The sequence below is a fragment of the Ensifer sp. NPDC090286 genome, from assembly GCF_044769565.1.
Classification (GTDB): domain Bacteria; phylum Pseudomonadota; class Alphaproteobacteria; order Rhizobiales; family Rhizobiaceae; genus Ensifer.
The window spans coordinates 163221-390947 of record NZ_JBIVYF010000003.1 but is presented as its reverse complement, the minus strand read 5'-3'; the positions used below and the strand labels follow the sequence as shown (position 1 = coordinate 390947).

Genomic DNA, 227727 nt, shown 5'->3' with positions numbered 1-227727 from the left:
GCATGGTGGTTCTTTCCGCGCCGCAGATGGCAGGTGGAGATGCGGAGGTTTGCGACGCTCTGAAGCTGTGTCGGCTTGAGAAGCAGGTGGCTCTGGAGCGACGCTTCGAGCGCGCCGTCGACGAGGGCGACATGCCCGTTGGCGTCGATTGTGCGGCAATTGCCGCCTACGTCGCCTCGCTGCAGCACGGCATGTCGATCCAGGCACGCGATGGCGCCACGCGGGAAGCCCTGCTTTCGATCGCCGACTGCGCTGCAGCCGGCTGGGACGCGATGATTTCCGCAAACACCCGGCCGCACTGACCGACGACGTTGGACGGACACACCCGTTCCGTCATTCGGCCTCAGCGCTTTCGTTCCAGTCAACGACGACGCGAAGGCCGGAGATCAAAACCTCCGGCCCACCATTTTCCGCTAACTCGTTCGCTTACGGTGCCGGCTGCGTCATCTCGGGTGTCGTGCCAGGGGTCGAGTTCGGGGTGGCGCCCTGTGTTTCAGGGGCCTGCGTTCCCTGTTGCGGCGTCGCTTCCGGTGCCGGCTGGGTCATCGTTCCGCCGGCGGGAGCCGTGCCCGTATCGGTCGGCGGTGTCGCCTGGCCCGTCGTTCCGGTTGCCGGCTGGTCGGTGGTCGCCGGCGGCGCTGTCGTGTTGGCGGTGTCGCGGCTGAGTTCGGCCGGCAGCCAGGCGATCAGCGCCAGCACCAGGCCGGCGAGCAGGATGATGACGATCGGCCAGCTGCTGCGGCCGGAGCGGGGCGGGGGCGGCACGTCGCTCATCTGCGTTGGTGTCTGCGGCAGCGGCTGCCCGGTCACCGGATCGATCACGGGCTTGTCCTTGAATTCCTCGTGCTGGTTCATTGTGTGCATCCTTTTCTTGGCGTCCTCCTGGCCTTGATGCGACTGCTCCTGAACCTTCCCGGCAGTCGTGGCACCGGATTTCGCGCCGTCGCGATTGCGCGACAAGGGCGCCCGGAGGGCGCGTGGCATAGGCATAAACGTATGAGGATTTGCAATGTTCCGGACGCTGCAACCGGAGGGAAGCCTGAGCGCCGCTGCCGGCTTTACAGCCCCGTCTTCCGCTGCAAGAAATAGGCGTTCACGGGAGGATGGAAGGCATGATGGATCCGGCATTTCGCACTGGTACCTTTGTCGGCCGGGTCTGGCGGCCGGACGTGGCCGGGCCGTCGCTTGTCGTTCTGCGCGACGGCGCACTCTGCGACATCACCAGCAAGGCGGCGCCGACCATGCGCGACCTGCTCGAGCTCTTGGATCCGGTTCACCATGCCCGCACCGCACCGGGTGAGCGTCTGGGCGCGCTCGAGGAATTCCTCGCGCGAAAACCGGACCCGGCGCATGCCCACCTGATCGCGCCCTCGGACCTCCAGGCGGTAAAGGCCTGCGGTGTCACTTTCGCGCGCTCGATGATCGAGCGCGTCATCGAGGAACGGGCGGCGGGTGATGCGTCGCGCGCCGAAGCCATCCGCGCCCGCGTCACCGCCGTCATCGGCGACAGTCTGCGAAACCTGAAGCCTGGTTCGTCCGAGGCGGCCCGCGTCAAGGCAGCCCTCATCGAAGAGGGCGTCTGGTCGCAATATCTGGAGGTCGGCATCGGCCCCGACGCGGAGGTCTTCACCAAGGCGCAGGTCCTCTCGGGGGTCGGCCCGGGCGCGGATGTCGGCCTGCACCCGGCCTCGCGCTGGAACAACCCTGAGCCGGAAATCGTGCTTGCGGTTTCCTCGAGCGGCCAGGTGAGGGGTGCCACCCTCGGCAATGACGTCAACCTGCGCGACATCGAGGGGCGCTCGGCGCTGCTTCTCGGCAAGGCCAAGGACAACAACGCCTCCTGCGCCATCGGCCCCTTCATCCGGCTCTTCGACGAAAGCTACACCATCGACGATGTCCGCCGGGCGGAACTCAGCCTCCTAGTCGAAGGCGAGGACGGCTACCGCCTGACCGGCCGCAGTTCCATGGCCGAGATCAGCCGCGATCCGCTCGACCTCGTCGCCCAGACGATCGGTCCGCATCACCAGTATCCCGATGGCCTGATGCTGTTCATGGGCACGCTCTTCGCCCCCGTGGAAGACCGCGAAGAGCCCGGCCAGGGCTTCACCCACAAGCGCGGCGACGTGGTGACGATCGCCAACGCCGAACTCGGATCGCTGACCAACACGGTCAAGCTATCGACGGAGTGCGCGCCCTGGAGCTTTGGCGCCGCGTCGCTGATGCGCAATCTTGCTGGGCGGGGACTGCTGTAAGCAGAAAGCCCACGATCGAGCGCGCCCGCTCGGCCGGATAGCTATGTCATGTTGCGCATGATCCAGAGCGACCGGCCCGCATGCGCGATGTCAGCGACGGACTGAAGGCGCGCGTCTTCCTTCAGTCGTTCCGCTTCAGCGCTGTCGATACGAAGAATCCGCCGATCGGTCTCGTTTGCGTTCGGCGTTATCCACCAGCGCTGTCCTTCCCGGCACAGCCCGGCTTCCGGGTGTTCCTGGAAGTACTCGATCGCATATGCCGCATCCGCTTTTGTCTCGAGCATCGGCCTGTCTCCGCCTGATCGATTGTGGGCGGCGAAGAGTATGCGCCTCCGGAAGAGGTCTGAATATCCACAAACTCGGAAACTGCAGTGTTTAGGGGCGTGTTACAGCTGATTTCGCCGCGGGAAGCGCGCCGTTGCCGTTGGGTAACGGCAGCCACGCCCAGACGAGTCGCTCGCCGAGTTCGGCCGTCTGGTTCGTCGGGCGAAACATTGCATTAGCGAGCATCCGTCACACGTGAGCGTTTCGCATGTCATTGATATTTTATTGAATTGTCGGTGAAAGTTGGCTGGGGAACCTGGATTCGAACCAGGACTAACGGAGTCAGAGTCCGTGGGTCTACCGTTAACCTATTCCCCAAAGCCGCCGTCGGAGCGAAGCCCGTCGGTGTGGTTGGCGGGCTTATAAACAAATCGGCGGCTGATGCAAATACCTTTTGCAAAAAAAATCGCGCATGAAGTGAAGATCGCAGCCATCAGGGGTGACTGCAACAGGGGACCACATGCTTAACCCGCTGTGTTTGCTGGGTTCGGGCGCCCGACGCCTTTGTTGTGCACAAGCCGGTTCTCAAAAAAAGTTTGGCGAATGGGGGTTGCGCTGGTACAGTCGCGCCAACGAAAAATCGAGAGAGCGCCTTGAGCGGCCGTAAGGCCTTGCGCGGCGCCATGGTTGAAACAAGTGAAAGACCCCGATCACGGCGATAAGCCGTCCGAATCCGGGGCGTCGGCAGCAGGCCGCGGTGATGGATCGAAGCTCGGTCCGCGCAACGGCAAGGGCAAGCGCAAACGACGTAAGTCGTCTGCTTCGCCGTCTGCAATTGCCAGCCAGTCCGGCCCAGCCGGTTTGGCAGGGCGTCCCGCAGGAGAGAACGAAACGGAGCCGGCGCGCAAGCGCAAGCGGCGGCGTCGTTCGAAATCAGCAAAACAGCAGGCTCAGGCCGGATCCGCCTCGCAAAACAGCGGCGTCCAGGTCGTCGATGCGTCGCTTGGCGAACGCAAGGGCCACAAGCGCAGCAAGAAGGCCAAGCACCGCCGCGGGCTGCAGGGGCGCCCGCTGACGAGCGGCGAGCGCCAGCCGGCGCCACAGCGTGGCGCCGATGGCGGCGGCAATGCGCGGCAGGCTTCTGCTTCCGGCGGCGGTCATGCGGGCGCGCAGTCGCGGCCGGGCACTCGCGGTGAACAACCGCGTGCACCCTATGTTGCCGCCGGCGAACCTCCTGCGCCGCTCTATGCCGCGCTTGATCTCGGCACCAACAATTGCCGCCTGCTGATCGCGCAGCCGACCCGTCCCGGCCAGTTCCGTGTGGTCGATGCCTTCTCGCGCATCGTGCGTCTCGGCGAAGGGCTCGGTGCCAGCGGCCGGCTGTCGGACGAGGCGATGGAGCGCGCCGTCGAGGCGCTGAAGATCTGCGCGTCGAAGCTCGGCGCCCGTACCATCCGCCGCAGCCGCCTGATTGCGACGGAGGCTGCCCGCGCCGCCGAAAACGGTGAAAGCTTCCTTCAGCGGGTTGCGAGCGAAACCGGTCTCGATCTCGAAATCATCAACCGCGAAACCGAGGCACGGCTTGCCGTTTCCGGCTGCTCGTCGCTGGTCGACCGCGAGACGCGCTCGGTCGTGCTCTTCGATATCGGCGGCGGCTCGTCCGAGATCGCCGTCATCCGCATCGGTGATTCGCGCTCGAACCGGCTCGCCAACCACATCACCCACTGGACCTCGCTGCCGGTCGGCGTCGTCACGCTTTCGGAGCGCCATGGCGGCCAGCACGTGACGCCGGCAAGCTTCGAGGCGATGGTGCAGGAAGTCGAAGGCATGCTTTCCCGCTTCGACAGCCCGCCCGTCGAAGCTCTGGCGAACGGCACGTCCGGCAGCGGTTTCCACCTGATCGGCACGTCCGGCACGGTGACGACGCTTGCCGGCGTGCATCTCGATCTGCCGCGCTATGATCGCCGTCGCGTCGATGGACTGTGGCTGACGGACGATGAGGTCTCGGCCATGCAGGCAAGGCTTCTGTCCTGGGATTTTGACGCACGCGCCGCCAATCCCTGCATCGGCCCGGATCGCGCCGATCTGGTGCTTGCCGGCTGCGCCATCCTCGAAGCGATCCGCCGGCGCTGGCCGTCGACCCGCATGCGCGTCGCCGATCGCGGCCTGCGCGAAGGCCTGCTCACCGATATGATGGCGGACGACGGCGCCTGGCGCCGCTCTCGGCCGCGCCGCCACCAGCGCGGCTCCAATGCCTCCGGCAGCCACGAAGGAAACAAACCATGACGAAACCTCCTGTCGGCGGCAACCGCAGCGGCCGCAAGCTTGGCCAGAAGGTTAAGAAGGGCAAGCTCAAGGCATCCTCCCGCCGCTGGATCGAGCGCCACATCAACGACCCCTATGTGCAGCGGGCGCAGCTCGAGGGCTACCGCGCCCGTGCGGCCTTCAAGCTGCTGGAGATCGACGAGAAGCACAAGATCCTGAACGGCGCGCGCCGCATCATCGACTTGGGCGCTGCGCCCGGCAGTTGGTCGCAGATCGCCGCCAAGGTCACCAATTCGACCGATGCCGATCCGCGCGTCGCCGCGATCGACTTCCTGGAGGTGGACCCGATCCCGGGCGTGCGCATCCTGCAGATGGATTTCCTCGACCCCGAGGCGCCGGCGAAACTGAAGGAAGCGATCGGCGGAACGCCGGATCTCGTTATCTCCGACATGGCGGCGCCGACGACCGGCCACCGCCAGACCGACCACTTGCGCACCATGCATCTGTGCGAGGTCGCGGCCTATTTCGCCGTCGACGTGCTGGGCAAGGGCGGACATTTCCTGGCAAAGACCTTCCAGGGCGGCACCGAGCGCGAGCTGCTCAACATGCTCAAGCAGAATTTCCGTCAGGTCATCCATGTGAAGCCGGCCTCCTCGCGCGCCGAATCGGTCGAGATGTTCCTGCTAGCCAAGGACTTCAAGGGACGTCAGCAGACCGCCAGCGAAACGGAAACCGAAGACGAAGCGGCCGAATAGCATGCTGCTCTACGTCACGGTCGGCAGCAACGATCTGACACGCGCCGGTGCGTTCTACGATGCGGTGTTGCCGGCGCTTGGGTTTCACAGGCAACGCCAGGACGAGACCGAGATCGGCTATGGTGCTGAGGGTGACCGCATCCGCTTCTGGGTGGTGACGCCCTTCGACCGCGCGCCCGCCACCTATGGCAATGGCGTGAGCATCGCGCTTGAAGCCGGGACGCGCGCCGCCGTCGATGCTTTTCATGCGGCAGCCCTTGCCAATGGCGGTACGGACGAGGGCGCACCGGGCCTGCGCCCGTTTCACGCAAATTTTTACGGCGCCTGGGTGCGCGATCACGACGGCAACAAGATTGCCGCGGTCTGCGAGCGGCCGGAGTAACCGCCTCGCGGCGCGCCGACTTTCCAGAAATCTCCTGATCATGAAGGCAGGGCCGCGCGATGGCCCGGGCTGGCTTGTGCCGATCGGCCGCACCCCTGATCGCCCTGTAAAACCCGGTTCCCCCTAAAGACTGTGCATCGTGGTTAATCGGCCATTAACTAGTTGAGTGCAACTCTGGTGTTACTCTCTGGTCCATTAGGACCTCCTAAGGTTTTAGTTCCGCCGAGCGCTGGCTGCCGATCGACGATTGGCGACGGGTCGAGCACGTGCTCGGTTGGCCTGCATGTGGAAGTACCTGTATGTCGATGATTTCGCTTGCCGTTCGGCTCAGAAGCCGCGCGCATTTTTCTGTAAAGAGGAATGGTGCCGGCAAGCCGGGGGTCATCATCGGCACCAGCGCCGGCCGTAGGAACCAGGCGCGGCAGCGCGTGGGGATCCTGATCGCCGGCTTTGCCGTCGTCTTCCTCGTGGTCGGCGGACGGCTGGTTCAATATGGCCTGTCGGCGCCGGCCGACACCGCATCGATCGGTGGCAGCGGTCATGTCATTGCCTCTCGCCCGGATATCGTCGACCGCAACGGACATCTGCTGGCGACCGATCTCAATACGATGTCGCTCTATGCGAAGCCGCGCAAGATCGTCGATGCCGACGAGGTCGTCGAGAAGCTCGCGACGGTCATCCCCAATCTCGATTGGCGCGATACGCACCGCAAGCTCCAGTCCGGTTCGGCCTTCCAGTGGCTGCGGCGACAGCTCACCCCGAAGCAGCAGTCAGATATTCTGGCGCTCGGCATTCCCGGCATCGGTTTCCGGCCGGAAAAGCGCCGTTTCTATCCCGGCGGCGTAACGGCGTCGCACATCCTCGGCCACGTCAACGTCGACAACCAGGGCCTGGCAGGGATCGAACGTTACCTAGACCAGCAGGGTTTTGCCGATCTGCGGGCGGCGGGCCTCACCAGCAACGCCGCGCTTGAGCCGGTTCGGCTGTCGATCGATCTGCGCGTGCAGAACATCGTGCGCGAGGTGGTGGCCAACGCGATGACGGCCTATGAGGCCGAAGCCGCGGGTGCGGTGGTGCTCGATGCCGACACCGGCGAAGTGCTCGCCATGGCATCGGTGCCCGACTACGACCCGAACGAGCCTTCCCGAATGTTGCCCGGCGGCGGTGTCGACAAGGAATACGAGAAGGGCTGGTTCAACCGCATGAGCAATGCCACGTTCGAGATGGGCTCGACGTTCAAGAGCTTCACGCTGGCGATGGGCCTGGATGCGGGCAAGGTCAATCTGAATTCGGTCGTCGACGCGTCGCGGCCGATCCGCATGGGCGGCTTCACCATCAAGGATTTCAAGGGCAAGAACCGTCCGCTGTCGATCCCGGAAGTGTTCCAGTATTCGTCTAACATCGGCACGGCCGCTGTCGCCGATATGGTCGGGATCGAAGCACACCAGCAGTTCCTGACGAAGCTCGGATTGCTGTCGAAGATGGAAACCGAAATGCCGGGCGTGGCAACGCCCACCCAGCCGCGTACCTGGAAGAAGATCAACTCGGTAACGATATCCTTCGGCCATGGCGTGGCGACGACGCCGCTGCAGACGGCGGTTGCGGCCGCCGCCCTGATGAACGGCGGGCACCTGATCCCGCCGACATTCCTGCCGCGCTCGCCAGAAGACACGCAGCTCGTCGCCCAGAGGGTGATCAAGGAATCGACCAGCGCCGACATGCGCTTCCTCTACAACTGGAATGGCGTCAAGGGTTCCGGCAGGCGGGCACAGGTGGAAGGCTTCCATGTCGGCGGCAAGACCGGCACGGCCGACAAGGTCATCAATGGCAAGTATGCCAAGGACCTGAACTTCAACGGGTTCCTGGCGGCGTTCCCGATGGACAAGCCCAAATACATCGTTCTTTCGATCATCGATGCGCCACGAACCGGCGAAAATGGCGGGCGAACGGCGGCGGCCAATGCCGCCCCAATGGTCAAGGCCATCATCGGCCGCGCGGCACCGCTTCTGGGCGTGAAGCCCCGCTTTGGCGACGTGGGAGCCGAGCAGGTGCTGGCCGACTATTAGGCGACGCGAGAACCGCCTTCTTGAGGCAGCTGGGCTCCCCCCGTGTCGTGATCAGATACGCAAGGGACCCTGTAACCCTTTGATTTTCTGCATGCCGTCGTCCTTAACGAGGACGGTTTAAGGCGACATGCAGCAGCCGTTCGCAAAACCGCCGCCTTGTTCGCCGCCGGCGCATGTGTCGGGCGGCTTATTTCCCCGCAGCCGTTTCGATCTCGCGCGCCGGCAGCCGGTGGCCCGATACGGACGAACCCGCGTTCTTCGCCATGGTGAGGAACGGGATCGCCGCGATCAGGTTGGCGGCGGCGATGATCATAAAGGCGGTATGGAAATCGTCGAGCTGCAGCGGGCCGCCGCTGAGCTTCGTCTCGATTTCGAGGATCGCACCGGCGACGGCGACGCCGAGTGCCAGGCTGATCTGCTGCAGCACTGCGCTCATCGAGGTCGCCTTGCTGGCGTCCGCATCGTCGATATCGGCAAAGGACAACGCGTTGACGCTGGTGAAGAAGAACGAACGCGCAAAGCCGGCGATCAGGAGGATCGTGATCAGCACCAGATAGGGCGTCTCCGGCGTGAAGAAGCCGTTGGCGAAGGTGGTGATCGCCGCAATGATCGCGGCGATGATCAGCGTCGTGCGGAAGCCGGCAAAGGCGAGAACGCGCCGCGCATAGAACTTGGTGGTAATGGCGCCGACCGCGCCGATGAAGGTGATCATGCCCGATTGAAACGGGTTGAGGCCGAAGCCGACCTGCAGCATCAGCGGCATCAGGAAGGGAACGGCGCCGACCGAGATGCGGAAGATCGTGCCGCCGATCGAAGCGGCCCGAAAGGCGCTGTCCTTGAAGAGCTTGAGGTCGAGGACTGGGGCCGGATGGCGCCGCGCATGGCGGATGTAGAGCAGCGCCGAAAAGAGGCCGATCAACACCGAGGCGATGCCGATGACCGGGGGCAGGGCCGGCAGGCTGATCACCGACAGGCCGAAGACGATGCCGGAGGCAGCGACGCCGCCGAGCAGGAAGCCGAGCACGTCGACCGGCGGCGGATCGAGCGGCTCCATCTTCGGCAGGTAGATGCCCGACAGGATGTAGCCGGCGATGCCGACCGGCACGTTGATCAGGAAGATCCAGTGCCAGGAAAAATAGGTGGTGATGAAGCCGCCGAGCGGCGGCCCGGCAAGCGGACCGACGAGTGCCGGGATCGTCAGCAGTGCCATCGCCGACACCAGTTCGCTGCGCGGCGTGCCGCGCACCAGCACGAGCCGGGCGACCGGCGTCATCATCGCGCCGCCCATGCCCTGCAGGAAGCGGGAGAAGACGAAGGCGAGAAGGCTGTTCGAAATGGCGCAGAAGATCGATCCGGCAATGAAGACCAGGATCGCCGCGCGAAAGATCTTCTTGGCGCCGAAGCGGTCGGCCATCCAGCCGCTCAAGGGGATGAAGATCGCCAGTGCCACCATATAGGCGGTCAGCGCCAGCTTCAGCGTAATCGGCCCGACGCCGATGTCGCGGGCGATTGCCGGCAACGACGTGGAAATCACGGTCGAGTCCATCTGCTCCATGAAAAGAGCGACGGCGAGGATCATCGGGACGATACGGTTCATGAAACGATGCTTCGGACGGTCAGCGATAAGCAGAAGCTAATAATACCGGTCATGGCTTTTGTCGGGGCAAAACCGGTGATTGCGGATCAAAAGCCTGTGATCCCGACTGGCCTTTGCTGTCAAGACGCTAGTTCTGGCCGGGTAGCCGCCGATGGCAACGGATCCAACAGAAAGCGAAAACGAACCATGAGTGAAATGTCGATGAAGCGCAGGACCTTGATGGGAGCGGGAACGCTCGGCGTGCTCGCAGCGCCCTCGCTGATGACGGGCATTGCAGTCGCTCAGGAAAAATCGGAAAACACCGGAATGAAAGCCAGCCCTCCGACAAGAATGCTCAAGCTTGGCGCGTTCAAGATCGTTGTCGCCAACGACGGCACGCGCGTCAGCGACAAGCCGCACGAGACCTACGGCACCAACCAGCCGCAAGAGGCCGTGGCCGAACTGCTGCAGCAGAACTTCCTGCCGACGGATGCGCTGCTCAACAGCTATTCGCCGGTCCTGGTCGATACTGGATCGGATCTCGTGCTCTTCGATACCGGCATGGGCGAGGGCGGTCGGGACGCCGGGGCGGGCCGTCTGCTCGACGGGATCCGCGCTGCCGGCTATGCGCCCGAACAGGTCTCGGTCGTCGTGGTCACCCATATGCATGGCGACCACATCGGCGGCCTGATGGAGGCCGGGAAGCCGGCCTTCGCCAATGCCCGCTATGTGATGGGCGAGGTCGAATACGCCTTCTGGAAGGATCCGGCACGTGCCGGCACGCCGGCCGAAAACGGCCATAAGGCGGTGCTGGAAAAAGTCGTGCCGCTTGCGGAGAAGACCACCTTCATCGGCGACGGCGCCGCGGTCGTGCCCGGCATTTCGGCGATTGCCGCCTTCGGCCATTCCCCGGGGCACATGGTGTTCCGGCTGGATTCCGACGGCAAGGGCCTGATGCTGACTGCCGATACCGCCAACCATTATGTGTTGTCGCTGCAGCGGCCGGACTGGGAGGTGCGTTTCGACATGGACAAGGCGAAGGCGGCAGAGACGCGTCGCCGGGTGTTCGACATGATCGCCAGCGAACGGCTGCCGTTCATCGGCTACCACATGCCGTTCCCGGCGGTCGGTTTCGTCGAGAAGCAGGGCGAGGGCTACCGTTTCGTGCCCGCAAGCTATCAGCTCGACATCTGATCGGCTTTCGCGCCTCTTTGCGCGGAAATGCTGCTCTGCAACAAATATCGGCCGAAGGCGGGACATTTCCCGGCTTTGGCTATTTTCATCCTGACATATCCGTGTTACGAGCCCTCGCCAACTTCCAAGACACGCTTTGAAGTCGCCCGGTGGACAAATCGCAGCCCGTCCCCGGGGATTTTCGCTATTTGAAGGGAATTGGCCATGGCGCGCATCATCGAAACGGCAACCGGTCTGGAGGCTTTGACCTTCGACGACGTCCTGCTCCTGCCGGGACATTCCGAAGTTATGCCCGGTCAGACCAACATCGCGACTACCATTGCCCAGGACATTGACCTCAACCTGCCGATCCTGTCGTCGGCCATGGACACGGTGACCGAAGGTCGCCTCGCCATCGCCATGGCACAGGCCGGCGGCATCGGCGTCATCCACCGCAACCTGACACCGGCCGAGCAGGCCGAAGAGGTTCGCCAGGTCAAGAAGTTCGAAAGCGGCATGGTCGTCAATCCGGTGACCATCGGCCCCGACGCCAAGCTTGCCGATGCGCTCGGCCTTATGAAGCAGCATGGCATTTCCGGCATTCCGGTCGTTGAAAATGGCGGCGCCGGTGGCCAGAAGCAGGGTCGCCTCGTCGGTATCCTCACCAACCGCGACGTCCGCTTCGCTTCGGATCCAAACCAGAAGATCCACGAACTCATGACCCATGAGAACCTGGTCACGGTCAAGGAAAGCGTCGACCAGCAGGAAGCCAAGCGCCTGCTGCACGCCCATCGCATCGAAAAGCTGCTTGTCGTCGATGGCGACGGCCGTTGCGTCGGTCTCATCACCGTCAAGGACATCGAGAAGGCGCAGCTGAACCCGAACGCCTCCAAGGATGCGCAGGGCCGCCTTCGCGCCGCCGCTGCCATCTCCGTCGGCGATGACGGCTTCGAGCGCGCCGAGCGACTGATCGATGCCGGCGTCGACCTCATCGTCGTCGACACCGCCCATGGTCACTCGCAGCGCGTTCTCGACGCGGTCGCCCGCGTCAAGAAGCTCTCGAACTCGGTTCGTATCATGGCTGGCAACGTCGCGACGGCCTCCGGCACCAAGGCGCTGATCGATGCCGGTGCGGATGCGGTCAAGGTCGGTATCGGCCCGGGCTCGATCTGCACCACGCGCATCGTCGCTGGTGTCGGCGTGCCGCAGCTCGCTGCGATCATGGGCGCCGTCGAAGCCGCTCAGGCGGCAGGCATTCCCGTTATCGCCGATGGCGGCATCAAGTTCTCCGGCGACCTCGCCAAGGCGATCGCTGCCGGTGCTTCGGCCGTCATGATCGGCTCGCTGCTTGCCGGCACCGATGAAAGCCCGGGCGAAGTGTTCCTCTACCAGGGCCGTTCCTTCAAGGCCTACCGCGGCATGGGCTCCGTCGGCGCCATGGCGCGCGGCTCGGCAGACCGCTACTTCCAGGCGGAAGTACGCGACACGCTGAAGCTGGTTCCGGAAGGCATCGAGGGCCAGGTTCCCTACAAGGGTCCGGTCGCAGGCGTCCTGCATCAACTCGCGGGCGGCCTCAAGGCCTCCATGGGCTATGTCGGTGGCCCGACGATCAAGGAATATCAGGAGCGCGCCCAGTTCGTGCGTATCTCCGGTGCTGGTCTGCGCGAAAGCCACGCCCATGACGTGACGATCACCCGCGAAAGCCCGAACTATCCGGGCGCGCACTGATTGCGATTGCATTCGAAGGGCGCCGCGGCATCGCGCGGCGCCCTTCGCTTTTTCAGAGTAAGCGTGTTTGAGGGAGTAACGTAATGACGGGTTTCGAGATTTTCTGGCCGATCGTGGCGCATGTCTTCCTCGTCTTCTGCCTCTACGCTCTTCTCTCCGTCCGCCGCATGGGCCTGGTGCGCGCCGGCAAGGCGAATGCCGGTCAGTTTCGCGAGAACCGCGACGAGCCGGGCGAAAGCCTGGTGGTCAAGAACAGCATCGCCAACCAGTTCGAACTGCCGGTTCTCTTCTACGTCTGCTGCGTGCTGCTCTACATCACCGAGGCTGACAACATCGTCTCGCTCGCGCTTGCCTGGCTCTTCGTCGCCCTGCGTTATGTGCACGCCTTCGTGCATGTCACCAGCAACCGCCTGCGCTATCGCCGCCCGCTGTTCATGGGCGGCTGCGCAACGCTGTTTGCGATGTGGGTGTGGCTCGCCGTCTGGATGGCGATGAGCTGATCCGGATAGGCCAACCGGCATTCTGACGCAGATCTGAGACAGTCTGCGCCTTCATCTTCCCGTCTTGATGCGTATCAATTACCCGGCACCGCTTTTGCGCGTAGTCTCTCCGCCGTTGGGCAACAACGCATCGGAGGACGAGATGACCGCAACGATGAAAGCCGCCGTGGTGCGCGAATTCGGCAAGCCGCTGGTAATCGAGGCTATGCCGATCCCTGAGCCCGGCCCCGGCCAGGTGCTGATCAAATACGAAGCGACGGGCGTCTGCCATACGGACCTGCACGCTGCCAACGGTGATTGGCCGGTGAAGCCGAAGCCGCCGTTCATTCCGGGCCACGAAGGTGTGGGCTACGTTGCCCGGCTTGGTCAGGGCGTCGCGCGCCTGAAGGAAGGCGACCGTGTCGGCGTGCCGTGGCTGCACACCGCCTGCGGCGGCTGCACGCCCTGCCGCACCGGCTGGGAAACACTGTGCGGCAGCCAGCAGAATACCGGCTATTCCGTCAACGGCACCTTTGCCCAATACGGCCTTGCCGATCCGGATTACGTCGGGCGCCTGCCGGCAAAGCTCGAGTTCGGAGCCGCAGCACCGATCCTCTGCGCCGGCGTTACGGTCTACAAGGGCCTGAAGGAAACAGAGGTGCGCCCCGGCGAATGGGCGCTGATCTCCGGCATCGGCGGCCTCGGCCACATGGCGGTGCAATATGCCAGGGCGATGGGCATGCACGTCGCCGCCGTCGACATCTTCCCGGACAAGCTGGAGCTCGCCAGAAAACTCGGTGCCGATCTTGTCGTCGACGCGCGCGAGAAGGACGCGGTCGAGCAGGTGCAAAAGGCAACCGGCGGCGTGCACGGTGCGCTGGTGACGGCTGTCGCACCCAAGGCGATGGAGCAGGCCTTCAACATGCTGCGCTCCAAGGGAACCATGGCGCTGGTCGGCCTGCCGCCCGGCCAGATGTGCGTGCCGATCTTCGATACGGTGCTGAAGCGCATCACCATCCGCGGCTCGATCGTCGGTACGCGGCAGGATCTCGAGGAATCGCTGGAGTTCGCAGGCGAAGGCAAGGTTGCCTCGCACTTCACCTGGGACAAGATCGAGAACATCAACGCCATCTTCAAGCGTATGGAAGAGGGCAAGATCGACGGCCGCATCGTGCTCGATCTTAACGGCTGAGATCCGTTCACGACCGGTAACGCAAGTTTGTATGTTCCAGACCGCCCGCCGACCTATTCTGTCGCGGGCGGTTCTGTCTGCCGCCGCGGGAGATATGAACCGGAGGAGGCTGGCATGCAGGAACCGAAGATCACGCAGGCGATGATCGACGCCTATGACGAGTACACGCATCTGACCCTCGATCGCCGTCGTTTTATGGAAAAACTGACTGGCCTTGCCGGCTCCGCGGCCGCGGCTGCGGCGATCGCGCCGCTGCTGGCGGCCAATGGCGCAAAGGCGGAGATCGTGGCTGCAAACGATACCCGGGTGACCGGCGAGGACATCACTTATCCTGGCGCTGGCGGCGACATGAAGGGTTACCTCGTTCGCCCGGCAGAGGTGAGCGGCAAGCTGCCGGCGGTCATCGTCATCCATGAGAACCGCGGGCTGAACCCGCATATCCGCGACGTCGCGCGGCGGATGGCGCTCGAAGGCTTCCTGGCGCTGGCGCCCGACTTCCTGTCGCCGGCGGGCGGCACGCCGACGGACGAGGATAAGGCGCGCGAGATGATCGGCGCACTCGATGCGGCGGCAACGACCGCGAATGCGGCAGCGACCGTGGCGTTTCTGGAAGGACATGCGCAATCGACCGGCAAGGTCGGCGCCATCGGCTTCTGCTGGGGCGGCGGGCTCGTCAATCGTCTCGCCGTCGGCTCCCCGGATCTGAAGGCAGGCGTTGCCTATTACGGCGCGCAGCCCAAGGCCGAGGACGTGCCGAAGATCAAGGCGGCGCTGTTGCTGCACTATGCAGGCCTCGACGAGCGCATCAACGCCGGCATCGAGGCCTACCAGAAAGCGCTCAAGGACAACGGCAAGGACGCGACGATCTATGTCTATGACGGCGTCAACCACGCCTTCAACAACGACACTTCTGCCGCGAGGTATGACAAGGCCGCAGCCGATCTCGCCTGGAGCCGGACGGTCGAATTCCTGAAGACCAAGCTCGCCTGAGCATCGCTAGGTCAGGCGGCTGCCGCCTGGAGAATGTGGTCGGCGCAGCCGCTGATCGCCGCTGCGAGCGCTTCCATGTCGCGCTCGCGCGGGCTGCTGCGCCGCCAGATAAGCCCGATCTCACGCGCCGGTTCAGGGGCGGCGAAGGGAACGATGCGGATGGAATTGCGGGCTGCCTCGGTCGCGATCGCGATCTCCGGGATGAGCGTCATGCCCATGCCGTTGGCGACCATCTGCAGGAGCGTCGTCATCGAGGTCGCGCCGAAGGAGACGAGGCGTCGCTTGCCCGCGGTGCTGCAGACGGCGAGCGCCTGGTCGCGCAGACAATGGCCCTCTTCGAGCAGCAGCAGCTGTTCGACATCCACCTGGTCTTCGGTCAGCGGCGACATGAGGATATTTCGCTCGTCGTCCGCCATCGCCATGAAGAAGCGGTCGGAAAAGAGCGGCTTCGTCGAAAGCCCGTCGGTCTCGATCGGCAAGGCGGCGACGACGGCATCGAGCAGGCCTTCTCCGAGATCGGCCACCAGTCTCGATGTCACCGATTCCTTCAGTTCGATCTCGATGGCCGGGTAGACCTGGCGCAGGTGCGGCACCAGCCGCGGCACGAGATAGGGGGCAAGCGTCGGGATGACGCCGATGCGGATCCGCCCTTCGAGCGTGCCGGAACTGGTGCGCGCGCTCAGTTCCAGCTGATCCACTTCGGCGAGGATGGCGCGGGTGCGGGCCAGCACCTCTTCGCCCTTGCGGGTGAGGAAGACGCCGCTGCGGCTGCGTTCCACCAGCTTCACGCCCAGGTGGTTTTCCATTTCCATGATCTGGGCGGAGAGCGCCGGCTGGCTGACATGGACGAGTTCGGCGGCCTTGCCGAAGTGGCGAGCGGAGGCAAGCGCCTCGAAGTAGCGCATCTGTCTGAGTGTAAGCATGATAGGAAAATCTTATCGATTTTTAATTTTTATGCAATTGGAGATTATCAAAGCGCTGTGGGAAAACCCCCTTGCCAGAGCGTTCGGGCTTTGATCGTCGCCGCAACCTGCGGCTGGCAGTCGCCGTGACTGCCGTCGGTCCTGTGTGACCACCCGGACGCGAAACCCTTTGACAGGAGGACGCGATGTCTGATCGACCCATATTGACGACGAGTGCCGGAGCCCCGGTGCCGGACAACCAGAATTCGTTGACGGCCGGCCCGCGCGGCGGCGTCATGATGCAGGACTATCAGCTTATCGAAAAGCTGTCGCATCAAAACCGCGAGCGCATTCCCGAGCGCGCCGTGCATGCCAAGGGCTGGGGCGCCTACGGTACGCTGAAGATCACCGGCGACATCTCGAAATACACCAAGGCCAAGGTTCTGCAGCCGGGTGCCGAGACGCCGATGCTGGCGCGGTTCTCGACCGTTGCCGGTGAACTCGGCGCCGCCGATGCCGAACGCGACGTGCGCGGCTTTGCGCTGAAATTCTATACGCCCGAGGGCAATTGGGACCTCGTCGGCAACAACACGCCGATCTTCTTCGTCCGCGATGCCTACAAGTTCCCGGACTTCATCCACACCCAGAAGCGTCATCCGAAGACCAACCTGCGCTCGGCGACCGCCATGTGGGATTTCTGGTCGTTGTCGCCGGAAAGCCTGCACCAGGTCACGATCCTGATGTCCGACCGCGGATGTCCGGTCTCGCCGCTGCACATGAACGGCTACGGCTCGCACACCTTCTCGCTCTGGAACGATGCCGGCGAGCGCTATTGGGTCAAGTTCCACTTCAAGACCCAGCACGGCCACAAGCACTACACCAATGCCGAGGCGGCTGATGTGATCGGCCGGACGCGCGAAAGCTACCAGGAAGCGCTCTATGGCGCGATCGAGGAGGGCAATTATCCGCGCTGGACGCTTCAGGTGCAGGTCATGCCCGAGCTCGAGGCGGAAAAGACCCCCTACAATCCCTTCGACGTCACCAAGGTTTGGCCGCATGCGGACTATCCGCCGATCGAGGTCGGCGTGCTGGAGCTCAACCGCAATCCGGAGAACTATTTTGCCGAGGTCGAGAACGCCGCCTTCTCGCCGTCCAATATCGTGCCCGGCATCGGCTTCTCGCCGGACAAGATGCTGCAGGCGCGGCTGTTCTCCTATGCCGACGCCCACCGCTACCGGCTCGGCACGCACTACGAGCACATTCCGGTCAACCGGCCGAAATGCCCGGTGCATCACTATCACCGCGATGGCCAGATGAACACGTTCGGCGGCATCCAGACCGGCAATTCCAACGCCTACTACGAGCCGAACTCGTTCAACGGTCCAGTCGAGCAGCCCTCCGCGATGGAGCCGCCGCTGCGCATCAGCGGCGACATGGCTCGCTTTGACCACCGAGAAGGCAACGACGACTACAGCCAGCCGCGCGCGCTGTTCAACCTGTTCGATGCCGGCCAGAAAGCGCGCCTGTTCTCCAACATCGCCGCGGCGATGCGCGGCGTGCCGGGCCTGATCGTCGAGCGCCAGCTTGCGCATTTCAAGCGCGCCCATCCGGACTATGAAGCCGGCGTGCGCGCGGCGCTTCACGCGGCTTATGGCTACGAAGCGGAGGCTGTCGGCGCCGCAGCCGAATAGACCGGTGGCGAGATCGGCCGCGTGCCGATCTCCGGATAAGAAAAAAGCCACGCACCGGCTTGGTGCGTGGCCTTTCCTGTCTCTGCGTTCCGCTCTTACCAGCCCGGCAGCATATGGCTCTGCCGGAGACGCGGATAACGCGGGAAGCCCTTGATATCGGCCTCGAGGTCGTCGTTGGCGCTGATCGGCGTGATGTTGTCGAGGCAGGCAGTGATGTGGTTGCTGATCGCGTTCGAAAGGGAGGGCGACAGGCCCGGCCGCTTCATGATGCCGATCTGGACCGGCGCGAGCGCCGGGAAGCCGTCGGCAAGCGTCAGCACCTTCATGCCCGGGCGCAGCGCCGATTCCGGCAGGACGGAGACCGCCATACCCGCAAGCACCGCGGCGGCGACGACCGTCGACGACCAGCTGGTGAACAGGATCTGGTATTCCCGGCCCGTTGCGTCGAGCGCGGCACAGGCCGCCTGGCGCCACAGACAGTCGCGCCGGCCGACAGCAAGCGGGATCGGCGCGTTTTCGGGCAGCGGATGGTTGATCGAGCTTACCCAGCAGAGCGGTTCGGTTCGCACCACGTCCGACGCGCGGGCGCGCGGATTGTGGGTGACGAGCGCGATGTCGAGGTCGCCCTTCGCCATCTTTTCGGCGAGGTCCACGGAGGGCTCGCAGACGATGTAGAGCTCGACATTCGGATGCGTCTTGGCAAACCGCATGATGATCTCGGGCATGTAGCGGTCGGCATAGTCGTCGGGCGTGCCGATCCGGAGCGTGCCTTCGAGGCGGTTGTCGTCGAAGGAGGCGATCGCCTCGTTGTTGAGGCGGATCATCCGGCGTGCGAAATTGAGCAGCCGGTCGCCTTCGACCGTCAGCCTGTTGCCGCGGCCGTCCTTCATGAACAGTGCCTTGCCGATGCGCTCTTCCAGGCGGCGCATCTGCATGGAAACGGCGGATTGAGTCTTGAAGACCCGGTCGGCCGCCTTGGTGAAGCTGCCCGTATCGGCGATCGCGACAAAGGTCTGGAGCTGATCGATATCAAGGGGTGCGGACATGGCCGTGATGCATCCATAAGATTGTTTGATGAATATCATTAAAAACATTCGTTGGACTGATCAATAAGGATTTGCGATCTATCGGAAGCAAATTCATCGATCCCCGGCCGGCAATTTCGCTGGCGAATCCCAAACTCTTCGGCCCGCCCCTGCGTTCGACCTCCCCGCAGGGGATGGGCCTCTTCGTGCCTGAAAGGAGAAATTGTCATGCGCACGACACAGCACGCCCTCGATCTCGACCTCGTTGCCGGAAAGCAGTCCTATGCCTCCCGCGCCGTCGGCGTGACAGGCATGCTCACGTCCGTATGGCAGCAACTCCGAAACCGCTATGCGATCGGCCGTCTGAAGGACCTGGATGACCGTCAGCTCCTCGACATGGGGCTGAAACGCGAAGATGTGCGCGAGGCGATCACCTCGCCCTTCTTCGACAATCCGGCCAGCTACCTGACCCGCGCGTCGCGAAACCGGGCGAGCCTCTTCTACAAAGGGGCCCGCCACGACTGAACGTCCCCCAATGGCGCATCCCGCCGCTTGAGATGTGCCAGTCGAGCATGATCCGCGAAAGCCTGCCGCCGCCGCGGGTCATGCTGCGAATTTCAGAGTTTCGGCGCTGCTGACCTCAAGGGTCGCGTGCCCAAACGTTCCCCGCAGGGTAGAGCCAATAGACCCTGCCGCTTGGCCCGGTGCATGACCAAGACATGTACCGGGCCTTTTTCTTTCCGAAGCTATTCGAGACAACGCGCTGAAGCCCGCACATGCAGGTGATCGCTGCGTCCGATGGAGGCGCGGGATGTCTTTCGTCGGGGAGGGTGGCCTCAGCCCTTTGTGCCGGGGCCGGTCTTGTAGAGGTCGAACAGCGCCTCGACGTTCTTCTGGTATTCCTTCTGCATCTCCAGCCCGGTGTCGAACATGCTGTTCATCACCTGGGAGAATTGGGCCAGCGCCGGATTGTCGGGTGCCGGCTTCTGCCCGCCGGCAGCACCGGCCTGCATCATGTCCTGAAATGCCTTGACGAAGGGGTTGTCTGCAAAGACGTCAGCTGTCTTCGGCTTCTCTTCCTTCTTCGGAGCCATGCCGAAGAAGCCCTGCATCGCCTGGGTGAAGGGATTGTCGAACGGGTTCGGCTGCGGTTCCGGCTTCTTGGCGAAACCGGCCGCTTCCATCCATTGCCGCATCGCGGTCGCCATCGGATTGTTGGCAAAGGCATCGCCTGCGGCAGCAAACTGGCCGGTCGTCTGCTTGAACAGCCCGCCCATCAGCGTATCGGCCATGACAGGCAGCATCTGCTTGTAGATTTCCTGGCTGACACCGGTAACCTGGGCCGCCTGCGCGGCGATCGCGCGCGACATTTCCTTCGAGCCGAACAGTTGCCCGAGAACGCCGTTGCCGTCGGCCATGCCCTGCGGCGTAAAGGCCTGGCTCATGTCTTCGAAGTATTTGGCGTAGTTGCCGCTGCCAAGCGCGGTCAGCAGGGCGCCGAAGTCATAGGGGTTGGCGGTGTTGCGCTTGAAGGCGGCGGAGAAGGCCGGCAGCAGTGCCGCCGTCGCCTTCGTCATCTGCTCCTGGGCGATGCCGAACTGTTGCGCCATCAGCTCGATGGCCTTGCCGTTCTGCGCCTGCGCGAACATGTCGAAAAGCGGTGCCATCCCAGTTCCCCTTTATGGACGCGCGGCGCTCTAAGCGACGCATATCCTTGCACTATAACGGGAAATCGGGGCCTGGGAACCGCTTTTTGAAGGGGCGCGACAGGCGTCGCGCGCCCGTGTGGGCCTTAGTACTGGTATTCGGCGAAAACCGGATCGACGGAGCCGTTCCAGCGACCATTGTAGAGCGCCAAAAGGTCTTCCGCGAGCGTCGCCTTCTTGGCCAGCACCTCGTCGAGCGGCGCGAGGAACTGGCTTTCGTCGATACCGTCGCCGTTCAGCCGGTTGCGGCGCTTCAGGCCGCCACGCGAAATGGCGATGACCTCGCGCGCGACGTCGTAGAGCGTGCCGGTACGGAACTTGGCGGCAAGCGCCTGCGCCGGCACGGCGTTGCGCATGGCGCTCACCTCTTCGAACGTCCAGTCACGCGTCAGCGCCTCGGCGGCGTCGAGTGCTTCGCCGTCGTAGAGCAGGCCGACCCAGAAGGCCGGCAGCGCGCAGATCCGCCGCCACGGGCCGCCATCGGCGCCGCGCATTTCGAGGAAGCGCTTCAGGCGCACGTCGGGGAACAGCGTCGACAGATGGTTGGTCCAGTCGCCCATGTTCGGCTGCCAGTCGGCGACCTCGCCCTTGAGCGCGCCGCCCATGAACTGGCGGAAGGTGATGTGGGTGCAATCGTGGTAGTGGCCGTCGCGCACGACGAAGTACATGGGCACGTGGAGCGCCCACTCCACGTAGTCGGCAAAGCCGAAATCCGGGCGGAAGGCGGACGGAAGCAGGCCGGCGCGCTGGTTGTCGGTGTCGCGCCAGATGTCGCCGCGCCAGGAGAGCAGACCGTTCGGCTTGCCATCGGTAAAGGGCGAGCTGGCAAACAGCGCCGTCGAGAGCGGCTGCAGCTTCAACGACACCTGCATCTTGCGGCGCATGTCCTCTTCCGAGGAGAAGTCGAGGTTCACCTGGATGGTGCAGGTGCGGTACATCATGTCGAGGCCCTTTGTGCCAACCTTGGGCATGTAGCGGCTCATGATGCCGTAGCGCGATTTCGGCATGCGCGGCGTTTCTTCGAAGGTCCACTTGGGGCTGCCGCCGATGCCAAGGAAACGGATGCCGAGCGGCTCGGCGACTTCGCGCAGGACCGCCAGATGCTGGTTCGATTCCTTGCAGGTTTGGTGCAGGTTTTCGAGCGGCGCGCCGGAAAGCTCGAACTGTCCACCCGGTTCCAGCGAGATCGCGCCGTTGCCCGATTGCTCGGCAAGGCCGATGATGTTGCCTTCGTCGATGATCGGTTCCCAGCCGCTTTTCGCCGCCATGCCGTTCAGAAGCGCCTGGATGCTGGCCTCGCCGAAATAGGGGACAGGGCTGTTGTCCGCCTTAAAGAAGGCGAACTTTTCGTGCTCGGTGCCGATCCGGAACCGCTCCTCCGGTTTCGAACCTTCGGCCAGGTAGGCGGTCAGGTCAGCGACAGAGGTTACCGGCGTCTGGTCGGTGGTATCTCGGGCCATGAGCGTCTTCTTTTGTTTGGGCGGCTCCCGCAGGTTAGCGGGAGATGATGGAGGCTGCTTGAACCGTTATCAGGTGCGGTGCAAGTCAATTTCTTTCAAGATCTCATCAAAAAAACTAGGACATTTGCTTGCTCTGGAGCAAGCACCGCGGAAATGGGGTTTGTTGACCCAACTCTGCCTTGTCGCAGTGATCGCCTTCTTCTAGGGGAGCGAGCGGCGTCCGATTTGCTTGGCAGCGACCGGCTATCGCCAGTCGCCGACAGTGGTCTGGATGACCGCCATGGCGGCGACCGCTGCCGTGTCGGCCCTGAGTATGCGGGGGCCGAGCGGAATTGCGGTGACGAAATCGAGGCTGTGCAACAGCGTACGCTCGGCTTCCGAGAAACCGCCTTCCGGGCCGATCAGCAGTGCGAGCTTCTCTTCCTTGATGCCGGAAAGGATCGGCAGCGGGTTCTGGCTGTCGCTGCCTTCGTCGCAGAAGATGATGCGCCGGTCGCTCGGCCAGGCGGCGAGCAGGTCTTCGAGCCGGCGCGGCTCTGCGACATCGGGAATGCCGAGCACGCCGCATTGCTCGGCGGCTTCGATGACATTGGCGCGAACGCGCTCGATGTTGCCGAGCTTGCCCTGCACGTGCTGCGTCATGACCGGCTGCAAGGTGCCGGCGCCCATTTCGACAGCCTTCTGCACGAGATAGTCGAGCCGCCCGACCTTGAGCGGGGCAAAGAGGTAGACGAGGTCGCACGGCTTAGGCTGCGGACGCGTCTGCTCGACGGGGGTGAGCACCAGCCGCTTCTTGGCTGCGAAGGAAAGCTCGGCCCGCCACTCGCCGTCGCGCCCGTTGAAGACCAGGATCGAGGCGCCCTCTTCGTAGCGCAGCACGTTCACCAGGTAGTTGAACTGCTCCTTGGTCGCCTCGTGCGCCGAGCCGGCGCTCAAGGAGTGTTCGACGAACAGTCGCTGCATGCGAAAATTGGCGCGCATCGAGAGGACCTTCAGGTGAAAATGCCGGAGAGGATGAAGTAAAGCACGGCCGACAGGGCCGCCGATGCCGGGACGGTGATGACCCAGGCGCCGATAATGGTGAGGAAATGCGAGCGGCGCACGAGCCGCCGGCGTCGGACTTCGGCGAAGTTCGTTTCGGCCGATTCCATGAAGTCGGCCTGTCCCGTTTTCTGCCGGACATACTCCAGGCGCCGCTTGGAATTGCGGATGTACCATTCGCGGAAGAAGCCGACGCCGAAAACGGCGCCGACGGCCGTGTGAGTCGAGCTGATCGGCAGGCCGAGCGCGGACGCCAGAAGCACGGTGACGGCGGTGGCAAGCGCGACGCAGAAGGCGCGCATCGGGTTGAGCTTGGTAATCTCCTGGCCGACGACGCGGATGAGCTTCGGGCCGTAGAGCAAAAGACCGATCGAAATGCCGAGCGCGCCGATCGCCAGTTCCCATAAGGGAGCAGGCGCTTTGTCCGTCGTGATCACGCCATCGAGCGCCGACACGATCGCCGACAGCGGCCCGATCGCGTTGGAAACGTCGTTGGCGCCATGCGCGAAGGAGAGCAGCGCGGCGGCCACGATCAATGGCAGGCGGAAGAGCCGGCGCAGCGACTGGTTGCGGTTGTCGAGCCCTTCCGATTGCCTGACGATCCAAGGCTTTGCCTGCAGATAGACCGCGAAACCCGCAACGAAGCCGGCGGCAAGGCCCACGGGCATGCTGATCGCGGCCACCTGAACCAGGGCGATCACCGCCAGATAGGCCGTGAAGCAGCCGGCGGTCACGCCGAGGATGACCGGCATCCATCGCCTGGCCGCGGCGATCTTGTCCTCGCGGTAGATGATGAATTCCTTGAGGAAGGCGAGGAAAGCGGCGGCGATCGCGCCGCCCAGAAGCGGCGAGACCGACCAGCTGAGCGTGATGCCGGCGAGCGACCACCATTGCACGCTGGAAAAGCCGGCGGCCGCGATGCCGGCACCGACGATGCCGCCGATGACCGAATGCGTGGTCGAAACCGGCGCTCCGGAATAGGTGGCGATGTTGATCCACACCGCCGAGGAGGCGAGGGCCGCCATCATGATCCAGACGATCGTCTGTGCGCCGAGCACGTCTTCGCCGTAGACGATGCCGGCCTCGATCGTCAGCGAGACCTGCCGCCCGGCAAGCAGAGCCCCGGCGATTTCGAAGATCGCGGCGATGGTGAGTGCCGTTGCCATCGACATCGCCTTGGCGCCGACGGCCGCGCCGACGTTGTTGGTCACGTCGTTGGCGCCGATGTTCATGGCCATGTAGCCGGCGATGGCGGCAGCCGCGATGATGATCGGCGCGGTTGCTGAACTCGTCACGAAGCTCGCGGCAAAGGCCATGCTCAACAGCAGGAACAGCCCGGCGAGCGCGGGCGCTGCCAGGCTGCGCTTGACATGCTGCGAGGCTTCTTCGGCAAGGCTGAACTTGTCGAGGTCTTTATCGATCGTCTGTTTTGCGAGGCGCGTGCGCGGCTTGGCCACTGCCGGAAACTCCATTGTCACAACGGCCACTAAGGCCACTGCGACACGCATTCAAGTGGATTTGATGGACATCCGTGTGGCGCAGGCCGGGAACCCGCGTCGGGAGGCTTTGAATGTCCTCGGGGAACGGACGGAGAGATTAACCGTTCACGGCCTTCGGCATCGTCGTTGACGCGCTCTCCATGCGCCCGCCGAAGGCGAGGATGAGATCTTTCAACGACGGTTCGGCAACCCGTGAGGCCGCTTCCCTGTAGTCGACCCATTCGAGCTGCCGGCGCCCTTCCTCGGGGAAGTGCTTGCAGAGATCGTCGACTTCCAGCGCGTGGACCTGCACCTTGACCGAAATCTTCAGCCCGTGGTCCATGCGCTTCTGATAGAGGTAATAGCCGGCGGTCGCCTTCTGCACGTGTCCCTTGACGCCGGCCTCCTCGTAGGCTTCGCGTTCGGCCACTTCATGGGCGCGCTTGCCCTGCATCGGCCATCCCTTGGGGATGACCCAACGGCCGGTATCGCGGCTGGTGATCAGGAGAATTTCGAGGGCCTTGGTCTTCTTGCGGATCCGATAGCAGAGCGCGGCGTACTGCATGCGCGCCGGTCGACGCAGCATCAATTGGACATCGGATGCGAGCCTGTTCAAGAAGTTCAAGGTCGTCTGTGCTCCACTCGGCGAATCAGTGGCTATAATTGCTTTGCCGGCCAGTATGGCAGCGTCCTGCAGCGTGTAAATGTCGCGGCCATTCGGCAGCCGGATATGCGGCTTGCTTTCCGCAGAACTGTGGTCCGGATACGACAGGATATGGTGTTTTCGCGGCATATTTGCAAACCGACCGACAGCCATACGTTGTCTTCGGATCACGATTGGTTGCGTGATGGAACGGTCCGAGATCGCAAGGACGATCGATTGCGACCGGGGGAGGCGGCTGCGGGGTAGAGCCTAGGGCCGGGCCGTCAGTTCGCGCGGTCGCGCTGCTGCATGCGCAGCCGGGCGATACGGTTCCATTCTCCGGTGCGTTCCGCCTCGCGGGTGGCGGCGGCGACGAAGTCGATATGGCTTTGCGAGGCGGCTTTCGCCTTCGCCGGATCCCTTGCCATGATCGCCTCGTAGATCGCTTCGTGCTGCACGAGAAGCCGGTCGCGCGCGCCCGGCGCATCGAACACCGAATTGCGATGGAAGAAGATGCCTTGCTGCAGCAGTCGGTAGCAGGCGCGCAGCGTGTGCAGGAGAATGATGTTGTGGGCGCTTTCGCCGATCGCCTGATGCAGTTCGATGTCGGCTTCGAGTTCGGCATCGAAATCGCCGGCGGCGTGCGCCTTTCGCATGCGCTCGATGATCCGTGTCAGGATGTCCCGGTCGTAATCGGTCGCGCGCGTCGCCGCCAGTTCCGCGGTCAGGCCTTCGAGCTCGCGCCGGTATTCGAGGTAGTCCTGGGTCGCCTTGTGATGGCGCGCGATGAGATCGATCAGTGGCCTGGAAAAGATCTGCCCGACGACGTCGGCGACGAAGGTGCCGCCGCCGTGACGGCTTTCAACGAGGCCGCGCCCCTCCAGTTCCTTCAGCGCCTCGCGCAGGATCGGCCGTGAGACGTCGAAGCGCTTGGAGAGTTCCCGCTCGCCGGGCAAGCGGTCGCCGTCGCGCAACACGCCCTCGAGGATCAGAAGTTCGATTTGCTGCACGACCTCGTCCGCCGTGCGGCTGTGGCTGATACGGGCGAAAAGGTCGATCTGGTCTTCGGTCACGTCTGGTCTCCAGACCAGGAGGATTTCGGTCGGGTTTCGTCCGAAATCGCGAATGGTCGGTTTGCAATGCGGCAAGGGCGGTGGAAGAACGTCGATGCTCGGCGCTCCTCCTGTTAGCGCCGCAATCTAGGCAGGTCGCGCAAAGTGGTCAATTTGATTGTCCACTTGGCTGCGTCCGGTGGGATGCGACTGACAAAAGTCAAACTGCGGCAATGCGTCCTTTGTTCTTTTGCTCTTTCCGTTGATAAGGAAGTTGTGATGAACGCGTGAGGGGGACAAGGCGCTTCATGGCAAAGGGTAGTTTTGCATTTCCGGTGGCGCCGATGCGCGCCGTCGCCTTGGGCGAGGTTCATTCGCGCCCCTACGCGCTGGTGACCACGCCACGGGTGATCTTTCAGCTCGCCTTCCTGACGGATGGCGGCTCGATCGTCGACCATGCGGTGTTGTCGGAGCTTACGCGTGCCCGCGGCATCGCGCCGCCCGGGCGCGACGCCAACCATCACGCCATGCCCTGGGGGCAGGGCACGTTGCGTTGGGAGCGTCACACCGAGTTTTCGACCTATTTCTGGGATGCGCCGGCGCCGGAGCAGTTCGGCGGCGAGGTGCCGATCCATCCCTTCGGCGACGGGTTTTCGCCGCCAGGCTCGCTGATCTCCGGCATCCGCCTGGAGATCCGGCCGGATACGCCCGAGACCCGCGAGGCCATCGGCCTCTTCGACCCAACCAGCCTCTGTTACAGCGAGACCAAGAACGGCCAGGCGGTGATCGTTACCGACTTCCGCCAGAACGGTGACGGCCTGACGCAGATCCTGGTGATCGATTGCGGCATGACGGAAGCCGGCACCGGAGCACTCGTCCAGCGTCTGCTCGATATCGAGACCTACCGGACCCTGGCGATGATGGGCCTGCCGCTTGCGCAGTCGCTGTCGCCGGAAATCCGCCGGACGGAGGACGGGCTGACGGCAGTGACCCAGCGCATGAAGGAAAACGTGCGCGAGGAGGCCGACGACATGCTGGCCGAGATCACCCGGCTTGCAGCCGATCTCGAGGCCGGGGCCGCACTCAGCCTTTACCGCTTCGGCGCCAGCCGCGCCTATTACGGCATCGTCCAGGAACGCATCCGCACGCTCGCGGAAACGCCGGTGCCGGGCTACGAGACCATTGGCACCTTCCTCGAACGACGCCTGGCGCCGGCCATGCGCACCTGTCAGTCGGTTGAGGAGCGCCAGGCCAACCTGTCGCGCAAGCTCGCCCGCGCAACAGCGCTGCTTCGAAGCTGGGTCGATGTCGAGCTTGAGCGCCAGAACAGTGCGCTTTTGAACTCGATGGACCGGCGCGCCAAGTTGCAGCTGCGCCTGCAGCAGACGGTCGAAGGCCTTTCGGTTGCCGCCATTTCCTATTACGTCGTCGGGCTGTTCGGCTATCTCGCCAAGGCGGTCAGCCACGAGCTGCCGATCGATCCCGGTCTGCTGACAGGGCTTGCCGTGCCCTTCGCCGTCGCCGGCGTCTGGTTGATCGTGCGCCGCATCCGGCGGCACCACGAGGACAGCGAGCACAAGTAAGCAATTCCAGCAAAAGTGCGCAGCGGTTTTGCGTCCGGAATTGCGAGAGGCGGGCAATTCCAGCAAAAGTGCGCAGCGGTTTTGCGTCCGGAATTGCGGAAAACAAAAAGCCAGCCTGCTAGGGCTACTGCTCCCAGTAGGGGATCGGTCCATAGAGTTCGGCGAGATAGTCGATGAAGAGGCGCACCTTGGCGGGCAGGAACTGGCGGCTCGGGTAGACCGCCGAGAGCGTCAGCTGCTTCGAGCCTTCCCATTGCGGCAATACCTGTACCAGCTGGCCGCTGCGCAATTCCGGGCCGATATCCCAGGTCGAGCGCAGCGCGATGCCGGCGCCGGCGATGACGGCGGCGCGCACAATCTCCGAGGAGTTGGTGACGAGCGGCCCTTCCGGGTGCCAGACCAGCGCGCCCTCGGGCCCTTCGAGTTTCCAGTTGTCGTTGTTGTGCGCTGGCAGACAGAGGTGGCTGGCGAGGTCGCCGATTTCTTTCGGTGCGCCGTTGCGGGCGATGTAGTCCGGCGAGGCGCAGAGCAGGCGGCGCACGGGGGCAAGCTTGCGGGCGACCAGCGACGAATCCACCAGCTCGCCGATCCGAACCGCCATGTCGAAGCCTTCCGCGACGATGTCCGTGAATTCGTCCGTCAGCACGATATGCAGCTTCAGGTCCGGATGGTCCTTCATGAACGTCGTCAGATGCGGCGCGATGTGCATGCGGCCGAAGGAAGTGGGTGCCGATATCCGCAGCACCCCGAGCGCATGCGACGAGCGGCCCGAGGCGTAGGCTTCCGCCTCCTCGATGCCGGTCAGGATGCCGAGCACCCGGTCGTAAAACCCCTGGCCGGCTTCGGTCAGCGAAATCTGGCGTGTCGTGCGCTGCAACAGGCGCGTTCCGAGCCGGTCTTCGAGCCTCTTGATGCGCTTGGAGATCACAGCTGGGGAAAACCCCAGCGCTCGCCCCGCTGCCGACATACTGCCGGTGGAAACGACCCGTGCAAAAATCTCAAGATCGCCTAAATTCGTCATCAATCGTTGCCATTGTTTCCAAAACGGAAAAGCTCAATAGCATTTGCGAGGCCTCTGTCCTAGTGGTAAAGAAAATGAACCAATCGATACGCGGCGGGAGGAGCTGATGGCGGAGACAATCGGTTTTCTGCAGCCGAAACCGGAGGTTATCGCCCGGCGCCGCGAGATTGTCGCAGACCTCTCGGACCTCTTGCCGGAGGGCTTTCTGATCTGTGACGAGCGCGGACTGAAGCCGTTCGAGACCGATGCCTTCATCGCCTATCGCCGCATTCCGCTGGCGGTCGCCTTGCCGGAAACCACCGAACAGGTGGCGGCTCTTTTGAAATACTGCAGCCGTTACGGCGTTCCGGTCGTGCCGCGCGGCGCCGGCACCTCGCTTTCTGGCGGTGCCATCCCGCAGGAGGATGCGGTCGTCATCGGCCTCTCGAAGATGTCGCGCATCCTCGACGTCGATCTCTTCAACCGCACGGCGACCGTTCAGGCGGGCGTCACCAACCTCAACATTTCCGAGGCGGTTTCCGCTGACGGCTTTTTCTATGCGCCGGATCCGAGCTCGCAGCTCGCCTGCACGATCGGCGGCAATATCGGCATGAATTCCGGCGGTGCCCATTGCCTGAAATACGGCGTCACCACCAACAATCTGCTCGGCGTGAAGATGGTGCTGTTCGATGGCACCGTCGTCGAACTTGGCGGCAAGGCGCTGGATGCGGCGGGCTATGATCTGCTCGGCGTAGTCTGCGGTTCGGAAGGCCAGCTCGGCATCGTCACCGAGGCGACGGTGCGGCTGATCGCCAAGCCGGAGGGAGCCCGCCCGGTGCTCTTCGGCTTCTCGTCTTCGGAAGCGGCCGGCGCCTGCGTCGCCGACGTCATCGGTTCCGGCATCATCCCGGTCGCCATCGAGTTCATGGACAAGCCGGCGATCGAGATCTGCGAAGCCTTCGCCCATGCCGGCTACCCGCTCGATGTCGAGGCGCTTCTTATCGTCGAGGTCGAGGGCTCCGAGCCGGAGATGGATGCTATGCTCGCAAGCATCGTCGCCGTTGCCCGCCGCCACGGGGTTGCGACCATCAAGGAATGCCAGTCGGCCATGGAAGCGGCCGCGATCTGGAAGGGCCGGAAATCCGCCTTCGGCGCCACCGGCCGCATCGCTGACTATATCTGCATGGATGGCACCGTGCCGCTCAGCCAGTTGTCGCATGTGCTCGCCCGCACCGGCGAGATTGTTGCAAGCTACGGTCTGCGCGTCGCCAATGTCTTCCACGCCGGCGACGGCAACATGCATCCGCTGATCCTCTACAACATCAACGATCCGGAGGATGCCGCGCGCGCCGAAGCGGCCGGTAACGATATCCTGAAGCTATGCGTCGATGCGGGCGGCTGCCTGACGGGCGAACACGGCGTCGGCATCGAAAAACGGGATCTCATGCTGCACCAGTACAACCAGATTGACCTTGACCAGCAGATGGCGGCGCGCGCCGCCTTCGATCCGCAATGGATCCTGAACCCGTCCAAGGTCTTCCCGCTTAAAGGGCGTCCCGCCGCATGATCGTGCATTTCGAACCGGCCAGTGAAGAGGGGATTGCGACCGTCGTTCGCGCCATCGCGGCGGACAAGGCGTCGCTCGCGGTGATCGGCGGCAACACGCGCTCCGGCCTCGGCAATCCGGTGCGCGCCGACCGGGTGCTGTCGACCCGCCGTTTGTCCGGCATCGTCAGCTACAACCCGGCCGAAATGACGATCACCGCGCTTGCCGGAACGCCGTTGCGCGAGATCGACGAGGCGCTCGCCGAAAACCGGCAGATGCTCGCCTTCGAACCGATGGATCACCGGCCGATCTTTGCCTCCTCGGGGGAGCCGACGATCGGTGGGGTCTTTGCCGCCAACGTGTCCGGCCCCAGGCGCTATGTCGCCGGTGCGGCCCGCGACAGCCTGCTCGGCATTCGCTTCGTCAACGGCGAGGGTGAGGCGATCAAGGCCGGCGGACGGGTGATGAAGAACGTCACCGGCCTCGATCTGGTCAAGCTTCTGGCCGGCTCGCACGGCACGCTCGGCATCCTCACCGAAGTCACCTTCCGCGTCCTGCCGCTGCCGCCTGCGTCGGAGACCATCGTCGTCTCCGGGCTCAACGATGCGGAGGCTGCGGCGGTCATGGCCGAGGCGATGGCGCAGACGACGGAGGTTTCCGGCGCGGCGCATCTGCCTGAGAGCGTGCGCGGACGGTTCCTGGAGGGCAGCCTTCCGGATGGTGCGGCCACCGTGCTCAGGCTCGAAGGGCTGGAGGCATCTGTCGCGATCAGGGCCGAGAAGCTCATGAAGGCGATCGGTCGCTTCGGCGCAGTGACGCGGCTCGATGCATCGCAGACAGCAAAGCTCTGGGTCGAGATCCGCGACGTCAAACCCTATGCCGATGGTACCAGGAGGTCGCTCTGGCGCGTGTCCGTCGCCCCGTCGCTCGGCCATCAGCTGGTGGCAGCCCTGCGGCTGCAGACGGGCGTCGACGCCTTCTACGACTGGCAGGGCGGTCTCGTGTGGTTGCGCATGGAGGCCGATCCGGAAGCGGAACTGGTGCGCCGCTACATCAAGGTTCTCGGTGGCGGCCACGCGACCCTCGTCAGGGCCGATGATAGTTACCGCCAGGCCATTCCATCGTTTGAACCGCAGCCCTTGCCCGTGGGACAGTTGAGCGAGCGCGTGCGCGCGAAGTTCGACCCGCACCGCATCTTCAATCCCGGCCGTATGGCAGCAATTTCCTAAGCGTCCGCGAGAGGGAGCAGGAGGGACAAACATGAGCGATAATGGTCCGCAGACACCGTTCTCCCGGGAGACCGATCGCTGGCTGGAGCCGGGCAAGATCAATGTTCAGGTGATCTATGTCCTCTATCTCGTCGGGTTTGCGGTGGGCATCACGCCGATCATCGGCGTCGTCATGGCCTATCTCAACCGCGGCAAGGGCGCGCCCTGGGTCCAGACACACTATGTCTGGGCCATCCGGACCTTCTGGATATCGCTGCTGTTCCTGTTGATCTCGTTGTTGCTGACGGTGGTGCTTGTCGGCATCCTCGGCTTCATCGCCACCGCCGTCTGGATCGTCGTGCGCTGCGTCGTCGGCCTGCAAAGGGCCGCGCGTGAGGAACCGATCACCAATCCCGAGGGCTGGATGGTCTAGGCCGGCATGCAACCGGAGGCCGGCAAGGTCGACGGAAGCCGAAAACAGAAAGTTGCAATCGACCGCGGCGCCAAGCGCCCGGTTCCGCAGGACGAAGAGTGGAGTTCGCACTTGCAGACCAATTTTACCGCCGCGCAGCTCGCCGATCCGCACGTGGCCGAATCCGAGGCCATTCTGCGCAAGTGCGTGCATTGCGGCTTCTGCACCGCGACCTGTCCGACCTATGTGACGCTCGGCGACGAGCTCGATAGCCCGCGTGGGCGCATCTATCTGATCAAGGACATGCTGGAAAACGGCCGGGCGGCCGACAAGGAAACGGTCACCCATATCGACCGCTGTCTGTCTTGCCTTGCCTGCACCACCACCTGTCCCTCCGGCGTCGACTACATGCACCTCGTCGATCATGCGCGCGTGCATATCGAAAACACCTATCGCCGTCCGTTCAAGGATCGGCTGGCGCGTTCCGTGCTCGCGGCCGTGCTGCCCTATCCCCAGCGCTTCCGGCTGTCGCTGAAGGCGGCCGGCCTCGCCCGGCCGCTCGCCGGCCTGATGAAGCGTGTAGCCTTCCTGAAGACCTTCGGGGTGATGCTCGACCTGGCGCCGGCGGCCGTGCCGGAGCCCTCGGCATCGGCGACGCCCGGCGTTCATGCACCCAACGACAAGCGTGTCGGCCGCGTGGCGCTTCTGTCCGGCTGCGCCCAGCCGGTGCTGAAACCGGAGATCAACGAGGCGACGATCAGGCTGCTGACGCGGTTCGGCATCGAGGTGGTCGTTTCGGCCGGCGAAGGTTGCTGCGGCGCGCTGGTGCATCACATGGGGCGGGAAAACCAGGCGCTCGATGCCGCGCGCCGCAATGTCGATGCCTGGCTTAAGGTCGCCGACGAGGGCGGGCTCGATGCCATCGTCATCACAGCTTCGGGCTGTGGAACGACGATCAAGGACTACGGCCACATGCTGCGGCTCGATCTTGCCTATGCTGAGAAGGCCGCTCGGGTCTCGGCACTGGCGAAAGACATTACCGAATACCTGGCGACCCTCGACCTACCGGAACAGGAGGCGCGCGGCATGACGCTCACCTATCATTCCGCCTGCTCGATGCAGCACGGGCAGAAGATCACGCTTGCGCCGAAGCAGCTTCTGAAGCGCGCCGGTTTCGCCGTGCGCGATCCGGCCGAGGGCCATCTCTGTTGCGGTTCGGCCGGGACCTACAACATCCTGCAGCCGGAAATCTCGGCAAAGCTGAAGGCGCGCAAGGTCAAGAATATCGAGGCGACGAAGCCGGACGCAATTGCGACCGGCAACATCGGTTGCATCACCCAGATCGCCAGCGGCACCAAAATTCCCATCCTGCATACGGTCGAATTGCTCGACTGGGCCTATGGCGGGGCGAAGCCTCAAGGGCTCTGAGACAAAGAAAAAGCCGGCACCTTTCGGGAGCCGGCCTTTTTTTGGTGGATGTCTCGGCGTTCTCAGCCGCCAAAGATCTGGCGGAAGATATCGACGCCGCGATCGTCGAAATAGGTGTCGCCGGCCTTGCTGCCGGGGCCGATGACGATGACCTTGGTGCCGACGTCGGCGCGGTCGTAGAGATGCTCCACGTCCTCGTTCATCATGCGGATGCAGCCGGACGACATGTTCTGGCCGATGGTCCAGGGCTGGTTGGTGCCGTGGATACGGAAGATCGTGTCGCGGCCGCCCTTGTAGAGATACATGGCGCGGGCGCCGAGCGGGTTGTCGATGCCGCCTTCCTGGGTGATCGGCAGAATGCGGCCCTTGGCGGCTTCGCGGCGGCGCATTTCCGCCGGCGGCGTCCAGGTCGGCCATTCGGCCTTGCGGCCAACCTTCACCACACCCGACCAGCCGAAGCCGTCACGGCCGACGCCGATGCCATAGCGCGTCGCGCGGTTCGGGCCGTCGATGTAATAGAGGAACTTGTTGTTGGTATCGACGATGATGGTGCCGGGGGCTTCGTCGGTGCGGAAGCGAACCTTGGTGCGCCAGTATTGTTTTGCCGGCTTCTTCGGAGTGGCCACGAGTACAACGTCTGACGACTTGACCTTGGGGCCCGCTACGGGCGCCGGCGTGAAAGCCGAGGCGCTGGCGGCCACAAGAATAGTGCTGGTCGCAATCGCGATTGCGACCACTTTGCTGGCATGACGCTTCATTTACGATTCCCTCTAAACCCTCGTTGCAGGCAGGCTATGCAAAATGCATCGAAGTTCAAGCGTGTGATACATCCGGTAGATCAAACGTGATCACAAAACTTGCCTGTCCTCATGCCGCTGTTGCCTGAATATCACGCATCGGCAACAGCAACACGGGTGAGGAGAGGGGAATATTCTATGCTGTGCTGCAATTAAATGACGATAACCTTCGTGCCGACTTTCACGCGCTCGTAAAGGTCGACGACGTCTTCGTTACGCATGCGGATGCAGCCGGAGGAAACGGCATAGCCGATCGTCCAGGGCGCGTTGGTGCCGTGGATGCGGTAGAGCGTCGAGCCGAGATACATGGCGCGGGCGCCGAGCGGATTCTCCGGACCGCCGTCCATGCGCGCCGGCAGGTAGTGGCCCTTGGCGGCTTCGCGGGAAATCATCTCCTGCGGCGGCGTCCAGCTCGGCCATTCCGCCTTGCGGGTGACCTTGTGGGCGCCCGCCCATTCGAAGCCAGGCTTGCCGACACCGACGCCGTAGCGCCGTGCCTCGCCGTTGCCGGTCACCAGATAGAGGAAGCGGTTGTTGGTATCGATGACGATCGTGCCCGGCTTTTCCTTGCTCTCATAGGCGACCGTCTGTGGCAGGTACTGCGGGTCGAACTTCGATTTCACCGGCCGCTGGGCGCGAGTGGCGTTGGCCGGCTGAAGCAGCGGATTGACGACGCGGCGCTTGACCTGCGGCTGCGCCGCCTGTCCCTGCTGATAGTATTGTTTTCGGGTGGCCTGCGGAATCTGCTGCCGGTAGATCACCTGCCGCGCCCGGGGCTGCTGCCCGCCGAGCTGCATCACCCAGGGGGCGGTAAGATCAGGGCTGACGACGACAGGCGGCCTGTTCTGATACCGGTCCTGTGCTGCGGCCGGGCCGGCCACCAGGGTCAGAAGAGAGGCGGCTATAAGAAGAGACTTTTTCAACATCGGACGGACTCGCTACCTTTCGCCGAAAATCACAAAGGGGGCGCAGTCTGACCGAGAGCGGAATGCTCGAACGGACGGGTCGCGCCTTGGCAATGGGGGCGATCGTGTCATTTGGAGGGCGACCGAATGGTAAACGGTGCCTCGTTAAAAGGCGAAGGCGCCGATAAAGCTTTGGGTAGGGTTATCCGCGGCTTTAGGAATCTGGTTTGCAAATGGTAAAGGCATAAAAATGAGCAGGATGGAGCAAAGAGGGCGATGACGGCCAAGGGCGTTGTGATCGGTGAGGACGGATTTCTGCGTTGCGCCTGGCAGGGCAATCTCGACGATTATCGTCGCTACCATGACGAGGAATGGGGGCGCCCGGTCACCGACGACCGCCGCCTGTTCGAGAAAATCTGCCTGGAAGGTTTCCAGTCCGGCCTGTCATGGCTGACGATCCTGCGCAAGCGCGAGGCGTTTCGCGCCGCCTTTGCCGGTTTCGATTTCGACGCGGTCGCAACCTTCGGCGACGCCGAAATCGAGCGTTGCCTTGCCGATACCGGCATCGTGCGTCATCGCGGCAAGATCGTCTCGACCATCAACAATGCGCGCCGCGCCCAGGAGCTGAGGCAGGAGTTCGGTTCGCTGGCGGCTTATTTCTGGTCGTTCGAGCCGCAGGCGGCCGAGCGTCCGCAGGTGGTGACCTATGAGGCGATCGTCGCCAATCCGACGACTCCGACCTCGACCCGCATCTCCAAGGATTTGAAGAAGCGCGGCTGGACCTTCGTCGGCCCGACGACGATCTACGCCTTCATGCAGGCCATGGGCCTCGTCAACGACCACATCGAAGGCTGCCATTGCCGCACAGTCGTCGAGGAGCTGCGCGGCAAGCTTGCAAGGCCCCGGGCCCGCGTCGCCTGACGCGTGCGCCCGTCGTCCGTCTGGCGACGGTTTTTTGCCGATGACAGTGGGATTGCGGGATCAGCCGTCGTTTTTGGCGAGCCACGCCTTCATCGTCTTGATCTCGCCTTCCTGCGCCTTGATGACCTCTTCGGCGAGCTTGCGCAGCGTTTCGTCCTTGCCGTATGCGAGTTCGACCTTCGCCATGTCGATCGCACCTTGGTGATGGGCGATCATGCCGCGCACGAAGTCGACATCCGCCTTGCCGGTATAGGTGATGTCCATGTCCTTGTGCATGCGGGCATTGGCTTCGGCGAAGGCCTTGCTCGAAGGCGAACTGTCGCCCTTCGGCGCCGCGGCTTCGGTCGCGCCATGATGCATGTTGCCGTGTCCGGACTCCTCGGCCAGCGCGGGAAAGCCGAGGCAGGCGGAAAGCGCGAAGGCGGCTATCAGCGGTTTCAGCGACATGGTGTTTCCTTCCTTATCTGATGTCCCGCGCCAAGAGACCGGCCGTGGCCGGCATCCTGGCACTCCATCAATCTAGGGAAGGGGTGTCTGCAGTTTCAACCCGTCCGTTCAGGCGTCAAGCGCCGGGCGCTCGCGTGGAAACGCGAAAATGCCCTGCAGTGTGTTTTCACCGGTGGACGCGTCGAGCGACGATCGGCCGACGCAGAAGAGCTGTGCCGCCTTCAGATTTGGCAAGCGCACGAGTGCCGTGAAGCAGAATGAAGACGGCGACGCGGTTGCCTGCTCGAGGATGTTGAGCACGGTCGCGCGATCCCGGCCGCCACAGGCGCGCACCAGGTCGACGATGCCGCAGGAGCGGGTGGAAGCGCCGAGCAGCGAGGCGGTTCGCTGGCCGAGGTGAAAGACGCCGCTGGCCAGATCGCAGCGCCATGTCTCGACGAAATAGTCGCTTTCATCGAGGTGGTCCATCCAGGCCATATGCGCCCCGAGATGCCCGGGTTGGATGGCTCCCGAGCCAGGTGTCATGAACCTCAACATGATGCCCTTCCTCCCGCCGCGCGGACGTGATGTCTCGTGCCGGAGACCGCCATTGCCGCAAGGCGCTTCGATGCGTTGTTTGCCATTGAAGTGTTTCCCCGATGCAGTCATTGCAGCGAGAAGTCGTTTGTGGGTACTCGGCCCTTGGCCGAGAAGATAGCCGATCACCGGTGCAGCCGGAACGTCGTCGATCGGTCGCGCGATAAACTTTTAGTGATTGCATGCTGTCTAATGCGCCTTGTGGTTGAGGTCAAGTCCTCCCCGGCGCGTCGCGATGGTGCGTGTCGATCCCGATGATGCGAAGCCGACCCGTGCCTGCCTGGCTTGGGCGCAAAGCGCCGGCGTATCGTCCGGGCGAACGCTTTGCGCGGTGCAAAGCCTTGCCGCACCTCGACTGATCCGATAGGGAAAGCAGCCAACACGTGACAGTCCGGAATGCTCCCATGACCGAGAAACAGAAGAAACCGCAGAAGCTCAAGGCGCGTCTTCCGCGCGGCTTCGTCGATCGCTCCGCTGCCGATATCCGCGCGACCGACGAAATGATCGGCAAGATCAGGGCGGTCTACGAGCATTATGGTTTCGATCCGGTCGAAACGCCGCTGTTCGAATATACCGATGCGCTCGGCAAGTTCCTGCCCGACAGCGACCGGCCGAACGAAGGCGTGTTCTCGCTGACCGACGACGACGACCAGTGGCTGTCGCTGCGCTACGACCTGACGGCGCCGCTTGCGCGTCACGTCGCCGAGAATTTCAACGAAATCCAGCTGCCGTTCCGCACCTACCGTGCCGGTTACGTCTTCCGCAACGAGAAGCCCGGTCCCGGCCGCTTCCGCCAGTTCATGCAGTTCGATGCCGACACCGTCGGTGCCGCCGGCGTCCAGGCGGATGCCGAAATGTGCATGATGATGGCCGACACCATGGAAGCCCTCGGCATTGCGCGTGGCGACTACGTGATCCGCGTCAACAACCGCAAGGTACTCGACGGCGTCATGGAAGCGATCGGCCTTGGCGGCGACGACAAGGTGAATGCGCGCCTTACAGTTCTTCGCGCCATCGACAAGCTCGACAAGTTCGGCCCCGAAGGTGTCAGGCTCCTGCTCGGCGAAGGCCGCAAGGATGAGAGCGGCGACTTCACCAAGGGTGCTGGCCTCAATGGCGAGCAGATCGACAAGGTGCTGTTCTTCGTCGGTATCCAGAATTATGCCGAAAGCGCAGACGAACTGGCAGCGCTCGTTTCAGGCACCGCCAAGGGAGGCGAGGGCGTCCAGGAACTCAACACGATCCGCAGCCTGGTCGTCAGTGCCGGCTATGAGGCCGACCGTATCAAGATCGACCCCTCGGTCGTGCGCGGTCTCGAATATTACACCGGCCCGGTCTTCGAGGCCGAGCTGCAGTTTGCCGTCACCAACGAGAAGGGCGAGAAGGTCGTCTTCGGCTCGGTCGGCGGTGGCGGTCGTTACGACGGCCTCGTGTCGCGCTTCATGGGCCAGCCCGTACCGGCAACCGGCTTCTCGATCGGTGTTTCCCGCCTGATGACGGCGCTGAAGAACCTCGGCAAGCTCGGTGCATCTGACGTGCTCGCGCCTGTGGTCGTCTGTGTCATGGACCGCGACATCGAGGCGATGGGCCACTATCAGCGCTTCGTGCAGCAGTTACGCCATGCCGGCATCCGCGCCGAAATGTACCAGGGCAACAAGAAGAACTTTGGCGACCAGCTGAAATATGCCGACCGCCGTGGCTCGCCGCTTGCCATCATCCAGGGCGGCGACGAGCGCGCCGCCGGTGTCGTGCAGATCAAGGATCTGATCGAGGGCAAGCGCCTGTCCGGTGAGATCGAGGACAATGCGGCCTGGCGCGAGGCGCGCGTGGCCCAGGTTTCCGTGCCGACGGCCGAACTGGTCGAGAAGGTGCGCGAGATGCTGGCGGCGCAGGCCGAGGATCGGGCAAGGGGCTGACGGTCATGGCCCTCATCAATCTGCCTGCTTTTGCCGATGCGCTGCTTGCCGACTTCGAAAGCCTCGGCACGCTGCGCGTCGACACCCCGGTGATCCAGCCGGCCGAGCCTTTCCTCGCCATGGCCGGCGAGGATCTGCGCCGCCGTATCTTCATGACCGAGAGCGAGACCGGCGAGAGCCTGTGCCTGCGGCCGGAATTCACCATCCCCGTCTGTCTCCGCCATATCGAGGCGGTCACCGGAACGCCGAAGCGCTATGCCTATCTCGGCGAGGTCTTCCGCCAGCGCCGCGAAGGCGGCAACGAATTCTACCAGGCCGGCATCGAGGATCTGGGCGATACCGACACGGCGGCAGCCGATGCGCGCGCCGTCTCTGACGCCATGCGCATCGTCGCCAACCGGGTGCCGGGACGGTCCCTCAGCGTGACGCTTGGCGACCAGGCGGTGTTTGAAGCCGTCGTCGGCGCCTGTGGCCTGCCGGCCGGCTGGCAGAAGCGGCTGATCCACGCCTTCGGCGACCAGAAGCACCTGCAGAAGCTTCTGACCGAGCTTGCCCATCCGCGGACCGTCGGCGTCTTCGGTCCCGAAGTGGTGCGGCTGTCGATGGACGGTCTGCTCGAGGACGAGGAGCGTCTCGTCGCGCATGTTGCCGCAACGATGGAAGCGACCGGCTATTCGACCAATGCCAGCCGCTCGCCGGAGGACATCGCGCGCCGGCTGAAGGAAAAGATGGAGCTGGCGAACACGCGGCTCGACCGCAAGACGTTGGACCATGTCGCTGCGTTCCTGGCGCTCGACGTGCCGCTTGCCGATGCGCCGGCCGCACTCTTCGCTTTCGCGCAGAAATCCAGCCTCAAGATCGACGATGCGCTCACCCGCTTCGATGCCCGTGTGTCAGCACTTTCCAGGACCGGTGCCGACATCGGCGCCATTCGCTATCGCGCGGCCTTCGGTCGCCCGCTCGACTACTACACTGGCCTTGTTTTCGAGGTCGAGCTTGCCGGCACGCATGCCGTTCTTGCCGGCGGTGGCCGCTTCGACCGGCTGCTGACCCTGCTCGGCGCCCGCGAGCACATCCCGGCCGTTGGCTTCTCGCTCTGGCTCGACCGCATCGAAAAGGCGATTGCCTCTGAAGGAGGCGCTCAATGACCATCACCATCGCGCTGCCGTCCAAGGGACGGATGAAGGATGACGCCTCGGCGATCTTCGAACGCGCCGGCCTGAAGATCGTTGCCGTCGGTAACGACCGCTCCTATCGCGGCCGCGTCGAAGGCGCCGACGACGTTGAGATTGCGTTCCTTTCGGCGTCGGAAATCTCGCGCGAACTCGGCAACGGCTCGATCGATTTCGGCGTGACCGGCGAAGACCTCGTGCGCGAGGGGCTTGCCAACGCCGACGCGCGCGTCGAATTCTGCGCCCGTCTGGGCTTTGGTCATGCCGACGTTGTCGTCGCAGTCCCTGAGGTCTGGTACGACGTCGACACCATGGCCGACCTCGGTGACGTGGCCGCCGATTTCCGCGCCCGCCACGGCCGGCGTCTGGCGATCGCCACGAAATATTGGCGACTGACGCAGAACCATTTCTCGGGCAGCCACGGCATCCAGCTCTACCGCATCGTCGAGAGCCTTGGCGCCACCGAAGGTGCGCCGGCCTCCGGTTCGGCCGACATCATCGTCGACATCACCTCGACCGGTTCGACGCTGAAGGCAAACCACCTGAAGATCCTGACGGACGGCGTGATCCTGCGCTCAGAGGCTTGCCTCGTTCGGGCGCGCAAGGCCGCCCACGACGGCGATCCGGTCGTGGCACGGATTATCGCGGCCGTTCGTAGCGTGCTTTGACGCTGCAAACGGGGTAGGGCGGGATCTCAAGAGCCCGCCGGTTACAAAAATAAAGTAGGGCCCTCAAAAGGCGCGCCCTCCACTCCTATGTAAGTCCTGCGCGCGGCGTTCCTGCCGTTTCCCGCTGTTCCGTTCCAGGAGACCTTCATGGCCGATCTGTCCGCCTTTCCGATCACCAAGCGTTGGCCGGCGAAAAACCCTGACATCATCCAGCTCTATTCGCTGCCGACGCCGAACGGCGTGAAGGTTTCGATCGCGCTCGAAGAGTTGGGCCTGCCCTACGAGCCGCACCGCATCGCCTTCGATACCAACGACCAGAAGTCGCCCGAGTTCGTCTCGCTCAACCCCAACGGCCGCATCCCGGCGATCATCGATCCCAACGGCCCGGATGGAAAGCCGATTGGGCTGTTCGAGTCCGGCGCGATCCTCATCTATCTCGCGGAAAAGACCGGCAAGCTGCTGCCTGCTGACGCGGCCGGCCGTTACGAAACGATCGCCTGGGTGATGTTCCAGATGGGCGGCGTCGGCCCGATGCTCGGTCAGTTCGGTCACTTCTTCAAGTTCGCCGCCGACAAGGTCGCCAACAATTCCTACCCCGTCGAGCGCTACCGTGACGAAGCCAAGCGGCTGCTCGGCGTGCTCGAAGCCCGACTTGAAGGGCGGCAATGGCTGATGGGCGACGACTACACGATCGCCGACATTGCCACCTACCCCTGGGTCGAGGGCGCGCGCAGATTCTATGGCGGCGCCGAGGTTCTGGATTACAAGAGCTTCCCGAAGGTGATGGCCTGGGTGGAGCGCGGCCTGTCGCGCCCGGCGGCTCAAAAGGGCATGGATGTGCCGCGCAAGGAATAGCAAACGGCGTGGCCTGTGCCAGAGTTGACGAAGCTCGGGCGGAAGGCTAGGCCTTGTTGTACAGATGAATAAAGGCAGGTGGGAAGCGTGTCCGGAAGGCTTGTTGTTGTCGGTGGCGGTCAGGCCGCCTTTGCTCTGGTTGCCAAGCTGCGTGCACTGAAGGACGAGCGGCCGATTACCATCGTCGCCTCCGAAGCAAGCCTGCCTTACCAGCGCCCGCCGCTCTCCAAAAAGTATCTCCTGCGCGAGATGAGCCTCGACCGGCTGCTCTACCGGCCGGAAGCCTGGTACGGCGAGCACGCTGTCGACGTGCGCCTGGAGACGACCGTGACAGGCCTGGACCGGGCCGGCAAGCGCGTGACGCTCAGCGACGGCACGTCGCTCGACTATGAGGTGCTGGCCTTTGCCACCGGCGCCACGCCGCGCCGGCTGCCCGCCTCTGTCGGCGGCGATCTCGAGGGTGTCTTCGTCGTTCGTGACTTCAGGGATGCCGATCGCCTTGCCGAGGAGATGAAGCCCGGCCGTCGCGCGCTCGTCATCGGCGGCGGGTACATCGGCCTCGAGGCGGCGGCCGTCGCGCGCACCTGCGGGCTGGACGTCACGGTCATCGAAATGGCCGACCGCATTCTGCAGCGTGTAGCCTCCTCGGCGACGTCGGGCCTCGTGCGCGACATTCATCGTGGTCGCGGTGTCGATATCCGCGAGGGCACCGGCCTCAACCGCCTCGTAGGCGACAATGGCCGTGTCACCGCAGCGGAACTCTCCGACGGCTCCGCGTTGCCGGTCGACGTCGTCATCGTCGGCATCGGCGTGACCGCCAATGATCGCCTGGCGCATGATGCCGGGCTCGAAACCGCAAACGGCATCGTCGTCGATGCGCACGGCCGCACCTTAGATCCGGCGATCTTCGCGATGGGCGATTGCGCCGTTCTGCCCTTCGAGGATCTGCGCATCCGGCTGGAGTCGGTACAGAATGCCGTGGATCAGGCCGAAGCGGTCGCCGCGATCCTTGCCGGCAGCGACGCTCCTTACGAGCCCAAGCCCTGGTTCTGGTCCGACCAGTATGACGTCAAGCTGCAGATCGCCGGCTTCGGGCTCGGCCATGACGAAACGATCGTCAGGCCCGGCCAGCGCGAGGGCAGCGTGTCGGTCTGGTATTTCCGGCAGGGGCGCCTTGTGGCCGTCGATGCGATCAACGACGCCAAGGCCTATGTGACCGGCAAGAAGATGCTGGAGACCGGCGTCAACCCCGACCGGGCCGTCATCGCCGATCTGCAATCCGACCTCAAGGCGCTGCTGTCGCAAGTTTAGGCGGCGAAACCACGCCAGGCAGCGCCTTTTGCAAACTGCAACTTCAAGGCGGCTTGGTTTCAATTTTCATTAACGACGCCACTATTGTTTTGCCGCGCAACCGGGCGGCAAAGCGACGATTTATCATTTCCTTAAATCACCTACCGGCAACACAGGCCGATTAACTGGAGGCGAGAGGTCTCGTTTCCCTGTGGTTGTTGATTTAGGCGATTGGCGATGTTCAAGGTTCTTACATGCCTGGTGGTAGAGCATAATCCCAAACTGGTCGTTCTGGCCGCGCTGGTCTGCTTCCTTTCAAGCTATGGGGCGGTAACCTTGCTTCAGCGAGCCCGCGGCTCCTCAGGCAAGGCAAAGGCGATATGGGCGACGGCTGCCGGCATCGCCAGCGGCTTCGGCATCTGGGCAACCCACTTCATCGCCATGCTCGCCTATGACCCGGGCGTTGTGCTCGGCTACCAGATGGACCTCACAGGTCTGTCACTGGCTGTTGCCATCATCCTGACGACAACCGCGCTGTTGATCGCGACCCATGTTCAGGGGCGGATCGGTTGGGTTGTCGGCGGCTTCGTTCTTGGTGGCGGCGTCGCCTGCATGCACTTTCTCGGCATGGCAGCGCTCGACGTTCCCGGCAGCATCCGCTGGGATGCGACGCTGGTCGTTACCTCGATCGTTGCCGGTTCCCTCTTCGATATCGCAGCCCTGTGCACGGTGGCCCTGGTCGGCAAACAGTTGAAGGCCAAGGTCCTCGCCACGCTGCTGATGACGCTCGGCATCGTCGCGCTGCACTTCACCGCGATGGGCGCGGTCACGATCGAAGCCGACCTGCTGACGCCGACCCATTCCGGCATGATCCAGCCGCACTTGCTTGCCTTCGTCATCGCCGGCACCGCATTCTTCCTGCTGTCGATGGTGCTGATCGCCGCCGGCTTCGCCCATCACGCCGAGCTTTCCGCGGCCGCTGCCGAACGGGAATTTGCCCGCTTCGTGCGCAGCGTGAAGGACTATGCGATCTACATGCTCGACACCGACGGCCGCGTCGCCAGCTGGAACGCCGGCGCCGAGGCCAACAAGGGCTATAAGGGCGAGGAAATCGTCGGCAAGAATTTCGCCTGCTTCTACTCGCAGGAGGATCAGCGCGATGGCGTGCCCCAACGCGCGCTCGAAGTCGCACTGGCCGATGGCCGCTTCGAGAACGAAGGCTGGCGCTATCGCAAGGATGGATCCCGCTTCTGGGCCCATGTGGTGCTCGACCCGTTCATGGACGATGAGGGCAAGCACGCCGGCTTCATCAAGATCGTCAAGGACATCACCAAGGCGAAGATGGACGCCGAGCGCATCGCCGAGGTCAGCAACAATCTCGATGTTGCGCTGGAAAACATGTCGCAGGGCATCTGCCTGTTCGACAGCAACGACAAGCTGCTTCTGTCGAACCGTCGTTGCCGCGAGATTTTCGGCTTCTCCGAGACCCTTGCCGGCCAGGGACTGACCTTCCGCGAGATCCTCGACATCGTCTTTGCCCGTATCTACTCCGATCCGGAGATCGCGCAGGCGAAGTCCGCCGAGCTCTATCAGAAGCACCGGGTCGAAATGGTCGGCAAGGGCGGTGGTGATATCGTCGAGAAGCTCGCCAATGGCCGCTCGATCCTTACCAAGCATCGCACGCTGCCCGATGGCGGCTGGGTGAGTACCTATGAGGATATCACCGAGCGGCTGGACACCGAGGAGCAGATCACCTTCCTTGCCCGCCACGACAGCCTCACGGGCCTGCCGAACCGGCTGCAGTTCAGCAGCTACCTCGAAGAGGAACTGGACGCAGCCGCCTGGTTCAACCGCAAGGTCGCCGTTATCGGCGTCGACCTCAACAAGTTCAAGGAAGTCAACGACCTGCACGGTCACGCCGCCGGCGACTTCGTGTTGGTGACGATCGCCCAGCGCGTCAAGGGCCTGCTGCAGGAGGGCGAGTTCGTGGCGCGCCTGGGTGGCGACGAGTTCGCGGCGGTCAAGCGCTTCGAGGAACTCTCCGAGCTCAACGACTTCCTGCGCCGCATCGAAAAGAGCCTGCATGAGGAAATGCGCTTTGGCGATTTCGAGCTCAAGTCGGGCGGCAGCATGGGGGTCGCGATCTATCCGCAGGACGCGGAGACGGCCGACACGCTGATCAACAATGCCGACCTCGCCATGTACCGTGCGAAGGCTGCCCTCAACCAGACCGTCTGCTTCTACGAGGTGTCGATGGATGAGGCCGCCCGCCAACGGCGCGCGCTTGCCAATGATCTCTGGGACGCGGTCGAGAAGAAGCAGCTTGCCTTGCACTACCAGGTGCAGAAATCTGTGATGAGCGGCGCCATCATCGGCTACGAGGTGCTTCTGCGCTGGAGCCATCCGGAACGCGGCATGGTGCCTCCGAGCGAGTTCATCCCGCTTGCCGAGGAGTGCGGCGCGATCCTGCCGATCGGCGAATGGGTGCTGCGCGAAGCCTGCCGCGAGGCGGCGGGCTGGGAAAGCAGCCACAAGATTGCCGTCAATCTTTCGCCGGTCCAGCTTGCCAACGGCGACATCGTCAGCCTGGTTCAGGACGTGCTGGCTGAGACGGGTCTCGACCCGAACCGGCTTGAGCTCGAAATCACGGAATCGACGATCATCGACGACAAGGAGCGGGCGCTGCTGACGCTGCGCCAGATCAAGGAACTCGGCGTCACCATCGCGATCGACGACTTCGGCACCGGCTACTCGTCGCTCGAGACGCTGCGTTCCTTCCCCTTCGACAAGATCAAGCTCGACCGAAGCTTCATGTGGGAAGTGGAAGCCAGCCCCCAGGCCAAGGCGATCGTGCGCGCCATCCTTGCGCTCGGCCAGAGCCTGTCCGTGCCGGTTCTTGCCGAAGGCGTCGAGACGCAGAAGCAGCTCGATATCCTGCAGGCCGAGGGCTGCGATGAGGCGCAGGGCTATCTGCTCGGTCGCCCGGCGCCGATCACGGTGCTCTTCACGGGCAAGGACGACGCGGCGGCCGCCTGAGCCACACGTCCGCGTCTCTGCCGCACGCCTTCACCGCAATCGCCCATCGGGCGGTTGCGACGGCCATGTATCTGATCAGGGATTATCTACACCTGTGCGCGGGCGAGGGCGGGCCTACTGGCGCAGCAGCGCGCGGCCCGCGACTTCCACGAGAAAGCGTGGGAAGAAAAAGATGCCGGTGATCATGCCGGAATAGCGCTGTTCGAGGCCGGAAGATTCACCGATGCAGAACAGCGGCTGCTTCTGGCCGGATTCCTCCAGCGCAATCGTCGTCGAAAAGCAGAAGGACGAGCAGCTCGTCGCCGCCTGCTCGAACAGTTCGAGCACGTGGTTGCGATCGGCCGGATCGTAGCAGCGAACGAAGTTCAGAAGGCCGCACTCTCCGTCGCGCAGGCCATGGATGGCGGCCGCCTTTTCGCCGAGACGGAACAGGCCCGTCGACAGGTCGCCGGACCATCCCTCAGAGACGCAAAACTGCTCCATGAATTCATGATGCGGAAGGCCGGGATGCGGCTGTCCCGGAACGCCGAGGGGAGCGGAATTTGCTCTGGTGATCTTAAACACGGTCTACCCCAGCAGAGTTCCCGGAGCCGCCTTCGACGTCCCAGGGAAATGCGTCCCAATGTGCAAACTGCGCCCGACATGACCAATACGAGAGCGCACGCCACATGATGTGGGTGTTTTCTCAAGTAGAAAGGTCGATAGATTGTAGTGGGTCTCGCCGGCGAACTTATTTCGAAGGAGAGTGTCGGCTTAATTTGCGATTAAATACTTTTATTCTTTAGGTATAGTCTCGAAGAATTTCCGGATGGGCCGCGAATACGAAAAAGCCCCGGCGATTGCCCGCCTGCCTCAAGTGTGCCGCCCAGTCTCCCCTCAATCTTCGCTCACTTGGGGCGCTGTTATAGTTCGTTTTTTTTCGACTTCAACGGTTTTTTGAAGCCTGACTACAACCGATGGGTTTTTTCCTGCCGACTGTTCGGCAGATGCTTCACCGGCGATGAATGGCGTTGATAAAAAACAAGAAAGGCGACCCGAAGGCCGCCTTTCCGATCCGGATTGGATCGCAGATGCAAGAAGGCTTATCGCCTTATCACATCATGTCCATTCCACCCATGCCGCCCATGCCGCCAGGCATACCAGCCGGGGCGTCCTTCTTCGGCAGTTCGGCAATCATGGCTTCCGTCGTGACGAGGAGGCCAGCAACCGAAGCTGCGTCCTGAAGGGCGGTGCGAACGACCTTGACCGGGTCGACGATACCCATGGCGATCATGTCGCCATATTCGCCGGTCTGAGCGTTGTAGCCGTAGTTGTCTTCGTTCTTGTCGAGGATCTTACCGACAACGATCGAAGCTTCATCGCCAGCGTTCTCGGCGATCTGGCGGGCCGGAGCCTGCAGAGCGCGACGAACGATGTTGATGCCGGCTTCCTGGTCTTCGTTGACGCCCTTGACCGAGATCTTGGAGGCCGAACGGAGCAGGGCAGTGCCGCCGCCCGGTACGATGCCTTCCTGAACAGCAGCGCGCGTCGCGTTGAGAGCGTCGTCGATGCGGTCCTTCTTTTCCTTCACTTCGACTTCCGTCGAGCCGCCAACGCGGATCACGGCAACGCCGCCAGCGAGCTTGGCAAGACGTTCCTGCAGCTTTTCGCGGTCGTAGTCGGAGGTGGTGTCTTCGATCTGGGCCTTGATCTGGGCGACGCGGCCTTCGATGTCGGCCTTCTGGCCGGCGCCGTCGACGATCGTCGTGTTTTCCTTGGAGATCGAAACCTTCTTCGCACGGCCGAGCATGTCGAGCGTGACGTTTTCGAGCTTGATGCCGAGGTCTTCGGAGATCACGGTGCCGCCCGTCAGGATGGCGATGTCTTCGAGCATGGCCTTGCGGCGGTCGCCGAAGCCCGGAGCCTTGACGGCAGCGATCTTGAGGCCGCCACGCAGCTTGTTGACGACGAGCGTTGCAAGAGCTTCGCCTTCTACGTCTTCAGCGATGATCAGGAGCGGCTTGCCGGTCTGAACGACAGCTTCGAGAACCGGGAGCATGGCCTGGAGGTTCGATAGCTTCTTCTCGTGGAGGAGAACGAAGACGTCGTCGAGGTCAGCGACCATCTTTTCCGGGTTGGTGACGAAGTAGGGCGACAGGTAGCCGCGGTCGAACTGCATGCCTTCGACGACTTCGAGTTCGGTTTCGGCGGTCTTGGCTTCTTCAACCGTGATGACGCCTTCGTTGCCGACCTTCTGCATTGCTTCAGCAATGTCGAGGCCGATCTGACGCTCGCCGTTGGCCGAGATCGTGCCGACCTGTGCAACTTCTTCCGAAGTGTTGATCTTCTTGGCCTTGGCCTGGAGATCCTTGACGACTTCGGTGACAGCGAGGTCGATACCGCGCTTCAGGTCCATCGGGTTCATGCCGGCAGCAACGGCCTTTGCGCCTTCGCGAACGATCGCCTGGGCAAGAACGGTTGCAGTCGTGGTGCCGTCGCCAGCGATGTCGTTGGTCTTCGAAGCAACTTCGCGGACCATCTGGGCGCCCATGTTTTCGAACTTGTCTTCGAGTTCGATTTCCTTGGCGACCGATACGCCGTCCTTGGTGATGCGCGGAGCGCCGAAGGACTTGTCGATGATGACGTTACGACCCTTCGGGCCGAGCGTGACCTTTACGGCGTCAGCGAGGATGTCGACGCCACGCAGCATCTTTTCGCGCGCGGTGCGGCCGAACTTGATTTCTTTTGCAGCCATTAGAGAACTCCCGGGCTCATTGCCCATTGGTTGTCATGAAAAGGGTGGACGACGGCTGGATCAGCCGATGATGCCCATGATGTCGGCTTCCTTCATGATCAGAAGGTCTTCGCCGTTGATCTTGACTTCGGTGCCCGACCACTTGCCGAACAGAACGCGGTCGCCAGCCTTGACGTCGAGAGCGACAACCTTGCCGCTTTCGTCACGGGCGCCCGAACCGACGGCGACGATTTCGCCTTCCTGCGGCTTTTCCTTGGCGGTGTCCGGAATGATGATCCCGCCCTTGGTCTTCTCTTCAGACTCGACGCGGCGAACGACGACGCGGTCGTGCAGCGGGCGGAAGTTGGTGCTTGCCATTAGTCTAATCCCTCGATCAAATGACACTACGGATCGCAGATGGACCCGATGGATGGGTGTTAGCACTCTCGTTTATCGAGTGCTAGCGATGCCGAGATAAGCTTGGGTATGGGGTGAGTCAAGGATCGGCGCCTAGATTTTTTGCTGGCGGCGGCTGCTTTGGGCGGGCGCAGCAGGCGAGGGCGTAGGCAGCCTAGCCTCATTCTTGGCGAAATCTAGGCGATCGCGTCGATGCGTGGCATCGGCCGGATTTTGACGGTTGATAACCACGACAAAGTGCTTCTGCGTGGCGGGCGCGTCTGCAATGCATTTTTTCCTGGCTCTCGACACCGCCGGAATCCTTGGGAAGGGGCGCCTTTTTCGGGAGACGAGACTTGTAATCTCCTGCCTTCCTTGCCATGCAAGCCGGAAACCGTGTTTGCAGGAAGCCAGAATGGCCGCAAGGATCAACAGTTTTCGCGAAATCGCCAAGCGCTACGATGTCGTTCTGTGCGACGTCTGGGGCGTTCTTCACAACGGCGTGCAGGCTTTCGCCTCCGCCTGTGAAGCATTGGCCGAGGCGCGTGCCGCCGGGCTGACCGTCGTACTCATCACCAATTCGCCGCGCCCGAGCCCGATGGTGAAGGTGCAGATCCGCAGCCTCGGCGTGCCCGACGAAGCCTATGACCGGATCGTCACCTCGGGCGACGTGACCCGGGCTCTGATCGCCGCCGCCGACAAGAAGATCTTCTTCATTGGCGCCGAGCGCGACCTGCCGCTGCTTGAGGGCCTGGGGACGCAGATCGTGTCCTCGGAAGATGCCGAGACGGTCGTGTGCGCCGGCTTCTATGACGACGAGACCGAAACGCCCGAGCATTACCGCGCGACCCTGACGGGCCTTGCCAAGCGCAAGATCCCGTTCATCTGCGCCAATCCGGACCTGGTCGTCGAGCGCGGCCACCGGCTGATCCCGTGCGCCGGCGCGATTGCCAAGCTCTACGAGGAACTCGGCGGCGAGGCGCGCATTGCCGGCAAGCCCTACATCGCGATCTACCGCGCCGCCCTCGGCGAGGCGAAGGCCGCGCGCGGACCGATCGACCTCACCCGCGTCATCGCTGTCGGTGACGGCATGCCGACGGACGTCAAGGGCGCGCAGGATGCGGGCCTGGATCTGCTCTATATCAGCGCCGGTATCCACGCCCAGGAATACATGAACGAAAGCCGGACCGACGAGGCGAAGCTTGCCGCCTTCCTCAAGAAGGAGGGCGCCTCGCCGAAATATTGGATGCCACGGCTCGCCTGACGGGAAGACGGAGATGACGGTTTTTCATCGCAACGAGACCCGTGATCCGCTTCCGGAGCACTTGCGCGGCGGTGTCGTCGCCATCGGCAATTTCGACGGCGTGCACCGTGGCCACCAGTCGGTTCTCAATCGGGCGCTGGAAGAGGCGAAGTCGCGCGGCGTGCCGGCACTCGTGCTCACCTTCGAGCCGCATCCGCGAACCGTCTTTCGCCCGGACACGCCTGTCTTCCGGCTGACGCCGGCGCCGTTGAAGGCCCGCATCCTCGAAGGCATGGGCTTCGGCGCCGTCATCGAATATCCCTTCGATCGTACCTTCTCGCAGCTTTCGGCGTCGGACTTCATCCATCGCATCCTGCTCGAATGGCTGCATGCCTCGCATGTGGTGACCGGGTTCGACTTTCATTTCGGCAAGGGTCGCGAGGGTGGCCCTGCGTTTCTGATGGCGGCGGGCGGCGATAACGGGTTTGGCGTGACGCTGGTCGACGCCTTCCGTGATGAAAATGCGTCCGTCATCTCGTCGAGCTACGTCCGCGCGCTGCTCGGCGAGGGCGATGTCGCGCAGGCCGCCGGCATGCTCGGCTACCGTTATCTCGTCGAAGCCGAGGTGATTGGCGGCAAGAAGCTCGGCCGCGAACTCGGTTTTCCCACCGCCAATATGCGGCTCGCGCCCGAGGTGGAGCTTCGATCCGGCATTTATGCCGTGCGTTTCCGTCGCGCCGACGGCTCGCTCTACGACGGCGTCGCGAGCTTCGGCCGCCGGCCGACGGTCGACAGCGACGGCGAGCCGCTGCTCGAAACCTTCGTCTTCGATTTCTCCGGTGATCTCTATGGCGAGGTCTGCGCCGTGACCTTCTTTGGTCACCTGCGCGACGAACTGAAATTCGATGGCCTCGATCCGCTCGTTGCGCAGATCCGTCAGGACGAGGCCGAAGCCCGCGCGCTGCTTTCCGGCGTCACGCCGCTCGGCGACATCGACCGCAGGCTCAACTTCGCCCGATAAAAGATTTCGGTCTTCGCGCGGCGGCGGACCTTTTCAAAAGGCGGAAAACGCCTTAAACAACCGGCCACCATGACCCGGCACCGTCGATTGATCATCGATCAGCGAATTATTGGCCCGGCCTTCCGCGTGCTGTGATCAGCCGGAAGGTCCGGGATTTCGGCGTTTCCGACGCCCCAGTCATCTCTCGATACCGAGCCCATTTCGTATGCGCGGCCGTTCGCGCGAAGAAGCGATTGCAAAAACCATGACCGACACCGCTGAAAAGATCGACTATTCCTCGTCCCTCTATCTGCCGCAGACGGAATTTCCGATGCGCGCAGGCCTGCCGCAGAAGGAGCCGGAAACGGTTGCCCGCTGGCAGAAGATGGGCCTTTACAAGAAGCTGCGCGCGTCGGCTGCCGGCCGCGACAAGTTCGTGCTGCACGACGGTCCTCCCTATGCCAACGGCAACATCCATATCGGCCACGCGCTGAACAAGATCCTCAAGGACGTCATCAACCGCTCGTTCCAGATGCGCGGCTTCGACGCCAACTACGTGCCCGGCTGGGACTGCCACGGTCTGCCGATCGAGTGGAAGATCGAGGAGAAGTACCGCGAGAAGGGCCAGAACAAGGACGAGGTTCCGGTCAACGAGTTCCGTCAGGAATGCCGTGACTTCGCCGCAGGCTGGATCCAGGTTCAGGCCGAGGAGTTCAAGCGTCTCGGCATCGAGGGCGACTTCGACAATCCCTACACGACGATGAACTTCCACGCCGAAGCGCGCATCGCCGGCGAACTGATGAAGATCGCCAAGCTCGGCCAGCTCTATCGCGGCTCGAAGCCGGTCATGTGGTCGGTCGTCGAGCGCACGGCACTGGCCGAAGCCGAAGTCGAGTACGCCGATATCGAAAGCGACATGATCTGGGTGAAGTTCCCGGTCACCGAAGGTCCCGACAGCCTTGCCGGCACCTTCGTCGTGATCTGGACGACCACGCCCTGGACCATCCCCGGCAACCGTGCCATCGCCTTCTCTTCGCGCTATGCCTACGGTCTCTATGAGGTGGCGACCGCCGAGAACGACTTCGGTCCGCAGCCGGGCGAGAAGCTGATCTTTGCCAAGCGCCTGGCAGACGAGTCCGCCGCCAAGGCCAAGCTCACCTTCAACTTCGTTCGCGACCTTGAGGCCGGCGAACTGTCGTCCGTGACCTGCGCCCATCCGCTGCACGGTCTGGGCGGCGGCTACGCCTTCAAGGTGCCGTTGCTCGACGGCGACCACGTCACCGACGATGCCGGCACCGGCTTCGTGCACACGGCCCCGGGCCACGGTCGCGAAGACTTTGACGCCTGGATGGACAATGCCCGCGCGCTCGAAGCCCGCGGCATCTCCTCGGCGATCCCGTTCACGGTCGACGACGCCGGCTACTTCACCGCTGACGCCCACGGCTTCGGCCCGGACGCCGAAGGTGGCGCCGGCCGCGTCATCGACGACAAGGGCAAGAAGGGCGACGCCAACGATCGCGTCATCAAGGCGCTGATCGGTCGCCACGCGCTCTTTGCCCGTGGCCGCCTGAAGCACTCCTATCCGCATTCCTGGCGCTCGAAGAAGCCGGTGATCTTCCGCAATACGCCGCAATGGTTCGTCTACATGGACAAGGCCTTCGGCGACGGTACGACGCTGCGTTCGCGCGCCCTTTCGGCGATCGACGACACCCGCTTCGTTCCGGGTGCTGGCCAGAACCGCCTGCGTGCGATGATCGAAGGCCGTCCCGACTGGGTGCTCTCGCGCCAGCGTGCCTGGGGCGTGCCGATCGCGATCTTTGCCGACGACCAGGGCGAGATCCTGATCGACGAGGCCGTCAACGCCCGCATCCTGGATGCGTTCGAACTGGAAGGCGCCGATGCCTGGTTCGCCGAAGGCGCCAAGGATCGCTTCCTTGGCAACGACCACGATCATGCCAAGTGGCACCAGGTCATGGACATCCTCGACGTGTGGTTCGACTCAGGTTCGACCCACACCTTCACGCTCGAAGACCGTCCGGACCTGAAGTGGCCGGCTGACGTCTATCTCGAAGGTTCGGACCAGCATCGCGGCTGGTTCCATTCTTCGCTGCTCGAGGCCTGCGCCACGCGCGGCCGCGCACCCTACAACGCCGTTGTCACCCATGGCTTCACCATGGATGAGAAGGGCGAGAAGATGTCGAAGTCGAAGGGCAACACCGTCACCCCGCAAGAGGTGATGAAGGATGCCGGCGCCGACATCCTGCGCCTGTGGGTGATGACGACGGACTATTGGGAAGATCAGCGCCTCGGCAAGACGATCATCCAGACCAACATCGACGCCTATCGCAAGCTGCGCAACACGATCCGCTGGATGCTCGGCACGCTCGCCCACGACAAGGGCGAAGAGATTGCCTATGCCGAGATGCCGGAACTCGAAAAGCTGATGCTGCATCGCCTGGCCGAGCTCGACCAGGTCGTGCGCGAAGGCTACGACGCCTTCGACTTCAAGAAGATCGCCCGCGCGCTGATCGATTTCTCGAACGTCGAGCTCTCGGCGTTCTATTTCGACGTTCGCAAGGATGCGCTTTACTGCGACGCGCCGTCGAGCCTGCGCCGGCGCTCGGCTCTCGCCGTCATCCGCAAGCTCTTCGATTGCCTCGTGCTGTGGCTGGCGCCGATGGTGCCCTTCACCACGGAAGAGGCCTGGCTGTCGCGCAAGCCCGACGCGGTCTCGGTGCATCTCGAACAGTTCCCGGCGATCCCGGCGGAATGGAAGAACGATGCGCTCGAAGCCAAATGGGAAAAGATCCGCGCGGTTCGCACCGTCGTTACCGGCGCGCTCGAGATCGAGCGCAAGGACAAGCGCATCGGCTCGTCGCTGGAGGCTGCACCGGTCGTCCACGTCGCCGATCCGGAGCTGTTGAAGGCGCTGGAAGGCCAGGACTTCGCCGAGATCTGCATCACCTCGGGGATCACCGTCGAAGCCACCGAAGGTCCGGCCGACGCGTTCCGCCTGGCCGAAGTGGCCAAGGTCAGCGTCGTGCCGAAGCTTGCCGAAGGTCAGAAATGCGCCCGCTCCTGGCGGATCACGACCGACGTCGGTTCTGACGCACTCTACCCGGACGTGTCCGCCCGGGATGCCGCTGCCTTGCGCGAGCTTGGTTTCAAGGCTTAACGCATTGTTACCGGATGAATTGCACTCCTTGCGTTCATCCGGTAAAACCTGCCCGAAATTTGGCGGATTTCTCCGCCATGGGCGCTTGAGTGGCCGCGCTCACCGGTGGCCGGCTGGAAGGAATCTCATGGAAATGACGCGAGAGTTGCGAGTGCTTGCCAGCGTGGCCGCTATTTTGACGAGCGGCCTGGTGCTTACGGGCTGCATCGGTGGCCCGACCTATGGCACGGACAAGACCGCTGGCGAACAGCTCATGGACGACCTCGGGAGCGTCGCAAGCTTCGGGCCGCCGAAGCGGGATCCGGTCAAGTACCAGCCGCGTCCGGGCCTCGTCCTGCCGCCGTCGGCCCAGCAGGCCTCGCTCGTCGAGCCGCAGAAGTCGCTCGCCAGCCGCGAGGCAAACCCGGAATGGGTCGAGTCTCCGGAAGAGGTGCGCAAGCGCCTGCGTGAAGAGGCCGACGCCAACAAGAACAACCCGAACTATGTCTCGCCGCTTGCCAAGGCGAGCGCCAACGGTCGCCGTCTCTCCGCAAAGGAGCAGCAGGAGGCCTATCGCGAAGGGCGCAAGATCGAGATGGGCGCCTATTCCGACAAGCGCCGCTTCCTGAGCGATCCGCCGCTCGACTACCGTCGCCTGCCTGAGGGCACCGAGACCGATCTCGGCGAGCCGGAGAAGGACAAGGAGCGCCGCCGCAAGAAGGAGGCGCAGATCAAGAATTCCGGCTCCAAGTGGTATTGGCCCTTCTAAACCTGTTTTCGCCGTTCCATTGAAACGGCGAAATGCATCTCTCCCCTTGATCCATGCAGTTCCGGCTAAACGCGCGTTTGTTTGCTGGAACTGCTTGAGAAGCGCCTGAGCCATGACCATCAGCATTCGAGACGTCCGCCCGGAAGACGCCGAGACCATTCTGCGCTTCATCACCGAACTTGCCATCTACGAGAAGGAGCCCGACGCTGTCGAGGCGACGGTCGAGATGCTGCAGGCTTCGCTCTTCGGTCCCGGCGCGATCACCCGCGCGGTGATCTGCGAGAAGGATGGCAAGCCGGCGGGCTTTGCCATGTGGTTCTACAACTATTCCACCTGGCAGGCGCGCAAGGGGCTTTACCTCGAAGATCTTTACGTCACCCCGGATTGCCGCGGTTCCGGCGCCGGCAAGATGCTCCTGAAGCATCTGGCCAAGATTGCCGTCGAGGAGGGCTGCGGCCGCTTCGAATGGAGCGTGCTCGACTGGAACGAACCGGCGATCCGCGTCTACGAATCGGTTGGTGCCGAGCCGATGTCCGAATGGACGCGCTACCGCCTGTCTGGCGCGGCACTCGATAGCTTCGCCGCCGACTGAAGCGGTTTCAGGAAATCACGCCGCCGCAAGTCGCGAAGGGATCTCTCACCGCTTGCCGGCAAAGAAATCCCTGAGGATATCGGCGGCTTCCCGCTCGGCGAGGCCCGAATAGACATCGGGCGCATGGTGGCAGGTTGGCGAGCCGAAGAAACGCACGCCGCTGTCGACCGCGCCGCCCTTCGGGTCGTCGGCGCCGTAATAGAGGCGGCGGATGCGCGCAAACGAAATCGCCGCCGCGCACATGGTGCAGGGTTCGAGCGTGACGTAGAGATCGGCGCCCGTCAGCCTTTCGTCCTTGAGGACGGCGGCAGCCTTGCGGATGGCGACGATCTCCGCATGTGCGGTCACGTCGTTGAGTTCGCGGGTGCGATTGCCGGCGCGCGAGATGATCCGGCCGTCGAAAACCACCACGGCGCCGATCGGCACTTCGCCGCGTTCGGCAGCCTTGCGGGCCTCTTCAAGGGCCGCATCCATGAAGCGTGTCGTCTCAGCCATCGCTCAAACAATAATTTCTCTTAACCCACGGGCCGCGACCTGATAGGACAGCCGCAAAAGGCAGGCAACACAAATGACATCCAAAGACAAGCCCACGCGGCCTGGCGGCAAGTCCGCTGGCCGGGACAAGAAACCGCATTTCGCCGACAAGAAGGGCGCTGCGCCGAAAAAGGCTGCAGGAGCCAAGGCTTCCGGCCCGAAATCTTTCGGTGCCAAGGGCCCCGGCAGGAGCTTCGACGCAAAGACGTCTGAGCCCAAGGCCGGCGCTTCGCGTCCAGCCCGGGAGCGTCCGGCTGCGGCTGCAGCGGCGGCCGACGAACCGCAGCGTATCTCGAAGATCCTGGCGCGTGCCGGCGTTGCATCGCGTCGCGACGTCGAGCGCATGATCATGGAAGGCCGCATCAGGCTCAACGGCGTCATTCTCGACACGCCCGTGGTCAACGCGACGCTTGCCGATGCGATCGAGGTCGATGGCCAGCCGATCCGCGGTATCGAGCGCACGCGCCTCTGGCTCTATCACAAGCCGGCCGGTCTGGTGACCACCAATGCCGACCCGGAGGGTCGTCCGACCGTATTCGAAAACCTGCCGGACGAGTTGCCGCGGGTTCTGTCGATCGGCCGCCTCGACATCAACACCGAGGGCCTGCTGCTTCTGACCAATGACGGCGGCCTTGCCCGCGTGCTTGAACTGCCGTCGACCGGCTGGCTGCGCCGCTACCGCGTGCGCGCCCATGGCGAGATCGATCAGGAAGCGCTCGACAAGCTGAAGGACGGCATCGCCGTCGACGGCGTGCTCTATGGCGCCATCGAAGCCACGCTCGACCGCGTTCAGGGCTCGAACGTCTGGATCACGATGGGGCTTCGCGAAGGCAAGAACCGCGAAATCAAGAACGTGCTCGGCGCGCTCGGCCTCGACGTCAACCGCCTCATCCGCATCTCCTACGGCCCGTTCCAGCTCGGCGAACTGCCGGAAGGGCATGTCCAGGAAATCCGCGGGCGCACCCTGCGCGACCAGTTGGGACCGCGCCTGATCGAGGACGCCAAGGCGAACTTCGACGCGCCGCTCTACAACGACCAGGCAGCAACCGTTGCCGGTGATGCCGCGGACGACGATGGCGGCGATACGCGCCGGCCGGAACGCTCCAACCGCTGGGAAAAGCCTGAGGACAAGCGCGAACGTGCTCTGTCGCGGCTCGACACCCGCCGCGACGATCGTCGCGATGGCCCCCGCGGCAAGGGCGGCCCGCGCGAAGACCGCGACGCCAAGTTCGAGGACCGGCCGAAGCGTGCGCCGGCGCAGCGCGCCCGCACGGCCAATGTCTGGATGGCGCCCGGCGCACGCCCGCTCGCCGAGAAGAAGCCGAAGTCCGTTGACGGCGACGCCACCGAGAAGTCCGCCCGTCGCGAGCGTCCGGAAAGCGCACCGAAGTCCAAGCGCTACGGCCGCAACAAGGATGGCCTGGCGACGAAGACGACTGGCAAGTTCGACCCGGACCGCAAGGGCGCTTCCAAGGATTTCGGCCGTGGCGCCGACAAGCCGGCCCGCCCCTTCGTCAAGAGCCGTGACGAGGACGGAGAGTGGATCAGTGCCGCCGAGCCGGTTCGTCGCCGCGACGAAGGCCGGGATGGCGGCTTCGATCGTCGCAAGTCCTTTGACGGCGGCGACCGCAAGTCGCGCGATCACGGAGATCGTCCGCCGCGCCGCGAGGGTGGAGACCGCCCGCGTGGTGACCGTCCGGCCCGTGCTGAGGGCGGCGAACGCCGCTTCGACAAGCCGCGCGCACCGCGCGCCGAAGGTGACCGCCCGCCGCGCCGCGAAGGTGGCGACCGGCCGCGTGGTGATCGTCCGGCCCGTGCCGAGGGCGGAGAGCGCCGTTTCGACAAGCCGCGCACGCCGCGCGCCGAGGGTGATCGTCCGCCGCGCCGCGAAGGCGGAGAGCGTTCGTTCGGCGATCGCCCGGCCCGCAGCGAAGGCGGTGATCGCCGCTTCGACAAGCCGCGGGCTCCGCGCGCAGACGGTGACCGCGCGCCGCGTCGCGAAGGCGGTGATCGTCCGTTCGGCGACAAGCCCCGCGGCAAGTCGTTCGGCGGCAAGCCCTCGGGTGGAAAATCCTTCGGCGAACGCTCCGGTGGCCCGCGTGGCGGCAAGCCCGGCGGTGGAAAACCCGGCGGACGTCCGGGTGGCGCTGGTCGCCCCGGTGGCGCTGGACGCCCGGCCGGTGGCGGCAAGCCGCGTGGCAGAGGAAACTAAGCGGCCGTGCGGATCGTCGGTGGAGAGTTTCGGGGTCGCAGCCTGGCGACCCCCAAGTCCAACGATATCCGGCCGACCACGGACCGGACTCGCGAAAGCCTGTTCAACATCCTGAGCCATTCCTATCCGGAAGCGCTCGACGGCACCCGTGTGCTCGACCTCTTTGCCGGCACCGGCGCGGTCGGCATCGAGGCGCTGTCGCGCGGGTGCCGGCAGGCGCTGTTCGTCGAACAGAGCGTCGAGGGCAGGGGTCTGCTGCAGACCAATATCGAGACGCTCGCGCTACAGGGGCGGGCAAAGGTCTTCCGGCGCGATGCGACCAGTCTCGGTGGTGTCGGTACGATGGAGCCGTTTCATCTCGTCTTCGCCGACCCGCCCTACGCCAAGGGACTGGGCGAAAAGGCGTTGGAGTCGGCTGCCGTCGGCAACTGGCTGGTGCCCGGCGCGCTGGTGATCCTCGAGGAACGGGCGGATGTCCAGCCGGCGCCGGTCGCTGTCTTCGAGAACCTTGACGTCAGGGTGTTCGGCGACACCCGCATGCATTTCTATCGGTTTCGCGGAGCCTGACGCCGTAATTTCGGTTGACTTGCCGGGGTAGGCTCAGCCGGACGACGCTACATTCTCAACCGCCCAGCGCGGAGGCATGCCGATGAAGCAGGATCTTTCGATGGCGCATGGATCGGCGGAAGCCCCGGCGCGACCCACCGTCGCGCTGGCGCTTGGCGGCGGTGGCGCCCGCGGTCTTGCGCATATCCATGTCATCGAGGCGCTGGACGAACTCGGCATTCGGCCGGTCGCGATCGCGGGCTCGTCGATCGGCGCAATCATGGGTGCCGGCATGGCGGCGGGCTTGCGCGGCGAAGAGATCCGGGCCCATACGCTCTCGACCGTCGGCCAGCGGCGCGAAGTGGTCAACCGCCTGTGGCAATTGCGGCCGTCGAGCCTTTCCGAAGCCATGGCGAGCGGTTTCCGCTTCGGCCAGTTCAATGTCGAGCGGGTGCTCAAGGCCTTCCTGCCCGAGGCCATCCCGCAAAAATTCTCCGACCTTGAGATCCCGTTGAAGGTCGTCGCCACCGACTATTACGGCCAGACGGAGAAGATCTGCGACAAGGGCGACCTCCGCAAGGCCTTGGCCGCGTCCGCGGCGCTGCCGGCGATCTTCACGCCGGTCCGGATCGATGGGCGGGTCATGATCGACGGCGGCATCTACAACCCAATTCCCTTTGATCACCTGCGCGGCCTTGCCGATATCGTCATCGCGGTCGATGTCGTCGGCGGGCCGGATGGCGACGGCAAGGCGATCCCGAGCCGGATCGACAGCCTGTTCGGCGCGAGCCAGCTGATGATGCAGTCGATCATCGCCATGAAGCTGAAAGAGGGAGCGCCGGACATCCTGCTGCGCCCCGATGTCGGCCGCTACCGAGTGATGGATTTCCTGCGTGCCCAGGACGTGCTGAACGCAACGGCTGCGATCAAGGAAGAGCTGAAGCGCGCACTCGATGAGCGGATGACCGCGCCAAGGCTCACCTGAAACCCTGGCGCCTGAACCCTGGCGCCTGAACCTTGACGCTTGAACCTTGGCGGCAATGACGGCGCGCGCCGTCGCCGCATGCGCGGTCAGGCGCTTTCGCGCTCGTCGGCGGGAAGGCCCGGGAGGATCCGTTCGCCGGTCTCTTGCGAGTGGTCGACCTCGCGCTTCGGCTTGACCAGCGGCTCCGGCCGCACGGGCCGCGAATGCAGCATGTCGCGGCCGGCGGTTATGCCCTCGGCCTCCTGCAGCACCAGCCGAGCCTCGTCGCGCTTGCGGATGTCGTCCATGATCGCGATCGCCTCGTCGTCGCCGACCCCGAGTGCCTCCAGCGTCTTGCGGCCGAAGAGCAGACCGGACTCGAATGTCTCGCGCAGTTCGTAGTCGACGCCCTTGGCCCGCAGTTCCAGCGTGTGCAGGCGATCGTAGGAACGGGCGTAGATGCGTGCGTTCGGATATTCGGATTGCACGAGATCGATGATGTGGTCGGTCGTTTCCTTCTTCTGGGTGCAGACGGCCACGATCTTGGCGCGTTCGATGCCGGCGGCACGCAGCACGTCGAGACGGTTGCCGTCGCCGAAGTAGATCCGGAAGCCGAAGGTCGCGGCCTGGCGCACGCGGGCGGCCGAATGATCGATGATCGTCACGTCGCGACCGCCGGCAAGCAGGATCTGGGCGGCGATCTGGCCGAAGCGCGAGAAGCCGATCATCAGCACGTCGGCACCCGCACCCTCGAAATCCTCGTCGATCTCCTCGTCCATCTCGTCCTGTTCGCGCATCAGCCTTGGCGCGAGCATCGCGGCAAGCGGCGTCAGCGCCATCGACAGGGTGACGATGGCGACAAGCAGCGAGGCGTTGTCATCCGAAAACACCCCGGCCGTTGCCGCCGCCGTGAACAGCACGAAGCCGAATTCGCCACCCTGCGGCAGAAGCAGGCTGATGCGCACCGCGTCGTTGTGCTGCGACCCGGTGAAGCGGCAGAGCCAGTAGAGCACCAGGCTCTTCACGGCCATCAACAGCGGCACGGCGATGATGATCAGCTGATAGCGCTCGACGATGACGCCGAGCTGCAGCGACAGGCCGACCGCCATGAAGAACAGGGCCTGCAGGATACCGCGGAACGGCTCGATGTCCGCTTCGAGCTCGTGGCGATAGGAGGATTCCGCCAGAAGCACACCGGCAAGGAAAGCACCCATGGCCATCGACAGCCCGGCAAGCTGCATCATCGTCGCGGCGCCCATGACGACAAGCAGGGCTGCAGCGATCATGACATCGCGCGCGCCCGTTCGGCCGATGATCTGGAACAGCGGGTTCACGAGATAGCGGCCGGCGGCAAAGAGAACGACGATCGCCGTGGTGGCGATCGCGAAATCCTCGAGCGGCGTCGTCCTGTCCTCCGGCGCCTGTGCCGCCAGCAGCGGGATCAGCGCCAGAAGCGGCACGATCGCGAGGTCCTGCAGCAGCAGGATCGAGAAGGCGCGCTGTCCATAGCGCGTGTTGCGGTCGTTGCCCTCGTCGAGGATCTGCATGGCGAAGGCCGTCGACGAGAGCGACAGTCCGAAGCCGGCGATGATGCTGCCGCCATGATCGAGCAGGCCGAGGGCGTAGATGGCGTAGGAAAGCAGGATGCCCGTCAAGAGCACCTGCGCCGTGCCGAGGCCGAAGATGTCGCGCCGCATCTGCCAGAGCCGCGAAGGCTTCAGTTCGAGCCCGATGATGAAGAGCAGGAAGACGACGCCGAGTTCAGAGACGTGCAGGATCTGCTCGCCTTCGGTGATGCTCTGGGCCACAGGTCCGATCAGCACGCCGGCCGAGAGATAGCCGAGGATCGTGCCGAGCCCGAGCCGCTTGAAAAGCGGAGCGGCGATGACCGCGCCACCGAGCAGCATCAGGGCCTGGGAGTAGATGATCGGTGTCGTTGCCATGCCTCAGGCTTTCACTGTTGCTGAACCCGGCCCCAAGCGGAGCTTTCGAGAGCGCTTCATTTGCGGTGTTTGAGCGGGAATCGGGTCGATGCCCTTGATGCCTGCTTCGCCGCACAATAAATGGGGCAGGAATGAAAGGCCACACCATGTCAGACACGATCGATTCTGCCGACCTCGAAAAACGCGCATCCGAACTCGTGGACCTCGCCCGCAAGGCCGGCGCCGATGCGGCGGACGCGGTGGTGGTGCGCGGACGCTCCCGCTCCGTCTCCGTCCGCCTCGGCAAGGTCGAAGCGACGGAAGCTTCCGAAAGCGACGACTTCTCGCTCCGCGTCTTTGTCGGACGGCGTGTCGCCAGCGTTTCGGCCAATCCGGGTTTTGACCTGAAGCTGCTCGCCGAGCGCGCGGTGGCCATGGCCAAGGCTTCGCCGGAAGATCCCTTTGCCTCGCTGGCGGACGCCGACCGGCTGGCGAAGTCCTATCCGGACCTCGACCTCTTCGACGCCACGGCGGTTTCGACCGAAACCCTGACCGAAGCGGCGCTTGCAGCCGAAGAGGCGGCACTTGCGGTTTCGGGCGTTACCAATTCCAGCGGCGGCGGCGCCTCGGCCGGCATGGGCGGGCTCGTACTCGTCACCTCGCATGGCTTTTCCGGCTCCTACATGGCCACCCGCTTCGGCCGCTCCGTCAGCGCGATTGCCGGCGAGGGCACCAAGATGGAGCGCGACTACGACTATGACAGCCGCCTGTTCTTTGCCGACCTGCGCGACGCCGACGAGATCGGCCGCCTTGCCGGTGAGCGTGCTGTCGCCCGCATCAACCCGCGCCAGGTGCCGACCGCCAAGAATGTCACCGTCGTCTTCGATCCGCGCATGGCCCGTGGCTTCGTCGGCCATCTGGCCGGCGCCATCAATGGCGCGGCTGTTGCCCGCAAGACGAGTTTCCTGCGCGACATGATGGGCAAGCAGATCCTGAAATCGGGTCTTTCGGTGACGGACGACCCGCTGATCGTGCGCGGCTCCTCTTCGCGACCGTTCGACGGCGAAGGGGTCAGCGGCGAAAAGCTGGCGATGGTCGAGGATGGCGTGCTGAACCACTGGTTCCTGTCCACCTCGGCAGCGCTCGAGCTCGGGCTTCAGACCAACGGCCGCGGCGTGCGCGGCGGTCCGACCGTCAATCCGTCCTCGACCAATCTGGCGCTCGAGCCGGGATCGATCTCACGGGACGATCTCATCCGCAGCGTCGGCACCGGCTTCTACGTCACCGAGCTGATCGGCCAGGGCGTCAACATGGTGACCGGCGAATACAGCCGCGGCGCCTCCGGCTTCTGGATCGAGAACGGCGAGTTGACCTTTGCCGTCTCGGAAGTCACGATCGCGTCCAATCTCAAGGACATGTTCATGGCGCTGACGCCGGCAGACGACATCGACCGCAAGTTCGGCGTCGCGGCACCGACGCTCGCCATCGAAGGCATGACGCTCGCCGGCCTCTGACAAGGCCGCAGGAAAAGCAGGCGCGGGGAGCCCGCGCCGATCCCGCCTTCCGGACAAGGGAGAGGCGGGCTGACGGGGTTTTGAATGTCTGACACTGCACCATCGGGCGCGGACTGGAAGGCGGATCTCGACGTGATCCGCGCCGCTGCGGTCGTCGCCGGCGAAACCGCGCTCGGCTACTTCCGCAAGGCGCCCGACGTCCGCTGGAAGAACGAAGGCCGCTCGCCGGTCAGCGAGGCGGATCTCGCCGCAAACGATGTGCTGAAGACGCGCCTGCTTGCGGCCCGGCCCGATTACGGCTGGCTCTCGGAAGAGACGGACGACGATCTCAGCCGGCTGTCGCGCGAAACCGTCTTCGTCGTCGATCCGATCGATGGCACACGCGCCTTCATCGCCGGCAAAGAGCTCTGGTGTGTCAGCGTCGCCGTCGTGCATCGTGGCCAGCCCGTTGCCGGCGTGCTCTATGCTCCGGCGCTCGATGAACTCTTCGAGGCGGTCGCAGGCGGCAGTGCACTGAAAAACGGTGCGCAAATCTCGGTGCGCGAGGCAAGGCCCGGGGAAACGCTGCATCTGGCGGCTGCCGAAGACACCATCGACAAGCTTCCGGCGCCCTATCGCAGCGCCGTTACCCGTATCCCGCATGTGCCGTCGCTTGCTTATCGGCTGGCCATGGTTGCCGACGGGCGGATCGACGGTACGCTGGTGAAGAAGAACGCCCACGACTGGGACCTGGCTGCGGCCGACCTCATTCTAGCGAGCGCCGGCGGCGCGCTGGTCGATCTCGACGGGCAGGCGCTTTTCTACAATCGATCCACTGTCGTTCACGGGGTTCTCTGCGCGGCGGCAAAGCCGCTCTTGCCGGACCTGATCGCCGCATCGCGGTCCATGGAGCCCCATTGACCTTTGAGGCCGAATGCCTCAAATCAACGCCCACACCCAACAAGAATAAATGGAAGTCCGATGGCTCACGACACCGAGAAAAAACAACGTCTGCATCTCGTCTTCGGCGGCGAACTCACCACGCTGACTGACGTGCATTTCCGCGACCTGGACAAGCTCGATATCGTCGGCATCTACCCGGACTACGACAGCGCCCTGACTGCCTGGAAATCCAAGGCGCAGATGACCGTCGACAACGCGCACATGCGTTACTTCATCGTCCACATGCACCGTCTGCTCGACCCGGAAAACGGCTGATGCCGATGAGGTCGGGATGCGCGGTGTTTACCCGCATGCCAGTCGCCCTTAAGTCTCTCCGGGCCGGAACGGCCGGGGAAGGTGACCTGACATGAGCAGCTTTCGCGCGCGCTTGGCGCTCTCCAGCTACCGCTGGATCGGCTCGGCCATCTATCCCCTCGTCTGGTCCTACCTTGCCGTTCGCGCCGCGAAGGGCAAGGAGGATCCGGCGCGTCGCCGCGAGCGCTACGGCCATGCCAGCGAGCCGCGGCCGCAGGGGCCCCTGGTGTGGTTCCACGCGGCAAGCGTCGGCGAGACCAACGCCGTCATCCCGATGATCAAGGAAATCAGGCGGCGCGGCATCCACGTCGTCTTGACGACCGGGACGATGACCTCGGCGCGGGTCGTGGCCGAACGCCTGGGGTCGACGGTCATCCACCAGTATGTCCCGCTCGATTTCAAGCCGGCCGTCAGCCGTTTCCTGAACTATTGGGAGCCGGATCTGGCGATCATCGCCGAATCCGAAATCTGGCCGATGACCATCCTGGAACTCGGCCGTCGCCATATCCCGCAGGTTCTGGTGAACGGGCGCATGTCCGACCGGACCTTTGCGCGCTGGAAGCGCCGGCCGGCGCTTGCCGATGCGCTGTTCGAGAATCTCGCGCTCGTCATTGCCCAGTCGGATGTCGATGCCGAGCGCTTCCGCACGCTCGGCGCGCTGCCGGTGATGGTGTCGGGCAACCTCAAGGTCGATACCGACGCGCCGCCGCACGATCCGCAGGCGCTGAAGGAGTATCGCCAGCAGATCGGCGCCCGCAAGACCTGGGCGGCGATCTCGACCTTCGACGGCGAAGAGGCCGCCGCCGGCGTCGTGCACCGCGCGCTCAAGGAGCGAACCGGCCTTCTGACGATCATCGTTCCGCGCCATCCTGATCGCAGCGACGCCATCGAGGCGGCGCTGACGGCCAAGGGGCTGAAGGTCGCCCGGCGCACGCGCCGCGATCCGCTGACGCCGGACGTCGATATCTTCCTTGGCGATACGATCGGCGAAATGGGCCTCTATCTTCGCCTGACCGAGGTTGCCTTCGTCGGCCGTTCGCTGTTTGCCGAAGGCGGCCAGAACCCGCTGGAGCCGGCGATGCTCGGCTGCGCGATCCTTTCGGGCGGCAACGTCCAGAACTTTCGCGAGACCTACCAGACGCTGGCCAAGAACGGCAGCGCCAAGATCGTGCGTGATGTCGAGATGCTGGCGAAGGGCGTCAACTATCTGCTCGCCAACGACGACATGCGTCGCTCGATGATCGATGCCGGCCTTGAAACCGTGCAAGAGATGCGCGGTGCCCTGTCGGCGACGATGAAGGGGCTCGAGCCCTATATCAATCCGCTCGTCGTCAAGGCGCGCCTCAACCCGCCGACCGACAACTGATCCAGCAGGAGACGAAGCCTCGTCATGACCGCAGCCAAAGCCATCTCCGGCATCCTGTTCGACAAGGATGGAACCCTGCTCGATTACGCAAAGAGCTGGGTGCCGGTGAACTACGAACTGGCGCGGATCGCGGCACAGGGTGACGAGGCCCTGGCCCGCACGCTGCTTGCAGCCGGCGGCATGGATGCCGATACCGGCCACGTGCTGCCCGACAGCCTGCTTGCCGCCGGCAACACGGTCGAGATCGCGACCGGCTTCGTCGGTGCGGGCGCGCCCTTCACGATTGCCGAACTCACGACCCTGCTTGACGGCCTGTTCGCGCGTTCGGCGGAATATGCGGTGCCGGTGACGGATCTCGGCGCTTTCTTCGCCGGATTGCATGCGAAGGGCTACCGCCTTGGTGTCGCCTCCAGCGACAACGAGCGCTCGATCCGCGAAACCGCAAAGCGCTTCGGCTTCGAGAATTACCTGCACTATGTGGCGGGCTACGACAGCGGTTATGGCGTCAAGCCCGAGCCGGGCATGGTGCTTGGCTTTTGTGCGGCGACCGGCCTTGAGCCGCAGCAGGTGGTCGTCGTCGGCGACAACAATCACGACATGCACATGGGCCGCAGCGCCGGCGTCGGCATGACGGTCGCCGTCCTCACGGGCACCGGCTCGCGCCAGTCGCTTGCGGCGGCCTCGGATCATTGCCTCGCCGACATCACCGAGCTCGAAGCTGTCCTCTAGATCGGGTTGTAGCAGTGGCTTGCCGCGATTGCCTTCGGTTGCGCACCGCGATCGGTCTGGTTCAGCGCCCCTAGCGTGGCTGCATCGGTCTCCATAGCTTGCGTTTTTTCTCGTTCTGACGTTTTTTGTCGCAATCCACCGGTTTCGACCGGCGAACAAACCGTCCCTCCCGGACAAGGAAGGACCTGAGCGGCCGGGAGGCCACGGAACGAAGATGGTATCGGAAGCGCCGCCATTCTGGTGGACCAAGGCGGATTGGCGTGCGCGCGCGTTGTGGCCGTTCTCATGGGTTTACGGACGGATCGCCGGCATGCGAATGGATCGCGCGCAGCGCGCCTCGGTGCCGGTCCCGGTCATCTGCATCGGCAACTTCACCGTCGGCGGCGCCGGCAAGACGCCGACCTCCATCGCGCTTGCCCGCGTCATCCGCGAGAAGGGGCTGAAGCCCGGATTCTTGAGCCGCGGTTATGGCGGCTCGCTCGACGTAACGACCGTCGTCGATCTGGAACATCACCGCGCCCGCGATGTCGGCGACGAACCGTTGCTGTTGGCGAAGGAAGCCTTGACTGTCGTCTGCCGCCGTCGCGTCGATGGGGCTCGTCGGCTGGTGAAGGAAGGCGTCGACATCATCATCATGGACGACGGTTTCCAGAGCGCACGTCTGGCCTTCGATTTCGCGCTTTTGGTGATCGATTCCCGCCGCGGCATCGGCAACGGCTATCTGGTGCCGGCCGGTCCGGTGCGCGCGCCGCTGTCGAACCAGCTCCGCCACGCTACGGCCCTGCTCAAGATCGGCGACGGCACCGAAGCCGACGCCCTGATCCGTCGCGCCGCCCGTGCCGGCAAACAGATCTACGAAGCCGAGGTCATAAGGCACGACGACGGTTCGCTGAACGGCGTCAAGGTGCTTGCCTGGGCGGGCATTGCCGATCCGGAAAAGTTCTACCGCACCGTCCGGGAGACGGGGGCCGTCATCGAGGAAACCCGCAGCTTTCCCGACCATCACCATTTTTCCGAGGACGAGATCGCCGATCTGCTCGACCGGGCTGCAACGCTCGGATGCCAGCTTGTCACCACCGCCAAGGATCTGGTGCGCCTGGAGCCCGGCCACGGCCGCGCCGCGGAGCTTGCCGCAGCGAGCAGGGTGATCGAGATCGACGTACGCTTCGACGACCCGATGGCTCCAAAAAAGATCATCGAGACGGCGCTTGCCGCGGCGCGTGCCCGCAAGCTGCGCGAAGGCGCGGCTAAGTAACGGCGCCTTTCGGGCCTCGGTGGTGCCGGCGCTCGGGCTTGGTTAGCGGCGTTGGTTGGGCAGCGCGCCTGCGCGCTTTTCCGCCTCGAGCGAGGCTTCCGCGTCGACATAGGGCTCCTGCCGGGCGACGCTCCAGTAACGCAGCTCATCGACGGGGATGGTCTTGCCGGTCATCGCGCAGATCACGTGCGAGCCCGCAAGCACGATCTGAAAGTCGCCGTCGAGATAACGGATCTTCGCTTCGCGCGAAGCGCTTCCTTCAAACCGGTTCATCATGCTCGGCGCCTGTTTCCGTCTTCGTTATGGGTTCTCTGGTCTAGCCCGCCGCCCGGAAAAATGCCAGTCGCATTTCGCCTAGCGGGAAGATCAGCTCCGGCCGAACAGCCGTTCGATGTCGGAGAGCTTGAGTTCGATATAGGTGGGGCGGCCGTGATTGCACTGGCCGGAGCCGGGCGTCGCCTCCATTTGCCGCAAAAGCGCGTTCATCTCCTCTGTTCGCATCCGCCGGCCTGAGCGCACCGATCCGTGGCAGGCCATGGTCGCGGCGAGATATTCGAGCCGGCTCGTCAGCCCGCTTGCCGTATCCCATTCGGCAAGCTCGTCGGCGAGTTGGCGCACGAGACCGACGGCATCCATTTCGCCGAGCATGGCCGGCGTTTCGCGCACCGCGATCGCGCCCGGGCCGAAGCGCTCGATCGCAAGGCCCAGGCGGGAGAACTCCTCCGCATGGGTCATCAACCGGTCGCAGTCGTCTTCGGGCAGATCGACGATCTCCGGGATCAGCAGCGCCTGGGCGGCGACCGGCCGCGAATGCAGTGCCGTACGCATGGCCTCGAACACCAGCCGCTCGTGGGCGGCATGCTGGTCGACGATGACGAGGCCGTCATCGGTCTGGGCGACGATGTAGTTTTCGTGCAACTGGGCGCGCACGGCGCCAAGCGGGAAGGACTGCGGCTGCGGCGGTTGCTGGGCCTCCGGCGCCGGCACGGGCATTTCCCGCTCGAACGGGGTGGCGACACGCGCTGATGGGGCGGAAAACGCCGCAAAGCTCGCCTGCGGCTGCTCGCCGAGATGGCGCAGCATGGAGTCGAATTGTGTCGGCCGGGAAGGCGACGTCTCGGCGCTCCAGGGCTGCGGGCGGTAATCACCGGAGCGGAACGCCTGCATCATGCCGCGGGCGCCCGTCGTTGCGGCGCGGTCGCCGTCGCGTGTCAGCGCCTGGCGGATCGCGCCGATGATCAGCCCGCGGATGAGGCCGGGGTCGCGGAAACGCACGTCGGACTTTGCCGGATGCACGTTGACATCGACGAGGGCCGGGTCGAGCGTGATCGACAATACGGCGACCGGATAGCGGCCGCTCGGGATCGTCTCGGAATAGGCGGCACGGATCGCCGACAGCAGCAACTTGTCCTGCACCGGGCGGCCATTGACGAAGACATATTGCTGCAGCGAGTTGCCGCGATTGTAGGTCGGCACGCCGGCAAAGCCGGTCAGTTCCACGTCTTCCCGCGCCGCATCGATCTCGATCGCGTTGTCGCGGAAATCCTTGCCGAGCACCTGCGCCATGCGCGCCAGCCGGTCGTCGCCGGTTGCCGGGAATTCGAGCGTCGAGCGGTCGCTACCCGAGAGCACGAAGCGAACCGCCGGAAACGCGATCGCCATGCGGCGCACCACTTCCGAAATGGCGGCCGCTTCTGCCTTCTCGGTCTTCATGAACTTCAGCCGGGCCGGGGTGGCGAAGAACAGGTCGCGTACCTCGACCACCGTGCCGGTATTGGCGGGCGATGGGCGCACCGGATCGGTCTTCCCTCCGGCAATGGCGATGATCGCTCCTTCGCTCGCGCCGGCCGTGCGCGTCGTGATCGACAGCCGGGCGACCGAACCGATCGACGGCAGGGCCTCGCCGCGGAAGCCGAGGGTGCGAATGTCGAACAGGCTGTCGTCGAGCTTCGACGTACAATGCCTGCGGACTGCCAATTCAAGGTCGCCAGGCGTCATGCCCGAGCCGTTGTCGGTGACGCGCAGCAGCGTCTTGCCGCCGCCGGCGGTTGCGATCTCGATGCGCGTCGCGCCGGCGTCGAGCGCATTCTCGATCAGCTCCTTGGCGGCGCTGGCGGGACGTTCGATCACTTCGCCGGCGGCGATCTGGTTGATGAGGGTTTCTGAAAGCTGCTTGATGGCCATGCCCCATTTTCCGGGATTCGCCACGGAAACGGAAGGGGGAACGATATCTCGTCCCCGGTCACGAGCGTCTGGTGCGGTTACCCTTGAAAAATGAGCGAGGGTTTAATCGGCCCTTAACACTCTGCTGCGATTTTCCACAACAACCTGAATGATCACGGGTTTTGTCTTTTGAGCCTTGCGGCGTAGCTGGACGCCGCACTCCCGCCGCTCGAAGAGACGCCTGCCAAGGCCACCCCAGCATGTCCCGAAATGAAACCGCCGTTGCAGCGCCACGCGTCCTTGTAAAGACGCGGCAGGCCGTTGTGGCACTTTGAATGGCCGCCTGTTCCGCCTTGATCCAAGGGTGATCCAGGGACACATGCGGTAGGCGAGTGAGGACAGTGCGATGAGCGATGGGGCGCCCAACGGCGCGGACATCAACAGGGTCATTCTTGAGTCGAGTTGCGACGCACTCGGCATCGCTGTGCTTGTCTGCAGCCGGGACGATACCATTCTCTTTGCCAGCCGCACGATGCTGCAATTTTTCCCGGTGCCGGCGGAAGCCCTGATGCCGGGCACGCGGCTCCGCGATTTCCTCGGCGCCGTCTACGACACCGGCGTCCGTCCGGGCACCGTTCCGGAAAACAGCCGCCGGCGCACCAACCGCGAGGAATGGATTGCCGAGCACATGGCGCTGCATTGGCGCGAACGCTACGAGAGCGTCGAGCGCGCCGGCCGCACCCGCTGGGTTTCCATGCGCAAGCGCCGCCTGTCGAGCGGCATGGGCATCCTGTCGATCAGCGACGTCTCCGACCAGAAGAAGCGCGACGAACAGCTCCAGACCGACCTGGAGCGGGTGGAGCTGACCGAACAGATCCTCGACGCCCAGCCCAATCCCATCTGCGTCAAGGACCGCAATCTCAATTACATCGCGGTCAACAAGGCCTTCTGCCTGATCCATGACCTGGCGCAGGACGCCATTCTCGGCCGGTCGGCCTGGGACTTGGTCGAGAGCGATCTGGCGGAGCGCTTCGAACAGTCCGATCGCATGGTGCTTGAAACCGGCAAGCCGTTTTCGCAGGCCGAGCACATCGTGCGTGCCGATGGCAGCGATCTCTGGGTGCTGACCCGCAAGTACCGCGTCGGCATGCCCGGCCGCCACTTCGTCGTCACCTGCATGAACGACGTGACCGATATTGCCGTCTGGTATCAGGGCGGCGAGGAGCCTTCGAGCGAGGCCACGTTGCAGATCCGCGACTACAGCATCTTCACCGCGGCGCAGAACTTCTACGATCCTTTCCGGGCGCTGAATGTTCAGCAGCTCGTCGAGGCGGGGTCGATGATCGAGACCTTGCCGGCGCGCGGCCTGCGGGTGCTTCTCGCCACCGACGACCGATCGCTGGAGGAGCGGCTTGTCGCCCGGCTGCGCGGCTCCGGGCTCGACGCCTGCGCGGTTCGCGATGCCGACGAATTGCACGCCTTCTGCGCGGCCGTCGACGAGGCGGGGCTGAAACTCGACATCCTCTTGCTCGACGCGGCTTTCCCTGAGCGGCAGAAGGTCGCCGCCGGTTGGCGCGACAGCCCGATCCTCCCGGTGTCTGAGGATCAGGACGGGGCGGCGGTGCTTGCGGAAGTCTTCCGCGTCTGCTCCGAGCGGGCTGGCGCCGCGCCGCAACAGGAATGGTCGCTGTCGTTCGAGGCCGAGGAGATCGCGCCGCCGCCGCCGGCGCCGCAGGTCGATGTGCTCGTTGCCGAGGACAACCAGATCAACCAGTTCGTGTTCACCCAGATCCTCGAAGGGCTCGGCGTTTCTCATCGGATCGCCGCCAACGGCCGCGAGGCCGTCGAACTCTGGCACGAACTGCAACCGGCCCTTGTGCTGATGGATGTGTCGATGCCGGTCATGAACGGCTTCGACGCCACCGTCGCGATCCGGTCGGCGGAGAAGGGACGCACACAGAAAACGCCGATCATCGGCGTTACCGCCCAGGCCCTGGATATCGACCTGCAGCAATGCAAGGCATCCGGCATGGACGACCACATCATGAAGCCGGTGAGCCCCGACATGATCGAGGCGGTGCTGAGAAAATTCATGCCGGTGAAGGCAGTACGAACGGCAGGTTGAGTAAAAAGCGTGTCAACTCGCTAGAATTGGGGAGGCCAATGGCAAATCTTGGAGCGGCGCGATATCGGATTGTTAACCGCCGATTGCGATCGTCTGCACCGAATTGCCGCTAAAGTGTAGAGCCCAATCCGTATGCCTCGCATCCACCTCGTCGCCCAAGCCCCGGTCGTGTCGGAAGGACACAGCCGGTCTGCGTCGTGGCGCGGGCTGGCGGCGGGCTGGATCGCACGCCATCCCTGCCAGATGAGTGGGGAACGGCGATGATGACAGCGGAAACACCTTACCACCGTGTTGGCCGCGACGCGCCTGCTGCCTGGGGCGACGTCGATCCGTTGACCGGGCTCGGCAACGCCCGTTGCCTGCGCCAGTGCGTGCTTGATCTCGCCGAGGAGCGGGCAAGCGACCCGGCGCCGTTCACGATCGGCCTTGCCAATATCGACGGTTTCAAGCCGATCAATGACCTTTTCGGACCCGAGGCGGGCGACGAGATCCTCTGCCAGGTGGCCTATCGGCTGAAGGCCTGCGCGCCTGAAGGCGCCACCATCACCCGTTTCGACAGCGACGAATTCGCCTTCGTGTTGCCGCTGATCTTCGAGCGCAAGGGCGCCGAGAAGATCGGGCAGATGCTGAAGGAAGTGCTGTCTGCCCCCTTCGATCTCGGCGACCGCCATGTTCGTCTGTCCGCCTCCTTCGGCTTCGCCGTCTATCCCTTTGCGGGCGAGGTGTTCGAGGACCTCCTGAAGAGCGCCGACACTGCGCTCTATCGCTCGAAGCGCCGCGGCCGCGGGCAGATCACCGTCTATTCGCAGGAGATCGCCCAGGAGATGAAGCGCGCAACGCAGCTCGAACAGGCGCTGCGCAATGCCATCATCGCCAATGAGGTCGACGTGCACTTCCAGCCGATCGTCGATCTGCGCAACGACGCGGTTGTCGGCTTCGAGGCCCTGGCGCGCTGGTGCGATGCCGATCTCGGTTATGTCTCTCCGGCAGTGTTCGTGCCGCTCGCAGAAGAGCGCGGCTTCATCGATTCGCTCGCCGAGGTGCTGCTGCGCAAGGCGGCCCATGCCGCACTTTCCTGGCCGAAAGAGCTCTTCCTCTCCTTCAATCTCTCCTCGGCGCAGCTGACGGATCCGACCACCAGCCGGCGCCTGCTGTCGATCATCAGCCAGATCGGCCTCGACCCGCGGCGCCTGGAGCTGGAGATCACCGAGACGGCCGTCATGGCCGATGCGGATATCGCCCAGAAGATCGTTGCCGAACTGCGCGCCGCCGGTGTCCGCGTCTCGCTCGACGACTTCGGCACCGGCCAGTCGAGCCTCGGCCGGCTGCGCGACTTTTCCTTCGACAAGGTCAAGATCGACCGGGCCTTCGTCTCACGCATCTCGGCCGATCGCGCCTCGGAGCACATCATCAAGGCGATCGTGTCGATGTGCGAGGGTCTCGAGCTCGAGGTCGTCGCCGAAGGCATCGAGGATTTTTCCGAGGCCCTGAAACTGAAAGCACTCGGCTGCGGTCTGGGGCAGGGCTATTTCTACGGAAAACCCGCCGATGCGGTGGCGACGATGCGCTATCTTGCCGATCGCTACCGCGATCTTCCCGTCCAGGCCTGATCCGGGTTAGTCCTCGGTCCCGGACATCTCAGCGCGGTCGTGCCGTCCTTCATCCAGCAACCAGTCACGCACCCTTTTGGCCTGCGCATTCAGTTCGCGCGATCGCGGCCAGACGACGTAGAAGGCAAGGCCCGTCTTCAGCACGTGCCCGGCGACCGGGACCAGCGCGCCCGAGCGGATCTGCGGATAGATCAGATGTTCCCAGCCGAGCGCCACGCCTTCGCCGGACAGTACCGCCTGGATCACCAGGACATAGTCGTTGATCGAAAGCCGCCGAGCCTGTTTGGGATAGGCATGGCCGGCGCTCGCAAACCACTCGGTCCAATCGCAGGCGCGGCGCACCGGCTCTTCCAGGTGGATGAGATTGTGGTTGGGCAGGTCGGCGGCCGTCTTCGGCAGGCCATGCCGCTCGATGTAGGCGGGTGTGGCGACCGCATTGACCACCTCGTCGGCGAGCAGGGCGGCATGGTAGCGCGGCCAATGGCTGGGGTCGCCGCCGCGGATGCCGAGCGGTATCGGCTCCTCTTCCAGGTCGAGGTCGCGCACGCTGGTTTGGATTCGGAGATCGATTTCCGGCAGGTCCTCGCGCATGCGGTTGAGGCGGGGCAGCATCCACATCGAGGCAAAGGCGGTCGACGCCGCCAGCGTCACGTTGGTCTCGCGGCCCTTGGCGCGAATGTCTTCGGCCGACTTCTGGATGCGCGACAGGCCGACCGATACGTCGGCATGGAATTTTTCCCCCGCCTCGGTCAGTTCCACGGCGCGGTGCACACGGTGAAACAGCGGCACGCCCAACTGTTCCTCAAGTCCGCGCACGGCGTAGGAGACCGCGGCCTGGGTCATGCCGAGCTCGTTGGCAGCACGGGTGAAGTTCTGGTGGCGGCCGGCCGCCTCGAACACGATGAGGCTTGCGGCTGACGGAAGCAGGCGGCGCAGGTTTTCCATAAACCATGCTTATAGCATGGATCGAATTTTTCCAGCGTTACAATGGAATTTTTCGCCCATAGCATCACCTGAGATGATGGGAGGATACGGCCATGGATACAGCATTGGCAACGGACGCGGCGGCACCGAGACGGACGCGCGGCACACGGCCAAACCGGCGCGAGGGCGCGGGGCGAAGCCTTGGCGTTCCCTACATTATCCGCAACATTCCTACCTACGATATCCTTGGCGAGGAAAGCCTGCTTCGGATCGAGGCGGTCGCCGATCGCATCCTCGCCGAAGTCGGCATCGAGTTCCGCGACGACCCCGAAGCGCTCGACCACTGGCGAACGGCCGGTGCAAAGATCGATGGCGTCCGGGTGACGTTCGAGCCGGGCATGCTGAAGGAAATCGTCTCCTCCGCGCCACGCCAGTTCACCCAACATGCCCGCAATCCGGCCCGCAATGTCGAGATCGGCGGCAACAGCGTCGTCTTTTCGCCTGCCTATGGTTCGCCCTTCGTCATGGATATCGACAAGGGGCGGCGCTACGGCACAATCGAGGACTTCCGCAACCTGATCAAGCTGGCGCAGTCGAGCCCCTGGCTGCACCATTCGGGCGGCACGATCTGCGAGCCGGTCGACGTGCCGGTCAACAAGCGCCACCTCGACATGGTCTACAGCCATATCAAATATTCCGACCGCGCCTTCATGGGTTCGATCACCGCGGAAGAGCGGGCCGAGGATTCGATTGAGATGGCGCGCATTCTCTTCGGCCGCGATTTCGTCGATCGCAACTGCGTCATCCTCGGCAACGTCAACGTCAATTCGCCGCTCGTCTGGGACGGCACGATGACGAAGTCTCTGCGCGCCTATGCGCGGGCAAACCAGGCCGCGGTGATCGTGCCGTTCATCCTCGGTGGCGCGATGGGGCCGGTCACCAATGCCGGCGCCATTGCCCAGTCCTATGCCGAGACGCTGGCCGGCTGTGCGCTGACCCAGCTCGAGCGCAAGGGTGCCCCGGTCATCTTCGGCAATTTCCTGTCGTCCATGTCGCTGCGTTCGGGCTCGCCCACCTTCGGCACGCCGGAGCCGGCGATCGGCAGCATGGTGGTCGGCCAGCTTGCGCGCCGGCTCGGCCTGCCGCTGCGCTGTGCCGGCAACTTCTCCAACTCCAAGCTGCCGGATGCGCAGGCGATGCAGGAAGGCGCGATGTCGATGCTGTCGGCGGTGCATTGCGGCGCCAACTTCATCCTGCACTCGGCCGGTTTCGTCGACGGGCTGCTCGCCATGTCCTACGAGAAGTTCGTCATGGACACGGACTTCTGCGGTGCGCTGCATTCCTATCTCGCCGGCGTCGTCGTCGACGACAACACGCTCGCCATGGACGCCTTCCTGCAGGTCGGTCCCGGCAGCCATTTCCTCGGCTGCGACCACACGATGCGCAACTACCAGACCGCCTTCTGGGACTCGGCTCTTTCAGACAACGAACCCTTCGAGAAATGGCTCGAGGAGGGCGAGACCGACATGGCGACGCGCGCCAACCGCGCCTGGAAGAAGACGCTTGCCGAATATGAAGCGCCGCCGCTGGATGTGGCGCTCGACGAGGCGCTGATCGATTATGTCACGCGTCGCAAGGACAGCATGGCGGATGCTTGGTACTGACGAAGCCGGCATGCTCGGTCGCCTTTCAAGGAACAGGAAATGACATCGTCGAAAGACCCGCTGCTGCAGCCTTACCGCCTGAAACACCTGACGCTCAAGAATCGGATCATGTCGACGTCCCATGAGCCGGCCTATTCCGAAGATGGCATGCCGAAGGACCGCTACCGGCTCTATCATTTGGAAAAGGCCAAGGGCGGCATGGCGCTGACGATGACCGCCGGCTCGGCGATCGTATCGGAGGATTCGCCGCCGGCCTTCGGCAATCTCCACGCCTACTCAGACGAGATCGTGCCGTGGCTGAAGAAGATCGCCGACGACTGTCATGAGCATGACTGCGCCGTGATGATCCAGCTTACCCATCTCGGCCGCCGCACCGGCTGGAACAAGGGTGACTGGCTGCCGGTGCTCTCCGCCTCGCCGGTGCGCGAGGCGGCGCATCGTTCTTTTCCGAAGGAGATCGAGGACTGGGACATCGAGCGCATCGTTAGCGACTATGCAGCGGCGGCAAGCCGCATGCAGGCCGCCGGTCTCGACGGTATCGAGCTAGAGGCCTACGGCCATCTGATGGACGGTTTCTGGTCTCCGGCAACGAACCAGCGCGACGACGCCTTCGGCGGCTCGCTCGACAACCGCCTGCGGTTCACCGACATGGTGCTCGACGCCATCCGCGCCTCCGTGGGCAAGGACTTCATCGTCGGCATCCGCATGGTCGCCGACGAGGATTGGGACAAGGGGCTTTCGAAGGAGGAGGGCGTCGAGATCGCCCGGCGGCTCGCGGGGTCCGGCAAGGTCGATTTCCTCAACGTCATCCGCGGCCATATCGATCACGACGCGCCGCTCACCAAGGTCATCCCGATCCAGGGCATGGCTGCGTCGCCGCATCTCGATTTCGCCGGAGAGGTGAGGGCGGCGACGAAGTTCCCGGTCTTCCATGCCGCCCGCATCGCCGATGTGGCGACCGCCCGCCACGCGATTGCCGAAGGCAAGCTCGACATGGTCGGCATGACCCGCGCCCATATCGCCGACCCGCACATCGTCAGGAAAATCGAGGAGGGCCGAGAGGCCCAAATCCGCCCCTGCGTCGGCGCCACCTACTGCCTCGATCGCATCTATGAAGGCGGCGGCGCGCTCTGCATCCACAATGCCGCTACCGGTCGTGAGGCGATCGTGCCGCATGTCATCCGCAAAAGCGAAGGGCCGAAGCGCAAGGCTGTGGTTGTCGGCGCCGGCCCGGCCGGGCTCGAAGCGGCCCGGGTGCTTGCCGAGCGCGGGCATCAGGTGGAGGTGCTGGAGGCGACCGGCGAGGCCGGCGGCCAGATCCTGCTCGCCCAGCGCAATCCACGCCGCCGCGAGCTGATCGGCATCGTCGACTGGCGGCTCTCCGAACTGGAGCGTCTCGGCGTGCCGATCCACTACAACGTCTTTGCCGGCGTGGACGACATTCAAGAGCGTGTCCCGGATCTCGTCGTCGTCGCGACCGGCGGCATAGCGCAAAATCCCACACTCGACAAAGGCGACGACCTCGTCGTATCGAGTTGGGACATCATCGCCGGAACAGTGAAGCCGGAGGGGCCGGTGCTTCTCTATGACGACAACGGTGCCCATAGCGGCATGACGGCGGCCGAGCTGATCGCGCGTGCCGGCGTCGAACTCGAAATCGTCTCGCCCGAGCGCATGTTCGCGCCGGAGGTTGGGGGCATGAACCATGTGCCCTATGCCGCCGCCTTTGCCGAACACAATGTCCGGGTGACGATCAACACGCGGCTGAAATCCGTGCGGCGGGAGGGCAACGGCCTGGTGGCGACGCTCGGTTCCGATTTTTCGGACAAGGCCACGGTCGAGCGACGTGTGGCGCAAGTGGTGGTCGAGCATGGCACGATGCCGATGGACGACCTCTATCGTGAACTGAAGCCGCTTTCGCGCAATCTGGGCGCCGTCGACTACAAGGCCCTGCTTCGCGGCGAGAACCCCATCCCGCAGAAAAACCCGGATGCCGGTTTCGACATGTTCCGCATCGGCGATGCGGTTTCCAGCCGCAACATCCATGCGGGGATCTACGATGCCTTGCGTTACGGCGTGCTCGTCTGAACACGGCAAGAGCGGCGGTGTGAACCGCCGCTCCCTGCGCACTCAACAACAACCTGATACCGATTACTGCTGCGGCTGAGCCGGTGCCGTGCTCGTCGAAGAGGTCGTCGATGTGTCAACCGGCTGGTTGGCGTTCTGCTCGGCGATCTTCTGCGACTTGGTCTTGAATTCCGGAGCCGCCTTCAGCGTATCGGCGGTTTCCGTCGTCGTCAGCTTCAGCTTGTCCGTGTTGGGCTGCTCGGCGATCGTGATGCGATCAAACGGAACCGCTACGTCCTTTTCACCGAGGCCCAGGAAGCCGCCGACACCGATCACGGCCGCTTCCACGCCGCCATCCTTCTTCATGATCAGGTCGTTGATCTCGCCGATGCTTTCGTCACCGGCATTGTAGACGCTCTGGCCGATATAGGTGCTGGCCGCGATCTGATCGCTCTCCTGCTCGGTCAGATAGGTGGCGTTCGATTGCGCCATATCAGCGGGCTTGGTTTCCGTGATCGGCGGCTTCGTTTCAGCCTGGTCGGCCGGAGCCGTGGCGTCCGGGGCAGGCTGCATCGTCTGCGGCTGATCCATCGGCTTGGTTGCGTCCTGCGCGAAAGCCACCGGGGCGACAGTAAGACCCGCGAAGAGCGCGCCGGCTGCGACGGTTGTTACGAGTTTCTTAATCATCTCAAACTGCCTTTCCTTGACGTTTCGATCAGGGCGCGGGCCTGGCTTCTGCCGCCAGGTCCACCGCGCCGGTGATATGGTGTCAACGCCCGGGGGCGCGAACGGTTCCGGAAAAATAGTCAAAGTTTCAGGTACGAAAGATCCGTTGCCGGTGAGCGTGGCCTTGGATCGCGCTTTTCCAAGGATTGCCGGCAATCTCCTGCGGGCATGTATTTTAGCCTTCGAATATATGTATTTTAGTGATCAATTATGTACTTCGGGCCATTCATGAATTCTTGAGTGTTCTTGCTGATACTTGTCCGATGGCAGGAAATAGCGCGCAGCGTCGTCACCCTGTTATCCCGGGATGGTTTTCACGATGTTCTTGCCGCGCCGCTTTCTTTCGATTTCCTTGCTCTCCGTTCTGGCGATGGCTGGCCTCGTTCTGATCGAGCGCAATCTTTTCGGCGTGCGCTATTTTTCGGAGCGGGTTCCGGGCGTCGAGCCCTACAATCTCTGGCATGCCTGGGTGGCGCTGAGCCTGTCGCTGGCGGCTGTTCAGGGATTTACCCGCGACGCCGCCTGGCTTGGCGCGCCGGAGCTGCGGCTGGCGTCCGGGCGTGAGCTTGGGCTTTGTGTCGCCAGCTGGATGCTCGCCGTGCTGATGGCGCTGGTGTTCGTTGCCGTTCCCCTCGGCTTCAGCCTACTGGCCCGCGAAGACGGCCTGGTCGAATGGGCGTCTGCCCTGTTGATCTTCATCGCGAGCGGCTTTTTTGCATTTACCGCCGTCGCGCAGCTACGCGTGGCCCGTTCAGGAATGGGGCGCCGCGCCTGGATGGCCGCGGCGTTTGCAGCGCTTCTGGCGCTTTGCTTTTTCGTGGTCGGCATGGAGGAGATATCCTGGATGCAGCGCGTCTTCGGCATCGCCACGCCGGAGGGCCTGCTGGCGCTCAACAAGCAGCAGGAACTGAACCTGCACAACATCTCCACCGGCTTCTCGGAGCTGCTCTACTACACCGGCAGCTTCTTCCTTCTGACGCTGGCGCCCTTCGTCTGGCTCTATCTGCGCAAGAACGTCAGTCTTGGCCGGCTCGATGCCTTCGCCCCGAGCGTGCTGGTGCTGGTGGCAAGCGCCCCGATGGCCGCCTTCAACAGCGACAACTGGAGCATGCTACCGACGCAGATGATGGTGATGATGACCGTGATCATACTGCTGGTGATCGCCAACATCGCGCTAAGGGCGGGGCACTGGCGCGAGTTCATCGTGCTGACGGCCGGCGCCATTCTGATCGTCGCTATCCAGGAGCTGTTCATCCTCCAGGCTTCCACGCTCGTGCGCCTTTGGGATCCGACCGAGTACAAGGAGTTTTTCATCGCGCTCGGGCTTGCCATCTACGGCTTTGAAACCTGGGTGCGGCTGCGTTCGCCGGCCTCCAGCCTTTCGCGATTGGGCTCCCGTCCTCTGGCCGGATAAAAATACCCCGCCGGATGGGCGGGGTATCTGGAGCGCTTCTGCTTCGAACTGGATCCGAAGCCGTCAGTGGCTTTCGCGCAGCACTTCGCTGCCGCTGGCGCCGACGAGGAAGTCGAGGTCAGCACCCTTGTCGGCCTGCAGCACCGTATCCTGGTAGAGCTTGTAGTAGCCGCGGGTCCATTTCTGCGGCGGCGCCTGCCAGGCGGCCATGCGCGTCTGAAACTCTTCCTCGCTGATCATCAGGTTGAGTTCGCCCTTCATCGCGTCGAGGCGGATGCGGTCGCCGGTCTTGACGATGGCGAGCGGCCCGCCGGCATTCGATTCCGGGCTGACATGCAGGACCACGGTGCCGAAGGCGGTGCCCGACATGCGGGCATCGGACACGCGCACCATGTCGCGCACGCCCTTTTCGACGAGGCGCCGCGGGATCGGCATGTTGCCGACCTCGGCCATGCCCGGGTAGCCCTTGGGCCCGCAGCCCTTGAGCACGAGGATCGTGTCTTCCGTGACCGGCAGGTCCGGATCGTCGATCTTCGCCTTTAGTTCCTCGATCGTCTCGAAGACATAGGCCGGGCCCTCATGCACCAAGAGATGCTCGCTGGCCGCCGACGGCTTGATGACGGCGCCGTTCGGGGCAAGGTTGCCCTTGAGCACGCGAATGCCGGCGGCTGCCCGCAGCGGATTGTCGAGCGGGCGGATGACGTCGTCGTTATAGACTTCGGCATCTTCCCAATATTTGCTGATCGGTACGCCGAACACCGTCGGCGCATCGGCATGCAGCAGATGCTGGATGCGGTTCATCACCGCCGGCAGGCCGCCGGCATAGGCGAGATCTTCGATCAGGTACTTGCCCGATGGCATGCAGTTGACGATGCAGGGCACTTGGCTGCCGACGCGGTCGAAATCCTCAAGACAGAGATCGACGCCGGCGCGACCGGCGATCGCCAGCATGTGAACGACGGCATTGGTCGAGCCACCGACGGCGGCGTTGGCGATGATACCGTTCTCGAAATTTTTCTTGGTCAGCACCTTCGACAGGCGCAGGTCCTCGTGCACCATCTCGACGATGCGCTTTCCGGTCATATGCGACAGCGCCATGCGGCGGGCGTCGACGGCGGGCAGCGCCGCATTGGTCGGAAGCGACAGGCCCATGGCTTCGACGATCGAGGCCATGGTGGTCGCCGTGCCCATGGTCATGCACACGCCCGGTGAGCGCGACATGCCACTTTCGGCCGCCATGAACTCCTGCATGCTCATGTCACCGGCGCGCACGGCCTCGGAGAACTTCCAGACATCCGTGCCGGAGCCGATGTCCTTGCCCTTCCACTTGCCGTTCAGCATCGGGCCGGAGGAGACGACGATCGTCGGCAGGTCGACGGAAGCAGCGCCCATCAGCTGGCCGGGTGTGGTCTTGTCGCAGCCGCCGAGCAGCACCACGCCGTCGATGCCATAGGCGCGGATCGCCTCTTCGACGTCCATGGCGAGCAGGTTGCGGAAGAGCATCGCGGTCGGGCGCATCTGCGTTTCGCCGAGCGAAGACACCGGGAACTCGACCGGAAAACCGCCGGCTTCCCAGACGCCGCGCTTCACGCCCTCGGCCAGGATGCGCAGGTGGCTGTTGCAGGGGGTCAGTTCCGACCAGGTGTTGCAGATGCCGATGATCGGGCGGCCATCGAAGACGTGGTCCGGAAATCCCTGGTTCTTCATCCAGGAACGATGGATGAAGCCATCCTTGTCGGTGCCGCCGTACCAGTGACGGCTGCGCAGTTCTTTCTTCTTGTCGCTCATGCGAGCTCCTCCTCACCATGCGATCTAACGCGTGGCTGAATTGTATGACTTTTTATTGGCGCTTCGCCAAGAGTCCCGTGGCCAAGAATTTCCGGTCAGAGACGGAAAGACGGCTCGAACCGGCCCTTGACGCTGACGCCGAGATCAAAGGTCTTGCCGGCATGCGGGTCCGCCGCACGCGTTGCCTCGTCCATGTCCTGCCAGGCGGATGTCACCAGCATGCGGTCGGCCTTCGGCCCGATGAAGGCTGTGCAGCTCGGCTGCGTCGTCGGCATCGCGTAACGCGCGATGCGCGCGCCGTCGGGCCGGTAAACGTCGACCGTGCCGCTGCCCCAGCGGGCGTTCCAGATCAGCCCGTCGGCATCGCAGACGGAACCGTCGATGCCGCCAGCTTCACCGCTGCCATCGACGAGCAGGCTCGGTTCGCCCTTGGGCAGTCCCGTCTCGGCATCGATGTCGACGCGCATCAGGTGGTTGATGTCCGTGTCGACGAAATAGGCGACGGTTCCATCCGGCGAAAAGCAGATGCTGTTCGGAATGGTGACCCTGTCATAGAGCTTCGTCACCCTGGTACCGGCGACGTGGTAGATCGCGCCGGAGCCCTTTTCGGCGCTGCGGCCCATGGTGCCGATCCACAGCGAACCGGACGCATGCACGCGGCCGTCGTTCGAGCGATTGATCGGCTTGTCCTCGAGCGTGGTGAGCACGCTGAGGGCACCGGTCCGCGTATCCCTGACAAAGAGGCCCTGATCCGAGGCAATCAGTTGCCGGGCCGGATCGATGACGGCGAGCACGCTGCCGAGGAAGGGCAGGGCATGCACGGTCTTGCGCCCGCTTTCCAGGTGCAGCTCATGCAGTTCCTGACCCTTGATGTTGAACCACCAGGTGGTGCCGGTCGCCGGATCATAGGTCGGGCCTTCGCCGAGGATCGACGTCGCTTCGCTGAGAATGCTGCCGGCAAAGGGAATGGTGTCGCTCATCACTGTGCTCCGTAGACGGCGTCGTAGGCCTTGATGGTGGCAACGGCGCGCTCGCGGACTTCGGCCGCGCTCATGCCGGGCTTGTAGAGGCTCGATCCGAGGCCGAAGCTGCGGATGCCAGCCTTGGCGTAGTCGCCGAAGTTCGCGTCCGAAACCCCGCCGACGGCAGCGATTTCCAACTCCGGCGGCAGGATCGCGCGGATCGCGATGATGCCCGATGGACCGAGCACACTTGCCGGGAAGAACTTGAGGCCGGTCGCGCCGGCTGCCGCGGCCGACAGTGCTTCGGTCGGGGTCAGCACGCCCGGCATGGTGACCATGCCCTTCTCTGCCGCAAGCGAGATGACCGCCGGCTCGACATTTGGGCTCACCATCAGGCGGCCGCCCACATCGGCAAGCTGTTCCACCTGCGCCGTCGTCAGCACCGTGCCGGCGCCGATCAGGCAGCCCTCGGGCGCCATCTTCACGGCGGTCTCGATCGAGCGGAACGGATCGGGCGAGTTCAGCGGGATCTCGATTGCGGTGAAGCCAGTTTCGATCAGAGCGCCGACGACGCCTGCCGTTTCCTCGGGCTTGAGGCCGCGCAGAATGGCGATCAGCGGGTACTTCATCGGCGGAAAGGGAATGCGGGTCATGAGCGTGTCTTTCGTTCAGAGGGGCCAGATCGCCTGGGCGGCGGTCGAGAGGCCGGAGCGGACGGCGGTGTCGGCATCGACCACCTGGAGCGGGCAGTCGAGGCTTTCGAGCGCCGCCTGATAGAGCGTGCCGAGGGAACCGGAGGCGACGAGGCAGATGCTGTCGATCGTCTTGGCGGAAGCCAGCGCGCCGGCGATTTCAAGCCCGATCAGCGTTCCCGACAGCAACGCCTTGGCGTCGGTCGCGCTTGCGCCATGCAATAGTTGGCCGGAGCGCGCGCCGAAGATCAGGCTGGTGGCAAGCGCCGGATTGGTGCGTGCCTCGGCCACCGCCGCCGCAAAGGCGGGGTGGTCGCCGGCAAAGGCATGGGCGTCGGCGATCGAGTGGCTGAGGATCGAGTGCTTGGAGATCACGTCGAACAATTCGCCGGTCATGAAGGTGGAGAAGCCGCTGACGGCGCCGTCTTCGAGTCGCACCCATTTGCTGTGCGTGCCCGGCATGCAGACGAGATGCCGACCGCGACCGAGATCGCCGGCCGCGCCGAGCAATTGCGTCTCCTCGCCGCGCATCACGTCCGGGTGCCGCCGGTCGCGTTGCGCGAGGCCTGGCAGGATGCGGATGTCGCGATCGAGATCCGGCACCGCCACGGCATGGGAGGCGATATCGGCGAGAGCGGCCGGCGTATCGAGATAGCCGGCCTCGACCCAGCCCTGCTTGGCGCCGGCCATGCCGCAGATGATCGCCGGCAGGTGGCCTGGCGCATCGACGGCGGACAGGTGTTTTTCCAGGATCGCATGGAATCCGGTCTTGTTGGCGGTGGTCATGCCTTCGCCGCTTCGGCGTTCGGCGAGTACCGTGCCGTCCTCGGCGATGATCCACAGCCGGAAACTCGTCGTTCCCCAGTCGACCGCGGCATAATAGGCTGCCATCATCACAGTGCGCCTCCATCGATGATCATTGTTTGCGCGGTCATGCCCGAGGAACAAGCCGACGCGAGAAATAGGCAAGGGCCGACGAGATCGTCGGCGGTGAGGCTTCGCTTCAGGCACTGCCGTTCCTGCATGCCGGCGATCGCCGCGTCGCTCAGCCACAGCCGCTTCTGTCGCTCGGTGACGATCATGCCGGGCAGGATCGCGTTGACGCGGATATTGTCGGGGCCGAGCTTTCCGGCGAGCGATTTGGTCAGGCCGACGATCGCGGCTTTCGCCGTCGCATAGGCCGGGATTTCGGCCATGTTGAGCAGATAGGCGATCGAGGAGAAATTGACGATCGACCCGCCGCCGGCTTGGCGCATATGCGGCGCAATCGCCTGGCTCATGAAGAAGAGATGCCTGAGGTTGACCGCCTGGCTCTCGTCCCAGCTCTCTTCGGTCACGCTCTCCAGCGGCTCGCGATCGTCACGCGCGGCATTGTTGACGAGCACATGGATCGCGTTGAGCGCGGTCGCCGCAGTCTGCGCGGCCTTCTTTACCGCGTCGATGTCGCGCAAGTCGGCGGGAATATAGAGTGGTGTCGTGCCGGACTTGGCGGCGAGCCTTTCGACGAGGTCGAGACTTGCTCGTTCGTCGATATCGACGAAGGCCACCCGTGCGCCCTGGTCGACGAAACCCTCGACAAGCGCTGCGCCAATGCCGGAACCGCCACCGGTGATCAGCACCGCGCGGTCTTTGAGATCATGAAACTGTGCCCTCGGCACCGGCATATTCCTGTATCCCCGATCAGTTTTGTGACGCGACTATTGTTCCATTATTCGGAACTTGATTTTATTATATGGAATTATCACGTCGAAGCGTCTACCTTGTCAAGGTCGCGCGCCGATCGCGCGACGGCAATCGGACACAAGCGAGCGACGATGACGAGCAAAGAGGCAGGCGGCGGGGACGAGGGGCGTGCGGAGGCCGGCACGGGCACGCTCGGCAAGGCGATCGCCGTGCTGGAAGCGGTGGTCACCGCCGACGGCCCGCAGCGCTTCACCGATATTCTCGCCCGATCCGGCCAGCCGCGCGGCACGTTGCATCGGCTGCTCAGTCACCTCGTCGAGGAAGGACTGCTGATCCAGCGTCGCGACCTTTCCTATGAGCCTGGCCTTCGGCTGCTGACGCTTGCCTACCGCTCCTGGTCTGCCAATCGCTTTCGCGATGTTGCCGAACCGCACCTGCAGCGCCTGCACGAATTGACCGGCGAGACCGTGCATCTCGGCATCCTGCGCGAGACCGAGATCGTCTATGTCGACAAGGTCGAGAGCCGCCAGACGGTGCGCATGAGTTCACAGATTGGCAAGGCCTCGCCGGCCTATTGCACCGGCATCGGCAAGGCCGCGCTGTCCCTGCTTGGGCAGCCGGCGTTGGAAGGCATTCTGGCTCGAACCGAGTTTCACGCTTTCACGCCGCACACCCATCGCTCGGCCGCCACCTTGCTGGCGGAGATCGAGGAAATCCGGCGCGACGGACACGCTTTCGATCGCGAGGAGCATGAAACGGAGATCCGCTGTGTTGCCGCGCCCATCCTCATTCCCGGCAGCGAACTTGCGGCCGGCCTGTCGGTGACGGGGCCCGCCTACCGGGTCACCATGGAGCAATTGTCGGCCTGGGCGGCGGCGGTTCGGGCCGCGGCGCAAGCGGTTGGCGAGGACGCGGCGATCCGTCTCGGGCCCGGCCGTGGTGGACCTTGAATTCACTTTACGGTAAATTAGAAACATCGACTGGACGTGGCGCGTCTCGCTCGATAGCTTTAATATATCAGACTCAGGTTCGTGGATGGTCTTAGTCTGGTTCGTTTTTGGTATTGGTATAAATTTTGACGTGATCTTCATGCGGCGTCAGCGGCCGGTTCCCGCATGGAACCGGATGTGGAGAAGGGCGGAAGATGATCGATTTCAGCGCGAATTTGTCGGCGTTGGCGCTTCCTGATGGGCGAACCATCCGTGGGCCGATTTGTTGTGAAGAGGATATCAGGCGGGTGATCGCCCAGGTCGCGGATTCTTATGGTTTCCGTGGTTTCCTGGTGCTGGCCATTCCGGAGACGGAGAGCAACAGCCTGTCGGTCAGTGCACTGATGACGAACTACCCGGCTGCCTTTCTCAAGGGCTATGATAGCGCCGGCCTGATCAACGGCAGCCCGGTGATCCAGCGGCTGCGGCGCAGCACCATTCCCTTCACCTACGACGCGCACCAGCTCGCGCGCCGCCGTGCCGACGGCAAGGGCGACGCGGCGGTCTGCGTCTTCGAGCAGGCGAACATGCCGCGCGGCCTCTATTTGCCGGTGCACGATGCGAGCGGCCACCGCGCCGCGATCGCCTTTGGCGGCGACCGCCCCGTAGTTTCCAATGACGAGCTTCAGGAGCTCAATCTTTGGGCCGGCGTGCTCTACAGCAAATACATGGAGGTTCGCGATCGCGACAAGCGCGGTGCGGGAAGCCTTTCGCGCCGCGAGGTCGAATGTCTGCGCTGGGCGGCGGCCGGCAAGACCACCAGCGAAATGGCGAAAATTCTGGCGCTGTCCGAATATACGGTCAACCACTATCTCAACCGGGCAACGCGCAAGCTGGATTCGGTCAATCGCGTTCAGACCGTTGCAAAGGCCGTGCGCGCCGGGTTGATCAACTGATCGCCGGCACGCGTCGTACGCGAGGCTGATGGCCATATCGGCCCTCACAAGGGGAAATACACAGACTTTTGGGTCGAGGCGGCAGGGATTTTCGATCATCTGTTGGCATTGGTAGGCTGCTCGGTCTATTTGATACGTGATGAATGCCATGGAACGCGCGAATGCAGGATACGATGACGACCGGGATGACTGACGCAGATCTGCCCCGGGGCGGCGATTTCGCGTCCGAGATCGCAAAGCTTGAGACCCAGTTCGATATCATCCGCTACATGCGGCGGATCACGCAGGTCTTTGGCTTCAAGACGTTTCTGATCTGCTCGATCCCCTCGATCGACGTGGAGCGCCTTGCCGCGAGCACGGTCATCTCCAATATGCCGGCCGAACTGCTGAACAAGTATGACAGCCTGTCGATGCTGCGCTTCAGCACCGGTGTGCGCCGCCTGCGCGAGACGACGACGCCGTTCCAGGTGACGCTTGCGGCGTGGGAGGGCGAGGGCGGCAAGCCGGAAACGGCGGCCGAATACATCGCGATGCTGCGCGAAAACGGCATCTTCCAGGCAAGCTACTTCCCGGTGCATGACGCAGAGGGCGGCCGTGGCGCGGTCATCCTGATGGGCCCGCTGGTCGAATTGCCGATGACGGTGACCATGGAACTGCAGATGATTGCGATCCATGTCTATAACCGTCTCGCTGAAATTGGCTCCGTGTGGAAGAGCAGCGGCGCCGCACTATCCGAGCGCGAGATCCAGTGCTTGAGCTGGACGGCGGCCGGAAAGACCAGCGCCGAGATCGCTGGCATCCTCGGGCTCTCCGAGCATACGGTCAACCACTACCTCAACCACGTGACCAAGAAGCTTGACGCCGTCAACCGCACCCAGGCGGTCGTGAAGGCGATGAAAAAGGGCTACATCAGCTAGGCGGCGACCCCGTTCACGCTTGCCTGTCGTCCGCTATCGGCTCGTGGCCGATCCGGCGCACCAGCTGTGCCAACGGGATTGCGCTCGTCTCGTCCCAAAGCACTCCGGCATCGGTGAGGTCTGTTGCTGCAAACGCAGGGCGGCAGCCACTGCGATGTGAAGCCGCCGATCCGTTTCACGGCGCCCCGGATTCAAATCTGCTCTCTTGCCGCCTCGTCCTTCAGCCAATCGATGAAGGCCCGTACGAGCTCGCGTTTCGCGGCGTTCGGCATCGTGACGGCATAGTAGGCGAAGTCAGTCGGCCAAGGCAGGTCCAGTGCGAGCACCAGGCGGCCGGCTGCAATGTCATCGACCGCATAGACGTCCCGCACCAGCGCCAGCCCCTGTCCGGCGATTGCAGCGCGCAAAAGCAGGAAATCATCCTCGAATGACACGCCGCGTTCCGCGCGCGGATCGTCGGCGACGCCCATTGCCCGAAACCACAACTGCCAATCGGCTCTGTCGGAATCCTGAAGCAGTGGGTAGCCCAAGCAATCAGCTGGCACCTGTAGTCGTGGCCCTTTTTCAAGCAGGGCCGGAGATATGACCGGCAACAGCACCGGTGCCATCAAATGCTCCGCCACGAGGCCGGGATATTCCCCGAGACCGTGCCGAATGGCAACGTCGACCCGGTCCTTGTGCAGATCGATCAAGCTCGCCGTTGCCTCGACGCGGACCTCGACATGTGGATGCCGGCTGGTGAACCGCCCGAGACGGGGCACGAGCCAGGACGCTGCAAAGGACGGGACCGTGCTGATGGTCAACGTCGGTCGGGCGTTGATGGCCTCCAGTGTTTCGAGGCTCGACGCGATCTGGTCGAACGCCAGGACAAGGGCCGGGTGAACCTTGGCACCCGCTTCGGTCAGGCGAACGCCATAACGTGTGCGTGTGAATAGCGTCACGCCGAGGCGCTCTTCCAACTGTCTGATCTGCTGGCTCACTGCTCCGGATGTAACGCCCATGGCTTCGGCGGCCTTCTTGAGGCTGCGATACCGGCCGGTCTCGGTAAAGGCCCTCAGGGCAAGGAGCGGGAGAACAGGGTTCATTATGTAGTTTTCCTAAATTCTTCGCTCAGATCGTATCGTTTCCGATCCTCTATGAAAATGGGTAGTTCTGCACGTGCAGAGGAAGCCATAACTGAGCTTGTCTCAATTTTAATTTCAAAGAGGATCGGTTGGCTATGGAGATCTCGACACACAAGGACAGTCGCCGAGAGGCGGACGCCAGCGCGTGGCTGGCGCTGGTAAGGAGGGCTGGCAGATGATCGACCTCCACACGGAATCGTCCCCGAACGGCTTCAAGGCGACGATCGCTCTCGAGGAACTGGCGCTGCCCTATCGCCTGCACCATGTGAACATCGACAAGGGCGAGCATCGGCGGCCCGAATTCCTCAGCCTTAACCCGCATGGCCGCATCCCGGCGATCGTGGATCGCGAGACGGGCATCATCCTTTTCGAGTCGGCGGCCATCCTGCTCTACCTTGCCGAGAAGACCGGCCGGCTCCTGCCGAAGGAGCAAAGGGCGCGCTGGGAGGCGATCAAGTGGCTGCAGTTCCATGCATCGAGCATGGGACCGATCCTCGGCCAGCGTGTCCATTTCGAGATCTTCGCCGATGAGAAGATCCCTGCCGCCATCGACCGCTACAGGCGCTTGACCGACGATGCTTTCGCCGTTCTCGACGGGCAATTGGCCGGCAATCGCTGGCTTGCGGGCGAGGACTACTCCATCGCCGACATTGCCACGTTCGGCTGGACTCATATCGCCGCGATCTGCGGCTTCACCTTCACCCAGCACCGAAATCTGACGCGTTGGCACGAACAGGTGAGTGCACGCCCGGCCGTCGCGCGCGGCATCTTGCTTCCTGCGCCGGCGACCGGCCCCTGAGGATAGAAAAGGAGTTTCCCTTGAACATTGCGGCTTCAAGTATTGCAACGTCCGGCGCGCTCGCGGGCGCTTCGTCCGAGACGTTTGCCGACCACCCGGGTTATCGACGCATGTTCGCCCGAGATCACCTGACCGTCGGCATCTTCCTGCCGCTGCGTTTCTATCAAGGCGACATGGCGGTATTGCAGGGGCAGGCTGATCTTGTCGCTGAGGCGGATCGGCGCGGCTTTGCGGCAGTCTGGGTGCGTGACGTACCGTTGTTCGATCCCGCATTCGGCGACGCCGGGCAGCTTTTCGACCCCTTCACCTACCTGTCCTATCTCGCCGCGCGCACGAACAGGATCGCGCTGGCGACCGGCAGCGCGATCTTTTCGCTTCGGCATCCGATCGATCTGGCAAAGGCGGCAAGCACGATCGATCATCTTTCAGGCGGTCGGCTTGTGCTCGGAATCGCATCGGGCGACAGACCGGTCGAGTTCCCGGCCTATGGCCTGGACATGGACGAGCGGGGTGCTCGGTTTGCGCAGGCCGTGGCCTATTTCCGGCAACTCCTTGCCCCCGGACGTTTGGCCATCGACACGGGCCTCGGCATGGTCACCGGCGCGGATTTCTTGCCCAAACCGCCGGTCGGCCGAATTCCGCTGATCGTCACGGGTTCCAGCCGGCAATCTTCCGCATGGGTCGCGGAACAGGCCGACGGTTGGTTGACCTATCCGCAATCCACGCATACGGCCGATGGTCCGCGGCGGCTCGCCCTGAACATACGCGCCTGGCGCGAGCGGATCCCGGATGGCGGGTTCAGGCCGCACATGACCAATGAATGGATCGACCTCGCCGACGATCCGAATTTTCCGAGAACGCCGCTTCGCGGCGGCTTCGTCCTCAAGACGGGTCGAAAGGGATTGATCGATCTTCTCGGCGAGTGGCGTGAGGCAGGGGTCAATCACGCCGCACTTGGCATGCAGTTCGCCGGCCGGCCGGCGCCGGAAATTATTCAGGAACTGGCGGAAGAGGTCTTGCCCCAATTTCCGTCGCTGGAGGGGCCGAAGCCGCTTGCCGCAAAATGGTAACACCGGCCAAGGACGCGGCCTCACCCGATGCAACTTTGAAATCGCTGTTCGCGCAGATCCCAACCGCAGTGACGATCGTAACGGTGGGAACCGGAGGGGAGCGCTACGGGGCGACGGTCGGATCGGTCGGGGCCCTTTCGCTCGATCCTCCATTGCTGATGTTTGCGATGAAGGAGGATTCCACCCTTCTTCGTCGCCTCGACGTGGGCTCGCCGATCGGCTTCAATCTGCTCGCAGCCAGGCAGCACGACATAGCCCGGCGATTTTCAACGCCTGGTATCGATCGCTTTGGCCTGACACATTGGTGCGAGGAGAATGACCTGCCTCGCATCGATGATGCTCTGGTCTGGATTGCTGCGCGGGTGCGAGACTGGGTGCGTCTGGGCGATCACATGCTCGTCACGGCCGAAGTCAAACACGCAGAGATCGAAGCTGGCGCACCGCTGGTATACTGGAGGCGGGAATTCCGGTCGCTTGCCGAATACGAGATGGTCGGATCCGATTCGAGATAACGGGCACGGTCTTTCGTTCGCCACCATCCCGGCAATCTGCTCCATCGTTGGACGATTTGCAGACTGTTGCTCAGAAACTGGGCATATGCCATCGCCGACCGATAAGCGGAGCATGAGTTTATCTTTTTGAAATTGCTGATTATTTTCGCCGGATGTGAATCTGGCACGCATCCTGCATTTCTATTGGCATGTCCAGAGGGGACTAAAAAGAAGACAGCGCCCACGAAGGTCGCGATGAAAAGGGCCACTGCCCGCTCAAAGGTGATCCCGGATGTACGGACACCGAGGCGGGTGGTGGCCCTTGCTTTTTCCGTTATGTCGCATTGGCGAAGCGCCTAGCCTCGACTATCTAAGAGATAACAAAAGAATGAGAGGGCGCGATGCCGGAAGTCACGAAAGAAGTGGTGCTTGAAAAACTGCGCACGGTGCGTGGCCCGGGCATGGAAGGCAACATCGTCGACCTCGGGCTTGTGTCTGACGTCTTCATCTCCGACGGCAAGGCCTATTTCTCGATCACCGTGCCGGCCGAACGCGCCAAGGAACTGGAGCCGATGCGGGCTGCAGCCGAGCGCGTGGTGCGCGACATTCCCGGGATCACCGCGGCAATGGTCGCCTTGACGGCCGATCGCAAGGCTGCCGCCGGCAGTGCGCCGGTGCAGCGCCCGCAGCCGCAGGCGCCATCCCATGCAGGCCATTCCCACGCTCCGCGTCCGGCTGGCGGACCGCCTGCCAAGGCGGGCATCCCCGGCGTCGGCGCGATTATCGCCGTCGCCTCGGGCAAGGGCGGTGTCGGCAAGTCGACCACCTCGGTCAATCTGGCGCTGGCGCTCAAGGCAAACGGCCTGAAGGTCGGCTTGCTCGACGCCGACATTTACGGCCCCTCGATGCCGCGGCTCCTGAAGATCTCCGGCCGACCACAGCAGATCGAGGGCCGGCTCATCCGCCCGATGGAAAATTACGGCCTCAAGGTCATGTCTATGGGTTTCCTCGTCGATGAGGAAGTGGCGATGATCTGGCGCGGACCGATGATCCAGTCGGCGCTGCTGCAGATGTTGCGCGAAGTTGCCTGGGGTGATCTCGACGTTCTCGTCGTCGACATGCCGCCGGGCACGGGCGATGCCCAGCTCACCATGGCCCAGCAGGTGCCGCTGGCCGGTGCGGTTATCGTCTCGACGCCGCAGGACCTGGCGCTGATCGATGCCCGCAAGGGCCTCGCCATGTTCCGCAAGGTGGAAGTCCCGGTGCTCGGCATCGTCGAGAACATGAGCTACTTCATCGCCCCCGATACCGGAAATCGCTATGACATTTTCGGTCACGGCGGCGCCCGCAAGGAGGCAGAACGCATCGGCGTGCCCTTCCTCGGCGAAGTGCCGCTGACAATGGGGATTCGCGAAACGTCGGATGCGGGAACGCCGCTGGTTGCCTCCGATCCGGCCGGCGAGGTCGCGCGCGTCTATCGCGATATCGCGACCAAGGTCTGGGAGCAGGTATCGGCCACGCAGCAGGACAAGAGCCGCGCCGCGCCGAACATCGTGTTCGAGTGAAGTTCCCCACGGGAACTTTGGCGCTTCGCCCCGCGTAGTTTTGCCCTTGATTCGATTTTGATTTAGGCGAACATGGGATAGGGTGGCGCCGAACTGGCGGCGCATGCCCGCGTGCCGGATTGCAAGAGGGCATTGATTTTGCGTTTGCGTTGCGCCATATGCCTTGCCGCACTTGCGAAGGTGCCCAACTTGACGCCCTCTCGCCCGAGATCTTGGCCTCTCGCGATGACTGAGTTGAAGACTTTGTCCTGACTGGCGGAACGTTCCATCCGATGGATCTCTATTGTGGGTATTTTGTGGCGCACGACCTTTCGCCTCTTCCATTCGACCCTAAGGTTGGCATGACGAGGATGCTCGCATGATCACCGGCTATTGCGCCGATGGAACGGCCGTCGTCCTGACGCCCGCCGACCCGCCCGAGAGCCTGCGCCCGGACGTCATCTGGGTGGATCTGCTCGAACCGAGCAAGGCCGAAGACCTGATGATGGAAAAGCTGCTCGGCATCTCCATCCCGACGCGCGACGACCTCAAGGACATCGAGCCTTCGAGCCGTCTCTATGTCGAGGAGAGCGCCGTGTTCATGACGGCGTCACTGGTGTTTCGGTCGGAGACGGAGATACCCGGCCTGACCGACGTCGGCTTTATCCTGGCGGGTAGCCGGCTCGTCACCATCCGCTATGCCGAACCCCGGTCCTTTGCCCTCTTCAAGGCGTCGATGCATCGTTTCCCCGGAAACTGCCGCGACGGCGCGGTGGTTCTGACCCGGCTCCTGGAAACGATCGCCGACCGGACCGCCGAAATTCTCGAAGAGGCCGTGACCAAGATCGACGATCTGTCGATCGCCGTCTTCGGCGACAAGGCGGCCGGCAAGCGCCGCCCGCCGCATTTTCTCGAGGCGCGCCTGCGCGACGTCGCCGGGCATCATCGCCTGGTCGCCAAGACCCGCGACAGCCTTGCCTCGCTCTCGCGCCTGCTGACATTCGTCTACACGGTCCCGCAGGTGCAGGACGACAAGGAAACGCGCGAACTCTGCCGCTCGATTTCGCGCGATATCCAATCGTTGTCCGAACATGCCGGCTTCATTTCCGGCAACATTACCTTCCTGCTCGATGCATCGCTCGGCCTGATCAACGTCGAACAGAACGCCATCATCAAGATTTTCTCGATCGCGTCGGTCGTGCTCCTGCCGCCAACGCTGGTCGCTTCAGTCTACGGCATGAACTTCCGCGTCATGCCCGAACTGGAATGGCAATTCGGTTATCCCTGGGCGATCGCGGCGATGGTGATATCGGCCGTGATCCCCTTTTTCTTTTTTCGCTGGAAAGGCTGGCTTTGAACGCCAGTAGGTTTGCATGACCCAATCGCATGCCCCTTCCACTCAAGAGCCGAAGGACCTGCGCCGCCTGCTGGTCCTCGGGCTTGGTTCGATCGGTGTCGTCTATGGCGACATCGGCACCAGCCCGCTCTATGCCTTTCGCGAAGCGTTGCGCCCGGTCTCCCATGACGGTGTGACCGATGCGGAGATCATCGGCCTGATCTCGCTGATGATCTGGACGCTGACGATCATCGTCACGATCAAATACGTGCTGTTCCTTCTGCGCGCCGACAACCAGGGCGAGGGCGGCACGCTGTCGCTGCTTGCTCTGTTGATGAAGTCCGCCAACGGCCACGCGTCCATTCTCTTCTTTATGGGCATTGCCGGCGCCGCGCTCTTTATCGGCGACGCGATGATCACGCCGGCGCTCTCCGTTCTTTCGGCGGTCGAAGGCCTGAAGCTGGTGACGCCGGCGCTGTCGGAATATGTCGTGCCGATCGCGGTGGTCATCCTGTTGATGCTTTTTGCGGTGCAATCCAAAGGAACGGCGGCGGTCTCGAACTTCTTCGGTCCGATCACCCTCGTCTGGTTCCTGGTGATGGGCGGCATCGGCTTCGTGCACATCGCCGACGACCTGTCGATCTTCAAGGCCTTCAATCCCTATTACGCCGTGAGCTTCATGCTCAGCGAAGGCTATGTCGGCATCATCGTGCTCGGCGCCGTCTTCCTTACGGTGACGGGTGCAGAGGCGCTCTACGCCGACCTTGGCCATTTCGGCCGTCGTCCGATCCAGTGGGCCTGGTTCCTGATCGTCTTTCCGGCGTTGACCCTCAACTATCTCGGCCAGGGCGCCTTCGTCCTGAAGAACCCGGAAGCGATGTCGGATCCGTTCTTCCTGATGTTCCCGAAATGGGCGCTGCTGCCCGTCGTCATTCTGGCGACGGCGGCAACCATCATCGCCAGCCAGGCGGTGATAACCGGCGCCTTCTCGCTGACGCGCCAGGCGATCCACCTCGGCTTCCTGCCGCGCATGGCGATCTTCCACACGTCGGAAACCCATACGGGCCAAATCTACCTGCCCAACGTCAACACGCTGCTGATGTTCGGCGTCATGGCCCTGGTCTTCGTCTTCGGTTCGTCCGAATCGCTCGCGACTGCCTACGGCATCTCGGTCACCGGCGCGATGGTGGTGACGACCGTGCTTTCCTTCGAGTTCCTGCGCATGCGCTGGAACTGGTCGGCGCTCGCGGCTGCCGCGGTGCTGGTGCCGCTCTTTGCGCTGGAGTTCATCTTCCTCGGCGCCAACATGCTGAAGATCCACGACGGCGGCTACGTTCCGGTGCTGATCGCCGCCACCTTCATCATCATCATGTGGACCTGGCGGCGCGGCACACAGATCCTGCACGCCAAAACGCGCCATATCGACATTCCGCTGGCAAGCTTCATCAAGTCGATCGAACGCAAGAGCGAACATGCGCCGGTGGCCGTGCCCGGAACCGCCGTGTTCCTGACGAGCGATCCGGAATCGACGCCGGCCGCACTGCTCCACAACATCAAGCACAACCACGTGCTGCACAATCAGAACTTCATCCTGACGATCCGCACGGCCAATACGCCGAAGGTGCCGAAGTCAGAGCGGGTGAGCATGCAGCCGTTGTCGGACCGCTTCACATTGCTCGAAATGCGCTTCGGCTTCATGGAAACGCAGAACGTCTCGCAGGCGCTCGGCCTGTTCCGCAAGTCGGGCCTGAAGTTCGACATCATGTCGACGTCCTTCTATCTCGGCCGCCGCAAGCTCGTGCCCGATGCTGAGAGCGGCATGCCGCACTGGCAGGACCGGTTGTTCATCGCGCTTGCGAATGCGGCAATCGATCCGTCGGATTACTTCCGGCTGCCGACCAACCGCGTGGTCGAACTCGGCTCGCACGTGATCATCTGACGCTCGGCCGTTCGCGGCTGAGCGCGAGAAGCGCTGATCTGCAACAGAAGAAGCCGCCTTCCGACGGGAGGGCGGCTTTGCTGCGTTATGGGACATCCGCCTTTCAGCGATCGCGCATTAACCAAACATCAAGGTTAATGCTTCATTTTCAAAACACGAACGGAGCGGTCCCGGCGAAGTGTCCGGCTGCTTGATTGTCTAATCTTCCCGCGCGGAATTCTCGACGCTGGCGCATAGCCGGCGCGGGCGAAGCCGTGCCGCCTGATAGCGTTGCGTGGAGTTGGTTGGTGCGTAAGAGTCGGAACCTGCGTCTAAAGTCTCGCCTGAGCCCGTCCGCCTGGATGGCGCCCGCGATCATCGGCCTTGCACTATATCTGGGCTTTCCCTCGGCTGCCGCCTATGCCGACCTTGCGACCTTCCTGTCCGGCATCAACCGGGGCGGCGAGCGCTGGCGCATGTATATGACCGCGTCGCCCGCCGGTTCGATCCACGAAGCCGAAATGGTGTTTGCCGATCCGGTCACCACGGGCGCGCTCGACGGCGGTGCCGGCATCACCATGCCCGATGGCAGCCGCGTCGCGCTGACCGCGGAAACCAAGCATTCGGGCACGCCCGACGAGGACCGCGTCAACCGTCAGGCCAAAAAGGGCCGCGTCGTCGCCGTAACCCCGGTAACGCCGCCCAAGGATTTCTCCGCCGGCTCCATCCTGCAGCGCACCAGCTCCCTGATGGAGCCAAGCCTGGGGGAGGGGGAGAAGATGGTCTTCGCCAAGTCTCGCATCGAAGGCAAGGAGATCGAGATCGCCACCGCCTTCTACCGGAAGACGCCGCCAAAGGCGGAGCCCGGCGTCTCGCCGATGCTGGCCAAGCTCGTTACGAACGATCGCCCCGACATTCTTGCGACTGCTTACGTCCGGCCCGAGCCGGACTATGCGCGTGAATCGCCCTTCGATTCGATTCTGCGCGAAGACAAGAACGCCGGTCGCTTCATTCCGGAGATCGCGCCGGACGACCACGCCTGGGCCGCAACCGCATTGCCGGGCTCGGTTTTCAACAAGGAAGAGCAGACCTGTCTGGCCGAAGGCATCTACTTCGAAGCCCGCAGCGAGCCGCTCAAAGGCCAGGCCGCCGTCGCGCAGGTGATTCTCAATCGCGTGCGCAATCCCACCTATCCGAAGACCATTTGCGGCGTCGTTTACCAGAACAAGGCCTGGCGCAACCGTTGCCAGTTCTCCTTCGCCTGCGACATGATCCGCGACCTTATCTATTCCCGCTCGCACTGGAAGACGGCCAAGGAAGTTGCGATGGCCGTCACCGCCGGCAAGATCTGGCTGCCGGAAGTGGGCTCAGCCACCCATTACCATGCGACCTACGTCAATCCGCCATGGGCGAAGACGATGAAGCGGGTCGGCAAGATCGGCATGCATATCTTCTACCGCACCTATGGCGGCGGCTGGAGCTGATCGGCGCCTGACGCGATTCCGCCGTCTTTCCCGCGCGCACGCTAAAGGGGAGATTCCCGCCGGTCTCCGGCCGGAATCCTGCCGCGACCTTGCTGCAGATCGATGAATGCGTGCTTAACCCATTGAATTTCATGGAAAACATTGTCCACGATCAAGCGGCCTGCACGCCTTGACTATGCGGGTGCCTAAAACTATGTTGCGCGCGACTTCAAATGGGGCCGAAACGTGGCTTGTGCGAAGGCCTATTGTGTGACCGAAATCGCGGTCTGAGACCCGATAAGGACGACAAGGGAGTAGCCACGTGGCGGAGAAACCTGAAGAAAGTCTGGAAGCGCGGCTGAAGCAGCTCGGCGACAAGATTGAGTCCAAGAGGCCCAATACGCCTGATGCAGCGGAAGCCAGAGCCGCCGAAAGCCGTAAAGGCTATGCGGCGGCGATGAAGCTCTCGAGCGAGTTCATCGCCGGCATCGTTGTCGGGGCGTTTCTGGGCTATCTTTTGGACCACTTTGCGGGTACAGGGCCGTGGGGATTGATTATCTTCCTGCTTCTCGGCTTCTGCGCTGGCGTGCTGAATGTGCTGCGCTCGGCCGGTATGGTGGCGACACCGGAAGCCGGAAGAGGCGGTTCTGGGAATGACAAGAAGGACGGCGACGCCCGCTGAGGCGTTGCCCCGAAGAAAACGGTTTCCGCTCCCGGGCGGGTAGAACGAAAGAGAAGCGCGGTGTCAAACGATCCGACCCACCAGTTCCTGGTCAATAAGATTGTCCCGATCGAAATTGGCGGAATGGACTTTTCCTTCACCAATGCGTCGCTGTTCATGGTTGCGACCGTAGGTGTTGCCGCAGGCTTTCTTTATCTGACGACGTCGCAGCGCGGTCTTATCCCGACCCGCATGCAGTCGGTCTCGGAAATGTCCTACGAATTCATCGCCTCGATGCTGCGCGAAGGCGCCGGCAGCGGTGGCATGAAGTTCTTCCCGATGGTGTTCTCGCTGTTCATGTTCATCCTGACGGCGAACCTGCTCGGCATGATGCCCTACTTCTTCACGGTCACCAGCCAGATCATCGTCACTTTCGCTCTGGCGCTGTTCGTCATCGGTACCGTCATTCTCTACGGCTTCTACAAGCACGGTCTCGGCTTCCTGAAGCTCTTCGTGCCGCATGGCGTTCCTGGCGTGCTTCTGCCGCTCGTCGTCGCGATCGAAGTCATCTCGTTCCTTTCCCGTCCCATCAGCCTTTCGGTCCGTCTTTTCGCCAACATGCTGGCCGGCCACATCACGCTGAAGGTCTTCGCAGGCTTCGTCACCTCGCTCAGCGCCCTCGGCGCAGTCGGCATCGGTGGCGCCATCCTGCCGCTCATCATGACCGTCGCCATTACCGGTCTTGAGTTCCTCGTCTGCTTCCTCCAGGCCTATGTCTTCGCGGTACTGACTTGCATGTACCTCAACGACGCTGTCCATCCCGGAAGCCACTAAGGAATAACAGTCGCTTGCTTCCGGCCGGTCCTCCGTCGGAAGCGCAATCCTAAGCCGCAACACCATTCGAAGGAGTTCACACATGGAAGCGGAAGCAGCAAAGTACATCGGCGCAGGTCTCGCTTGCCTCGGCATGGCCGGCACGGCTCTCGGCCTCGGCAACATCTTCGGCAGCTACCTCTCTGGCGCGCTGCGTAACCCGTCGGCTGCTGACGGCCAGTTCGGCCGCCTCGTATTCGGCTTCGCCGTTACGGAAGCTCTGGGCATCTTCTCGCTGCTCGTAGCCCTGCTCCTCCTCTTCGCCGTCTAATATCGGCTGGAGTTTCGGCCGCGACCCGTCAAAAGGTCGCGGCCGCGCATATTCTTGAGTGCACCTGGAGGTGAGCATGTTTGTGACCGCGGCTTATGCCCAGTCAACCACCACTGAAGGCGCCGAAGCACACGATGCCGCTGCGGCCGGTGAGGTGCACACCGAAACGGGTGTGGCTCACGAAGGCGAGGCTGGCTCCGGCGTGTTCCCGCCCTTCGATACGACCCATTTCGCATCGCAGCTGCTTTGGCTCGCGATCACGTTCGGCCTCTTCTATCTCCTGATGTCGAAGGTCATCATTCCGCGGATCGGCGGAATTCTGGAAACCCGTCACGATCGGATCGCTCAGGATCTCGATGAAGCGTCCCGCCTCAAGGGCGAAGCCGACGCTGCCATCGCTTCCTATGAGCAGGACCTGGCAACCGCCAAGTCCAAGGGTCACAAGATCGCCGACGACGCCCGCGAATCCGCAAAGGCCAAGGCCAATGCTGACCGCACCGCCGTCGAAGCCGACCTTGCCAAGAAGATCTCGGCTGCAGAAGACCGCATCGCCGACATCAAGGCAAAGGCACTGGCCGACGTCGGCGCCATCGCCGAGGAAACCGCAACGGCTGTCGTCAAGCAGCTGATCGGCGGAACCGTCACCAAGGCCGAGATCACCGCTGCCGTCAAGGCATCGGGTGGCAACTGAGGAGCACTGAACTATGCATCTTGATGCAACTTTCTATGCCTTCGTTGGCCTGATCCTGTTCTTCGTCCTGATTGCCTATCTCAAGGTTCCGGGCATGGTCGGCAAGGCGCTCGACGCCCGCGCCGAAAAGATCGGCAACGAGCTGACCGAAGCCAAGCGCCTGCGCGAAGAAGCTCAGGGCCTCGTCGCTGAGTACCAGCGCAAGCGCAAGGATGCGGAAGCTGAAGCTGCCGGCATCGTCGCTGCCGCCCAGCGCGAAGCCGAAATGCTGACCGCAGAAGCCAAGCAGAAGACCGAGGAATACGTCGCTCGTCGCACGGCTCTTTCGGAACAGAAGATCAAGCGGGCCGAAAGCGATGCGATCAACGCGGTTCGTTCCGCTGCCGTCGATCTCGCGATTGCCGCTGCCGAGAAGGTCGTTGCCGCCAAGGCCGACGCCGGCGCCCAGAACGATCTGTTCAAGAAGGCACTTGGCGACGTCAAGGCGCGCCTGAACTAAGCGTTCGGACATTCCGATTGAAAGAGCCCCGCCTCGTGCGGGGCTTTTTTTATGCCTGTCTGTAGAGGCTGCATTGGCCCGAAGGATGAGGCGCCAAGCTTCGCTAGGATTTCCGCAGGCGTCTCGCCTTCAGCTGCCGAAGCGAAGTAGTGCCAGTGTTCAAGGCCAAAGGTGGCGCACGGCAGCATGCGCGCCACCGGATGGCTTCTGACGCGAGAAAAGCTGTTGGCGAGATATGTCGGAACCGAAACCGGAAGCACCTGCGTGGCGCTCGCTACGCGGTTGCGCGCCGGTTAGTCGTCCTGGCGCAGTGGCCGGAAGCTCATGCGGTGCAGCGGGCAGGGGCCGTGGGTCTCGATGGCGCGACGGTGGGTCACCGTCGCATAGCCGGCATGGAGCGCAAAGCCGTAGCCGGGATGCGCAAGGTCGGCACGGGCCATCATGCGGTCGCGGGTAACCTTGGCGACGATCGAAGCGGCGGCGATCGACAGCGACCGCGCATCGCCCTTGACCACAGCCTTGGCGTGGCAGGAGAGGCCGGGCGGTACGTCACGGCCGTCGACGAGCACGAAGCGCGCGTTCGAGGGCAGGCCGGCGACCGCCCGCCGCATCGCTTCGAGGCTCGCCTTGCGGATGTCGGTGGCGTCAATCGTGCCGGCCGACGCCGAGGCGATCGACACTTCGGATGTGGCGAGGATTTCTTCGAATAGTTTTTCGCGCGCCTGGGCCGTCAGCTTCTTGCTGTCGTCGAGTCCTGCGGGAATGGCGTCCGGATCGAGAATGACGGCGGCGGCGACCACCGGTCCCGCGAGCGGCCCACGACCGGCCTCATCCGCTCCGGCGACCGGCCAGAACCCATCGCCCTTGGCCGAAAGCTCGAAACTGAAATCGGGCGCTACGATGATATCGGGAAAAAGGGGAGAATCGGACGATCTGCGAGACATAAGTCTAGATCGCATGATCGACCGATTCTCTTCAAGCCCCCAGGTCCGAGTGCGGCGGCGGACGGGGGATTACCGGGGCCCACGGCGGGTAAGGGGGCACCGGAACTGCTATGTGGTCTCAGGCGCGCCCGCCATCGGGCTTGCCTGGCGGGGCGGGGCGATCATCTCTCGCCGTGGCCATTACAGGTAGCGACGGTTACCGAGACATCGGAAAGCCTTCAAAGAAGCGAGAGCTGCACCCCCGTTCCAAGCGGCGGCACGAAGAGATCGTCCCGCAGCTGCCGGCGCGTCGGGTTGAAACCGAGACGCTTGACTGCCAGGTCGAAGCGGCGGCCGATCTGCCACGCATAGGGGCCGGCGCCCTTCATGCGCTTGCCGAACTCGGCGTCATAGTCCTTGCCGCCCCGCATGGAGCGGATGAGGGACATGACGTGCCGGTAGCGGTCTGGATAATTGCGCAGCAGCCAGTCGCGAAAGAGCGGGCTGACCTCGAGCGGCAGCCGCAGCAGCACATAGCTTGCTTCGGTTGCTCCGGCCGTCCTTGCTCCTTCGAGCACGCGCTCTATCTCGTGGTCGTTCAACGCCGGGATGATGGGGGAAACGAGAACGCCGGCCGGGATGCCTGCTTCGGCAAGCATGCGGATCGCCTCCAGCCGCTTGCTCGGGGTCGAGGCCCGCGGCTCCATCGTGCGAGCCAGCTTACGGTCGAGCGTCGTGACGGAGATGCCGACGCGCACCAATCCCTTTTCCGCCATCGGTGCCAGGATATCGATGTCGCGGGTGACCATTGCCGACTTGGTGACGATCATGACCGGATGGTTGGCGTCCCGCAGCACCTCGAGGATCTGTCGCATGATGCGCCACTCCTTCTCGATCGGCTGATAGGGGTCGGTGTTGGTGCCGATGGCAATCGGCCGCACCTTGTAGTCCTGCCGCGCGAGCTCGCGCTCCAGAAGCCGCGGGGCATCCGGCTTGGCAAACAGCTTCGCCTCGAAGTCGAGGCCGGCCGAGAGGCCCATATAGGCGTGCGTGGGCCGCGCGAAACAATAGATGCAGCCATGCTCGCAGCCGCGATAGGGATTGATCGAGCGGTCGAAGGAGATGTCGGGCGACTCGTTCCTGGTGATCACCGTGCGCGGCTTCTCGACCTGAACCTCGGTCTTGAAGGGCGGCAGATCCTCCAGGCTTTCCCAGCCGTCGTCGAACGTCTCGCGGCTGCGCGGTTCGAAGCGGCCGGACATGTTGATCCCGGCGCCGCGCCCGCGACGGCGATCGATATCGATCCGCAGGCCCGTTGCGCTCATCATCGCTTCGGCCACATCTGCCGTATTGGCGGGCGCAAGCGCACCCTGCCTGATCTGAGACAGCTCGGTCATTGGAATCTCCCCGGAATCAGATGTTTGATCCCGTTTTGTTCTGATTATTTTCCTATCGCGAATGGAGGAACAATTCAAGAACAAAAAATTGGAGTTTCGAATTTATCGATCAAGGCGCCGCTGCGGGCCGTGTCCCGGATGTAGCAATTGCCGTGCCGATGCGTTACGAGAAGCCATGCTCACGATCATCATGGAAACCCGCGACAACGAGGCCGAACTGGCGCAGACGCTTGCTGTGTTGGTGGCAGGCGCCGTGGAAGGCTTGGTCAGCGATGTGATCATCCTCGATCACGGCTCGAAGGACGGTTCGTCCGACGTGGCCGATGCAGCCGGATGCCGTTTCTGCCGGGATTGGGATCTCGCCGATGTGGTGGGCTCGGCGCGTGGCGAGTGGCTGATGTTGCTGGAGCCGGGCGCGCGCCCGATCGGCCGCTGGATCGATGAGTTGGCCGAGTACGTTTCGATGAACAAGGCACCGGCCCGCTTCTCCGGATCGAGACTCCATCGCAAGCCTTTCTTCCGCCGGCTGACCGGGCGTGGAAAGCCGCTGGAGACGGGATTTCTCCTGCGCAAGAACGATGCGCTTGCGGCCGCTCATGGCAAGGTGGGCCTGGATGCCATGACGAATGTCCGCTCAGTCCGCAAGCTTTCGACCGAACTCGTTCCGGCCTGGGTCGCTGTCGAAGCCAGGCGGTAACGCCGGTTCCCGCGCGAAAAAATTAAAGGTGCCAGTCCCTTAGGGGACGGCACCTCCAAGCGGCTCTCAAATGACCTTTTTTGGAAGATTTCTGTCCGGGCAGCATTCTGGCTGCCCGTCGTATCCAACATTTCATTCCGCCTGGGGGACAGAGGCGGAAGGGTCTTGCGGTGCGAGGAACGGAACGTGCGGCGGTCGTTCCTCGCTGTGTCAACGCTTGAAAACTATCCGGAGGGGAAGCGAGCGTCAGTTACTAAGGTAACAGGTCGGCCGGGCCGGAACGGTCCATGCTCTTCAGCCGCGTTTCAGGTGCTCGTCGAGCCGCGGCATGATCTCCACGAAATTGCAGGGCATGTGCCGGTAGTCGAGCTGCTGCTTGAGGATGCCGTCCCACGCATCGCGGCAGGCGCCGGGCGAACCCGGAAGGACGAAGATGAAGGTGGCGTTGGCAACGCCGCCGGTTGCACGCGACTGGATCGTTGACGTCCCAATCTTCTCGTAGGAGATACGGTGGAAGACCTCGGAGAACCCGTCCATGCGCTTTTCGAACAGGGGTTCCAGCGCCTCGGGCGTCACGTCCCGCCCGGTGAAGCCCGTTCCACCTGTCGTGATCACCACGTCGACGGTGGGATCGAGCGTCCAGGCCTTCACTTGGCCGTAGATCTTCGTCTTGTCGTCGGGAACGATGGCGCGCGCCTCAAGGCGGTGCCCGGCGTCACGCACCCGCGCTTCCAGCGTGTCGCCCGACTTGTCGTCAGCGCGCGTGCGGGTGTCTGAGACCGTCAGGATGGCGATCCCGACAGGAATGAAGGGGCGCTTTTCGTCGATGCCGGCCATGCTACTTCCCTTTGCCCACTGTCTTGCAGGCGAGAACGTACCACCCGGGGTAGGCCTCCGAAAGAGCGCGCGCTGTCGCAGCCGCGCGTGCCTCGCTGTCGAAAAGGCCGAAGCACGTGGCGCCTGAACCGGACATGCGCGCGAGTGTCGCTCCGGCTTGCGTCAGCGCTTGGCAGACTTCGCCGATCACGGGCTCAAGGCTTTCTGCCGGCGGCTGCAGATCGTTGCGCATCGTGGCGATGGCGGAAATCAACTCGGCCACAGTTCCGGCACTGCGAGGCGCAGCGAGCGGCGGGTTCGTTTTTTTGGAGAGCGTCCGAAACACGACCGGCGTCGAGACGGCGACGAGCGGATTGACCAGTACGATCGGCAGGGCGGGGAAATCGTCGATCGGCGTGATCTCCTCGCCGATCCCCTTTGCCAAGAGAGGCCTGCCGGTAAGGCACATCGGCACGTCCGCCCCGAGCCGCAATGCGATGGCGGCGAGGCGGGAAGGTTCGATCGTCGCGCGCCAGAGTTCGAGAAGCCCAAGAAGCGTCGCCGCAGCATCCGCCGACCCGCCGCCGATGCCCGAGGCGAGCGGCAGGTTCTTTTCGAGATGCAGGTGGACCGGCCCGGCCGCGCCGGGGGCATGCGCCCGCAGTTCGGCGCGCAGCAGGTCGCGCGCCTTCAGAACCAGATTGCCGCCCTCAGCGCCGGCATCCATCGGCAACGCGGCGGCAAACGCGCCCGAGACCGTGAAGCGATCCGCATCCGCCCGCGAGAGACCGATGCGGTCGCCGCGATCGGCAAAGGTGACGAGGCTTTCGAGAAGGTGGTGGCCGTCGGCGCGCTGGCCGACGACGTGAAGGGCCAGATTGATCTTGGCGGGGGCTGCGCGCGTCAGCGCGAAGCCCTCGATGTCACCGTCCGACATGGAACGATCAGGACTTCTTGTCCGGCGCCGGTGCTTCCGGGGTCACCTTCTTCGGCGCGGTTTCCTTGGCATCGGCCGAGGCGGGAACCGTTTCCTTGAGCGGCGGCAGCCCGTTCTCGATCTTTGCCTTGATCTTCGGGATCTCGGCTTCCTCGGGCTTCAGTTCGAGCGTCTGCGTCCACTGGAACACGGCCTCGAGCTTGCGGCCGACGCGCCAGTAGGCGTCGCCAAGGTGATCGTTGATCGTCGGGTCGCCGGCCATCAGTTCGGCCGCCTTCTCCAGTTCCACGACCGCGTCGTCGAAGCGGTTCATGCGGAAATAGGCCCAGCCGAGGGAATCGACGATATAGCCGTCATCCGGCTTCAGCTCGACGGCCTTGCGGATCATCTCCAGGCCTTCTTCGAGGTTGATGTTCATGTCGACCCAGGAATAGCCGAGATAGTTCAGCACCTGGGGCTGGTCCGGATTGAGCTCCAGCGCCTTGCGGAAGTTCGGCTCGGCCTTGTCCCAGAGCTTCTGGCGCTCATATGCGATACCGCGCTGGAAGAACACGGTCCAATCGCTGCGCGTCGGCACGGAGCCGATCTGGTCGACGGCGCGATCGTAAAGCTCGCCCATCTCCTTGTAGTCCTTGGCGTCGGAAAGCACGCTGCCATAGGCGAGATAGTTGCGGATGTTCTTCGGATCGACGTCGATCAGCGCCTTAAGGTGCTTCTTCGCCTCGTCGACCTTGCCGATGCTGGCGAGGCTGAGGCCAAGCTGCAGTTCCGAAACGCGCCGCATCGGCGAGGTCTCGGGAATGGCCTTGTAGAGCTCGATCGCCTCGTTCGGCTTCTTCAGGTTTTCAGCGATGCCGCCGAGCATGACCAGGATATCGGCGCTGTCAGGGTCGAGCCGGCGCGCGGTCTGCAGGTAGAGCGAAACGATGTCTTCGGCGCCGTCGCGGTTGAGTGCGGCACCGATCGAAAAGAGCACGGCCGCAGCGCCCTGGGTGGCGTTCTTGACCTGTTGTTCCTGCGGGACGCCGTTCTCGATCTCGGTCCTCAGCGCCTGCAGCGGCGTGTAGTTGTTGACCATGTTTTCGCCGACGGCGACGGTGTCGAGCGCCTTCTGCTTGTTGCCTTCGCGCGCCTCGAAACGGGCGAGCGCTTCCACTGCACGCATGAAGGTGTCGGGAGCGGCACTTCCGCCCTCGCGGTCGAGAATGGCGTCGTTGAGCCTGCTGCGTGCCGTCTGCTTGTCACCCGCGGCAACCGCGATCGCGCCGGCATGGTAGTTCTTGAACACGCGGAACCATTCGGGACCGTCGAGTTCCTTGATCTGGGTGAGCGCTTCCTTCGGCTTGCCCTGGCCGAATTTCGCCCAGGCAGAGAGCAGGCCGTTCATCAGCCGGTCGAGATCGTTCGGGCCCTGGTAGTTCAGAAGCTTCTGCGCATTGCGATACTCGCGCTTGCGGATCGCTTCGATCGCGCGAATGACCGTCGTGATGCGCTCGACGGCCGGGTCGGACTTCAGCTGCTCGGCGATCTTCGCGCCTTCGTCGAACTGGCCCGCCATCAAGAGCGTGATCATCAGCCGCTGCTTGACGTCGTTGTTGTTCGGCTCGAACTGCAGCGCGATCCTGTAGAGTTCGGTGGCGGAAGCGAAGTCGCGGTCCGTATCGGCGGTGCGGGCAGCGAGAAACGCGCCGGAAAAGGTATTGACCGATTTGATGTCGAAGGATTCGCTTTCCTCGGCGGCTGCGGCCTTCTCCTCGGCAAATGCCTGGTGGCCGCCGCTGACAGCAGCAAGAGCCAGCAGTGCTGCGCCGCTGAGGAGGCGGAGAATCGTCTTTTGCCGCATGTCAAACCTTTCGCGCCGATTGCTCGGCTTTCGCACCACTAAGGGTTGTTTCGGAGTCAGCCACATATTGCCCAACGCAACTCTTGAGGAACAGAATGGCTTTTTTGGCGCAACGCGGCAAGAAAATCCTGTCGTTCGTTCAGGCCTGCCCGGAGCCCGTCAGCTGACGCGATCGATGCAGAAGTCGATGACTTCCGTAAGCGCCGATTTCCAGGGTGACGCCGGCAGCGGCGCCAGCGCGTCGCGGGCAATCGTGCCGTAGTGCAGGGCGCGCGCGATGGTGTCGCTCAAGCCGCCGTAGCGCTTGATCAGTCCGAGCGCCTTGTCGAGGTTGGCGTCGCTGCTGTCGCCGCCTTCGATTGCCTCGCGCCAGAAGGCGCGGTCTTCCGCCGTCCCGCGGCGGTAGGAGAGGATCACCGGAAGGGTGATCTTGCCTTCGCGGAAGTCGTCGCCGACATTCTTGCCAAGATCGCTCGACGAGCCGCCATAGTCGAGCACGTCGTCGACGAGCTGGAAGGCTAGGCCGAGGTTCATGCCGTAGGATTTCAGCGCGTTGCGGTCGGATTTGCTGGTCTGGGCGACGATCGGGCCGACTTCGGCGGCCGCGGCAAAGAGCGCTGCGGTCTTGGCGCGAATGACCTGGAGATAGTCGTCCTCGGTCGTTTCCATGTTCTTGGCGACGGAGAGCTGCAGCACTTCCCCTTCGGCGATGACCGAAGCGGCGGTCGACAGCACGTCGAGCGCGTCGAGCGAGCCGACATCGACCATCATGCGGAAGGCCTGGCCGAGCAGGAAGTCGCCGACCAGCACGCTTGCCTGGTTGCCCCAGATCGTGCGCGCGGTGGACTTGCCGCGGCGAAGGTCGCTTTCGTCGACGACGTCGTCATGGAGAAGCGTCGCCGTGTGCATGAATTCGACGCTGGTTGCGAGCTTGACGTGGGCGTCGCCCTCGTAGCCGAACATCGCAGCGGAAGCGAGCGTCAGCATCGGGCGCAGGCGCTTGCCGCCCGAGGAAATCAGGTGGTTGGCGACCTCGGGAATCATCTGAACGTCGGAGCCGGCCTTCGACAGGATGAGCTGGTTGACGCGCTCCATGTCCGCTGCTGTCAGGTCAACGAGCGGCTTTACGGACGCCTGTTTGTTTTTGCTGTCTTCCAGCGGTATCACTACGCCCACACCGGGACTCCTGTTTTCATTGTCGCTTTCGACAATAGGAAGGGGTGTCCCGTGCGGCAAGAGGCGAATTGTCCCGCTTGCTGAAATAGGACAGGAAAAACCGCCGGATGAAGGAATTGATCCGTACCAACGATGCCGTCCTGCTCTCCTTCGCCGAGAGCCTGATGAAAGACGCCGGCATCGCCAGCCTGATTGCCGATCAGGGGATGAGCATTCTCGAGGGCTCGCTTGGCCTCTTGCCCCGCCGCTTTCTGGTCGCCGAGGAAGACGCGGACGCCGCGCGCCGGATCCTGATCGACGCCGGGCTCGAGGCGGAGTTGCGATCGTGAGTTCGGCTCCGGCTCCGGCGGCCGCAACCGAAACCGTCGATGCCTTTCACCGCGGCAAGTTCCATGTTGTCCAGCCGCTCGGCCAGGGCCACCGGTCGGGCATGGACGCCATGCTGCTTGCGTCGCTCGTCGCATCGGGTCGTCCCTGCCGCGTTGCCGATCTCGGCGCCGGCGCGGGTGCGGCCGGCATGGCGGTTGCTTCGCGGATCGACGATGCGGAAGTGGTGCTGGTGGAACGCTCGCCGGTAATGGCGGAGTTTGCCCGCCGCAGCTTGGCGCTCGCAGAAAATGCCCGCTTTGCGCAGCGGGTCTCGGTCGTCGAGGCCGACGTTTCGTTGACAGGCAAGGCGCGCGTCGCGACGGGGCTGGCGGACGACAGCTTCGATCATGTGATCATGAACCCGCCCTTCAACGATGCCTCCGACCGCAAGACGCCGGATGCGCTCAAGGCGGAGGCCCATGCGATGAGCGACGGGCTGTTCGAGATCTGGGTGAAGACGGCAGGCGCGATCATGAAGCCGGGCGGGCAATTGTCGCTGATCGCCCGGCCGGAATCGATCGCCGAGATCATCGCCGCCTGTGGTCGCCGCTTTGGCGGTATCGAGATCACGGCGTTGCATCCGCGGGTTGGCGAAAACGCCGTGCGCATCCTGGTGACGGCGATCAAGCAGAGCCGCAAGCGACTGGTCTTCCGCGCGCCGCTCGTCATGCACGAGGAGGGGCATCGCTTCGCCGACCATGTCGACGACCTCAACAATGGCCGTGCCGCCTATCGCCGCCGTTGATTTACCGTATGCGGCATTGCGTTCGCCGCGTCAGTGCATACATGGCATGAAAGAGCCCCTGGCGGGCGATCCGGCGAAGCATTCTGCTTTCGCCGATGAGAAGCGGTTAAGTCTATGATTCCCCGCCGTTCCGGCTCAAGATCAAGGCATGGCCCAGTAGGCAGGAGTTGAAATGAAGGCGTTCCTGAGACGGTTGTTGCCGAAGCGTTTTCGCAAGGAAGGCGTGACGATCCCCGTCGTCCGGCTCCACGGCGCGATCATGGCCGGCGGCGGGCAATTTCGTCCGGCGCTCAACCTGGCGACAGCGGCCCCTCTTCTCGAAAAGGCTTTCGCCGTAAAGGATGCGCCGGCTGTTGCGATCTCCGTCAATTCGCCGGGCGGCTCGCCCGTGCAGTCGCGGCTGATCTACCAGCGCATCCGCGATCTCGCCCTTGAGAAGAAAAAGCGCGTGCTGATCTTCGTCGAGGACGTCGCCGCATCCGGCGGCTACATGATCGCGCTTGCCGGCGACGAGATCATCGCCGATCCGACCTCGATCGTCGGCTCGATTGGCGTTGTCTCCGGCGGCTTCGGTTTTCCGGAACTCCTGAAGAAGATCGGCGTCGAGCGGCGTGTCTATACCGCCGGCGAAAACAAGGTGATGCTCGATCCGTTCCAGCCGGAAAAGGAAAACGACATCGCTTTCCTGAAGAACCTGCAGCTCGATATCCATGATACCTTCATCCAGATGGTCAAGGCCCGCCGCGGTCAGCTGCTCGCCGACGATCCCGATATCTTCTCCGGTCTTTTCTGGACCGGTCGGCGCGGGCTGGAGCTCGGCATCATCGACGGGCTTGGCGATCTGCGCGGCGAGGTAAAGAAGCGCTATGGCGACAAGGCGCGCCTCGAACTTATCCAGCCGGTGCGCAGCCTTTTCGGCCGCCGGCAGAGCGGTGCGGCCGTCGCCGGCGCGATCGCTGCTCCATTGGCCGCTTCCGCAGCGGCGGGACTTGCCGAAGCCATCGAGGAAAGGGCATTGTGGGCCCGGTTCGGGCTTTGATGCCTGCCCGGCCTGACATGTCCTTGGAGGGAAAATGCCGCAACTCATCCTGCTCCTGATCGCAGGTTTCATCTTCTGGCTCGGCTATCGCAAGTTCGTGGCGGATGCCCAGAAGCTGACGCGCCAGCGTGAGCGGGCGCGCCGCGAGGAGCAGACCGGGGCCCAGGGAACATTGGTGAAGGATCCGGAAACCGGCGAATACAGACTGAAGCGAGACGGCGAGTGAGGGCGGTCTGAACGCGTCAGTGTGGCGGCGGTCTATTTGCCTGCCCGCTGCCGTAGCGCTTGACCCCTGTCATCAGGCGTGGCACCTGTCCGGCACATTTTCCAGAAGAAATCCGGACGCGATCCATGACCACTCTGCCTGATCATATGAACCCGAAGCGCTCGTTTCAGGCTCTGATCCTGACACTCCACAACTACTGGGCCGACAAGGGTTGCGCCGTGCTGCAGCCCTACGACATGGAAGTGGGCGCCGGTACTTTCCATCCGGCAACGACCCTGCGTGCGCTCGGCCCGCGTCACTGGCGCGCGGCCTACGTCCAGCCGTCGCGTCGCCCGACCGATGGCCGCTACGGCGAAAACCCGAACCGCCTGCAGCACTACTATCAGTATCAGGTGATCCTGAAGCCGAACCCGTCAAACCTGCAGGAACTCTATCTCGGCTCGCTGGAGGCGATCGGCCTCGACCCGCTGCTGCACGATATCCGCTTCGTCGAGGACGACTGGGAAAGCCCGACGCTCGGCGCCTGGGGTCTCGGCTGGGAATGCTGGTGCGACGGCATGGAAGTCTCGCAGTTCACGTACTTCCAGCAGGTCTGCGGCATCGAGTGCTCGCCGGTCTCGGGTGAACTGACCTACGGTCTCGAACGCCTGGCCATGTATGTGCAGGGCGTCGACAACGTCTACGACCTGAACTTCAATGGCCGCGAGGGTGCCGAGAAGATCAGCTATGGCGACGTCTTCCTGCAGGCCGAACAGGAATATTCGCGCTACAATTTCGAATACGCCAATACCGCGATGCTGCATCAGCATTTCATCGATGCGGAGGCCGAGTGCCAGGCGTTGCTGGCTGCCGGCGCGCCGGGCGACAACGACAATAGCCAGCTGCACAAGTGCGTGTTCCCTGCTTATGACCAGTGCATCAAGGCAAGCCATGTCTTCAACCTGCTCGATGCCCGCGGGGTGATCTCGGTGACCGAACGCCAGAGCTATATCCTGCGGGTGCGCACGCTCGCCAAGGCCTGCGGCGAAGCCTTCCTGTTGACCGACGCCGGGGGCGCGAACCTCAACCGGGACGCCGCTTGAGCGTCGAACCGTCCGGCCTTGTCGTTCACATCAACGGCTGGCCGGGCACCGGCAAGCTGACGATCGCGCGCCATCTTGCCGAAAGGCTGGGCGCGCGGCTCGCCGACAATCACACGCTGATAAATCCGGCCGAGACGCTGTTTGCCCGCGGCACGCCGCTCTACCGGTCGCTGCGGGCGGCGATCCGCGAAAGCGTTTTCGAGCACGTCGCCAAGGCGCCGGCCGAGCAATCCTTCGTCTTCACCGATGCCTTGTCGGACGATGCCGCCGATAGCCGCGCCTTCGAAGACTATGCAGCACTCGCGCAAAGGCGGGGTGCGCGCTTCGTCGCGGTCGTCATCGATTGTGATCTTGAGGAAAACTTGAAGCGGCTGACGCGCGCCGGCCGGGCAAAGCAGCACAAGCTCACCGATCCTGAGGTGCTCCTCGGATTGCGGCGCGCCCACAGGCTGTTGCGCGGCAACGGCGACCTGCTGATCGAGATCGACGTCACTGGCCTGGGCGCGGACGAGGCGGCAGAAGCAATCGTGTCGCAGATCAAGGGGTGGTCGGCAGTCAGATGATCCGGGTGGCGCCGACGTCGTTCTTGCAGAACGGTTTCATCGTCGGGTAGGCGCCGGTATAGACTTGACCGGAATAGGTCTGCAGGGCGCGGCGGACACCGGCCGGCCGTTCGGGCGAGTGAGCGCTCGCATAAGCAACGAAGAGCGCCAAAAAGGCGATCACGTTGATGAGAGTTGCGAGCGTTTTCATGGTCTTCACTTCGGTTCCGGGTTGTTCGATGAACCGACTATCGCCGATCGGCAGCGGGGCCGCCGTTACCATTGGAACAGGAATCGAGTGGTTTTCGCCTGGCGAGGCGTTGCTGCGGTGAACAGTGTGTTCACGCTGCAGGTGGCAATTGGGGAGGAGTGCGTTTCTCGGCCCGATTGCTGCAGAAAGCGCTATGAAGCTGAGAAGCGAATGCTAATCTCTGCGCGAGTTTTTTGGAGGGTGCCCTATGATCGGTCTGGCAATCGCCGTCGTCGTGATCCTGTATCTGGTTTTCGTCTATAACGGTCTCGTCAAGGCGCGGCAGATCGCCGAGGAGGCGTGGTCCGGCATCGATGTGCAGCTGAAGCGCCGTGCCGATCTGATCCCGAACCTGATCGAAACGGTGAAGGGCTACGCCGCCCACGAAAAATCGACGTTCGAAGAAGTCATTGCCATGCGCAACCGCGCGCAGGCGGTGCCAGCAGGCGACGTCGAGGGGCGCGCCCAGGCGGAAGGCGCGCTCTCCCAGGCGCTCGGCAAGCTGTTTGCGCTCGCCGAAGCCTATCCGGACCTGAAGGCCAACGAGAATTTTGCCGAGCTGCAGCGCTCGCTGGAAACGATCGAGGGCGAGATCCAGATGTCCCGCCGCTACTACAACGGTGCGGCCCGTGACCTGAACGTCAAGGTCGAGAGCTTCCCGTCCAACTTGATCGCCAACGCCTTCCGCTTCGTCAAAGCCGGCTATTTCGAAATTACCAACGAAGCCGACCGTGCGGTGCCGCAGGTCAAGTTCTGACCGCCACGCTTCCCGAACATTCCTCGCCGCGGGATCCCGCCGCGGCGCCATTCGCATCAAGAGACCCATTCGATGACCACCGATAGCATGAAAAAACTGACCATCCTGCCGACCGACCATCCGCTCCGCGGTCATGTCCGCCCGCCGGGCTCGAAGTCGATCACCAACCGGGCGCTGCTTCTGGCCGGCCTTGCCAAAGGCACGAGCCGGCTGACCGGTGCCTTGAAGAGCGACGACACCCGCTACATGGCGGAAGCCTTGCGCGCGATGGGCGTCGAGGTCAGCGAGCCGGATGAGACGACCTTCGTCGTCACCAGCACGGGCAAGTTGCTCCCGCCGTCAGCTCCCTTGTTCCTCGGCAATGCCGGAACCGCGACACGCTTCCTGACGGCGGCAGCCGCACTCGTCGATGGCACGGTCGTGGTCGATGGCGACCAGCACATGCGCAAGCGGCCGATCAAGCCCTTGGTCGAGGCACTCGGCACGCTCGGCGTCGAAGTCACCTCCGAGACCGGCTGCCCGCCGGTCACCGTCAAGGGCACCGGCGGTTTCCCGGCCGGCCGTGTCGTCATCGATGCCGGCCTTTCGAGCCAGTACGTCTCGGCCCTGCTGATGGCGGCTCCCGGCGCCAAAGGTCCGGTCAGCATTGAGCTTGCCGGCGACGAGATCGGCGCGCGCGGCTACATCGATCTGACCGTCGCCGCCATGCGTGCCTTCGGCGCCGAAGTCGAGCAGGTGAGCCCCTCCGTCTGGCAGGTCGCGCCGACCGGCTACAAGGCAGCCGACTATGTCATCGAGCCGGACGCTTCGGCGGCCACCTATCTCTGGGCTGCGGAAGTCCTGACCGGCGGCGCCATCGATCTCGGTGTTCCGGCGGACGCCTTCTCGCAGCCGGATGCCCGCGCCCATGCGGTGATCGCGAGTTTCCCGAACCTGCCCGCCATTATCGACGGCTCGCAGATGCAGGACGCGATCCCGACGATCGCCGTGCTTGCCGCCTTCAACAACACGCCGGTGCGCTTCGTCGGTCTCGCCAACCTGCGCGTCAAGGAATGCGACCGCGTGCGTGCCCTGTCGCTCGGCCTGACGGCGATCCGGCCGGGTCTGGCGCATGAGGAAGGCGACGACCTGATCGTCTCCTCCGATCCCACGCTTGCCGGCCAGACATTGCCTGCCTCGATCGACACCTTCGCCGACCATCGCATCGCCATGAGCTTTGCGCTTGCCGGTCTGAAGATCCACGGCATCACCATCGAGGATCCCGGCTGCGTCGCGAAAACCTATCCGGCCTATTGGGACGCGCTCGCTTCGCTGGGCGTCGAATTCAGCGGCGACCGGGCTTGATACCGGGCGGGATGCGGGGCCGCGTCCGCGGTTTCCGCGCGCATCCCGCTCTCTCTCCGATAAGAACCGATCTCGTGCCTTGAACCTCAACCGGAAGAAAGCTTGATCCTTATGCCTCGTTTCGCTGCCGCATTTGCCGTTCTGGTGTTTTTGCTGGCAACGGCGGGCGTTGGTCGGGCGGAGGAGGTCTTCTCCGCCTATCGCTCCGTCATCGATGTCGCCAAGGACGGCACGATGACGGTGACCGAGACGATCACGGCGACGGTCGAGGGCAACAAGATCCGTCGCGGCATCTATCGCGATATGCCTTTGACTTTCACGGACGCCAAGGGCAAGCGCAGCAAGGTCGATTTCAAGCTGCTCTCGGTCGAGCGTGACGGTGAGCAGGAACCTTACCGCACCGAGACGATCAGTGGCGGCATCCGCATCTATACCGGTTCGGCTGAGGTCTTTCTGGAGCGGGGCGAGCATACCTTCCAGTTCACCTACGAAACCGGCCGGCAGATCCGCTTCTTCGACGATCACGACGAACTCTATTGGAACGTCACCGGCACCGAGTGGGATTTCCCGATCGACGAGGCGAGCGCGACCGTGACGCTGCCGCAGGGGGTGCGGGCCGAAGCGCTCGACTACTTCACGGGCGGCTATAGCGCGACCGGCAAGGATGCGCGCGCCTCCAGGGATGGCAGTGAGATCTTCTTTGCCACCACCCGCCGTCTCGATCCCCGCGAAGGCCTGACGATCGCGATCAAGATGCCGAAGGGCAGCATCGATAGGCCCACCTCCAGCCAGGAAAATGCCTGGTGGCTGCACGACCATCTGGCGCTCGTCATCGCCGGCGCCGGCCTGGCCGTCGTCCTTCTCTACTATAGCCAGGCCTGGCTCAGGGTCGGGCGTGACCCGGACCGCGGCGTCATGGTGCCGCGCTGGGATCCGCCGGAGGGCGTCTCGCCGGCGCTGGTCAACTATATCGACAACAGGGGCTTTTCCGGCGAAGGCTGGACGGCGCTGTCGGCGGCCGCGCTCAATCTCGCGGTCAAAGGACACGTCGTTCTCGAAGACCTGAAGAACGCCATCGTCATTGCCGCCACCGGCAAGAAAGCCGACGAAAAACTGCCGACCGGCGAGGCGGCGGTGATGAAGGCGGTCAATGCGAGCGGCGGCAAGCTCACCATCGACCGCGCGCATGGCACGCGGGTGCAGGCGACCGGCGCCGATTTCCGCAGTGCCATGGAGCGCGAGCATCGCGGCAAGTACTACCACGCCAACAGCGGTTACATCGTCGCCGGCGTCATCCTGTCGGTATTGGCGGTCGTGGCCGTCTTCCTGTTCGGGGATCTCAGCGAGGACAGCCTGCCGCTGGTGATCGTTCCGGTTTTCATCGCTTTCTTCGTCTCGATCCTCGCCGTCTCCTTCGGCAAGTCGCTTCGTCGCGAAAGGAGCCTGATGAGCCGGATCATGTCGATCGTCGTGGTCGCCTTCATCGGTTTCGTCGCCTTCACCATCTTCTCGACCATCCTTGCGGCCGTCTTCTATTCGGCAGCCGAAACCGACGAGCTGCCGCTGCTCTTCGTGATCGGCGCGATCGTGCTCGTCAACGTGCTGTTCTTCTTCCTGATGGGTGCGCCGACGCCGCTCGGAACACGGATGATGGATGGCATCGACGGGCTCCGGCAATACATGACGCTCGCCGAGAAGGACCGGATGAACATGCAAGGTGCGCCAGAGATGTCGCCCAGGCACTTCGAGACGCTGCTCCCTTACGCCGTGGCGCTCGGTGTCGAGAAGCCGTGGACCGAGACCTTCGATCGCTGGCTGCTGGCCGCGGCGGCTGGGGCGGCCGCGGCCGCCGCCTATCAGCCGGGCTGGTATCACGGTGACGGCTTCGGCTCGAGCACCTTCGGCGATCGCATCGGCGGTTTTGCCGGATCCATGGCCGACACGATGACGTCCTCCCTGCCGCCCCCACCCAAGTCGTCATCGTCGGGCTTTTCGACCGGCGGCGGTTTCTCCGGCGGCGGCGGTGGCGGTGGTGGTGGTGGTGGCTGGTAAATCCGCCGCGCACTTGCCCTTGGAAAGCCAAATTCATCGCGGCGCTTGGTGACAATCTTGCCAGAGATTGCTAAGTCCGCCGCAACCGTCAGGAACAGAAAAAGTCACTCCCATGCCCGATCTTCTTATCGAACTCCGCTCCGAGGAAATTCCTGCCCGCCTGCAGCGCAAGGCGGCCGGCGACCTCAAGAAGCTGCTGACCGATGCCCTGGTCGAAGCGGGCCTGACCTATGAGGGCGCGCGCGAGTACTGGACGCCGCGCCGGCTGACGCTCGACATCCGTGGCCTCAATGCCCGCTCGGCCGATGTTCGCGAAGAGCGCAAGGGCCCGCGCACCGACGCCAACGAAAAGGCGATCGAAGGCTTCCTGCGCGGCGCCGGCCTTTCCTCGATCAGCGAGGCGCATGTCCATAGCGACCCGAAGAAGGGCGACTTCTACGTCGCCCACATCGTCAAGCCGGGCCGCCCCGCCGAAGAGATCATCGCCGCGGCGATGCCCGAAATCATCCGCAATTTCCCCTGGCCGAAGCCGATGCGCTCCGGCGTGGCCTCGGCCAAGCCCGGTGCCTTGCGCTGGGTCCGCCCGCTGCAGTCGATCGTCTGCACCTTCGGTTCTGAAACCGAAGAGACCCAAGTGATTGCGTTTGAAGTCGACGGCATCGTCGCCTCGAACGTTACCTATGGTCACCGCTTCCATGCACCCGAAGCGATCACGGTTCGCCGCTTTGCCGATTATGCCGAGAAGCTGGAAAAGGCGAAGGTCGTTCTTGATGGTGAGCGCCGCAAGGAAATGATCCTTGCCGACGCGCGCAACGTCGCCTTCGCCAACGGCCTTGAACTCGTCGAAGACGAAGGCCTGCTCGAAGAAGTCTCCGGCCTCGTCGAATGGCCGCAGGTGCTGATGGGCAGCTTCGAAGAAGCCTATCTCGAAATCCCCTCGGAAATTATCCGGCTGACGATCAAGACGAACCAGAAGTGCTTCGTTACCCGCGCACCGGGTGCCGAGACGCTCTCCAACAAGTTCATTCTGGTCTCGAACATCGAGGCGAAGGACGGTGGCAAGGAGATCGTGCACGGCAACGGCAAGGTCGTGCGCGCCCGCCTGTCGGACGCAGCGCACTTCTGGCACCGCGACCAGGGCAACCTGCCGGACCTCGAAACGCTGGAAGCATCGGCGAAGACGTTCAATCTTGATCTCGCCAAGCCGCTCGACCAGCGCATGGCCAAGCTCGATGCGCTGAACGTCACCTTCCATGCCAAGCTCGGCACCCAGGGCGAGCGTGTCGCCCGTATCCGGGCGCTGGCCGGTGAACTCGCCAAGGTGACCGGCGCCGACGCCAAGCTCGTCGACCGCGCGGTCGTGCTCGCCAAGGCGGACCTGCGCACCGAAGCCGTCGGCGAATTCCCCGAGCTTCAGGGCATCATGGGCCGCAAGTATGCATTGCTTCAGGGCGAAGACGACGCGGTGGCCACGGCGATCGAAGATCACTGGAAGCCGAACGGTCCTTCGGACCGTGCGCCGACCGATCCGGTTGCAGTGACCGTGGCACTTGCCGACAAGCTCGACACGCTCGTCGGCTTCTGGGCGATCGACGAAAAGCCGACCGGCTCGAAGGATCCCTTCGCGCTGCGCCGCGCAGCACTCGGCGTCATCCGACTGATCCTCGAAGGCAAGGCACGCCTGGCGCTGCTGCCCGCTTTCGAAACGGCACTCGTCGCGCTTCGCGCGCAGAAGCCGGCGCTTGTGGACGACATTTCGGCCGATCTGCTCTCCTTCTTCCATGACCGCCTCAAGGTCTACCTGCGCGACCTCGGCGCTCGCCATGACCTGATCGACGCCGTGCTGACGCCGGATGCCGACGACCTGCTGATGATCGCCCGTCGTGTGGAGGCGCTGACCGCCTTCATCACCGACGAGGAAGGCCGCAACCTCTTGGCCGGCACCAAGCGCGCCACCCAGATCCTGGCCGCCGAAGAGAAGAAGGGCACTGCCGTCGCGGACGCCGTCGATGCCGGCCTCTTCCGTCTCGACGCCGAAAAGGCGCTGCACCAGGCCGTCGAAATCGCGTCGGCTGAAGCGCGCGATGCGATCGCCAAGGAAGACTTCCGTTCGGCCATGGAAGCGTTGGCCAAGTTGCGCGAACCGGTCGACCAGTTCTTCAACGACGTGCTTGTCAATGACGAGGATGCGGCAATCCGCGCCAACCGTCTGGCGCTGCTCGGCCTGATCCGCTCGGCCACCGGCACGGTCGCGGACTTCTCGAAGATCGTCGGTTAAGGCGGGATCGCCGCCGGGAGGCCGGCGGCATCACACCCGCGCACAAACGTTCAAGCGGTTCGCTGCCCGGCGACCTATATCCTGTCTCCATCACACAGATGGAGACAGCCGATGACGATCGCGACGAAGACCTACAAGCCGATCAACTTCGCCGAAAAACTCTCGCTCTTCAGCGATCAGTGGCAACCGCGGGTCCTTGCCGAACTCAATGACTACCAGTTCAAGATCGTGCGCATCGAGGGCGACTTCATCTGGCACGATCATCAAGATACCGACGAGGCCTTCATTGTGCTCGAGGGCACGTTGCGCATCGATTTCCGCGACGGGGCTGTGACGCTCGGTCCGGGCGAAATGTACGTCGTGCCGAAGGGCGTCGAGCACAAGCCTTATGCGGAGCAAGAGGTGAAGATGCTGTTGATCGAGCCGCGCGGGACGCTCAACACCGGCCACGAGGGTGGTGAACGCACCGCGGAAAACGACCGCTGGATCTGATCCCTCGCTCGGGTTACCACGATCGCACTTGCTGACCGGCATGGCGCCGGAGTAGAGAGAGGCATGCCCGCAAAGATCCTCGTCAGCGCCTGCCTCATGGGCCACGCCGTTCGTTATGATGGCCAGTCGAAGCCGCTTCTTCATCCGGCGATCGACCGCTGGCGCGCGGAAGGCCGTCTCGTGACTATCTGTCCGGAAATGTCGGCCGGCATGCCGGTGCCGCGCCCGCCGGCCGAGATCGCCGCCGGCGCCGTCGGCAAGGATGTACTTGCCGGCAAGGCGAGGGTGGTGGAGATCAGCGGTGGCGATGTCACCGAGGGATTCATACAGGCGGCTGAGAACGCGCTTTCGCTCGCCAGGCAAGCCGGCTGTCGCTTCGCGCTCTTGATCGATGGCAGCCCGTCCTGCGGATCGGGCTTCGTTTACGACGGCAGCTTTTCCGGCGCGCGCCATCCGGGTGAGGGCGTAACGGCCGCCTTGCTGCTTGCCAACGGCGTCGAAGTCTATTCGGACAGGCAGATCGAGGCGCTGGTCGCGCGGATCGAGGAATTGGAAGGCCTGTAATAAAAAGATTGCGCCCCCGCTTCTCTCAGGGGCGCAATCTCTCGCTTTTGCAGCGATACGCCCGTCAGCCATTTAGTGCAGGGGACGGCTGAGCGGGGCAGGGAACTTTCCCGATAGGCGATCAGTCTAGCCGAAGTTCGAGGGTAGACGGATCAAAATCCTGTGAGCCCTCGTTTGCCGCGGGCGTCGCCACCATGGACGCGCCGATCGGCGTTACCGCGGCGGTCTTTGCGGTCTGATCGATGGCAAGAAACTCCGGCTTGGAAACCTGCGGGTTCTGGTCGTTCGAGATGTTCGAGGCGGTCACGGTTGCCGCGTCGCCGTCGGTTTCGGCTGCGGCCGTCTTGATCATCTCGTGAGACGGCTTGCTGACGAAGACCACCGGCGAACCGCCGAGCCAGGCCTCGGTGCGCACCATCTTCATCTCGCCGTTGATTTTCTTGAGCTCGATCGTTTCGTCGCCAGTCGCAATCGTCGGCACGACATAGGTGACCTTCTTCCGCGATTGCAGCGGCGGGCAATCGGCGCAGGAAACCGTGGAGACGCTGGCATTGTCGGTCGTGCCGGAAGCGATCGCTTCGATCGACGACGCCGCGGCATTGCCTGCGGCAAGGCCAAGGACGGTGGTGATCAGCAACAGGCGCATTGTTTTTCTCCCGGATCGTTATCGGGGAGAATATGCGTGCTCCCTTACTTTCCCGTCAGGAGAATTGGTAAAAATAGAATGATCCGCGAATTGCCCGGTATCCGGTCACGCCTTCTCGCGTGCGACCGCGCGCCAGCCGATATCGTGCCGGTAGAAGCCGTTGTCCCAGGAAACGGCCGAAAGGGCCGCATACGCTCTGTCCTTGGCCGCGCCAGCGCTGGTTCCCGTCGCGGTGATGTTGAGCACGCGGCCGCCGGTTGCGACCAACGCCCCGTCCTTCATCGCTGTGCCGGCATGAAACACCTTGGTGGTGTCGGACGCTGCGGGGAGGGCACCGATCGGCGTGTTTTTCGCGTAGCTGCCGGGATAGCCCTTGGAGGCCATGACGACGGTCAGCGCCGTCTCGTCGTGCCACTCCACAGCCATGCCGGCGAGCGTGCCGGTCGCAGCGGCATAGAGCAGCGGCAGAAGATCGCTCTTCATCCGCATCATCAGCACTTGGCACTCGGGGTCGCCGAAGCGGACGTTGTATTCGATGAGTTCCGGTCCCTTGGCGGTGATCATCAGCCCGGCGAAGAACACGCCGGCGAAGGGATGGCCGCTTTCCGCCATGCCGCGCATCGTCGGCTCGATGACTTCCTTCATCGTACGCTCGATCATCTCTGACGTCATGACCGGGGCCGGCGAGTAGGCGCCCATGCCACCGGTGTTCGGCCCGGTGTCGCCGTCGCCGACGCGCTTGTGGTCCTGCGCTGACGCCAGCGCCAGGGCCGTCTTGCCGTCCGAGAGGCAGAAGAAGCTCGCTTCTTCGCCATCGAGATAGGCTTCCACCACCACCTCCGCGCCGGCGGCGCCAAAGGCACCGGCGAAACAATCGTCGACGGCGGCGAGCGCCTCGTCAAGCGTCATGGCGACGGTGACACCCTTGCCGGCGGCGAGGCCATCGGCCTTGATGACGATCGGTGCACCCTGTTCACGAACATAGGCCTTGGCGCTCTCCGCATCGGTGAAGCGGCCATAGGCGCCGGTCGGAATGTCGTAGCGGGCGCAGAGATCCTTGGTGAAGCCCTTGGAGCCTTCGAGCTGGGCGGCGGCGGCAGAGGGGCCGAAGACGGCGATGCCGGCAGCGCGCAGCACGTCGGCAAGGCCTGCGACCAGCGGTCCCTCAGGCCCGACCACGACGAAATCGATCGCTTCCTTGCGGCAGAAGTCGGCGACGGCCGCATGGTCGTCCGTGTCGAGCGCTATGATTTCCGCTTCTTCGGCAATGCCCGGGTTGCCCGGCGCGGCATAGAGCTTCGTCAGTTTCGGCGACTGCGCGATCTTCCATGCAAGGGCGTGTTCGCGCCCACCCGATCCGATCAGAAGAACCTTCATTGCAGCCCCCGATATCCCGAAAATGTTGCGCTGCGGTTAGGACGGCAGGGCGGCAAGGTCAAGGGAAAATGGGAGTTCCGGTGGCGATTCTCGCAATCGCCAACTCTCAGGCGATGGCCTGGCGGCTCTGTTGCTCGTCCAGCGCTTCGTCATGCGCGTAGCGCGCAGTGCGTGTCAGCGCCCAGATCGCCAGATCCTCGATCGGCAGCGGCTTGCTGATGAGGTAGCCCTGGAACAGGTCGCAGCCGGCCGCCGTCAGCATGGAGAGCTTCTCCGGCGTGTCGATGCCTTCGCCGACGACCGCGACGTCCTTGGCGTGGCAGAGGGCGATCAGCGCCTTCAGAACCGGCAGGGAATGCGACGCGGTGAGGTTCGATACCAGCGCCCGGTCGAGCTTGATGGTATCGGCGGTGTATTCGATGATCTGCTGCACGGACGTGTAGCCGGCGCCGAAATCGTCGATCGAAAGCCGGAAGCCGTTCTGGCGCAGCGCGTCGATGTTGCGGCGAAGCTGGTCGCTGAACTTGACGGCAAAGGTTTCGGTCAGTTCGATCTCGATCGAGCGCGCCTCCAGCCCATGCCGTTGCAGGCAGTCGGCGAAGTGGTCGGCAATCGCCTTGGAGTGCAGTTCGGCCGAGGAAATGTTGATGGCGAGCACGGTTTCGGGGCCGAACAAGGCCTTCAGCTGGCCGCAGTCGGACATCGCCTTGTTGATCACCCACCAGTCGATCTTGGTGAAGAGCCCCGAGCTTTCGGCAATCGGCACGAATTCGTCCGGGGTGACGTTGCCGAGCACCGGCGAATACCAGCGCAGCAGCGCCTCGCAACCGGTGACCCGGCCTTCGGTATCGACCATCGGCATGTAGACGAGGTGGAACTGTTCGTCCGGATCGAGCGAGCGCAGTTCATCCTGGATCTGGCGCAGCCGCGTGCGCTTGTCGTGAAGCGCGCGCGAGTAGCGGGCCGAGCGGTTCTTGCCGCTGGTCTTGGCCTGATACATTGCCGCATCGGCATTCGCGATCAGCTCGGTGAGGTTGGTGGCGTCATCCGGGCAGATCGCCGCACCGATGCTGGCGGTCACCGGATAGCGCTTGTCGGAGACTTCGAAGCCGTCCTCGAACAGCGAGAGGATAGCGCCCGAGATTTCCCGGACAGTCCCGTCGCCCGGGCGCGAACGCACCAGAACGGCGAATTCGTCGCCCGAAAGGCGCGCGAGGATGGCCGGCTTCTGGCCGCGGCGCTCGGTAATCGCGTCGACCCGCTCGGCGATGCGGGTCGCCAAGGTCTTTAGGAGTTCGTCGCCGATCTCGTGGCCATGCTTGTCGTTGACGAATTTGAAGTTGTCGATGTCGATGAACAGCAGGCTGCACTTCTCGCCGGCCGCGATCGCCTCCCGCACGACGCCGGCGGCGAGTGCGTTGAAATGGCCGCGGTTGCTGATCCCGGTCAATGTATCGGTCCAGGAGCTGCGCTGCACGAGCTTCAGCGATTGCACCGACTGGCGGTGCAATTCGCGGATGTTTTCCGTGAGGCGCCCGATCTCGCCCTTTTCTTCCATGTCGCGGATTTCGTCGCGCGCACCCACCATCACCGCCATCACATTGGCATCGAGGGTGGCGATCGGATCGGTGATGAAGCGGCGGATCAGCATGATGATCAGCCAGATCGAGAACAGGCTCATGGCGACGGCGCCGAGCGCCAGAAGGAACTTCTGCTGCGCCATCAGCGCATCGAAATGCTCGCTCGAAACGGTGAGCGTCGCATAGAGCGAGGGCCCGAGATGCACGCTTGCCGAAAGGTCGTCGGTCACGGCCAACGGCCAGGGCTGCAGAACGATGTCGGAGCCGTATTCCTTCTTCAGTGCCTGCTGCATGTCGAGGAAGCGGTCGGGCTGGATCGCGACCTGCACGAGCAGGGCGTTCGATTTCTTGCTCGGCAACGGCCGGGTGAAGGCAATCGGGTCGAGGAAGAAGGAATAGACGATACGCGGTCTCTGGCCCGCTTCGTAGAGATAGGTCCAGTCGGCAAGCTTGTCTTCGCGGATCAGCCGGCGGGCGAGGTTGAGCTGCGCCTCGTCGATCTCGGCGAAAGGATCCCAGCTGTTTTCGAAGTAGTATTCGGACTTGAGCTCGGAGCTCAGAAGTGCCAGCGAAACATAGCCCGTGGGATCGTCGAGCAGCGATTTGACACTCTCCTGCAGCCGCACGCCGAGCGCATTCGCGCGATAGCTCGCATCTGTTTCGGAAACGTACTGACGCAGCGAATTGCCATTCAAGAGCGCATTGAGAAAGCCCTTGCTGCGGCCGATCTCGTTCTGGAAGACGGCGGCCGCATGTTCAAGGCGCTGCGACAGCTTGGCATGCTCGAGCGCGCGAATGGAGCGGCTTTGCGTGACGTGGACCGAGATCGCCGCCAGCAGATAGCCGGCAAGCACCACGGGAAAAATCAGGATGAGCGCGCGTTTGCCGAGGTTCACTGGAAATTCGCCAATGTGCTGATGATCCGTCGGCGCAGTTGCACCGATTCTGTGGACAGTTCCTGTTGATACTGGCTCTTGGCCAGAATGTCGGGCGAGGGGTAGATCGCCGGGTCGGAGCGGACCTCTTCCGGCAGGAGTGCGTGGGCTGCCCGGCTTGCCGTCGGCATGTTGAGCGCCAGCGCGTTGGCGGCGGCACTTCCCGGCGATCCGAGATAGTCGAGCAGCGCCAGCGCCCGATCCTTGTTTTGCGAATTGGCAACGACGGACATGCAGTCGAGCCAGGAGAGCGTGCCCTCCTTCGGAACCGCATAACGCCATACGCCAGGGGTGCCGGCCTTGGCATTGAGGACATGCTGGTCGCCGCTGTAGCCGAGCGCCATGTAGATGTCCTTGCTGACTGCAGGGTTCTGGATCGAGCTGATGATGTATTCGTAGGTGAGCACGGAAGGGGCCTGTTCCTTCATCAGCGTGAAGGCGGCCCTCAGCGTGCTGCTGTCGTTGGTGTTGATCGATTGGCCGAGCAGCATCAACGGCGCGACGAAGGCCTCGTTGTGGTCGTCGTACATCGCCACATGCTTGGAAAGCGCAGGGGCGGGGCGCATCAGATCCTGCCAGGAGGTCGGTGCTTCGGATAACACATCGGAGCGGTAGAGAATGCCCATCGTGCCCCAGAGATAGGGCAGGCCCCGGCCGGAGCAGCGCGTGCGCCAGCTTTCGTCATAGTCCCTGAGCGAGGCGACGTTGGTCTCGTCGAGCTTTTCGAGCACGCCCTTGCGGCCGAAGAGGGCGGCGCTGTTTTCGCCGGTTACCACCAGGTCGACGCGGCTGTTCGGATCGGCCAGCACTTCGTCGCGGGTATCGCCGCTGTCGTAATAGACCTGGTGCACCGCGACGCCCGTAATCGACGACCAGCGGTCGAGGATCTTCTGATCGATATAGGATTCCCAGATGAGCAGGTTCAGGGTCTCGGCCGGTGCCGCCGTTGCAAATAGCAACGTCGCCAGTAAGGCCGGAATCGCCGTTCGCCCCTGCATTGTATACCCCTGCCCAAGCCCGTCAGACGACCGTAGCGCGCAAAAATTGATGAATGATTACGTAGGGCTGCGACGAGTAGCAGGGGTGCAGCATACCGTTTGCCGCGCAGACGGAAACCGGGCGCCGCATGGCGGCGCCCGGTTGGATTTCCTGAGTTTATCTGACCGAGCGGCTACCGGGCCGGGATCCTCGGCAGGAGGATGGTGAGCACACCGAGCAGCGGCAGATAGGAGCAGATCGTGTAGACGAACTCGATGCCCTGCCGGTCGGCGAAGATGCCGAGCACGGCAGCCCCCATGCCGCCGAAACCGAAGGCGAAGCCGAAGAAGACGCCGGCAATCAGCCCGACCCGGCCCGGAACCAGTTCCTGGGCGAACACGACGATCGCCGAGAAGGCCGAGGAGAAGATCAGGCCGATGATGACGGAGAGCACGCAGGTCCAGAAGAGGTTCGCATAGGGCAGCATCAAGGCGAAGGGGATGACGCCGAGGATCGAGAACCAGATGACGAAGCGGGCGCCGTAGCGGTCGCCGATCGGGCCGCCGAGGAAGGTCCCGGCCGCGGCCGCACCGAGGAAGAGGAACAGCATCAGCTGCGCCTGCTGCACCTCGACGCCGAACTTCTCGATGACGAAGAAGGTGAAGTAGCTGGAGATGCTCGCCATGTAGACGTTCTTGGTGGCCGTCAAAAGCACGAGCACGGCAACCGCCCACATCACCCGGCCCTTCGGCAGGGGCAGGGCCCGGCTCGGTGCTGTGCGGCTCATGGTCGTGCGGCGATGGCGGACATACCAGGTGCTGACCCAGGAGAGCACGAAGAAGCCGATGATCGCGACGATCGAGAACCAGCTGAGGCTCCCCTGGCCGAAGGGAATGACGATAAAGGCGGCGAGCAGCGGACCCATGGCGCTGCCGGCATTGCCGCCCACCTGGAACAGCGATTGGGCAAGGCCGTGGCGGCCGCCGGAGGCAAGGCGGGCGATGCGGGAGGATTCCGGATGGAAGATCGCCGAGCCGACACCGATCAGGCTGGCTGCGACCAGCAGAACCCAGAAGTCATGGGCATTGGCGAGCAGGATCAGGCCGCTGCAGGTCGAGAGCATGGCGAGCGGCAGGGAATAGGGCAGGGCCCAGCGGTCGGTGATGATGCCGACGGCCGGCTGCAGCATCGACGCCGTCAGCTGGAAGGTGAAGGTCAGGAGGCCGATCTGCACGAAGTCGAGCGAGTAGTTCGCCTTCAGCAGCGGATAAAGCGCGGTCAGCAGCGACTGCATGATGTCGTTCAGCATATGGCAGAAGCTGACGGCGAGGATGACGGAGAAAGCCGTCTTCTCCGGGGAGATCCCGGAAGTTGAAGTCACGGTAGACATGGGTGATTCCTTGCCGTCTCGAAGGTTGTGTGCGGCGTGGCCCCATCTCTACTGAGGTTGCGATTGGCCTGCTTTTGTGATCTGGTCGATTTCTTTCGTGAGTGGGCCAAATGGCGATCCGTCGATATCCGCTGCCGCAGCTTCCCGATGACGATCATTTCCGGAACCTCGACTGGGTCGAGACCGGAAACGCACCGGTGCTCGCCCTCGGACGGGATTACAATGCCGGCCTCCTCGTGCCTTTTCACAAACACACCCGGACCCAGCTCTGGTGGGCGCGCGGCGGCGTCGTGCTGATGCGCACCGAGCGCGGGCGGTGGATGGTGCCGCCCGGCCACGCCCTTTTGATCCCGGCGGGCATGGAGCATTCGGCCGAGATGATCAGCGATGTGCGCATGCACTCGATCTACTTTGCGCCGGACCTTTTGCGCGCCGAGCGGCCGATGGTCATGGAAATCAATCCTTTGGCCGGCAGCCTCGTCGATGCCCTCGTCAGCGTCGAGAACGAGGCGATGTCGGAGCGGCGCGAACAATTGGTGACCGATCTGCTTCTTGAGGAAATCGGCCGCCTGCAGGAGCGACCGCTCGGCCTGCCGTTCCCGCGCGACGAAAGGCTTGCGGCGCTCTGCCGCCAATTCCTGCAGGCGCCATCGGCGGCCGCCAGCATCGACCAGTGGGCGGACAGGTTGGGTCTCAGCCGCCGCTCGTTCACGCGGCTGTTTCGCAACGAGACGGGCGTCAGCTTCGTCACCTGGCGCCAGCAGGCCTGCATCTTCGCCTCGCTGCCGCTTTTGGCCGACGGCGAGCCGATCATCAACGTGGCGCTCGATGCCGGCTACGAGAACGTCGCGGCCTTTACGACGATGTTCCGCCGCATGCTCGGCAGCCCGCCCAGCGTCTATCTGAAGACCTATCTCGGCCAGTGACTGCGGGCGGCTAACCGCTCATGGGAAACGAAAGCTGAATTGACCTGGTTAACGGAATCGTAGGAACAAGGGCCAATAACTCGCCCTGTGCCGTTCCTGCCCACTCCCTCCTTCGGCCCGACGGCACGGCCAATTTCGCCCCGGCGAATGCATCTTCCGGAGTTGTTTCTTGCGTATCCGTTCTCTTCTTCTCCTTTCTGGAACCCTTTTGCTGTCGGCAAATGCCGCCTCTGCCGGCGACGGCCAACATTTCTGGTCCGGCGACTGGTACCTGAAGGTCGGCGCCACCGGCTTCTACGGCCCGAAATACGAAGGCGCTTCCAAGCGCATGTTCCAGGCTGCCCCGCTGATCTCGCTCGGCAAGGCCGGCAGCACGGTCCGCTTCTCCTCGCGCAACGACAACATGTCCTATGCGCTGGTCGACCAGGGCAGCTTCCGCGCCGGTCTCGTCGGCAAGCTGATTTTCGAACGCGATGCCGGCACGTCCAGCGATCTCAAGGGACTTGATCCGATCAAGTTCGGCGGTGAAGCCGGCGGCTTTGCCGAGGTCTACCCGACCGATTGGCTGCGTGTGCGCGCCGAAGTTCGCCAGGGCATTCGCAGTCACCACGGCGTCGTCGCCGATGTTGCGGCGGACGCCTTTGCCGATGTCAGCAGCAATGTCCGCATTTCCGGCGGCCCGCGCCTGTCGGCGGCCACCAGCGGCTACTACACGGCCTATTACGGTGTGAATGATCGCGAGGCGGCGGCCTCCGGTCTCAGCAACTATACCCCGCATGGTGGCGTCGGCTCGGCCGGCGTCGGTGCCGCAATCACCTGGCAGGCAACCGAAAAGCTCGAGACGAGCGCCTATGCCGAATACAAGCGCCTGCTTGGCCCGGCAGCCGATTCCAGCCTCGTCCGCGAGCGCGGCAGCCGTAACCAGGTTCTCGTCGGCCTGTCGGCCACCTACCGCTTCGACTTCACGCTTCCCTGATCAGGCGTTTTGCTCCCTAGGTCGGCGGCGATCTCGCCGCTTGACCGGCCGGGCCCGCAGCGTCAAACAGGGATATGAACACAATCTCTGCCGATTCCGGCCGCGTTCAGGACGCGCCATCCAACAACTGGGTCTATCGCGTGCTGCCGCGTGCGCTCTGGCCCTATGCGCAGCTTGCTCGTTGGGACCGTCCGATCGGCTGGCAATTGCTGCTGTTGCCGTGCCTGTGGTCCGTGGCCCTGGCGTCGGGCGCCGCGGCCAGCGCTGGTCAATTCTCCTTCGGCCGCTTCCTGTTCCATTGCTTCCTCTTTACCGTCGGCGCCATCGCCATGCGTGGCGCCGGCTGCACCTACAACGACATCGTCGATCACGACATCGACATGGAAGTTGCCCGTACCCGCTCGCGGCCGCTGCCGTCGGGCCGTGTTTCGCGCCTTCAGGCCAAGGTGTTCATGGTGCTGCAGGCGCTCGTCGGCCTTGTGGTGCTGTTGCAGTTCAACACCTTCTCGATCGTGCTCGGCATCTTGTCGCTGGCGATCGTCGCGATCTACCCATTCGCAAAGCGGTTTACCGACTGGCCGCAGTTCTTCCTGGGGCTGGCGTTCTCGTGGGGAGCGCTGATGGGCTGGGCGGCCGAGTTCGGCACGCTCTCCTTGGCCGCCGTTCTGCTTTACGGCGCGGCGATCGCCTGGACGATCGGTTACGACACGATCTACGCTTACCAGGACAAGGAGGACGACGAACTGATCGGCGTGCGCTCGACGGCGCGGCGCTTCGGTGAAAACCCGCGCCCGTGGCTGATCGGCCTTTACGGCATTGCGACGCTGCTTGTCCTTCTGTCCTTCGTCGCAGCCGGCGCCGGTGCGGTTGCCTATGTCGGTCTCCTGATTGCAGCGGCGATGCTGACCTATCAGATCCTCGTCCTGAACATTCACGATCCCGCACAGTGCCTGGCGCTGTTCAAGTTCAACGGCATCGTCGGCCTGATCATCTTCGCCGGTCTGGTGCTGGCGCTTCTCCTGCACCTGATATGAAAAATCCTCCGTTGCGGCGGAGGATCGTCTTCATTGCCCCATGGTCGGCCCGCCCGTTGCGAGCCTGCAAAAATCTCAGGCCCAGCTGATGTCGCGGGCGGCCTTGCGCTTGCGTGCCTCGTGACGCGCACGGAAGCTGGACAGGACGGCGGCAACGATTGAGGCGATGTGCTTGCGCATCGGGTTTCTCCTTCTTTCGTGGTCTTGGCTATGAAGCCCATATGGCACGAAGAAGGCGATGTGACTGTTTCCGGGGGAACATCCGGTAAATCGTCGGGGGAGGCGGCAACGCCGTCAGGGCACGCGTGCCCGCAGGAAATATCCCGACAGATCCGACCGCACCAAACGCGACAGCCGGCCGCAGGGAACGGCCGGCTGTCGCGCTGGAGGTAGGCTCTGCAATTAGCTGCGGGCGATGATCTCGCGCCCGTCGATCTTCATGTGTACGCCAAGCGTGCCGGTGGAACGGCGCACGAGGAAGCGCGGGCGGCGCTCGGCGAAGAAGGAGTGGCGGCGGCGCGGCTTGACGGGCGCGGTGCGTACGTCGCCAAGGTGCTCTTCGAGCGGCCTTGCCACGCCATCCGCTTCGACCATCAGCATCGGAATGCGGTAAGCTTCTGCCCAGGCGCGCCAGTCGGCCGCGATGTCGGACAGGTCGTGTGCGACGAGCAGCGGGACACAGAGGTCCGGGTCGTCGTGATGAAGTTCCAGCGTCACTGTAACGTCTCCGTCGCCGTGATCGATCGCGCGAGCCGCGACCCCCTTGAATGCGCGCGCCGGCAGTGCGATCGAAAGCGGCAGGCCGCTCGATGGTAGCACCTTGCGCAGAACTGCGCCACGCTCGTCCAGGCTGATCGTGACATTACCGGTGTGACCGCGCAAAGCGTAGCTCGCCTGCTGTGGAAAGCGCTGCGGATCAAGACGGAGCGTGTTTTCGACCCATGCGGGTTGAGAGAGTGTGTTGCGCATTTCAATCGCCCTTGTTTTTCCTTGAGAGCCGGTTTCCGGTCTTCTCGTCGGGACTTTTTCGTCCTCTATGAGCAGGAGAATAGGCGGCGCCCTTTCCGAACGACTTAAAATTCGCGGTTAAGAAAACTTTGCGTTTTTCGATGGTTAGCAAAAGCCGACCGGTCAGGGTTTCTGTTTCGTCAACAGTGCGGCTGCATTCGTTCCGATCAGGCGCACCTGCGCTGTCGGTCGAACTGCCGGGAAAAGCCACACGCAAGCCAGCTCTGCAATCATGACGCGTCAGAATTCTGTTTCGGGGCTCGGGTCCGGCCTGTCCCCATGGGTAACCGACGAGGCGCCAGGGCATGGTATCGACCTATCTCGACTACAGTCGCATCACGCGGGACATGAGGAGCAGCCTCAACCGCATTGCCCAGCAGCCGCAGATCGCGCGTGAAGCCGAATATTATAAAGAGAACATCGGCAGTGTGAAAACTGTCGAGGAGTTTCTGGACGACTATCGACTCTACTCATACGCGATGAAGGCGCACGGCCTGGAGGACATGACCTATGCCAAGGCCTTCATGCGCAAGGTCCTGGAAAGCGACCTTTCGGACGAAAACAGCTTTGCCAACCGTCTCACGGACGAACGCTACCGCAACTTCGCGCAGGCCTTCAACTTCAGCTCGTCGAAGCCGGTGGCTCAAACCAACGCACAGCAGGATGCGCTGATCGGTCTCTACAACGAGCGGATCGCCAGCCTCGACACGGTGATGCGCGGCGAGATGGCCTATTTTGGCGCGGCCATGGATCTGGTCACCGATGTCGACAAGTTTCTCGGCAACGAACGGCTGCGTTCGTTTGCCTTTACGGTCTTCGGGCTGGACACGAAGACATTCAACTACACTGAAGTGCGCAACGCCCTGACCAGCGACCCGGCCGCCCTAACCGCAAGCCGCACGGCCGACATCACGAGACGGGATGAAGCGGTCAAGCTGCAGACGGACCTCGACACACGGATGAAGTCTCTTGCGGCGATCGATGTGCTGACCGCCCAGCTGGCGGAAGCACCCTCTGCGGACAAGCCGGCGATTCAGGCGAAGATCGACGAACAGAACGCAATCGTCGCCGATCTCGATGCCAAGCTGCCGCCGCGCGATCAGGCCCCTGCGCTGATGACATCGCTCGGCTACGAAATCAACCAGCTGAACGGGCGCATCCGCAATTTCGCAACCTACATCAAGTTGGCGGAAACGTTCAACTTCAACGCCGACGGCAGCGTCCCTGCTGGCGAGAAGGCGATCAGTGAAGAGAAGAAGACGGCGCTCAACAACATCTACGTCTTCGAAAAACCCGGCGATACTCCAATGGGCGGAACGCGCCTGACCGGTGCCGGGGCGCTGCTCAACAAGGAATACTACGAGCAGAAGATCGCCGGCATTACCAGCATCTCTGAGCTGACAAGCGATAGCCGGCTGTTCAATTACATCGTCACAGCCTTCGGCCTCAAGGCATCGACGACGGTGCCGTCGACGATCGAAAACATCCTGACCAGCGACATCAACGACCCGAACAGCTACGTCAACACACAGGGCGGCGAGTACAATGCCGCCTTCAAGGCGATGCACAAGGCCTTCAATTTCCAGGCCGACGGCACGCTGCAGCCCGGCAAGACGGCACAGAGCGCCGATCAGTTGAAGACCACGTCCGACGGCTACATGGTGCGCTACAACGACAAGGGCGACGCCGAAGACGAAGCGATGGTCAAGAGCTTCAAGCTCTTGGTCAACACGATGGAATCGGTCGACAAGCTGCTTGCCGACAAGGGTGTGGTGACGTTCACGCTGCGCGCCTTCGGGCTCGAAGAAGAGGGGCTGAGCACGCGTGAGCTGAAGCGCATACTGACCAGTGATCTCAACGATCCCAAGAGCTATGCCAACACGCTGCGTGATGAGCGCTACGTCAAGCTCGTGAAGGCGTTCAATTTCAATCCCGACGGGACGCTCGGCGCGCCGAAGCTCGCGCAGAGCGACTCCGACATCATGAGCACGGCGAGGGACTACATCATCGCCAAGTCCCGCTTCGGGACCGACGACGAGAAGAAGGTCGCCAAGCAAAAGGCCCAGGACGAAGCCAAATACTACACCGCCGAGATCGCCAAGATCGAAACGCTGGATGACTTTCTGAAGAACCGCCGACTGGTCGATCTGGTCCTTGTCGGCTCCGGTATCGATCCCGAGACGGTCAAGAGCGATTATCTCAGAGAGATGTTCACGTCGGATCTCGAAGATCCGAAGAGCTTTATCAACACCGATCCGAACGGGCTGAAATACCGCGAGATCGTCTCGTCTTTCAACTTCGACAAGGACGGCAAGATCGTCCGGGGTGAGGCAGGCCATATTCAGACCCGCCGCGGTCTCATCACCACGGTCGATCTCTTCCTCAACCAGTCGCTCGAAGAACGGGAAGGCGCTGACAACGGCGGCATTCGTCTTGCGCTCTACTTCCAGCGCAAGGCCCCGGAGATCAATACGGCATACGACATCCTGGCCGACCGCGCCCTCTTCGAGGTGATCAAGACCGCCTACAGCATGCCGGAGGGCTTGCAGAACGCCAAGATCGAAGCCCAGGCGGCCTATATCGAGCGCACGATCAACCTCAAGGAATTGCAGGAGCCCGGGAAGATCGACAAGCTGCTGCAGCGCTTCACGGCACTCTATGACGTCGAAAACAACCAGGACGTTTCGCCGGGTCTCGCGATCCTGACCGGCGGCGGGGGCGGCAGCGTCAGTGCCGAAACGCTGATGACGCTCTCGCAGCTACGCGCGGGCGGCCGCTGAGGCCAGCCGCATGATGGCCGGGCTTCGGCTTGGCGGCTGCATGGTAGCCCGCCGCGCGGGGCGGGCCGCCGTCATCGGTCAGCGCGCAACACCTTGTCGGGGTTCATGATGCCCGCGGGATCGAATGCGTGCTTGATGCGTTGCATCAGCTCGATTTCGATCGGCGCCCGGACCTCGGCGAGTTCGTCGCGCTTCAGTTGGCCGATGCCGTGTTCGGCAGAGATCGAGCCGTTATAGCTCAGCACGATGCCGTGGACGATGGCGTTGATTTCGCGCCAGCGGTCGAGGAAGGCCTGCTTGTCGGCGCCGACAGGCTGCGAAATGTTGTAGTGGATGTTGCCGTCGCCCATGTGGCCGAAGGAGCAGATGCGCGCGCCGGGAATCGCTTTCATGACGGCCGCATCCGCCTCCTTCATGAAGGCCGGAATGCTGGAGACGGGCACGGAGACATCGTGCTTGATCGAGCCGCCCTCGGGCTTCTGCGCCGGCGACATGCTCTCGCGCATGTGCCACAGCGCCTTGGCCTGTGTCTCGTTGGCGGCGATCACGGCATTTTCGACGAGGCCGGCTGCATATCCCTGTTCCAGAAGATCCTGCACCATCCGTTCCGCGCTTTCGGCGGTATCGGATGTCGAGATATCGATCAGCGCGTACCAGGGATGGATCGTGTCCATCGGGTCACGAACGCCGGGGATGTGCTTGGCGGTGAATTCGACGCCCAGCCGCGGCATCAGCTCGAAGCCGGTCAGCGCCGGTCCACAAAGGCTGGACGCTTTTTCGAACAAAGCGAGCGCATGCTCGACGCTGCCGACCCCGGCAAAGGCGACCTGATGCCCGAGCGGCTTCGGAAAGAGCTTGAGCACGGCGCCGGTGATCACGCCGAGCGTACCTTCGGCACCGATGAAGAGATCGCGCAGGTCGTAGCCGGTATTGTCCTTCTTCAACCGGCGCAGCCCGTCCCAGATCTCGCCGGTCGGCAGCACTACCTCGAGGCCGAGGCAGAGCTGGCGCATGTTGCCATAGGCAAGCACGGCGGTGCCGCCGGCATTGGTGGAGAGATTGCCGCCGATGCGGGCCGAACCTTCCGAGCCGAGCGACAGCGGGAACAGGCGATTGTGCTCGTCCGCCGCCTTCTGGATGTCGGCAAGGATACAGCCGGCATCGGCGACGATGACATTGCCGACCGGATCGATGTCGCGAATGCGGTTCAGCCGTTCCAGCGAAAGAACGATGTCCGCCTTGCCCTCCCGCGGGATCTGCCCCGCGACGTGGCCGGTGTTTCCGCCCTGCGGCACGATCGCCGTGCGGGTGGCGCTTGCAAGCTTCATGATGCGCGAGACCTCGTCGACGGAGCCCGGACGCAGCACCATCGGCGTCGTGCCGCGATAAAGTCCGCGCGATTCGACGAGATAACGTGCCTTGTCCGGTTCGGCCGTCAGCACGTTGGCGCTGCCGATGATGTCGACGAAGGAGGCGATGAGTTCGGGAGAGGGAAGGGTGGTCATGGGCCTCACTTCGCGTTGCGCCTGTGCGCTATCGGATCGGTCGATCTGAGGATGGGATCCTCGGTTCCTGGTCGGCGGCGATCATAACCGCAATGGGTGCCGTTCGGTGAGAGCGGGCGCGCGGAAGATGCCCCGCACTATCTTACCCTCGTGGTGCGGCTGCCCGCAGCAACCGATCGATGATGGCTTCCCCCAGCCCGTCCGAAGGGATCGGCCCGAAGGCGATGGTCTCTGCGCCGCTGGCATCCGCCCGTTTCATGTAGTCGAAGAGATTGGCGGCGGCTTCGCGCAGATTGCCAGTCGGACTGAGGTCGAGAACGATGGCCGCCTGTTCCTCGCCGGCAATCCGATTGCCGCCGAAACGGATCAAGGCTTCGCCGGCATGCACCTCGGCGGCATCGAGCCGCACCGCAGCGCCGGGCGCATAATGCGAGGCAAGCATGCCCGGCGCCTCGATCGTCGCTCCCGCCGCCTCCGGCCGGATCACCGGACGGCCGAGGAGGCGTTCGATCTCGGCAGCATCGAGGCCACCCGGCCGAAGCAGCCGGATCTCGTCGCCATCGACCTTGATGATCGTCGATTCAAGGCCGATCTGGGCCTGGCCGGCGTCGAGGATCAGCTTCAATTTTCCACCGAGATCGGCCTCGACATGGGCCGCACTGGTCGGACTGATCTTTCCCGAGGTATTGGCGCTGGGCGCGGCCAATGGCCGCCCGAAGCGGCCTATAACCCGGCGGGAGAAACCGTCGGGCATGCGGATGCCGAGCGTGTCGAGGCCGGCGGACGCCAGCGCATGAACCGTGCTGTCGGCGCGCTGCCGAAGGATCAGCGTCAGCGGGCCGGGCCAGAAGGCTTCGGCCAGTTGACGGGAAACCGGATCGAAGTGCACGTGGGCTTCGGCCATCGCCATGTCGGAGACATGCGAGATCAGCGGATTGAAGCGCGGGCGCCCCTTCATCTCGTAGATGCGGCTGATCGCATCAGGATTGGTGGCGTCGGCGGCGAGGCCGTAGACGGTCTCGGTCGGAATGGCGACCGGCTCGCCTTCGGCAAGAACGGCGCAGGCACGCGCGATCGCGCGGTCCGGTTCCCTATCCGTATCGATGATCTCAGCCATGCCGTTTCCTTTCCGACGCTTCCTTAACGGACGCACCGGAAAAACAGAACGATTTTCTTTGAGGCAACCGGCTCGGCTCAGAGGCTGCGGATGATGCGGCGCAACGCGTCGTCCTTGGCACCGAGCATCAGCACGTTTTTCAGCGCGACCTTGGGATCGTCGGTGCGAAACAGCAGACCGTTGTCACGAAAATTGCGGTTGATGACCATTTGGCCGGCTTCCGCGCCCGGTTCGATGGCGACGGCGAAATACATGCGCGAATAGCCGGGTTGGATGCCTTCGAAAAAATGCGTCTCGTGGCCGAGGTCGCAGTAGAAGTTGGCGAAGTAGAAGGACCAAGTGATGTCCTTGGAGGGCGTAACCGGCGTGCGCGCCGCCGTCACGTGACAGTAGCCGAGATGCGGCCGGCCGACGAGCGTGCGGTGGAAGATCATCTTCGGGAACTGGATCGAGGTGTGAAAGCCGTTGATCCGCTTATGGGTCGTGTCGCCGGCGGTGTTGAGCTTCTTGCCCGTCCTGTCCGCAACTTCCTCATAGCTCAGGTAGCGCCGTTCGCTCGGCACCCATTGCCTGCGATTGATCCGGCCCGTGCGCAGGAATTCGGTATGAACCGCCGTCTTCGGCGGGATTGTCGGCGGCGCCTCGGCTGCCGCGTCGTAGTATCTCAACTTTGCCATGATCGTCAGCGCGCCATCTGCCTGCCTGCAGGACCTCTCTCGTCCGCCGGCTAGGCTAGCGGCTCATGGTTAATGAATGATTGCCTGCTGGCTGCATCATGAGTGTTCCCTATCTGACGGGATGTCGCAAACGGGCGAAGCTTTCCCGCGTCTGCGCCGCCCGCGCCGCAAAAGGCGGCAAATGCCCAACATGTGAGCTATCTATATGTTTGTAGTGTAAAAATTCTAAGACAGGCGCCGTTGATGGCGGTTTTTCCCGTGTCGTCATTCTGGAATTGGATGTCGCTATCCGGCAGCTGCCAGGGCGGTTTCCGCGATTACATATCCTTACTCAAGGTGCCGTCTTCGAAGAGAAGGCGGAGAATTGGGAAGCCGGTCAAATCCCGGCGCTGCCCCCGCAACGGTGGTGGAGCGAAAGCCTCGGCAAAGGCCACTGGACGGTTCGTCCGGGAAGGCGCCGGGCTGGTCCGAAGGGACCGCTCCTGAGCCCGGAAACCAGCCTTGACGGACATAACCGTAACGGGTTGCGGCGGGCAGCCGGATCGGAGCCGACAACGCATGGGCGTGTGCCCGTGCGGGTTCCTGTCCTGCCTCTCCAAGACATGGCGCATGAGGACAGGACATGGAAACCAGAAACGATATGCTTCGAAAGCTGAAGGGCCGGCGCGACGGCTACAGCCTCGATCGGGCCTTCTACATCGATCCCGACTACTATCGGCAGGATCTGGAAAACATCTGGTACAAGGATTGGCTGTTCATCGGCCATGACTGCGAGATCCCGCGGGCCGGCAATTATTTCACCGTCCAGGTCGGCGACTACCCCGTTGTCATCACCCGCGATCGCCAGGGCACGATCCGGGCATTGCACAACTCCTGCCGCCATCGCGGCTCGCGCGTCTGCACGCAACAGAAGGGCTCGTCGGCCAAGCTCGTCTGTCCCTATCACCAGTGGACCTACGAACTCGACGGCTCGCTGCTCTTCGCCCGGCAGATGGGGGAGGATTTCGACAAGGCAGCCCACAGCCTGAAGCCGATCCATTGCGAAACGGTCGGCGGCTACATCTTCATCAACCTGTCGGAAAAGCCGATGGATTTCACCGCGTTCCGCGAGATGGCCTTGCCCTATCTCGCGCCGCACCGGCTCGGCGAAACCAAGGTCGCGTTCGAAAGCACCATCGTCGAGAAGGGCAACTGGAAGCTCGTCTGGGAAAACAACCGCGAATGCTATCATTGCGCCGCCAATCACCCGGAACTCTGCCGCACCTATCCGGAAGCCCCGACCGCGACCGGTGTGCAGGGCGCCAAGGATGATCCCGTGATCGCCGAACATTGGGCGAAATGCGAGGCCGAAGGCTTGCCGAGTGAGTTCAGGATGTCGCCAACCGGCCAGTTCCGCGCCGCCCGCATGCCGCTTGTCGACAATGCCGAAAGCTACACCATGTCGGGCGCGCGCGCCGTCAGGCGGGCTCTGTCGGCCGATGTTTCCCAGAGCCAGATCGGCACGCTTCTGATGTTCCACTACCCGACCACCTGGAACCATGTGCTCGCCGATCACGCCATCACCTTCCGCGTGCTGCCGCTCGGGCCTGAACTTACCCAGGTGACGACGAAGTGGCTGGTCAACAAGGATGCGGTCGAAGGCGTCGATTACCACCTCGAGGAACTGACGCATGTCTGGACCGAGACCAACGATCAGGATCGCCAGATCGTCGAGGAGAATGCCTTCGGCATCCGCTCGCCGGCCTATGAGCCCGGTCCCTATTCGCCCGAGCACGAAGGCGGCGTGATGCAGTTCGTCGAGTGGTACTGCAAGTTCATGGAGCAGCGCCTTTCTGGCGACGCGGCTCCCCTTTCAAGGGTCGCCTGACATGCAGATGGCCTCCTCGTTTCACCATTTCGACGCGCTGCATGTCTGGATCGATCGGCAGCAGATGCTCGAATGCACATCGGCTGTCGTCGAGACCGCCGATGTCATGACCTTCAGCTTCCGAGCCGAAAAGCCCGCCTGGTTCCGCTATCTGCCCGGGCAATTCGTAACGCTCGAACTGCCGGTCGCCGACGAGCCGGTCATGCGCACCTACACGCTGTCGTCGACGCCGTCGCGGCCGCTTTCAATCGCTGTCACGGTGAAGGCGCAGGCCGACAGCATCGGCACCCGCTGGATGTTCGACCACCTGAAGCCGGGCATGAAGCTCCGGGCCTTCGGTCCGCTCGGTGATTTCAGCTTCGTTCGTCATCCCGGCGACAAGTACCTGTTCATCTCGGCCGGCTCCGGCATCACGCCGATGATGTCGATGACGCGCTGGATGGCGGATTGCGTGCCGGAGACGGATGTGACCTTCATCTCCTGCGCGCGTCGTCCGGACGATCTGCTGTTCCGTTCGGAACTGGAAGTGCTCGCCACCCAGATGTCCGGGCTCAACCTCGGCTTTATCGTCGAGGGGCATGAGGCGCGCCACGGTTGGCACGGATTGCGCGGCCGCATCGACGGCGCCAAGCTGCCGCTGCTTGCGCCCGATTTCATGGACCGCACCGTCTTTTGCTGCGGCCCCGAGCCCTTCATGCGCGGCGTGCGCGAGATGCTGAAGACGGCCGGTTTCGACATGGGCCGCTATCACGAGGAGAGCTTCCAGCCGGCGGCAGCACCCGCCGCCGAAGAGATCGCCGTGCGCGCCGGTGCCGGAGACGAGGGCGAGATACAGGCGGCCAAGGTTGCCTTCACCATGAGCGGCAAGGAGGTCGAGGCCAAGCCCGGCCAGACGATCCTGCAGGCGGCGCGCGCCAATGGGGTGCGCATCGGCGCTGCCTGCGAAGGCGGCATCTGCGGCACCTGCCGGGTGATGAAGGTCGCGGGCGAGGTCGAGATGAACCACAATGGCGGCATTCTCGACGACGAGATCGACGAGGGCTACATCCTCGCCTGCTGCTCACGGCCGCTTGGCGACGTCCAGATCGAAGCCTGAGGGCGTCGATGCATGTCGCGAGAGGTGCGCCGCGGTTTTGCAGCAGCGACGTGCATAAAGGATCAGAGCTTAAAGCCTGGCGCGAGATCCTTTTTCACGCGACAGGCTTAGGGCGCGGTGCAGGGGATCGGATTGGCCGAAACGCTTGCCGGGGCGTCGGTGCCGGTCGCCGTTTTCGGGCATGTGCTCTGGGCAGCTTCATTTCCGGCAATCGCCACCTGCAGGGCGCGCTCCTGGCGGGCGAAATCGATCGAGCCGGTCACCATCATGTCGACGCCGCTGCCGGCGCCGCTCGCAGCGTCGGCGCGGCTGACGAGCAGCGGCTCGCTAAACATCGCAGTTGCCCGTGCGACCGCCTGCATGCCCGTTCCCCGCTCGGCTTGGGCGACGAGCATCAGCGGTAGCGGCTTTTCCGGCAGCAAGGCGCCTTGAGCCCAGATCGCTTTCAGGGCCGGCGGCGACATCGCCGCCACATTGACGTCGATGTCGTCAAGCGTTCCCGGCACACGGTAGGGGCATCGGCGCTTTCCGCAGTTGATGCCCGAGGAGAACTGCCACAGCGCGTAACTGTCCCAGTTGCCCATCGGGAAGACCTGGCGGATATCCGGCTTGTAGCGGGCGTACCAGAGTGGCAGACGCGACAGCAGCCGGTGTTTGGCCCGGTGCGCGGCGATGTATTTGGCGGTGATGTGGTTGGTGTAGAGGATCGGGTAGCGCCCGGTCCGGGTCTTGATGTGCCCGGCGAAGATGGCGGCGTCCTCGAGCGACATGTACTTGTCCGGGTCGATGCCTTCGAGATCGAGCACCATCAGCTCGTCGTCACGCGGCTCGGCATAGTCGAGGAAATGGTTCGCCTGGTCGACGGGATTGCCCGGACGGGCGAGGTGATAAGCACCCCACAGCAGTCCGTGCGAGCGGGCAATCATCCGGCGGGTCTGGTAGAGTTCGCGGCTGACGGCGTATTTGCGCCACATGGTCTTGCAGTGGTTGAAGGTGTCTCCGTTGTGGTCGCCGGTGCAGGAGAAGCTTTCGGGCAGGCCGTCGGAGGCCTTGGCGATGAAGCCGGAAATGCGCTTGTCGCCAAGCATCGTTTCCCAGTCGATGCTGTTCATCTCATAGGCGTCGACGATGATGGCGTTCGATTTGGTCTTCCAGGGCTCCAGTTCACCGGCGCGTGCGATCGCCGCCGCGAAAGCCAGACCGATGAAGGTCGCGAGGCACAGAATCATCCCTGTCGTGGAGATACACCGCTTTGCCATTCTCTGAGATTGCCGACAGTATCGTTAACGCATCGTAAATCCCAGCCCCCGCGCGGACTGTGCGGGAGCGGCGCGCGAATGTATACCGACCTGCGGCTGTATATAAGCAATTGCTTTCATGATCGCGTCAGGTAGTCGATGATGCGGCAAAGCGCGCCACGGCAACGGGTGTCGGCCTCGCAGCCTGATCCCGAAGGACGCGGAAGATGGAACAAAACCGGTGACTTATGCGTTATCGGTCGATTTCGGATTTCCCGGCTGAGGGACATCCCCGGATCGGCCTCGGTCGGGGTGAAATCATGGAAAAGGTTGAAATGTCGCGGCAACCCGAAGCCGGGGGCGCGCAACATGCTTTCGGTGATGGAGGGATTTGATGAAGAACGTGCTGAAGTCCGGGATGGGCCGGTGGTTTTCCGTGGCCGTTGCGGCGGCCGTGCTGGTGACGTCGGCTGCCCCGTCGCAGGCCTTCACGCCGACCCCGCCGCGCGTCGAGCGGCAGAACGATGTGGTCAATGTCCAGTATCGCAGACCGGGCATGGAGCGTCGCGGCGGCTATTACTACTACAACGGCTACCGCGGTTATAACTATCGCCGTCCTGGCTATCGCTACTACAATGGCTGGTGGTATCCGATGGCAGCCTTCAGCACCGGCGTCATCATCGGCGGAGCGATTGCCCAGCCGCCGCGCTATACGCGTCCGGCGCCCGTCTATGGCAGCCGCCATGTGCAGTGGTGCTACGACCGCTACCGCTCCTACCGGGCCTATGACAATACCTATCAGCCCTATGGCGGTCCGCGCCGCCAGTGCTATTCGCCCTATAGCTAACGGGGAGGCAGGGCCGGGCGCTTCCGCTCCCGGCCTTTTTGCGCCCGGCTTCGCATGAGACCCGTCACTGCGCGCGCTGGGACCGGTCGATAGCACCGTCGTGCCCGGCGAGAACTTGTCCTGCGGTGCTAAAGTTCTTGGGCGAGCCCGATGAGCAGGCCTTCGGGCCCGCGGATGTAGCAAAGCCGGTAGGCGTCCTTGTACTGGACTACTTCCCCGACCAACTGCGCGCCGCGTTTGCGAAGCCGCTCGAGCGTCTCGTCGACGTCGTCGACGGCGAACATGACGCGAAGGTAGCCAAGCGCATTGACCGGAGCCGTGCGGTGATCGGCGACCACCGGCGGCGCGAGGAAGCGGGAAAGCTCGAGCCTGCTATGGCCATCCGGCGTGCGCATCATGGCAATTTCGACATGCTGATCGCCAAGCCCGGTAACACGCCCGGCCCATTCTCCTTCGATCTCCGCCCGACCTTCGAGCTCAAGGCCAAGTTCACGAAAGAAATCGATCGTCCCTTCGAGGTCTTCGACGACGATGCCTATGTTGTCCATTCGCTTGAGCGCCATGCTTGCAATCTCCACGGTGTCGTTCTGGTTGCTCTCTTCAACACCGATCGCTTGGTGAGGGTTCCGAGCGGCGTCTCAGAGAATGCCGATCCGCCGGAGAATCCACCAGGCAAAGGCCATGGAGAGCGCGATGAACAGCGCTGCGTAAAGCGTGCCAGTGCCGTCGGCGAAGGGCAGCGCCCCGGTGTTCATGCCGAAGAAGCCGGTGACGAGCGTGGGCGGCAAGAGGAAGGCGGTCATCAGCGACAGGATGTAAAGATGCCGGTTGGTCTCCGAGGAGATCTTGCTGTCGATCTCTTCATGCAGCAGCCGTGCCCGCTCTTGCAGCGCAAAGACGTCGCGGTCGACCGCTTCCAGCCGATCGGAAAGCCGCTCCGCTGCGTCGATGAAACCTGGCGGCACCTCGTCCTCATCCGATGCGCCCGCACGCCGCAGCAAGGCGAGGATCGTGCGCAGGTGCCGATGCAGCCGCACCACGGTCCTGCGCAGCGGCGCGAGCCCCGGCTGCTGCCGATGCCCGGCCTCGCCATAGACATGGTCCTCGATGACGTTCAGGTCCTCGGTCAACTCCAGAACCAGCGAGATCAGCGTGCGCTGGAATTCGACGACGATCATCTCGAAGAGGTCGATCGGCCGAGCGCATTTCGTGCTCTTCTCGACGGCCGCCTTGACCCGGTCGATGCTGCGCAACGGATGCAGGCGGGTGGTGATGATGATGCGGTCGCTCACGGCGAAATGCAGCCAGCCGATCGTCTTCGTCACCGCGTCGAAGGTGCGCTCGAAATCGACGAGCGTGCCGTGCACGATGTCGTCCGAAACGGTGATAGCGGCCTGGGTGTCGTGGCTCGTGAGCGTTGCGACCGCGAGCGGCGGCAGGTTGCCGACCCGCTCGATGAGCGCAGGCGTTCGCGCGTCCGAGAGCGCCAGATGAACCCACACCCATCCGTCGCCCTCAAGCAGGCTGTCGATCGAGGCGTCGGTGGCGATCCGCTGGCAGCGGCTTTCGCCCGGCACGAAACGATAGGCCCAGACGATGCCGGGTATTTCGGGGGAAATCAGGTTCATCTGAACGCCTTGTCCAGGGTGGGCCGTCTGTTCCGATCCATGGCTGGCGATGGAAGGGCAGAACATGCAGCCATTCAAAGTGCTACAGTGACCGCCGCGTCTTCGACAACGTGCGGCACTGTCTGTCTTGGCTTCTATGCGCCGTTGATGACAGTTTTGTTACGGGTGGCCGAAGCCCGACGCTCGGGATGCCGACGGCAATTGACGTTGACGTTTACGTAAAAATCAATAGTGTTCGGCGCACAAGGCAGCGCCCGGCGCGACCTGGCTATCTGGGAGGATCATCATGTACAAGGCACCCGTCGACGAGATCGCGTTCACGCTGAAGCACGTGGCCGGCATGGGCGATGCGCTGCAATCGGGCGCGTTGGGCGATCTCGGCGAAGACCTGGTCGATGCCATTCTTTCCGAGGCCGGCCGGTTCGCGACGGAAGAGGTGGCACCGCTTGGCGACATCGGCGACAAGCAGGGCTCGCGTCTTGTCGAAGGCAAGGTCGAGACCCCGGATGGCTGGCGCGACCTCTACCACAATTGGATCGCCGGCGGCTGGAACGGGCTGACCGCGCCGGAAGATTTCGGGGGTCAGAACCTGCCGCACATGCTGCACGTCGCCGCCATGGAAATGTGGAACGCCGGCTCCATGGCCTTCGCACTTGGCCCGACGCTCACCATGGGCGCCGTCGAGGCGCTGGAAAAACACGGCTCCGATCAACTGAAGGCCACCTATCTGCCGAAGATGGTTTCCGGCGAATGGACCGGCACGATGAACCTGACCGAGCCGCATGCCGGCTCCGACCTCGGTGTGCTAAAGACGCGCGCCGAGCGCCGCGACGACGGCACCTACCGCATCTTCGGTCAGAAGATCTTCATCACCTGGGGCGAACACGATTTCACCGACAACATCGTCCATCTGGTGCTGGCGCGCCTTCCGGACGCACCGGCCGGGACCCGCGGTATCTCGCTGTTCCTCGTGCCGAAATTCCTGGTCAACGCGGACGGTTCGCTCGGCGAACGCAACGACCTCTTCTGCCATTCGCTCGAACACAAGCTCGGCATCCATGGATCGCCGACCTGCACGATGATCTATGGCGACGGCAAGTTCGGGGCTGAAAAGGGCGCGATCGGCTATCTGATCGGTGAGGAAAACCGCGGTCTCGCCTGCATGTTCACGATGATGAACAACGCCCGTCTCGCGGTCGGCATGCAGGGTGTGGCCATCGCCGATGCCGCGACCCAAAAGGCGATCGCTTTTGCCAAGGAACGCACCCAGGGCAAGGCGCCCGGATGGACGGGGCAGGGCATGAGCCCGATCATCGAGCACCCGGATGTTGCCCGCATGCTCCTGACGATGAAGGCGCTGACGCAGGGTTCCCGCGCTATCTCCTATGCCTGCGCCCACGCCGTCGACATGGGGCACGCGGCTGAAAGCGAGAAGGCGAAGTTCTGGCAGGAGCGCTCCAGCCTGCTGACGCCGATCGCCAAATCCTTCTCGACCGATGCCGGCGTCGACGTCGCCTCGCTCGGCATCCAGGTCCATGGCGGCATGGGCTTCATCGAAGAAACCGGTGCCGCGCGATACCTGCGCGACGCCCGCATCGCGCCGATCTACGAGGGCACCAACGGCATCCAGGCGATCGATCTCGTGACCCGCAAGCTGTCGCTCTCCGATGGTGGCCACGTGCGCGGCTTCATTGCCGAATTGCGCGAGATCGCAGCGGCGGTTCGTGCCTCGAACCGCGATGGTTTCGGCGAGACGGCTGCGCGCCTCGATGCGGCGCTGGACGATCTTTCGGCTGCGACCGAGTGGCTGATTGCGGCGGTTGCCGGCGGCAAACTCGCAGAAGCGCTCGCCGGCGCCACCGCCTACCAGCGCCTCTTCGGCCTGGCGCTGACCGGCGCCTATCTCGCAAAGGGCGGTCTGGCGGAAGTGAGCGATGGCAAGGACGATCAGCGCATCGCGCTCTGCCGCTTCACCGCTGAAAACCTGTTGGCCGAGACTGCCGCGCTGAAGGACCGTGTCGTCAACGGCGCCGACAGCCTCGCCGTCGCCCGCGCCGTTCTGGCTTGAAAGGACCCATCATGACCGACCACGTGCTCATCGAACGGCCGGAAGGCCACCCCGGCGTCCAGGTGATCCGCTTCAACCGGCCGGAAAAGAAAAACGCCATCACGCGTGAGATGTACGCGAAGATGACCAATGCGCTGACGGTGGCGTCGAGCGACCCGGCCGTGCGCGCCACCGCCTTTCTCGGCACGGATGGCTGCTTCTCCGCCGGCAACGACATGGCGGACTTCCTGGCCTTCGCCATGGGCGGCTCCATGGGCATGGAAGTAATCGAATTCCTGAAGGCGCTCGCGACCGCAACCAAGCCTGTCGTTTCGGGCGTCGACGGCCTGGCGATCGGCATCGGCACGACCATCCATCTCCATTGCGACCTGACGATCTCGTCCGAACGTTCGCTGTTTAAGACGCCGTTCGTCGACCTGGCGCTGGTGCCGGAGGCGGCCTCCAGCCTGATCGCACCGCGCATTATGGGCCACCAGCGCGCCTTTGCCCTGCTTGCCGCCGGTGAGCCGCTCACCGCACGCGAGGCCGTCGACGCCGGGCTGATCTGGAAGGTCGTCGGTCAGGATGCAGTCGAGAGCGAAACGCTGGCGCTCGCCGCCCGGCTCGCCAAGAAGCCGCCGGAGGCACTTCGCATCGCCCGCGATCTCGTGCGCGGCGACCGCAGCGACGTGCTGGCCCGCATCGACGAGGAAGCAAAACACTTCGCAGCGCAGTTGAAGAGCGCCGAAGCGCGCGCCGCCTTCGAGGCCTTCATGCGCCGCTGAACCAGCTTGGATTTCGTGATGGACGAGACGGGTGCCGCTGTGCACCCGTTGTGCATTTGGGGGCAAGCTCCTACTCGCCCGGCGGTAAAGATCCCGTTGCCGCCGCCATCGCGAACTTGCATATATCAATTTTAATTTCTTCTTAAATACCGGTCGCTAGCGTCCTGCGCGATAGGCCTATCCTCTTTTCGGGATGGCCCCAGCCGCATGAAGCAGGGCTGGCCCCGCCTTCTGGCATGTTCAACGTTTTCCCGTCAGCCTCCGCGCGCCGTCTTTCCGACGGACGATGGATGCTGCGCGAAAATCATCAAGAGCTCATGTCCGGCGGTCGCCGCCGGCACCCATTGGGAGCCCACCTTGTCCAAGCGATCGAACCTCATGACGCGCATCCTCGTTGCCGCGTCCTGTGTCGTCGTCGGCGCCTTCGCCGGCTTTTCCGTATACATCGACAGCCTGCAGCGCGACACGACCACCAAGGCCGTCGAGGAGAACATTGCCTCCTCCGGTACGCAGGCTGCGCAGAGCGTCGCCAAGTGGCTCAACGGCCGCGTCACGCTGACGGCGATGGTGGCCAATGCCACCGGCAACGTCGCGGATGACGGCGCGGTCCAGCCGATCCTGAAGAACGACGTTCTCACCAGCGAATTCATGTCGACCTATGTCGGCAACGAAAGCGGCAAGTTCATCACCTGGCCCGACAATCCGATGCCGGCCGGCTACGATCCGCGCCAGCGCCCCTGGTACCAGCAGGCCGTCAAGGCTGACGCCCGCGTGCTGACCGAACCCTATGTCGACGCGTCCAGCGGCGCGCTGATCATCAGTGCGGCCGTCCCGGTCAAGCGCGACGGCAAGCTCTATGGCGTTGCCGCCAGCGACTTCTCGCTCGAAACCCTGGTGACCATGATCAAGGGCGTCGATGTCGGCGGCGAGGGCTTTGCCTTCCTCGCGAGCAAGGACGGCCAGATCCTCGTCCATCCCGATGCAAAGCTTGTCACCAAGTCGCTTGCCGATGCCTTCCCGATCGACACGCCGGCAATCGGCACCGGCATCATGAACACCGAGCTCGATGGCAAGCCGATGCTGGTGAGCTTCGTTCCGGTTCAGGGCCTGCCCTCGGTCGAATGGTATATCGGCTTCGTCATCGATGCGGACGCCGCTTACTCCGCGATCGATCAGTTCCGCATTGCCGCGACCATCGCCACGATCCTCGCGGTCGGCGTGATGCTCGTCTTCCTCGCGACCTTCCTCAACCGCCTCGTCATCCGTCCGGTCACGGACATGACCGGCGCGATGGAAAAGCTCGCCTCGGGCAATCACAACGTCGAGATCCCCGGCGAAGAGCGGACCGACCAGATCGGCTCCATGGCCGCCGCCGTCGCCGTGTTCAAGGCCAATGCCGTCGAGCGCGCGCGCCTTGAGAGCGAAGCGGATGCGAACCGTTCGTTGTCGGAGCGCGAGCGTCTTGAGCGTGAGGCGCAGAAGGCGCGGGATGCGGCAGAGATCCAGCAGGCCGTCGATGGCCTCGCATCCGGCCTTGGCCGCCTTGCCGAAGGCGATCTCGCCTACCGCATCGACAACCCCTTCGCCGATCGTCTCGATCGTCTGCGCGCCGACTTCAACAACTCGGTCGCCAAGCTCCATGACACGCTCTGCGCTGTCGGTGCCAACGCCCGTGGCATCGACGCCGGCGCGACGGAAATCCGCTCGGCCGCCGACGATCTTGCCCGCCGCACCGAGCAGCAGGCAGCCTCGGTCGAAGAGACCGCGGCAGCCCTCGAAGAGATCACCACGACCGTGAAGGACTCGGCTCGCCGGGCCGAGGAAGTCGGTGCGCTCGTCGCCCGCACCCGTGCCGGTGCCGAGAAGTCCGGCGAGGTCGTTGCCAATGCCGTAGACGCGATGCACGCGATCGAGAAGTCCTCTGGCGAGATCTCCAACATCATCGGCGTCATCGATGACATCGCCTTCCAGACGAATCTGCTGGCTCTGAATGCCGGCGTCGAGGCGGCGCGTGCCGGTGAAGCCGGTAAGGGCTTTGCCGTCGTCGCCCAGGAAGTGCGAGAACTCGCGCAGCGCTCGGCCAATGCCGCCAAGGAAATCAAGGCGCTGATCACCACCTCGGGCAATCAGGTCAGGAACGGCGTGACGCTCGTCGGCGATACTGGAAAGGCGCTGCAGACGATCGTTTCCGAAGTGCAGGAGATCAACAAGCACGTGAGCGCGATCGTGACCGCGACGCGCGAACAGTCGACCGGACTTCAGGAGATCAACACGGCCGTCAACACCATGGACCAGGGCACGCAGCAGAACGCGGCGATGGTCGAGGAACAGACGGCCGCCAGCCATGGTCTCGCGTCCGAAGCCGCCTCGCTCAACGCGCTGCTCGCCCAGTTCAATCTTGGCGATACGCAGAGCGTATACGCGTCGGCGACCAGCCACCGCCGCCGCGCAGCCTAGTCTTCGCCGACATTCGACAACTAAAAGGCCCGGGAGACCGGGCCTTTTCTTTGCGCACTGCATCAGGATTCTCGCTTTTCACTGCAGGATCGCGAGTCATCCCCTTGTTTCTTAAGCTTTGATAAAGCGGTCGCGCATACCGTTTCTTCGCCGCGAAATGACTTCGCCCGCACGTCGCCTCCAGCATTCATCATCGCGATGTGCTCCAGACACCTGTCCCAATGCTCAGCGTGCCCGTCACGCAATCGATGATTTGGCCGCGCACGACCGCAATGGCGGAGGCGCGAGGGGAGACATACGGTGATCCTAAAGACTGCAACCGCAAGAAACATGTTCGCCATCGTGATGACCGGCCTTCTGACCTCGATGGTCACCGCCGCCGTCGTCTTCTGGCTCTCCTATCAGCAATTGCGTGAGCGCAGCATCGCCGAGATGACCAATGCCGCATCCGCAAGCGCGCGCAGCGTCGAGACGAAGTTTGCCGAGGCAAAGACGCTCGCAAACAACATCCGCTCCGCGCTCTATGCGGTGAAGGGCACCGGCGAGCCCTCGCGCGCCGAAATCGAAACCCTGATGAAACGCTGGATCGTCGATAACCCGCTTGCCGTCGGCATGAGCACCGGCTGGGAGCCCAACGCCTTCGACGGCAAGGACGCCGAGTTCGTCAGCAAGCCCGGTCACGATGCGACCGGCCGCTTCGTTCCCTATATCGCCCGTTCCGGTGACAAGGTGATCCACGAAGCGCTGGCCGATTATGACAAGCCAGGCCCCGGCGACTACTACCAGATCCCGAAGAAGACCGGCCTCGACATGGTCACCGAGCCCTATGTCTACCCGATCAACGGCAAGGACGTGCTGATGACCTCGATCATGGTGCCGCTGAAGAAGGACGGCGCCTTCATCGGTGTCGTCGGCGTCGACATGGCGCTCGGCGAACTGTCGACCGAGCTCGCCAAGCTGAAGCCCTTCGGCACCGGTTTCGTCTCGCTGCTCAGCAAGGACGGCAGCATCATCAGCCACCCCGATGCCACCGTGCTCGGCAAGGTGCTGAAGGACACGCCGCTTGCGGGTGAGGGGTGGGGAGACCTCTTGAGCCGCACCGGCCAGGCCTTCGCGCTGAAGCACACGGATGGCAGCGCGCATCTGGCCGTCGCCGTGCCGGTCAACCTGTTGCCCGACACGGAATGGTATGTCGTGGTCTCGGTTCCCGAAGCCACGGTCTTTGCCGGCCTTTCGCAGCTTGCGATGATCTCGATCGCCGTCATTGCCGTTGCCGCCGCGATCATGATCATCGTCGGCTGGACGCTGGCAAGCCGCTTCCGCAAGCGCGTCGCCAATGTCATCGGCGTCACCGGCCAGATCGCGGCCGGCGAGACCGACGTCGATCTTTCGGAAGCCGAGCGCAAGGACGAGATCGGCGATCTCGCCCGCTCCCTGCGGGTCCTGCGTGATGCGACGATCGCCAAGATGCAGCTCGAAAGCGAAGCGGATGCGAACCGTTCGCTGTCGGAGCGCGAGCGTCTGGAGCGTGAAGCGCAGAAGGCGCGCGACGCGGCCGAGATCCAGCAGGCCGTCAATGGTCTTGCGACGGGCCTTGGCCGTCTGGCTGAGGGCGATCTCGCCTACCGCATCGACGACCCCTTCGCCGATCGCCTCGATAGTCTCCGGGCCGACTTCAACAACTCGGTCGCCAAGCTCCATGACACGCTCTGCGCCGTTGGTGCCAACGCCCGCGGCATCGACGCCGGCGCGACGGAAATCCGCTCGGCGGCCGACGATCTTGCCCGCCGCACCGAGCAGCAGGCAGCCTCGGTCGAAGAGACTGCCGCAGCGCTCGAAGAGATCACCACGACGGTCAACGACTCCGCCCGCCGCGCCGAAGAGGCCGGCGCGCTCGTCGCCCGCACCCGTGCCGGCGCCGAGAAGTCCGGCGAGGTTGTGGCGAACGCCGTCGAGGCGATGCACGCGATCGAGAAGTCCTCGGGCGAGATCTCCAACATCATCGGCGTCATCGACGACATCGCCTTTCAGACGAACTTGCTTGCGCTGAACGCGGGCGTCGAAGCGGCCCGTGCCGGGGAAGCGGGCAAGGGCTTTGCCGTCGTCGCCCAGGAAGTGCGTGAGCTTGCCCAGCGTTCGGCACAGGCCGCCAAGGAGATCAAGGCGCTGATCACCACCTCGGGCAACCAGGTGAGGAGCGGTGTGAGCCTGGTCGGCGAAACCGGCAAGGCGCTGGAAACGATCGTTGCCGAAGTGCAGGAGATCAACAGACATGTGAGCGCGATCGTGACCGCGACGCGTGAGCAGTCGACGGGGCTCCAGGAGATCAACACGGCGGTCAACACCATGGACCAGGGTACCCAGCAGAACGCGGCAATGGTCGAGGAGCAGACGGCGGCAAGCCATGGGCTGGCGTCCGAAGCCGCCTCGCTCAACGCGCTGCTCGCCCAGTTCAATCTTGGCGAAGTTCAGTTGGGCGGTGGTGGTCGTCGTCGCGCGGCCTGAGTACGAGCGGATCGACAGAACGCTGCAATAACAAGGTGATAGGGCGCTTGCCGTGAATCAAAATGGCAAGCGCTTCAAGCCTGACATCATAAAGGCCCGGGAAACCGGGCCTTTGTCGTTGGTACGCCTCTTCTTCGTTCGCCGACGCCTCCACCTGTTTTCCTCGGGCTTGACTCGAGGATCCAGTGCGATGGAGTTCGAGGCTCGGAGATGGATGCCCGGGTCAAGCCCGAGCATGACGGCAACGATGGGGCGACATTCACGGACGGCGGTGAAGCAATTGGTTTGAGGCCAGCCTTGCAGGCCTCGTCACTTCTCCAGTGTCACCACCGCCTCGACGTGAGACGACCAGAGGAACTGGTCGATCGGCGTCACCGAGGTGATGCGGTAGCCGGCGGCGGTCAGGATAGAGAGGTCGCGCGCGAGCGTCACTGGGTTGCAGGAAACGGCGACGACCTTCTTGACGCCCGAGCGGGCGATCTCGTGACACTGCACTTCCGCGCCGGCCCGTGGCGGGTCGAAGACAATGGCATCAAACACCTTCAGTTCCTGCGCCATGACCGGGCGGCGGAAGAGGTCACGCTTCTCGACCGTCACCGGCTTCAGCCCTTGCGTATTGCGGGCGGCGACGTCGAGCGCCTTCAGCGCCTTGTCCTCGCCTTCGACCGCATGGACGCGTGCCTTGCGGGCGATGCGCAGCGCGAAGGTGCCGCAGCCGGCAAAGAGGTCTGCGACGCGCTTGGACTTGCCGAGATGGTCGAGCACCAGCTTCGCCATCGCTTCTTCGGCCTGTGCCGTCGCCTGGGTGAAACTGCCGGGCGGCGGCGAAACGGAAACGCCGCCGAAATCGATGACCGGCTTCACCGGCTCGACGATGATTTCGCCATTGAGGCTGACGCGCGCGATGCCGCGCTCGCCAAGCACGGCTTCGACCGTGCGGCGGCGCACGCTGTCGTCAAGCTTCTTGATACCGTCGACGTTGAGATCGAGCCCGGAGAGCGTTTCGAGCACGGTGATGCGGAAGGGTTCGGCATTGACCGCCATCGCAGTGCCGATCCTGGCGATGGTTGCGAGCTTCGAGACGATGCCCGGGCTCGCGATCGGACATTCCGAAATCGCGACGATGTGGTGGCTTTCGGCCTGGTTGAAGCCGAGCAGCAGGTCCTTCTCGGTCTTGCGCGCCGTGAAAACCGCACGCCGGCGCTGGCCCGGCTCGGCGGTGATGAGCGGCGCCACCTCGGGCGTCAGGCCTTTCGACTTCAGGGCGGCGATCACCAGATCGCGCTTGAAACCGTGGTAGAGCGTATCCGAGGCATGCTGCATCGTGCAGCCGCCGCAGGTGCCATTGACGCCATCCGGCCCGAAGTGCCGACAGTGCGGCTCGACCCGTTCGGGCGAGGCTTCTCTCACCGAGATCAGCGTGCCGTGCGATTTGTTGACGGCGAGCGCGACGCTTTCGCCGGGCAGCGTGAAGGGCGCATAGATCGGTCCGTCCGGACCGTCGGCAATGCCGTCGCCCTGGGCGCCCAGCCGTTTGACGGTGACGGCTTCGGTGGTCATGGCTTCTTGCCCGCGAGCAGGAATTCGACATTGCCGTCGCCGCCGGCAATCGGAGAGGGGATGAGCCCGAGGCTCTGCCAGCCCATGTCTTCGACAAGCCAGCGCTCGAGTTCGGCGGCAACATCCGGCGCGCTCTCGGGATCCTTGAGCAGGCCCGCCTTGCTGATGGCGTCGCGGCCCGCCTCGAATTGCGGCTTTACGAGGAGGATGCAGTGCGCGCCCGGCAAGGCCATGTCGAGTGCCGGCGGCAGTGCGAGCTTGAGCGAGATGAACGAGACGTCCGAGACGACGAAGGTGATGTCGCGGTCGTCGATATCCTCTTCGGTCATGGCGCGGGCGTTGAGGCCCTCGATGCTGGTGACGCGTTCGTCGCCCTCGATGCGCGGATGGATCTGGCCATGGCCGACGTCGATCGCGACCACATGCTCGGCTCCGCGCTTCAACAGCACTTCGGTGAAGCCGCCGGTCGAGGCGCCGATATCGACGCAGCTTTCGCCTGAGGGGTCGAGCCCGAAATGATCGAGCGCCGCGACCAGCTTCAGCGCGGCGCGCGAGACGTAGTCCTGCGCCGGATCATCGATGGTGATCGTCACGGTCTCGGCAAACATGGAGGCTGCCTTGGTGACCGTGCGGCCGTCGACCTTGACGGTCCCGCGCTGGATTGCGTCACGGGCGCGCGCGCGGCTTGCGACGAGCCCCGAGTTCAGCAGCAACTGATCGAGGCGGACCCGGTTCTTGTGTTCTTCGTTCTGGCGATCTTCTGACATGTGCTTCTCATGGCGGCTTGCCGCGACAATGGCAAGCCCCGCGCTCGACGCGATGACACGCTTTGGGCGGTAACATGCCCGGAAGCTCGAGAATTAGAGGAATACTTGCCGTTCGCGCCTTGGGCACACCGATTGGCTCGAGCTCAACCTATCCCGAGCCGTCTTGCCGTTGTTCGGTAATGACGCCGGTAAGAACGTAGCACAACAAAAGACCCCGGTGATGAGCCGGGGTTTTCTATTTCAGTTCTTATGAACCGCGCCTCAGCCGGCAGCGCCGATGCCGATGTCCTGCTTCTGGCCGAGTGCCTTGAAGACGGTCGAGACGATGCCGGCGCGGTCGAGGCCGGCGGCGGCATACATCGCCTCGGGTTTGGCCTGCTCCATCCAGACGTCGGGCATGACCATCGGGCGAACCTTGAGGCCGCCGTCGAGCAGGCCGTCTTCGGCGAGGAACTGCAGCACGTGGCTGGCAAAGCCGCCGACCGCACCTTCCTCGATGGTGATCAGCACCTCGTGGTTGCGGGCAAGCTCGCGGATGAGGTCATGGTCGAGCGGCTTGGCAAAGCGCGCATCCGCGACCGTGGTCGAAAGCCCGGCGGCGTCGAGGTCTTCGGCGGCCAGCAGACAGTCGGCCAAGCGGGTACCGAAGGACAGCAGCGCCACCTTGGAACCCTCCTTGACGATGCGGCCCTTGCCGATCTCGAGGATCTGGCCCCGCTCAGGCATCTCGACGCCCACGCCTTCGCCGCGCGGATAGCGGAACGAGATAGGGCCGGCGTCGTAGGCAGCGGCCGTGCGCACCATGTGCTTCAGTTCCGCCTCGTCGGCAGCCGCCATCACCACGAAACCGGGGAGGGTGGCGAGATACGTCGTGTCGAACGAGCCCGCATGCGTCGGACCGTCGGCGCCGACGAAACCGGCACGGTCGATCGGGAAGCGCACCGGCAGGCCCTGGATCGCCACGTCATGTACCACCTGGTCGTAGCCGCGCTGCAGAAAGGTCGAATAGAGCGCTGCGAACGGCTTGTAGCCTTCGGCCGCAAGACCGGCGGCAAAGGTGACGGCATGCTGTTCGGCAATGCCGACATCGAAGCAGCGCGACGGATGGACCTTGGCGAACTTGTCGAGACCGGTGCCCGAAGGCATCGCGGCGGTGACGGCGACGATCTTGTCGTCGAAACCGGCTTCCTGCGTCAGCGCATCAGCGAAAACGGAGGTATAGGCCGGCGCATTCGGCTTGGCTTTCGCCTGGGCGCCGGTGATGACGTCGAATTTGTTGACGCCGTGGTATTTGTCGGCTGCGGCTTCCGCCGGTGGATAGCCCTTGCCCTTCTGCGTCACCACATGGATCAGCACCGGACCCTTGGCGTTGTCGCGCACATTGCGCAGCACCGGCAGCAGATGGTCGAAGGAGTGCCCGTCGATCGGGCCGATATGGTAGAAGCCCATCTCTTCGAACAGCGTGCCGCCGGTGACGTAGCCGCGGGCATGCTCGACGGCGCGGGTGATGGCGCGGTCGACGGTCTTGCCGAGATAGGCGGTCAGTTTCTTGCCGACTTCGCGGATGCCCATATAGGTACGGCCGGAGGCAAGGCGCGCCAGATAGGCGCTCATCGCGCCGGTCGGCGGCGCAATCGACATGTCGTTGTCGTTGAGGATAACGATCAGCCGGGCGTCGAGCGCGCCGGCATTGTTGAGCGCTTCATAGGCCATGCCGGCCGACAGCGCGCCGTCGCCGATGACGGCGATGACGTTGCGGTTCTTGCCGTCGAGGTCGGCGGCGACCGCCATGCCGAGGCCGGCCGAAATCGAGGTCGAGGAATGGGCGGCGCCGAAGGGGTCGTATTCGCTCTCGGCGCGGCGGGTAAAGCCGGAAAGACCGCCTTCCTGGCGCAGCGTGCGGATGCGGTCGCGCCGGCCGGTCAGGATCTTGTGCGGATAGCACTGGTGGCCGACGTCGAAGATCAACCGGTCATGCGGGGTGTTGAACACCTTGTGGATGGCGATCGTCAGTTCGACCACGCCGAGGCCCGCGCCGAGGTGTCCGCCGGTGCGCGACACCGCGTCGATCATTTCTGCCCGGACTTCTCCGGCAAGCTGCGGCAGATCCTTGTCGTCGACCCTTTTCAGGTCGTCGGGATAGGTCACCTTGTCGAGCAAGGGCGTAGCCGGCATCGGATTGGTTGGCAGTTGTGTCACGCTGCATGCCTCATGCGCGCCGCAAAAATCGGGCGCGCGATAGTTGGTGGGTACCGTCGAAGCGGCTCTTTAGACGCAATCGTTGCTGAATGCAAAACTAGGCATTCCTGCGTCACAGACCAAGAGACTAGCGCATGATTCTGTGAATCGAAATCGATTCAAGCGCCCTGAGGCAATGTTGCGCGGTTTTCCCGGGGCATTCTGTTCCACTTCAGGTCGAATTATCCTTCGGGCAGCGGAACGAACTCTTCCTCGTCGCCGGGCACGATGTCGAAGCGGCCGGTGCGCCATTCTTCCTTGGCCTTGTCGATGCGCTCCTTCGAGGAGGAAACGAAGTTCCACCAGATGTGGCGGGCGGATCCGAGCGCGGCACCGCCGAAGAGCATGACGTGACAGCCCTGCGGTCCGGCCGTTACCGTGATCTCGTCGCCGGCGCGGAAGACGAGCAACTGGTTGTCGGCGAAATGATCGCCGGCGATGATCGCCTCGCCGGAGAGGATATAGAGCGCGCGCTCTTCCCACTGCGCCGCAAAGGGGGCGCTCTTGCCGGGGGCGATATTGAGGTCGACATAGATCGTGTCGGTGAAGACCGATACCGGCGACTTCGCGCCCTCGAAATTGCCGATCACCACCCGCGCCTTGATGCCGTCGTCGCTCATATGCGGCAGCATGCGCTCTTCGGTGTGGCTGAAGATCGGGTCGATTTCTTCCTTGTGGTCGGGCAGTGCCAGCCAGGTCTGCAGGCCCGAGATCGAGCGCTCGTGGCCGCGCTGGTTCTCTGGCGAGCGCTCTGAATGCACGATGCCGCGGCCGGCGGTCATCAGGTTCACGTCGCCGGGGCGGATGACCATTTCGGTGCCGAGGCTGTCGCGATGCTTGATCTCGCCGTCGAAGAGATAGGTGACGGTCGAAAGGCCGATATGCGGGTGCGGGCGCACGTCGATCGCCTCGCCGGCGCGCAGCAGCGCCGGCCCCATGCGATCGAAGAAGATGAAGGGGCCGACCAGGCGGCGCTTCGCCGTCGGCAGGGCGCGGCGAACCTGTAGCCCACCGATGTCGCTGGTGCGCGGAACGATCAGATGTTCGATGGCGTCGCAGGCGGGTTTGTCGCCGGCGAGCGGGTCGGGGCCTGGAAAGAAAGACATGGCGCGTGCTCCCGTTTTTGCTGTCGCATCAAGTACTAACGCCTATGAAACCAGGCGGGTAGGGGCGAAGCCGGGACGCAGTGTTTCCGCGCGGCGATCAATCTGATCTTGGCAATTCCGGGAAACGCGCGAAGCGGTTTCCGTCCGGAATTGCGATGAGTGATCAGTCGGCGTCGAGCGGCTCTACACCCTGCGGCTTGCCGGCGCGGTCGAGGCGGATCTTTTCGATGCGGTCCTCGGCTGCCTTCAGCAGGGCCTCGCAATGCTTCTTTAGCGCTTCGCCGCGCTCGTAGATCTCGATCGACTTGTCGAGGGCGACATCGCCGCGCTCCAGCGCCGAAACGATCCGCTCCAGTTCTTCGACAGCCTGCTCGAAGGAGAGGGCGGAAACGTCCGGTTGCGTGGTGGTGTTCATCGTTACCCTCTCATCAGTCGCAAAATGTGCAGGCCGGCCGATTCGGCCAGACCCTGAAGGTCATAGCCGCCTTCGAGCAGGCTGACCATGCGGTTGCCGGCGCTGCGATCGGCGATCTCGTGCAGGCGCCCGGTCGCCCAGTCGAAATCCTCGGCGACGAGATTGATCTGCGCCAGCGGATCGCGGTGGTGTGCGTCGAAGCCGGCGGAGATCAGGATGAAGTCCGGGCGGAAATTGGTGAGTGCTGAAAGCACCCGGCTACGGAACGCCTCGCGGAAATGCTCGCTACCCATATTCGGCGACAGCGGCGCGTTGACGATGTTGCCCTTGATGCCCGTCTCGTCCTTGGCGCCGGTGCCGGGATAGAGCGGCATCTGGTGCGTCGAGCAGAAAAGCACCGAGGGGTCGTCCCAGAAGATGTCCTGCGTGCCGTTGCCGTGGTGCACGTCCCAGTCGACGATCGCAACGCGCTCGGCCCCATGAACCTTCTGGGCGTAGCGGGCGGCGATCGCCACCGTGTTGAACAGGCAGAAGCCCATCGCCTTGTTCTTCTCGGCGTGGTGGCCGGGTGGCCGCGCCGCGACGAAGGCGTTGTCGGTCTCGCCGGTAAAGACGGCGTCGACCGCGGCGGTCGCCCCGCCGATCCCGGTCAGTGCCGCGTGGAGGCTCAAGGGGCTCGCATAGGTGTCCGCCATGAAATTGTTGAGGCCTTCCTCCGGAATGGCGCGCCTGACGGCAGCGAGATGCTCTTCCGGATGGGCGAGCAACACGAGATCTTCGCTTCCCTTCTTCGCCTCGATCCGCTTGAGATCGGAGAAGTTCGGGTGTTCGAGCGCAAGGTTCAGCGCCTTCAGCCGGTCCGGCCGTTCGGGATGCCCCTCCGGAACCTCGTGTTCCAGAAAGACCGGATTTTCATAGAGGAACGTGGTCATGCCCGGAACCTAGTGCGCGCACCCCGCAAGGTCCATGGTGACGCAGCCGAAAGAGAGATTTTTCAACAGCGCGGATCGAGCAGCAGCTTGCCGTCGCGGCCCGGATGCGCCTGATGCGCAAGCGCCGCGTCGAGCCGGCTCAGCGGATAGATTTCCGCGATGCGGCTGGAAAAGAGACCCGACCGCAAACCTTCGAAACTCCTGGCAAAGGCTGCCTCGATCGCCGGTCGCCCGGCCGAATGCACCCAGGTGCGCAGCCACAGGAAGGAGAAGCGGATATCAGGCCGCGCCTGGATTGTTGCCTGCGGCACCGGCACGCCGCTCAGCGCCCCGTACTGGATGAAGGCGCCGCCGGGGTCGAGCGTGCGCTGGATGAGATCGCCGGCAAAAGGACCGCCAACGGCGTCGATGATCGCATCGAGGCGAAGCTGCGGCACATGGCTCTCGTCGCCCAGCACGATGTGGCCGGGGACCTCGGTTGCCAGTCGTTTAGCGCTGCGCGCGCTTCGAACGATGCGGGTGGTATCAGCGCCTTCGCCGGCCAGCAGCTTCATCAGCATGCCGCCAATCGCCGAGCCTGCCGCGGTGACGCCGATACGGCGGCCATCGAGCGAGCCGAAATGCGTACGCAGCGCCTCGATCAGTTGCAGCGCTGTCAGCGGATTGACGTAGCAGGTAGCAGCATCGGTCTCGCCGATATCCTCGGGCACGGCGAAACACCATTCGGCCGGCCGGATCAGATACTCCTGCCACAGACCGCTGGCGCCGATCGGCACAACGCGGTCGCCGACTTTCAGCGATGTCACGCCAGGGCCAATGCGCGAGACCGTGCCGAAGCCCTCGAAGCCGGGCACGAAGGGCAGCGTGGTGCGGGCGCTATAGGCGCCGGTCACCGGGATGAGATCGGACGGGTTGATGGCTGCGAGCGACAGGGCCACCTCGACTTCGCCCGCCGCAGGCGCCACGCGTTCGGTATCGACGAGCGCAATCACTTGCCGGGGATCGCCGAACTGGCTAACGAGGGTGGAGCGCATCGTCAGGGAGCCTCGCATGGACGGCAGGGAGCTGGAGAACGTCACGGAAATCCGCATTCCGTTTCGCGATATAGACATGCACGGCCATATGCACAATGCCGCCTATTATGCCCATGCGGAGGCGGCACTTTCCAGCCTCTGGCGTCACCGTCCGCATGTGGTGAACGAGCCGAGTTATCTCGTGCGCCGCTCCGCCTGCGTCTATCACCGTGGCCTGCGCTACGACGAGCCGGCCCGTCTTACCGTCAACGTGGCGAAGGTCGGCGGCAGCTCGATCAGCTTTGTCGTCAAGGTCGAAGCGCGCGGCCAGCTCGCGGCCGAAGTCGAGGTCGTCTGGGTCGCGGTCGATCCGCAGCGCCACACGCCGCTGCCGCTGCCTTCAGCGACGCGCGAATGGCTGGCGGCCTATTCGGTCTAGCCCAAGCAATTCCAGGAAAAGTGCGAAGCGGTTTTCCGTCCGGGATTGCGGACCAAGAAACCAATTCCAGGAAAAGTGCGAAGCGGTTTTCCGTCCGGAATTGCGCCGCTTAAACCGGGTTGACCGAACGAAACAGCGTGACGATGCCCATGCCGCCGCCAACACCCATCATCGCCAGGCCTTCCGTGCCTTCCGGCGATGCGAGCATCTGCGAAAAGAGCCGAACCGTGAGCATCGCCCCGGAGGCGCCATAGGGATGGCCGAGCGCGATGGCGCCGCCGTCGAGATTGACCCTATCCGCGGCGATATCAAGCTGGTCGAGGCTGCCGAGCACCTGCGAGGCGAAGGCCTCGTTAAACTCGATGAAGTCGATCTTTGCCGGATCCAGCGTCGGTTGTCGGGCTTTCAGCTTCTGCATCGCCGGAACCGGGCCAAGCCCGAGCAGGTTGGGATCGACGCCCGCCGTCGCCGCATCGACAAATTCGAGCGCGAAGGGAATGCCGAGGCGTTGCGCTTCGGCAAGGCTCGTCACCAGGACCACGGCTGCGCCGTCGTTGATCGGGCAGGTGTTGCCGGCCGTCACCGTGCCACCCTCGACGAAGACCGGTTTCAGCCTCTGCAGTGTTTCCATCGAGGCATTGGCGCGCGGGCACTCGTCGCGCGACACAGGGCCCGCCACCGTTTCGATCGCCACGATTTCGCGGGAAAACCGACCGGCAAGGTCGGCATCGACGGCGCGTCGATGGCTTTGAAGCGCAAAGGCGTCCTGCCGTTCACGGGAAATGCCGCAGACGGTCGCGACGTTTTCGGCGGCCACGCCCATGTCCGGATCGCCGATCTCGTCCGGCGCCATGCGAGCGCGCTTGACCGGCGCAAGCTCGCCGCCGCGCTCCAGCGGCGGCCGCAGGCGGATATGCGCACGGCTGGCGCTCTCGGTGCCGCCGGCCAGATAGAAGCGACCGGCGCCCGCCTGGATCATCCGCGCCGCAAGCGCGATCGCCTCCAGCCCGGAACCGCATTGCCGGTCGACGGTGACACCCGGTGTCGAGACGGGCAGGCCGGCTTCGAGAGCGGCGAGCCGGGCGAGATTACCGGCGCTGTTGGCGGCATTGCCGAGAATGACGTCGTCGATCTCGCTCGTCTTTACATCGGTATCGCTGAGAATTCGGGCGATCAGCGGCGCCGCCAGCCGCGATGGTTCGATATCGCGAAGCGTGCCGTTGACGCGGCCGATCGGCGTGCGGAGCGCGGCGATGATGACAGGCGTGCGTGCCGGGTCAGTCGATGAGGTCGAGAGCATCGTTTCCATCCGCGATCCATTGCCTGAGGGTGCCCGCCGCCACCTTGCCCGACTGCGTCATAGGCATGTTCGCGCAGAGCCAGATGCGACGTGGATGCTTGTAGCGCGGCAGCTGGGCGGCGAGATGACGCTCAAGCGCCTCCCGATCGAACATAGCACCGTCCGGCTCGATGACGGCGACGAGTTCGCTGCCGAGATCCGGGTGATCGAGGCCAAGCACGAGTGCCGCGTGAACGCCGGCATCGGCGACGAGCACCGCTTCCACTTCCTGCGGGTAGATGTTGTTGCCGCCCGAAAGCACCATGCCACCAGCGCGGCCGAGAAGATGCAAGGTGCCGCATTCATCGAGGAAACCGACATCGCCGACCGTCGCCAGCGACCCAAGACGATGGAACCCGGCGCCGTCGGCGCCGCCGATATAACCGTCGGAGATGAGGGCGCTGTCGACGAAGATCGTGCCCGTCTCGCCGGTAGGCACCTCGTCCCCCTTGTCGTCGCGAATGCTGAGCGTGACGCCGGGAAAGGCGCGGCCGACGGCGGTGGCCGAACCGGTGTCGCCCTTGGTCGCAACGCTGATGAAGCCCAGTTCAGAGGCGCCGTAGTATTCGATGATATCGGCTTGCGGAAACGCGAGCGCCGCGGTTTCGCGATCGTTTTCGGTCAGCTTGGCGCCGGCGACGGTGATCTGCTTGACCGACGTTTGCGGCCGGCCGGCGGCTGCCGCGCAGAGCCGCCGCAGCACCGTCGGCACCAGCGCCAGTCGCTGGACCGCTTTCGCCTCGATGACCGACATCGCCCGGGATGCCTCGAAATGTGTGGCCCCGATGAATTCGGCGCCGGCGACGAGGGTTTCGGCAAGCGCATAAAGCGTCAGCCCGTGCGCGAGTGGCCCGGGCGCAAAGGTGCGGGTGGCGCGGCCGATGCCGAAGAAGGGCTCGCCCGTGGCCAGGCTCCTGCGCCACGATCCGCGATCGCGGATGATCGCTTTCGGCGTGCCCGTCGTGCCCGAGGTGAAGACGATGAGGAACGGCTCGCTGTCTTCGCCGACTGCGAGCGGCTTTCGCTCTTTGCCATCGGTCTCGCGGAAGGTCCGCGTCTCGCCGCTTGCGGGCGCTTGAAGCGACAGGTTGGCGCCATCGGCACTGATGATGAGATCGGGCGACAGGCGATCGCGCATGGCCTGGCGCGTCGCTTCCGGCAGATGCGGATCGATCAGCGCGACGCAGTTGCCGCCGCTGGTGGCGGCAAGCAAGGCCGCGGCGAAGAGCGGATGATTACCCGCCTCTAGCGCGATCAGCCGAGAGCGGTCGCCGAGCACGCTACGGCGCGCAACCCTTCCGGCCAGTTCGTCGAATGTTTCGGCAAGCGTCCCGGCGATGCGTGCGAGGTCACCGAAAGTGAAAGCCCGGCCTTCGATTTGGAAGGCCGGGGCATGCGGGCGGTCTTGCGCGTGGCGACGGATCGCGGCGGCAAACGGCATCGGCTCAGGCGCGGGCCGGCAGCAGCGGATAGCCGGCGTAGACGGCGCGTGCGGCAAGCGTCGCGATCGCAGCCTTCAACAGGTCGCCCGGAATGAAGGCGAGCGAGCCGGCAGCGACGGTCATGAGCGGGGTGCCGGTGACGGCGGAAACCCAGGGCATGCCGATCGCATAGAGCACGACGATACCGCCGAGGACGGAGGCAAGGAAGAAGCCGACGAACTGGCGCGTTTCTGCCTGGCCTTCACGCACGGTGCGCTCGGCGATCAGGCCGGTGACGAAGGTGGCGATAACCCAGCCGATGATGAAGCCGCCCGACGGGCCGGCAAAGACCGCAAGGCCGCCGCGGCCGCCCGAAAGCACCGGCAGGCCGATGGCGACCAGCAGCAGGAACAGCAGGAAGGCGAGCGCGCCGCGCTTGGCGCCGAGGATGCAGCCGGCGAGCATGACGCCCATGGACTGCGCGGTGATCGGGACCGGAATGAAGCCGAGCGTGATCGGCGGAATGAGGCCGAGCACGACGACGATCGCGGCGAAGAGGGCGATGAGCACGAGATCTCTGGTATTCATGTAGTTCCGGTTCCCTGTCTTTTAGAATTCGCGAATTTATTGACGGCGAAATCCGCGCGCGTCAATCGCGGCAGCAATGGTATCGGCATCCTTCAGCGTCAGGATGATCAGCGGCCCGATGATCGTCAACGGCCGGACAGGCAGTCCGCGGGCGCGATGGGCTTCGCGGATCGCTTGATAGCGCGCAAAGATATCGGGAACGAAGCGCAGCACCAACCCGAGCGCCAGGCTGACATCGGCCGCCTTCAGCCAGCCAAGCCGTTCCAGCGGGCTCAGGAGGATGGTGATCTCGTCCATGAAGGCGCTGATCGTCGTCGTCGCCGTGACGGCGGCAGCAAAAAGAACCAGCGCCATCAGCCGCAAGGTCAAAGTCGCGACCTCGGAAACCGAGAGGTAGAAGAGATTGACGGCCGCCAGAAAGAAGATCGTCAGGAAGACGAAGCCGACGCGCTTCAGCGCTTCCTTGGGCGAGAGACCGACGGAGAGATAAAGAGCGGCGGCAACGACGAAGGCGATCGCCTGAACCGCGAGTGAGGCGCTCAGAAAAAGCCCGATGCTCGACGCCACGAGTGCAATCAGCTTGACCCTGACCGGCAGCTGGTGGAGCAGGCTGTTGCCCTCGATATGCAGGCTCGTCAGCATCCGGCGATCTCGTGATAGTGGCGGATCGCCTCTTGCGGGTTGCCGTCGAACGCAAGCCGACCTTCATGGAAGAGCAGCATCCGTTCGACAGTCTCGACGAGCCCGAGATCATGGGTGATCACCACCGTATCCTCCGGCAGGTCATCAATCGCCGTGGCGACACGGCGGCGGTTCTTCAGGTCGAGCTGGTTCGTCGGCTCGTCGAGGATCAGGATCTTCGGATCGGTAACCACGACGCTCGCCATGGCGACGAGCTGCGTTTCTCCGCCCGAAAGCTCGTGCACGCGCCGCCTTGCCAAGTGTTCGATGCCGAAGCGCGAAAGTGCCGCCTGCATCCGGCGGTCGATCTCGTCGCGCGAAAAGCCACGGTTCTTCAGCCCGAAGGCAATGTCCTCGGCAACAACAGGCATGATCAGCTGGTTGTGCGGATTCTGGAAGATGAAGCCGGCCTCGGAAAGCACGGCGCGATCGTCCTTGACGGTATCGAGCCCGTTGACCGTGACGCCGCCGGAGGAGGGCTTCACCAGCCCGTTGATCAGCCGGGCGAAGGTCGTCTTGCCGGAGCCGTTGAGGCCGATGATGCCGATGCGTTTTTCGTTGAGCGCGAGCGTCAGGGGATGCAATGCCACCCGCTCGCCGAAGCGGACCGCGCAATCGGTAAAGCGGATGTCCATTCCGTTCCTCGCTGTCTCCGGCCCGCGCCGTTTTCGGGTTGCTCTATAGGCCAAGTGCGACAACAAGGGCAATGCGGTCCAGGGATCGATGCTCTATTTGAATTATGGGAATATAAGCCTACTCTTCTCGCCATGACGATTCGCCTTTCCAACAGCGACGCCCGTCGCATCTTCCTCGCCAAGCAGGGCCTTTCAGGCGCGCCCAATCGCGCGCTCGGCAAGGAGGGCCTGTTGAAGCTCATCCACGACATCGGCTTCGTACAGGTCGACAGCATCGCCACGGTCGAGCGTGCCCACCACCAGATCCTGTTTTCCCGCAACCAGACCTATCGTCGGGAACATCTGACGGCGCTGCTGGAGGACGATCGCGACCTCTTCGAGCACTGGACCCACGATGCCTCGATCATTCCCAGCAGCTTCTTCCGCTATTGGAAGCATCGCTTCAAATGGGAAGGCGAGACGATCGTCGAGCGCTGGAAGACGTGGCGAGGCGAGGGTTTCGAGAAAGGCTGCGACGACACCTATCAGCGGATTGCAGAAGGCGGCCCGGTGCTTGCCCGCGATCTGAAGGAAGCCGAGCACCAGTCTGGTGGCTGGTGGAACTGGCATCCGTCGAAGACGGCGCTGGAAGTGTTGTGGCGCACAGGCAAGTTGGCGATCGCGCGGCGCGAGAATTTCCAGAAGGTCTACGATCTCACGGAAAGAGTGATCCCATCGCACCACAACGAGGGTGACGTCAGCCATCCGGAATTCGTCGACTGGGCCTGCCGCAGCGCGTTGGAGCGTCTCGGCTTCGCGACCCATGGCGAGATCGCCGCCTTCTGGGATCTGGTCTCGCCCGAGGAGGCCAAGACCTGGGTGGCCGAACATCGCGACGAACTCGTGGAAGTGCAGATCGAAGCGATCGATGGCGGACGTCCGCGTGTCTCCTACGCCTTCTCCGGGTTTCCGGACGCGCTCGGCGATATCCCCGAGCCGCCCGGCCGGGTGCGCGTGCTCAGCCCCTTCGATCCCCTCTTGCGCGATCGCAATCGCACGGAGCGGCTCTTCGGCTTCTTCTATCGCATCGAGATCTTCGTGCCCGAGGCCAAGCGCGAATATGGCTATTACGTCTTCCCGTTGATCGAGGGCGACCGGCTGATCGGCCGCATCGACATGAAGGCGGACCGCAAGCGCGGTAGCCTCGATGTCCGCAGGCTCTGGCTCGAAAAGGGTGTCCGCGCCTCGGCCGGACGCCTGGAACGCATAGATGCGGAGTTCGATCGGGTTGCCCGCTTCGCCGGCGTCGAGCGCGTGGAACGGCTCGATGGCTGGAACACGTCGCTGTAGCGACTTGAATCCGCATGTTGGCGTCGATCGGTGCGGATCGAGGGAAACATGCGGCCCGTGATATTTTCCTTGGCTTGAACCCGCCGCCTTCCTAAATGGAGGCGATAGAAATTCCTGACGCGGGAGCGTGCCACTATGAACACCGATCTGATGAGCCTCTTCGATGCCGACGAGGCAACGGTCCGCAAGGTTCTCTCGGAATCGCTCGCCGGTGCCGACGACGGCGAACTGTTCCTCGAACATGCCCAGGCCGAGGTGCTGTCCTTCGACAACGGCCGGCTCAAGGGCGGCAGCTTCAACACCGACCAGGGCTTCGGCCTTCGCGCCGTGGCTGGCGAAGCGGTCGGTTATGCCCATTCCGGCGAGCTTTCCCTGTCGGCACTGCGCCGCGCCTCGGACGCGGTGGCGCAGGTGACGCGCGGCTATGCCGGCTCCTATGCCGCAGCCCCGCAGCGCACCAACAAGAAGCTTTATGGCGACGAAAACCCGATCGGCGCGCCGAGCTTCGAGGCAAAGGTCGCGCTGCTTCAGGAAATCGATGCCTATCTGCGCGCCAAGGACCCCAAGGTCCGCCAGGTAACGGCGACCATCGCCGCAAGCTGGCAGGTCGTCGATATCCTGCGCGCCGACGGTCATCGGGTCCATGACGTCAGGCCGATGACGCGCATCAACATCTCCGTCGTGACCGGCGATGGCGACCGCCAGGAAAGCGGTTCCTTCGGCACCGGCGGGCGTCGCGGCTTCGGCGATTTCGTCACCGAGGAAAACTGGAAGATGGGCGCCGACGAGGCGCTGCGCCAGGCGCTCGTCAATCTCGAAGCGATCGATGCGCCGGCCGGCACCATGGATGTGGTGCTTGCCTCCGGCTGGCCGGGCGTCATGTTGCACGAGGCCGTCGGCCATGGCCTGGAAGGCGACTTCAACCGCAAGAAGACCTCGGCCTTTGCCGGCCTTTTGGGCGAGCAGGTGGCTGCCAAGGGCGTCACCGTCGTCGACGACGGCACGATCGAGGCGCGCCGCGGCTCGATCTCGATCGACGACGAAGGCACGCCCTCGGGCTACAACGTGCTGATCGAGGACGGAAAGCTCGTCGGCTACATGCAGGACCGCCAGAACGCCCGACTGATGGGCATGCAACCCACCGGCAACGGCCGTCGCCAGGGGTATGCCCATGTGCCGATGCCGCGCATGACCAACACCTACATGCTCTCCGGCGACAGGACGCCGGAGGAAATCATCGCCTCGGTGAAGAAGGGGATCTATGCCGTCTCCTTCGGTGGCGGCCAGGTGGACATCACGTCGGGCAAGTTCGTCTTCGGCTGTACCGAGGCCTACCTGATCGAAAACGGCAAGATCGGCGCACCGGTCAAGGGCGCCATGCTGATCGGCAACGGTCCGGACGCGATGAAGCGGGTGACCATGGTCGGCAACGACACCAAGCTCGACACCGGCATCGGCAATTGCGGCAAGGCCGGCCAATGGGTGCCGGTCGGCGTCGGCCAGCCGCATCTGCGCATGGACCAGATCACGGTGGGCGGCACGCAGGCGTAACTTCCGGTGGCGGTCTTCGTGCTTTCGTTCCTGTCGCCGGAAACCGCCACACCCAGCCACGAACTGCGGTTCGATGGGGATCCGGGTGACATCGCGCGTGCCCTGGACCTGGACGGCGGCGCCATTGCCGACCATGCCTGTTACCTGCTTGACCGCAAGGATCTGACTGCGCTTGCCTCGGCGCTCGGGTTTGCCTTGCCGGATACGGGGGAGGAGGCCTTGCTTCGCCGGCCACAGCGGATCGATGCAACGCCCTACCTCGTCCATACCGGCTACGAACTTCCGCTGATGCTGGAAGGGCGCAAGCCCTTTGCCTATTTCGGCGACGATCCCGCTTCGCCTTGGCTCGAGGAAACGAAGGCGCTCTTTGCCCCGCATGTTGCCGCCGGAGTGCTGGTGCTGGACACGTTCGAGCTGGCAAAGATGTGCCCGACGACCACGGGAGGCGACAAAGAGGAGCGGGTCCGCTATTTCCTCTATGCGCTGCCGGGCGAGACCTGGCGCTTCGAGCGCTTCAGGAAGCGCTGCGACCAGCTCTTCTACAACTGGCGTCCATGGACGGATGAAGATGAGCGCGAGGAGGGACGGCTTCTCGGCTACAGCGAAGAGCAGTGCAACTGGTGGATGGCCAATCGCGCCCGCAGAGCTACAAGCGCGTGAAGCTGCGGCGAACCGCTGCCGTCAGCCGCGCGACGGCAGCATCATGCAGTCATAGGAGCGCTGCTTGAGCGCGTCGCAGGCGGCGGCGGCCGCGTCCTTGCTCGAAAAGCCGACGAAGCGGGCGCGGTAGATCGCCTTGGCACCCTTACCGACGGCTTCCGTATAGGGCGTGGCGCCTGCGAGCGGCGCACCGGCCTCCGAGCGCGCCTGCGCCAGCAGCATGCGCGCAGCCTCGGCCGAAGGTGCGGCCGAAATCTGGATCTGCCAGCCGCCTGATGCAGCCGGAACCGCAGCGGTCGTTTCGATCTCGGCAACCTCGGTCGGGCGTTCCGCCGGGATCGCGGTCGTCGACGTCGCCGCAATCAGGGCAGCAACCGAATCCTGCTTGGCCCGCTGCGGTGCGGCATAGGGCATCGGAACCTCGGATGTTGCGACCGCGGCCATTTCGACGGGGGCTTCGACCGTCTTGCCACCGCGCGTCGATGCCACGAGCTGCCGTCCACCCTTGGCCGCCTTGCCAACATGGCGATCGAGAAGGGCCGCCATCTTGGCGTCGCGGCTACGCGCCGTCTTGCCCCCGAGCACGACGCCGACCACCCGGCGATTGCCGTCCTTGACGGCGCTGACCAGGTTGAAGCCGGAGGCATTGGTGTAGCCGGTCTTGATGCCGTCCATGCCGTCGTAGCGATACATCAGGTTGTTGTGACCCCGCACCTTGCGGCCGCGGAAATTGAAGCTCTCGGTCGCAAACAGCCGGTACTCCCTGGGGAAGTCGCGCATCAGCGCCACGGCAAGCGTCGACATTTCACGCGCCGTCGTCACCTGCTTGCTCGCCGGCAGGCCGGAGGCATTGATGAAAATGGTCTTGCTCATGCCGAGCTGCCGCGCCTTGGCGGTCATCATCCGGGCGAAATTCGCCTCGGAGCCGCCGAGCTTCTCGGCCATAGCGGCTGCCGCATCGTTGCCCGAGCGCACGATCATGCCGAGGACCGCCTCGCGCACCGTGATCGTCATGCCGGACTTGAGGCCGAGACGCATCGGCGGCTTGGCGGCCGCCGCCCTCGAAACCTTGATCTTGCTGTCCCAGGAAAGCTTGCCGCTCTTCAGCGCCTCGAAGGCCATGTAGACCGTCATCATCTTGGTCAAGGAGGCCGGATGGTTGAGGACATCGGCGTTTTCGGACGAGAGGACCTTGCCGGTGCGCGCATCCAGCACCAGCGAGGCGCTTCCGGCGACGGCAGTCGCCGTCCCGAGCGCCAGTGCGAAGGTCGCCAGCAGGAGGCAGCGCAGAGTTTTCATGTCGATCCCCGTCGAAAAGCGCCCGCGGTCAGGCGCAAAGCTGTTTCGTTTTGTGACAAGATGCGTGTCTTTGCTGCAACTTTAGGGCGGAATGTGGCAAGCCGACCTTGTTTTCGGGGTTGTGGTAAATGGCCGATGAACGCTCTCCCCGTTCAACAAGGTTTAACGCCCTCGCCGTTAACTTTCCAGGCTTGCAGGCCGCGCGGGGAGCACGTGGGCCGGATTTTGGGGGCGACCATCAAGGGCATGATCAGGACAATTGTTCGCCGCGCCGCAATTGCCGGCGGGCTGGAAGTCGCCAGGGGCCTGAGCCACGCCGGGCTGATGGCCGGCGCGCGCGGGCAGGGGGCGGTCTTTACGCTGCACCATGTCCGGCCGAAGCTTGCCCGTGCCTTCGATCCCAACGCCCATCTGGAGATCGCGCCGGAATTTCTCGATGTCGCGCTGCGGACGCTGAAGCGCGACGGCTATCGCTTTGTCCCGCTCGAACAGCTGCCGCAGGCCTTGGCCGCCAAGGGCGGACCGGTGGCCTGCTTTACCCTCGACGACGGTTACAGGAACAATCTCGAGCACGCCTTGCCGGTCTTCGAGCGCCACCAGGCGCCGTTCACGGTGTTCGTTGCCGGCGGTTTCGTCGACCGCACCCATACGCTTTGGTGGGAGACGCTCGCCGATATGCTCGAAACGAACGAGACGCTACACTTTGACTTCGGCGGCGGTGTAGAAACACTGCAGCCGTCGACAACGGCCGAAAGGCAGTCCGTCTTCGATCGTATCGCGGCGTTCATTCACGGCCATGACGAGGCAAAGGCGATCGCTTCCTTGAACGCTGCAGCCCGTGACCGCGGCATCGATCCCCTGGCGATCACCGAAAAGCTGACACTGGACGAGGCCGGGTTACGGCGCCTGATCGAAAGTCCTCTGGCGAGCCTCGGCGCCCACACGATCAGCCACCGCGCGGTCGCGCGCCTGTCGGATGACGAGGCGAAGCGGGAGATCGAGGGATCGCTGCAGCGCGTCGAGGCGATTACCGGTCGCCCGCCCCAGACCTTTGCCTATCCCTATGGCGACGCGCCGGCGGTATCCGCGCGCGACCATCGCATCGTCGCCGATCTGGGGCTTACCCTGGCCGTCACCACCCAACCCGGCACGCTCACGGTGCGGACGCAATCCAGCCCTTATGCGCTGCCGCGCATTTCGCTGAACGGCCATTTCCAGCGCGCCCGCTATGTCTCGGCGCTGGCATCCGGCATCCCGTTCCGCCTGACGGCCGGGTAGAAAAGGCGAGTTGGACAGCCGAGCGCTTTGGCGTCAATTGAAGGCAAAAGCCATGAGAATGCTGTCCTGGTAAACGCCGTCGTGTTTCCAGTCGCGCACGCGGCGGCCTTCGATTTGGAAGCCGAACCGCGCGTAGAGCGCCCGGGCCGCAGCATTGTCATGAAGAACGGAGAGTTCGATGCGTTCCAGCCCCTGCTCGCGACCACGTTGCATCGCCAGTTGCAGAAGCCGGCCGCCGATTCCCTTGCCGCGATAGGTGGCGAGAAGCCCCATGCCCAAGGTGCCGACATGCGCGCGAACGGGCGAAGCATCCAGCCGGATATCGCACCAGCCGACGACGCGATCGTCGACTGCGACGATCTGGGCTGCCCGGGCGCGATACAGCTCGGTCATGTATGCGGCAAAGCCGTCGAAGGGTGGAGCGCTCAGCCGTGAAAGCCAGCGGCCTTCCTGGGCAACCTCGTCAAGGCAGCGGTGACAGCCGGCGACATCGTCGAGCGTCGCGTCACGAACATCGATCGTCATCAAAAGGCACTCGATGAAAACGCCCGGCTCGGGTCGGGCAAAGGATAATATCCGCTCGGCCACCTGCATGGCCGGGCGTCGTCATTGCACCTGGCGTCTCTCTTGAAAGAGACAGGCAGGCTAAGGGTACATACGTACCTTTTCCCAGCCGCCTTCGGGCGTTTCGCGGCGAAACTCCATCCGGTCATGCAGCCGGAACGGGCGGTCGTGCCAGAATTCGATTGAGGTCGGACGAATGCGGAAGCCGGACCAGTAGCTCGGGCGCGGGATTTCGCCGAGGGCGTGGCGGGCGGTGTACTCGGCAACGGCCTTCTCCAGCGCGAAGCGGCCTTCGAGCGGTCGCGACTGCTTCGAGGCCCAGGCGCCGATGCGGCTGCCGCGCGGCCGGCTCTTGAAGTATTCGTCCGCCTCTTCGTCGGTGACGATCTCGACCGGGCCGCGCACGCGCACCTGCCGGCGGAGCGATTTCCAGTGAAAGCACATCGCCGCCTTGCGGGCGCCGAGGATCTCCTCACCCTTCTGGCTTTCGAAATTCGTGTAGAAAACGAAGCCGCGTTCGTCGAAGCCCTTGAGCAGAACCATACGGACATTCGGCAGCCCGTCGGCATCGACGGTCGCGAGCGCGACCGCGTTCGGGTCGTTGACCTCGCTGCCTTCCGCGTCCTTCAGCCATGTGCCAAACAGGGAAAAGGGTTCATTTGATTCGGTGAAGTCACCGCTTGTTAACTCATTCGCCGCCATTATTGCGTTCCAATGCCGTGATGTCTGGCGCGGAAATGCTTCGGGATGAGCCCGACCGGTGTTTCCGCATCGAAAATGTCGGAGCCTGTATGTTGACCTTGTCGAGAAACGTGCGGCTCCAGCGAGTCTGACAGGATTGCCGTGCAAGACATAGCAAAGTGGATCGACGCCAAGAAGGGGTATTCCTTCGCCTTGCTACGTAGCGCGGCAATTTGCCTGCCGGTCCTGGCGCTGTCCGGCTGCATGGGGGCTGGCCTCGACCTTTTCGGCAGCGGTGTCGACCGCACGGTTTCGACGGGCACCGTTCCCGTCGCCAAGACCTCCGATGGCCTTTCCGACGCTGTGATGGTTCGCAATGCCGTGACGTCGGCCGAACTCAACAGCGGCGCCATCAACCCTATTCCCTGGGCCAATGCGACCTCCGGCAGCGCCGGCGTCATCAGCAGCATCCAGGAAGACCGCGCCAGCGGCATGCTCTGCCGCCGCTTCACCACGACGCGCCATTCTTACGAGGGCATCGCCAAGTTCGACGGCAGCACCTGCCAGGGCGGTGACGGCGCCTGGTATCTGACGAGCTTCGGCCCGCGCGCCTGAGCGGCGCCCAACCCAAGTCGTTGAAATCGGCGGTTAACCACGTTTCGGCAAATGCGCGCATGACGGCCCACGATGCCGTCCCAATGGCCGCATGAGGACCCGTGGCTAACCACTATTTAGCAACTTCTCCTGATCATCGGCATTCAACGGACGGGCGACGATGGCGCCTGAAATCGGGGCAAAGGCGGACGTCAGGGAGCGGCTGCCGATCAGAGAAGATGGTAAAACCATGCGTGATCCCTATGTGATCCTCGGGGTACGGCGCAATGCCGGGCAGGATGAAATCAAGGCCGCCTGGCGTTCGCTGGCAAAGGCCGTGCATCCGGACCACAACCAGGACGATCCCAACGCCGCCGAGCGTTTTGCCGAGGCCGGCAAGGCCTATGAACTCCTGCGCGACCCGAAGCTCAGAAGCCGCTACGATTATGCGCGCCGCGAGGCCGAGCTTCGTCGCATGGAGGCGATGAAGGCGAAGTTGCGGCCTCAGGAAGAGGCGCCGGTCGACGCCGAGACCGCCGAGGACGCCATTTCACAGATTTTCGGTGCGGAGACCCGCACCAAGTCGGCCCGGCCCTCGCCAAAGCCGACGCCGAAACCGGCGCCCAAGCCGGCTTCGGCGGCGAAGGAGCCGGAGCGCCCGGCCCAGGCTTCCGAAAGCAAGCCGGAACCAACGCCCGAGCCCCAGCAGGAAAACGCTCTCAAGACTGAGGCGCCGCTGATGCAGCGTGCAGCCGCACCGGCAGCCGAGCTTGTGGCGGCGATCGTCCGGCGCATCCGGGGGCGCGCGGCAAAGACGGCCGAGAAGGTGCCTGATCTTCCCGTCGATCTCTCCGTCAGCATCGACGACCTGATCAACCGCCAGCGCCTCTCCGTCGAGCTTCCTGACGGTGAAAGCCTGAAGGTGCAGATCCCACCGGGCGCCGTCGACGGTCAGAGCATTCGTCTGGCGGAGCAGGGCTATCGGGTGACCGGCATGACCCGCGGCGACGTCGTCGTGACGCTCAGGGTCGATCAGGGCGGGACGTTCCGCGCCCGCGGCCTTGATCTCATGACCACCTTGCCGATCGACCTGCAGGGCGCCGTGCTCGGTTGCGAACAGGTGCTCGAAACTCCGGTCGGGCAGGTTACCGTGGTCGTTCCGGCCTGGTCCGGCTCAGACAAGGTCATCCGTCTTGCTGGCAGGGGCATGCCCGGCGCTTACGGTACGCATGGCGACCTGCTGGTCGAATTGCGACTGGTTCTGCCCGAAGCGCCCGACGACAAGATCACCGATTTGATGAAGTCGCAACGCGACGGCCTCTATCTGTGACAGGCCATTTGTGACAGTTCGCTGACACACTGACCCAATATTACGGGGACTAACAGTTCCTGATCTCAGCCGCGCTTGAACCACCCTTGCGGCTATGCCATAGGCAATTCTCGACATTTTGCCGCACCCGTTCTCGTGGGGCGTCTTTGACATTTTTGATCTTTGGCACCGGCGCCCGCCGATGCTGGAATAGTATTGGGGACTTACCATGGCTCAGGCATCCGGTCTGATGAAGGGCAAGCGCGGCGTCATCATGGGCGTTGCAAACAACCGTTCCATCGCATGGGGCATTGCCAAGGCCATCCACGCGCAGGGTGGTGAAGTTGCGTTGACCTATCAGGGCGACGCTCTGAAGAAGCGCGTCGAGCCGCTGCTTGCGGAAATCGACGGCTTCATGGCCGGCCATTGCGACGTCAGCGACGAAGCCTCCATCGATGCCGTCTTCGATACGCTCGAGAAGCAGTGGGGCAAGATCGATTTCGTCGTGCACGCGATCGGCTTCTCCGACAAGGACGAACTGACCGGCCGCTACGTCGATACCTCGGCCGACAACTTCGCCAAGACGATGCAGATCTCGGTCTACTCCTTCACCTCGGTTGCCCGTCGCGCTGAAAAGCTGATGACGGACGGCGGCTCGATGCTGACGCTGACCTATTACGGCGCCGAGAAGGTCATGCCGAACTACAACGTCATGGGTGTCGCCAAGGCTGCTCTCGAAGCAAGCGTCAAGTACCTCGCTGTCGACCTCGGCCCGAAGAACATCCGCGTCAACGCGATTTCTGCCGGCCCGATCAAGACGCTGGCTGCCTCCGGCATCGGCGACTTCCGCTATATCCTCAAGTGGAACGAGTACAACGCGCCGCTGCGCCGCACCGTCACCATCGAGGAAGTCGGCGACGTCGGCCTCTACATGCTTTCGGACCTGTCGCGCTCGGTCACCGGTGAAGTGCACCACGCCGACAGCGGCTACCATGTCGTCGGCATGAAGGCAGTGGACGCGCCCGATATCTCCGTGATCAAGGACTGACCGAACCGCAAGTCGGATTCGGCAGGCTGCTGCCCGGAGACATGTTGTGCTGATCTATGTGATCCGTCACGGACAGACCGACTGGAACGCCGAAAGCCGGCTCCAGGGGCAGAAGGATATCCCTCTCAATGACTTCGGTCGCCAGCAGGCGACCGGCAACGGCGTGGCGCTTGGGGGCATCCTCGGCGCCGACGCCCGGCATTTCGACTTCGTCGCCAGTCCGCTCGGCCGCACCCGCGAGACTATGGAGCGTGTCCGCCGGGCCATGGGGCTCGATCCGGAGGCCTACCGCACCGACGAGCGGCTCAAGGAAGTTTCCTTCGGCGATTGGGAAGGGCACACGCTGCCCGAACTCAAGCGCTCGGCGCCACAGCGGATCGCCGAACGGCGCGCCGTGAAGTGGGACTTCATTCCCCCCGGCGAGGACGCCGAGAGCTACGAAATCCTGTCCTGGCGCATAGCCGCCTGGCTCAGGGACGTGACGACGCCGACGGTCTGCGTCAGTCATGGCGGCGTCATTCGCGTGCTGTTCAAGCTTTTCGGGGAAATGGAAGCCGAGGAGGCCGCGACCGCTGCGATCCCGCAGGACCGCCTTCTGCGCATCTCCGGCAATGCCATCGGCTGGGTCTGAAGCCTAGGGCGTAGTTTGGCGCGGTGGCGCGCAATGCGCTTCACATGGATGCCCGCGTGCGGGGCATCCGAGAAACCTATATCAAGAAATGTGAAAAGCGGCTCGTCCGAACCGTGCAGTGGCCGCTAGGAAATGCCGCGCCTTGTTATTGAACGATTTCGAGGTCGTTGATGACCCGCTTGCCGTCCACTTCCGTGTAGAAGACGAGAACTTTTACGCCGGCCTTCAGGCCTTCGAAATTGAATTCCTCGGGCGCCTGGTAGTTCTTGCCGTCGTCAAGCGACAGGCTCAGCCTATCGGTATCAACACCCGTAATGGTAGCTTCAACGTCGGCGCTTTCGGCCAGGGCGGACAAGGGGGAGAGCAGCCCTGCGGTGGCCATGAGTGCGGCAATAACAAAACGCATTCTTCTTGCCCTCTTCAACGTTTCTGCGAACATTCTTGTCACTCCCTTTGATCCCCGATTGTGGCAAAAATTGCCTTGCGGCGTGGCTTTTGGCCGGACGCCCCGCTTTTTTTGATGGTCTATCCGAACTCTGGAGACTGGACGGCGATACCGTATTTTTCAAGCGGGCAGGGGCCGAACTCCGGGTATCGGCGGGGTGGTTTCCCCATGAATTATAGGGTTTGCCAAGGAATTGTGACGAAAGCCAATCTTAAGACTCGCTCGCTACCTTTGGTTGGGGATCGAGGGGAAGAGATTGAAGATCATTGACGTTCTGCGCCAGCGCATTCGGGCCGCCGCCAGATTTGCGAAACCGTCGCTCATTCCGGCGGCGATCGCTGGCCTTGTCGTTTTCACGGGCGGGCATGTCTATGAGCGACAAAATCGTGAGAATTTCCAGAACGACCTTCGGATCGACGTCGAGAACGAACTGAACCTCATTGCCAACCGGCTGCAATCGGAGGTTAATACCAGCATTGCGGCGCTGAACGGTTTTGCCAACAGCATCGGCGTCCATCCGGCCATGACGTCAGACGACTTCACTGTCATGGCGACGAAGCTCCTCCTGCAGAACCCACAGATGGTGCGCGCTTCCGCAGCGCCCGGCGGCGTGGTGCGGATCGCCTTTCCGCGCGAGAGCCAGCAATGGTTCGTCGGCAGCGACTTCAACCGATTCGGCGCGACAAGGCATGCCATCGAGCGCGCGTCCTCGACGGTCAGGCCGGTGATGATCGGCCCGATTCGGCTGCCGAGTGGCCGCAATGGTTTCGAACTGTTCCTGCCGGTCTTCTCCAAGATCCAGGGCCGCATGGAGCGTTGGGGCTATGTCGAGGCCATACTCGACGAGAAGGCGCTTTACCGCGCGGCACGCCTGCTCGAGTCGGGCGGCGAAGCGCCGGAGCTGGCCCGGGATCACCGCCACATCGACGTTCATCTGGCGATCCGCGACATTTCCGAGCCGGAGCGCATACAGGATGCGTTCTACGGCGACGACGCCCTCTTTCGCGCCGCGCCGGTCAAGCGTCGGCTGGAACTCGCCGGCGGCGTGTGGGAGCTTGCGGCCATGCCGGTCGGCGGATGGAAGCAGCTTCCCGAAAACAGCAGCTTCATCCAGATGGCGATCGTTGCCGCTGTCACGGTGGTGGTCATCCCTATCCTCCTGGCCGGTGGCCTCGTCAACGAGCGCCAGCGCAACATCGCCAAGCTGAAGGCGCGGGAAGGGGAGGTGATGACGCTGTCTCATCGCCTGAACCTGGCGCTCGACGCGTCGAAGATCGGGATCTGGGAGATCGACGTCGAGAGCCAGCAGCGCTCCTGGGACGATCGGATGTTCCACCTGCACGGGCTGGAGGCTCATTTGGACGAGCCGACATATGACGAGTGGCGCGCCACGGTACATCCCGATGATGTCGGCATTGCCGCCAACGCGCTCTTCCGCAGCCTGGACGATGGTCTGGAATACCGGTCGCAGTATCGCGTCATCCTGCCCGACGGAACGATGCGCCATATCCGTAATGTCGGATCTAGCTACCGAGGCGCCGACGGACGCGCCAAGGTCACCGGCATCAGTTGGGACGTCAGCGACGATGTGGCGAGAAATGAGCGGCTGAGCGCGGCCAAGGCGCAGGTCGATCAGCAAAACCATGAGCTCGAGCAGGCGCTGAAGGGGCTCTACGAGCGCGAGCAGGATCTCGAACTGCTTTCGCGCCGGCTCGACCTGGCACTCGATTCCTATCGTTGCGGCATGTGGGAGGCAGATCTCGACAAGAACGTCGCCTATTGGGACGAGCGCATGCACCAGCTTTACGGACTGGTCTACTCCGACGGGGCCACAAACGAAAAAATATGGCTTACCACGCTTCATCCCGATGATCGCGAAGCGGCTCTGGAGGCGGTCAATCGCGCCATTGCCGCCAACGAAACCTATGTCCATCAGGCTCGCGTCGTCCTTTTGTCCGGTGGTGTCCGTCACATCCGCTCCGTTGGCAAGCTGCATGTGGCGCCCGACGGCGCGCGAAAGTTCGTGGGCATGGCGCTCGACGTCACCGACGACGTCGTGATGACCGAGCAGCTGCGTGCGGCAAAGGCGATGGCAGATGCAAAGAATGCTGAGCTGGAGCAGGCGCGTGTGCGCATAGAGCACAATGCGCTTCACGATCCGCTGACCGGGCTCGGCAACCGCCGCATGCTCGACAAGGCGCTGGAGCGCCTGACGTCGTCGCCCGACGGTGATCGGGAAGACATCGCCATCCTTCATATCGACCTCGACAGGTTCAAGCAGATCAACGATACGCTCGGGCATGCCGCCGGCGACGCCATGCTGGTCCATGCCTCCGAGATCCTCAGGGCGAACACCTCGCCCGGCGATATCATCGCGCGCATCGGCGGCGACGAATTCGTGGTGGCCGTGACCGGGGCTGTCGGCGAGGCCGCACTTGCGCCGCGCTGCGACCGCATCATCGCCGCCATGCGGCAGCCGGTCGATTACAACGGATTTCCCTGCCGCTTCGGTGTCAGCATCGGTGTCGCGGTCGGAGAAGGCCCGGAAATCGACGCGCGTAAGCTGCTGGTCAACGCCGACATCGCGCTCTATCGCGCCAAGGAAGCTGGCCGAAACCGCTATCAGTTCTTCACCGAGACGTTGCAGGCGGAGGTGGTGACCGCCAAACGCATCGCCGATGAAATTCTCGAAGGCATCGAGCGGGACGAATTCGAGCCCTGGTACCAGCCGCAATTCGACGCGACCTCGCTTGCGCTTTGCGGCGTGGAGGCGCTGGTGCGTTGGAAGCATCCGCGCGAGGGTATCCTGACGCCGGACCGTTTCCTCGGGATCGCCGACGAACTCAACGTCACGGCTGCGCTCGACCGGCTGGTACTGGAGAAAGCCCTCAAGGACCAGATGCGCTGGGCCGCCGCCGGCGTGCGCGTTCCCAAGATTTCGGTCAACGTCTCGGCAAAGCGGCTTCAGGACGACGATCTGCTGCTTTCGCTTGAAGGCCTGAGCATTGCGCCCGGCCAGATCTGCTTCGAGCTGGTGGAATCGATCTTCCTCGATGAGAGCGACGATATCGTCGCAACCAACATCGAGGGTATCAAGCGACTGGGTATCGACATCGAGGTCGACGATTTCGGTACCGGCCACACCTCGATCGTCAGCCTGTTGAAGATCAAGCCGAAGCGGCTGAAGATCGACCGCCAGCTCGTGGTCCCGGTCTTGAGCGCGCGCAGCGAACAGGCGCTGGTTCGCTCGATCATCGAGATCGCACGCTCGCTCAACATCGAGACGGTGGCCGAAGGTGTCGAGACGATGGCGCATGCCGAAATGCTCGGCATCCTCGGCTGCGACGTGCTGCAGGGCTACGCCTTCGCCAGGCCCTTGAGCTCCGAGAAGTTTCTCGCCTTCGCAACCGAGCGGGGTCTGCGCCTGGCATCGTGACGGAGGACGTCGCGCTGGATCGCAAGAGTCTTTCCCCGTCTTCGGCTTTCCCCGTCTTCGGTTTTCCACGACAGCGCCGCGCGTCTTTTAAGACGCGCTAAGGTCGCTGTAGCACTCTGAAGCGCTGCATAATTTTGTCCTTAAATCGATATCGATTTGAGGAATTATGCAGTAAGAGAGGGCATCCGCGTACAAACGTACGGCCGTTGCTTGCTTAGGGTCGGTTGCCTTCATGTCGCATAACACTTTCGGTCATCTCTTCCGCGTTACCACCTGGGGCGAAAGCCACGGGCCGGCGCTCGGCTGCGTCATCGACGGCTGCCCACCCGGCATCCGTTTCACCCTCGCCGAGCTCCAGGTCTGGCTCGACAAGCGCAAACCCGGCCAGTCGCGTTTCGTGACGCAGCGCCGCGAGGACGATCTGGTCAAGGTTCTCTCGGGCGTCATGTTCGACGAGGACGGCGAGACGATGATCTCGACCGGAACGCCGATCTCGATGCTGATCGAAAACACCGACCAGCGCTCGAAGGACTATTCCGAGATCGCCAAGCGCTACCGTCCCGGCCACGCCGATTACACCTACGATCTGAAATACGGCATCCGCGACTATCGCGGCGGCGGGCGTTCGTCGGCGCGCGAAACGGCGGCACGTGTGGCTGCTGGCGGTATCGCCCGCAAGGTCGTGCCGGGGCTCGTCGTGCGCGGCGCACTCGTGCAGATCGGCAAGCACAAGATCAACCGTGCCAACTGGGATTGGGCCGAGGTCGACAACAACCCCTTCTTCGCGCCGGATCCGGAGATCGTGCCGGTCTGGGAGGAATATCTCGATGGGATCCGCAAGGGCGGATCCTCGATCGGCGCTGTCGTCGAAGTGGTTGCTGAAGGCGTGCCCGCCGGCATTGGCGCGCCCATCTATGCCAAGCTCGACCAGGACATCGCCTCGAACCTGATGTCGATCAACGCCGTCAAGGGCGTCGAGATCGGCAACGGCTTCGGTGCGGCCGAAATCACCGGCGAGGAAAATGCCGACGAGATGCGTATCGGCGCCGATGGGAAGCCGGTCTTCCTGTCGAACCATGCTGGCGGTATTCTCGGTGGCATCGCCACCGGTGAGCCGGTGATCGCGCGTTTCGCCATCAAGCCGACCTCGTCGATCCTCACCGAGCGACGCTCGGTCGACAGCGACGGCAACGAGGTCGACGTGCGCACCAAGGGGCGCCACGATCCGTGCGTCGGCATCCGTGCCGTGCCGATCGGCGAGGCGATGCTTGCCTGCACGATCGCGGATCACTACCTGCGTGACCGCGGCCAGACCGGCCGCCTCAAGTAATTCGGCTTCAACCGGCCCAGACAATTCGGGAAGAACACTATGTCCTATGATCAGAAGCGTGTCGTCGATGCCATCCGCGCTTTCGAGGCCGGCGAAATCGTCGTCGTCACCGATGACGACGGCCGCGAGAACGAGGGCGACCTGATCGTCGCGGCGGTGCATTGCACGCCGGAAAAGATGGCCTTCATCGTGCGCCACACCTCGGGGATCGTCTGCACGCCCATGCCGCGTGAGGAGGCCAAGCGCCTGAACCTCAACGCCATGGTGGCCGAAAACGATTCCGCCCATACGACGGCCTTCACCGTCTCGGTGGATTTCAAGCACGGCACGACGACCGGCATTTCCGCCGACGACCGCACGCTGACGGTGCGCAACCTCGCCAATCCCAATGTCGGTCCAACGGATTTCGTTCGCCCCGGTCACATCTTTCCGCTGGTCGCGCGCGAAGGCGGCGTTCTCATGCGTTCTGGCCACACGGAAGCTGCCGTCGACCTCTGCAGGCTCGCCAGCCTGCCGCCGATCGGCGTCATCTGCGAACTCGTCAATGACGACGGCACGGTGATGCGCGGGCCGCAGGTGGCGAGCTTCGCCGACACCCATGGCCTGAAGCAGGTGTCTGTCGCGGACCTCATCGCCTACCGCCAGCGCAAGGAAACCCTGATCGAGCATGGCGGTTCCTTCGATATCGAGACGCCCTATGGTGCGGCCAAGGGACATTCCTATGCGCTGCCCTGGGATCCGATGCAGCATCTCGCCGTCGTCTTTGGTGATATCCGTGACGGCGTCGACATCCCGGTTCGCCTGCATCTCGAAAATGTCGGCGCCGACGTCTTCGGCAAGGATTGCCAGATCGACCGCATCATGAAGCGCATTGCCGACGAGGGCAGGGGCGTCATCGTCTATCTGCGCGAAGGCTCGGTTGGCGTCGGCGTGTCGCAGACAGCGCGCAAGGGCAAGCACGACCGCGAGGCCCACGACGAGGCGCAGGCCCGTGAAAACGAGTGGCTGGAAATCGGCCTCGGCGCGCAGATCCTGAAGGATCTCGGCATCAGTTCCATCAGGCTGCTCGCTTCGCGCGAACGCCACTATGTCGGCCTCGAGGGCTTCGGCATCAACATCGTCGGGACCGACATCATTTAAAGACGCGTCGCCTCCGCGATGTATCAAGCCCGGATCATCGATCCGGGCTTTGTCTTTTATGCTCGCCAACAAAAAAGCCGCGCTCGAAGCGCGGCTCTTTGTTTGTCTTTGAATATGTCGCCGATCAGGGCAGCGCGTCGTAGCCTTCGCCAAAGCCCTTGAGGTCGACGGGAATGCCGATGCCTTCCTCGGGCGACTGGAAGACGATGAAGGTCGCGGTTGCACCGGAGCGGAAGGTCTTCAGGAGTTCGTCCTCGAGCACCACTTCCGCGTAGCAGCCGTCGGAGAAGCAGCGCACGAAATAGGCGCGGCCGATATCCTTGCCGTCGACGTTGAGGCCGAGGCCGTTCGGCAGAAGCACGCCGAGCGGAGCGAGCACACGCAGGATCTTGGCCTTGCGATCCGCCGTCTTCAGAACGACCACCGAGAGGCCGACTTCCGGCCGGTCTTCGGCGATGACGTTTTGCATCAGCGCGCACTGGTCAGCGGAAGCGCCCGGCGGCTGATCGCAGACGATCGACCACGCGCCATGGTTGGACTTGACCGTGCCGGGTGTTCCGGCGGGCTGCTGGGCCAGGCTCTGAGCCGGGAGAGCGAGAACGGCAAGGCCGAAGGCGGCGAAGGCCGACAGTCGGGAAAAGAGGGGCAGGCCCATGTAAACCTCAAAACGTCGAATCATCAGGGCTATTCTTGAAGTGCGCAGGAATAAATGAAAAGCCCTGCGGGGCACATTCCAGCGCCATATGGCGGAAATTGGGCGGGTTCGGCGCCCTATCCGGCGCGCCGCCGTCAAAGCGCTGTGCAATCGGATCGCCAAGCGCGCAGAACAGCCCCTATAGGTGGTTTCGCCACGGGTTTCGAGGGGTGCCTGTGTGAAAAGCAGCATTTGTGCAAAAATGCCGCATGGGGTTGATTGGTCAGATGTTGCGGCATCGGACAAACTGTGGTTTGAAGCGCAGCAGTATCGCAGGGATTCTGCGTTCCGGTTTGATCCTGATCAAGCGCATTGGGGAGACACATTGTGAAAAACAAGGCTTATGCAGTTCTGGCAGCGCTTGCCTGTCTGCTTTTTGCTTCGAGCGCCTTTGCTGACAAGCCTGTCGAATGGCAGACGAACTTTCAGTCGGCCGCTACGGGCATCATGGAAGAAATCACGTGGTTTGAACATTATACCCTGTGGTTCATCATTCCGATTACACTTTTCGTTCTCCTCCTTTTGATCATCGTTGTGATCAAGTTCCGCGAAAGCGCGAACCCGGTTCCGTCCAAGACCAGCCACAACACCGCGATCGAAGTCGTCTGGACCGTCGGTCCGGTCGTCATCCTTCTCTTCCTCGCGATCCCGTCCTTCCAGCTCCTGACCGCGCAGCTGACGCCGCCGGCCAATCCGGACCTGACGCTCAAGGCGACCGGCAACCAGTGGTACTGGTCCTACGAGTATGAAGTCGGCGAAAGCCCGCTCACCTTCGACAGCATCATGATGAAGGAAGAAGACCGCGCGACGCTCGGCAAGGAAGACAAGAAAGAATATCCGCGCCTGCTCGCCGTCGACAACGAAGTCGTCGTGCCGGTCGGCAAGACGGTTCGCGTTCTCGTCACCGCTGCTGACGTGATCCATGCATTTGCAATGCCTGCCTTTGGCGTGAAGATCGACGCCGTTCCCGGCCGCCTGAACGAAACCTGGTTCAAGGCCGAGCGCGAAGGTCTTTACTACGGCCAGTGTTCCGAGCTCTGCGGTAAGGACCACGCTTACATGCCGATCGCCATCCGCGTGGTTTCGCAGGAAAAATACGACACCTGGCTCGCAGCCGCCGCAACGAATGTTGGCGATGCGAACAAGGCGCTCATGGCGTCCATCGACTCGGCCAAGACCGTCGACGTCGCCGCTAACGCCGCACAGTAATCGGAAGGGGAGCTCGACCCATGGCTGGAACAGCCGTTCATCAAGACCAACGCCATGATCACTCCGATCATGGCCACGCAGACCATGCGCACAAGCCTTTGAGCTTCTTCCAGCGCTGGTTCCTGTCGACCAACCACAAGGACATCGGCACGCTCTACCTGATCTTCGCGATCTTCGCGGGCATCATCGGCGGCACGCTGTCCATCTTCATGCGTGCCGAGCTCCAGGAGCCGGGCATCCAGATCTTCCACGGTCTGGCGCAGATGGTTTACGGCTTCGAGGGCGATGCTGCCATCGACGGCGGCAAGCACATGTTCAACGTGTTCACGACCGCGCACGCGCTCATCATGATCTTCTTCATGGTCATGCCGGCGCTGATCGGCGGCTTCGCCAACTGGATGGTTCCGATCATGATCGGTGCGCCGGACATGGCGTTCCCGCGCATGAACAACATCTCCTTCTGGCTGATCATTCCGGCCTTCCTGCTCGTGCTGCTTTCGATGTTCGTCGAAGGTCCGGCCGGCGCCTATGGCGCAGGGGGAGGGTGGACGATCTATCCGCCATTCTCGACATCGGGCATGCCAGGACCGGCGATGGACTTCGTCATCCTCGGCCTGCACATTGCCGGCGCGTCCTCGATCCTCGGTGCGATCAACTTCATCACCACGATCCTGAACATGCGCGCTCCGGGCATGACGCTGCACAAGATGCCGCTCTTTGCCTGGTCGGTTCTGATCACCGCGTTCCTGCTTCTGCTCTCGCTGCCGGTTCTGGCAGGCGGCATCACCATGCTGCTCACCGACCGCAACTTCGGCACGGCCTTCTTCGCGCCTGAAGGCGGCGGCGACCCGATCCTGTTCCAGCACCTGTTCTGGTTCTTCGGTCACCCGGAAGTGTACATCCTGATCCTGCCGGGCTTCGGCATCGTCAGCCACATCGTTTCCACCTTCTCGCGTAAGCCGATCTTCGGCTACCTCGGCATGGCCTACGCCATGGTCGCGATCGGCGCCGTCGGCTTCATCGTGTGGGCACACCACATGTACACCGTCGGCATGTCGCTCGACACGCAGCGCTACTTCGTCTTCGCGACGATGGTCATCGCTGTCCCGACCGGCGTTAAGATCTTCTCGTGGATCGCGACGATGTGGGGTGGTTCGATCCGCTTCACGACCCCGATGGTCTGGGCGATCGGCTTCATCTTCCTGTTCACCGTCGGTGGCGTTACGGGCGTTCAGCTCGCCAACGCCGGCCTCGACCGCTCGCTGCACGACACCTACTACGTGGTTGCTCACTTCCACTACGTTCTGTCGCTCGGCGCCGTCTTCGCAATCTTCGCGGCCTGGTACTACTGGTTCCCGAAGATGACCGGCTACATGTACTCCGAGTTCGTCGGCAAGCTGCACTTCTGGGTCATGTTCATCGGCGTGAACCTGATCTTCTTCCCGCAGCACTTCCTCGGCCTCGCAGGCATGCCGCGCCGTTACATCGACTATCCGGATGCCTATGCCGGCTGGAACATGGTTTCGTCCTACGGCTCCTACGTCGCAGCCGTCGGCGTCCTGATCTTCCTCTTCGGCGTCTTCGAAGCCTTCGCAAAGAAGCGCGTCGCTGGCGACAATCCGTGGGGCGAGGGTGCGAACACTTTGGAATGGCAGCTGTCTTCGCCGCCGCCGTTCCACCAGTGGGAACAGCTCCCGCGCATCAAGTGACGGGCAACGAACAGAAGCCGCCGGTTCCGGCGGCTTCACCCCGCCGGGAAACCGGCAACACACGGCCCTTGCGGCCGGGACTTTTGCAGGGACAAGACATGACGGTCATCGACAATCACGAAGCAGTAGGCATGGAAGGCGTACCGCGCCTCTCCGAAGCCTCTGCGCGCGATTACTTCGAGCTTCTGAAGCCGCGTGTCATGTCCCTGGTCGTCTTCACGGCGTTCGCCGGGCTGGTGCTCGCACCAGGACACATCAATCCTTTCATCGGTTTCATCGCCATCCTGTGCATCGCCGTCGGCGCTGGCGCGTCCGGCGCGCTGAACATGTGGTATGACGCCGACATCGACGCGGTCATGACCCGTACCGCCAAGCGCCCGATCCCGGCCGGCAAGATCCTGCCGCAGGAAGCGCTGGCTTTCGGTCTGACGCTGTCTGCCTTTTCCGTGATCATCCTCGGGCTCGCCGTCAATTGGCTCGCAGCCGGGTTGCTCGCTTTCACCATCTTCTTCTACGTGGTCATCTACACGATGTGGCTGAAGCGCTCGACGCCGCAGAACATCGTCATCGGCGGTGCTGCCGGCGCTTTCCCGCCGATGATCGGCTGGGCCTGCGTGACCGGCGCCGTGTCGGTCGAAAGCATCGTTCTCTTTCTTATCACCTTCCTGTGGACCCCGGCGCACTTCTGGGCGCTCGCCCTCTTCAAGATGGGCGACTACGGCGCCGTCGGTGTGCCGATGATGCCGAATGTCTGCGGCCAGGCGACCACCAAGAAGCAGATCGTCATCTACGCCGTGCTGACCGCGCTGATCGGCATCTGTCCCACCTTGCTCGGTTTTGCGAGCATCGGTTACGGCGCAGTCGCAGCGGCTCTCGGCCTCGGCTTCGTGTGGTACTCGATCGGCGTCTTGCGCATGCCGGAGACGGACGAGCGCATGCTGCCGGCCAAGAAACTTTTTGCCTTCTCGATCATGTATCTTTTCGTGATCTTCTCCGCCCTGATGGCGGATCACCTGATCGTCAATATCTGGCTGAATGCCGGGAGTATTGCCTGATGGAAACCGTCAAGCTCACTGATGCCCAGAAGAAATCGCGCCGCGGCCGCAACATCGCGCTCGGCTTCGTCCTCTTCGGCCTCGTCATCCTGTTCTACATCGTCACGCTGATCAAGTTCGGCAACGGCATGGTCAACTGAGGCGGGATGGCATGACGAATTCACCGCAGACCACAAGCTCGCAGCGCTCCAACCGCGTCGTCGTCGGCACTTGCCTGGCCTTCGTTGGCGGCATGGTCGGCATGGCCTATGCGGCCGTGCCGCTTTACGACATGTTCTGCCGCGTCACCGGCTACAACGGCACGACGCAGCGCGTCGAGCAGGCGTCCGACGTCATCCTGGACGAAAAGGTGAGGGTCACCTTCGACGCGAACACCTCGGGCGGCCTGCCCTGGGAGTTCAAGCCGGTCCAGCGCGACATCGACATCCGCATCGGTGAAACGGTGCAGGTGATGTACAAGGCGAAAAATCTGTCGTCGAAGCCGACGACGGGTCAGGCGACCTTCAACGTCACGCCGATGCAGGCGGGCGCCTACTTCAACAAGGTACAGTGCTTCTGCTTCACCGAGACGACCTTGCAGCCGGGAGAGGAGATGGAGATGCCAGTGGTATTCTTCGTCGATCCGGACATGGTCAAGGCGGTGGAGACCAAGGACATCAAGACGTTGACGCTTTCCTACACCTTCTATCCGCGCGAACCGTCAAAGCCGGTCGCTCAGGTGAAGACGGAAGAGAACAAACTTTGAATGGAGGTCCTTTTCGGCTATGCCGGAAGGGCGACGAGAGAGAGACATTTCGGGGATTACTGACATGGCCGGTGCGCATCAGAAGAATCACGACTACCACATCATTGACCCAAGCCCCTGGCCGCTGCTTGCCTCGATCGGCGCCTTCGTCATGGCGTTCGGCGGCATCTGCTACATGCGCTATCTGTCGGGCAGCTCGCTGAAGATCTTCGGCCTCGAGTTCGCAAACGTCTGGATTCTGCTCGCAGGCCTCATCATCGTTCTCTACACCATGTACGGCTGGTGGTCGGACACGGTGAAGGAAGCCCACGAAGGTCACCACACGCGCGTCGTTGCCCTGCACCTGCGCTACGGCATGATCATGTTCATCGCTTCGGAAGTGATGTTCTTCGTCGCCTGGTTCTGGGCTTATTTCGATGCCAGCCTGTTCCCGGGCGAAGCCATCCAGGCAACCCGCACCGCCTTCACCGGCGGCGTATGGCCGCCGAAGGGCATCGAGGTTCTCGATCCCTGGCACCTGCCGCTCTACAACACCGTCATCCTGCTTCTGTCGGGCACGACGGTGACCTGGGCGCACCACGCGCTGCTGCACAACGACCGCAAGGGCCTGGTCAACGGTCTGGCGCTGACGGTCGCGCTCGGCGTACTGTTCTCCTACGTCCAGGCTTACGAATATGCTCACGCTCCGTTCGCCTTCAAGGACTCGATCTACGGCGCGACCTTCTTCATGGCGACCGGCTTCCACGGCTTCCACGTCCTGGTCGGCACGATCTTCCTGCTCGTCTGCCTGATCCGTGCGCTGCGTGGCGATTTCACGCCGAAGCAGCACTTCGGTTTCGAGGCGGCCGCCTGGTACTGGCACTTCGTTGATGTCGTCTGGCTGTTCCTCTTCTTCTCCATCTACATCTGGGGTGGTTGGGGCGCGCCTGTCGCTCACATGTAAGCGAATCGAGCCTACGCTCGTTTCGACAAGGCGGTTGCAGTCATGCAGCCGCCTTGTTCTTTTGGTGGTGTGCCCGAAGAGTGGCTCGAGGGGTGACGGAAATGAGGTTGGGCTTGGTGGCGGCGGCGCTTGTGGTATCCGGCTGTTTGCCCGCCGTGGCCGCCGATAGCGCGGACAGAGTGGTCGTGCACAAGGAACGGCGGCTGTTGCAGCTCTTCCAAGGGGACCAGGTGATCCGTGAATACACGGTTGCGCTCGGCGGCAGCCCCATTGGCCACAAGCGCCAGGAGGGCGACCAGAAGACGCCGGAAGGGCTCTATTCGCTCGACTGGCGCAATCCCGGCAGCGGCTACTACATCCACGTCTCCTATCCGGCGCCGGCCGATGTCTCTGCCGCCGCCGCAAGCGGCGTCGATCCCGGCGGCATGATCATGATCCATGGCCAGCCCAATTATTTCGGCTGGCTGGCCTTTTTGACGCAGCGCTTCGATTGGACGAATGGCTGCATTGCCGTTACCAATGCCGAAATGGAAGAAATCTGGGCCATGGTGCCCAACAACACGCCAATCGAGATCAAGCCGTGAGTGAAGACAAGGCACATTTCCCGCCGGTTGACCCGGTGATGACCGGGATCAAGGGGCTTTGCCCGCGCTGCGGCCAGGGCAAGCTTTTCGACGGGTTTCTGAAGGTCAAGCCGTCCTGCGCGAGCTGTGAACTCGACTACAAGTTCGCCGATGCCGGCGATGGCCCTGTCGTGTTCGTGATCCTGATCGTCGGCTTCATTGTCGTCGGCGCGGCGCTTTGGGCTGAGGTCAACTTCAACCCACCGCTCTGGCTACACTTCATCCTGTGGATCCCGCTTGCGGTGATCTTCAGCCTCGGCCTGACGCGGATGCTCAAGGGCATCCTGATCAACCTGCAATTCCGCAACAATGCGCGTCCGGGCGAGATCGACCGTGGCTGAGATCGCGACCAGGAAAAAGGGCGGCCTCATCGGTCGGATCGGCACGTTGCTGCTGCTCGCCGCGACGTTTGCCATTCTCGTCTCGCTCGGCACCTGGCAGATGCAGCGGTTGCACTGGAAGGAAGGCCTGCTTTCGGCCATGGCCGAGCGCAGGTCTGCACCACCGGCGACACTTGCCGAGATCGAGAAGATCCTCGCCGATGGCGGCGACATCGACTACCGCACCGTCACGGTGACTGGCGGGTTCGACCATAGCAAGGAGCGGCATTTCTTCGCGACGTTCAATGGCCGCACCGGCTATTACGTCTTCACGCCGCTACGGTTGGACGACGGCCGCTTTCTCTTCGTCAATCGCGGTTTCGTGCCTTTCGAGCAGAAGGATTCCTCGACCCGGCTTGCCGGCGAGCTTCCCGCCTTTGTCGGCATTCATGGTATTGCAAGGCCGAAGCTTGACGGCAAGCCGTCGTCGCTCGTTCCCGACAACGACCTCGCAAAGAACATCTTCTACTGGAAGGACCTCGACACGATGGCGTCTTCGGTCGGCCTTCCCGCCGACAAGGTCGTGCCGCTGTTCGTCGATGCCGATGCAACGCCCAATCCGGGCGGTCTGCCGATTGGCGGTGTGACCCAGTTCGACCTGCCCAACAACCACCTGCAATATGCGCTGACGTGGTATGGGCTGGCAGCGGCTCTGGTGCTGGTCAGCGGCATCTATGCAATGCGGCGCGGGCGATAGCCGCGGGTTTACCGTCATGCTAACCGTGCGTGACGAACGGCAGCGGAGGCAACGTGACGATCATCGCGAACACACTGATTGCTTTGAACGGATTGCTGCATATCGGTTTCCTGGTGCTGGAAATGTTCCTTTGGACCGGGCCGAAGGGAAGAGCCGTGTTCCGGATGACGGCCGAGCAGGCCGAGACGACACGGGTGCTCGCGGCCAACCAGGGGCTCTACAACGGCTTTCTTGCCGCCGGCCTGTTCTGGTCGTTGATCCAGGCCGAAGCCGCCTTTGCCATCCAGCTGAAGGTGTTCTTCCTTGTGTGCGTGGTCGTTGCCGCTATATATGGCGCGTGGTCGGTCAAGCCGCGTATCCTCCTCATCCAGGGCGGCCCGGCGATCGCAGCGCTCGTTTTCCTCCTAATGGCATCCTGATCCATGGCATCATCAGCGGCAGAAAAATCCCCGATCACCATCCGCCTTTGCGGCCCGCGCGGCTTCTGCGCCGGCGTCGACCGCGCGATCCAGATCGTCGTCCTGGCGCTGAAGGAATTTGGCGCGCCGGTCTATGTCCGCCATGAGATCGTCCACAATCGCTACGTCGTCGAAGGCCTCGAAGCCAAGGGTGCGATCTTCGTTGAAGAGCTCGACGAGATCCCGCCGGAACACCGCAAACAGCCGGTCGTCTTTTCGGCGCACGGCGTGCCGAAGTCGGTGCCCGCCGACGCGGATGCCCGCAACCTGTTCTATCTCGACGCCACCTGTCCACTGGTCTCCAAGGTCCACAAGCAGGCGATGCGCCACAATCGCCTCGGCCGCCACGTCGTCCTGATCGGTCATGCCGGCCATCCGGAAGTGATCGGCACCATGGGCCAATTGCCGGAAGGCACGGTATCGCTGGTCGAGACGGTCGAGGATGCCGACGTCTACCAACCGCCGGACCCGAACAACCTCGGTTTCGTCACCCAGACGACGCTATCGGTCGACGATACCGCCGGCGTCATCAAGCGGCTGCACGAGCGTTTTCCGAACCTCACGGCGCCCGCCGCCGATTCGATCTGCTACGCCACCACCAACCGCCAGGAAGCGGTAAAGCAGGCAGCCCCCGGCTGCGACCTGTTCCTCGTCGTCGGCGCCCCCAACTCGTCCAATTCCAAGCGCCTCGTCGAAGTGGCGCTGAGAGCCGGCGCGAAAAAATCCGTGCTGGTCCAGCGGGCGTCGGAAATCGACTGGGATGAAATCGGCGATATCTCTACGGTGGGCCTGTCGGCCGGTGCGTCTGCGCCGGAAGTGATCGTCAACGAGATCATCGAGGCGTTTCGCGAACGCTACGACGCTTCGGTGGAACTCGCCGATACGGTCGAGGAAAACGAGAACTTCCTCGTCAACCGCGAGATCCGCCACGTGCCGCTGACGGCTGCCGACATGGCCTTCGTCAACGGCGAATAAGCCGCATTTCCTGCCCGCATTTTCTTGAGAGTGGACACCCTTGGCCGTTTACACCGATATCACGGAAGACGATCTCGCCCGTTTTCTCACCGCCTATGACGTCGGCCAGCTGACCTCCTACAAGGGGATCGCAGAGGGCGTAGAGAACTCCAATTTCCTGCTGCACACGACCAAGGGCTCCTACATCCTCACGCTCTACGAAAAGCGCGTGAATGCCGGCGACCTGCCGTTCTTCCTGGGCCTCATGCATCATCTGGCCGAGCGCGGCCTGTCCTGCCCGCTGCCGCTACCGCGTTCCGACGGCGAGCTGCTCGGCGAGCTCTCGGGTCGCCCTGCCGCCGTCATCTCCTTCCTCGAGGGCATGTGGCTGAGAAAGCCCGAAGCCAGGCACTGCCACGAAGTGGGCAAGGCGCTGGCGGCCATGCACGTCGCCGGCGAGGGTTTCGCGCTGAAGCGCACCAATGCGCTTTCCGTCGGCGGCTGGCGGCCGCTCTGGGTGAATTCCGAAGCGCGCGCCGACGAGGTTCAGGCAGGGCTCAAGGACGAGATCTCGGCCGAGCTCGAACATCTGGAGCGCCATTGGCCGAAATCGCTGCCGGAAGGCGTCATCCACGCCGATCTCTTCCCGGACAACGTCTTCTTCCTCGGCGACCAACTGTCCGGGCTCATCGACTTCTATTTCGCCTGCAACGACTATCTCGCCTACGATGTCGCCGTCTGCCTCAATTCCTGGTGCTTCGAGAAGAACGGCTCCTATAACATCACAAAGGGCATGGCGATGCTTTCGGGCTATGAGAGCGTGCGCAAGCTGACGCCGGCCGAGGTCGACGCCCTGCCGCTGCTCTGCCGCGGCTCAGCGCTGCGCTTCTTCCTGACGCGCCTCTACGATTGGCTGATGACGCCTGCGGGCGCGCTCGTGGTCAAGAAGGATCCGCTCGAATATCTGACGAAGATCCGCTTCCACCGCGCGATTGCGTCCAGCGCCGAATACGGCCTGCGCCGCGACGGAGGCCAGGCATGAAACATATCGATATCTTTACCGACGGTGCCTGCTCGGGCAATCCGGGTCCGGGCGGCTGGGGCGCTGTCCTGCGCTACGGCGAGGTGGAAAAGGAACTCTCCGGCGGTGAGGCCGAAACCACCAACAACCGCATGGAGCTGCTGGCGGCGATCTCGGCGCTCGACGCGCTGAAGAGCGCCTGCGAGGTCGATCTCTACACCGACAGCAAATATGTGATGGACGGCATCTCCAAGTGGATCCACGGCTGGAAGAAGAACGGCTGGAAGACCGCGGACAAGAAGCCGGTGAAGAACGGCGAACTCTGGCAGCGGCTGGACGAGGCCAACCGGCGGCACAAGGTGACCTGGCACTGGGTCAAGGGCCATGCCGGTCATCCGGAGAACGAGCGCGCCGACGAACTCGCGCGCAAGGGCATGGAACCCTACAAGAAGAAACGTGGCTTGGGCTCGCTTCTGGTGAAATGAAAAACGGGCCGTTGAGGCCCGTTTCCATGTGCACTTGCTTCTTCTGTGCTCAGAGCTGCTCGAGCATCGCGGCAGCGCCCGAAACGGTCGCCTGGCCGGGGCTTTCCTCAAGATTGAGCGACTTTACCACGCCGTCTTCGACCAGCATCGAATAGCGCTTGGAGCGCACACCGAGCGTGCCGGCCGACAGGTCGATATCCATGCCGAGCGCCTTGGTGAAGGCGGCGTTCCAGTCCGAGAGGAAGTGGATCTTGCCCATGCCGCCCGAGGTGGTTGCCCAGGCGCCCATCACATGCAGGTCGTTGACCGAGACGACGGCGATGTCGTCGACGCCGCGGGCAAGGATCGCGTCGCGGTTTTCGAGATAGCCGGGCAGGTGGTTAAGCGAGCAGGTGGGCGTGAATGCGCCCGGGACGGCGAAGAGCACGACGCGCTTGCCCGCAAAGAGCTGATCGGTGGTGACCTCGACGGGACCGTCGGCGGTCTTTTCCTTGAAGGTTGCGGCTGGCAGCTTGTCTCCGACGGCAATGGTCACGGCACTCTCCTTGCGTTGCTTGCGTCTCGCTTCTCCGCACTCGTCGGAGAACTCGGCGGACTATAGATGCGCCCTAATCAAAGGCAAGGGTCGTCTCCATGCTGCGGCCCTGGGCGCGCACAGTCAAAACGATCGGCTTGCCTTTGAGTTCCCTGTCCTTGCCCGTGAGCCTCACCGGAACGGCTGCGTTCAACGCCCTGTCGCCGGCAGGCTGGATCTCGGGCTTGCCGAACGAAATGCCCGAAGGCCCTGCGAGGAAGACTTCCGGATCCTTGTCGTCGGCGGGTAGGCGAACCGACAGATGCATCATCGCCTTGTCGGCGTCGTAGCGGCTCGCGGTGACTGCGAAATCCGTGGACGGCGCCTCCGGCAGTGCAGCCACGGCATCGTCGATCCGCGCGCCGTCGAGCGGATTGTCGAAGCCGCCTTGCTTGATGGCAAGCGTGAGCTCGCCCTGCACCGGGATGCAGATGTCCTCGCAGATGCCGAGGAAAACGGAGGCGCGAATGGTTACGTCGCCGCTGCCGTGGAGGCTCTTCAACGTCAGCGGGAAGGCGACCGGCTTGTCATAGCCGATATAGCGCACGACGCCGTCGTCGAAGGTCTTCGGCACCGGGAAGCCGATCTTTTCCAGCTCCACGCCGCCTTTCGGGTCGAGCGTCACCTGCGGGGGAATGCCGCTTGCGCCGGGTTCGCGCCAATAGGTCTTCCAACCAGGGTTGAGCTTGACCTCCAGTGTTGCCGGGATCGTGCCGTCCTCTTTGGGCTGGGCGGCGACCAGACGGATCATGCCGCCGGGGGAGGTGACCCACTCGCTGGTGGCCGCGTTGGCGCCGAAGGGGAGAAAAAAACAGCCAGCCAGGCTTGCCGCGCCGATGAACTGGGCCATTTTCTGGTGTGTGAAGCACTGGATCATACGGCAAGCAATATCGCTTTTGCCAAAACCGCTCCAGACGCTGCGACGGAAGCAATGATCATAATTGCTTGATCGGACACGGCGAAGTGAACGCCGTGCGTGCAATAATTATGGGCCGCGACGCTGAGGCGCTTTTCATTTCGCGGCGAATTGATAGGCTGTTCGCATGATGGCTACTCCGATGGCGCAAAAGAGACGCGAGCGAGGCTTTCTTGACGGTCAGTTCCTGATCGCCATGCCCGGGATGTTTGACGCCAATTTCGCCCGCACGGTCATCTTCATCTGCGCCCATTCGGACGATGGAGCCATGGGCTTCATTCTCAACCGGCCGCAACAGCTGACCTTCCCGGACGTGCTGCTTCACCTCGATCTTCTCGATGAGGATGAGGCGATCCGGCTTCCCCAGGTAACACGGGATTTCCAGATCCAGGCGGGCGGTCCGGTCGAAACCGGGCGCGGCTTCGTGCTGCATTCCGACGACTATTTGAGCGACTCCAGCATTCCCGTCAGCGACGATATCTGCCTGACGGCGACGCTCGACATCGTCCGTGCCATTTCGCGTGGGCAGGGGCCCGTGCGCGCGACGATGATGCTCGGCTACGCTGGGTGGGGACCGGGGCAGCTGGAAGCGGAAATCACCCAGAACGGCTGGCTCACATGCCCGGCACGCGACGAGCTGATCTTCGACAAGGCGCTCGACGACAAATACGATCGGGCGCTGGCGCTGATGGGTGTTTCGGCCGCGATGCTCTCCATGGATGCCGGCCACGCCTGATTGGCGGCATGCCGCTCTCTTCCAGATCCTTGCCGCAGAAACGAAAAGCCCGCCGGATTGTTACCGACGGGCCTTAAGACGTTGGTCTGCGTGCTGAGCAGCGTCGCCTTGGCGATTACGCCCGCTTCATCAGCGGAAAACGTTCCTTCAGCAGTCGCTGGATCGATTCCGAGCCGATCGGCGGACCGAAGAGGAAGCTCTGTCCGTAGTCGCAGCCCATCTGCGACAACTGGATCGCGTCATCCTCGGATTCGATGCCCTCGGCCACCACTTGCATGTCGAGTTCGCGCGCCATGGTGATGACGGAGCGCAAGAGGATGCCGCGCTTGTCGCTCGGATCACGCACCAGCGCCTTGTCGATCTTGATCGTGTCGAAGGGGAAGCGGGTGAGGTAGGAGAGCGACGAGTGGCCCGTGCCGAAGTCGTCGAGCGCGAGCTTGAGACCGGCCTCTTTCAGCTTTTCGAGGACGAGGCGGGCCTGCTCCGGATTTTCCATCACAAGCGATTCCGTCAGCTCCATCTTCACCTTGCCCGGATCGCAGCGGTTCTTGGTGAGGATGGCGCGGACGTCGTCATAAAGCTCGTTGTTGAGCAACTGCGCGCTCGAAAGATTGATCGAGACGAAGATCGGCAGGTCGCCGGTCTGCAACTGCCATTCCGTCAGGTCGCTCGTTGCCCGATCGAAGGCGAACATGCCGAGCTGGTTGATGAGGTCGGAATTCTCGGCGATCGGGATGAACTCGGTCGGCGAGATATTGCCGCGCTTGGGGTGATCCCAGCGCATCAGGGCCTCGAAGCCGGCGATCTCGGCATCGTTCAGCCGCACGATCGGCTGGTAGACGAGCGAAAGTTCCTTGCGCTCGATTGCCTTCTTGAGGTCGGCTTCGAGCTGCATGCGGTCCGAACCGGAGGTGCGGAAGGCCGGGCGGAACGGCTCGACGCGGTTGCCGCCTTCCTTCTTGGCCCTGAACATAGCGAGCTCGGCATCATCGAGAAGCCCGGCCGCACTCTGTTCCTGGTCGAGCCACGAGACGAGCCCGATGGATGCGGTGAGGTTGATTTCGCGGTTGCCGTAATTGAGCGGCACCATGATTGCCTTGCTCACCGCGTCGGCGAAATCGGCAACCTTGGCGGGATCGCGCTCGGACATCAGGATCAGGCCGAACTGGTCGCCGCCGAGACGAGCCAGCGTGTCCTGCGGGCGCAGCAGCCGGCGCAGGCGCCGCGTCAGTGCGATCAGGATGTTGTCGCCGGCGGCGATGCCCAAGAGATCGTTGACCTGCTTGTAGCGGTCGATGTCGATCGCAAGCACCGTCGGGCGCACGGAATTGCTGCCGTCGGCCATCAAGAGCATCGCCTGCAGCCGGTCGAGGAAGACCTGACGGTTCGGAAGGCCGGTCAGATTGTCGAGAAGCGCGTTGTGCAGCAGCCGTTCGACGGAATTGCGCTGTTCGGTGATGTCGATGATCGTGCCGACGCAGCGGATGATTTCGCCGTTGGCGCCAAGCACAGGGCGGGCGCGGATCGAGAGCCAGTGATAGTGGCCGTCCTCGGCGCGCACGCGGAATTCATGATTGAGCTTGCCGCGGCGGCGCTCGAGGAGCACGTCGAGCGTGGCGCGGAAGCGGTCGCGATCGTCGGGATGCAGCCGTGGCAGCCAGTTGCGCAAGGGTCCGTGCATGCTTCCGAGCGACAGGCCGAGCTGGGTCGAGATATCGGGCATGGTCACCACACGGTCGCGCGCGACGTCCCAGTCCCAGACGGTGTCGCCGGATCCGGTGAGGGCCAGCGACTGGCGCTCGAGATCGGAGAACAGGCCCTGCTGGTAGCCGCTGCCGGCAACGGCATGCTGCATGACGGTGAAGCCGATCAGGAGCACGATCAGCACGAGACCGCCGCCGAGCGCCGGCTGCACGATGTCGTTGGCGAGCTGGCCGGTGACCGTCAGCCAGGCGCCGAACAGCCAGACGAGGATCAGCAGCCAGGCGGGAACGAGCAGGATTGCGCGGTCGTAGCGGTTGAAGCCGAGATAGGCGATCAGCACGATGCCGACGGTGCCCGTCAGCGCAAAGGAAAGACGGGCGATGCCGGCCGCGATCGCCGGATCGTAGACGGCGACGCCGAAGAGCAGACCGAGGCCGAGGATCCAGGCGAGCGTGGCGTAGCCCAGATGCTGGTGCCAGCGGTTGAGATTGAGGTAGGTGAACAGGAAGATCACGAGGCCGGCCGCGAGGAAGACCTCGGTGCCCGCTCGCCATATTCGCTCGTCCCCCGCGGTCACGCTGATGAGCTTCGACAGGAAGCCGAAGTCGACGCAGATATAGGCAAGCACGGCCCAGGCAAGTGCCGCCGTCGCCGGCAGCATCGAGGTGCCCTTGACGACGAAGAGGATGGTCAGGAACACCGCAAGCAGGCCGGCAATGCCGAGCACAATGCCGCGATAAAGCGTGAAGGCGTTGACCGTGTCCTTGTAGGAGTCCGGCTCCCAGAGGTAGATTTGCGGCAGGTCCGGTGTCGCCAGCTCGGCGACGAAGGTGATGATGACGCCCGGCGCCAGCGAGACGCGGAAGACGTCCGCCTCGTCGCTCGGTTCGCGGGTGAGCGCGGAGCCTTCGCTCGGCGTGATCGAGAGCATGCGCTTGGAGCCGAGGTCCGGCCAGAAGAGCTTGGAATTCACCAGTCGGAAATGCGGCGCGACGATCACGCGCTCGAGCTGTTCGGCCGAAACGTTGGCGAGCGCGAACACCGCCCAGTCGCCCTGGTGGCCTTCGCTGTTGGAGCGCACTTCGATTCGTCGCACGATGCCGTCGGTGCCGGGTGCTGTCGAAACCTGAAAGGCTTCGTTGCGGCCGCTATAGATTTCGGTCGTCGCCGTCAGGTCGAGCGCCGTGTCTTCACGCGAAATCTTGACCGGCTCCAAAGCCTGGGCCGCGCCGCCGAGCGCACAGAAAATCGTCGTGAGCGTTATCAGAAACGCTGCCAGCTTGGAGGCTGACCAGGCGAAGGGCGAGCGGGCTAGAGGCATCAAAGGGGCATATTCCTGTTCGGTACGGCATCGTCGGACAGGAGAGAAAAGAGCAGATGGTCTCGCCACTGGCCGTTGATTCTCAAGTACTGTCTTAAATAGCCTTCACGCTCAAAACCGGCCTTTTCAAGGAGCCGGATGCTTCTTGAGTTGTCCGGAATACAGGCTGCTTCAATACGGTGCAACTCAAGGGTCGAAAAGATGTAGGGGATCGCGAGCTTGAGGGCCGCAAACATGTGGCCTTTGCCGGCGTGGCGCGCGCCCATCCAGTAGCCGATCATGCAGTTTTGCCCGGCGCCGCGGCGAATGTGGCCGATGGTCAGTCCGCCGAGCAGGACCTCGCCTGGCTTGTGGAAAAGGAAGAGCGGCACCGCCTGGCCGGAGGCATATTCCTGTTCGTTGCGGATGACCCGGCTGCGAAAGGCGCTCTCGGTCATTTCGTCGGTGCGCCAGGTCGGCTCCCACGGCTCCAGGAAGGTGCGGCTGTCGCTTCTGAGCTGATACCACTGGCGGTAATCGGAGTAGCGGGGGAGGCGGAGCAGGTAATTCTGGTCGGCGATTTCGATCGTCTCCGGCTGCCGCGACAGGAACCGAAAAACCGATCGTGTCATAGCTGCCTCCGAGGCCGTTCCGTTTACGCGCGAGGACCTTGTACCATCCGCCCGACGGCACGCCTTTGCGCCGTCACAAATCGAAACGTTGCACAACTTTGCGCGCAAATCGAATCCGATTTTGCGAAAAGCTGCAAAGACTTCACCATTCTTACACGCTGTCGTCATCCGCGGCGCGCCGGCTGGCCGAACGCAGTTTCCGGGCGGCGCTTGAAAGCGCCTCCCGTGCGATATTGCTCACTGTTTGGGAGGCCGGGATTGCTTCATACATTCTGATGAAGCGGAGCCCGGCCGTTAAGCCTTCGGCTTAGCTTGCGACGGCGTGCGGGACAGCGGCCTTGCCGGTCAGCGACGACAGGATGTCGCCCATCGGGGCAAGCTGCTCGAGCGGGCCGATCGCCGAAAGCGTCGGTATAGTGTCGAAGAACAGCCGGCCGGCAAGGTCGGTCAGGCGCTCGATGGTGATGCCGGAGAGGCGCTCCATCAGTTCCTCGTTGGGGATCGGGCGACCGTAGAGCATCATCTGGCGGGCGATCTGGCCGGCGCGGGCCGCCGGGCTTTCCTGGCCCATCAGAAGCTGTGCGCGGATCTGGGCGCGCGCGCGCTCGATTTCCTGCTGCTCGATGTTCATCGAGGATTTGCGCAGCTCGTCGACGATGACGGGCATCAGTTCCGGCAGGTTCTCGCCGCCGGTCGCGGCATGCACGCCGAAGATGCCGGTGTCGGAAAAGCCCCAATGGAAGGCATAGACCGAGTAGCAGAGGCCGCGATGCTCGCGCACTTCCTGGAACAGGCGGGAGGACATGCCGCCGCCGAGGATGTTGGCGAGGATCTGCGAACAGTAGAAATCGCGGGCGTGGTAGGCCTTGCCTTCAAAACCGAGCAGCACCTGCGCGTCCATCAGGTCGCGGGTTTCGCGGCTCTCGCCGCCGGTATAGCGCGCAGCTTCCATCACAGGCGTTGCGATCGGCGTGCGTGGAAGGGAAGCGAAGCGCTGCTCGACCTGGCGAACGAAGGCATCGTGCTCGACGGCGCCGGCGGCGACCACGAACATGCGGTCGGTCGTATAGTTACGGCCGAGATACTGGCGGATCTGGTCGGCGGAGAACGACATGACCGTATCCGGGGTGCCGAGGATCGGCCGGCCGACGGTCTGGTTGCGATAGGCGGTCTCGGCGAAGCGGTCGAAGACGACATCGTCGGGCGTGTCGTCGGCAGCGCCGATCTCCTGCAGGATCACCTGCTTCTCGCGGCGAAGTTCTTCATCGTCGAAGCTGGATTCGGTCAGAATGTCGGCGAGGATGTCGACCGCGAGCGGCACGTGATCCTTGAGAACCCGGGCATAATAGGAGGTCGTCTCGGTCGAGGTCGCAGCATTGACCTCGCCACCGACGTTCTCGATCTCTTCGGCAATCTGGCGGGCGGTGCGCCGCGCGGTGCCCTTGAAAGCCATGTGCTCGAGCAGATGGGCAATGCCATGTTCGCCGAGGGTTTCATTGCGCGAACCGGACTTGATCCACACGCCGAGCGCCACACTTTCAAGATGCGGCATCTGCTCGGTTACCACCGTCAACCCGGAAGGGAGCCGGGTGCACTCAACTTTCATCATACGTTTCTTCTCGTTCTTACCCCCGGAGGCGGGTCCGCTCGCCGATAAAGGTCTCGACGGTTTTCAGGTCCGGATCCAGGATATCGAAACGCTCCTCCCTGTTCATCAGGTCAGCAAGCCACGTCGGAAGCGCCGGGTCAATACCACTTGCCGATTTTACCGCGTCCGGGAATTTCGCCGGATGTGCGGTCGCAAGGGTCACCATTGGAGCGGACACCTTCTCGTGTTTGGCGGCGACGAAGACGCCGACGGCGCTGTGCGGATCGAGCAGATAGCCCGTGTCGGCAAGCGTCTTTGCAATCGTCTTGGCGACGTCCTTCTCCGAGGCGCGACCGGCGCGGAACTCCTTGCGGATCGCCTTCAGCGCCTTCTCGCGGATGGTGAAGGAGCCGGATTGCTTCAGCCCGTCCATCGCCGAGCGGATTTCGCCCGGATCGCGGTCGTTCGCCTCGAACAGAAGCCGTTCGAAGTTCGACGAAATCTGGATGTCCATCGACGGTGCGGTGGTCGCCTTGACGTCGCGCATCTCGTAGCGGCCGGTCTTCAGCGTGCGGGCGAGAATGTCGTTTTCGTTGGTGGCGATGATCAGCTTGTCGATCGGCAGGCCCATGCGCTTGGCAACGTAGCCGGCGAAGATGTCACCGAAATTGCCGGTCGGGACCGTGAAGGAGATCTTGCGGTCCGGCCCGCCGAGCGCGACCGCCGTCGTGAAGTAATAGACGATCTGGGCCATGATGCGCGCCCAGTTGATCGAGTTGACACCCGAAAGCTTGACGCGGTCACGGAAGGCGGCGTCGTTGAACATCGCTTTGACGAGGTTCTGGCAGTCGTCGAAGTTGCCGTTGACGGCGATGGCATGAACGTTCGATGCGCTCGAGGTCGTCATCTGCCGCTGCTGCACCGGCGAGACCTTGCCGTGCGGGAAGAGAATGAAGATATCGGTACGCTCACGACCGGCAAAGGCGTCGATCGCCGCACCACCGGTGTCGCCGGAGGTCGCGCCGACGATCGTGGCCCGCTCGCCGCGTTCGGCAAGCACATAGTCCATAAGCCGTGCGAGCAGCTGCATCGCCACGTCCTTGAAGGCGAGCGTCGAGCCGTGGAAGAGCTCCATGACGAAGGCGTTCGGTCCAGTCTGCACCAGCGGCGCCACCGCCGGATGGCGGAAGGTGGCGTAGGCTTCGTCGATCATTTCGCGGAACTTGCCCGCCGGGATCTCGCCATTGATGAAGGGCTCGAGCACGGTGAAGGCAATGTCCTGGTAGGATTTGCCGCGCAGGCCGCGGATTTCCTTCTTGGAAAAGGTCGGCCATTCCTTGGGGAGATAGAGACCGCCATCGCGCGCAAGACCGGCAAGCAGCGCATCGCAGAAGCCGAGAGGAGCGGCTTCGCCGCGCGTCGAGATATACTTCACCATCTTTGTCCTTCGTCCCACCTCAAGGGTTGCGGCGACCTTGGGAAACGTCGTCGCGACACGCTCGTCTTATTGCGTCAGTCCTTGACAAAGTCTGCATCTATTCTTGTCACCGACCCAATTTCCGGTCGCAAAACTAGCTTCGGAAAATTCGGAAGGGACGGACTGACCCAATCGATTTTTCAGTTTGTCGCTGCTATAGACGATGCCCGAAGGCCATGAAAGGTCTTCCGGCCGAGATTTCGGTCAAGGAGTTTCAACCGGTCCAGCAGAGGTTGTTCAACGTGTTTGGCAAAGTATCCCGGCCTGTTCTCGCAATATCTTTTCTCGCGGTCCTCGCCGGCTGCAATCAGACTCAATCCGGTGGGGCGATCGACGCAGGCGGCAGTGCCGCTGCTCCGACGCCGGCCGTCGTTCAGGCCGCGTGCCCGCAGGTCATCCTGCGTGACGGCACGTCGGTCTTCACCAGCTACGCCAAGGGCGCCAAGAACGACCCGACCAAGGTCGTCTACCAGGCCTCTCTTGCCGACACCACGCGCCAGTGCGTCCAGAGCGAGAACTCGCTGACGATGACCGTGGTGGTTCAGGGACGCGTGGTCAGCGGACCCGCGGGCGGCCCCGGCAAGGTCACGATGCCGATCCGCGTTGCGGCAACCGACGAGGACAAGACGCTCTATTCCGAGCTGACCCAGCACGCCGTCGAGATCCCCTCGACCGGCTCCGGCCAGTTCGTCTTCACCAAGGCCAACGTGACGCTGCCGGCCGGCGCCGGATCCAACGTCACCGTCTATGTCGGCTTCGACGAAGGCCCGCCGGCCAAGGGCAAGAAGAAGTAAGCAGCGGCCCATGCCGCATAAAAAAACGCCGGGGCTTGCCCCGGCGTTTTCATTTCCATTGCGTGCGGCTTATTCAGCCGGAACGCTCTTGCCGCCTTCCCACTTGTAGAGCGAGAAAGCCTGCGAGGTGAGGTCGCCGGCTTCGCTGTAGGTCAGCTTGCCGAGAACCGTGTCGATGGCGTCGCCCGACTTGATCGCAGTTGCAACCGCAGTCGCGTCCTCAGCGGAGCCCGCCTTCTCGATGCCGGCCTTCAGCACCTGGACGGCAGCATAGGCGTTCAGCGTGAAGGCTTCGGCCGGGATGTTCTTCGCCTTCAGCGCTTCGACAGCCGGAGCGGAGGCCGGGTTGCTGGTCGCGTCGCTGGCATTGGTGTAGACCGTGCCGGTCGCAGCTTCGCCGCCGATTGCCCAGAACTCGGTGTTGGACAGGCCGTCGCCGCCGAAGATCTGCGCCTTCACGCCCTGGTCGTGCATCTGGCGTGCGAGCAGACCGCCTTCCGGATGGTAGCCGCCGAAGTAGACGACATCGACGTTTTCGGCCTTCAGGCGGGTGACGATGGCGCTGAAGTCCTTGTCGCCCGGGTTCAGGCCTTCGTAGACGACTTCGGTGATGCCGCCAGCGTTGATCGCCTTCTTGAAGCCGTCAGCGAGGCCCTTGCCGTAAGGCGCCTTGTCGTGCAGCACGGCGACCTTCTTGTCCTTGAGGTTCTTGAGCACATAGGCGGCCGCAACCTCGGCCTGCTGGTCGTCGCGGCCGCAGGTGCGCAGCACGTTCCAGAGACCGCGGGTGGTGAGGTCAGGCGTGGTTGCCGTCGGCGTCACCATCAGGATGCCGTTTTCGGCAAGGATGTCCGAAGCCGCCATCGAGGTGCCGGACAGAACCGGACCGACGACGTAGCGGATGCCTTCACCGGCAGCCTGGTTGGCAACCGAAACGGCCTGCTTCGGATCGCCGGCGTCGTCGAGCATCTTCAGCACGATCTTCTCGCCATTGATGCCGCCAGCCTTGTTGATCTCGTCTGCAGCCGTTTCCGCGCCGTTCTTCACCTGCTCGCCATAGGCCGCGACCGGGCCGGTAAGCGGCGTGATCACGCCAATGGTGATGTCGGCGAAGGCGAGCGGGCCGAAGGCGACGCTGGCCGCCAGGGTCAGGCCGGTCAACATTGAAAGACGCATTGTGTTTCCTCCTAAAAATACCCCGATGGGGCTTGCTTGGTACGGCCCTCGTGCGCGGCTCCTCGAAAACCGGGAAGATTTTCTAGGGGACGTGACGCCACTGCAATGTGTCATCATGTCCCTCGGCGTCTAATTGGACGTCTGCCGTGTTGGCCGAAGGCTTCTTTCCCGCTCCGGCCGAAAGCCGGAGCGAAAGGGGCATGGCGGTGCGCAACCGCCTGCGGCCAATTAGGCCGTCATCGACTCCGACCATGCGGAAAGGGCCGCGATCACGCCCGGCAGCGCCGTCATGCGCGAAATCACCGTTTCCGCACCCGCTTCGGTCAGCTGGTCGGCATGCGAGGGATGGGTGTGCGAACCGCCTGTGAAGCCGACGACGCGCATGCCGGCGGCACGTGCACCGTGGATGCCGTGGACGGAATCCTCGATCACCAGCACCCGCGACGGGTCGACGCCCATCTGCTTGGCGCCGTGCAGGAAGATGTCCGGCTTCGGCTTGACGCGGTCGGCGCCGAGGTCGCGCGCCGAATAGATGTGGCGGCCGAAATGGTCCTTGATACCGACCTTGCCGAGCATCATGGCAAGCCGCGCCGAGGTCGAGTTGGAGCAGATGCAGTGCGGCAGCGTCAGTTGCGCCAGCATCGGCTTGACGCCGTCGATGATGTTGAGGTCGCGGGCCAGGCGCTCGTCGAGGATCGTGTCGACCTTGCTGATGAGCTGGGCCGAAAGCGGAATGCTTGCTTCCTTCTCGATCTGCAGCAGCGTGTTATGCCAGGTCATGCCGGCAAAGCGCTCCGCCATTTCCTCGACGCTGATCGGGTAACCCGCTTCTGTCAGCAGTGCTGCTTCGACTTCCGACGCGATGATTTCGGAATCGACGAGAACGCCGTCGCAATCAAAAATGATGAGATCGATACCGGTCATATGGAACAGTTCCCTGGGAGGAGAGGCGCCGCAGGCGGGGGGAGGAATGTTCGCGCGGCGCGGGGCTTTCGTACGGCAGAGCTTTATACGATGGCAGGCCAAAGCTCAACCATTGGAAATTATCGAAACCGCCGCTGCGCTTCCTCGACAGCCTTGTTTCGCGGCTCTATCAGTAGGCGATGGAAAAGCAGCAGGACGATACGCTCGCAAGTCGCATCAGCAAGGCTCTGGCCGAGCGGATCATCTCCGGCATGCTGATGCCGGGGGAGCGCTTGCGGCAGGATCATATCGCCGAGGAATTCGGTGCGAGCCACGTGCCCGTCCGCGAAGCCTTTCGGCGGCTGGAGGCCCAGGGCCTTGCCGTCAGCGAACCGCGCCGCGGGGTTCGCGTCGCCTCCTTCGACCTGAAGGAGGTGAGGGAGGTCGCCGAGATGCGCGCGGTGCTGGAGGTTCTGGCGCTTCGCCATGCCATCCCGCATCTGACGCCGGCGATCCTCGATCGGGCCGAGATGGCAACGGCCGCTGCCGATACCTCGCGCGACGTGCGCTCCTGGGAGGCGGCAAACCGCGCCTTCCACCGGCTGATCCTCGAACCCTGCGGCATGCCACGGCTGCTTGCGGCGATCGACGATCTGCATGCGGCGAGCGCTCGTTTCCTGTTTTCCGCCTGGCGCACGAGCTGGGAGGCGCGTACTGACCACGATCACCGCGCGATCCTGGCCGCCTTGCGCGAGGGCCGGGGCGACGAGGCGGCAAAGATCCTCGAGCGGCATGTGGGCTGGATCGGCAAGACGCCGGTCAGGACCGCCGCGGGCGAAACCCGTGAGGCCTTTTCCATCGTCGGCTAAAGTGGCTGGCAGCAGCTACTGCGGAAACAGCTCGGAGAAAGCCTTCTCGCCATTGGCGGTGAAGCGGATGACGCGGCTGCTCGCCTCGCGCTTGGCCCAGCCCTTGTCGATGAACAGCGTCAGCAGCGCTTCGCCAAGCGAGCCGGCCAGGTGCGTACGGCGCTCGCTCCAATCGAGGCAGGTGCGGCATATCGGGCGGCGGGATTTTTTCAGCGCTGCATAGTCGATGCCGAGCGCCTCGATCCGGCTTTGCCCGTCGGGCGTCAGCGCCAGGTCGTCGCCGGTGACTTCGATCTGCTTTTCGGCAATCAGGCTGTCATACATGCGCACGCCATAGTCGCCGGCCAGATGATTGTAGCAGACGCGCGCCTTACGCAGTGCCGGATCCTTCGGCCCGGGGCGGTGGCGGGTCATGCCGCGGCCGGCGGCAAAGCCCATCAGGTTCTCGAGCATCAGCCCGACTTCGTCTTCTGCCAGCTGAAAATAACGGTGGCGCCCCTGCTTGCGTTGGCTGAGCAGGCCGCCGGCCTCGAGTTTGGCGAGATGGGAGCTGGCGGTCTGCAGCGTGATGCCGGCATGGGTGGCAAGCTCGGTTGCTGTCAGCGCGCTGCCGCCCATCAGCGCCGTCAGCATGTTGGCACGGGCGGGATCGCCGATCAACGAACCGATGAGAGCGATGTCTGGACCTTCCTTCATACTTCGATCGTAATCGAAGCATTCCCGACAGACAAGCGGGCATAGTCACCTCATCGAAGACCGGGCGAAAGGCCCCAAGGACCTGGAGATGACGATGATCACCTGTTTCATCCGCTACGAAATCGATCCGTTCAAAAAGGACGAGTTCGCCACCTATTCGCGCAATTGGGGCGAGGTCATTCCGCGCTGCGGCGCCGACCTCATCGGCTATTTCGGTCCGCACGAGGGATCGGCGACGACGGCTTACGGAGTTTACAACATCGAGAACCTCGCGGCCTATGAGGCCTATCGCGCCCGGCTTGCTGCCGATCCGCTCGGCCGGGAAAATTACGCCTTCTCCCGCCGCGAGCGGTTTATCCTGAAGGAAGATCGGATTTTCCTGAAGAACGTCTCGATGCCAACAGGAGGAAAGTGAACCATGATTGCCGTCATCTTCGAAGTCCTGCCGGCCGAGGGCCGGCGTGACGCCTATCTCGGCATTGCCGCCGACCTGCGGCCGCTGCTCGACGACATCGATGGTTTCATCTCGATCGAACGGTTCCAGAGTCTGACCAATCCCGACAAGGTGCTTTCCTTGTCTTTCTGGCGCGACGAGGAGGCGGTGAAGGCCTGGCGGAACGGCGCCGAACATCGTGCCGCACAGGATGCCGGGCGCCACGGCGTCTTTGCCGACTACCGCCTGCGCATCGCTTCCGTGATCCGCGACTACGGGCTGAACGAGCGCCATGAGGCACCCTCGGACAGCCGCGCCTTTCACGACAACAGGTGAAACGCGTCCGAGACGCCTAAACGCTGCGGCGGGAGGCGGGTGAACACCCGTTCCCGCCTTTCCTGTTCACTCCAGAAGACCTCTCTAACATAGCGTGACTACGCACTTTTTCGAAACGGCCTTCAGGCTTTGGTAACCATCTTCGGTAACCATACGCTCCATGATCCGTTCCGAGTAAGCGTATTTGCGAGTTGTCCATGTCTTCAGTTGTTTCGCTTGCCGAAGTCTCCCGCTCCGCCCGTCCGCAGGGCTGGCTAGACACCATCATCAAGGGTGACTGCGTGGCCGCGCTCAATGCGCTTCCCGACAATTCGGTCGACGTCGTTTTCGCCGACCCGCCCTATAACCTCCAGCTCGGCGGCATGCTGACCCGTCCCGACCAGTCGGTGGTCGATGCCGTCGACGACGAGTGGGACCAGTTCGCTTCCTTCGAGGCCTATGACGCCTTCACCCGCGCCTGGCTGCTCGCCTGCCGCCGCGTGCTGAAGCCGACCGGCACCCTCTGGGTGATCGGCTCCTACCACAACATCTTCCGCGTTGGCGCGATCCTCCAGGACCTGCACTTCTGGATCCTCAACGACATCATCTGGCGCAAGACCAACCCGATGCCGAATTTCAAGGGCCGCCGGTTCCAGAACGCCCATGAAACGCTGATCTGGGCGACGCCGAACGCCAGCGCCAAGGGCTACACCTTCAACTACGATGCGATGAAGGCGGCCAATGACGACGTGCAGATGCGCTCCGACTGGCTGTTCCCGATCTGCTCGGGCCACGAACGCCTGAAGGACGACGACGGTAAGAAGGTGCATCCGACCCAGAAGCCGGAAGCGCTGCTCGCCCGCATCATGATGGCCTCGACCAAGCCCGGCGACGTCATTCTCGATCCCTTCTTCGGTTCCGGCACGACCGGCGCCGTCGCCAAGCGCCTCGGCCGCCACTTCGTCGGCATCGAGCGCGAGCAGGATTACATCGACGCGGCATCTGCGCGCATCGACGCGGTCGAGCCGCTCGGCAAGGCGATGCTCTCGGTCATGACCGGCAAGAAGGCCGAGCCGCGCGTCGCCTTCAACACGCTGATCGAAAGCGGGCTGATCAAGCCCGGCACAGTTCTGACGGACGCCAAGCGCCGCTACAGCGCAATCGTCCGCGCCGACGGCACGGTCGCTTCCGGCGGCGAAGCCGGCTCAATTCATCGCCTGGGCGCCAAGGTCCAGGGGCTTGATGCATGCAACGGATGGACATTCTGGCACTTCGAAGAGGGGAACACCCTGAAGCCCATCGACGAACTCAGAACCGTCATTCGAAATGATCTGGCAAAACTGAACTGATCAACCAGTTCCGCCGGATCCTTCGAAAAGCGCTCTGACCGGTTTTTGTACCTTCAGTCCCGGAAGGAGAGCTTTAAATGCCCGGAACCCTCGCTGTGAGGATTCCGGGCATTTGTATGTCCGGGCCATAGGACCGAGCGTATGAAGCCGGCCAGCCCTGAGGCCGATTGCCAATCTACGCATCCGCCAATAGGGTTCGGGCAGACCAGCCTTCGTCCGAACAAGAGCGTCATCCGCATGGCCTTGCCCGATCGTCTCCAGCGCGTGAAGCAATGGGCGCGGCAAATCAAACGGGACGTCGTTGCGCTCTGGTTCGCCGTGCGAGATCGCCGAACGCCGCTTTCGGCGAAAGTCGTTGCCGGCGCTGTGGCGGCTTATGCACTGTCGCCGGTCGACCTGATCCCGGACTTCATTCCGATACTCGGATACCTCGATGACCTGATCCTCGTTCCGCTCGGCATCCTCCTGGCGGTGCGTCTGGTGCCGCCGGCGCTGATGGAAGAATTCCGAGAGCGGGCGACGACACTGGAAGGACGCCTGTCCAGCCGAAGTGGCCTTGTTGCAATCCTGAGCATCTGGTCCGTGGCCGCTGTCGTTGCGGCCTGGCTGGTATGGCGCTTCATCGCGGCCGGGCCCTGACAATGCGCGGCGGCGACCCGTGCCGCCGCGGCGCGTTCAATAGCGGATACACCGCCTTTAGAGAACCGGCGTTCCCTCTGGGCGCAAATGGAAGAGCGTCCGCGGGCCTTTGTCCTCAAAGCCGCAACTGGCGAGCACAGGCTCGAGGCCTGCTCTTTCGTCTTCCTGTAATTCGACAGTGGCGACCCTGATATCGGGGTAGGCTGCGGGAATACGCTGAAGCAGGGTGGCAACCAGGGCAATCAGCCCCGGAGAAGAGGCCTGGTGTTCGGTGATGTGGATCATCATTTCATCGTTCCAGACAAAGGCGTAGGCCTCGGCGACGACGAGGTCGTGATGTTCCAGCCACTGCATCAGCAGCCCGCCCTCATCCCAGTCAGCGATACGTTGGGCGACGGCGTCCGCGTCCCAGGTCGTGGTGCAGGTTTCTCCACTGCAGTTCGATATCCCCGCGCGTGTGAGGAAGTCCACGAACTTTGCGAGAAGATCTTCCGGTAGAGGCGCGTGGACGGCGTAAACGACGGCATCGTCCTTGGGTTTTGCGATTGCGGCTGGCCAGCGCTCAGATGGCGCCTGCCAGGTCCTGAACAGATCCCGAAGCGCTGTCGCGCCGGTCATTTCGACGACCTGCTGGTTGAGAGGGGTTGTTCGGGAGTGCCAGATGATGCCCTCTGAACCGGCCTCCACGGCGCCAAGCCGAAAGAGCTGCGCCAGAATTTCGGCGTCGTGCAGCTCGTGCGACGGCATGGCGTGCCAGCCTCGATCGGCCGCTCTCTCGTCGTCGCCTTCAGTCGGCGGTCGAAGGCTGAGCCAGCCCGCCAATTTGGCATCGCGTCTGGCGACGACGAAACGGGTCTCTGAATACCGTTCACCGAATTCTTGCCGAGAAACCTCGTCGCGAAAGCTGGCCTCGGTCGTCGCGTAGAGCTCGTCCATGAAGGCGTCCTTGGCGACGCCGTCTCGAGCTACTGAAAATTCTAAACTATTCATATACTACCTCTGCGGTTACGCAATCACAGGTGGTAGGAATGATTCGTGGCGGAATCGTGCCGCCACGAACAGGAGCTCTCGGCTATCGGCAGTTCTAGCCTACGGATGAATGCCATAGCCGGCGAGATCGGCCTTCAGTTTTTCCGGGTCGACGAAATGCACCGCGTGCCAACCGGCAAGCCGCGCGGCCTCGACATTGGGAATGCTGTCGTCGATGAAGAGCGTGGCCGACGGGTCGAGATCGAAGGTCCGCGTGTGCGTCTCATAGATGGCGATATCGGGCTTGATGAGCTTGACGTCGCCCGAAACGGTAACCCCGCGCGGCAAGGTCAGGAAGGGGTAGAGGACCTGTGCCTCGCGGAACGTATCGGAAGCGAAGTTGGTCAGCATCGTCACGTCGCGCCCTTCGGCGATCAGCCGCTCCATGAGCGACACCGTCTCGACATAGGCGTGCGGCACCATCTCCTGCCAATATTTGCGGAAGGCGCGGATCTGCTCTTCGCGCTCGGGGAAGTCCTTGATCAGCAGCGCTTCGGCTTCTTCCCAGGAGCGGCCGCGGTCCTGCTCGATGTTCCAGTCATGGGTGCAGACATTGGCAAAGAACCACTCGCGCTCGGCCTCATCGGGGATGATGCGGCTATAGGGCAGGTTGGGATCGTAGTGGATCAGCACCTTGCCGATGTCGAAGACGATGTGACGGATCTCGATGCTGCTCATGAACGAATTCCCTGCTTGAATTTTCGGAGTTGGAGCGGGACGGGTGACCCCGTACCGCGCTAGCGTTCCGCCTTGAAGGCATGCGGGATCGCCTGGGCGATCGCCTTCTTCATCACCGTCGGCAGCGCCTGGGCGCTCAGCGAGTGGACCGGTTCCCACCAGCCGTTGCCCTGCGTTCCGGCGCGCGCGACATTGGCGCGGTAGACCGAGAGACGCAACTCGAAATGCGTGAACACGTGGCTGATGGTGCCGCAATCTTCCCAGGCGGCCGCAAAGGGTTGGGAGGCAAGCGAGGTATCGCCGTCCTGCCGCGACGTCCAGTCGGTGCCGGGCACTTCGGTCATGCCGCCAAGCAGGCCCGTCTCGGCCCGCTTGCGCAAATAGACCGCGTTGTCGCCGTCGATCGCGACGAAGGCAGCACCGCGCCGAAGCGGCTTGTCCTTCTTCTGCGCCTTGCGCGGAAAGGTTTCGGGGTCTGCTACGGAAAGCGCACGACAATGGGCGCGGAAGGGACAGAGCGAGCAGGCGGGCCGCTTCGGCGTGCAGATCGTCGCACCGAGATCCATCATCGCCTGGGCGAAGTCGCCCGGGCGCTCGCCGGGGGTGAGCGCGGCGACGCGGCCCCGCATCTCGGGCTTTGCCGCCGGCAGCGGCGTCTCGATCGCATAGAGACGCGAGATCACCCGCTCGACATTGCCGTCGAGAACGGCGCTTCTGCGGTTGAAGGCGATTGCCGCAATCGCGGCGGCTGTATAGTCGCCGATGCCGGGAAGCGACTTCAGCCCGTCCTCCGTATCGGGAAAACGGCCGCCGTGGTCGTTCGCGACGGCCTCGGCGCATTTCTTCAGGTTGCGGGCGCGGGCATAGTAGCCGAGCCCGGCCCATGCCTTCATCACGTCCTCATTGTCGGCCTGTGCCAGATCCTCGACGGTCGGCCACAGCGACAGGAACTTTTCGAAGTAAGCCTTTACCGCCTGCACCGTCGTCTGCTGCAGCATCACTTCGGATAACCAGACGTGATAGGGATTGGCGACGATGCCTCGGCGCGCCATGGGCGGCGAAACCCGCCAGGGCAGGTCGCGATGGTGCCTGTCGTACCATTCCAAAAGCAGGGGTGCGGCGTCCGCCGCCGGTATCGTATCGTGCATGATTTGCCGGAAGTTCCTTTTCCGGCCTATACTTGGCGAAGCGGAGCCGCAGCATCAAGGCTCAATCGACATTGCCTACAGAAAGTCCATACGTGAGCGAGCAGAAGTCCCGGAAGGGCGTTGTCCAGATCAGCGAAGTCGCGAATGGCCTGATCGACCCGGTGCTCGCCAAGCGCGCGGGCATCAACACCATGCTGCTCGGCTCCTGGGACGAAATCGCCGGCGAGGACTTTGCCGATTGCACGCGGCCCGAAAAGATCGCCTGGCCGCGGCGCGCCTCCGAGATCATGGGCGAGGGCGGGCACCAGCCGGGCGTGCTCACGGTTGCCTGCGAGGGCGCGCGCGCCCTGTTTCTGACCCATGCACAGGGTGAACTGATCCAACGGATCAACGGCTTCTTCGGCTTTTATGCCATCGGCCAGCTGCGCATCGTCCAAAAGCCTGTCTCCCAGCAGCCGAAACACCGTGGCAAGCCCAAGCCGCTTTCGGGCGAGCCCGCGCGCCGGCTCGAAACGATGGTCGAAGGCATTGAAAGCGAAGAGCTAAAGGCGGCCCTGCGTCGGCTGGGCACCGCTGTACTCAACCCACGCCGACGCTAAGGCATGTCGCGCAAAACTCTCCAGCGGTTTGCGACGGCATGCGAAAACCAGAGGCCTAAAGCGCAAGGCGCGGATATCCGAGATCGAACTGCGCTTCCGGGCAGCCATCGGTCGGTCACAATTCTTTGAATTCTGTTGACGCCGCGCCACTTGCCGCCCTGCGCGCGGCAAGATATCGAATCCGCACTGCAATTCCCTCCGAACACGGGTCAAATCATGTCCGCTTCCGCAATGAACCTTACCAAGCGCCTGCTCAGCGGTGCCGCCATCGCAACCGTCGCCCTGGTGCTTGCTGCCTGCAGCGACGAAAAGAAGGAAACGGCATCGACCGCCCCGGCCGCAGCCACCGAGACGGCAGCGAAGACCGAAACCAAGCCGGCTACGGACGCAACGACCACCGCATCGACAACCGCGACGCCGGCCACCACCGAAGCCAAGCCTGCTGCCGGCACCGAAGTCGCGCAGACGACCGCCGCGCCCGTCAAGGTCGAGCTCCCTTCGTCTGAAGGTTCCGTCGACGTCGCCAAGCTGATGGAGCCGGGTGCTCTGCCGGAAATGGCGATAGGTGACGCCAACGCGCCGGTGACCATCGTCGAATACATGTCGATGACCTGCCCGCACTGCGCCGCCTTCCACAACAACACGTTCGAAGCGATCAAGACCAAGTATGTCGACAGCGGCAAGGTCCGCTTCGTGCTGCGCGAATTCCCGTTCGACCCGCGCGCTGCGGCCGCCTTCATGCTGGCGCGCTGCGCTCCGGAAGGCCAGTACTTCCCGATGATCTCGATGCTCTTCAAGCAGCAGCAGCAGTGGGCTGCAGCCCAGAATGGCCGCGACGCCCTGCTGCAGATGTCCAAACTCGCCGGTTTTACACAGGAGAGCTTCGAGGCCTGCTTGACGAACCAAAAACTTCTGGATGATGTGAACTCTGTTATGCAACGGGGCGCCAAGGAATTCGGGGTTCAGTCGACGCCGACCTTCTTTGTCAATGGCGAGCACTATTCGGGGGACATGTCGGTTGACGTTATGTCGGCCCTCATCGACAGCAAGCTCTGATCCTTCGCTTTTCCTGAAAACGGGCGACGGCCGCAGCCGCGCGCCCGTTTTTCTTGTCTGGGTTGATGGCAGAGGGGGGTATCTCGTAGCCCCAGTGTCCGTCCCATGAAGTTCAACAAGCTTCGCCTGCTCGGCTTCAAGTCCTTCGTCGAACCGACCGAATTCATCATCGAGCGGGGGCTGACCGGCGTCGTCGGACCGAACGGTTGCGGCAAGTCGAACCTCGTCGAAGCGTTGCGCTGGGTGATGGGGGAGAACTCCTACAAGAACATGCGCGCCTCCGGCATGGACGACGTGATCTTTTCCGGATCCGGCAACCGTCCTGCGCGCAACACGGCCGAGGTCGGCCTCTATCTCGATAATAGCGACCGCACGGCGCCCGCCGCCTTCAACGACAGCGACGAGATCCAGGTCAGCCGCCGCATCGAGCGCGAGCAGGGCTCGGTCTACCGGATCAACGGCAAGGAAGCGCGCGCCAAGGATGTGCAGCTTCTGTTCGCTGACGCCTCGACCGGCGCACGCTCGCCGTCGATGGTCGGGCAGGGGCGCATCGGCGAACTGATCGCTGCCAAGCCCCAAGCCCGTCGCCAGCTCCTGGAAGAGGCGGCCGGCATCTCCGGCCTGCATTCGCGCCGCCATGAGGCGGAGCTGCGCCTGCGTGCCGCCGAGACCAATCTCGAACGCCTCGACGACGTCACCTCGCAGCTCGAAAGCCAGATCGAGAGCCTCAAGCGCCAGGCGCGCCAGGCCAACCGCTTCAAGATGCTCTCGGCCGATATCCGCAAGCACGAGGCGATCCTGTTCCATATTCGCTGGGTGCAGGCCAAGGAGGCGGAGGCCGAGGCGACGAGCCAGCTCAATCAGGTGACGGCGCTGGTTGCGGAAAAGGCGCAGCAGCAGATGCAGGCGGCCAAGGACCAGGCGATCGCCAGCCTGAAGCTGCCGGACCTGCGCGAGAACGAAGCGAAATTCGCCGCCGCCCTCCAGCGCCTGCAGATCGCCCGTTCGCAGCTCGAAGAGGACGCCGGCCGCATCCTCAGGCGCCGCGACGAGTTGCAGCGCCGGCTGGCGCAACTGTCCGAGGACATCGCCCGCGAAGAGCGCCTTGTCGTCGACAATGCCGGCATTCTTTCGCGCCTCGACGAAGAGGAAGCCGAACTCAGCGACATGCTCGCCGAGGCCGACGACCGTGCGACGGAAGCGCGCGAGCGCCTCGAAGAGGGTAACGAAAAACTCGCCGGTAGCGAGGCATTGTTGGCGCGGCTGACGGCGGAGCGTGCCGAGGCGCAGGCCGGTCGCAACCAGCTGGAGCGCACGCTACGCGACCTCTCGGAGCGCCAGGCGCGCCTTGCCCGCCAGCTTGGCGACCAGTCGCGCGATCTCGACGAACTCGACCGCCAGATGGCAGCCCTTCCTGATCCGCACGAAAAGCAGGGCCAGGTCGAGGTCGCAGAAGCTGCGCTGGAAGAAGCTGAAAGCAATGTGATCGCGATCGAGGAAAGCCTCGCCGAAGCGCGGCGCACGGAGGTCGAAGCGCGCCAGCCCGTGGATCGCGCCCGCGCCGTGCTGAACGGCATCGAGACCGAAGCGCGCACCATCCGGCGCATGCTGGAGGCGGTGGCCGGTGGCGCCTATCCCGCCGTCGTCGAGGAGATGAAGGTCGACCGCGGCTTCGAAACAGCCCTCGGTGCCGCACTGGGCGACGACCTCGACTCACCGCTTGAAACCGATGCGCCCGCCCATTGGCGCGCGCCCGGGGACCATGCCGGCGACGCCGATTTGCCGGAAGGCGTCAGCCCGCTGATTGCGCATGTGAAGGCGCCCGACGCGCTGACCCGCGCCCTGAAACAGATCGGTATCGTCGCAAACGAGGCGGACGCCGAGCGGCTGTTGCCCTTGCTGAAACCTGGCCAGAGCCTTGTCACCAAGCAGGGCTCCGTCTGGCGCTGGGACGGCCACGTGACCGGCTCCGAGGCGCCAAGTGCTGCCGCCTTGCGGCTGGCGCAGAAGAACCGGCTGGCCGAGCTCGACGCGGAGGCAGACGGTGCGGCGGAAGGGTTGCGCCGCGCCGAGGCCGAACTTGCCGCCGCTGGCAGCCGTATCCGCGCCGAGGACGAAAGGCTGCGGCTTGCGCGCGACGCGCAGCGCATGATCACCCGACAGCTTGCCGAGGCCCGTGACGCGCTTGCTGCGGCCGAACGCGCCTCCGGCGACCTTGCACGCAGGCGGGCGGTGCTTGCCGAATCGCGCAGCCAGATCGAAGCCCAGGTCGAAGAGGTGGCCGAGCAGATCGAGACGGCCAACGACGCGCTGGCAGACGCGCCCGATCTCTCCGAACTGGAACTGAAGCTGCGCACGCAGACGGCCGAAGTCGCTGCCGATCGCGCCGCCGTCGCCGAGGCCCGCGCCGCTCATGATGGCCTGGCGCGCGAGAACGAGGCCCGCCAGCGTCGCATCGCCGCGATCGGGGTGGAACGGCAGACCTGGAAGGCGCGTGCCGCCAGCGCCGAGGAACATATCGCCACCCTGCGTGACCGCGAAGCGGAAGCCCGCGACGAGGTGGAAGAGCTGATCGATGCGCCCGACGAGTTCGAGGACAAGCGCCGGGCGCTGATGAACGAGTTGCAGAAGGCGGAAGCGGCGCGGCGCGAAGCGGCCGATCTGCTTGCCGAGGCCGAGAACCGCCAGCGCGAGGCCGACCGTATGGCCGCAACCGCGCTGTCCGAACTGGCCGAATCGCGCGAAAAGCGCGGCCGCGCCGAGGAGCGCCTGGTCTCCGCCCGTGAACGCCGCGTCGAGATCGAGGCGCGCATTCAGGAAGCGCTCTCCTGCCCGCCGCACGAGGTGATGCGATTGACGGGACTTGCCGTCGACGAGGCGCTGCCCGACATGCGCAATGTCGAGCGCGAGCTCGAACGGCTGAAGATCGAGCGCGAGCGGCTTGGCGCCGTCAACCTGCGCGCCGAAGAGGAGCAGAAGGAGCTTTCGGAAAAGCTCGCCCTGCTGCTGCGAGAGCGCGACGACGTCATCGAGGCGATCCGCAAGCTGAGGAGCGCCATCCAGAACCTGAACCGCGAGGGCCGCGAACGCCTGATCGCCGCATTCGACGTCGTCAACGTGCAGTTCCAGCGGCTGTTCACCCACCTCTTCGGCGGTGGCACGGCCGAGCTGCAACTGATCGAGAGCGACGATCCGCTGGAAGCGGGCCTTGAAATTCTCGCCCGTCCGCCGGGCAAGAAGCCGCAGACCATGACGTTGCTATCGGGCGGCGAGCAGGCATTGACGGCAATGGCGCTGATCTTCGCCGTGTTCCTCACCAATCCGGCGCCGATCTGCGTGCTCGACGAAGTCGACGCCCCGCTCGACGACCACAATGTCGAGCGCTACTGCAACCTGATGGACGAGATGGCGGCATCGACCGAGACACGCTTCATCATCATCACCCACAATCCGATCACCATGGCGCGCATGAACCGCCTGTTCGGCGTGACCATGGCCGAGCAGGGCGTCTCGCAGCTCGTCTCCGTCGACCTGCAGACCGCCGAGCGCCTGCGCGAAGTCGTCTGATCGTTCATTCGAACTCGGCGATGAAACCCGAGACCGGCCGCGATGGATCGCGCGCTTCCCAGGTGTCGACGTAGGCGGATAGGGGAACCTTGTTGGCCCGATAGGCCGCGTAAAGCGTTGCCGCCCCTGCCTTTTCCGGCGGCCGCCTGAACCATCTGCCGAATGTAACGGCCGCGCCCGTTGTCCATCTCCACCCTTCGGCACTGCCGTTTTCGTTCGAAAGCCCGAGCCATGGCCCGACCCGTCGGTGCTCGCCGCCTTCGAACGAACTGCTGAAGAACCGGTCATCGGTATTCACGAGCGAGGCGACGAAGGTGTTTTCATCGCTGGAACCGATCGTGGCGAGGTGCCCGCCGCAGCGCTCGGCGATCACTTTTGCTTCCTGCCAGCCGATCTGCTGCCCGTGATAGGCCGCTGCATAGAGGTGGCCGGCAAAGGTGCCATAGGTCAGTGGCAGAGGCGAAAGGCACCGCACCATGGCGATCACCGGTTCGTCCTCCAGTCCCTCAAGATCGGTGGCGTCATAGCGCCGTGCGCTGGCGGCCGAAAGAATGTCCTGGTCGATGCGGGCAAAGGTGAGGCCCAGGCTCGCGCCGGTTTCCTGATCGAGAAATCCGGATTGCTTCAGCCCGCGGGCCGCCTGAAAGCCCGTGACCGCTCTGCGTGTCTGGCCACCGAAGGCGCCGTCCGTAGTACCCGTGTCGAAACCCTTGCTCTGCAGGGCCAGCTGCGCAGTCGCGCGCTTGTCCTTGCTGTCGAGCATCTTCTGTTCCTGGGCCATCGCCGCCAGCGATGATTTGAAGTCGTCGCTTTTGCCGAGCCGCTGAATGGACTGGCGTGCCGCGTCGGCATAGTTGCTCTCGCCATGTTTGGCGATGAAGCGCTTCCAGGTCCTGGCCGTGTCCACGCGCATCGCCTTGCTAAAGTCGAGCGCGGCGATATCGACATTGTCTGCTTTTAACGGTGGGGGTGCTTCAGCCGTGGCGCTGCCGTGGAGGTAGAATTCCAGATCGAGCGAGGAGAGGATCTGTGGCGACTGTTTGCCGCCCGTTGCCGAGCGCACTTCCCGGATCACCCGCTTGAAGGCGGTGCCGATTTCGACCCCTGGACCGGAGAGATTGGTGATCAGCGCTCGGGTGAACGGCGAATGCCCGTCGGTTCCGTCGGCCGCCACCTGTCCGGGCGCCGCGGCAAAGGCAACGAGCGTGCCGGCGCCCTGCGTTTCGATCGGTGCGAGTCCTCTGGTGGCGCCGCCCCGGCTTGTGCCCGTCACGTCGCGGTTGAGCCTGTCTGCGAGCGGATTGTTGCGGCAGGCGTCGAGGAAGATCAGGGAGATTTTCGCGCGTTGTTCCAGCGCGTTCATGATCTCCGAAAGCGGCATGGTTTCGGCCGGAACGTCGAACTCGCTTTCGAGCCGCGCATCGGTGCCGACGAGAAAGTTCTCGCCACGCAACTGCATGCCGTGACCGGCATAATAGAACAAGGCGACGTCGTTGGGACCAAGCTTGCGGGAGAAGCGTGCGAGCGCCTCGGCAAGACCGCGACGGTTGGTATTGAGCACCAGATCGGTCTCAAAGCTCTGCCGTTTAAGAAACGCATCGAAGGCTTCGGCGTCACGCACGGCATTCGGCAGCACGCCAGCCGCAACGTAGTCCGTCATGCCGACGACGAGCGCCAGCCGCCTGCCGTTTCCTTCGGCAAAGGCATTGCCGCTTGCGAGCGGAACCGAAAGGGCAAGGAACAGCAGCATCACACGCCATTTCATGAGCGGCCCTCCTTGCGCTCCGTTCAACGGCGCGGTCGCGCCTGGTCGTCCTTTCACTCGAATTCAAGAATGAGACCGCCCGTGCCATCGCTGGGTCCCATGTCATCCCAGGTGTCGACATAGAGGGACTTGGTGTCGGACCGGCCATTGCGATGGGCGTAGTACATGCCGATGTCGTCGCCCTTCTTGTCTTCGTTCGGCATGTCCTGAAACCATTTCGTGTAGGTCATCGGCGCGCCATTATCCCAGTGCCAACCGCCCTTCGGCTCCTTGCCCTGCGGGTCCTGTGTCAGGCCGATCCAGGGCCCCATCTTGTAGCTGACGTTTCCTCTCGGGTCGTATCCGGTCTCAAAGAAGCTCGGGTCGGAATTGAAAAGCGATGCAACGAACGCGTTTTCCTCTGGAGATGAAATCGAGGCGAGGTGGGCGCCGCAACCGCCGGCAATTCCCCGCGCATAGACGGCCAGGATCGTACCCGTGTGAACGGCGACATAGAGGTGCCCTCCGAACACGCCGTAGACGGTCTCGAAGTGACGCAGGCAGGTCAGCGCCCGCAGGACGGTCTGATCGGTTTCCAGCCCCTCGAGGTTGGCGACGTCGTATCGGCGGGCTTTCGTCGCGCTGTAGATGCCTTCGGCACGGGCGTTGACCTTTATGCCGAGGGCGGCCGCCGTGTTCTCGGTGATGAAGCCGCTTGCCGGCTGCTGGTTGGTGCTCTGGAAGCGTTTGATCGCGTCCCGGGTCTGTCCGCCGAAGACGCCATCGGCCGTACCTGCTGCAAATCCCCGTGAGGCAAGCGCCAGCTGAATGTTTCGTCGTTGGTCCTTGCCCGGCAGGAGCTGCGCTTCGACGGCTTGCGGCAGATGCGCCTCGTTGCGCATGGCCGCCGGTTCGATCTGGGCCAGCGCCTGCCGTCCGAGGTCGGCATATTCGCCGGTACGGTGCTTTTCGACGAAGAAGTGCCAGATGCGCGCCGTTCCGATCTTCAGCGCTTTCTTGAAGTCCTTCTCCGCTTCTAGCGCTTCCGGGTCGATGGCCGGCACGGTGAGTGCCGGCTGGACCGTCACGGTCTGTGGCACGGTCGTCTGGACCGCAGGGGTCTGCACCACGGGGGTCGGCGGCGTTACGGTTTCGGGCCCGAAATAGAACTCCAGTGACAGGGACGACAGGATCTGCGGTTGCTGCTTGCCCTGTGTCTCCTTGCGCACGTCGCGCACGACCCGCTTGAAGGCGGTGCCAACCTCGAGACCGGCGCCGGAGAGATTGGCGATCAGCGCCCGGGTAAAGGGCGAATGCCCGTCGGTGCCGTCGGCGGCGACCTGGCCGGGTGCGGCGGCAAAGGCAACGAGCGTGCCGCCGCTCTGTGTTTCGATCGGCGCCAGGCCTCTCGTCGCCGCACCGCGGGTCGCGCCCTCGACTTCGCGCGTCAGCCGCTCGGCGAGCGGATTGTTGCGGCAGGCGTCGAGGAAGACCATCGAGATGCGCGCGCGCTTTTCCATCGCGCCGATGATCTCGGACAGCGCCACGGTCTCGGCCGGCACGTCGAATTCGCTTTCGAGCTTAGCATCGGTGCCAACGAGGAAATTTTCGCCGTGGAGCTGCATGCCGTGGCCGGCGTAGTAAAACAGGGCGGTATCGTCTGGCCCGATCTTGCGCGAAAACTCTGAGAGCGCACCGGCAAGGTCGCGGCGATCGGCGTTGAGCACCAGGTTCGTTTCGAACCCCTGGCCCTTGAGGAAGGTGTTGAATGCTTCCGCATCGCGGACGGCATTGGGCAAGGTTCCAGCCAGCACGTAGTTGCTCATCCCGATGACGAGCGCCAGCCGCTTGCCGTTTTCCTCGGCAAAGGCGCTTCCCATGGTGAAAAGGACCATGAGCGCAAAAAGCAGCCAGGTTGTCAGATTTGCATGCCACCTCATGACCGACCCTCCGAGCCATCGAGACGGAAACGGATTGCCATGACGGGATATTCCTGGATGCACCCCCATCGCGCATCTGTATATTAGATAATTGTTATGTTTCGGGCAATGTCGGATCGGCTGGCGTGGCGCAGCCTTTTCAGGAATTTCGGCTGCAATTTAAAGCCACCGACACGTTTTGTGAGAAGTGAAGCGCGATGTGTAGCAATGTTACAGAAAATGATGCGCTGCAGCATAAATCTTCGCCGGATGCATTTTCAGCCTGAAGCATATACTGTAAATCGTCATCAAAGACTGTTTCTGGGTGGAGAGCAGGCATGACGAAATGGGTTTACACCTTCGGTGGGGGCAAGGCCGAGGGACGTGCGGGTGATCGCGAGCGTTTGGGCGGCAAGGGCGCAAACCTTGCCGAAATGTGCAATCTCGGCTTGCCGGTGCCGCCGGGTCTGACGATCATTACCGATGCCTGCAACAGCTTCTTCGACAACGAGAGGCAAATGCCGGATGGTCTGCGCGAGCAGGTGCGCGAAGGCATCAGCCGGATGGAAGAGGTGACCGGCCGCGTCTTCGGCGACACCAACCGTCCTCTTCTGCTTTCGGTTCGCTCGGGCGCGCGCGCGTCCATGCCCGGCATGATGGACACGGTTCTAAACCTCGGTCTCAACGATCAGTCCGTGCATGCGCTCGGGCACGATGCCGGCGATGCGCGCTTTGCCTGGGACAGCTATCGCCGCTTCATTCAGATGTATGGCGATGTCGTCATGGGCGTCGACCACGACGTTTTCGAGGAAATCCTCGAGGATGAGAAGGCGCGCCTCGGGCATGAGCAGGATACCGAGCTTTCGGCTGTCGAGTGGCAGAGCGTCATCACCCGCTACAAGGAAGCGATCGAGGAAGCGCTCGGCGAACCCTTTCCGCAGGACCCGGAGGTGCAGCTCTGGGGCGCGATCGGCGCCGTGTTTTCGAGCTGGATGAACCCGCGGGCGATCACCTATCGCCACCTGCACGCCATTCCCGCCGCCTGGGGCACCGCCGTCAACGTCCAGGCGATGGTCTTCGGCAATCTCGGAAATTCCTCGGCGACCGGCGTTGCCTTCACCCGCAACCCGTCGACCGGCGAGAACGAGCTTTACGGTGAGTTTCTGGTCAACGCGCAGGGCGAGGACGTCGTTGCCGGCATTCGCACGCCGCAGAATATCACTGAAGCCGCGCGCATCGGTTCCGGTTCCGACAAGCCGTCGCTGGAAAAGCTGATGCCGGAGGCCTTCGCCGAGTTTCGCTCGATCTGCGATACGCTGGAGCGCCACTATCGCGACATGCAGGATCTCGAATTCACGATCGAGCGTGGCACGCTCTGGATGCTGCAGACGCGCTCCGGCAAGCGCACCGCCAAGGCGGCGCTGAAGGTTGCGGTCGACATGGCGGAGGAGGGGCTGATCTCCGAACAGGAGGCCGTCGCCCGCATCGATCCCGCCTCGCTCGACCAGCTGCTGCACCCGACCATCGATCCGCACGCACGCCGCGACATCATCGGCTCGGGCCTGCCGGCCTCGCCGGGGGCTGCGACGGGTGAGATCGTCTTTACCTCGGAGGAAGCGGTGCAGGCCGACAAGGAAGGCCGCAAGGTCATCCTCGTTCGTGTCGAGACCAGCCCCGAAGACATCCACGGCATGCATGCCGCCGAAGGAATTCTGACGACCCGCGGCGGCATGACCAGCCACGCCGCCGTCGTTGCCCGCGGTATGGGCACCCCTTGCGTTTCGGGCGCCGGCAGCATTCGTGTCGACCTTCGCAACGAAACGCTGACCGCCGGCGGCGTGACACTCAGGAAGGGCGACATCATCACCATCGACGGCTCGTCCGGTCAGGTGTTGAAGGGCGCGATCGCCATGTTGCAGCCGGAACTTTCCGGTGACTTCGGCAAGATCATGGCCTGGGCGGACGCGACGCGTCGCATGACGGTCAGAACCAATGCCGAAACGCCGGCGGATGCGCGCGCCGCACGCTCCTTCGGTGCCGAAGGCATCGGCCTCTGCCGCACGGAGCATATGTTCTTCGAGGACGACCGTATCAACGTCATGCGCGAGATGATCCTCGCCGACGACGAAGACGGTCGCCGTTCGGCGCTCGCCAAGCTCCTGCCGATGCAGCGCTCGGATTTCGCCGAACTGTTCTCGATCATGCACGGCCTGCCGGTGACGATCCGCCTGCTCGACCCGCCGCTGCACGAGTTCCTGCCGAAGACGGACGAGGAGATCGCCGACGTTGCCGGTGCGCTCTCGCTCGATGCGTCGGAACTGCGCCAGCGTGTCGACGAACTGCACGAATTCAACCCGATGCTCGGCCATCGCGGCTGCCGACTGGCGATTTCCTATCCGGAGATCGCCGAGATGCAGGCGCGCGCCATCTTCGAAGCGGCCGTCGAAGCGGCGCACGAGACCGGAGCGGCCGTCGTTCCCGAAATCATGGTGCCGCTCGTCGGCCTCAAGGCCGAGCTCGATTACGTCAAGGCGCGCATCGATGCGGTCGCCAAGGAGGTGATCGGCGAAGCCGGCATCGGCATCGACTATCTGGTCGGAACGATGATCGAATTGCCGCGCGCAGCCCTGCGCGCCGGTGTGATTGCCGAAGCGGCCGACTTCTTCTCCTTCGGCACCAACGACCTGACGCAGACGACTTTCGGCATCTCGCGCGACGACGCCTCGCAGTTCCTGGCGACCTACCAACAGAAGGGCATCATCGAGCAGGACCCCTTCGTCTCGCTCGATTTCGATGGCGTCGGCGAACTGATCCAGATCGCAGCGGAGCGTGGTCGTCGCACCAAGAACGGCCTGAAGCTCGGCATCTGCGGCGAACACGGCGGCGACCCGGCCTCGATCCGCTTCTGCGAGGACGCAGGCCTCGACTACGTCTCCTGTTCACCCTTCCGCGTGCCGATCGCCCGGCTCGCGGCAGCCCAGGCTGCGATCAACGGCAAGGGGTAACAAGCCAAGAGCCAGCGCCGCCCAGGCGGCGTTGGCTCGGCCGTGATCGCGTCATTTGGCCTGGACGATCACCGGTCGCGTGACGATGACGGGGCGGTCCCAGCCCCACATCATCATGTCGTTCTGATAACGGAAGGCGCGCGATTCGGCGCGGCGGTCGAGTTCGATCCGCTGCAGGCAGGTAGCGAACGCATCGGTGCCGCGGCGGAAGCCGTAGGATGCGCAGGTGTTGCCGTCTGCGATGCGCCTTTCCTCCGGCGTCATCGTCTGGCACGCCGTTAAGAGAAGCGCAGCTGCGATAAGGATGGACAATCGGGTCATCATGGTTCTCGCGCCTCCTGGGCACAACCGGGTCGTGTGAAGCCGTAGCGGTCTGCGTCTCGCTGTGAGCGATCGAGCGGCACGGCGCCAAAGCCTCGAATCACAATCAATATAGGGACTTGTATCGAGAATCGAAACGAGTGGCGGCGATTCTGTGTCGAGTTCGCGGTTGTACGCGCAGCGGCGTCACCGACCGGTTGTTGTCGTGTCGGAGGCCCATCGAAAGAGTGTGGGAAAAGATCTCTGCGCGGCAACCTGGTCGTGCTTGCGCCGCTGACGAGAAGACTTCCCGGCTGCTCGCGAGCGCGCCGGGCCCATGGCGGACGATCCAATTTTCCCCTGTGCGGGCAGCCGCGTTACATGCGTTCGAGCACGCCGACAAAGGACTCTGCAAAGCGCTCGAGGTCGCGCGTGCTGTCGCTCGGATGTTCGATGCGGACGGCTCGGCCTTGTTGGTCGAGGCAGGCAAACAGGATCGAAGCATCGCCTCCCACATCAGCCATACGGAGCACGGCAATGTTCCGGCAGTCTTCGATCAGATCGCAGGCGGGCAAGGCAAAGAGAAACTCGCCGCCGGCGTTATCTGCGACCGTGCGGACGAAGCTGGTGAAATCGGCATTGTTGCCGGAAAAACCATCGAGGGAGAGTTCGAGCTCAAGGAGCCCCATGGGGATGCCGCCGTCTCCGGCCGGAAGGGCAGAGGGGGTGGCGATGGCCACGGCTGCTTGCGATGCGCCCATTGTCGGTTCTCCGTCGATTGCCGAGCGCCCTCGTTTGATGCCGCGCGCCGGCCGTTGCCTCCGATTGAAACGCCGCGTGCCCTTCGAATCCCGGGCGCGCGGGCACATTCCCATGTGTTGATAGGTGGTTAACGAGAATGGCGATTTTGCGGCGAAGCACAAGGGAGGCCCGGCGCGCGGTGTCGGACTGCCGCATTGCCTGTTTCCTCGGCACGGGGCATGGTCTAAGAATGCGGTCTGTTTCGCGGCAGGGAATTGATTCAACTACATGATGGTCCGGTATGAGCGCCCCTATTCCTTTGCCGCCCATTGGGCGCGCCGCTTCGCCCGTGTCTCCTTCCTGCTCTTTGTGCTCTCGCTGCTGGCGCATCGCTTCGGACCGCTGACGACGCCGCATTTCCTCGCCTTGATCGGTCTGGCCGGCATCTTTGCCCTCTTGGGCGTGCTGTTCGCCGTCGTCGGGCTGGCGCGCCTGTGGCAGGTTGCTGCGATCGGTGGTCTGGCGTCTGCTGCAGCCCTGGTCTATGCCGCGCCGGCGCTCGGCTTCATCGGCTATGGCGTCGTCCAGTATCTGACCCGCCCGGAGATCTACGACGTCAGCACGGATACCGTGACGCCGCCGCCGTGGCTCAAGGTGCCGCAGGCGGAGGAGAGCTGGCTGAAGCGCAAGGCGGCGGTAACGCCTCAGGACCGCGAAGCGCAGATCCTCGCCTATCCGGCTCTGACCGGCCGGCGCTATGACGGCGCACTCGACCGCGTCTATCAGGGGGTGCGCAACGTCATCGAACAGAACCGCGTCGGCATCACCGAGGAGCTTGGGGTCGAGAATGCCCGCGCCGATCTGGAGGATCTCGCAGTGCGGCCGAATGCGGGCGCGGACACGAACGCCGAGCCGGAAAACGTACCTGTTCCGGCGGCGCGTCCGGAGATGGATCTCGAAGGCGCGATTGCCGGCCGTCGCGCCAGCGATGTCGTGCTGCAGGGCGAATGGCGCACGCTGATTGCAGGCTTCCGCTTCGACGTGTTGATCCGGCTGCGCGAAGAGGCGGAGACCACCTTCGTCGACCTGCGGGTCGCCTCGCGCTACGGGCCTCATGATCTCGGCATGGGCGCCGCCTTCGCCGACCAGTTCCTGCGCGGGCTCGATGCCGAGCTGCTGGGCATTGCCGGCGACTGACCGGCCGAAAGCCCGCCAGAAAACATGATTGCGGGCGCTTCGCGACCTACAGGTCGTCCGTCGGCTCGCCCGCTGGTCGTAGCCAGCCGCGATAACGCACGATCAGGCCGGTCAACGGGCTTTCGACCTCCACGTGGAAATGAAACAGGCCGTCGCGATCTTCCTCGAAAGTCCGGCCACCGGGCGCAAACAGCAGAGGGAGCGGAAGGCCGAGGAAGGACCAGGCGCGCACCGAGAGGTGCAGGCGGTTTTCCCTGGGCTCCAGCGCGCAGAGGACGCGGAACGGTCCGAAATCTTCCGCGAGCAGTTCCTCGTTCCGCCGTTTGGCCCCTTGTTGCGAACTGCGCAGGACTTTCCCGCCGAAACGTCGGGTCCAGACTTCCAGACCCTTGTCGCATGCGAAGTGGATTTCGACCGGAACGTCCGCGCCGGCGCGGGGAAAGCCGAGGATTGAGGCGACAAGGCGCGCTCCTATCGAGGCGCCGCGATCGATGATCGCGCGCCCGCGAAAGGTGGCATGCCCTTCTGGCCGGCCGTGCAGGGCGCGGATCGATGCGGGCACGTCGTCCCACCGCCGGCCGAGGATCTGGCGATAGAGGCTTTGCTCCTGGGTCATGTCCTCCGTCGTCATGCGATGAAGCGTCCGCGCTCCTCGGGCGTCGGCACCATGCAGGTCTGGCGGCGGCCGGCGATGCGGTAGCGGTTTCTCGCCACGAAATCATAGAGCGGATCGCGAAGGGCAGCGGGCAGGATCCGGAAAATGTTGGCGAGCGACCACGGCAGGCCCAGCCGCGCAAGCGTGCGGATCGACCCGTCGGACTTGAAACGGGCGACGCCGTCCTCGATCAGCATGTTGCTTTCGAAACGGACGGTATCGAGCCCGTAGTGCCGGTAGAGCGCCTGGCCAAGTGGCGACTGGGCGGTGAGG

Annotated in this window: 204 protein-coding genes, 1 tRNA gene, 1 pseudogene and 1 riboswitch (2 of these 207 running past the window's edge); of the genes and pseudogenes, 120 read left to right on the top strand and 86 right to left on the bottom strand. The window is 63.6% G+C overall.

Going from position 1 to position 227727, the window contains the following annotated elements:
* Nucleotides 1–302 carry the final stretch of a TetR/AcrR family transcriptional regulator gene (locus ACIQUG_RS17105; RefSeq protein ID WP_402323288.1) on the top strand. It extends 316 nt beyond the left edge of the window, so only the last 302 of its 618 coding nucleotides appear in the window; its start codon lies beyond the left edge, outside the window; its stop codon occupies nucleotides 300–302.
* A 124-nt stretch (nucleotides 303–426) separates the two neighbouring features.
* Here the strand turns inward: ACIQUG_RS17105 and ACIQUG_RS17100 are convergent, their stop codons facing one another.
* Nucleotides 427–864 (bottom strand): hypothetical protein, encoded by a 438-nt coding sequence (locus ACIQUG_RS17100; protein ID WP_402323287.1) that lies wholly within the window; start codon nucleotides 862–864, stop codon nucleotides 427–429.
* Nucleotides 865–1115: 251 nt separating this feature from the next.
* On the opposite strand from ACIQUG_RS17100, the gene ACIQUG_RS17095 reads away from it, so the two are divergent.
* Nucleotides 1116–2252: a fumarylacetoacetate hydrolase family protein gene (locus ACIQUG_RS17095; protein WP_402323737.1), complete on the top strand. Its 1137-nt coding sequence runs from the start codon at nucleotides 1116–1118 to the stop codon at nucleotides 2250–2252.
* A gap of 41 nt (nucleotides 2253–2293) precedes the next feature.
* Here ACIQUG_RS17095 and ACIQUG_RS17090 read toward each other — a convergent pair whose 3' ends face one another.
* On the bottom strand, nucleotides 2294–2536 hold the full coding sequence (locus tag ACIQUG_RS17090; protein WP_402323286.1) for a hypothetical protein: 243 nt from the start codon (nucleotides 2534–2536) through the stop codon (nucleotides 2294–2296).
* A gap of 284 nt (nucleotides 2537–2820) precedes the next feature.
* Nucleotides 2821–2894, bottom strand: a tRNA-Gln gene (locus ACIQUG_RS17085).
* Nucleotides 2895–3212: 318 nt separating this feature from the next.
* Here ACIQUG_RS17085 and ACIQUG_RS17080 point away from each other — a divergent pair.
* From ACIQUG_RS17080 to ACIQUG_RS17065, 4 genes are all read left to right on the top strand, one after another.
* Nucleotides 3213–4802, top strand: a complete 1590-nt coding sequence (locus tag ACIQUG_RS17080; RefSeq protein WP_402323736.1) for a Ppx/GppA phosphatase family protein — start codon at nucleotides 3213–3215, stop codon at nucleotides 4800–4802.
* Nucleotides 4799–5536 (top strand): RlmE family RNA methyltransferase, encoded by a 738-nt coding sequence (locus ACIQUG_RS17075; protein ID WP_402323285.1) that lies wholly within the window; start codon nucleotides 4799–4801, stop codon nucleotides 5534–5536. The genes ACIQUG_RS17080 and ACIQUG_RS17075 overlap by 4 nt, the downstream gene beginning before the upstream one ends.
* Before the next feature lies 1 nt (nucleotide 5537).
* Nucleotides 5538–5918, top strand: a complete 381-nt coding sequence (locus ACIQUG_RS17070) for a VOC family protein (RefSeq protein ID WP_402323284.1) — start codon at nucleotides 5538–5540, stop codon at nucleotides 5916–5918.
* A gap of 299 nt (nucleotides 5919–6217) precedes the next feature.
* The gene (locus ACIQUG_RS17065) at nucleotides 6218–7984 is read left to right on the top strand and encodes a peptidoglycan D,D-transpeptidase FtsI family protein (protein ID WP_402323283.1); all 1767 of its coding nucleotides are present in this window, start codon (nucleotides 6218–6220) and stop codon (nucleotides 7982–7984) included.
* Nucleotides 7985–8171: 187 nt separating this feature from the next.
* Here ACIQUG_RS17065 and ACIQUG_RS17060 read toward each other — a convergent pair whose 3' ends face one another.
* Nucleotides 8172–9581 (bottom strand): DHA2 family efflux MFS transporter permease subunit, encoded by a 1410-nt coding sequence (locus ACIQUG_RS17060; RefSeq protein WP_402323282.1) that lies wholly within the window; start codon nucleotides 9579–9581, stop codon nucleotides 8172–8174.
* A 186-nt stretch (nucleotides 9582–9767) separates the two neighbouring features.
* Here ACIQUG_RS17060 and ACIQUG_RS17055 point away from each other — a divergent pair, with 186 nt between their 5' ends.
* The 5 genes from ACIQUG_RS17055 (at nucleotide 9768) to ACIQUG_RS17035 (ending at nucleotide 15122) form a co-directional block, all read left to right on the top strand.
* Entirely contained in the window at nucleotides 9768–10754 is a 987-nt protein-coding gene (locus tag ACIQUG_RS17055) for an MBL fold metallo-hydrolase (protein WP_402323281.1), read from the top strand.
* A 204-nt stretch (nucleotides 10755–10958) separates the two neighbouring features.
* A complete protein-coding gene (gene guaB / locus ACIQUG_RS17050; protein ID WP_034800902.1) occupies nucleotides 10959–12461 on the top strand; it encodes an IMP dehydrogenase in 1503 nt (500 codons plus the stop codon).
* Nucleotides 12462–12544: 83 nt separating this feature from the next.
* Nucleotides 12545–12961 (top strand): MAPEG family protein, encoded by a 417-nt coding sequence (locus ACIQUG_RS17045; RefSeq protein WP_043618295.1) that lies wholly within the window; start codon nucleotides 12545–12547, stop codon nucleotides 12959–12961.
* A gap of 142 nt (nucleotides 12962–13103) precedes the next feature.
* Nucleotides 13104–14132, top strand: a complete 1029-nt coding sequence (adhP, locus tag ACIQUG_RS17040) for an alcohol dehydrogenase AdhP (protein WP_402323280.1) — start codon at nucleotides 13104–13106, stop codon at nucleotides 14130–14132.
* A gap of 114 nt (nucleotides 14133–14246) precedes the next feature.
* On the top strand, nucleotides 14247–15122 hold the full coding sequence (locus ACIQUG_RS17035; RefSeq protein WP_192447729.1) for a dienelactone hydrolase family protein: 876 nt from the start codon (nucleotides 14247–14249) through the stop codon (nucleotides 15120–15122).
* Between the two features lie 11 nt (nucleotides 15123–15133).
* Here ACIQUG_RS17035 and ACIQUG_RS17030 read toward each other — a convergent pair whose 3' ends face one another.
* Nucleotides 15134–16045, bottom strand: coding sequence for a hydrogen peroxide-inducible genes activator (locus ACIQUG_RS17030; protein ID WP_205237049.1), 912 nt, complete (start codon nucleotides 16043–16045; stop codon nucleotides 15134–15136).
* A 185-nt stretch (nucleotides 16046–16230) separates the two neighbouring features.
* On the opposite strand from ACIQUG_RS17030, the gene katA reads away from it, so the two are divergent.
* Nucleotides 16231–17715, top strand: coding sequence for a catalase KatA (gene katA / locus ACIQUG_RS17025; protein ID WP_402323279.1), 1485 nt, complete (start codon nucleotides 16231–16233; stop codon nucleotides 17713–17715).
* A 95-nt stretch (nucleotides 17716–17810) separates the two neighbouring features.
* On the opposite strand, the gene ACIQUG_RS17020 is transcribed toward katA, so the two are convergent.
* Entirely contained in the window at nucleotides 17811–18761 is a 951-nt protein-coding gene (locus ACIQUG_RS17020) for a LysR substrate-binding domain-containing protein (RefSeq protein ID WP_043618309.1), read from the bottom strand.
* A 207-nt stretch (nucleotides 18762–18968) separates the two neighbouring features.
* Between ACIQUG_RS17020 and ACIQUG_RS17015 the strand changes: the two genes are divergently transcribed.
* Complete coding sequence (locus ACIQUG_RS17015) at nucleotides 18969–19265, top strand: DUF1127 domain-containing protein (RefSeq protein ID WP_402323278.1); 297 nt, start codon at nucleotides 18969–18971, stop codon at nucleotides 19263–19265.
* Nucleotides 19266–19576: 311 nt separating this feature from the next.
* Here the strand turns inward: ACIQUG_RS17015 and ACIQUG_RS17010 are convergent, their stop codons facing one another.
* The 6 genes from ACIQUG_RS17010 to ACIQUG_RS16985 form a co-directional block, all read right to left on the bottom strand.
* Nucleotides 19577–20407, bottom strand: a complete 831-nt coding sequence (locus ACIQUG_RS17010) for a DUF937 domain-containing protein (protein WP_402323277.1) — start codon at nucleotides 20405–20407, stop codon at nucleotides 19577–19579.
* Nucleotides 20408–20532: 125 nt separating this feature from the next.
* A complete protein-coding gene (locus tag ACIQUG_RS17005; protein WP_402323276.1) occupies nucleotides 20533–21906 on the bottom strand; it encodes a glutamate--cysteine ligase in 1374 nt (457 codons plus the stop codon).
* Between the two features lie 243 nt (nucleotides 21907–22149).
* Entirely contained in the window at nucleotides 22150–22887 is a 738-nt protein-coding gene (locus ACIQUG_RS17000; RefSeq protein ID WP_402323275.1) for a 16S rRNA (uracil(1498)-N(3))-methyltransferase, read from the bottom strand.
* An 11-nt stretch (nucleotides 22888–22898) separates the two neighbouring features.
* Nucleotides 22899–24404, bottom strand: coding sequence for an inorganic phosphate transporter (locus tag ACIQUG_RS16995; protein WP_402323274.1), 1506 nt, complete (start codon nucleotides 24402–24404; stop codon nucleotides 22899–22901).
* A 139-nt stretch (nucleotides 24405–24543) separates the two neighbouring features.
* A complete protein-coding gene (locus tag ACIQUG_RS16990; protein WP_402323273.1) occupies nucleotides 24544–25050 on the bottom strand; it encodes an NUDIX hydrolase in 507 nt (168 codons plus the stop codon).
* A gap of 302 nt (nucleotides 25051–25352) precedes the next feature.
* A complete protein-coding gene (locus ACIQUG_RS16985; RefSeq protein ID WP_082006058.1) occupies nucleotides 25353–26141 on the bottom strand; it encodes a FadR/GntR family transcriptional regulator in 789 nt (262 codons plus the stop codon).
* A 287-nt stretch (nucleotides 26142–26428) separates the two neighbouring features.
* Here ACIQUG_RS16985 and ACIQUG_RS16980 point away from each other — a divergent pair, with 287 nt between their 5' ends.
* A complete protein-coding gene (locus ACIQUG_RS16980) occupies nucleotides 26429–27703 on the top strand; it encodes a DUF3422 family protein (RefSeq protein ID WP_402323272.1) in 1275 nt (424 codons plus the stop codon).
* Between the two features lie 124 nt (nucleotides 27704–27827).
* Here ACIQUG_RS16980 and ACIQUG_RS16975 read toward each other — a convergent pair whose 3' ends face one another.
* The gene (locus tag ACIQUG_RS16975; RefSeq protein ID WP_043618328.1) at nucleotides 27828–28724 is read right to left on the bottom strand and encodes a LysR family transcriptional regulator; all 897 of its coding nucleotides are present in this window, start codon (nucleotides 28722–28724) and stop codon (nucleotides 27828–27830) included.
* A 106-nt stretch (nucleotides 28725–28830) separates the two neighbouring features.
* Here ACIQUG_RS16975 and ACIQUG_RS16970 point away from each other — a divergent pair, with 106 nt between their 5' ends.
* From ACIQUG_RS16970 to glcF, 4 genes are all read left to right on the top strand, one after another.
* Nucleotides 28831–30270, top strand: coding sequence for an FAD-linked oxidase C-terminal domain-containing protein (locus tag ACIQUG_RS16970; protein WP_402323271.1), 1440 nt, complete (start codon nucleotides 28831–28833; stop codon nucleotides 30268–30270).
* The gene (gene glcE, locus ACIQUG_RS16965) at nucleotides 30267–31478 is read left to right on the top strand and encodes a glycolate oxidase subunit GlcE (protein ID WP_402323270.1); all 1212 of its coding nucleotides are present in this window, start codon (nucleotides 30267–30269) and stop codon (nucleotides 31476–31478) included. The genes ACIQUG_RS16970 and glcE overlap by 4 nt, the downstream gene beginning before the upstream one ends.
* Nucleotides 31479–31509: 31 nt before the next feature.
* Nucleotides 31510–31890 carry a membrane protein gene (locus ACIQUG_RS16960; protein WP_043618337.1) on the top strand — a complete coding sequence of 127 codons (381 nt, stop codon included), beginning with the start codon at nucleotides 31510–31512 and terminating at the stop codon, nucleotides 31888–31890.
* 111 nt (nucleotides 31891–32001) lie between these two features.
* Nucleotides 32002–33297: a glycolate oxidase subunit GlcF gene (gene glcF / locus ACIQUG_RS16955; RefSeq protein ID WP_402323735.1), complete on the top strand. Its 1296-nt coding sequence runs from the start codon at nucleotides 32002–32004 to the stop codon at nucleotides 33295–33297.
* 62 nt (nucleotides 33298–33359) lie between these two features.
* Here the strand turns inward: glcF and ACIQUG_RS16950 are convergent, their stop codons facing one another.
* Both ACIQUG_RS16950 and ACIQUG_RS16945 read right to left on the bottom strand, forming a co-directional pair.
* The gene (locus ACIQUG_RS16950) at nucleotides 33360–34055 is read right to left on the bottom strand and encodes a L,D-transpeptidase (protein ID WP_192447699.1); all 696 of its coding nucleotides are present in this window, start codon (nucleotides 34053–34055) and stop codon (nucleotides 33360–33362) included.
* A 191-nt stretch (nucleotides 34056–34246) separates the two neighbouring features.
* Entirely contained in the window at nucleotides 34247–35020 is a 774-nt protein-coding gene (locus ACIQUG_RS16945) for a L,D-transpeptidase (RefSeq protein WP_043618346.1), read from the bottom strand.
* Between the two features lie 255 nt (nucleotides 35021–35275).
* On the opposite strand from ACIQUG_RS16945, the gene ACIQUG_RS16940 reads away from it, so the two are divergent.
* Nucleotides 35276–35920: a DNA-3-methyladenine glycosylase I gene (locus ACIQUG_RS16940; protein ID WP_402323269.1), complete on the top strand. Its 645-nt coding sequence runs from the start codon at nucleotides 35276–35278 to the stop codon at nucleotides 35918–35920.
* Nucleotides 35921–35980: 60 nt separating this feature from the next.
* Here ACIQUG_RS16940 and ACIQUG_RS16935 read toward each other — a convergent pair whose 3' ends face one another.
* Together ACIQUG_RS16935 and ACIQUG_RS16930 are read right to left on the bottom strand one after the other, a co-directional pair.
* Entirely contained in the window at nucleotides 35981–36367 is a 387-nt protein-coding gene (locus tag ACIQUG_RS16935; protein WP_402323268.1) for a DUF305 domain-containing protein, read from the bottom strand.
* Nucleotides 36368–36475: 108 nt separating this feature from the next.
* Entirely contained in the window at nucleotides 36476–36904 is a 429-nt protein-coding gene (locus tag ACIQUG_RS16930) for a hypothetical protein (protein WP_402323267.1), read from the bottom strand.
* A 443-nt stretch (nucleotides 36905–37347) separates the two neighbouring features.
* Here ACIQUG_RS16930 and hisS point away from each other — a divergent pair, with 443 nt between their 5' ends.
* The 6 genes from hisS to ACIQUG_RS16900 all read left to right on the top strand — a co-directional run bounded on the left by hisS (nucleotide 37348) and on the right by ACIQUG_RS16900 (nucleotide 45880).
* Nucleotides 37348–38859, top strand: a complete 1512-nt coding sequence (gene hisS / locus ACIQUG_RS16925) for a histidine--tRNA ligase (RefSeq protein WP_402323266.1) — start codon at nucleotides 37348–37350, stop codon at nucleotides 38857–38859.
* Nucleotides 38860–38864: 5 nt separating this feature from the next.
* On the top strand, nucleotides 38865–40007 hold the full coding sequence (locus tag ACIQUG_RS16920; protein WP_402323265.1) for an ATP phosphoribosyltransferase regulatory subunit: 1143 nt from the start codon (nucleotides 38865–38867) through the stop codon (nucleotides 40005–40007).
* Entirely contained in the window at nucleotides 40004–40699 is a 696-nt protein-coding gene (hisG, locus tag ACIQUG_RS16915; RefSeq protein WP_043618363.1) for an ATP phosphoribosyltransferase, read from the top strand. Before ACIQUG_RS16920 ends, hisG begins: the two co-directional genes overlap by 4 nt.
* Nucleotides 40700–40846: 147 nt before the next feature.
* The gene (locus ACIQUG_RS16910) at nucleotides 40847–41554 is read left to right on the top strand and encodes a glutathione binding-like protein (protein ID WP_402323264.1); all 708 of its coding nucleotides are present in this window, start codon (nucleotides 40847–40849) and stop codon (nucleotides 41552–41554) included.
* Between the two features lie 87 nt (nucleotides 41555–41641).
* Complete coding sequence (locus tag ACIQUG_RS16905) at nucleotides 41642–42865, top strand: NAD(P)/FAD-dependent oxidoreductase (RefSeq protein WP_402323263.1); 1224 nt, start codon at nucleotides 41642–41644, stop codon at nucleotides 42863–42865.
* A gap of 216 nt (nucleotides 42866–43081) precedes the next feature.
* The gene (locus ACIQUG_RS16900; RefSeq protein WP_402323262.1) at nucleotides 43082–45880 is read left to right on the top strand and encodes an EAL domain-containing protein; all 2799 of its coding nucleotides are present in this window, start codon (nucleotides 43082–43084) and stop codon (nucleotides 45878–45880) included.
* Nucleotides 45881–45994: 114 nt separating this feature from the next.
* Here the strand turns inward: ACIQUG_RS16900 and ACIQUG_RS16895 are convergent, their stop codons facing one another.
* The 3 genes from ACIQUG_RS16895 to groES all read right to left on the bottom strand — a co-directional run bounded on the left by ACIQUG_RS16895 (nucleotide 45995) and on the right by groES (nucleotide 48971).
* Complete coding sequence (locus ACIQUG_RS16895; protein ID WP_043618371.1) at nucleotides 45995–46444, bottom strand: hypothetical protein; 450 nt, start codon at nucleotides 46442–46444, stop codon at nucleotides 45995–45997.
* 529 nt (nucleotides 46445–46973) lie between these two features.
* Nucleotides 46974–48614 (bottom strand): chaperonin GroEL, encoded by a 1641-nt coding sequence (groL, locus tag ACIQUG_RS16890; RefSeq protein WP_043618373.1) that lies wholly within the window; start codon nucleotides 48612–48614, stop codon nucleotides 46974–46976.
* Between the two features lie 60 nt (nucleotides 48615–48674).
* Nucleotides 48675–48971, bottom strand: coding sequence for a co-chaperone GroES (groES, locus tag ACIQUG_RS16885; RefSeq protein WP_004675403.1), 297 nt, complete (start codon nucleotides 48969–48971; stop codon nucleotides 48675–48677).
* 433 nt (nucleotides 48972–49404) lie between these two features.
* Here groES and ACIQUG_RS16880 point away from each other — a divergent pair, with 433 nt between their 5' ends.
* The 5 genes from ACIQUG_RS16880 to ACIQUG_RS16860 all read left to right on the top strand — a co-directional run bounded on the left by ACIQUG_RS16880 (nucleotide 49405) and on the right by ACIQUG_RS16860 (nucleotide 55747).
* Nucleotides 49405–50253, top strand: a complete 849-nt coding sequence (locus ACIQUG_RS16880; protein WP_192447677.1) for a TIGR01459 family HAD-type hydrolase — start codon at nucleotides 49405–49407, stop codon at nucleotides 50251–50253.
* Between the two features lie 13 nt (nucleotides 50254–50266).
* Nucleotides 50267–51253, top strand: a complete 987-nt coding sequence (locus ACIQUG_RS16875; RefSeq protein ID WP_402323261.1) for a bifunctional riboflavin kinase/FAD synthetase — start codon at nucleotides 50267–50269, stop codon at nucleotides 51251–51253.
* Between the two features lie 244 nt (nucleotides 51254–51497).
* Nucleotides 51498–54407 carry an isoleucine--tRNA ligase gene (gene ileS / locus ACIQUG_RS16870; RefSeq protein ID WP_402323260.1) on the top strand — a complete coding sequence of 970 codons (2910 nt, stop codon included), beginning with the start codon at nucleotides 51498–51500 and terminating at the stop codon, nucleotides 54405–54407.
* 127 nt (nucleotides 54408–54534) lie between these two features.
* Entirely contained in the window at nucleotides 54535–55155 is a 621-nt protein-coding gene (locus ACIQUG_RS16865) for a hypothetical protein (RefSeq protein ID WP_043618384.1), read from the top strand.
* 112 nt (nucleotides 55156–55267) lie between these two features.
* On the top strand, nucleotides 55268–55747 hold the full coding sequence (locus ACIQUG_RS16860; protein ID WP_402323259.1) for a GNAT family N-acetyltransferase: 480 nt from the start codon (nucleotides 55268–55270) through the stop codon (nucleotides 55745–55747).
* Between the two features lie 45 nt (nucleotides 55748–55792).
* Here ACIQUG_RS16860 and ACIQUG_RS16855 read toward each other — a convergent pair whose 3' ends face one another.
* On the bottom strand, nucleotides 55793–56242 hold the full coding sequence (locus ACIQUG_RS16855) for a nucleoside deaminase (protein WP_402323258.1): 450 nt from the start codon (nucleotides 56240–56242) through the stop codon (nucleotides 55793–55795).
* 73 nt (nucleotides 56243–56315) lie between these two features.
* On the opposite strand from ACIQUG_RS16855, the gene ACIQUG_RS16850 reads away from it, so the two are divergent.
* From ACIQUG_RS16850 to ACIQUG_RS16840, 3 genes are all read left to right on the top strand, one after another.
* The gene (locus ACIQUG_RS16850; protein ID WP_402323257.1) at nucleotides 56316–58493 is read left to right on the top strand and encodes a pseudouridine synthase; all 2178 of its coding nucleotides are present in this window, start codon (nucleotides 56316–56318) and stop codon (nucleotides 58491–58493) included.
* Between the two features lie 6 nt (nucleotides 58494–58499).
* Nucleotides 58500–59060: a 16S rRNA (guanine(966)-N(2))-methyltransferase RsmD gene (rsmD, locus tag ACIQUG_RS16845; RefSeq protein WP_402323256.1), complete on the top strand. Its 561-nt coding sequence runs from the start codon at nucleotides 58500–58502 to the stop codon at nucleotides 59058–59060.
* Between the two features lie 82 nt (nucleotides 59061–59142).
* On the top strand, nucleotides 59143–60024 hold the full coding sequence (locus ACIQUG_RS16840; protein WP_402323255.1) for a patatin-like phospholipase family protein: 882 nt from the start codon (nucleotides 59143–59145) through the stop codon (nucleotides 60022–60024).
* Between the two features lie 86 nt (nucleotides 60025–60110).
* Here the strand turns inward: ACIQUG_RS16840 and ACIQUG_RS16835 are convergent, their stop codons facing one another.
* Nucleotides 60111–61946, bottom strand: a complete 1836-nt coding sequence (locus ACIQUG_RS16835) for a monovalent cation:proton antiporter-2 (CPA2) family protein (protein WP_402323254.1) — start codon at nucleotides 61944–61946, stop codon at nucleotides 60111–60113.
* Between the two features lie 146 nt (nucleotides 61947–62092).
* Here ACIQUG_RS16835 and ACIQUG_RS16830 point away from each other — a divergent pair, with 146 nt between their 5' ends.
* The 6 genes from ACIQUG_RS16830 (at nucleotide 62093) to lpxK (ending at nucleotide 68025) form a co-directional block, all read left to right on the top strand.
* Complete coding sequence (locus tag ACIQUG_RS16830; RefSeq protein WP_043620992.1) at nucleotides 62093–63439, top strand: TldD/PmbA family protein; 1347 nt, start codon at nucleotides 62093–62095, stop codon at nucleotides 63437–63439.
* An 84-nt stretch (nucleotides 63440–63523) separates the two neighbouring features.
* Entirely contained in the window at nucleotides 63524–64339 is an 816-nt protein-coding gene (locus tag ACIQUG_RS16825; RefSeq protein WP_402323253.1) for a 3'(2'),5'-bisphosphate nucleotidase CysQ, read from the top strand.
* Nucleotides 64340–64399: 60 nt separating this feature from the next.
* Entirely contained in the window at nucleotides 64400–64636 is a 237-nt protein-coding gene (locus ACIQUG_RS16820; RefSeq protein WP_043620984.1) for a DUF4170 domain-containing protein, read from the top strand.
* Between the two features lie 91 nt (nucleotides 64637–64727).
* Nucleotides 64728–66041 (top strand): lipid IV(A) 3-deoxy-D-manno-octulosonic acid transferase, encoded by a 1314-nt coding sequence (gene waaA, locus ACIQUG_RS16815; protein WP_043620982.1) that lies wholly within the window; start codon nucleotides 64728–64730, stop codon nucleotides 66039–66041.
* Nucleotides 66042–66065: 24 nt separating this feature from the next.
* On the top strand, nucleotides 66066–66770 hold the full coding sequence (locus ACIQUG_RS16810) for an HAD family hydrolase (RefSeq protein ID WP_402323252.1): 705 nt from the start codon (nucleotides 66066–66068) through the stop codon (nucleotides 66768–66770).
* Between the two features lie 214 nt (nucleotides 66771–66984).
* Nucleotides 66985–68025 carry a tetraacyldisaccharide 4'-kinase gene (lpxK, locus tag ACIQUG_RS16805; RefSeq protein WP_402323251.1) on the top strand — a complete coding sequence of 347 codons (1041 nt, stop codon included), beginning with the start codon at nucleotides 66985–66987 and terminating at the stop codon, nucleotides 68023–68025.
* Between the two features lie 42 nt (nucleotides 68026–68067).
* Here the strand turns inward: lpxK and ACIQUG_RS16800 are convergent, their stop codons facing one another.
* Nucleotides 68068–68301, bottom strand: a complete 234-nt coding sequence (locus tag ACIQUG_RS16800) for a DUF2093 domain-containing protein (protein ID WP_053250845.1) — start codon at nucleotides 68299–68301, stop codon at nucleotides 68068–68070.
* A gap of 90 nt (nucleotides 68302–68391) precedes the next feature.
* Entirely contained in the window at nucleotides 68392–70209 is a 1818-nt protein-coding gene (gene mutL, locus ACIQUG_RS16795; RefSeq protein ID WP_402323250.1) for a DNA mismatch repair endonuclease MutL, read from the bottom strand.
* A gap of 385 nt (nucleotides 70210–70594) precedes the next feature.
* Here mutL and ACIQUG_RS16790 point away from each other — a divergent pair, with 385 nt between their 5' ends.
* Both ACIQUG_RS16790 and ACIQUG_RS16785 read left to right on the top strand, forming a co-directional pair.
* Nucleotides 70595–72313, top strand: coding sequence for a response regulator (locus tag ACIQUG_RS16790; protein WP_402323249.1), 1719 nt, complete (start codon nucleotides 70595–70597; stop codon nucleotides 72311–72313).
* Nucleotides 72314–72576: 263 nt separating this feature from the next.
* Nucleotides 72577–73923 carry a putative bifunctional diguanylate cyclase/phosphodiesterase gene (locus ACIQUG_RS16785; protein WP_402323248.1) on the top strand — a complete coding sequence of 449 codons (1347 nt, stop codon included), beginning with the start codon at nucleotides 72577–72579 and terminating at the stop codon, nucleotides 73921–73923.
* Between the two features lie 6 nt (nucleotides 73924–73929).
* Here ACIQUG_RS16785 and ACIQUG_RS16780 read toward each other — a convergent pair whose 3' ends face one another.
* Nucleotides 73930–74868 (bottom strand): LysR substrate-binding domain-containing protein, encoded by a 939-nt coding sequence (locus ACIQUG_RS16780; protein ID WP_402323247.1) that lies wholly within the window; start codon nucleotides 74866–74868, stop codon nucleotides 73930–73932.
* Between the two features lie 92 nt (nucleotides 74869–74960).
* Between ACIQUG_RS16780 and ACIQUG_RS16775 the strand changes: the two genes are divergently transcribed.
* Both ACIQUG_RS16775 and ACIQUG_RS16770 read left to right on the top strand, forming a co-directional pair.
* Nucleotides 74961–76511, top strand: a complete 1551-nt coding sequence (locus ACIQUG_RS16775; RefSeq protein WP_402323246.1) for a trimethylamine methyltransferase family protein — start codon at nucleotides 74961–74963, stop codon at nucleotides 76509–76511.
* 39 nt (nucleotides 76512–76550) lie between these two features.
* The gene (locus ACIQUG_RS16770; protein WP_402323245.1) at nucleotides 76551–78599 is read left to right on the top strand and encodes an FAD-dependent oxidoreductase; all 2049 of its coding nucleotides are present in this window, start codon (nucleotides 76551–76553) and stop codon (nucleotides 78597–78599) included.
* A 63-nt stretch (nucleotides 78600–78662) separates the two neighbouring features.
* Here the strand turns inward: ACIQUG_RS16770 and ACIQUG_RS16765 are convergent, their stop codons facing one another.
* Nucleotides 78663–79265, bottom strand: a complete 603-nt coding sequence (locus ACIQUG_RS16765; protein WP_402323244.1) for a PRC-barrel domain-containing protein — start codon at nucleotides 79263–79265, stop codon at nucleotides 78663–78665.
* Nucleotides 79266–79623: 358 nt separating this feature from the next.
* Here ACIQUG_RS16765 and ACIQUG_RS16760 point away from each other — a divergent pair, with 358 nt between their 5' ends.
* Entirely contained in the window at nucleotides 79624–80718 is a 1095-nt protein-coding gene (locus tag ACIQUG_RS16760) for a hypothetical protein (RefSeq protein WP_402323243.1), read from the top strand.
* Between the two features lie 63 nt (nucleotides 80719–80781).
* Here the strand turns inward: ACIQUG_RS16760 and ACIQUG_RS16755 are convergent, their stop codons facing one another.
* From ACIQUG_RS16755 to ACIQUG_RS16735, 5 genes are all read right to left on the bottom strand, one after another.
* A complete protein-coding gene (locus ACIQUG_RS16755) occupies nucleotides 80782–82506 on the bottom strand; it encodes an IlvD/Edd family dehydratase (protein WP_043620951.1) in 1725 nt (574 codons plus the stop codon).
* 95 nt (nucleotides 82507–82601) lie between these two features.
* Nucleotides 82602–83486 carry an SMP-30/gluconolactonase/LRE family protein gene (locus ACIQUG_RS16750; RefSeq protein ID WP_402323242.1) on the bottom strand — a complete coding sequence of 295 codons (885 nt, stop codon included), beginning with the start codon at nucleotides 83484–83486 and terminating at the stop codon, nucleotides 82602–82604.
* Complete coding sequence (locus ACIQUG_RS16745) at nucleotides 83486–84121, bottom strand: 2-dehydro-3-deoxy-6-phosphogalactonate aldolase (protein WP_043620947.1); 636 nt, start codon at nucleotides 84119–84121, stop codon at nucleotides 83486–83488. The genes ACIQUG_RS16750 and ACIQUG_RS16745 overlap by 1 nt, the downstream gene beginning before the upstream one ends.
* 15 nt (nucleotides 84122–84136) lie before the next feature.
* Nucleotides 84137–85054, bottom strand: a complete 918-nt coding sequence (locus ACIQUG_RS16740) for a 2-dehydro-3-deoxygalactonokinase (protein WP_402323241.1) — start codon at nucleotides 85052–85054, stop codon at nucleotides 84137–84139.
* Nucleotides 85054–85824 carry an SDR family NAD(P)-dependent oxidoreductase gene (locus tag ACIQUG_RS16735; protein WP_402323240.1) on the bottom strand — a complete coding sequence of 257 codons (771 nt, stop codon included), beginning with the start codon at nucleotides 85822–85824 and terminating at the stop codon, nucleotides 85054–85056. Before ACIQUG_RS16735 ends, ACIQUG_RS16740 begins: the two co-directional genes overlap by 1 nt.
* A 150-nt stretch (nucleotides 85825–85974) precedes the next feature.
* Between ACIQUG_RS16735 and ACIQUG_RS16730 the strand changes: the two genes are divergently transcribed.
* The 3 genes from ACIQUG_RS16730 to ACIQUG_RS16720 all read left to right on the top strand — a co-directional run bounded on the left by ACIQUG_RS16730 (nucleotide 85975) and on the right by ACIQUG_RS16720 (nucleotide 88645).
* Nucleotides 85975–86793 carry an IclR family transcriptional regulator gene (locus ACIQUG_RS16730; RefSeq protein WP_402323239.1) on the top strand — a complete coding sequence of 273 codons (819 nt, stop codon included), beginning with the start codon at nucleotides 85975–85977 and terminating at the stop codon, nucleotides 86791–86793.
* Between the two features lie 194 nt (nucleotides 86794–86987).
* Nucleotides 86988–87728: a LuxR family transcriptional regulator gene (locus ACIQUG_RS16725; RefSeq protein WP_043620943.1), complete on the top strand. Its 741-nt coding sequence runs from the start codon at nucleotides 86988–86990 to the stop codon at nucleotides 87726–87728.
* Between the two features lie 143 nt (nucleotides 87729–87871).
* Nucleotides 87872–88645 carry a LuxR family transcriptional regulator gene (locus ACIQUG_RS16720; protein ID WP_052201938.1) on the top strand — a complete coding sequence of 258 codons (774 nt, stop codon included), beginning with the start codon at nucleotides 87872–87874 and terminating at the stop codon, nucleotides 88643–88645.
* 191 nt (nucleotides 88646–88836) lie between these two features.
* Here ACIQUG_RS16720 and gcvA read toward each other — a convergent pair whose 3' ends face one another.
* Complete coding sequence (gcvA, locus tag ACIQUG_RS16715) at nucleotides 88837–89730, bottom strand: transcriptional regulator GcvA (RefSeq protein WP_402323238.1); 894 nt, start codon at nucleotides 89728–89730, stop codon at nucleotides 88837–88839.
* Between the two features lie 214 nt (nucleotides 89731–89944).
* Between gcvA and ACIQUG_RS16710 the strand changes: the two genes are divergently transcribed.
* The 12 genes from ACIQUG_RS16710 (at nucleotide 89945) to ACIQUG_RS16655 (ending at nucleotide 101385) form a co-directional block, all read left to right on the top strand.
* Nucleotides 89945–90568, top strand: a complete 624-nt coding sequence (locus ACIQUG_RS16710) for a glutathione S-transferase family protein (RefSeq protein WP_402323237.1) — start codon at nucleotides 89945–89947, stop codon at nucleotides 90566–90568.
* A gap of 20 nt (nucleotides 90569–90588) precedes the next feature.
* Complete coding sequence (locus tag ACIQUG_RS16705; protein WP_402323236.1) at nucleotides 90589–91638, top strand: LLM class oxidoreductase; 1050 nt, start codon at nucleotides 90589–90591, stop codon at nucleotides 91636–91638.
* On the top strand, nucleotides 91632–92150 hold the full coding sequence (locus ACIQUG_RS16700; protein ID WP_402323235.1) for a flavin reductase family protein: 519 nt from the start codon (nucleotides 91632–91634) through the stop codon (nucleotides 92148–92150). The genes ACIQUG_RS16705 and ACIQUG_RS16700 overlap by 7 nt, the downstream gene beginning before the upstream one ends.
* A 380-nt stretch (nucleotides 92151–92530) precedes the next feature.
* Nucleotides 92531–93694: an Mrp/NBP35 family ATP-binding protein gene (locus ACIQUG_RS16695; protein WP_043620940.1), complete on the top strand. Its 1164-nt coding sequence runs from the start codon at nucleotides 92531–92533 to the stop codon at nucleotides 93692–93694.
* Nucleotides 93695–94052: 358 nt separating this feature from the next.
* The gene (locus ACIQUG_RS16690) at nucleotides 94053–95030 is read left to right on the top strand and encodes a magnesium transporter CorA family protein (RefSeq protein ID WP_205239380.1); all 978 of its coding nucleotides are present in this window, start codon (nucleotides 94053–94055) and stop codon (nucleotides 95028–95030) included.
* A gap of 16 nt (nucleotides 95031–95046) precedes the next feature.
* Complete coding sequence (locus tag ACIQUG_RS16685; protein WP_043620935.1) at nucleotides 95047–96948, top strand: potassium transporter Kup; 1902 nt, start codon at nucleotides 95047–95049, stop codon at nucleotides 96946–96948.
* A 341-nt stretch (nucleotides 96949–97289) separates the two neighbouring features.
* The gene (locus ACIQUG_RS16680; RefSeq protein ID WP_402323734.1) at nucleotides 97290–98411 is read left to right on the top strand and encodes a cell wall hydrolase; all 1122 of its coding nucleotides are present in this window, start codon (nucleotides 97290–97292) and stop codon (nucleotides 98409–98411) included.
* 301 nt (nucleotides 98412–98712) lie between these two features.
* Nucleotides 98713–99072, top strand: a complete 360-nt coding sequence (locus tag ACIQUG_RS16675; protein WP_043620934.1) for an AtpZ/AtpI family protein — start codon at nucleotides 98713–98715, stop codon at nucleotides 99070–99072.
* 60 nt (nucleotides 99073–99132) lie between these two features.
* Complete coding sequence (locus ACIQUG_RS16670) at nucleotides 99133–99885, top strand: F0F1 ATP synthase subunit A (RefSeq protein WP_043620932.1); 753 nt, start codon at nucleotides 99133–99135, stop codon at nucleotides 99883–99885.
* Between the two features lie 82 nt (nucleotides 99886–99967).
* Nucleotides 99968–100195: a F0F1 ATP synthase subunit C gene (locus ACIQUG_RS16665; RefSeq protein WP_025426100.1), complete on the top strand. Its 228-nt coding sequence runs from the start codon at nucleotides 99968–99970 to the stop codon at nucleotides 100193–100195.
* 76 nt (nucleotides 100196–100271) lie between these two features.
* Nucleotides 100272–100886 (top strand): F0F1 ATP synthase subunit B, encoded by a 615-nt coding sequence (locus ACIQUG_RS16660; protein ID WP_192447640.1) that lies wholly within the window; start codon nucleotides 100272–100274, stop codon nucleotides 100884–100886.
* A 13-nt stretch (nucleotides 100887–100899) separates the two neighbouring features.
* Nucleotides 100900–101385, top strand: a complete 486-nt coding sequence (locus ACIQUG_RS16655) for a F0F1 ATP synthase subunit B (protein ID WP_402323234.1) — start codon at nucleotides 100900–100902, stop codon at nucleotides 101383–101385.
* 293 nt (nucleotides 101386–101678) lie between these two features.
* On the opposite strand, the gene ACIQUG_RS16650 is transcribed toward ACIQUG_RS16655, so the two are convergent.
* Complete coding sequence (locus ACIQUG_RS16650; RefSeq protein WP_402323233.1) at nucleotides 101679–102329, bottom strand: ribonuclease HII; 651 nt, start codon at nucleotides 102327–102329, stop codon at nucleotides 101679–101681.
* A gap of 218 nt (nucleotides 102330–102547) precedes the next feature.
* Nucleotides 102548–103705: a PA0069 family radical SAM protein gene (locus ACIQUG_RS16645; protein WP_034801053.1), complete on the bottom strand. Its 1158-nt coding sequence runs from the start codon at nucleotides 103703–103705 to the stop codon at nucleotides 102548–102550.
* Between the two features lie 175 nt (nucleotides 103706–103880).
* Here ACIQUG_RS16645 and ACIQUG_RS16640 point away from each other — a divergent pair, with 175 nt between their 5' ends.
* On the top strand, nucleotides 103881–104402 hold the full coding sequence (locus tag ACIQUG_RS16640) for a glycosyl transferase (RefSeq protein ID WP_402323232.1): 522 nt from the start codon (nucleotides 103881–103883) through the stop codon (nucleotides 104400–104402).
* Nucleotides 104403–104696: 294 nt separating this feature from the next.
* On the opposite strand, the gene moaB is transcribed toward ACIQUG_RS16640, so the two are convergent.
* The 4 genes from moaB to ACIQUG_RS16620 form a co-directional block, all read right to left on the bottom strand.
* Nucleotides 104697–105239: a molybdenum cofactor biosynthesis protein B gene (gene moaB, locus ACIQUG_RS16635; RefSeq protein WP_402323231.1), complete on the bottom strand. Its 543-nt coding sequence runs from the start codon at nucleotides 105237–105239 to the stop codon at nucleotides 104697–104699.
* Nucleotide 105240: 1 nt separating this feature from the next.
* On the bottom strand, nucleotides 105241–106155 hold the full coding sequence (locus ACIQUG_RS16630; protein ID WP_402323230.1) for a 4-(cytidine 5'-diphospho)-2-C-methyl-D-erythritol kinase: 915 nt from the start codon (nucleotides 106153–106155) through the stop codon (nucleotides 105241–105243).
* A gap of 7 nt (nucleotides 106156–106162) precedes the next feature.
* Entirely contained in the window at nucleotides 106163–107998 is a 1836-nt protein-coding gene (locus ACIQUG_RS16625; RefSeq protein WP_402323229.1) for a tetratricopeptide repeat protein, read from the bottom strand.
* Nucleotides 107999–108157: 159 nt separating this feature from the next.
* Nucleotides 108158–109174, bottom strand: coding sequence for a polyprenyl synthetase family protein (locus ACIQUG_RS16620; protein WP_402323228.1), 1017 nt, complete (start codon nucleotides 109172–109174; stop codon nucleotides 108158–108160).
* 107 nt (nucleotides 109175–109281) lie between these two features.
* On the opposite strand from ACIQUG_RS16620, the gene ACIQUG_RS16615 reads away from it, so the two are divergent.
* The 6 genes from ACIQUG_RS16615 (at nucleotide 109282) to ACIQUG_RS16590 (ending at nucleotide 113198) form a co-directional block, all read left to right on the top strand.
* Nucleotides 109282–109503 carry a DUF2007 domain-containing protein gene (locus ACIQUG_RS16615; RefSeq protein WP_043620908.1) on the top strand — a complete coding sequence of 74 codons (222 nt, stop codon included), beginning with the start codon at nucleotides 109282–109284 and terminating at the stop codon, nucleotides 109501–109503.
* Nucleotides 109500–110288: a tRNA1(Val) (adenine(37)-N6)-methyltransferase gene (locus ACIQUG_RS16610; protein ID WP_402323227.1), complete on the top strand. Its 789-nt coding sequence runs from the start codon at nucleotides 109500–109502 to the stop codon at nucleotides 110286–110288. Before ACIQUG_RS16615 ends, ACIQUG_RS16610 begins: the two co-directional genes overlap by 4 nt.
* Nucleotides 110289–110460: 172 nt before the next feature.
* The gene (locus ACIQUG_RS16605) at nucleotides 110461–111327 is read left to right on the top strand and encodes a S49 family peptidase (RefSeq protein ID WP_402323226.1); all 867 of its coding nucleotides are present in this window, start codon (nucleotides 110461–110463) and stop codon (nucleotides 111325–111327) included.
* Nucleotides 111328–111361: 34 nt separating this feature from the next.
* A complete protein-coding gene (locus ACIQUG_RS16600) occupies nucleotides 111362–111553 on the top strand; it encodes a hypothetical protein (protein WP_402323225.1) in 192 nt (63 codons plus the stop codon).
* Between the two features lie 125 nt (nucleotides 111554–111678).
* The gene (locus tag ACIQUG_RS16595; protein WP_402323224.1) at nucleotides 111679–112635 is read left to right on the top strand and encodes a glycine--tRNA ligase subunit alpha; all 957 of its coding nucleotides are present in this window, start codon (nucleotides 111679–111681) and stop codon (nucleotides 112633–112635) included.
* Complete coding sequence (locus tag ACIQUG_RS16590; protein ID WP_402323223.1) at nucleotides 112632–113198, top strand: AAA family ATPase; 567 nt, start codon at nucleotides 112632–112634, stop codon at nucleotides 113196–113198. Before ACIQUG_RS16595 ends, ACIQUG_RS16590 begins: the two co-directional genes overlap by 4 nt.
* Here ACIQUG_RS16590 and ACIQUG_RS16585 read toward each other — a convergent pair.
* Nucleotides 113191–113388, bottom strand: coding sequence for a hypothetical protein (locus ACIQUG_RS16585; protein ID WP_402323733.1), 198 nt, complete (start codon nucleotides 113386–113388; stop codon nucleotides 113191–113193). The two genes, ACIQUG_RS16590 and ACIQUG_RS16585, sit on opposite strands and share 8 nt — an antisense overlap.
* A gap of 247 nt (nucleotides 113389–113635) precedes the next feature.
* On the opposite strand from ACIQUG_RS16585, the gene ACIQUG_RS16580 reads away from it, so the two are divergent.
* The 6 genes from ACIQUG_RS16580 to ACIQUG_RS16555 all read left to right on the top strand — a co-directional run bounded on the left by ACIQUG_RS16580 (nucleotide 113636) and on the right by ACIQUG_RS16555 (nucleotide 120914).
* On the top strand, nucleotides 113636–114184 hold the full coding sequence (locus ACIQUG_RS16580; protein ID WP_034801085.1) for a LemA family protein: 549 nt from the start codon (nucleotides 113636–113638) through the stop codon (nucleotides 114182–114184).
* 72 nt (nucleotides 114185–114256) lie between these two features.
* Nucleotides 114257–115528, top strand: coding sequence for a 3-phosphoshikimate 1-carboxyvinyltransferase (locus tag ACIQUG_RS16575; RefSeq protein WP_402323222.1), 1272 nt, complete (start codon nucleotides 114257–114259; stop codon nucleotides 115526–115528).
* Nucleotides 115529–115639: 111 nt separating this feature from the next.
* Nucleotides 115640–117580 carry a DUF2207 domain-containing protein gene (locus ACIQUG_RS16570; RefSeq protein WP_402323732.1) on the top strand — a complete coding sequence of 647 codons (1941 nt, stop codon included), beginning with the start codon at nucleotides 115640–115642 and terminating at the stop codon, nucleotides 117578–117580.
* Nucleotides 117581–117692: 112 nt separating this feature from the next.
* Nucleotides 117693–119858, top strand: a complete 2166-nt coding sequence (gene glyS, locus ACIQUG_RS16565) for a glycine--tRNA ligase subunit beta (RefSeq protein WP_402323221.1) — start codon at nucleotides 117693–117695, stop codon at nucleotides 119856–119858.
* A gap of 111 nt (nucleotides 119859–119969) precedes the next feature.
* The gene (locus ACIQUG_RS16560; RefSeq protein WP_043625965.1) at nucleotides 119970–120350 is read left to right on the top strand and encodes a cupin domain-containing protein; all 381 of its coding nucleotides are present in this window, start codon (nucleotides 119970–119972) and stop codon (nucleotides 120348–120350) included.
* A gap of 63 nt (nucleotides 120351–120413) precedes the next feature.
* Nucleotides 120414–120914 carry a DUF523 domain-containing protein gene (locus tag ACIQUG_RS16555; protein WP_402323220.1) on the top strand — a complete coding sequence of 167 codons (501 nt, stop codon included), beginning with the start codon at nucleotides 120414–120416 and terminating at the stop codon, nucleotides 120912–120914.
* A gap of 121 nt (nucleotides 120915–121035) precedes the next feature.
* Here ACIQUG_RS16555 and ACIQUG_RS16550 read toward each other — a convergent pair whose 3' ends face one another.
* From ACIQUG_RS16550 to ACIQUG_RS16530, 5 genes are all read right to left on the bottom strand, one after another.
* Nucleotides 121036–121560, bottom strand: coding sequence for a plant virulence effector HPE1-like domain-containing protein (locus ACIQUG_RS16550; protein ID WP_402323219.1), 525 nt, complete (start codon nucleotides 121558–121560; stop codon nucleotides 121036–121038).
* Between the two features lie 105 nt (nucleotides 121561–121665).
* Entirely contained in the window at nucleotides 121666–122937 is a 1272-nt protein-coding gene (purD, locus tag ACIQUG_RS16545) for a phosphoribosylamine--glycine ligase (protein WP_402323218.1), read from the bottom strand.
* Nucleotides 122938–123043: 106 nt separating this feature from the next.
* On the bottom strand, nucleotides 123044–125413 hold the full coding sequence (locus tag ACIQUG_RS16540) for a putative bifunctional diguanylate cyclase/phosphodiesterase (RefSeq protein WP_402323217.1): 2370 nt from the start codon (nucleotides 125411–125413) through the stop codon (nucleotides 123044–123046).
* Nucleotides 125410–126450 carry a spermidine/putrescine ABC transporter substrate-binding protein gene (locus tag ACIQUG_RS16535; RefSeq protein WP_402323216.1) on the bottom strand — a complete coding sequence of 347 codons (1041 nt, stop codon included), beginning with the start codon at nucleotides 126448–126450 and terminating at the stop codon, nucleotides 125410–125412. Before ACIQUG_RS16535 ends, ACIQUG_RS16540 begins: the two co-directional genes overlap by 4 nt.
* A 173-nt stretch (nucleotides 126451–126623) precedes the next feature.
* Nucleotides 126624–127820: an MFS transporter gene (locus ACIQUG_RS16530; protein ID WP_402323215.1), complete on the bottom strand. Its 1197-nt coding sequence runs from the start codon at nucleotides 127818–127820 to the stop codon at nucleotides 126624–126626.
* Nucleotides 127821–127930: 110 nt separating this feature from the next.
* Between ACIQUG_RS16530 and ACIQUG_RS16525 the strand changes: the two genes are divergently transcribed.
* From ACIQUG_RS16525 to ubiA, 3 genes are all read left to right on the top strand, one after another.
* A complete protein-coding gene (locus ACIQUG_RS16525; protein WP_192447617.1) occupies nucleotides 127931–128746 on the top strand; it encodes a helix-turn-helix domain-containing protein in 816 nt (271 codons plus the stop codon).
* A gap of 169 nt (nucleotides 128747–128915) precedes the next feature.
* Entirely contained in the window at nucleotides 128916–129722 is an 807-nt protein-coding gene (locus ACIQUG_RS16520; RefSeq protein WP_402323214.1) for a MipA/OmpV family protein, read from the top strand.
* A 74-nt stretch (nucleotides 129723–129796) separates the two neighbouring features.
* Nucleotides 129797–130756: a 4-hydroxybenzoate octaprenyltransferase gene (ubiA, locus tag ACIQUG_RS16515; protein ID WP_402323213.1), complete on the top strand. Its 960-nt coding sequence runs from the start codon at nucleotides 129797–129799 to the stop codon at nucleotides 130754–130756.
* Between the two features lie 402 nt (nucleotides 130757–131158).
* Here ubiA and ACIQUG_RS16510 read toward each other — a convergent pair whose 3' ends face one another.
* A complete protein-coding gene (locus ACIQUG_RS16510) occupies nucleotides 131159–131725 on the bottom strand; it encodes a DUF6101 family protein (protein ID WP_034801118.1) in 567 nt (188 codons plus the stop codon).
* 344 nt (nucleotides 131726–132069) lie between these two features.
* Here ACIQUG_RS16510 and ACIQUG_RS16505 point away from each other — a divergent pair, with 344 nt between their 5' ends.
* Nucleotides 132070–134544, top strand: a complete 2475-nt coding sequence (locus ACIQUG_RS16505; RefSeq protein ID WP_402323212.1) for a DUF1217 domain-containing protein — start codon at nucleotides 132070–132072, stop codon at nucleotides 134542–134544.
* Nucleotides 134545–134615: 71 nt separating this feature from the next.
* Here the strand turns inward: ACIQUG_RS16505 and ACIQUG_RS16500 are convergent, their stop codons facing one another.
* From ACIQUG_RS16500 to ACIQUG_RS16490, 3 genes are all read right to left on the bottom strand, one after another.
* Nucleotides 134616–136049, bottom strand: coding sequence for an FAD-binding oxidoreductase (locus tag ACIQUG_RS16500; protein WP_402323211.1), 1434 nt, complete (start codon nucleotides 136047–136049; stop codon nucleotides 134616–134618).
* A 142-nt stretch (nucleotides 136050–136191) separates the two neighbouring features.
* Nucleotides 136192–137166, bottom strand: a complete 975-nt coding sequence (locus ACIQUG_RS16495; RefSeq protein ID WP_402323210.1) for an L-threonylcarbamoyladenylate synthase — start codon at nucleotides 137164–137166, stop codon at nucleotides 136192–136194.
* Between the two features lie 77 nt (nucleotides 137167–137243).
* Entirely contained in the window at nucleotides 137244–137843 is a 600-nt protein-coding gene (locus ACIQUG_RS16490) for a DUF6656 family protein (protein ID WP_043625931.1), read from the bottom strand.
* 317 nt (nucleotides 137844–138160) lie between these two features.
* A riboswitch (cobalamin riboswitch) is annotated at nucleotides 138161–138362 on the top strand.
* A gap of 103 nt (nucleotides 138363–138465) precedes the next feature.
* On the opposite strand from ACIQUG_RS16490, the gene ACIQUG_RS16485 reads away from it, so the two are divergent.
* On the top strand, nucleotides 138466–139710 hold the full coding sequence (locus tag ACIQUG_RS16485; protein WP_402323209.1) for an aromatic ring-hydroxylating dioxygenase subunit alpha: 1245 nt from the start codon (nucleotides 138466–138468) through the stop codon (nucleotides 139708–139710).
* A 1-nt stretch (nucleotide 139711) separates the two neighbouring features.
* Entirely contained in the window at nucleotides 139712–140806 is a 1095-nt protein-coding gene (locus ACIQUG_RS16480) for a 2Fe-2S iron-sulfur cluster-binding protein (RefSeq protein ID WP_402323208.1), read from the top strand.
* A gap of 221 nt (nucleotides 140807–141027) precedes the next feature.
* On the opposite strand, the pseudogene ACIQUG_RS16475 reads toward ACIQUG_RS16480, so the two are convergent.
* Nucleotides 141028–142065: pseudogene (locus tag ACIQUG_RS16475) on the bottom strand (glycoside hydrolase family 25 protein); the annotation flags it as partial.
* Between the two features lie 373 nt (nucleotides 142066–142438).
* Here ACIQUG_RS16475 and ACIQUG_RS16470 point away from each other — a divergent pair.
* Nucleotides 142439–142891 (top strand): BA14K family protein, encoded by a 453-nt coding sequence (locus ACIQUG_RS16470; protein ID WP_402323207.1) that lies wholly within the window; start codon nucleotides 142439–142441, stop codon nucleotides 142889–142891.
* A 128-nt stretch (nucleotides 142892–143019) separates the two neighbouring features.
* On the opposite strand, the gene ACIQUG_RS16465 is transcribed toward ACIQUG_RS16470, so the two are convergent.
* Together ACIQUG_RS16465 and ACIQUG_RS16460 are read right to left on the bottom strand one after the other, a co-directional pair.
* Nucleotides 143020–143454: a VOC family protein gene (locus tag ACIQUG_RS16465; protein ID WP_043625922.1), complete on the bottom strand. Its 435-nt coding sequence runs from the start codon at nucleotides 143452–143454 to the stop codon at nucleotides 143020–143022.
* Nucleotides 143455–143529: 75 nt separating this feature from the next.
* Nucleotides 143530–144519: a transporter gene (locus tag ACIQUG_RS16460; protein ID WP_402323206.1), complete on the bottom strand. Its 990-nt coding sequence runs from the start codon at nucleotides 144517–144519 to the stop codon at nucleotides 143530–143532.
* 286 nt (nucleotides 144520–144805) lie between these two features.
* On the opposite strand from ACIQUG_RS16460, the gene ACIQUG_RS16455 reads away from it, so the two are divergent.
* The 4 genes from ACIQUG_RS16455 to ACIQUG_RS16440 all read left to right on the top strand — a co-directional run bounded on the left by ACIQUG_RS16455 (nucleotide 144806) and on the right by ACIQUG_RS16440 (nucleotide 152313).
* On the top strand, nucleotides 144806–146587 hold the full coding sequence (locus ACIQUG_RS16455) for an acyl-CoA dehydrogenase (RefSeq protein ID WP_402323205.1): 1782 nt from the start codon (nucleotides 144806–144808) through the stop codon (nucleotides 146585–146587).
* Nucleotides 146588–146598: 11 nt separating this feature from the next.
* On the top strand, nucleotides 146599–147351 hold the full coding sequence (locus ACIQUG_RS16450) for a crotonase/enoyl-CoA hydratase family protein (protein ID WP_402323204.1): 753 nt from the start codon (nucleotides 146599–146601) through the stop codon (nucleotides 147349–147351).
* Between the two features lie 378 nt (nucleotides 147352–147729).
* Nucleotides 147730–149808: a methyl-accepting chemotaxis protein McpU gene (gene mcpU / locus ACIQUG_RS16445; RefSeq protein WP_402323731.1), complete on the top strand. Its 2079-nt coding sequence runs from the start codon at nucleotides 147730–147732 to the stop codon at nucleotides 149806–149808.
* Nucleotides 149809–150108: 300 nt separating this feature from the next.
* Nucleotides 150109–152313, top strand: coding sequence for a methyl-accepting chemotaxis protein (locus ACIQUG_RS16440; protein ID WP_402323203.1), 2205 nt, complete (start codon nucleotides 150109–150111; stop codon nucleotides 152311–152313).
* A gap of 309 nt (nucleotides 152314–152622) precedes the next feature.
* On the opposite strand, the gene ACIQUG_RS16435 is transcribed toward ACIQUG_RS16440, so the two are convergent.
* From ACIQUG_RS16435 to ACIQUG_RS16405, 7 genes are all read right to left on the bottom strand, one after another.
* Nucleotides 152623–153873, bottom strand: a complete 1251-nt coding sequence (locus ACIQUG_RS16435; RefSeq protein WP_402323202.1) for a class I SAM-dependent RNA methyltransferase — start codon at nucleotides 153871–153873, stop codon at nucleotides 152623–152625.
* A complete protein-coding gene (locus tag ACIQUG_RS16430; RefSeq protein WP_043619809.1) occupies nucleotides 153870–154640 on the bottom strand; it encodes a TlyA family RNA methyltransferase in 771 nt (256 codons plus the stop codon). Before ACIQUG_RS16430 ends, ACIQUG_RS16435 begins: the two co-directional genes overlap by 4 nt.
* Nucleotides 154641–154901: 261 nt before the next feature.
* A complete protein-coding gene (gene dxs, locus ACIQUG_RS16425; RefSeq protein WP_402323730.1) occupies nucleotides 154902–156815 on the bottom strand; it encodes a 1-deoxy-D-xylulose-5-phosphate synthase in 1914 nt (637 codons plus the stop codon).
* A gap of 245 nt (nucleotides 156816–157060) precedes the next feature.
* Nucleotides 157061–157984, bottom strand: a complete 924-nt coding sequence (locus ACIQUG_RS16420; protein WP_402323201.1) for a pirin family protein — start codon at nucleotides 157982–157984, stop codon at nucleotides 157061–157063.
* Between the two features lie 163 nt (nucleotides 157985–158147).
* Nucleotides 158148–158399, bottom strand: coding sequence for an exodeoxyribonuclease VII small subunit (locus ACIQUG_RS16415; protein WP_043619815.1), 252 nt, complete (start codon nucleotides 158397–158399; stop codon nucleotides 158148–158150).
* A 2-nt stretch (nucleotides 158400–158401) separates the two neighbouring features.
* Nucleotides 158402–159331, bottom strand: a complete 930-nt coding sequence (locus ACIQUG_RS16410; protein WP_402323200.1) for a histone deacetylase family protein — start codon at nucleotides 159329–159331, stop codon at nucleotides 158402–158404.
* A 62-nt stretch (nucleotides 159332–159393) separates the two neighbouring features.
* Nucleotides 159394–160365: a zinc-dependent alcohol dehydrogenase family protein gene (locus ACIQUG_RS16405; RefSeq protein WP_402323199.1), complete on the bottom strand. Its 972-nt coding sequence runs from the start codon at nucleotides 160363–160365 to the stop codon at nucleotides 159394–159396.
* Nucleotides 160366–160381: 16 nt separating this feature from the next.
* On the opposite strand from ACIQUG_RS16405, the gene ACIQUG_RS16400 reads away from it, so the two are divergent.
* Nucleotides 160382–160783 (top strand): thioesterase family protein, encoded by a 402-nt coding sequence (locus tag ACIQUG_RS16400; RefSeq protein ID WP_043619822.1) that lies wholly within the window; start codon nucleotides 160382–160384, stop codon nucleotides 160781–160783.
* 109 nt (nucleotides 160784–160892) lie between these two features.
* On the opposite strand, the gene ACIQUG_RS16395 is transcribed toward ACIQUG_RS16400, so the two are convergent.
* Genes ACIQUG_RS16395 through ACIQUG_RS16375 form a run of 5 tightly spaced genes read right to left on the bottom strand, consistent with a single transcriptional unit; the run spans nucleotide 160893 to nucleotide 165447 of the window.
* Nucleotides 160893–162083, bottom strand: a complete 1191-nt coding sequence (locus tag ACIQUG_RS16395) for a thiolase family protein (protein WP_402323729.1) — start codon at nucleotides 162081–162083, stop codon at nucleotides 160893–160895.
* Nucleotides 162061–163563 (bottom strand): class I adenylate-forming enzyme family protein, encoded by a 1503-nt coding sequence (locus tag ACIQUG_RS16390; RefSeq protein ID WP_402323198.1) that lies wholly within the window; start codon nucleotides 163561–163563, stop codon nucleotides 162061–162063. Before ACIQUG_RS16390 ends, ACIQUG_RS16395 begins: the two co-directional genes overlap by 23 nt.
* Nucleotides 163564–163567: 4 nt before the next feature.
* Nucleotides 163568–164131 carry a biotin transporter BioY gene (locus ACIQUG_RS16385; RefSeq protein WP_402323197.1) on the bottom strand — a complete coding sequence of 188 codons (564 nt, stop codon included), beginning with the start codon at nucleotides 164129–164131 and terminating at the stop codon, nucleotides 163568–163570.
* A gap of 36 nt (nucleotides 164132–164167) precedes the next feature.
* Entirely contained in the window at nucleotides 164168–164773 is a 606-nt protein-coding gene (locus ACIQUG_RS16380; RefSeq protein ID WP_402323196.1) for an energy-coupling factor transporter transmembrane component T family protein, read from the bottom strand.
* Entirely contained in the window at nucleotides 164767–165447 is a 681-nt protein-coding gene (locus ACIQUG_RS16375; protein ID WP_402323195.1) for an energy-coupling factor ABC transporter ATP-binding protein, read from the bottom strand. Before ACIQUG_RS16375 ends, ACIQUG_RS16380 begins: the two co-directional genes overlap by 7 nt.
* Before the next feature lie 132 nt (nucleotides 165448–165579).
* Here ACIQUG_RS16375 and ACIQUG_RS16370 point away from each other — a divergent pair, with 132 nt between their 5' ends.
* From ACIQUG_RS16370 to ACIQUG_RS16360, 3 genes are all read left to right on the top strand, one after another.
* Complete coding sequence (locus ACIQUG_RS16370; protein WP_402323194.1) at nucleotides 165580–166776, top strand: winged helix-turn-helix domain-containing protein; 1197 nt, start codon at nucleotides 165580–165582, stop codon at nucleotides 166774–166776.
* A 135-nt stretch (nucleotides 166777–166911) separates the two neighbouring features.
* On the top strand, nucleotides 166912–168327 hold the full coding sequence (gene tldD / locus ACIQUG_RS16365; RefSeq protein ID WP_402323193.1) for a metalloprotease TldD: 1416 nt from the start codon (nucleotides 166912–166914) through the stop codon (nucleotides 168325–168327).
* Between the two features lie 6 nt (nucleotides 168328–168333).
* The gene (locus tag ACIQUG_RS16360; RefSeq protein ID WP_402323192.1) at nucleotides 168334–168987 is read left to right on the top strand and encodes a hypothetical protein; all 654 of its coding nucleotides are present in this window, start codon (nucleotides 168334–168336) and stop codon (nucleotides 168985–168987) included.
* A 21-nt stretch (nucleotides 168988–169008) separates the two neighbouring features.
* On the opposite strand, the gene ACIQUG_RS16355 is transcribed toward ACIQUG_RS16360, so the two are convergent.
* On the bottom strand, nucleotides 169009–170286 hold the full coding sequence (locus ACIQUG_RS16355) for a serine hydrolase (protein WP_402323191.1): 1278 nt from the start codon (nucleotides 170284–170286) through the stop codon (nucleotides 169009–169011).
* 246 nt (nucleotides 170287–170532) lie between these two features.
* Between ACIQUG_RS16355 and ACIQUG_RS16350 the strand changes: the two genes are divergently transcribed.
* Nucleotides 170533–171564, top strand: coding sequence for a polysaccharide deacetylase family protein (locus ACIQUG_RS16350; protein ID WP_402323190.1), 1032 nt, complete (start codon nucleotides 170533–170535; stop codon nucleotides 171562–171564).
* A 33-nt stretch (nucleotides 171565–171597) separates the two neighbouring features.
* Here the strand turns inward: ACIQUG_RS16350 and ACIQUG_RS16345 are convergent, their stop codons facing one another.
* A complete protein-coding gene (locus ACIQUG_RS16345) occupies nucleotides 171598–172089 on the bottom strand; it encodes a GNAT family N-acetyltransferase (protein WP_402323189.1) in 492 nt (163 codons plus the stop codon).
* A 120-nt stretch (nucleotides 172090–172209) separates the two neighbouring features.
* On the bottom strand, nucleotides 172210–172830 hold the full coding sequence (pdxH, locus tag ACIQUG_RS16340; protein WP_402323188.1) for a pyridoxamine 5'-phosphate oxidase: 621 nt from the start codon (nucleotides 172828–172830) through the stop codon (nucleotides 172210–172212).
* 141 nt (nucleotides 172831–172971) lie between these two features.
* On the opposite strand from pdxH, the gene ACIQUG_RS16335 reads away from it, so the two are divergent.
* The 4 genes from ACIQUG_RS16335 (at nucleotide 172972) to ACIQUG_RS16320 (ending at nucleotide 176391) form a co-directional block, all read left to right on the top strand.
* Complete coding sequence (locus ACIQUG_RS16335) at nucleotides 172972–173424, top strand: RT0821/Lpp0805 family surface protein (protein WP_034801195.1); 453 nt, start codon at nucleotides 172972–172974, stop codon at nucleotides 173422–173424.
* Between the two features lie 229 nt (nucleotides 173425–173653).
* Entirely contained in the window at nucleotides 173654–174733 is a 1080-nt protein-coding gene (locus ACIQUG_RS16330; protein ID WP_402323187.1) for a DnaJ C-terminal domain-containing protein, read from the top strand.
* A gap of 208 nt (nucleotides 174734–174941) precedes the next feature.
* Nucleotides 174942–175760: an enoyl-ACP reductase FabI gene (gene fabI, locus ACIQUG_RS16325; RefSeq protein ID WP_043619845.1), complete on the top strand. Its 819-nt coding sequence runs from the start codon at nucleotides 174942–174944 to the stop codon at nucleotides 175758–175760.
* 46 nt (nucleotides 175761–175806) lie between these two features.
* Nucleotides 175807–176391, top strand: coding sequence for a histidine phosphatase family protein (locus ACIQUG_RS16320; protein WP_402323186.1), 585 nt, complete (start codon nucleotides 175807–175809; stop codon nucleotides 176389–176391).
* Nucleotides 176392–176536: 145 nt separating this feature from the next.
* Here the strand turns inward: ACIQUG_RS16320 and ACIQUG_RS16315 are convergent, their stop codons facing one another.
* Nucleotides 176537–176797: a DUF1344 domain-containing protein gene (locus tag ACIQUG_RS16315; protein WP_043619849.1), complete on the bottom strand. Its 261-nt coding sequence runs from the start codon at nucleotides 176795–176797 to the stop codon at nucleotides 176537–176539.
* Nucleotides 176798–177092: 295 nt separating this feature from the next.
* Here ACIQUG_RS16315 and ACIQUG_RS16310 point away from each other — a divergent pair, with 295 nt between their 5' ends.
* The 3 genes from ACIQUG_RS16310 (at nucleotide 177093) to ribB (ending at nucleotide 182742) form a co-directional block, all read left to right on the top strand.
* Nucleotides 177093–180272 carry an EAL domain-containing protein gene (locus ACIQUG_RS16310; RefSeq protein WP_402323185.1) on the top strand — a complete coding sequence of 1060 codons (3180 nt, stop codon included), beginning with the start codon at nucleotides 177093–177095 and terminating at the stop codon, nucleotides 180270–180272.
* A 232-nt stretch (nucleotides 180273–180504) separates the two neighbouring features.
* Complete coding sequence (aroC, locus tag ACIQUG_RS16305) at nucleotides 180505–181602, top strand: chorismate synthase (protein ID WP_402323184.1); 1098 nt, start codon at nucleotides 180505–180507, stop codon at nucleotides 181600–181602.
* A 39-nt stretch (nucleotides 181603–181641) separates the two neighbouring features.
* Nucleotides 181642–182742 carry a 3,4-dihydroxy-2-butanone-4-phosphate synthase gene (gene ribB / locus ACIQUG_RS16300; protein WP_043619854.1) on the top strand — a complete coding sequence of 367 codons (1101 nt, stop codon included), beginning with the start codon at nucleotides 181642–181644 and terminating at the stop codon, nucleotides 182740–182742.
* Nucleotides 182743–182866: 124 nt separating this feature from the next.
* Here the strand turns inward: ribB and ACIQUG_RS16295 are convergent, their stop codons facing one another.
* Nucleotides 182867–183397 carry an invasion associated locus B family protein gene (locus ACIQUG_RS16295; RefSeq protein ID WP_034801218.1) on the bottom strand — a complete coding sequence of 177 codons (531 nt, stop codon included), beginning with the start codon at nucleotides 183395–183397 and terminating at the stop codon, nucleotides 182867–182869.
* Between the two features lie 366 nt (nucleotides 183398–183763).
* Between ACIQUG_RS16295 and coxB the strand changes: the two genes are divergently transcribed.
* The 13 genes from coxB to rnhA all read left to right on the top strand — a co-directional run bounded on the left by coxB (nucleotide 183764) and on the right by rnhA (nucleotide 193715).
* Nucleotides 183764–184645: a cytochrome c oxidase subunit II gene (gene coxB / locus ACIQUG_RS16290; protein WP_043619856.1), complete on the top strand. Its 882-nt coding sequence runs from the start codon at nucleotides 183764–183766 to the stop codon at nucleotides 184643–184645.
* A gap of 20 nt (nucleotides 184646–184665) precedes the next feature.
* Nucleotides 184666–186354 carry a cytochrome c oxidase subunit I gene (ctaD, locus tag ACIQUG_RS16285; protein ID WP_043619858.1) on the top strand — a complete coding sequence of 563 codons (1689 nt, stop codon included), beginning with the start codon at nucleotides 184666–184668 and terminating at the stop codon, nucleotides 186352–186354.
* Between the two features lie 98 nt (nucleotides 186355–186452).
* Nucleotides 186453–187409 (top strand): heme o synthase, encoded by a 957-nt coding sequence (locus ACIQUG_RS16280; protein ID WP_192447583.1) that lies wholly within the window; start codon nucleotides 186453–186455, stop codon nucleotides 187407–187409.
* The gene (locus ACIQUG_RS16275; protein WP_402323183.1) at nucleotides 187409–187549 is read left to right on the top strand and encodes a hypothetical protein; all 141 of its coding nucleotides are present in this window, start codon (nucleotides 187409–187411) and stop codon (nucleotides 187547–187549) included. Before ACIQUG_RS16280 ends, ACIQUG_RS16275 begins: the two co-directional genes overlap by 1 nt.
* Nucleotides 187550–187560: 11 nt before the next feature.
* Complete coding sequence (locus tag ACIQUG_RS16270; RefSeq protein ID WP_402323182.1) at nucleotides 187561–188154, top strand: cytochrome c oxidase assembly protein; 594 nt, start codon at nucleotides 187561–187563, stop codon at nucleotides 188152–188154.
* A 64-nt stretch (nucleotides 188155–188218) separates the two neighbouring features.
* Nucleotides 188219–189097: a cytochrome c oxidase subunit 3 gene (locus ACIQUG_RS16265; RefSeq protein ID WP_043619866.1), complete on the top strand. Its 879-nt coding sequence runs from the start codon at nucleotides 188219–188221 to the stop codon at nucleotides 189095–189097.
* Nucleotides 189098–189198: 101 nt separating this feature from the next.
* Nucleotides 189199–189681 carry a murein L,D-transpeptidase family protein gene (locus ACIQUG_RS16260; RefSeq protein ID WP_402323181.1) on the top strand — a complete coding sequence of 161 codons (483 nt, stop codon included), beginning with the start codon at nucleotides 189199–189201 and terminating at the stop codon, nucleotides 189679–189681.
* The gene (locus tag ACIQUG_RS16255) at nucleotides 189678–190061 is read left to right on the top strand and encodes a DUF983 domain-containing protein (protein WP_402323180.1); all 384 of its coding nucleotides are present in this window, start codon (nucleotides 189678–189680) and stop codon (nucleotides 190059–190061) included. Before ACIQUG_RS16260 ends, ACIQUG_RS16255 begins: the two co-directional genes overlap by 4 nt.
* Nucleotides 190030–190797, top strand: a complete 768-nt coding sequence (locus ACIQUG_RS16250) for an SURF1 family protein (RefSeq protein WP_402323179.1) — start codon at nucleotides 190030–190032, stop codon at nucleotides 190795–190797. Before ACIQUG_RS16255 ends, ACIQUG_RS16250 begins: the two co-directional genes overlap by 32 nt.
* 53 nt (nucleotides 190798–190850) lie before the next feature.
* Nucleotides 190851–191216: a DUF1304 domain-containing protein gene (locus ACIQUG_RS16245; protein ID WP_402323178.1), complete on the top strand. Its 366-nt coding sequence runs from the start codon at nucleotides 190851–190853 to the stop codon at nucleotides 191214–191216.
* 3 nt (nucleotides 191217–191219) lie between these two features.
* A complete protein-coding gene (gene ispH, locus ACIQUG_RS16240; protein ID WP_402323177.1) occupies nucleotides 191220–192230 on the top strand; it encodes a 4-hydroxy-3-methylbut-2-enyl diphosphate reductase in 1011 nt (336 codons plus the stop codon).
* Between the two features lie 40 nt (nucleotides 192231–192270).
* Entirely contained in the window at nucleotides 192271–193251 is a 981-nt protein-coding gene (locus ACIQUG_RS16235) for a homoserine kinase (protein WP_192447576.1), read from the top strand.
* Nucleotides 193248–193715: a ribonuclease HI gene (gene rnhA / locus ACIQUG_RS16230; protein WP_043619877.1), complete on the top strand. Its 468-nt coding sequence runs from the start codon at nucleotides 193248–193250 to the stop codon at nucleotides 193713–193715. The genes ACIQUG_RS16235 and rnhA overlap by 4 nt, the downstream gene beginning before the upstream one ends.
* A gap of 49 nt (nucleotides 193716–193764) precedes the next feature.
* On the opposite strand, the gene ACIQUG_RS16225 is transcribed toward rnhA, so the two are convergent.
* Together ACIQUG_RS16225 and ACIQUG_RS16220 are read right to left on the bottom strand one after the other, a co-directional pair.
* The gene (locus ACIQUG_RS16225) at nucleotides 193765–194250 is read right to left on the bottom strand and encodes a peroxiredoxin (protein ID WP_034801256.1); all 486 of its coding nucleotides are present in this window, start codon (nucleotides 194248–194250) and stop codon (nucleotides 193765–193767) included.
* A 73-nt stretch (nucleotides 194251–194323) separates the two neighbouring features.
* Complete coding sequence (locus tag ACIQUG_RS16220) at nucleotides 194324–195139, bottom strand: protein-disulfide reductase DsbD domain-containing protein (protein ID WP_402323176.1); 816 nt, start codon at nucleotides 195137–195139, stop codon at nucleotides 194324–194326.
* Nucleotides 195140–195335: 196 nt separating this feature from the next.
* On the opposite strand from ACIQUG_RS16220, the gene ACIQUG_RS16215 reads away from it, so the two are divergent.
* Nucleotides 195336–195941 carry a YqgE/AlgH family protein gene (locus tag ACIQUG_RS16215; RefSeq protein ID WP_043619926.1) on the top strand — a complete coding sequence of 202 codons (606 nt, stop codon included), beginning with the start codon at nucleotides 195336–195338 and terminating at the stop codon, nucleotides 195939–195941.
* Between the two features lie 115 nt (nucleotides 195942–196056).
* Here ACIQUG_RS16215 and ACIQUG_RS16210 read toward each other — a convergent pair whose 3' ends face one another.
* From ACIQUG_RS16210 to thrC, 4 genes are all read right to left on the bottom strand, one after another.
* A complete protein-coding gene (locus ACIQUG_RS16210) occupies nucleotides 196057–198966 on the bottom strand; it encodes an EAL domain-containing protein (RefSeq protein ID WP_043619881.1) in 2910 nt (969 codons plus the stop codon).
* Nucleotides 198966–199577, bottom strand: coding sequence for a GNAT family N-acetyltransferase (locus tag ACIQUG_RS16205; protein WP_043619883.1), 612 nt, complete (start codon nucleotides 199575–199577; stop codon nucleotides 198966–198968). The genes ACIQUG_RS16210 and ACIQUG_RS16205 overlap by 1 nt, the downstream gene beginning before the upstream one ends.
* 307 nt (nucleotides 199578–199884) lie before the next feature.
* Nucleotides 199885–201186, bottom strand: a complete 1302-nt coding sequence (locus ACIQUG_RS16200) for a M16 family metallopeptidase (RefSeq protein ID WP_402323175.1) — start codon at nucleotides 201184–201186, stop codon at nucleotides 199885–199887.
* 16 nt (nucleotides 201187–201202) lie between these two features.
* Nucleotides 201203–202603 (bottom strand): threonine synthase, encoded by a 1401-nt coding sequence (gene thrC / locus ACIQUG_RS16195; RefSeq protein WP_402323174.1) that lies wholly within the window; start codon nucleotides 202601–202603, stop codon nucleotides 201203–201205.
* A 281-nt stretch (nucleotides 202604–202884) separates the two neighbouring features.
* On the opposite strand from thrC, the gene ACIQUG_RS16190 reads away from it, so the two are divergent.
* Nucleotides 202885–203436: a hypothetical protein gene (locus tag ACIQUG_RS16190; RefSeq protein ID WP_043619928.1), complete on the top strand. Its 552-nt coding sequence runs from the start codon at nucleotides 202885–202887 to the stop codon at nucleotides 203434–203436.
* Between the two features lie 69 nt (nucleotides 203437–203505).
* Here ACIQUG_RS16190 and ACIQUG_RS16185 read toward each other — a convergent pair whose 3' ends face one another.
* On the bottom strand, nucleotides 203506–204612 hold the full coding sequence (locus ACIQUG_RS16185) for an ABC transporter substrate-binding protein (RefSeq protein ID WP_043619889.1): 1107 nt from the start codon (nucleotides 204610–204612) through the stop codon (nucleotides 203506–203508).
* A 228-nt stretch (nucleotides 204613–204840) separates the two neighbouring features.
* Nucleotides 204841–205536, bottom strand: a complete 696-nt coding sequence (locus tag ACIQUG_RS16180) for an HAD family hydrolase (RefSeq protein ID WP_043619891.1) — start codon at nucleotides 205534–205536, stop codon at nucleotides 204841–204843.
* Between the two features lie 179 nt (nucleotides 205537–205715).
* Between ACIQUG_RS16180 and ACIQUG_RS16175 the strand changes: the two genes are divergently transcribed.
* Nucleotides 205716–206384 carry a GntR family transcriptional regulator gene (locus ACIQUG_RS16175; protein WP_034801282.1) on the top strand — a complete coding sequence of 223 codons (669 nt, stop codon included), beginning with the start codon at nucleotides 205716–205718 and terminating at the stop codon, nucleotides 206382–206384.
* A 15-nt stretch (nucleotides 206385–206399) separates the two neighbouring features.
* Here the strand turns inward: ACIQUG_RS16175 and ACIQUG_RS16170 are convergent, their stop codons facing one another.
* A complete protein-coding gene (locus ACIQUG_RS16170; RefSeq protein WP_402323173.1) occupies nucleotides 206400–207080 on the bottom strand; it encodes an ArsR/SmtB family transcription factor in 681 nt (226 codons plus the stop codon).
* A gap of 94 nt (nucleotides 207081–207174) precedes the next feature.
* Here ACIQUG_RS16170 and ACIQUG_RS16165 point away from each other — a divergent pair, with 94 nt between their 5' ends.
* The 4 genes from ACIQUG_RS16165 to ACIQUG_RS16150 all read left to right on the top strand — a co-directional run bounded on the left by ACIQUG_RS16165 (nucleotide 207175) and on the right by ACIQUG_RS16150 (nucleotide 209816).
* Nucleotides 207175–207495: an NIPSNAP family protein gene (locus ACIQUG_RS16165; protein ID WP_043619930.1), complete on the top strand. Its 321-nt coding sequence runs from the start codon at nucleotides 207175–207177 to the stop codon at nucleotides 207493–207495.
* Nucleotides 207496–207498: 3 nt separating this feature from the next.
* Nucleotides 207499–207849 (top strand): antibiotic biosynthesis monooxygenase family protein, encoded by a 351-nt coding sequence (locus tag ACIQUG_RS16160; protein ID WP_402323172.1) that lies wholly within the window; start codon nucleotides 207499–207501, stop codon nucleotides 207847–207849.
* A gap of 197 nt (nucleotides 207850–208046) precedes the next feature.
* Nucleotides 208047–209177, top strand: coding sequence for a site-specific DNA-methyltransferase (locus ACIQUG_RS16155; RefSeq protein ID WP_043619897.1), 1131 nt, complete (start codon nucleotides 208047–208049; stop codon nucleotides 209175–209177).
* Nucleotides 209178–209414: 237 nt separating this feature from the next.
* Nucleotides 209415–209816 (top strand): YkvA family protein, encoded by a 402-nt coding sequence (locus ACIQUG_RS16150; protein ID WP_402323171.1) that lies wholly within the window; start codon nucleotides 209415–209417, stop codon nucleotides 209814–209816.
* A gap of 57 nt (nucleotides 209817–209873) precedes the next feature.
* On the opposite strand, the gene ACIQUG_RS16145 is transcribed toward ACIQUG_RS16150, so the two are convergent.
* From ACIQUG_RS16145 to mutY, 3 genes are all read right to left on the bottom strand, one after another.
* Nucleotides 209874–210752 carry a hypothetical protein gene (locus ACIQUG_RS16145; protein ID WP_402323170.1) on the bottom strand — a complete coding sequence of 293 codons (879 nt, stop codon included), beginning with the start codon at nucleotides 210750–210752 and terminating at the stop codon, nucleotides 209874–209876.
* A 153-nt stretch (nucleotides 210753–210905) separates the two neighbouring features.
* Nucleotides 210906–211523, bottom strand: a complete 618-nt coding sequence (locus ACIQUG_RS16140) for an HAD family hydrolase (protein WP_402323169.1) — start codon at nucleotides 211521–211523, stop codon at nucleotides 210906–210908.
* 59 nt (nucleotides 211524–211582) lie between these two features.
* Nucleotides 211583–212671 carry an A/G-specific adenine glycosylase gene (gene mutY / locus ACIQUG_RS16135; RefSeq protein ID WP_402323168.1) on the bottom strand — a complete coding sequence of 363 codons (1089 nt, stop codon included), beginning with the start codon at nucleotides 212669–212671 and terminating at the stop codon, nucleotides 211583–211585.
* A 92-nt stretch (nucleotides 212672–212763) separates the two neighbouring features.
* Between mutY and ACIQUG_RS16130 the strand changes: the two genes are divergently transcribed.
* The 3 genes from ACIQUG_RS16130 to smc all read left to right on the top strand — a co-directional run bounded on the left by ACIQUG_RS16130 (nucleotide 212764) and on the right by smc (nucleotide 217893).
* The gene (locus ACIQUG_RS16130) at nucleotides 212764–213270 is read left to right on the top strand and encodes a DUF721 domain-containing protein (protein WP_043619908.1); all 507 of its coding nucleotides are present in this window, start codon (nucleotides 212764–212766) and stop codon (nucleotides 213268–213270) included.
* A 216-nt stretch (nucleotides 213271–213486) separates the two neighbouring features.
* Nucleotides 213487–214326: a DsbA family protein gene (locus ACIQUG_RS16125; protein ID WP_043619910.1), complete on the top strand. Its 840-nt coding sequence runs from the start codon at nucleotides 213487–213489 to the stop codon at nucleotides 214324–214326.
* Between the two features lie 105 nt (nucleotides 214327–214431).
* Entirely contained in the window at nucleotides 214432–217893 is a 3462-nt protein-coding gene (smc, locus tag ACIQUG_RS16120) for a chromosome segregation protein SMC (protein WP_402323167.1), read from the top strand.
* 4 nt (nucleotides 217894–217897) lie between these two features.
* On the opposite strand, the gene ACIQUG_RS16115 is transcribed toward smc, so the two are convergent.
* On the bottom strand, nucleotides 217898–219658 hold the full coding sequence (locus ACIQUG_RS16115; protein ID WP_402323166.1) for a caspase family protein: 1761 nt from the start codon (nucleotides 219656–219658) through the stop codon (nucleotides 217898–217900).
* A 53-nt stretch (nucleotides 219659–219711) separates the two neighbouring features.
* On the bottom strand, nucleotides 219712–221577 hold the full coding sequence (locus ACIQUG_RS16110; protein ID WP_402323165.1) for a caspase family protein: 1866 nt from the start codon (nucleotides 221575–221577) through the stop codon (nucleotides 219712–219714).
* 317 nt (nucleotides 221578–221894) lie between these two features.
* Between ACIQUG_RS16110 and ppdK the strand changes: the two genes are divergently transcribed.
* Nucleotides 221895–224561: a pyruvate, phosphate dikinase gene (gene ppdK, locus ACIQUG_RS16105; RefSeq protein ID WP_402323164.1), complete on the top strand. Its 2667-nt coding sequence runs from the start codon at nucleotides 221895–221897 to the stop codon at nucleotides 224559–224561.
* 51 nt (nucleotides 224562–224612) lie between these two features.
* Here ppdK and ACIQUG_RS16100 read toward each other — a convergent pair whose 3' ends face one another.
* Nucleotides 224613–224885, bottom strand: a complete 273-nt coding sequence (locus tag ACIQUG_RS16100; protein WP_402323163.1) for a hypothetical protein — start codon at nucleotides 224883–224885, stop codon at nucleotides 224613–224615.
* 353 nt (nucleotides 224886–225238) lie between these two features.
* Nucleotides 225239–225622 (bottom strand): hypothetical protein, encoded by a 384-nt coding sequence (locus ACIQUG_RS16095; protein ID WP_402323162.1) that lies wholly within the window; start codon nucleotides 225620–225622, stop codon nucleotides 225239–225241.
* A gap of 268 nt (nucleotides 225623–225890) precedes the next feature.
* Between ACIQUG_RS16095 and ACIQUG_RS16090 the strand changes: the two genes are divergently transcribed.
* Nucleotides 225891–226799, top strand: coding sequence for a DUF1499 domain-containing protein (locus ACIQUG_RS16090; protein ID WP_402323161.1), 909 nt, complete (start codon nucleotides 225891–225893; stop codon nucleotides 226797–226799).
* A gap of 46 nt (nucleotides 226800–226845) precedes the next feature.
* Here ACIQUG_RS16090 and ACIQUG_RS16085 read toward each other — a convergent pair whose 3' ends face one another.
* Together ACIQUG_RS16085 and ACIQUG_RS16080 are read right to left on the bottom strand one after the other, a co-directional pair.
* Complete coding sequence (locus ACIQUG_RS16085) at nucleotides 226846–227430, bottom strand: DUF4166 domain-containing protein (RefSeq protein ID WP_402323160.1); 585 nt, start codon at nucleotides 227428–227430, stop codon at nucleotides 226846–226848.
* Nucleotides 227427–227727, bottom strand: the 3' portion of a protein-coding gene (locus tag ACIQUG_RS16080) for a thiol-disulfide oxidoreductase DCC family protein (RefSeq protein WP_402323159.1). It continues 152 nt past the right edge of the window; only the last 301 of its 453 coding nucleotides appear in the window; the start codon falls outside the window, past its right edge; the stop codon is at nucleotides 227427–227429. The genes ACIQUG_RS16085 and ACIQUG_RS16080 overlap by 4 nt, the downstream gene beginning before the upstream one ends.

Coding starts and splice junctions, on each gene's coding strand:
- ACIQUG_RS17100 (WP_402323287.1), bottom strand. CDS start 864: ATGCACACAATGAACCAGCACGAGGAATTCAAGGACAAGCCCGTGATC.
- ACIQUG_RS17095 (WP_402323737.1), top strand. CDS start 1,116: ATGGATCCGGCATTTCGCACTGGTACCTTTGTCGGCCGGGTCTGGCGG.
- ACIQUG_RS17090 (WP_402323286.1), bottom strand. CDS start 2,536: ATGCTCGAGACAAAAGCGGATGCGGCATATGCGATCGAGTACTTCCAG.
- ACIQUG_RS17075 (WP_402323285.1), top strand. CDS start 4,799: ATGACGAAACCTCCTGTCGGCGGCAACCGCAGCGGCCGCAAGCTTGGC.
- ACIQUG_RS17070 (WP_402323284.1), top strand. CDS start 5,538: ATGCTGCTCTACGTCACGGTCGGCAGCAACGATCTGACACGCGCCGGT.
- ACIQUG_RS17065 (WP_402323283.1), top strand. CDS start 6,218: ATGTCGATGATTTCGCTTGCCGTTCGGCTCAGAAGCCGCGCGCATTTT.
- ACIQUG_RS17060 (WP_402323282.1), bottom strand. CDS start 9,581: ATGAACCGTATCGTCCCGATGATCCTCGCCGTCGCTCTTTTCATGGAG.
- ACIQUG_RS17055 (WP_402323281.1), top strand. CDS start 9,768: ATGAGTGAAATGTCGATGAAGCGCAGGACCTTGATGGGAGCGGGAACG.
- guaB (WP_034800902.1), top strand. CDS start 10,959: ATGGCGCGCATCATCGAAACGGCAACCGGTCTGGAGGCTTTGACCTTC.
- ACIQUG_RS17045 (WP_043618295.1), top strand. CDS start 12,545: ATGACGGGTTTCGAGATTTTCTGGCCGATCGTGGCGCATGTCTTCCTC.
- adhP (WP_402323280.1), top strand. CDS start 13,104: ATGACCGCAACGATGAAAGCCGCCGTGGTGCGCGAATTCGGCAAGCCG.
- ACIQUG_RS17035 (WP_192447729.1), top strand. CDS start 14,247: ATGCAGGAACCGAAGATCACGCAGGCGATGATCGACGCCTATGACGAG.
- ACIQUG_RS17030 (WP_205237049.1), bottom strand. CDS start 16,045: ATGCTTACACTCAGACAGATGCGCTACTTCGAGGCGCTTGCCTCCGCT.
- katA (WP_402323279.1), top strand. CDS start 16,231: ATGTCTGATCGACCCATATTGACGACGAGTGCCGGAGCCCCGGTGCCG.
- ACIQUG_RS17020 (WP_043618309.1), bottom strand. CDS start 18,761: ATGTCCGCACCCCTTGATATCGATCAGCTCCAGACCTTTGTCGCGATC.
- ACIQUG_RS17015 (WP_402323278.1), top strand. CDS start 18,969: ATGCGCACGACACAGCACGCCCTCGATCTCGACCTCGTTGCCGGAAAG.
- ACIQUG_RS17010 (WP_402323277.1), bottom strand. CDS start 20,407: ATGGCACCGCTTTTCGACATGTTCGCGCAGGCGCAGAACGGCAAGGCC.
- ACIQUG_RS17005 (WP_402323276.1), bottom strand. CDS start 21,906: ATGGCCCGAGATACCACCGACCAGACGCCGGTAACCTCTGTCGCTGAC.
- ACIQUG_RS17000 (WP_402323275.1), bottom strand. CDS start 22,887: ATGCGCGCCAATTTTCGCATGCAGCGACTGTTCGTCGAACACTCCTTG.
- ACIQUG_RS16980 (WP_402323272.1), top strand. CDS start 26,429: ATGGCAAAGGGTAGTTTTGCATTTCCGGTGGCGCCGATGCGCGCCGTC.
- ACIQUG_RS16975 (WP_043618328.1), bottom strand. CDS start 28,724: ATGACGAATTTAGGCGATCTTGAGATTTTTGCACGGGTCGTTTCCACC.
- ACIQUG_RS16970 (WP_402323271.1), top strand. CDS start 28,831: ATGGCGGAGACAATCGGTTTTCTGCAGCCGAAACCGGAGGTTATCGCC.
- glcE (WP_402323270.1), top strand. CDS start 30,267: ATGATCGTGCATTTCGAACCGGCCAGTGAAGAGGGGATTGCGACCGTC.
- ACIQUG_RS16960 (WP_043618337.1), top strand. CDS start 31,510: ATGAGCGATAATGGTCCGCAGACACCGTTCTCCCGGGAGACCGATCGC.
- ACIQUG_RS16950 (WP_192447699.1), bottom strand. CDS start 34,055: ATGAAGCGTCATGCCAGCAAAGTGGTCGCAATCGCGATTGCGACCAGC.
- ACIQUG_RS16945 (WP_043618346.1), bottom strand. CDS start 35,020: ATGTTGAAAAAGTCTCTTCTTATAGCCGCCTCTCTTCTGACCCTGGTG.
- ACIQUG_RS16940 (WP_402323269.1), top strand. CDS start 35,276: ATGACGGCCAAGGGCGTTGTGATCGGTGAGGACGGATTTCTGCGTTGC.
- ACIQUG_RS16935 (WP_402323268.1), bottom strand. CDS start 36,367: ATGTCGCTGAAACCGCTGATAGCCGCCTTCGCGCTTTCCGCCTGCCTC.
- ACIQUG_RS16930 (WP_402323267.1), bottom strand. CDS start 36,904: ATGTTGAGGTTCATGACACCTGGCTCGGGAGCCATCCAACCCGGGCAT.
- hisS (WP_402323266.1), top strand. CDS start 37,348: ATGACCGAGAAACAGAAGAAACCGCAGAAGCTCAAGGCGCGTCTTCCG.
- ACIQUG_RS16920 (WP_402323265.1), top strand. CDS start 38,865: ATGGCCCTCATCAATCTGCCTGCTTTTGCCGATGCGCTGCTTGCCGAC.
- hisG (WP_043618363.1), top strand. CDS start 40,004: ATGACCATCACCATCGCGCTGCCGTCCAAGGGACGGATGAAGGATGAC.
- ACIQUG_RS16910 (WP_402323264.1), top strand. CDS start 40,847: ATGGCCGATCTGTCCGCCTTTCCGATCACCAAGCGTTGGCCGGCGAAA.
- ACIQUG_RS16900 (WP_402323262.1), top strand. CDS start 43,082: ATGTTCAAGGTTCTTACATGCCTGGTGGTAGAGCATAATCCCAAACTG.
- groL (WP_043618373.1), bottom strand. CDS start 48,614: ATGGCTGCAAAAGAAATCAAGTTCGGCCGCACCGCGCGCGAAAAGATG.
- groES (WP_004675403.1), bottom strand. CDS start 48,971: ATGGCAAGCACCAACTTCCGCCCGCTGCACGACCGCGTCGTCGTTCGC.
- ACIQUG_RS16880 (WP_192447677.1), top strand. CDS start 49,405: ATGGCCGCAAGGATCAACAGTTTTCGCGAAATCGCCAAGCGCTACGAT.
- ACIQUG_RS16875 (WP_402323261.1), top strand. CDS start 50,267: ATGACGGTTTTTCATCGCAACGAGACCCGTGATCCGCTTCCGGAGCAC.
- ileS (WP_402323260.1), top strand. CDS start 51,498: ATGACCGACACCGCTGAAAAGATCGACTATTCCTCGTCCCTCTATCTG.
- ACIQUG_RS16865 (WP_043618384.1), top strand. CDS start 54,535: ATGGAAATGACGCGAGAGTTGCGAGTGCTTGCCAGCGTGGCCGCTATT.
- ACIQUG_RS16860 (WP_402323259.1), top strand. CDS start 55,268: ATGACCATCAGCATTCGAGACGTCCGCCCGGAAGACGCCGAGACCATT.
- ACIQUG_RS16855 (WP_402323258.1), bottom strand. CDS start 56,242: ATGGCTGAGACGACACGCTTCATGGATGCGGCCCTTGAAGAGGCCCGC.
- ACIQUG_RS16850 (WP_402323257.1), top strand. CDS start 56,316: ATGACATCCAAAGACAAGCCCACGCGGCCTGGCGGCAAGTCCGCTGGC.
- ACIQUG_RS16840 (WP_402323255.1), top strand. CDS start 59,143: ATGAAGCAGGATCTTTCGATGGCGCATGGATCGGCGGAAGCCCCGGCG.
- ACIQUG_RS16835 (WP_402323254.1), bottom strand. CDS start 61,946: ATGGCAACGACACCGATCATCTACTCCCAGGCCCTGATGCTGCTCGGT.
- ACIQUG_RS16830 (WP_043620992.1), top strand. CDS start 62,093: ATGTCAGACACGATCGATTCTGCCGACCTCGAAAAACGCGCATCCGAA.
- ACIQUG_RS16825 (WP_402323253.1), top strand. CDS start 63,524: ATGTCTGACACTGCACCATCGGGCGCGGACTGGAAGGCGGATCTCGAC.
- ACIQUG_RS16820 (WP_043620984.1), top strand. CDS start 64,400: ATGGCTCACGACACCGAGAAAAAACAACGTCTGCATCTCGTCTTCGGC.
- waaA (WP_043620982.1), top strand. CDS start 64,728: ATGAGCAGCTTTCGCGCGCGCTTGGCGCTCTCCAGCTACCGCTGGATC.
- ACIQUG_RS16810 (WP_402323252.1), top strand. CDS start 66,066: ATGACCGCAGCCAAAGCCATCTCCGGCATCCTGTTCGACAAGGATGGA.
- lpxK (WP_402323251.1), top strand. CDS start 66,985: ATGGTATCGGAAGCGCCGCCATTCTGGTGGACCAAGGCGGATTGGCGT.
- ACIQUG_RS16800 (WP_053250845.1), bottom strand. CDS start 68,301: ATGATGAACCGGTTTGAAGGAAGCGCTTCGCGCGAAGCGAAGATCCGT.
- mutL (WP_402323250.1), bottom strand. CDS start 70,209: ATGGCCATCAAGCAGCTTTCAGAAACCCTCATCAACCAGATCGCCGCC.
- ACIQUG_RS16790 (WP_402323249.1), top strand. CDS start 70,595: ATGAGCGATGGGGCGCCCAACGGCGCGGACATCAACAGGGTCATTCTT.
- ACIQUG_RS16785 (WP_402323248.1), top strand. CDS start 72,577: ATGACAGCGGAAACACCTTACCACCGTGTTGGCCGCGACGCGCCTGCT.
- ACIQUG_RS16780 (WP_402323247.1), bottom strand. CDS start 74,868: ATGGAAAACCTGCGCCGCCTGCTTCCGTCAGCCGCAAGCCTCATCGTG.
- ACIQUG_RS16775 (WP_402323246.1), top strand. CDS start 74,961: ATGGATACAGCATTGGCAACGGACGCGGCGGCACCGAGACGGACGCGC.
- ACIQUG_RS16770 (WP_402323245.1), top strand. CDS start 76,551: ATGACATCGTCGAAAGACCCGCTGCTGCAGCCTTACCGCCTGAAACAC.
- ACIQUG_RS16765 (WP_402323244.1), bottom strand. CDS start 79,265: ATGATTAAGAAACTCGTAACAACCGTCGCAGCCGGCGCGCTCTTCGCG.
- ACIQUG_RS16760 (WP_402323243.1), top strand. CDS start 79,624: ATGTTCTTGCCGCGCCGCTTTCTTTCGATTTCCTTGCTCTCCGTTCTG.
- ACIQUG_RS16755 (WP_043620951.1), bottom strand. CDS start 82,506: ATGAGCGACAAGAAGAAAGAACTGCGCAGCCGTCACTGGTACGGCGGC.
- ACIQUG_RS16750 (WP_402323242.1), bottom strand. CDS start 83,486: ATGAGCGACACCATTCCCTTTGCCGGCAGCATTCTCAGCGAAGCGACG.
- ACIQUG_RS16745 (WP_043620947.1), bottom strand. CDS start 84,121: ATGACCCGCATTCCCTTTCCGCCGATGAAGTACCCGCTGATCGCCATT.
- ACIQUG_RS16740 (WP_402323241.1), bottom strand. CDS start 85,054: ATGATGGCAGCCTATTATGCCGCGGTCGACTGGGGAACGACGAGTTTC.
- ACIQUG_RS16735 (WP_402323240.1), bottom strand. CDS start 85,824: ATGCCGGTGCCGAGGGCACAGTTTCATGATCTCAAAGACCGCGCGGTG.
- ACIQUG_RS16730 (WP_402323239.1), top strand. CDS start 85,975: ATGACGAGCAAAGAGGCAGGCGGCGGGGACGAGGGGCGTGCGGAGGCC.
- ACIQUG_RS16725 (WP_043620943.1), top strand. CDS start 86,988: ATGATCGATTTCAGCGCGAATTTGTCGGCGTTGGCGCTTCCTGATGGG.
- ACIQUG_RS16720 (WP_052201938.1), top strand. CDS start 87,872: ATGCCATGGAACGCGCGAATGCAGGATACGATGACGACCGGGATGACT.
- gcvA (WP_402323238.1), bottom strand. CDS start 89,730: ATGAACCCTGTTCTCCCGCTCCTTGCCCTGAGGGCCTTTACCGAGACC.
- ACIQUG_RS16710 (WP_402323237.1), top strand. CDS start 89,945: ATGATCGACCTCCACACGGAATCGTCCCCGAACGGCTTCAAGGCGACG.
- ACIQUG_RS16700 (WP_402323235.1), top strand. CDS start 91,632: ATGGTAACACCGGCCAAGGACGCGGCCTCACCCGATGCAACTTTGAAA.
- ACIQUG_RS16695 (WP_043620940.1), top strand. CDS start 92,531: ATGCCGGAAGTCACGAAAGAAGTGGTGCTTGAAAAACTGCGCACGGTG.
- ACIQUG_RS16690 (WP_205239380.1), top strand. CDS start 94,053: ATGATCACCGGCTATTGCGCCGATGGAACGGCCGTCGTCCTGACGCCC.
- ACIQUG_RS16685 (WP_043620935.1), top strand. CDS start 95,047: ATGACCCAATCGCATGCCCCTTCCACTCAAGAGCCGAAGGACCTGCGC.
- ACIQUG_RS16680 (WP_402323734.1), top strand. CDS start 97,290: ATGGCGCCCGCGATCATCGGCCTTGCACTATATCTGGGCTTTCCCTCG.
- ACIQUG_RS16665 (WP_025426100.1), top strand. CDS start 99,968: ATGGAAGCGGAAGCAGCAAAGTACATCGGCGCAGGTCTCGCTTGCCTC.
- ACIQUG_RS16660 (WP_192447640.1), top strand. CDS start 100,272: ATGTTTGTGACCGCGGCTTATGCCCAGTCAACCACCACTGAAGGCGCC.
- ACIQUG_RS16655 (WP_402323234.1), top strand. CDS start 100,900: ATGCATCTTGATGCAACTTTCTATGCCTTCGTTGGCCTGATCCTGTTC.
- ACIQUG_RS16650 (WP_402323233.1), bottom strand. CDS start 102,329: ATGTCTCGCAGATCGTCCGATTCTCCCCTTTTTCCCGATATCATCGTA.
- ACIQUG_RS16645 (WP_034801053.1), bottom strand. CDS start 103,705: ATGACCGAGCTGTCTCAGATCAGGCAGGGTGCGCTTGCGCCCGCCAAT.
- ACIQUG_RS16640 (WP_402323232.1), top strand. CDS start 103,881: ATGCTCACGATCATCATGGAAACCCGCGACAACGAGGCCGAACTGGCG.
- moaB (WP_402323231.1), bottom strand. CDS start 105,239: ATGGCCGGCATCGACGAAAAGCGCCCCTTCATTCCTGTCGGGATCGCC.
- ACIQUG_RS16630 (WP_402323230.1), bottom strand. CDS start 106,155: ATGTCGGACGGTGACATCGAGGGCTTCGCGCTGACGCGCGCAGCCCCC.
- ACIQUG_RS16625 (WP_402323229.1), bottom strand. CDS start 107,998: ATGCGGCAAAAGACGATTCTCCGCCTCCTCAGCGGCGCAGCACTGCTG.
- ACIQUG_RS16615 (WP_043620908.1), top strand. CDS start 109,282: ATGAAGGAATTGATCCGTACCAACGATGCCGTCCTGCTCTCCTTCGCC.
- ACIQUG_RS16605 (WP_402323226.1), top strand. CDS start 110,461: ATGAAGGCGTTCCTGAGACGGTTGTTGCCGAAGCGTTTTCGCAAGGAA.
- ACIQUG_RS16600 (WP_402323225.1), top strand. CDS start 111,362: ATGCCGCAACTCATCCTGCTCCTGATCGCAGGTTTCATCTTCTGGCTC.
- ACIQUG_RS16595 (WP_402323224.1), top strand. CDS start 111,679: ATGACCACTCTGCCTGATCATATGAACCCGAAGCGCTCGTTTCAGGCT.
- ACIQUG_RS16585 (WP_402323733.1), bottom strand. CDS start 113,388: ATGAAAACGCTCGCAACTCTCATCAACGTGATCGCCTTTTTGGCGCTC.
- ACIQUG_RS16580 (WP_034801085.1), top strand. CDS start 113,636: ATGATCGGTCTGGCAATCGCCGTCGTCGTGATCCTGTATCTGGTTTTC.
- ACIQUG_RS16575 (WP_402323222.1), top strand. CDS start 114,257: ATGACCACCGATAGCATGAAAAAACTGACCATCCTGCCGACCGACCAT.
- ACIQUG_RS16570 (WP_402323732.1), top strand. CDS start 115,640: ATGCCTCGTTTCGCTGCCGCATTTGCCGTTCTGGTGTTTTTGCTGGCA.
- glyS (WP_402323221.1), top strand. CDS start 117,693: ATGCCCGATCTTCTTATCGAACTCCGCTCCGAGGAAATTCCTGCCCGC.
- ACIQUG_RS16560 (WP_043625965.1), top strand. CDS start 119,970: ATGACGATCGCGACGAAGACCTACAAGCCGATCAACTTCGCCGAAAAA.
- ACIQUG_RS16555 (WP_402323220.1), top strand. CDS start 120,414: ATGCCCGCAAAGATCCTCGTCAGCGCCTGCCTCATGGGCCACGCCGTT.
- ACIQUG_RS16550 (WP_402323219.1), bottom strand. CDS start 121,560: ATGCGCCTGTTGCTGATCACCACCGTCCTTGGCCTTGCCGCAGGCAAT.
- purD (WP_402323218.1), bottom strand. CDS start 122,937: ATGAAGGTTCTTCTGATCGGATCGGGTGGGCGCGAACACGCCCTTGCA.
- ACIQUG_RS16535 (WP_402323216.1), bottom strand. CDS start 126,450: ATGCAGGGGCGAACGGCGATTCCGGCCTTACTGGCGACGTTGCTATTT.
- ACIQUG_RS16530 (WP_402323215.1), bottom strand. CDS start 127,820: ATGTCTACCGTGACTTCAACTTCCGGGATCTCCCCGGAGAAGACGGCT.
- ACIQUG_RS16525 (WP_192447617.1), top strand. CDS start 127,931: ATGGCGATCCGTCGATATCCGCTGCCGCAGCTTCCCGATGACGATCAT.
- ubiA (WP_402323213.1), top strand. CDS start 129,797: ATGAACACAATCTCTGCCGATTCCGGCCGCGTTCAGGACGCGCCATCC.
- ACIQUG_RS16510 (WP_034801118.1), bottom strand. CDS start 131,725: ATGCGCAACACACTCTCTCAACCCGCATGGGTCGAAAACACGCTCCGT.
- ACIQUG_RS16505 (WP_402323212.1), top strand. CDS start 132,070: ATGGTATCGACCTATCTCGACTACAGTCGCATCACGCGGGACATGAGG.
- ACIQUG_RS16500 (WP_402323211.1), bottom strand. CDS start 136,049: ATGACCACCCTTCCCTCTCCCGAACTCATCGCCTCCTTCGTCGACATC.
- ACIQUG_RS16495 (WP_402323210.1), bottom strand. CDS start 137,166: ATGGCTGAGATCATCGATACGGATAGGGAACCGGACCGCGCGATCGCG.
- ACIQUG_RS16490 (WP_043625931.1), bottom strand. CDS start 137,843: ATGGCAAAGTTGAGATACTACGACGCGGCAGCCGAGGCGCCGCCGACA.
- ACIQUG_RS16485 (WP_402323209.1), top strand. CDS start 138,466: ATGGAAACCAGAAACGATATGCTTCGAAAGCTGAAGGGCCGGCGCGAC.
- ACIQUG_RS16480 (WP_402323208.1), top strand. CDS start 139,712: ATGCAGATGGCCTCCTCGTTTCACCATTTCGACGCGCTGCATGTCTGG.
- ACIQUG_RS16470 (WP_402323207.1), top strand. CDS start 142,439: ATGAAGAACGTGCTGAAGTCCGGGATGGGCCGGTGGTTTTCCGTGGCC.
- ACIQUG_RS16465 (WP_043625922.1), bottom strand. CDS start 143,454: ATGGCGCTCAAGCGAATGGACAACATAGGCATCGTCGTCGAAGACCTC.
- ACIQUG_RS16460 (WP_402323206.1), bottom strand. CDS start 144,519: ATGAACCTGATTTCCCCCGAAATACCCGGCATCGTCTGGGCCTATCGT.
- ACIQUG_RS16455 (WP_402323205.1), top strand. CDS start 144,806: ATGTACAAGGCACCCGTCGACGAGATCGCGTTCACGCTGAAGCACGTG.
- ACIQUG_RS16450 (WP_402323204.1), top strand. CDS start 146,599: ATGACCGACCACGTGCTCATCGAACGGCCGGAAGGCCACCCCGGCGTC.
- mcpU (WP_402323731.1), top strand. CDS start 147,730: ATGACGCGCATCCTCGTTGCCGCGTCCTGTGTCGTCGTCGGCGCCTTC.
- ACIQUG_RS16435 (WP_402323202.1), bottom strand. CDS start 153,873: ATGACCACCGAAGCCGTCACCGTCAAACGGCTGGGCGCCCAGGGCGAC.
- ACIQUG_RS16430 (WP_043619809.1), bottom strand. CDS start 154,640: ATGTCAGAAGATCGCCAGAACGAAGAACACAAGAACCGGGTCCGCCTC.
- dxs (WP_402323730.1), bottom strand. CDS start 156,815: ATGCCGGCTACGCCCTTGCTCGACAAGGTGACCTATCCCGACGACCTG.
- ACIQUG_RS16420 (WP_402323201.1), bottom strand. CDS start 157,984: ATGTCTTTCTTTCCAGGCCCCGACCCGCTCGCCGGCGACAAACCCGCC.
- ACIQUG_RS16415 (WP_043619815.1), bottom strand. CDS start 158,399: ATGAACACCACCACGCAACCGGACGTTTCCGCCCTCTCCTTCGAGCAG.
- ACIQUG_RS16410 (WP_402323200.1), bottom strand. CDS start 159,331: ATGACCACGTTCCTCTATGAAAATCCGGTCTTTCTGGAACACGAGGTT.
- ACIQUG_RS16405 (WP_402323199.1), bottom strand. CDS start 160,365: ATGCGCTCCACCCTCGTTAGCCAGTTCGGCGATCCCCGGCAAGTGATT.
- ACIQUG_RS16400 (WP_043619822.1), top strand. CDS start 160,382: ATGGACGGCAGGGAGCTGGAGAACGTCACGGAAATCCGCATTCCGTTT.
- ACIQUG_RS16395 (WP_402323729.1), bottom strand. CDS start 162,083: ATGCTCTCGACCTCATCGACTGACCCGGCACGCACGCCTGTCATCATC.
- ACIQUG_RS16390 (WP_402323198.1), bottom strand. CDS start 163,563: ATGCCGTTTGCCGCCGCGATCCGTCGCCACGCGCAAGACCGCCCGCAT.
- ACIQUG_RS16385 (WP_402323197.1), bottom strand. CDS start 164,131: ATGAATACCAGAGATCTCGTGCTCATCGCCCTCTTCGCCGCGATCGTC.
- ACIQUG_RS16380 (WP_402323196.1), bottom strand. CDS start 164,773: ATGCTGACGAGCCTGCATATCGAGGGCAACAGCCTGCTCCACCAGCTG.
- ACIQUG_RS16375 (WP_402323195.1), bottom strand. CDS start 165,447: ATGGACATCCGCTTTACCGATTGCGCGGTCCGCTTCGGCGAGCGGGTG.
- ACIQUG_RS16370 (WP_402323194.1), top strand. CDS start 165,580: ATGACGATTCGCCTTTCCAACAGCGACGCCCGTCGCATCTTCCTCGCC.
- tldD (WP_402323193.1), top strand. CDS start 166,912: ATGAACACCGATCTGATGAGCCTCTTCGATGCCGACGAGGCAACGGTC.
- ACIQUG_RS16355 (WP_402323191.1), bottom strand. CDS start 170,286: ATGAAAACTCTGCGCTGCCTCCTGCTGGCGACCTTCGCACTGGCGCTC.
- ACIQUG_RS16350 (WP_402323190.1), top strand. CDS start 170,533: ATGATCAGGACAATTGTTCGCCGCGCCGCAATTGCCGGCGGGCTGGAA.
- ACIQUG_RS16345 (WP_402323189.1), bottom strand. CDS start 172,089: ATGACGATCGATGTTCGTGACGCGACGCTCGACGATGTCGCCGGCTGT.
- pdxH (WP_402323188.1), bottom strand. CDS start 172,830: ATGGCGGCGAATGAGTTAACAAGCGGTGACTTCACCGAATCAAATGAA.
- ACIQUG_RS16330 (WP_402323187.1), top strand. CDS start 173,654: ATGCGTGATCCCTATGTGATCCTCGGGGTACGGCGCAATGCCGGGCAG.
- fabI (WP_043619845.1), top strand. CDS start 174,942: ATGGCTCAGGCATCCGGTCTGATGAAGGGCAAGCGCGGCGTCATCATG.
- ACIQUG_RS16315 (WP_043619849.1), bottom strand. CDS start 176,797: ATGCGTTTTGTTATTGCCGCACTCATGGCCACCGCAGGGCTGCTCTCC.
- aroC (WP_402323184.1), top strand. CDS start 180,505: ATGTCGCATAACACTTTCGGTCATCTCTTCCGCGTTACCACCTGGGGC.
- ribB (WP_043619854.1), top strand. CDS start 181,642: ATGTCCTATGATCAGAAGCGTGTCGTCGATGCCATCCGCGCTTTCGAG.
- ACIQUG_RS16295 (WP_034801218.1), bottom strand. CDS start 183,397: ATGGGCCTGCCCCTCTTTTCCCGACTGTCGGCCTTCGCCGCCTTCGGC.
- ctaD (WP_043619858.1), top strand. CDS start 184,666: ATGGCTGGAACAGCCGTTCATCAAGACCAACGCCATGATCACTCCGAT.
- ACIQUG_RS16280 (WP_192447583.1), top strand. CDS start 186,453: ATGACGGTCATCGACAATCACGAAGCAGTAGGCATGGAAGGCGTACCG.
- ACIQUG_RS16275 (WP_402323183.1), top strand. CDS start 187,409: ATGGAAACCGTCAAGCTCACTGATGCCCAGAAGAAATCGCGCCGCGGC.
- ACIQUG_RS16270 (WP_402323182.1), top strand. CDS start 187,561: ATGACGAATTCACCGCAGACCACAAGCTCGCAGCGCTCCAACCGCGTC.
- ACIQUG_RS16265 (WP_043619866.1), top strand. CDS start 188,219: ATGGCCGGTGCGCATCAGAAGAATCACGACTACCACATCATTGACCCA.
- ACIQUG_RS16260 (WP_402323181.1), top strand. CDS start 189,199: ATGAGGTTGGGCTTGGTGGCGGCGGCGCTTGTGGTATCCGGCTGTTTG.
- ACIQUG_RS16250 (WP_402323179.1), top strand. CDS start 190,030: ATGCGCGTCCGGGCGAGATCGACCGTGGCTGAGATCGCGACCAGGAAA.
- ispH (WP_402323177.1), top strand. CDS start 191,220: ATGGCATCATCAGCGGCAGAAAAATCCCCGATCACCATCCGCCTTTGC.
- rnhA (WP_043619877.1), top strand. CDS start 193,248: ATGAAACATATCGATATCTTTACCGACGGTGCCTGCTCGGGCAATCCG.
- ACIQUG_RS16220 (WP_402323176.1), bottom strand. CDS start 195,139: ATGGCCCAGTTCATCGGCGCGGCAAGCCTGGCTGGCTGTTTTTTTCTC.
- ACIQUG_RS16215 (WP_043619926.1), top strand. CDS start 195,336: ATGGCTACTCCGATGGCGCAAAAGAGACGCGAGCGAGGCTTTCTTGAC.
- ACIQUG_RS16210 (WP_043619881.1), bottom strand. CDS start 198,966: ATGCCTCTAGCCCGCTCGCCCTTCGCCTGGTCAGCCTCCAAGCTGGCA.
- ACIQUG_RS16205 (WP_043619883.1), bottom strand. CDS start 199,577: ATGACACGATCGGTTTTTCGGTTCCTGTCGCGGCAGCCGGAGACGATC.
- ACIQUG_RS16200 (WP_402323175.1), bottom strand. CDS start 201,186: ATGATGAAAGTTGAGTGCACCCGGCTCCCTTCCGGGTTGACGGTGGTA.
- thrC (WP_402323174.1), bottom strand. CDS start 202,603: ATGGTGAAGTATATCTCGACGCGCGGCGAAGCCGCTCCTCTCGGCTTC.
- ACIQUG_RS16185 (WP_043619889.1), bottom strand. CDS start 204,612: ATGCGTCTTTCAATGTTGACCGGCCTGACCCTGGCGGCCAGCGTCGCC.
- ACIQUG_RS16180 (WP_043619891.1), bottom strand. CDS start 205,536: ATGACCGGTATCGATCTCATCATTTTTGATTGCGACGGCGTTCTCGTC.
- ACIQUG_RS16175 (WP_034801282.1), top strand. CDS start 205,716: ATGGAAAAGCAGCAGGACGATACGCTCGCAAGTCGCATCAGCAAGGCT.
- ACIQUG_RS16170 (WP_402323173.1), bottom strand. CDS start 207,080: ATGAAGGAAGGTCCAGACATCGCTCTCATCGGTTCGTTGATCGGCGAT.
- ACIQUG_RS16165 (WP_043619930.1), top strand. CDS start 207,175: ATGATCACCTGTTTCATCCGCTACGAAATCGATCCGTTCAAAAAGGAC.
- ACIQUG_RS16160 (WP_402323172.1), top strand. CDS start 207,499: ATGATTGCCGTCATCTTCGAAGTCCTGCCGGCCGAGGGCCGGCGTGAC.
- ACIQUG_RS16155 (WP_043619897.1), top strand. CDS start 208,047: ATGTCTTCAGTTGTTTCGCTTGCCGAAGTCTCCCGCTCCGCCCGTCCG.
- ACIQUG_RS16150 (WP_402323171.1), top strand. CDS start 209,415: ATGGCCTTGCCCGATCGTCTCCAGCGCGTGAAGCAATGGGCGCGGCAA.
- ACIQUG_RS16145 (WP_402323170.1), bottom strand. CDS start 210,752: ATGGACGAGCTCTACGCGACGACCGAGGCCAGCTTTCGCGACGAGGTT.
- ACIQUG_RS16140 (WP_402323169.1), bottom strand. CDS start 211,523: ATGAGCAGCATCGAGATCCGTCACATCGTCTTCGACATCGGCAAGGTG.
- mutY (WP_402323168.1), bottom strand. CDS start 212,671: ATGCACGATACGATACCGGCGGCGGACGCCGCACCCCTGCTTTTGGAA.
- ACIQUG_RS16125 (WP_043619910.1), top strand. CDS start 213,487: ATGTCCGCTTCCGCAATGAACCTTACCAAGCGCCTGCTCAGCGGTGCC.
- smc (WP_402323167.1), top strand. CDS start 214,432: ATGAAGTTCAACAAGCTTCGCCTGCTCGGCTTCAAGTCCTTCGTCGAA.
- ACIQUG_RS16115 (WP_402323166.1), bottom strand. CDS start 219,658: ATGAAATGGCGTGTGATGCTGCTGTTCCTTGCCCTTTCGGTTCCGCTC.
- ACIQUG_RS16110 (WP_402323165.1), bottom strand. CDS start 221,577: ATGAGGTGGCATGCAAATCTGACAACCTGGCTGCTTTTTGCGCTCATG.
- ppdK (WP_402323164.1), top strand. CDS start 221,895: ATGACGAAATGGGTTTACACCTTCGGTGGGGGCAAGGCCGAGGGACGT.
- ACIQUG_RS16100 (WP_402323163.1), bottom strand. CDS start 224,885: ATGATGACCCGATTGTCCATCCTTATCGCAGCTGCGCTTCTCTTAACG.
- ACIQUG_RS16095 (WP_402323162.1), bottom strand. CDS start 225,622: ATGGGCGCATCGCAAGCAGCCGTGGCCATCGCCACCCCCTCTGCCCTT.
- ACIQUG_RS16090 (WP_402323161.1), top strand. CDS start 225,891: ATGATGGTCCGGTATGAGCGCCCCTATTCCTTTGCCGCCCATTGGGCG.
- ACIQUG_RS16085 (WP_402323160.1), bottom strand. CDS start 227,430: ATGACGACGGAGGACATGACCCAGGAGCAAAGCCTCTATCGCCAGATC.